This window comes from Agrobacterium sp. GW821-FHT02D03 (genome assembly GCF_059421725.1).
On the sequence record NZ_JBWKVN010000002.1, the window covers coordinates 1 to 230,686 of the forward strand.

Sequence of the window (230,686 nt, forward strand, 5' to 3'; positions counted from 1 at the left end):
TGATATTGTTTATTATAATTGATCGCCACCAATTTATCAGCGCCCTTCCAATCTGCCTTCTCATCCATATACCCCTAGGATTCGCCCATCATTTTGATTCCTCACAATCGGAAAAACTATAAAATCATCTATTTATAACAGTCAGAATTATCAGCCCTCGCAAACAAATGCACCCAAAACTAATCCACGCCAAATCCCTTCCCCTAAGATAGCTTCAATTAATTTATATTTTTTTCCTCAGCCAATCTGCACTTTAAGTGCCGATCCCTACCGCTGGTGAACTCGCGTCGCTCATAAATCATCCGCGCCAACTCATTCTGTAGTAAATTATTCCGCTTACATAGTATAACTTAGATAATATATGTATTAATTTAGTATATATAGGCACAATATACCATAAAGCTCTCTCTCCAACTTTGCCATCGTTGACAACAAGCCGAACCGATAGCGTAAATGACAACATGATTGCGGCGGTACTTATCGAGCGTTCGAAAACTGTTTTGCCAGACGGTGCGCTCGTCAGATCGTTGTCTGGAAAGTGCCGGAGCCCGTTCCTGGTAGCACGCACCTGTTCAAGTATCGACTGTTTTACGGAAAGGACGGTCGCCGCATCGTCGGTTTCGACAACGAACGCGGTAAAGGCGATCATCGTCACCTTGACGGAGCTGAGCATCCTTACTCGTTCACGACGACCGATACCCTCCTATCCGATTTTCGGAAGGAAATAATCAAGAGGAGGCAGAAACCATGAGAGAAGCCTTAATTCAAATCCGAGCAGACAGTGAAGCTGCCCTTGATGAGGCGTTTGTCAGGGCAACGAACGCAATGCGCTCAGGTAATTCCTCTGAGCCGGTCGCAGTCTTCACCTTCTCGTCGCCGGCGCAGCTTTTTTCCGTCATTAGCCCCAAAAGATGGGAATTGATTGAGCATCTTCAGAAGATCGGTCCATCGAGTATACGCGGACTTGCCAGGGCCGTCGAACGTGACGTCAAGCGCGTACACGAGGACACGTCCGCGTTGTTGGAGTGGGGTATATTCGAACAAACTGGAGACGGAAAGATTTATGTCCCCTACGACGTGATCCATGCAAATTTCGATCTCAGAGCCGCGGCCTAACCAGCGACAGCAACGCAAACTGCTGCCCTGGGCTTGTCACTCCCAGTTCCTGGAGGAAAACGCCGGCAGCCCAATGCTTCAACAGCGATTTCTCAAGGCGCTAAATAGCTGGAGTCAACCTCCACTACCACGCGCTTGCAGTAAGAGCTCTCGCATATTATAGTCACTATGGTCATTATGGTTATAGGCGAAGTGATGCAGGTACCAACACACGGTGAGATGAACTGGACGGTCGCAGGCGCGAAAGCAAAGCTTTCGGAAGTCATGGAACGCGCGCAATCGGCACCTCAGACGATTACTCGCAACGGAAAGCCAAGCGTGGTCGTCGTTTCCGCAGAAGAGTGGCAGAGGAGAACCGGACGCAGTGGATCACTAGCAGAATTTCTGTTGGCATCGCCTATGCGCGGCGCGGATATCGATCTCGAACGACAGCATGACGAACCACGTGACCCGGCGCTATGAGGCTGCTCCTCGATACAAATGTTCTGTCGGAAGTAACGAAACCACGCCCAAATGAAGATGTCTTGACGTGGCTTCACGAGCTAGACGAAGACCGTACGTTCATCAGCATCGTATCGATCGCTGAAATTCGCCGCGGTGTCGCTCTGATGGATAAGGGCAGAAAGCAAGAAGCACTCGACAAATGGCTGACGGATGATCTGCCCCAACGCTTCGAAAACAGGATCATTCCTGTGGAGGGACTTGTCGCCCGGGCCTGGGGCGATCTCATGGCGCTCGCCAAGCGAAGCGGTCGAGGGCTCGCCTCGATGGACGGGATGATTGCAGCCACTGCCGTCGCTCATCAGTTGTCGCTCGCGACGCGCAATACCAAAGATTTCGAAGGCCTCGGAATCAATGTCATCGATCCGTGGGAGACTTGATCAGGTTCTGTTCGTTGGAGAGTTCCAATTAGTCGGAATGCTGCACCCTCTGGATTTGGCAGCTAAGGGCCAATTTCGTAAAAAACACCCTCGATCCGGGGAGGATAGTGTTGGCGAGATTAAAATAATGAATTGCTGCCGAGGCTTAACCGCTGCCCGGGTCAGTGGGAATCGGTGCCTTTAGCATCAAGGGCGGAGAGATCTTCTCTCAGACGAACCGCCATATCCAATTTCTCGTGCAGGATGCTCATCACGCCGAGATCGCCGTTATTCAGTGTCCGGAAGAATAGGTAGTGACGCTCGTAACGGCTGAAATAGGCCTCACGCTTTATATCGGATGGCACAGCAAGCCTTGAGGAAGACGCCGCCAGAGAAGATGATTATCGCAGAGACGATGCAAGTGCGCGTGCAGCCCTCTCAGGGAGGACTCGGCATGCGCTTCGCCCCATTGCTCCACGGTGTCACGCCAAATTTTATCCTGCGCTGCGTCGGCAGGGGCGTAAAAACGGTACGTGGGCATGATCAGCCGCGTTTGTTGCGGCGGATTACATCATCGACGGTCACTGCCACAAACTCGCTATCATCCGCGCGCATGGCGGGAGCCAGTTCCTTTTGCAGAGCCTCCCAAGCTTCGTCTCGCGTGTGAAGGTCTCGTCGGATCAAAGCACGGATGTATTCGCTTGCGTTCTCATACAGCCCCTCGTCGCCGATTTGCCTCTGTATATGGTCTTGCAAAGCCCCACTGACCTTTACGTGAGTGCTACCGGACGGCATCAGACTAACCTTTCGTTCTTCCGAAATTATCGGAAGGGTAGCATATATTGTCAATATTCATCACGCCCTTTCCTCCGTCCTGCCACCCGTCTTGAAGCTCTCCGCCGGACGACAGCTGCTTTCACATCGTCCGCGACTTAGAGGGGCCTCGCCCTAATGATGTGTCCGAACTTGCATAGCCAGCCAGCCATTCGAAACGATGTTGAGATTTTTGCCTAGACTGTGAAATGGATCAGATGGGTTGCCCGTATTTCGAAGCGGTAGAATAAAGCGTGAAACGATCTTTCACGGCAGCAAGTGCTTACCCTGACCCGCATCAAAGGACCGGTCAAGGCAGACAAGATCGCAGCGCAGATCGGCACAATTTTACTCCCGGCGAAGATACGGCAGGCTTTGACGCCATCCGAGAGCAATTGGGCCGGTGGCAAGATCTTTCTCAGCATGCAAATTGACTTGAACAAAATCGAAGCTTCGGCGCAATTGAGCAAGTCCCCAATACATGGGCCCTGTCGCTATTGAGCAACGTGATTGTCGATCCAGTCGATCAGGACGTCCGCGACCCCGATGTCCTCCTGGCCCGGCATGGACATGTGCGTGCTGCCCCGACATCGGGCAACGAGAGGAAGGTAATGTCACAACCGGCTACCTTGATCTCCTCCATTTCCTTTTCGCAGGCCGAGGCTGGGTTGCTGCCCATATAATCGCCGACCACCACGATAATGGGCGCCTCAGCCAGCGCCTTGACCTGCTTGTCAGTCAGATTGGAGAAGCAGCCAGTTTCAAATCGATACGTGGACCACTTGATCAGCCGTGCTCATCGATGGAAAGGTAGTCTGCACGCTATCCTACCTACTCGACCCTACCTAAGCAGTCGCCCAACTCAATAACGATCACAGGTTATCGAGCGCGATGAACCTCGCTGGACGACCTACGGCGCGCGACAAATTCCCGAAGAATAGGGAGGAAAAACGCTTTACTGAACCGTCCCACAGGCGGATCCGGCTCGAGATAGAAGGAATGCCCAATAACGTCGCTGTTATACTCATCCAGAATGATCCAGAGCCGTATATCTGCATCAAGACCAGCACGGCGCTTTTCGATCGCCGGGATTTCACAAGCAAAACGGTTAGCTTCCGGATGCTTCGTCGTAATAGGAAAGAAAAGAACCAAGTCGCCATTCGGACGGGCAAGCCTCACGCCAACAACAACAGGTCGACCCTTTCGACCTTCAGTTTCACCGCGGGACGCCTCCCTGCTCCACAGATAAGGGTAGCGAATTACGACTGCAGTCTCGATCTCATCGAAGCCGCTCACCGAACTATCTCTTCAGTTTGCGCATACACGTCGACCGCTGCCTCGAATTCGTCCAGCAAAGCGTCAGACATACCATCAATGGTTCCGACCACACGCAAATCAGACCGCCGCATCAGGCGTTCATAGTCCTCAATATTAAGAAGGACTAGGCGAGGCTTGTTGCGCTGCGTGATCGTCACCGGATGACGAAGTGCCTCAGCGATAATATCACCTGACTTCCGGGAAAGATCACTCGTCGTATAGGAATTACCTGAACCTGCCATCAATCGCACTCCCAATCGCGTCGCAACACTAGGACAGCATTATAGTAGAATCCATAAAATACAGCAATACTGTAAACGCTGTTTTATGTTCGTGAAATTAGTACGCCGATATGCTGACGAGCCCACTTCGCCTCTTCTGTAGCGGTGCGGTGGAAGTACCCTTTAAAATCGCGGGTGAATTGAGATGGGCTCACGTAACCAACCGATAGAGCGATTGGCCTGCGAGGATCTCAAGCCGCTAAAGCGCATTGTCATCTGGTAGTATATGACATCACAGTCACTACCCAAGACGCCACCCACTTTGTAAGAGATCAGCACAATGTCCCTAGTAGCCGGTGAAAGCCGCTTCGGCGCATTTCGCCATCCCGCCTACCGGCAATTTTTCTCAGCACGCTTCCTCTCCGCCTTTGCAGTGCAGATCGTCAGCGTATCGGTCGGCTGGCAGATGTATGAGGTCACGGGCAACGCTTTCTATCTGGGCCTGATCGGGCTTTTTCAGTTCCTGCCATCACTGCTTCTCATTCTGGTGACCGGAACGGTCGCGGACCGTCATAATCGCCGCATGATCATGTCGCTTTGCCTACTCGTTGCCTGTGCCTGCGCGGCAGCGCTACTAGGACTGACCCTCGCGCATGCCTTTACGCCGTCGCTCGTCTTTCTCATTCTCATCCTGTTCGGCATAGAGCGGGCATTCATGGGTCCGGCCGTGCAGTCGCTTGCGCCGAATCTTGTGCCGGAAAGTGATCTGCCCAACGCGATTGCTTGGAATTCATCGTCATGGCAACTGGCGTCCATTCTCGGCCCGGTTGCCGGTGGCCTGCTCTATGGCGCAAGCCCGATTGTATCCTATTCGGTCGCCCTCACGCTCTTTGCGCTCTCGGCTATCCTTGCCTTCATGATCAGAAAGCCGGAGCAGCGGACAACATCGCGCGCGGTGACATTGGAAAGCATGCTGGCAGGCTTCCGCTTCATCTCTCATGAAAAGGTGGTGCTGGGCGCGATCTCTCTCGATCTTTTCGCCGTTCTTCTAGGGGGTGCAGTCGCGCTGATGCCGATCTTCGCCAAGGAGGTGCTGACGCTTGGGCCCTGGGGGCTTGGCCTCTTGCGCGCGGCACCGGGCATCGGCGCGATCCTCGTCGCGATCTTTCTGGCCTTTCATCCGATCCGCCACCATGCCGGCATAATGATGTTTGCAGGCGTCGCCCTCTTCGGTGCCGGGACGGTGGTCTTCGGGCTCTCGGCTACGCCATGGGTGTCCATTGCCGCGCTGGTGGTGATGGGCGCAGCCGACATGGTGTCGGTCTATGTTCGTGAAACGCTGATCGCGCTCTGGACACCGGATGACGTGCGTGGCAGTGTCAACGCCGTCAACATGGTCTTCGTCGGGGCGTCCAACGAACTGGGCGAATTCCGCGCAGGCAGCATGGCATCCGTTTTCGGCGCGGTGCACTCCGTCGTCATCGGTGGGATCGGCACGCTTATGGTCGCAGCCATCTGGGCGGCGCGTTTTCCAAAGCTTCGGAAGATCGATAGTCTCGAGGCGCCAGAAAAAACTCGGTCGGAATGATCGGGGTCAACTAAGACATTCCGACTGCGACCGCGCTCACCGAACGTGCGTCACGCCGCTTACACGGCGATCCTGTCCGGCTCCTCCTCAAATCGCCCATGGCGCGCTTTCGGCCGCAGCAGGCGGATACGCGACTGAGGCTTGATCACAGACCAGTGCGGCTAGATCAGCTCGCGCAGCATGCATCGCAGTTCCGGCCAGGAGGTCTCTTCCTTGCGAAGCTGAGGATTACAAATGCCGAGACTGGCGCATTCCTAGGCTACGGGCGAGATCAGGGTGACAGTCGGAAAATACGATCGGTAACGAGCCACATCTCGCGTCAACAAAGGAAGATTTTGTATCGCTGCGTGGGCACCGATAAAAAAGTCAGGCAAAACACCGTTACGGGTGCCGCCACCGCGGCGATATCTGGTAAAGGCCTTACCTGCCAGGAATAACGCCGCGCGAGGGAAAGGGGTGAGCTTCAACCCCGCCAGATCAACAAAAGCATCAAGCGCTTCTATCCGCTCATATCGAACAGATAGTTCCGCGTACACAACATCATTGATGCACAGCGGACCGGAAACGCTTGCCAGTTCGAGCTGCTGAATTGACCAGTCGGCCCAAACCGGGTCGTCCGTCACAAGATCAAGCAGGACATTTGTATCGACAAGCGTCACTCGTCACCACGGGTCAGAGCCAGGATGGCGTCGGTACCCAGACCTTCACCAGCATGGCCGCGCAGCTTGGCGAAACGCGTGAGCGGCTGTTTCTTGTCAGCCCTGACAAGAACTATCCTTCCATCGGGGGCTCGAACAAAATCGACCGAGCTTCCTGGTGAAATCCCTAAAAGCTCGCGTACGGCTTTCGGAATGGTGACCTGCCCTTTGGCCGTTACAGTTGTTGCCATGTCCAAATTCCTGTAATACCGACGCAGAAGATGGTATTACTTTCGTGCCTCTTTTTCAACTTGTCCCGTGTCGAAAACGGCCGCTAAGGCCCAGGCACCAGATCATCAAAGCAACATACCATTTCAAACCGGCCCAAGGGTGACGGACCGGACTTCTCTCCAGCTACATTTTCCCCGCTTCAGAATTAAAGGGTCTGTCTTCGACGTGCTGATCTGCGATCAAAAGCGGTCAACGAAGCTCTTTTATGCCTACGGTCCTGGCTTGACCGTTACTTGCGCGCCATACACCTCTCGCAGATCGTTCTGGTCAGGCTTACGATCACTCGACTGATGAAGGAGCCTGGAGGTGTATCCGTTTTCGCGCGTCCCCTCGATCAGCGTAATGTCTGAATTACCGGGATTGACGGATCGTTCAAACCAGTCAACCGGCTGCTGAAGGAAACTCATCTCGAAGGCACGATTGGTAACACCGTGGCCGACGATCACCACATTGTCGTGGCCAAGCCGCGCCTCGTGCATAATGGTCTGCATGAACAGGCGCATCCTCTGCGCGACATCAGCACGGCTTTCGCCATCGGGCGGCCGGGCATAGAATTTGCCGCTGTTACTGCGTAGTCTCGCCCATTTCTCGAATTCGTCGGGAAACTTCTGCTTGCGCTCAGCATGGTCATAGATTTCCGTGAAGAGCCCGAAATCCTGCTCCCGCAGGAGATAATCCTCGCGGACCTTGCCGACGCTCTCAACAGGCAGGGCGTCGAGTAGAGCGTTGCTTTGGCGCGTGCGCATGAACGGTGAGTACCATATGCGAAGCGTCTCTAACCCCGGTTCGGCCAGTCCTGCAAGATAGGCTGCGATCACAGATCCGGCTTCACGCGCCTGGCGATATCCCCATTGCGTCAACGGGACATTGTGATCGCCAAACTGGCTGTAAGCCCGCTCGTCGAGATTACCCAGAGATTCGCCGTGACGGACAAGAAAGATGCGCATGAGCTATCCTGCGGCAAGGGTTTGGACGCCACCTCTCCCAACCTTAACCGACAAATCGATATGGTGGTGGCCTTCAGCACCATTCACTATCATATGAACTCTAGACCGCGAGACTGCAAACCGGCATAGGGTCGGCAAATTGCCATGATCGTCCACCGGATGTGGAAAGTTGGTCGCTCATCACGACATTCCTGGCGGTCGAGATAAACAAGCTTCGCTCCCGAATAGCTCGAATCTACGCATCGGGTGACAGCTCAAAGTCTGACCAGACGCTGGTTTAACACCCTCGTAGTCGTCGACAAAAGTCCACCAATCACTTCGCCAAGCAAGCCTACCTCGGTGCCCGATAAATTCCGCTCTTTCAATTGAAGCGCAAAGCACTGGTATTCCTCGTACGGATGTTCTACCCGCAACGGACCGATATCCATGAGACGGCACGGTTATGGCAATCCTGTTCAAGACGACAATTTCTGAAGACAACGCATTTTCCAGGATAGAGCAACTCCTCAATTCTGGCATTGAGTACGACGGCTATTTGAGTGTCGCGGACGATACCGGCGAGACACCGCTGCCGTGGGGACCCTCCATGAGCGCCGAAGAGTTCCTTGCCAAAGTCAAAGAGCAACTGGAAGTGACCTGGAAAGCCGCGCGCTTCTGGGTCATCTATGAACGTCGTGGGGACTTTGCAGATCCTGATGCGATCGTTATGCGCAACGCGGCGTTTCGCATCACCCGTGGATACAACGGTGTCATCATCGCCTCGTTCAGTCTTCTAGGACGACACGACGCATCCCATGATCTCGAACTTGTCTTCGTCTGTTTTCGGGAGGACTTCCAGCGCCGAAACTTTAGAATTCGCTTCGAGAACAAGCCAATTATCCCTCATTGATAAGCATGGCATCGATCCAATCGGCTGCCACATGGAGGTCTCCTGAGCGATCCATATCCCCGCCCCATGGCTTGAACGCCGCATTATTTGACGCTATATTGGGTCATAAATAGCGATGGGTGCGTGGGGATTTTGACATGGCTCTGACACAATATGCTGATGATGGCTTGTTTGCGCCCAACAAGATCGCCGACGTTCTTCACACCACAAGCGAGGACATCGCGCGTAGTGCGGGACTAGGCAGAGACGCCGTCCAGCGCAAAGACCGGATCAGATCCGACAAGACCCAGAGGCGACTGCGTGAAATGGTCGAGGTCGTCAATAAGGTCGAGCCTCGGTTCGGATCTGCGCTCATGGCGTATGCCTGGTATCGCTCAGAACCCCTTTCAGGCTTTTCCGGCCACACCGCAATGCAACTCGTGCGAAACGGCAGGGCTGATGAAGTGCTCGATTATATCGATGCCATTGATGCAGGCATCCATGCCTGACCGTGCCAATGCACTACAAAGGCAAGCTCTACCGAGCGCTCAATCCGCTCTACGCCCGTGAGCCGCTTTCTGGACGGGGTGCCGAACTTTATGGCGGTCGATTTAATCCAAAGGGGATGCCTGCAATTTACACGTCACTGACCATCATGACGGCGCTAAGAGAAGCTAATCAGGCGGGAAGTCTGCAACCAACCACGCTCGTATCCTATGACGCAGATTTCGAGCCGTTGTTCGATACGCGAGACCTGAACCTCCTAGAAAAACACCGGATAACTCCTCAAGCGCTGAGTAACACGACCTGGCGAGACGAGATGAACCTGCGCGGTGAAGCGCTAACGCAGCAGCTTGCTCGAGATCTGAAAAACGCCGGTTTTCACGGCCTGGTCGTCAGGAGTTTTGCTCCTGGCACGACCGACGCTGACCTCAATATTGTACTGTGGACATGGGGAACGTCGCTCCCAAACCGTCTGTCAGTGATCGACGACGAGCGCCGACTATCGAGATAGCATCAACCTTCAGGTCCTTCCACAACACTGAACTGCTCCCAGACATTGGACCAGCGGAGGCTTGAGTTTTCCGGCTTCAGTCAGGGAGGCGGGCTGGTTACGCTTCCCGGATTCATCAGTGCGATCGGGACCTTGTTGCCGATCGCACCATGTGGCCGAACCTCATTGTAGTCTCTACGCCAATCCTCCATCTTTTCGCGGGCATCCGCAAGGGTCAGGAACCAATGTTGGTTCAGGCATTCTGCCCGGAAGCGGCCGTTGAATGCCTCGATGAATGCGTTATCGGTCGGTTTACCAGGGCGTGAGAAGTCCAGTGTGACGCCTTTCGCATAGGCCCAGAGATCGAGATCGCGGGATACGAACTCGGTGCCCTGATCGACTCGGATCGTCTTGGGATAGCCGACCTGACGGCATACCCGCTCGAGCGTTTGCACAACATCTTCACCGCGATAGCTGTGCCTTGGATCAAGCACCGGGACGTAGCGTGAGAAGGTATCCACCACGGTCAGAACGCGTAGCTTCTTGCCGGTGGCGAGCTGGTCGTGAACAAAGTCCATCGCCCAGATATCATTCGGCCCGACGGCCATTTGTCGATCCGCCCGCAGCTTGGCTTTCACCCGGCGTTTCGGTGTTTTGTTACGCAATTGCAGGCCCAAGTCCCTGTAAATGCGGTAGGTACGCTTGATATTGGTACCCCAACCCTCGCGCTCCAGCAGCACATGCACACGACGATACCCATAGCGGACACGGGTCTCGCAGATCTCACGGATACGACGCTCAAGACCGGCCTGATCGGCACGGCGGGAGATGTAGTGGTGGGTTGACCGATCGAAGTCCAGCGCCCCACAGGCACGCCGGATCGAGATCGCCCAGTCCTGGCACATGCCTTTCACCATCTCCCGCTTGCGAGCAGGCCTTAGAGCTTTCGGCGAATGACGTCCTGCAACATCTCGCGGTCCAACGTCAGATCCGCGACAATCTTCTTCAGCCGTGCATTCTCGTCCTCGAGCTGCTTCAGCTTCTTCATCTCCGGCGGCAACATGCCCGCGTATTTTTTCTTCCAGTTGAAATAGGTCGCCTGGCTGATCCCTGCCTTCCGGCAGATTTCCGCAACCGTAACGCCTTCATCACCCTGCTTTAAAATGAACGCCTTCTGTGCGTCCGAAAACTGCGATGCCTTCATCGTCTTCCGTTCCTTTCACAGCCAGGAAAAATGCACCGGAAAACTCTAGCCAAAAATGGTCCAGTTTGAAGGGTTCAGATCAGGTTTGACGCCGTCATGCCCTCCCTGGCCCCCGCGCGTGCTCCGTGGCGCGAGGCAGGTGGCTAGTCTCCTCGGCGTTGCTATCTGCGGCTATTCGTCGGACGCGAAAATCCCATTATGTTCGCCAGTAACTGGAGCGCTATTGTCCTTCGTCGGTCCCGATAGTAAAAAATCAGCATTAAAACGCAGGAGAACCACAGAGTTGGTGGCGATCAGGCGCCGGCGATAATGTCGAAACGCTTCAGTATAGCGGTGATTTCTGCATCTTGTTCTGCATTGGGAAGAAGCGCAGGCTGACGGCTGGCCCCTACGGACGCATCTTGGACGTAAAGCGCTCGCTTGACCATGGCAGGCGCAAATCCAAGCGCATAAAGGTCTGTGCGAAAGGCGGTGAAGAGAGCCTGCTGGCGCTCCGCCTTGGCAATATCGCCAGTGTTGAAGCCGTTCAAAATGCCCGCCAGCACCTGGGGAATGGCGTTGCCCAAGCCAGAGATGCAGCCCGCTGCACCATTTTGTAGCGACCAGAGCACCAGATGATCGGGACCGGAGTAGACTTCGAAACCGGGTACGTCGCGGGCGACCGCGAGGTAGGCTTCCAGCGTCTCCTTTGCTCCGCCACTGTCCTTGATCCCCGCAATATTGCCATGTGCCGAAAGCGTCCGTGCAGTCTCAGGCTCGATGTGGTTCTGCGTGCGGGCCGGAATGTCATAGAGGTAGATCGGCGTCTTCACCGCATCGGCAACTGTGGAAAAATGCCGGATTAGTCCGTCCTGCGTGCAAGCAATGAAAAAGGGGGTGATGACAGCAATTGCATTGACACCAATGCGGTCGAATTCGCGTGCAAGCTTCAGCGTCTCAAATGTCGCCGGCATACCTGCATTGACGATTACGTCAACCTGACCATTGACTTCATCGACGACGGCCTCGGCAAGCTTGACCTTTTCGTCGAAGGTCAGCGCGGAGAAATCGCCATTGGTGCCGGCACACATGATGTTGTTGCCAGCCTCGACCTGTCGGCGCACCTGCGCGCGCGTGGCCTCGAAATTGATGGTCTCGTCCTCGTTGAAACATGTGACGAGAGCGACGAAGGCCTTTTTCGACATGATGAGATACTCCTCAGAATTATGAACAGGATGCACGAGCAAGGCGCGCAGCGCGTTGGGCCGTCTGGACATCCGGGTCTGGATCGAGGCCCGCGGCAAGCAGCGCCTGCGTGTAGGGTTGCCGCGGCGTCTCGAAAATCTGCCGCACTGTACCGATTTCGACCACCTCACCCTTTTGCATGACCATGACGTGATCGGCGAAATCGCGCACCACTGGCAAATCGTGGGCGATGAAAATGAAGGCAATCCCCATCTGCTTGCGCAGCTTGTCCAAGAGCGCAATGACCTGCGCCTGCACCGATACGTCGAGTGCTGAGACCGCTTCGTCGCAGATAATCAATTGCGGCTCGAGCGCGAGCGCCCGTGCGATAGCGATGCGTTGGCGCTGGCCGCCGGAAAACTGATGCGGATAGCGTCCCATATGTTCGGGCCCAAGGCCCACTTGAGTCAGAAGTTCCGCCACCCTCTCGCGCCATTTCGCTTTTGGCAGGATGTCAGGGTGAATGACCCAGGCCTCCGAGATCAGTTGATAAACCGTCATTCGCGGGTTCAGCGATTGCGTCGGATCCTGAAACACCATCTGCAGATCGCGACGCAGCTTATAGAGTTCAGCAGTTGAGAGAGTGAAGAGGTCCCTGCCCTTCCAGAAAGCTTCACCCGAATCGGGCTCGTCCAGCCTAAGCAGGATGCGCGCAAGTGTAGATTTTCCCGATCCGCTCTCGCCGACGACAGCCATGGTTTCGCCAGCCATAAGATCGAAGGAAACTCCCTTCAGCGCTTCGAAGGCTCCATAGGTCTTGCGGACATTGCGCACCTTCAGTACAGGCTCGCCACCTGAAAGCGGCGCGTGCATTTCGCCCTTGCCAGGTGCCGCGGCAATCAGCTTCTTCGTGTATGCGTGCTGCGGGTTCTTATAGACATCGCGCACCGTCCCGGATTCCACCAGCACGCCTTTTTCCATCACCACCACGCGGTCCGCAATTTCGGCGACCACGCCCAGATCGTGGGTGATGATCAGCACCGCCATGCCGGTTTCCCGTTGAAGCTCCTTGAGAAGAGCCAAAACCTCGGCCTGAACCGTTACATCGAGCGCCGTCGTCGGCTCGTCGGCAATCAGAAGATCCGGGCGCAATGCGAGCGCCATGGCAATCATCACGCGCTGGCGCTGGCCACCGGAAAATTCGTGGGGATATTTGTCGAGTGACGTTTCCGGGCTCGGAATGCCGACACGGCCAAGCAATCGGAGCGCCTCGGCCTTCGCCTTGGCATCATCAGTGCCATGGGTCGTCAGTGCTTCGCGGATTTGCCAGCCGACCGTATAAACCGGGTTCAAGTGGCTCAGCGGATCCTGAAAGATCATCGCAATGCGGCGACCATTGATTTCGCGCCGTTGGGCTGGCTGCATAGTGAGAAGATCAACGCCATCCAGCAATACCTGGCCAGACGTGATGCGGCCAGGTGGCATGTCGATGAGGTTCATGATCGCCGACGAAGAGACGGACTTGCCGGAACCGCTCTCGCCAAGGATCGCAAGTGTTTCACCGCGGTCGAGATGGTAGGAGATGTCGCGCACCGCCTTGACCACGCCGTTTACGGTGTGGAACTCGACCGAGAGGTTGCGAACTTCGAGCAGGTGATCAGCCATTCTTGCGGCCCTTCATTTCCAGACGCCAGCGCTGCACAGGGTCAAGCGCGATGCGCAGCCAGTTGGACAGGAGGTTCAGCGACATGGTGGTCAGAATGATCGCCAGTCCCGGCCAGAAGGACAGCCACCACGCATTGGTCAGATACTGCCGTCCTTGGCTAATCATCAGACCCCAGGTAATTTCAGGAGGCTGAATGCCGATGCCGAGGAATGAGAGCGCGCTTTCGGCCAACATCACATAGGCAAAATCAAGCGTGGCGAGCGTCGTCAATGTTGGCAGCACAACCGGCAAAATATGGCGAAAGAGAATGCGCTTGTTGGACGCGCCCATCACGCGTGCCGCCTGCACGAACATGCGCTCGCGGATTTCAAGGACCTCAGCGCGGGTGGTGCGGAGATAGACAGGGATGCGAGTTATCGCCAGAACGAGCATTAGATTGAGGATCGACGATCCCAAGATGTAGAGGACGATAACGGCGATCAAAAGCGACGGGAAGGACATGATCACATCTGCAAGCCGCATGATGACCTGATTGACGCGCGCAGACGAAAAACCTGCAATCAGGCCGAGGGCAGTGCCGATGATCGATGAAATCAAGACCGCACCCGCCGCCACCATCAACGTGTTCTGAGTAGCAACGATGATGCGGGCGAGAAGCGGACGGCCTAGCGCGTCCGCGCCCATCCACCAGACCCATGCCTTTTCGAAGTCGAAGGGTGGGGCGTTGCGACCGCGCAAGTTCTGCTTGGTCGCGACATCGCCAAGCCAGCTTGGACCGATCAAGGCCAGAATGATGATGAACACGAGAAAGATGGCAGCAGCGAGCGCGAATTTGTCCGCCAGGAGCATACGGAACATGCGCTGATAGAAGGGCGGCTCGTGGGCGATATCCGTGGCAGTCGTCATGTCGGTCATCGTCATTCCTCCCTAATGCCGAATGCGCGGATCGAGAAACGCATAAGCAAGATCGATCAGGAGGTTCATGATGAAAATCGCGACCGCCGTCACAAGAATGGCGGCCAAAACGACGTTGAAGTCGCGTTGCAGGATGGAATCGATCATTAGCTTTCCGACTCCGGGAAAACCAAAGATGGTTTCGATGATGACCGCGCCGTTGAGCAAGCTTGCAGCCTGATCGCCCAGCACGGTGATAACCGGCAACATCGCATTGCGCAGCGCATGGATGAAGATGATCGGACCGGATTTGACGCCCTTGGCGCGCGCCGTCTTCACATAGGCGGAAGAGAGCGCCGTGATCATCGAACCGCGCACCACCTGGACGATAATGCCAAAGGGGCGAACAAAAAGCACGCCAATCGGCAGTATCCAGTGCCAGATCGAACCGGTACCGGACGTTGGAAGCCATGTGAGATTGACGGCAAAGACGACGATCGCGACGATCGCCAGCCAGAAATCCGGGACCGAGGCGCCGATCAGCGAGACGATGGACGAAAAGCGGTCGAAGAACCCTCCGACGCGGAAGGCGGCGAAGGAGCCAACGACAATCGCCGCGACCGTGACGAGCGTCATGGTGCTGACCGCAAGCCACAAGGTCCAGACGAAAGCTTCAAGCACGACATCCAGCGCGGGCCGCGCCTTGCGCAGCGACTCCCCAAGGTCGCCAGTCAACACATCGCCGACGTAGCGACCGAATTGAACGAGCAGAGGATCGTTTAGGCCATGCAATTCGCGAAACTGGTTCTTCAACTCGGCTGAAGCTTCGACCGGCAGGAAGAGCGCTGCGGGATCGCCCGTTAGGCGGGAAAGGAAGAAGACCATGACGATCAGTCCGATCAACGAGATCAGACTGGCAACAGCCCGTTTTCGAATGAAACTCAGCATGGCATCCTCGGAGAAACCTGTGCGGCGACGTCATCTCGCCGCGCATTGTGCAAACGAGGCGGCGGCTTCGGCCGCCATCTCTGACTGATGAGGTCTTACTTGATCTTGATCTCGGAAAGCTGCAGCATCGAGTTCGTTGCAATCGTCGGCTTGAAGTCGAGACGTTCGGACACCCGGGCAAATCCTACCATGTGGAAGAGCAACACGTCGGCCACCACATCATCATGCAGGTAGGCGATCAGTTCCGACCACAAATTGGCGCGCTCATCGCCGACAGCCGCCGAAGCACGCTTGATCAGATCATCGACCTTCGGGTCGGAGAAGCCGGACTGCGTGCCTTCAGAAGCATATTTGAAGAACATCGAGAAGGAGGGGTCACCCTTGGAATTGTCGTGCATGGCAGCGACGATCTGCGGACCGCGATCCTTGGCAAATGGCTTCGAATAATAGCGTTCGTGCTCTGCAACCTCCACGAACTTCAGATCGACCTTGAACCCGACATCCTGCAACTGTTGCTGAATGGCTTCCATGATTTCGGTAACGTTCGGGAAGTTTGCCGAGCGCGCGATAATGGTGATCGGCGTATCGACCTTCACGCCATCTGCCTTGGCCTGTTCAAGCAGCTTCTTGGCACCGTCGGGATCGAACGGAAAGACCTTCACATCCTTGTTCCAGCCGAGTGTCGTTGGCGGCACGATCGCGGTCGCCAGCACGGCGCTTTCCGGCACCAACGTGCCGAGGAAAGCCTGGCGGTCGATTGCAAGGTTCAGCGCGCGGCGTACACGAACGTCGTTGAGCGGGGCGATATTGTGGTCGAGGCGCAGATAGACCGTTTCACTGTCGAGATAGGAGAAGTCGGTCTTCGGGTTCGTCGCGTCGAGCTGCGAGATAGACGGCGAAAGGTCAGCTTCGCCGGACTGAACCATCGCGGCACGAACGGCAGGGTCTGCGCGGAACAGATAGGTCGCTTGCGTCACTTCAGGCTTGGTTCCCCAATAGTCGTCGCGGCCGCTCAGAACGATCTGCTGGCCTGGCGTCCAGTTGGTGAGCTTGTAGGGGCCGGTACCAACCGGCTCGCGGATGAATTCGAGTGGCGTCTCTTCCGGAACAATCGTTACCAACGTCATCAAAAGCGGGAGGATCGGCTGGACCGGATCGGCCTTGAAATCGACGGTGTAATCATCGACGATCGACGGCGTGACCTTCATCCCACCGAAATAACGGCGGGACTCACAAGCGTTTTTATCGCTCATGATACGGTCAAAGCTGTGCTTGACATCCTTGGCATCGAAGCCTGAACCATTGGAGAACTTCACACCCTGGCGAAGATGGAAGCGCCAGCTGCCATCCGCGTTCTGCTCCCACCTTTCCGCCAGGCGCGGCATGACGCCCTTGTTGGAACGCACATCCAGTTCAGTCAGCGTTTCGCTGACATTTTCCATGATGATGCGACCGATATTCGATCGGGTGGCCATGCACGGTTCAAGCAGGTCCGACTCTTCGGCCAGCACCACCTTGATTGGACCGGAGCCCGCATAGGCTGGCGTAAATGCACTTGTCATGATCGTGCCAAGTGCCAAAGCACAGGAAATGGCAGTCCTTTTCATCTTTGTTCTCCTCCCAGATGAAGTCCATGCATGACAGGCCGGAGCCTGAACGAGCGAGCGGCAACCGTCGCGCGGATGTTTGAATGGCCAGGATGTGGAGGCCAACCTTCTTCAACGACCTCACTCCAGCATGGCGCAGAGCATCCACGCTGACGTCCATCTTGTCAAATGAAATCATCATGTAAAAATATAAATGGAAAGACGAATTGTATTTATTATTTAATTTCAGATAGATATGAAATTTCGTCAGCGAAATTTGCATCTTTTTCGACATAAATAAACTTGACAACTTAGGAAATTTAATCGATCTCGGATAGCGAGAGGAGCCTATTATGACCCCAGACGAGATAGCGCGGCGAATGACTGGTGCGCTGACGCAAACCAGTGACGGACGCAGCGAAGCCTTTCTTCCATCGCCCATGATCCAGAACCACGCTGCTTTCCTGCATCGCGAGGCAGACGGCTCGTTGATCTGCGCCTGGTTCGGCGGCTCTCTTGAAGGCAAGTCCGACATCTCGATCTACGCATCCGTCCTGAGGAAGAACGCCTCCACCTGGGGTCCAGCACAAAGATTGAGCTTTGACCCCGATCACTCAGAACAGAACCCTGTCCTGTTTCAGACGCCTGACGGACGGCTTATTCTTTTCCACACCTCACAGCCCTCCGGCAATCAGGACGAATGCCGTATTCGCGTGGCCGAGCTTGTGATTGACCCTGCTGATCCGACACGGCTTTTCTCTTCGGACGGCCAATATCTTGACCTTCCCCGTGGATGCTTTGTGCGCGCACCACTTATGATCAGACGCGATGGCGCGTGGCTTCTTCCGATCTTTCGTTGCGTTCAGCGTCCCGGCCAAAAATGGAATGGCAGTCATGATACCGCTGCCATCGGCCTCAGCCAGGACAACGGCCAGACATGGCGCCTGGAAGAGCTGTCGCAATCGACCGGCTGCGTTCACATGTCGCCGGTGTCGATCGGCAACAGCGCGTCTGCCGCCTTCTTCCGCCGACGCCAGGCTGATTTCGTTTTCCGCACTGAAAGCACCGATGAAGGCCGTAGCTGGACAGTGCCGGCGCCCACCGACCTGCCCAACAACAACTCCTCGATCGCAGCAATCACGCTTTCGGATGGACGGATCGCGTTGATCTGCAACCCCGTCAATCACGAGGCGTCGAGCGATCGCCGGGCTTCGCTTTACGACGAACTCGGGGAAGACGACGGGAGACCGGACGCGGACCCGACAGGTGGCATCGTTCCGGTCTGGGGCGTTCCTCGCGCGCCGGTCAGCGTGTGCCTCTCGACCGATGGCGGCAAGACCTTCCCCCAGCGCATCCTGATAGAGGACGGCGCCGGCACCTGCCTGTCGAACGACTCCATTGATGGACGCAACTTGGAAATGTCCTATCCGTGGCTCTTGCCGGATCCGGATGGAAGCCTGCACATCGCCTACACCTATCATCGACGCGCGATCAAATATGTCCACCTGCCCGCAGGCTGGGACCGCACCGGCACAGGAGACTGACATGAGCGACATTATTGGCATCACCATGGGCGACCCCTGCGGAGTAGGTCCTGAGATTTCGGTTCGCGCGCTGGCCGAGATGACAACGCAGCACCGCGCAGCCACACGCATTTACGGCAATCTCGCCACACTTGAAGCCGCACGCGAGGCACTCGGCATTTCCATCGAGCTGGCCCCGCATGTGGTCGATATCGATGTCGAGGGCGCTCCACTTCCTTGGGGAAAACTTAGCCCAGCGGCGGGTGACGCCGCTTTCCGCTTCATCGAAAAGGCCGTCCGCGATGCGGAAGCCGGTTCGATTGGCTGCATCGTCACGGCTCCGATCAACAAGGAGGCGCTCAACGCTGCAGGTCATCACTACGATGGCCACACAGGCATGTTGCGGAGCCTGACTGGCTCCAGTGCGGCCTATATGTTGCTCGCTTCCGAGCGCCTGAAAGTAATCCATGTTTCCACCCATGTTTCGCTGCAGGAGGCGATCCGCCGCTCGACGACGGAACGCGTGCTTGCCACCATTCGGGCCGGCGACAAACACCTCAAGCGCATCGGTTATGAAAGCCCCCGCATTGCAGTGGCCGGGATCAACCCGCATTGCGGAGAGAACGGCCTCTTCGGGACCGAAGACGATGACCAGATCGCGCCAGCAGTTGCTGCGGCCAGGACCGAAGGCATCAATGTCGAAGGGCCGATTTCCGCAGATACCGTCTTTCATCGCGCCTATTCCGGCGCCTTCGATCTGGTGGTCGCACAATATCACGACCAGGGTCACATCCCGATCAAGCTTGTGGCCTTCGACACGGCGGTCAACGTTTCCGTCGAACTGCCAATCGATCGCACATCGGTTGACCACGGCACCGCCTTCGACATTGCCGGCAAGGGTATCGCCAATCACGGCAACATGAATTCCGCCATCGCCTATGCCCGCAAGCTGGTTGCTGGCCGAGCCCATCAAGGATAACGCCGATGACAGTTTCCATCACTCTTCACCAGCCACGGCGCCTGCTGGTTGGCGCGGGTACGACTGGGCAAGTCGGCGGGCTCGTCGGCGATGCTCAAGCAACACTCGTGATTGCGACGGCCATCACCGCCGGCTTTATCGATCGTCTACAATTGCGTGGGAAAGTCGAAATCTTCGACGCGATCCCGGGCGAACCCGAGGTGGCAACGCTTGAGGCTGCGATTGCGATTGCGCGCAAAGTCAAGCCGAATGTGGTCATCGGGCTCGGAGGCGGATCCGTCCTTGACGTGGCAAAGCTGGTTGCAGCGTTGTGGGACAGCGAGCAGACGCTTACAGATGTGGCGGGTCCAAACCGCGTCGCCGCCCGAAACACACAGCTCGTCCAAATCGCCACCACGGCGGGCACAGGATCGGAAGCAGGAATTCGTTCGCTGATCACCGATCCGGTCAAAGGCGCAAAGATCGCGGTCGAAAGCCCGCATATGATTGCCGACATCGCGGTTCTGGATCCTGAACTCACCTTCAGCGTGCCGCCAGCCGTGACGGCAGCAACGGGCGTCGACGCCATGGCGCATTGCGTGGAAGCTTTTACCAACAAGCGCGCTCACCCAATGATAGATGGCTTTGCGCGCATGGGCTTTCGCCTCGTTGGAAAATACCTTGCACGCGCCGTCAAGGATGGGTCCGACACTGAAGCTCGCGAAGCCATGATGCTTGCTTCCTACTACGGCGGCATCTGCCTCGGCCCGGTCAATACTGCCGCAGGACATGCCATCGCCTACCCGCTCGGCACCCGGCTTGGCCTTCCCCACGGACTTGCCAATGCCATCGTCTTTCCGCACGTGCTCGCCTTCAACCAGCCCGTCGTTCGCGACAAGACGGCAGAAGTGGCAGAGGCCCTCGGTTTCGTAGCAAGTTCGCCGGAAGCAATCTTGGAGAATGGACGGCGCTTCTGCACCGATCTCAACATCGAGATGCAGCTTTCACGTCACGGCGCCAAGGACGACGCTCTCGCCGCTTACGCGACCGAAGCACACTCCAATCGCCGTCTGATGGACAACAATCCGGCTGACATGAGCGTTGACGACGTTCTTTCGATCTACAAAGCGGCCTACTAAAAAATATATTTACTGAAGAAAAAGGGGCTTTGCGAGCCCCTTTTTTATTTCTCGCGATAGCCCCGACCGTTTCAGTCATCCCTCCGCCAACGCCGCGAGAGACGCGCTCGTTTGAAACAAACGAGCCCTCGACCCGGTCAGATGCATGTGCATCAGCTCTTTTGCCTTCGCGCCTTCACCCGTCGCGATAGCATTGGCAATCGCCTCATGTTCAGCAAACACGCGAGAAAGGCCGGCATTGTCGCGTTTGACCGATACGCCATGAAAACGCATGCCGACAGCGATATGGTCTTTCAGTGCTTCCATCGCAGTCGAGAAATATGTGTTGTTCGCGGCCCGCGCGATAGCAAGGTGGAACTGGAAATCAGCGTCCTCCCGGTGGGCCTGACGATTGGTAGCGTCACGCATCAGTTCAAGGGCCTCGCGGATCGCGCCGAGCGTTGCTGGCGTGTGACGTGTCGCAGCGGCTTCCGCAGCTGCCGGCTCGAGCGTCAGACGAAACTCGTAGCAGCTCAAGAGATCGGCGACATTTTCGAGCTGCCCGAAGCCGAGCGGTTGTTTCATGCCAACAGAGCGAACGAAGCTTCCTGCACCACGGCGCGAGTAAATCAACCCTTGATCCCGTAGACGCCGCAGCGCCTCGCGTATGATCGGGCGCGATACCTCGAACTCGATCGCCAGATCGTGCTCTGTCGGCAACCTCTCGTCTGGTTGGTAAGAGCCGGACTTGATCGCTCTATGCATACGCTCAAAGACAAGGTCCGCGAGGCTTTTGCGCGCCGTTCCGCTTTGCAGTCCCATTCTTTAGCTCCTGCCGTGAACAATTTGCCTAGCCAGTTTTGCGAGAGTGTCAGGCTCTCCAAAGCCACCAGATTTCAAAATTATACATTGGCCGTTGGCATATGCCAGGCCAAGACCGGGCATACACTCGCCTTCTAGCCGGAAGTGTGTCACGCCCATCGCGGCAAGACACGCTTCTGCCGTTGCCCCGCCGCACAGAAGCAGGGTGGACGCCTCGCTCGTTAAACGGGGATGTACACTGTGCGCAAGGCTTCTCGAGACTTCCTCGGACGATAAGCCTAACTCCCCCTTGGTTGCCTGCACCAGCAGCAAGGACGCTGGCGTGATTGGCCCCTCCGGCAAGGTGCCGTTCGGTGCAGGATGGTAGGCAACGCCATCGCACTGGCGGAGCTCTTTCACCTGATCGAGGGTAATCCTGTCACGCGAGCCTATGACAAGGAGGCCCCGACCGACCGGCGGAGATACCTGCCGTCCCCTGGATACCTTTGTCATCTTGCGCGCCAGCGCCTCGGCAAGACCTCTTGCGCCGACAAGCAGATCGACATCGAGTTCTTCGGCTCGTTGCAAGGCTGCGTCTAGTTCATTCTCTGTCACCGTGTCAGGAATTGTTGCACGGTGCGCGTGATGTTTCAGGGCGCTGGCGACGGAGAGCGGCTCTGCTACCCCGAAACCTTCCACATTCCCGTTGCGCACTACCCGGCCGAATGTTGGGATCGCGGGAGCCACTAATGCACGATCAAAGGAAACAGCATCGAGTTCCGATGCGATGTGACCTTTCAGCCTCGAGTCCACCTTCTTGAACATGCGGGTGTTGGAAGGAAGACGTCCGACAAGCTCTTGCATCAAGTCAAAGGCATCTTCTGGAGATCCATCGCGAGATCCCAGATTGATCGAGAGAACATCCGGTAAAAGTGCTACGCCCTTGTCGACATCATTCGCTCGCAGGACCACTTCGGTGTGAAGCCCTCGTGCCGCGAAAGGGGCAGCCGTATCCAGTGCGCCGGTAAGATCGTCGGCAACGATAACGAGCACAAATACCATCCTTGTTGTTATCTTTTCGGGATAAATATGGCTTTCTTTTCAGTCCAATGCAATTGAAAGCTTACAACATCTCGGTTCTAAAGACAGACTTTTTCTCCGGATCAGGCCTTATTCACGTCTGCTACCATCTGATCACCGAGCATAATGCGACCGGCTATGAAAAAGACGAAGAGTGCGGCAAAGGGGCGACTAAGAAAACTTTCGCAGCAATCGGAATCTGCAGCGAATGGGTGCGCCGCTCTTGTTGGAAATGGAGCCGACAGGCCTTAGGTCTCGTGGAGAATGAGCGCTAAGATGCCCTAACAGGTTGCGGCGGGGTTGCGTGATCAAACGCAAGATCTTTGATCGGGGGATGTCTGAAAGAGACTTGTAAAAGCCGTGCTTTTACAAAGGATTCTAATTTCTATCTGAAATTTACATTCGAGAGCAGACGGATGACATTGCGGACGTAGCCCGGCACGCTCAGTTTCAGTCTCGAGGTGTTTTCAACTGCGTGTTCACCGCTGCTGAAACTTGCTCTTGAGCCATAGAAGCATCGACGAAGTGCCCGCTAGCAGTGACCCGCCATCAACGGGAGCGCCGCCTGTGAATGACGTCACAAGAGCTCCCGCTTCCTGAGCGATGAGTTTTCCTGCCGCATAGTCGTAGTGGCTGAGGCCATCTTCGAAATAACCGTCTAGTCTTCCCGCACCAATATACGCGAGATCGAGTGCGGCCGAACCAAGTCTGCGGACGCCCGCTGTCTCGTTGGTGATGGCATCCAGGCTTTGGAAGAAGGTGCTGCGTTCGATTGCCTTCAACTGTCCCTGGATAGGCATGGACAGTGAGATGATCGCCTCGTCCGAGCGTTTGTCACTAAGCCGGGCGAGCCTCTTTCCGTTCAGCCATGCGCCACAGCCTCGAATGGCGGTGAACATTTCGTCACGCAAAGGGTCAAGGACTACACCCAACACTTCGCCTTGGTCGTCACACAGAGCGATGCTGACAGCAAAATAGGGGATGCCCCATATGAAGTTACTGGTCCCATCTAGTGGGTCCACCACCCAGCAGTGTTTTGCATCGGCATTACGAGTGCCGGTCTCTTCACCGACGAAGCCGTAATGGTCGCCTGCCTCTGCCAGAATAACGGCAATGGCCTTTTCGGCGGCGAGATCTGCTTTGGATGCATAGTCCCCCAATGCTTTTCGTTGAACACCGTCACGCGAAACATCGCCGAAATGGGCCTTTAACTCGGCGCCTCCTGCTAGGGCTGCAGACGACGCAAGCTGCATCAATTCTTCAAGTGTCAGGTCGGCCATCGCTTATGCTTCCACGGGTAGGAAAGTTATGGTCTCGAAGTCCACGCCGACGCGCAATCCCACATCAATTGCGTTTCGGGTCTCCACGGAGATGATCGTACCATTATCGAGCCGAAGGCTTTGGGTCCAAGCCTTGCCCATGAAGCGACGATCTTCCACTGTCGCATCGGTCAGCGCGCCGCCGCACTCGCGTATCATCACCTGTTCAGGCCGCACCACAAGCGTGCCCTTGCCACGGTGGCCTCGTTCTAAAATAGGTAGCCTCGATCCATCCGTCATATGGAAACCCGTCGCCTCAAAAGTGCCCTCGAGGAAACTCGCACTGCCGACGAATTCCGCCACGAAGCGGTTGGCCGGTCGCAAGTATATGGTTTCAGGATCTGCAAGCTGTTGCACTATGCCGTTCTGCATGACCGCGATCCGGTCCGACATTTCCAGAGCCTCTTCCTGATCATGCGTCACATAGATGGCCGTCAGGCCGAGCCTTTTCTGCAGACTGCGCAGCTCGTGGCGGAGAGATACGCGTAGACGCGCGTCGAGGTTGGACATCGGCTCATCCATGAGGAGGAGCGGCGGATTGATGACGAGCGCACGCGCCAGCGCGATGCGCTGCTGCATGCCGCCACTCATCTCTGCGGGAAAGCGCTTTTCGACGCCGTGCAGTTCGACTTGCGCCAACGCGGCCCGAACCCTTTCCGCGACTTCGCCCTTGGAGACTTTACGCAGCTTCAGCCCGTACGCGACATTGTCGAAGACTGTCTGGTTCGGCCACAGCGCATAGTTCTGAAAAACGAAGCCGATATTCCTGTCCCACGCGGCAAGCGAGGTCACATTCTGCCCATTGAACAGGATCTTCCCACCATCGATAGGATGGAAGCCTGCAATCGCTCGCAAAAGCGTCGTCTTGCCGCAACCGGATGGCCCCAGCAGCGTGAAAAATTCGCCGGGCTTGATGGTGAGACTGATGTCCTTGAGAACCGTATGATTGCCGAAGTTCTTGGAGACCGCGTCGATGAGGACTTCGCAACCTTGTGTGGCAGCTTTGGGCAATAAGATTTCAACCAAAGGATTTTCCTCGAACTTGGCCGTATCGGACGATGAGATAGAGAGGGATGTAGATAATCAGCATCAGGAGAATGGTCTGTGCCGCGGAAACACCGAAATCGGCATCCACCAGCGTGTTCTCGAAGATGACAGCCGTCATCGGTTTCCACGGCGGACGATAGAGAACGATGGTGGAAGACAGCTCCGTCACGATGTGAAGGAAGGTGAGCGTTGCCCCGGTTACTGCACCCGCAAGCACCAGAGGTGCGGTAATGGTCACGAACACTCTGAAAGGACGTGCTCCGAGACTGATTGCGGCCTCCTCGAGTGCGGGGTGAACGCGTCTCAGAGCCGCTTCTGACGCCTTGACCGTAAACGGCAGGTTACGAATGAGGTAGGCGAGGACGAGGATGAACCACGTGCCCGTCAGTTGGATTGGCGCCTTGTTGAACATCATGATGAGGCCAATGCCTAGTACCGTGCCTGGAATGACGTAGGGCATCATGACGGTAAGGCTGAGAACGGGCGCGATGATCCGATAGCGCTTGCGTATGATCACATAGGCAATCCCCAGTCCGATCGCTGTCGCCGCCAGGGTTCCGGCAATCCCGAGCGACAATGTCACCCAGGCCGGACCCATCCCGGTGCGCCACATGGTCGTGTAGTTTGCCAGTGTCAGGTTCGGCGTTGGCAGGCCGACCCGCCATTCCATGAAGCTGGACACAAGTACCGTCAGGTGAGGCGTGAATGCCATCAGAAGTGCGGCGCTGATCGCTCCAAGAACTATGGTATGTCCAAGTGGCGATAGTGGCTTGCGCTCCAAGGCGCGCGACGACACCACGGCGAAACCACGTCGCGCCAGATAGATTTGCTGGGCCATGAGGAATAGGCTGGAGATGGTGATAAGCACCATCGATCCCGTCGCCGCGAGTGCGGGATTGCGTCCGGCTTCGCTGAGGAAGGATGTGTAGATCAGAACCGGAAGCGCATTGACGTCCAGACCGATGATCCGCGGCGTTCCAAAGTCCGACAGCGCTGCCATCGTTGCCAGATAGAGACCAGTGATAATGCCGGGAAGCGCAAGCGGAATTTCAACCGTCATGCGCACGCGAGGTGGCCTGGCTCCGAGGCTTTCCGCCGCCTCGATATGACCGGCATCCAAACTCTGGAACGAGGTGTGACTCAGCAGAAAGATGATCGGGAAAACCAGCCAGGTGATAACCCATATGACGCCATGCAAGCCAACGATCGAGACATCGAGACCGAGATAATTGGTCACAACACCATTTCGTCCCAGAAGCAATCGCCAGGCATAAGCCCCCAAAAATGGCGGAGAGACGGACGCCATGGTGACGAGAAAAACGATCGCCGTGCTGCCGGCGACTCGGTAGCGCGCGATAAGATAGGCAAGAGGAACGCCGATCAAAGCAGCAAGGCCGGTTGACGTTAAAGCTATCAGCAAGCTGTTGACCGTGGCGGAAAGGGTTTCGGAGCGCGTGAAGAAATCGATGTAGTGAATTGGAGAGAATGACAGCGCCCTGTTTTCGAAAGTTACATAGGCATTTACGGCATGGGACAATAAGACGGAGTTAGGCCCCTGCGCCTGAAGGTCCAGCGGCGCCGGAGCTGTTGTGGCGAAAAGTCCGCGCGGCGCCTGTTGTGAGAGCGCGAACCGAGCGGTGCCGAGATCGAGTTCTATGACCCCAGCCTCGTCCCTGCCAAACGACATCGGCTCTTGCGACGAGAGGCGAAGCGTCCGGTCGCCCTCGACACTGACAGTCAGGCGGTCAGGCGAACTTAACGCTATTGCCAGCCCGTCGGAGGTTTTCTCCACGCCGTACCGAGCGGTCATTTCCGGCACGGATTGCAAGCCGTCCTTATTATGCAGAAGCGTAAAACGGCCACCTTCCTCCAGAAGAGAGGCGGCCATCAGGCGAACTTGCGGGACGATGATCGTCAGGCCGCAGAGCACGAGCGCGACGATTGAAAAGATCAGCCAATTGTCGCGCAGCACCTTCATTGTCCACGAAGCTCCTGGAAGCGAGCAACGACCACGGGCCGGGGATCGACAGCCGACACGATCGTGAGGGTGGACATGTCAGGCAGGGCGGCCGGGGGGCGTTACATCCTTGCGTGCCGAGCGTCGAACAGTGGCATCGCGAACGATTTCATGCGCCGTCTTGCTGCCCAGGAAATCGATAAAGCTCTTGGCATCGTCTATGTGCTGAGCGCCCTTGACGATCGCCTGAGCATCGATCTGGCCGGTGACGGCGTCGCTCGGATAGACGATATCGATCGGTAGGCCCTGCGCCTTCCACTTCGCGCCGAGGTCTTCGTTGATCCAGCCGACTGCCGCTTCACCGTCGCGCACAGCATTGAATGCATCATCGGAACCCGGCGCGATGCGCGCACCCTTGGCCATCTGGCCGACGAAATCCCAGCCGAAGTTGCCAGCAAGGGCCGAGAGAATAACGTAGCCGGTACCGGATTTCGCAGGGTCCGGAATGATCAGACCACCATTCTTCGCAAAATCCTGTGAAACAAGTTCCTTTTGCGTCTTGGGTATGGAGCCGGCTTCGACGCGCTTGGTGCTGACGATCAGAGGCTGCAGCAGCACCGTGAACGGATGCCAGATGTGATTGGGATCGTTGGTCACCATATCGGCGTCCGACTTGCTCTCGTATGCTTGGAAGAGCGCCGCATTTTCCTCGAACGTCTGCGTCGGCCCGCCCCACATCACGTCCGCCGAGGAGTTGCCGCCTTCGGCACGCAGGCGCTCTATGAGCTCACCCGTCCCACCGCGCACCACGGTTACTTTCACGTCCGGATTCGCCTTGGTGAATGCTCCGAGAATGGGAGCAGACGTTGCCTCCCCATGAGCAGTATAGACGACAAGCTCTCCAGCATTCGCAATACCCAGGATTGATACCGACGCCAAAGCGCCCGCTATGATCCGCCGCAAGGTCCATTTCAGCATGACTGTGTTCCCTTTTTTGAAGTCACTGAGAAGAAGGCGACGATATTAATTCCATTAGATGGATTTAAAATCAAGCCGCATTTACCGGTGATTTATCGACATTACGTGACAGATAAATGACGAACCTAAGCAATGGGGCCGACCCGCATACCTTGACCCTGCGCTGACGGACTGATAAATTCCATTTAATAGATTAAATAGGATCCGGCACCCATGAGCCTGATGGGCAGCAATCACACATATTCGGGCCGCTACAACCGGCGCCTGGTTTTCGACCTTATACGCTCTTCCGATGGCATCAGTCGGCGCGACCTTGTTCAGGTGACGGGCCTGAAGGCGCAAACGATGTCCAACATATGCAAGGATTTGATCGACCGCTCTCTCGTGGTGGAAACTATTCAACAGGAAGGCGCGCGCGGCGCCCCGCAAAAAAGATTGCAAGTGCGTGCCGACGCAGGGTGCTGTCTCGGCATCCATGTGGATCGCGACGGGCTGCTCGGTATCGTCTGCGATATAGCGGGACATGAACTGGGGCGCGAAACCGCATCGGCCTCCCTCGAAGACCCGTCCGATACGATCCGTGCCATCACCGATATCACGCAGCGCCTGCGTTCGCTTGCCTCAGATCGCCCTGCCTGGGGCATCGGCATCGCCATGCCAACGCTGCAGGAAGCAGAGTTCGAGCATCCCGTCGGCCCGCCCGGCTGGGATGCCTGGAGCCGTATTCCTGTGGCGGAGGCTATCGAAGATTGTTGCGGCCTTCCAACCATCATCGAGAATGACGCCACAGCCGCGGCAGTTGCCGAGCTGAGGGTAGGCAGAGCCTCAGGACTGACCCACTACGTTCATATTTTCGTCGGGCACGGGCTCGGCGCCGGCATCATCAATGACAGCATGCCGCTTCAGGGATTTTGGAACAATGCTGGGGAAATCGGCCTCCTAACATGGCCTGCCGAATTCGCTAATCCAGATGCTGAGGGACAGACTCCGTTCTCCATCGACGAACTTGCATCGATGCTGTCTTGCGAAAGCAAAGAGATCGCTAGGCCCGGCGTGTTGGAACAACTCTACGCTCAACGCAACAGTGTTTTGATGCGGTGGCTCGATCTCAACTCAAAACGCCTCCGGTTGCTGGTTTCGCTGCTTGAGAACATCATGGACCCGCAGACAATCATAGTAGGAGGGCATTTTCCACCAGCGCTCAACAACTCTCTGATTGACCGGGCCTATCCCCTTTTGCCATCGGTTAGCGCCCGGAGCAAAAGGGATATTCCCCGGCTGAGCGCTGGAGCACTGGGTCCGGAAGCAGCAGCCATAGGTGCGGCCATGCTGCCCGTGATTGCTCATGGGAGCCCGGACTTCAGGCGTCTCTCCTCCATGCGCGGGCGCAGCCAGACCATGGATTTCGAAAAACGCTTCGATCGCGTTGCTGGCGCGCCAACGGATGACGACGCATCCGCCTAATTCACCCAATTCTCGCAAACAGGACTAAAAAATGAAAATCGCAGTCGCCGGGCTTGGATTTCGGCTTGCCAATGTCATCGCCTCCTTTCGCAAGGCTTGCCCAGATCTCCAAATCCTCGGCCTCATGGATCCCCAACCTGCCGGGCTGCCGGCTATTCTTTCGTCTGGCCTGCCGGAACCACGTCGCTTCGAAACAATGGAAACAATGCTGAAGGAAACGCGGCCTGATCTTCTTATGGTCGGTTCCCCCAATGTTTTTCATCTGGACCAAATCGCCGCGGGGCTGCGCGCGGGCGTGCGCGTCTTCACCGAGAAGCCGGTCGTGATCGATGAAGATCAAACACTGAAAATGGCGCGACTGCTTGCCGAATACGGCCATGAAAGCGTCATGGTTGGCCTCGTTCTGCGTTACTCCGACCTTTATCGGGATTTGCGCATGGCGCAGGCTCAAGGTCACATCGGCACCATAACCTCGATCGAGGCATCCGAGCATATCGCGCCGTACCACGGAGCGTTCTTCATGCGGGATTGGCGACGGCATACGCGCCATGCCGGCCCTTTCATCCTGGAAAAATGTTGTCACGACATCGATCTTTACGGCAGCGTGGTGGGGCAGCGCGCCATGGCCGTTGCCAGCTTCGGGGGGCGTAAGTCATTCGTTACTGAAAACCGGCCTGATCAACTCTCCGCGTTTCAACAGCAGGAATTCTACAAGAAGCCGAGCGGTTGGCAGGGCAGCGATGCCGTCTTCGAGGGCGATGGCGACATCATCGACTATCAGACCGCGATCGTCGAATATCAAGGCGGAGCGACGATGGCGTTTCATACAAACCTCAACGTTCCGGATCAGTTTCGCCGCTTCTGCGTGATCGGCAACAAGGGAATGGCAGAGGGCGATTTCATTCGTAATCGCTTTGAGGTTCATTCCGCTATAAAAGGCGAAAAGCTTGTCGAGCGGCGTTACGAGGGGCATGAAAGCGATCACTATGGCGCCGATGATCAGATGGCTCTGGATATCTACAGGCATCTGACCGAGGCGAGCCCGCTGCCCGTCAATATCGTTGCGGCTCTGGAAGCGGGACTCGTGGCAATCAAAATCGAGGAGGCGCGCCGTGGCCGGCGCACCATCGAGCTTGCCGAGACCTGGCAGCGTTTCGATGACGCACTTCACACCCCTTTGGCAGCAGCGTAAGGCCACGCTCATGAACATGCCAACGCCATCATTACCTGTCGTCATCCGCAACGCCCAACCGTCCGATGAGACGGCGATACTCGATATCTGCGTGCGCACCGCAGACAGCGGGGAGGACGGATCACGACGCTACACGGACCCAAGACTTCCCGGATTGCTATGGGCGCTGCCTTATGTTCGTTTCTGTCCAGAAAATGCATTCGTGCTGACAAACAGTGGCATCGTCATGGGCTATTGTGTTGCGACACCCGATACGAGCGCCTACGAAGATTGGCTTGAGGCTGCATGGTGGCCTTCCTTAAAAGAGGAGCTTCGCGATTTCTCAGCGCAGACAATAGAGGATGAGAACGTCCTTACTCATATCCGAAGCGTATCGAGGACACCAATTCGGGTGACGCAGCCCTACCCTGCGCATCTACACATCAATCTTCTGCCTGAGATGCAGAATGGCGGTCATGGGTCGTCCCTGCTGGCACATCAACTGCGTGCGTTGATGATGTCTGGAGTAAAAGGCGTCCATTTAGGTGTGAACCAGCACAACGAAAAAGTCGTAGCATTTTACGCTAAATTCGGCTTTGTCGAAATCGACCGGACACCTTCGATCCTGATGGCAAAGCGGCTTACTGAATGAAATCCTTCAGCGCGCCGGCATCCCGAGGCTCGCCTTTCTAGATCTGCGCCTTGTGTTGTCACTTGTAAAAATTTCGGTGAGCGAAGATTCCGCATCATCGACTTTATATGGTGAATTAGGGCACCGCAGCCCATTGGCGCATACTAAATCTAGATGACGCCGGCGGTTTAATATTGTCAGATTATCGTCGCTTGACCGAGTCTTGACGCTTAAGGCCACTCCCCACATCACTTTAACACGCGCAACGAGGAAAGCTAACAGGACATTGCCAAAGAAAAAGGACAAGGCTGCTACGGCTGGAAAATCATTGCTTCAACAGCTTGCAGGGATGCCCGAAAAGCTGTTCAGCAAGGCGTTCGAAGTCCAATATGGCGCTTTGTGCTACCGAAAACCCGACGATCGTGACATCGAAATTCTCCTTGTCACATCGCGAGGAACCGGCCGCTGGATCATCCCCAAGGGTTGGCCGATGAACAAGAAGAAGCCGCATGAAGCAGCTCGTATCGAGGCTTTCGAAGAAGCTGGCGTGGTCGGACGCGTACGCAAAAAGCCGGTCGGTCGATACACTTACCTCAAGTGGCTCGATACTGGTCGCGTGGCACCATGTGTGGTGGATGTCTTCCAGATCGAAGTTACAAGAACGGCGCAGAAATACAAGGAAACGGGTCAGCGCAAAGTTGCCTGGTTCTCACGAGATGAGGCCGCTCGGCTTGTGAGAGAAGTCGAGCTCAAATCGTTGATAGTGACCTTTCGACCTGGGGAGTAGACGGTGCGCCACAATGTTTGCAAGAACAAGCAGGCTAAATCAAACATCTAGTTCGCTCCGATAGCGACGCACCCGATGTATGCGACGAGATGCACGCGAGTGCATTGCAAGGCCTTACTCAACCGAGTACAGGTTTGTTTTCGCACGAGGGAATGAGTACCTGGATGGCCAAGAGCTTTGTGACGTCAATCGATGTTGCGCAGAGGGCGGGTGTTTCCCGTTCGGCTGTTTCAAGGACGTTCACTCCTGGCGCGAGTGTTTCGCCGGATGTGCGCCAACGCGTGATGAAGGCTGCAGAAGAACTCGGCTACAGGGTAAATCGCCTGGCGCAGACCCTGAATACATCGAGCTCCAATTTGGTTGGAGTTGTGGGGGCAAATTTGTCCTCTCCGTTTATCGCAAAGCAACTGGATATGCTGAGCCTTGGCCTTTTGCGACGAGGTCAACAGTGTTTGCTCCTCAATGCCGCCGATGCGCGTAGTAACATCGCGCCTCTGATCGAACTGATCTTTGAATTTCGGGCGCGTGCGATTGTCGTGCTTTCTGGCGAACCTCCAGCCTCTATTGTCGACGAGTGCCTTGCAAATGGTGTCAAGCTCATCGTCATCAATCGCAATGCCAACCGGCCCGACCTCGATGTCATTCTAAGCGATGACATCCTGGGTTCTCGGCTTGCCGCCGATCGGCTCATCGCAGCACGATGCAGCAAAGTCGCCGTCGTTTGCAGCGGCAGCCTCACTCCAACTCAGGTCCGGCGAGCCACGGCTTTTGAAGAGACAATCCTTGAGCACGGAGGAGAAGTCGTCCGGTGGAGCGTCGGTCCGACCGCATACGAAACAGGCATAGCGGCCGCCAAGGCCTTACTGAGCGACACACAAATCGACGGGGCGTTCTGCGTGACGGACCTTATGGCGCTCGGATTCCTTGATTCAGCGAGAAAAGACTTTAATCGCTCGGTTCCAGATGACCTTTCGGTGATCGGCTTCGACAACATTCCACAAGCCGCATGGATTTCCTATAACCTCACGACGATTGGCCAATCATTCTCTGTCCTGACCGACGCCGTTCTTGCTGCACTTGATCATGACGATGGCCATGTCTCGACGCAAATAGTGCCCGTAGAGCTTATAGAGCGCGGCACCGTCCGTTCCTGATTAGCGAAAACCTTTCCAGTGAACGGATCTGGGGTTGCCATGCTTGCACACGTGTGCAACATTGAACACGTGTGCAAGGGAGAAGACTATGCCTGATAGCGAAGTTCCACGGAGCGACATCCAAGAACGCGCCGAACTGTGCCACGCGGTCATCCGCTCGGCAGGTGCATTGGCGCTTGAAGGTTTCAAGCAGGTGTCGAAGGGCGGTTTCACGATGAAAGGCCCTCAGGATTTTCTGACCGAGACCGATGCAGCCTCTGAAGATCACATCCGGAGCGCGATCTTGGCGGCTTATCCCAACGATGGCTTTTTCGGCGAAGAAGGCGGTGGTGAAATACGCGACCGCGTGTGGGTTGTCGACCCGATCGACGGTACCGCAAACTTTGCGAGGGGTATCCCCCATTTCTGTATTTCCATCGGCTACATCGAGAATGGCGTGACCCAGTTTGGCGCCATCTTTAACCCGGCCCTTGATGAACTCCATTTCGCAATGCTGGGTCAAGGGGCGACGCGCAACGGAACTTCGATCGCGACCGCTTCAACGACACGGTTCGATACCGCTTCAGTGGAGCTCGGCTGGTCGACGCGGATTCCGAACGCGACATATCTCAAAGTTGCTGAAGCCCTCCTTTCGAAGGGTGCGAATGTTCGCCGTTCCGGCTCTGGAGCGCTTGGCCTCGCCTATGTGGCCGACGGAAGATCGGACGCCTACGTCGAATTACACATGAATTCCTGGGATTGTGTACCCGGTCTTCTGATCGTCGCGGAGGCTGGCGGGGCTGTCTGCCCATTCACGGAGCTTGGCTCTTTGCGTTATGGAGGCCCCGTACTCGCATCCGCTGCGGGCCTCGCATCCGGAATCAGCGAAGCTGCGAACGTCCCACTGACGTCTGGGAAGACTGTTCTCAGCCCGGACAACAAGGGAGCCCGAATACAGGTCGCCTGAGGTCTTTGGCGAGACGAAAAATTGGAAGTGGCGTGCGGCCTGGAGAGCCGTTTGGGAGGACATTATGACGACTTTAGCGGAAATCGAGACGACGCAGCAAAGTGGACGAGCAGGACGATTGTCGCGACGTGTCGGCCAATTTCTCTCAGCCCCTGACCGCCTCATCGCCCTTATCATGGCAATTATCCTCTGCCTGCTCGTTATCGTCCCCTTGTTCCAGTTGATCCGGGAAACGGTCACAGTCCAACCTTACGATGCCGTCTACCTCCCCGGTCGCGCAGTTGGTGAATTGACCTCTTTCCACTACGAGCGCGTATTCACCGGTCGTATGTCCTGGGCGCTATTCTACAAGCCGTTCATGAACTCCCTGGTCACAGCGTTCGGAGCAACAGCAATCTGCCTCGCGCTTGGCGCACTGCTTGCCTGGGTGGTTGTACGCACGAACGTTCCTTATCGCGAGTTCGTCAACACAGCTGTCGTTTTGCCATACATGCTCCCATCATGGGTCATGGCGCTTGCCTGGGTAACGTTTTTCAAGAACGACCGTGTGGCAGGCGCTTCCGGCGTTTTCGCTTACCTTTTTGGTGTTCAGCCGCCGGACTGGATCGCGTTCGGCAGCCTCCCCATAATTATCTGCCTTTCGCTGCACTACTACGTCTATGGCTTCCTGATCATCTCTGGCTCACTCTCGACGGTGGACAGCCAGCTCGAGGAAGCCGGTGCCATTGCCGGCATGTCGCGGTTTCGCCAGTTCGTCTCGATTACGGTTCCGCTCGTTGTGCCAGCCGTCGGCTCCGCCGTCGTCATGACATTCATAAGGGTCATCGGATCGTTCGGCACGCCGGCCGTTCTGGGAATGCCTATCCGCTATTTTGTTTTACCCACGCAAATCTACGCCGCCATCGGATCGCGCAATGTGGGTGACGGCTATTTGCTGGCACTGGTTCTGGTGTTGCTCGCCGTGCTCTTCATCTGGATTAACCAGCGCATGATCGGCGTTCGCAAAAGCTTCGTCACGATGTCAGGCAAGGGTTTCCGACGCAGAGAGATCGACCTGGGCCGTGCCCGCTGGCTGGTGTTCGCGTTGGTCATGCTCCTCATGTCCATCACCGTCGTTATGCCACTCGGCTTGCTCGTGCTCCAGTCATTGTCTCGAACGGCCGGAAACTACGATCTATCGAACCTGACACTACACTACTGGATCGGTGACCGCGGCGGCGTAAATGCTCTCTATGCCGGCGTGTTCAAAAACCCGCAGATACTGAATGCCGCTTGGAACAGCTTGCGACTGGCATTCTTCACGGCGTTGGCAACGGCTGTTCTTGGTTTTCTCATTGGCTACGTCGTCGTTCGCAACCGGGGTACGCTTTCGTCTCGGGCGCTCGAGATGGCGGCATTCCTGCCTTACATTTTTCCAGCGGTAGCGTTTGGCGCCATCTATATCGGCATGTTCTCCCAGTCCTTAGGGCCAATCCCTGCGCTATATGGCACGTTTGCATTGCTCGTGCTGATCGCGACGGTGAAGAACCTGCCATACACCTCGCGTACCGGCATTGCCGCGATGCTCCAGATTGACAAATCGCTCGAAGAATCGGCACGCGTCCAGGGCATTGGCTGGTTCGGCCGCATTCGGAGAATTGTAGCTCCGCTCGCCGCTTCAGGACTCGTTTCAGGTATGCTGCTGAGTTTCATCGGAACGATGCGAGAGCTGTCGCTCATCATTCTACTGGTCACGCCATCAACAGCAGTTCTAGCCAGCGTCATCTACACCTACCAAACGGATGACGTACCCCAGCTGATCGGGGCAGCCACCTTGCTTCTCGTCGCGCTGGTTGTTGGCTGCAACCTGCTGTTCAGGCTCGTTTTTCGAAATACGAAGATGGGATTTGCTTGAGGAGGCAACCCGAAAGAGGAGGAAGACTATGAAGACTTTAATGAAGGGCGCAGCAATCGCCACCTTGGGCTGGATGATAGGCTCTGCGGCGTTGGCGCAGGACGCGTTCGAGACATGGATTAAAACATCAGAACTGGGAGCCAACCAGCCTCCGGAAGAGAACTGGGACGAGATCACCCGCAAGGCGAATGAAGAAGGTGAAGTGACGATCTACTCATCGTCATCCAGCGTCAGCGCACTCGCCGAAGACTTCATGAAGCTCTACCCGAAGATCAAGGTAAACGCCTATGATCTTGGTTCGGAGAAGACGATTGAAAAGGTTGTCCGAGAACAACAAGCGGGCATCTTCAACGTCGATGTGGTGAACACTGCGGGCACGGCTCAAATGATCTTCGACCTTCTCCCCAACAAACGTATCGTCAATTATGTACCGCGGTACCTGACAGACAAGATCCCGGAGGAGCTTCGTGAACCACTCCTGACGCAGGTCATCGAAGCGACCGTCCTGATGTACAATGCCGACGCTTATAAGGACGGTCCGCCTGTCAAGAACGTCTGGCAATTGACAGAACCAGATTGGAAAAAGCGCTTCGCAATGAAGAGCCCCCTAGGATCGCTGACATCACTGGCATTGCTTGCTTCAATCGTGGAGCACTCCGATAGCTTTGCGAAGGCCTACGAGACGTATGCGGGCAAGCCAATCGAGCTGTCGGATGGTATCGAAAACGCCGGCTACGAGTTCTTGCATCGCCTGCTGAAGAACGATCTCGTTATTTACGATTCCGGTTCTAAGCTCGCGACCGCCTCGGGACTTAAAGGGCAAAATAACCCGCCCATTACGTTCTCCAGCATGCACTACATAAACAAAAATGGCAGCGACGATTACGCCAACGCTATCCTCTACGATATCGATCCTGCAGGTGTGTTCGCCTATTCGACTTATACATCCATAGCCGGGCAGGCTCCGCATCCCAACGCCGCGAAACTTTTTATCGCGTTCCAGATGGGTTCGAAGGACCTTACGCCAGACACCAAGGTCGAAAAACCTTACCGTGAGGGTGAGAGCCTGAAATTGCTTCAAGGCATGGCCGCCTATTTCAAGGTCGGCACGTTCTCGCCTCGCACAGACGTGCCGCTACCCAAGGGTGGAGAGAAGTGGCCGGAGGCAAAGAAGATCTTCGGATCCGCCGAGTTCCAGCGTGACAACGTTGCTGCGGTCAACGACTTCTGGGTCGTTGAGACGAGCCAGTAAGAACCTTACTCAGCCGACCGGCGCTCCAGCGCATGCCGGTCGGTGCTTACGATCTCCGGAGGAAGTCATGAACGAAGTATCTCTCAAAGGCATCACCAAATCCTATGGTGCACACCTCGCCATTCCGCCGCTTGACCTGAATATTCCCAAGGGGAAATTCGTCACTCTTCTGGGTCCGTCGGGCTGCGGCAAGACGACGACGCTCAGGATTATCGCCGGGCTCGAACAGCCCTCGGATGGGGAACTTACATTGTCCGGAAAGTCGGTATTTTCTGGTCGCAACAGCCATTTCGTACCACCGGAAAAACGCGGTCTTGGTTTCATTTTCCAGAGCTACGCTCTATGGCCTAATATGAAGGTTGATCGCAACATCACGCTCGCTCTACAGCAGGCGCGAAAGCCGAAGGACGAAATCCAGGAGCGGCTCGGCGAAGCGCTCAAGAAAGTACAGCTCGAGGGGTATCAGGATCGGTTTCCCTCGGAACTGTCGGGAGGCCAACAGCAACGCGTAGCGGTCGCTCGATTGATCGCCGCTAGAAATTCAATTCTGTTGATGGACGAGCCGCTTTCCAATCTCGATGCGGTGCTACGCACGGAAATGCGCACGGAACTGAAGCGGTTGTCCCGAGACCTCGGTGCGACGACGATCTACGTCACCCACGACCAGGTCGAAGCCCTGACCATGTCTGACATCATCGTCGTGATGAAGGATGGCGTGATTCAGCAGATGGGCAGCCCCTATGAGATCTACCACCAGCCAAGCAACCTGTTCGTCGCTGAGTTCATCGGTGATCCGCGCATCAACCTGTTTGACGCGAGTTTGGAACAGCGCGACAGCCGTAGCGTCCTGCACATCGGTGAAATCGAGATAAACCTGCCGCACGCCCTGCCGCAGTCCTCAGGACCGATGCGACTTGCGATCCGGCCGGAGCGGCTTACGCTTCATGATGCACCTGTCGCGAATAGTTTGCCCGCAGAGGTCGATGTCGTTCAACCAACCGGATCGCAGACGATCCTGTCCCTCACATCGCAAGGCAATGCGGTGACTGTGCTTATTCCTCGGTTCGTTGAGCGCTGGCCAAGCCGAAAGGTCTGGCTTGAACTGGACGCCGAGCACATCATGATCTTCGATAGTCGATCGGGGCAGCTTCTACAGACCACAGGCGGCCCAATCCGACAAGAGAATGCTGCTTAGCTCTTGCCGCGCTGGCTGCTCGCTTATGTCACATATGCGCCGCCCAGCTTCGAGGCTTCTATAATAGAGATTGGCGCTGTCTTTCATTGCGCCTGAAAATGGATCGAGTGCTGCATATGGATGCACCCTTTTACGAACGACCGCCCATCAGCCTGATTACGCAAGGGCTCGGACCGCATGATTCCAAGCTGTACATCGGCGGTCTGGAAGGCGCGCGAGACCTTGGGCTTCTGAAAGCTCACGGTATCGGCATAGTCGTCAACTGCGCCGTCAATCTGGATATCAACTTCGTACGAGACCCTGCCAATGCTGAGGACGGGGAGCTTAGTGCAACAGGCTACGCTCCCATCCGCTATTACAAGGTCGGAATGATCGATGGCGGTGGCAGCCCGGACACAATGATGGTGGGCGGATATTATATTCTCCATGGCGCGCTGCATCAGACCATGCCCAAGCGTGCGACCTATCCATTCGAAGATGGAGGAAATGTCCTGGTCAATTGTCGCAGCGGTCGCAGTCGCTCGGTATCACTTGTGGGTCTCTACATCCACAAACAGCAACCCGACCGTTTTCCAACTCTCGAGGCGGCGATCGCCCATGTCAGGGAAAAGCGCCTCTTGCGACCGGACGAATGGTTCGAGGCGCCCAAACCCATGCTTTATAATGCTGCTCGTCTCGCATCAGACTGGATTGATATGATCGAAAAAACCAAATTGCGTGAAGCAATTGCATAGTCATACCCCTGTCGCCGTCATCGCTGATGCACACTATCATGACCTCGAAGGCAGTTTCGGGCAGCAGGAACCTGTGTCCGGTGACGGGCTGACAGCCAGAAGCTGGTCAGAGACACGCTGCTCTACGCGTGTGTTTAACGAAAGCTTCGCGGCTTTTCCGGCTGCTCTTGATGCGATCGCCGGTCGTGGCATCAGACATGTCGTCCTTCTCGGCGACTATAGTGATGACGGACAGAAAGCAACGGTACAGGCGGTTGCCTCCCTCTTGAAATGTTATGCTGAGACGTTTTCGCTCTCCTTTTATGTCTTACCGGGCAACCACGACGGCTATGCGCTGAGGGGTCGACACCAGACGAAGCAATTCCTGACCCCGGATGGGGACGCCGTCGTTATCACCAGCGATCCCAATATTAAGCCTTCAAATGTCGTGGCGCTTTGCTCAGAGACAATGTACTGCGCCGGCTACCCCGATGCACTGGAACCTCTCGTAGAGCATGGTCTGACGCGCCAGGCGGATTACCTTCACTGGGAAACACCTTTTGGGACGTCTGACACGTTCGAGGACCGCCAATACCGATTAGCGTCCGCTGACGGGACGAACGAGGCGTTGTTGATAGATGCTTCCTATCTCGTTGAACCAGAAGATGGCCTTTGGCTTTTGATGATCGACGCCAACGTGTACCAACCGTCAGACAGAGCGACTGGCATTGATCTGGAAAGCGACTTTATTGACAGTACTGGTGCAGGCTGGAATGCCGTCGTCAAGCAACGCCCTTATTTGATTTCGTGGATTGCAGACGTTCACCGGCGTGCGGGCGCTCTGGGGAAAACGCTTTTATGCTTTTCGCATTATCCCGTCGTGGACGTGTTCGCAGACAATCTGGCGAGTGAACAAGCCCTTTTCGGACAAACGAACGTCGCCAACCGCACTCCGCAGGACGGCGTGGCTACTGCTCTCATGCAGGCCGGCATGACACAGCACTTTAGCGGCCATATCCACGTCAACGGATCGACCAGGCGAACCGTCGGCAACACGACCTTGACCAACGTTGCTGTCCCTTCCCTGGTCGCGTTTCCGCCTGCATTCCGGATCGTGCACGGATCGACCAACGAAACCAATATCGAGACCATCAGTCTGGGCAACCTGCCGATTGATCGTCGTCTAATGCGTCTCTACCATCGCGAGTGCGAACGGAAGGGAGAGCCCAACCATTCTGCGTTTAGCGCGAAATCATACGGTGACTTCCTCTACGCTCACCAGGAAGCGCTCGTCACTCATCGGTTTTTCCCCCGTGAATGGCCCAGAGACATGGTTGAGATGTTTTCCGGTTCGACACTTGGTCGTCTGCTCACGCAGCTTGACCTGCCTTCATCTGTGCTGGTCAAAATTGCACAGTCCGCTGGTGTTGATCCGGAGAGCGCCGCGTCATTATCGTTGCTGCATTTCGTCACCGATTGGTACGCGTTGCGCCAGGCGCAGGAACTTGCCCTTCCCTTCATTCGCGCGGAAAACCTGTCGATTTATAAGGCGCTGGTCGTTCACCAAAAGGAATTTTCAGGTTCATCCGACCCAAAAGAAAATGCTTCGGCCGCATCCTTTATCAAGACATTTCTGACTGTGCTGAAGGTGTCATTGGAGCGGGCACGCGCATAGTCGAATGGGAATAGGATCGTAATGGCAGCAAAAAGGAGAAAGACTTGAGTTCCACGGTCGTCATGATCAATTTGCTGGGTGCTGTCGCGTTGCTGCTCTTGGGGCTCGCGCAAGTCAAAGACGGTGTATCACAAGCTTTCGGTGCGAAACTCAAAATTGGTCTAGCGACCGGGACCAGCAACGGACCGCGCTCATTTTTCTCCGGATTGATTGCAACGATTGCTCTGCAAAGTTCGACAGCCACCGCGCTCATGACCGCGTCGTTTGTTGAACGAGAACTTATTAAACCGCGGATGGCTCAAATCGTTCTCCTTGGAGCCAATGTGGGAACTGCCATTACCGCCTGGATCGTCGCGGCGGGACTGGAATGGCTTTCCCCTCTGGCTGTTTTAGTCGGTGTGATACTCCTTAGTGGCTCATCATCTGCGCGTCAGGGCGGCGGTAAAGCGCTTGTCGGTATTGGGCTGATGTTGCTCTCGCTCCATCTTTTGAGTGCAGCCACGGAACCCATGCGCAGTTCCCCGGCCCTCATGGCTTTCGTCGCTTTGTTGGACAATGCTTGGCCGGTCGCTCTCATTTTTTCAGCGATGATTGCGTTTGTGTCGTCCTCGAGCCTGGCGGCGGTCGTGTTAATCCTTTCGCTCGCGTCAGCCGGCGTGCTGTCCACCGGCCTCATCATTGTCCTGGTACTCGGAGCCAATCTCGGTGGCGCTGTTCCTCCCGTGCTGGCATCTTTGTCGGGTCCCGCTTCGGTCAAGCGTGTCACGCTCGGCAACCTCATCGTCAGAGGCGCTGGTTGCGTGCTGGTCCTCCCACTCGCAGACTATGGCGCTGGGTTGTTGACCATATTGCCATTGACGCCAGCCAAGCTTCCCGTCGACGCTCATCTCGCGTTCAACGTGTTTCTGGCCGCCTTGGCGTGGCCCTTTTCGCGCGCGGTCTCGGGGATCGTGAAGTCCTTAATCGCCGACGATGCAGCCGCAGAGTTCGGTCCGAAGTACCTCGATGAACAAGAACTCTCGACACCGGTCGTCGCGCTCGCCAGCGCCACTCGTGAAGTGCTGGGTATCGGCGATCTGGTAGAGCGCATGTTAGTAAGAACTGCAGATTCGTTCGACCGCTACAATCCATCACGTTTACAAGAGGTCTCGCTTCTTGAAGGACGGGTCGACCTACTGCAACAAGAGGTAAAGCTGTATCTCTCAAAGCTTGGACGTGCTGGCTTGAACATGGAAGATGGTGGGCGTTCGGCGGCCATCATCGATTATGCAATCAACCTCGAGCATATCGGCGACATCCTGGAAAAGAGCTTGTTACCGGAAATTGCCAAGAAAGGAACGCAGGGTCTCCAGTTCTCGGAGGAGGGACACGCAGAGGTCAAAACGTTCTTCGAACTGACACAAGAAAATATACGTATTGCCCAGACAATTTTTGTCACGAGGGACTTTAACCTTGCACGTCGAATGATGGAGCTGAAGGTGGAAGTTCGTAAAATGGAAAAGCAGTCGGCAGCCAAACATCTCGCCCGTCTGCGCGATGGTCGCGCCGAAAGCATGCGAACGAGCTCATTGCACCTCGATATCCTGCGCGACCTAAAGCGTATCAACGCTCATATCGTGGCTACCGCGCATCCGATCTTAGATGAGAGTGGGCTGTTGATAGAAAGTCGCCTTCGCTCTGCCAGCTAGCTTTGAGCGGTAGATACCACCATGAGTTGTTAAAGCAGCCAGAGGATGTTGACCGGCCACTTGCAAGCGCTGCGTACTCGGCGCCTGCTGCTCGCGAAGCCGTTGGGCGAACATTGCCGAAATGCGCCTTCGTTCTGAGCTGCCAAGTCGCAACAGCGCACGCTCCCTATGCGTTCCTTTTAGTCGGACTGAACGCTATCTTCGCTTAAACAGCACAGAATGCAAGCAAGTTGTGGCATCGATCGCGCCGTGGGTATGGCGTTGGCACCAGACCCTACCAAACCGCTCATTCGGAACATCGCACAAAGAAATTGCTCCATCCGAATCACTCCCTGTGGACGGAGGAGATTCAACTCACAGTGTTGGGATCGACTGGTAAGTAGACCATGCCATGTTGTGGCGCGCTGAACGCGACGGCCCACACACGTCTGCGTGAGATCATTGACGAATTTTCTTCGGGAAAACTCCACATCTGACGTCACCGATTGCGCCGGTAGATATTATTATTCGCTCCGCTGTCAGCCCAGTCCCGACCGTTTTCGCGGCGCCAGTCGCAAATCCCGGCATAGGGGTGGGATATGTCATTCTCACCGTTGCCGCATGACCGGTTATGGCCCATGCCCGCAGAATACCCGGTCCCACGGTAGCCGTGATCATCTACGCAACCGCTTAGAATGCCGACAGATACTAGGCAGATCACCGCGCTCAAAATCTTCATAACTTTATCTCCGAGTGGACGACACTAACCACGTTTGCCGTTCCTAGTTCCATCTTCGCCAATCGGCGAACCTCAGAATATTGGAATGCCAGTCACCGAAAATCTACACCCAAGGAAAGGGCCATAGGCAGCCGCCGAAATGCGGGGAAACCAGTAGCAGTGGGTTCAGGGCGTATTCGGTTCACGCTTCAAGGCTGCTTCAGCACCACCAGCGCTTTTCAAAATCACGAGGACCACGTTCTTGCTTTGCCAACCGCTCAACAAGAAAGACGCCCAAGCTATTCTCGGCCCACCCTCTAATGAGCAGTTGGATATATTCCCGACATAAAACCCAAGTCGGATTGCTTAGTCGTCACTTTCGTTTTTTGGACGCGAGACCTTTTGGCGCAAACTCTGAGTACGTGAAAGATCAACAACATTATCAAAGTCCAGCGCTGGCCGACCTGCAAACAGGCGCTCAAATTCCTCTTTGGCCTCAAGGAAAGGCGATTTTCAAGAAATTTTCAAAGGGAAAATTTGACGGTTTCTTCAGCTAACCTGAGAGATCCGTAGGAAGCTTTAAATCCTGCGACCGAACGGACTGGGTCGATTCATACTCGACCCGTCGACGATTTACTCTGTCCACCTTGGCAGTTTTTCTCCACACGAGGCGATGGGTGTCTCATCGAACTTCTACTGAGGCTGTGGTTGCGCGGATCTCACGATTCCAACATAACCCGGAAAAACTTGAAGTTCAGCCTGATAGGCGATATTGCGATAACCTCGTGATCAACATACGAGGACATCATGGCAACCGGCACAGTTAAATTTTTCGCACAGGATAAGGGCTTTGGCTTCATCACACCAGACAACGGCGGCCCAGACGTCTTCGTTCACATCTCCGCGGTCAGCTTCGGCGGCGCTCTGACCGACGGTCAGAAGGTTAGCTACGATGTCGGCCAGGATCGCAAGACCGGCAAGTCGAAGGCCGAAAACGTTACTGTTCTGTGAAAGAGAAATGGCCCCGTCAACCTTGTCGGGGCCACCCGTTCCTGGTCGATTGGTGCCTAATCCAACCGCTGCACGCGGTTCGTAATCGCGTGTATGCCGCCGGAGCACGTATCGTAGCACCAAAGGCCAGCTGCGCGCCTGCGCACGACGCTGTTCTAGGCTCGTTGCAAAATTTGTTTTAGTGAAGCACCGACTGCCGTCGCTAGCCTTCTTCATTAGCTGTATCAGCAACGAACGCGCCACGCTCTAGCGTGGGCTTGGGCACGCCAGTCGTTGGATCCTTTCACGTTTGATGCTCAAGCTCGGCATCGATTTCAGCGCCAACCATCAGATAACGAGTGAAATCCACACCCGGACGATTAGAACGATTAGAACACCGAGGGTGCCGTAGAAACGCCAACCCGACTTCTTGCCATCCGCGCGTCAAAGCAGAACGAGCGACGCCAGCGACATAATGAGTGCCGGGAACATCACGACCACACCGAGCTTCAGAAATTTCCAGCTGCTGATATCGAGACCTTCACGACGAAGCGCCGACAGCCACAGGATTGTCGCCAGTGAGCCTGTGACAGAGAGGTTGGGACCGAGATCAACGCCGATCAAAATCGCGCCTGCGACCTTGTCCGAGACGTGCGCTGCCTGAACCACACTTCCGGCGAGCAAGCCGGCTGGCAGATTGTTGACGAGATTACAGATGACAGCGACAAACGTTCCGGCCACGCCAACGGCATAACCATCAGACACCGAAGCCAAAGACGCCAATTGATTGGCCAGACTGGTCGTCACACCCGTGCGGTCAAGCGCTTCGACGATGACGAACAAGCCTGCCACCAACGGCAGGACGCTCCAACTGATACCCCTTATCGTCTCCATGGGGCTCTGCCGTGTCAGCAAGAGAACGAGGATAGTCGTGATCATCCCGGCAACGAAGGTAGGAACGCCGAGGTCAGCATGCAGGGCAGATGCAACGATCAGGACGATTGCGGTGATCATGATGCCCCATCCTGCGAGGCTGGCGCTACGGCTAAGGACTGGTCGGTCCGCAGCGGCAGCGAGACTCTCTTCCGACAAGGCGCGCCTTTGCGTCCAATAGAGGCATATGAATGTTACGATGATGGAAACGACCGATGGCAGCAAGAACGTTGCCAACCAGCGCGACAGAGGCGGCATTTCGCCGCCAGCGAAGATCACGAGATTGGCAGGATTCGAGATCGGCAACACAAAGCTCGCAGCATTGGCAATAAAGGCGCAGATCAGGAGGTAAGGCATCGGATCGCGAACCCGGCTCGCACGGCAGGCTGCATAGACGGCTGGCGTCAGCACGACCGCAGTCGCGTCGTTCGACAAAAACACCGTCACGACAAGGCCGACCATATAGACGAGCACAAAGAGACGCTTCGGCGAACCCTTGGCATAGGAGGTCGCAATCGCTGCAATCCAGTCGAAAAGGCCCTCTTTGCGAGCTAACTCGGACAAAAGCATCATGCCGATCAAGAAGAGATAGACGTCAATCCCTTTAGCAACACCTGCGAGCGCATCGGCAGGCCCGATGAGTTGGAACAGGAGAAGGAGAACGGCACCCAGAACCGCCCAAACGGCCTCCGGCCAACGGAACGGCCTGGTGATCACGCCAGCCGCTGTCAGCCCCGCGATACCCCATACGATCGCATTCTGGGTCATGGAGTCCGTCCTTAATGTGTGTGAGGCGCAACGGCCATAGAGTGCGGGAATCTGGGTCTTCCAGGCGAACCCGATACATCACATCGTTATCATCAGCAACAGGTCCCGCCGACCGCAAGAAGAGCGAAATGCTTCATCAGGCTTGCCTTGAAAACGCGTTCGGTTCAAAAGCAATCTACAACATGATACCGAGCAGGCGCTTTGAACCGCGCTGGATCCTAAAGCCACGAGTCACATCGCCACATAGCGCAATTGGTAATAAGGTTCCGATTTCGCTGATGAACGGCTCATTGGCACCCCCACCGACCTGGGCCAAAACCCCGTAAAATTTCAGCTCACGCTGGCCCAAAATCGGAGATCACCTTACTGTGCCCAAGCGGGTGAGAGCAGTAGCGCTATAGGCTCAGCCTTCCACATCAAATGCTCCAGGTCGAGGCCCGAGCAGACATTCTCCCCTACCCAATCCACATTTCAGCCATTACGGAGCCGGCTGCCATAAATGGTCTGAAAAGAATCGCTGCCTGCTTATCGTCATGATGGCAGCGCGCTTCGTCGGCAGATCGACGCTTTTGATATGGGAAAAGCCGGACTTCTGCAGATTTCTCAGTTGCCGCTCATGGTCGCTGCTCGGCTCCTGCACGATGCGCTCGGTGCGCGGATCATCAAGAAACATGTAATGTAGAAGCGAAGGCAGCCAGGCCGTGAACCAATCGCGGCCACGGCATGCCTCGTCACCCACGATCACGTGGCAACCACGGTCATAGTCGCCCGCATCGCAAAAGGTGCCGACAACATCTTCCTTTGCCCAGTAAACCTCGAAATAGGAAAATGCTCTGCCATCGAAGCGGCCTATCAGCGGCATGATATGCGCGTCGGCGAACATGCCGTTCAGATATCGCCTGTGCTTGTCTAGATCTCCTGCCTCGTGCCAGAACTTGTCCACCCGAGGGCTGTTCATCCAGCGATGCACATCTGGCAGGTCGTTCAAGGTCGCCACATCCAGAGAGAGGACGCCGCCGAGCCAGGGGATGAAACGGGCATAAACCGTCCCCACCGGTTTTGGCGCACGCAAGGGATGTGACACCCTGCCGTCGTAGACGTCGCGACGAGGAAAAATGCCGCCATAAGGCGCGCGCCACAGACCGGGGGTCTGCCAGAACATGTCTGCCGACACGGCGGGCTGGACGGAGTTGGGTACCAAATGCGTGTACATCCCATAGGCCGTGAAATCGTCTTCCAGCTCCACCCAACGATCGCCAGACAGGGTCAAAGATCGAAGGGCTGGTAACTTGGAAAACAAGTATTCGAAAGCTGCGGCTGCAAGACGCCAGCGACGTGCCGGTAGGGTGGACATGTCGGCAATCTCAATCTTTCCACCAGCGCCTTCCGTGGATAAATGGAAGGCCGCCGTCATCCCCTCCGCGTCAGAAACCAGGAGCTGCCCGCCTTCGCGACGAACCTGGACCGGGCCGCTTCGATCGAGATTGAAGGCGCGATAGAGGTCAGGCGCGGACGTTCCCGCCAGCGAGTAGGGTGCGGCAGCGATAGCCATTTCCTGCCGCATATCGCCCTGATGATCCATCAGAAAACTTTCGTCAGCGAAACGGCGAACGTGCGTCCGCGACCCTTGTAATCGAACACAGCCTGATTTGCCAGAGCCCCGTAAAGAGCGTTGGCGCGTGCGCCCCAAATGGTCGTGTATTCCTTGTCGAACAGGTTCATCACACCGAACCGCAAAGTCGTGTCCTGCGCTTCAAAACGATAGGCACCGGTCAGATCAAAAAGGGTGTAGCCATCAATCTTGCGGTTATCATCATCACTGAGGTTGAAAACATGTTGTCCGGCAAGCTTGACGTTGAAGTTATCCTTCGTCCAGCCGACGTATCCGCCGAGTTTGGAAACACTGGCCGTGCCGATGCTTTCCTTTTCCCAGCCGCCATCTGACTTGATCTCGGACTTCACCCAATGCGCCGAGCTGCCGACATCGAAACCATAGTCCAGCTTTGCGCTGGCGCTCGCCTCAATGCCATAAACGCGTCGTTCACGATCAACGACATCCACGGCCAGAGTTGTACGGTCCAATTCGATAGACCGGTCGGAGAGCGAATAATAGGCCGCCGTCTCGAAGCTGTAAGTATCGTCATTGAAGCGGTAGCCGAGTTCAAAGGAATCCGTCTTGATCGCCTGAAGTGCGGAGTCCGCGACATTAACGCTGTTCAGAAGAACGTAACGCCCACCGACAAGGCTGTAGTTTCCGACCCCATAATATTTTGCCGGGTCGGGAAGCTCGAAACCCTGGCTGAAATTGGCATAGACTTGCTGGGTGTCGGTCAGTTCATATGTCACGCCTGCATTAAACAGGGCAGCATCATAGCTGACGTCGCCGCCAGGGATGCTGTCGATAGAGGATCCGACTCCGTTCAGAACGGCAACCTGCTGCGCCGCACCGGCAAAGCTCGAAACTTCGGTTGTGACATATTGATAACGTACACCACCGTTGACCGTCAGTCGGTCCGTCGCCTCATAGGATCCCTGAATGAAGCCGGCTAGGGTAGAGACATCGATATCGGGATACAGGCCGGTAATGCCACGCGTCTTGAAGTCCATTGCCCCCGTTGTGGCGACAGTCAGAAAATCGAAGACATTTTGCTTGGACGTAAGAGAATCTCGGTCTGCATCGATGCCATAGGTAACTTTCAATCCGTCCAGTGGCTCCGAAATCATCGACGCCTTCAAGCTGTAATAATCAGTGTCTTGGGAGCTACCGCCGAAGTAAACGAAGGGTGAGACAATCGCACTACCTGGGAATGGATGAAAGCGAATTTCCTCTCTGCGGAAGCTGCCCTGCAGAAGGAGTTCCTGCCCCAGAAAATCATCGTCGGTGTAGGTCGCGTTCACCATGGTGCGGCGTGTGCGAGGATTGAAATCCGACCGGTAGCCATCGCGGGTTTCGACCAAATTTGGATCTCTTATACCCGCGAGTCCAGCTCCGAGATAAAGTCCAAAAGGAGAGTCCTGCGCACTGTCGTAGAATTGGCCCGATAACTCGAAGCGCCTGTTGTCATCGATCTGCACGCCGACAGATCCCATAAAATCGATGCGCTTGTTGAAGGCGGTCGAGGTCTGGGTGATATCAGGCGTCAGCATCGTGCCGGACCCATCGTAAAAGGCTCCGGTCTGGTTTCCGGCAATAGCGAAACGTGCGTCCCAGTTTTCGCTGTTATAGGTCACGGCGCCCGCACCATTGCGGTCAATGTCGCGGGTGCGGCCAAAGCCGCTGCCAAGGCCAGCTGTTACTTCGCCATGCAAACCTTCCGGCGCATCCTTGCCCTTCTTCGTGATGATGTTGATGACGCCGCCTGTGGCATTGCCGCCGTAGATGGCTGTCGCGCCGGACAAAACCTCGACGCGCTCGATGTTGAACGGATCGATGGAATCAAACTGACGGCTGAGCCCGCGCGCCGAGTTCATCGAAACACCATCGATGAGAATAAGTGCCGTGCGTCCCCGCAAATTCTGGCCGTAAGCCGTGCGCGCGCCTTCGCTGGCCGGATCGAAGCTGGGAACTTTCTCAGCAAGAATCTGCTGAAGCGACTTGCCGGACCGGGCTTCGGCCTCGATGGCCTCCGCATCAACGACATAGATCGTTCGCGCTGTTCGAGATATCTCCTGGGGAATACGGCTGCCGGTTATCACAATCGGCTCCAGCACGGTCGGGCCACTGCTGGACTGCGCGTTCTGTGCCTGCGCGACGTTATGGCCACCTACCGCAACGGCGATAGTCATAAGACTAACGCCGACATTCCATTTTCTGATCATGTCGCCCCCAATGCGCAAAAAATCTCCCGGTTCGCCCAACCGGTAAATACAAGACTATTTTTATCATGTTTTATGCGCTAGGAAGCAGCCGGGCTTGGATGATGACGAACCCGACTTGGATAGAAGCGAACATCAACAGAAAACAAAGGTTTGATTTTTCATGGAAGTGATCCGACCCTTGAAACTTGGAACCCTGTCCCTGCCTGATTCAGAAAGCAGGCTCATGTGCCGAACGATCCTTCTGGATATGCTGGGAGAAGCAACGATCAGCGTTGAGGACGGTGATCTGTCGGGCGTGACCGGCCTCGTCTGGAAACATAAAAACCTGTCGCTAGCCACCGTCTATATGCCGAGAACGTCGCTGCGACTGACAGCGCACGGCGTCAGTACGCCGGATATTGTGATACTGAGGGCAGCGGACGGGCCGCTGCTGGTCCATCATCGAAAGCAAAGCTTCGAGATGGCGCCGCGCGACGTGATCCTCATTCCCTCCGACACGATGTCGGAAATCGTTCTGCCCGAGGGCGGGCGCCTCGACTGCGCCCATCTTCCTCACGCCGCTATCACGCTCGCACGAGAGTCCCTCGAGCAGATTTTGTTGCAGCCTTTTTCAGCGGAATGCCTGCCGTTGCAGCTCCTCACCAACTATGCGGGTTACCTGCTGCGTCAGGACCATCAGGACAAAGAGCATGCCAGCATGATGGTGGCGCACTTTTACTCCTTGCTTCCCGTGCTGGCGCAATACGTCGCCAAAGGTACCCCTTCAGCGGTCTTGCAAAGTCGTCTTGAGGCGATCAAGGCGATGATCGAGGAAAATCTGGCCGATGGCTCGTTTTCCATCGCCGATGTGGCACAGGCTGAAGGGATTACACCGCGGGCGATCCAGAAGCTTTTCAGCCGGGCGGGAACAACCTTTTCACGCTACGTTCTGGAAAGGCGGCTAGTGCTGGCCAAGAACCTTATTCTTGCCGACCACGCCGCAACGCCGATCAGCCAGATCGTTTACAGCGTCGGCTTCAACGATCTGTCCTATTTCAACCGCACATTCCGCAGCCGCTACGGTATACGCCCGACGGATTTGCGCCGAATGTCGGCGCAAATCCCTTGATCATCGCCGATGCAAATGATCAGTGGAGATGGCGCGGCTTCTCAAGCCGCATCTCTCTTCCGGTCGAAGTGGACGAGGGGATTGTCGACCATGCCCTGGAAATCCGGTACCGGTCGCTCGTCATCGTCAGCATAACCGTGCGTGAATAGCCGCACGCGGTTAAGGCAAAGGCGGGGATATTCGTCCGCGAAAAGATCGAAGATCGCAAATCGCTCAGCCATGTCGGGAAAGCGAGCCTGATAGCGTCGAATGCTCTCCCCTGCCAAAGCCCAGAAAGCGGCCTCTGACACGCCCGACCGCTTGTCCAGCAGCACGGACATGTAACGGAAAACGCAAATGAACAGCGTCGTCTGGATGAAGTGCATCAGGAAATCTGCAGGCAGGCGCAACAGCACATCCTTAACCTCTTCTGGCAGGCTTTCGCTCTCCGGGAAATTGAGGTCGCAGACGATCACATCGTCGATGAAGTCGCGCAGCGCCAACCGCACCGGTAAACCGTCTTTCAGGATCACCGTCGCATTCTGCCCGTGGGCGGAAAAGGCCAGCCCGTGACGGGCGAGAAGGTGATAGACGGGAGGCAGGACGACATCAAAGAAACGCGCCAGCCAACCTTCGACGCTGACACCTGCTTTTTCGGCCAGCGCCTGCACCACGGGCTTGCCATCGCTACCGGCATGCATAAATGCAGCAAGCGGCATGCCGGTTTCGCCGGGCTTCAGATGTCCTCCGAGGCTATCGCGCCACAGGCATCCAAGCATCTCGTTGAACTGGTAGGGCGCACCTGCGATTGTTGAGAACTGTGGATGCTCATAGTGCATGCCCGCTCGCTCTCCCAGAAGGGCCAACTCGCACTCGTTCGAAAGGAAGGTGTCACTTTCTACAAGTTCGTCCAGCCAGCCGGTGAACGGCGCCGCCGTGAGCGCCCGCTTACCGGGAATGCCGCGATACACTGCGGTGTTCAGGATCGTCATGCACAGTTTCAGCGTCGACTTTGAAGGTTTGCTCACATTGGAGAGGGTGCGGACAGATTGCTGTGGAAGATACAGGTCTTCGCCCTCACCCAGGAAAACGATATGCCCTGAAGAAATGTCCGCGGCAAAGTGTGGCGCAATCATGTGGTCCCACTGCCAGGGGTGAACGGGCATGATGTGGTGTGTTTCAGCAGAGCAGCCAGCGGAATTCAGCTTGCCGACAAATGACGTATAGAGCCGCTCGCCAAGAGCCTCGGTGACCAGTCGTTCATTCGTCAGTCCCGCTTCACCAACGAACGACGCCCGCTCGCGACTGACCCCGATCCAGACAACCTTCAATGCTGATCGATTTTCCGGTGTGTAGGCGAGGTAATCCGTGTAACCAAGGCCGATACGCCCTTTACTCACCGTGACCCACGGGTGCCCGGTCATCTCGCCTTCCATTTGGATATCGTCGAGTTCGGCAAGCTCCGCACCGGTTTTGTCAGCTCTCGCGGCGGTGTGAGCATCTGAGACAAGAGTGTTGCCAAGTTCCCGGATGAAGTGCGCAACTGTCATCGGCTTGACGCCAAGCTCCGGCAGGATTTCCGCGCAGAAGGCCAGCGGATCGTGAACCGGCGTGCTGACGTGGTCGACGTGCCTGACGATACTCTCAGGCTCGACCGAGAGATTATCAAATACGTATTTCCTGGCCCTGAAACTGTACGACGCCGTCGAAAAGTCGATCCGGTAATGGCCCGGCTTTTCTGACGTTACCGGGAAAACACGCTCATAGGCGAACTCTTCGATCACCTTTGCCAGCAGCCGGCGGGACGTTTCTTTCCAGAGGGCTGGCGCAAAGGCGGGCTCATAAAGCTTTTCAGACGGCGCGGGCATAGACATCTCCTGCGAATGTTGAGGACGGTGCGTGGTCTTGCGGAATTCCAAAATCCTGGAAGGCAGATCGCGCGTTGACCCGGTAGTATTCTGTCTTAAGCAACTGATTGATGATGACAGCGTTGCGGAAAGCACCCAGACCAAGGTCTGGCGCGCCGACGCCGTGCTGGAAGGTTTCGGCATTTTGCACGAAGATCGCGCCCGCGCCGCCGTCGCGACGTCTGGCGCGGAAGTCTGCGTCAACGATCAAATCGCCACGGTCGCACGTTTCCAGTATCTGCTCCTTCAACGTGTCGAGCCATTGTGGCCACGCATGGCGATAGCCCGTAGCCGAGATCACCGCGTCAGCCTCGACGGTGCTTTGCTGACCAGAGAGATTGTGCCGAAGACCGATTTTCAGTCCGCCGGTAAACCCGCTTGACTGGACATCGGTCACGTCGCAGTTGGGTGCCAATGTCAGCCCCGGGTCACGACCGCCGATTGATCGCTCGTAGAGCAGATCGAAAATATCCCCGATAGTCGAAAAACTGATTCCCTTGTAGAGCAATCCCTGATCGGCAACGGTCTGCCGCCGTTTCTCGAGCGGCAGCTTGTGGAATTCGCGCATATAATCGGGCGTGAAGTATTCCAAACCGAGTTTTGAATATTCCATTGGGAAGAAGCCCGCGGAGCGCGTGATCCAGCGAATGGATGCACCTGCCGCCACCTTTTGTGGCGTCAATTCGCTGAAGAGCGCCAATACACATTCAGCGGCACTCTGGCCGGACCCTATCACCGTGACACGACGGGCTTTCGTCAATTCCGCCCTCCGCTTGGCAAATTCAGCGGAATGGAAAACCGGGGCGTTGGTTTGCAGGCACTGCCATTTCGGCAGGTAGGGCGACGTTCCGATCCCTACCGCAATATTCCGGCTGCGATAGCTGCGTGTGGCGCCGCTTGCAGAGGAGGTTTTGGTCACGAAAGTGTCGGTCGCAGCATCGTGCTCCACATCCACGACGCTTTCGCCGAACCGGCAGCTATCGAGCTGCTGCGAGGCCCAACGGCAATAATCGTCATACTCCTGTCGGGGGATCAGGAAATTCTCATAGAAGTAGAATTTGTAGAGACGGTCATGAGCAGCCAGATAATTGAGGAAGCTCAGGCGATGCGTCGGGTCAGCCATTGAAACGAGGTCAGCAAGAAACGGCACCTGCAGCGTCGTTCCCGGCAAGATCAAGCCGTCATGCCAACGAAAACCAGGTTTACGCTCAAGGAAGGCCGCTGACACCTGGGGGTGGGAGGACAGAAGGGAGGCGAGGCCAAGATTGAACGGTCCGATACCGATCCCGGCAAGATCGAGTGTGGTCATGGTCAAAGTCCAAATTGTTCGATGAAGCGCTGTCGATGGCAGAACATCAATTTCGCGCGTTTGTCCGGCAGGTCGATTTCCCCCTGCTCCTCAAAGGCGCAGACCGGCGCATAACGCAGCAGACGGCGCGCCTCGACACTCGGTTCACCCACCACCTTTTCCGTGGCGGGGTCATCGAGGAAAAGGAAGCGGGTAAACGCCCTTATCACCGCCGGAGCGATTCCTCTGCCAAAGAACGACGGCTCCCCCACCAGCATATGCCAGCCGCGATCCTTGTCGGCGGCGGGATAATGGCGGCCAAGAATATCGTCCTTCGCCCAATAGGCCTCCCAGTAGCTCATGGGCGCACCATCGATGAAACCGATATATGGATCCTGATGCGGGTCAGCCAGATTGGCGTCGATATAGGCAGCGATATGCTCTTTCGGCTTTGCCATCTTCCATTGCGGTACGACATGGGGCTGGTTCATCCAGCGCCACAGGAGATCGAGGTCACGCCCCTTGTCCAGCAGCCGGAAACTGATTGTCTTGCCGATGTCCGGATCATAACGGGAATAGGCAAAACCGGCGCCAATGGTCAGGTTATCCATGGGCTTGGGCCCGCGCGCTCTGGAACAAGGGATTGTCGATTTGAAGATAAACCGATTGCGTCTCCAGCGGACCGACCAACTCATCCATCTGCGCCAGTCGCGTCTTGAGGTTAGCCTTGCACCGTAGAACGGGTGCGAGCACCTTCTCTACCAAATGCGATTCCCCGCCCTCCTCTGCATTCAGTTTGATGAGTGCTGCCCGCAACTGCGAAATCAATACCTCTTCCGCTATCAGACCCTCCCGGCCCAACGCGCCGATCATCCCAAGAATAGAATTGATGAAGGCGTAATAGAGGATTCGCTCGTCCACTGGCTCTTCACCGAAAACGGATTCGCTTCGGATACCGATCCCCGGGATCGCTTTATTCAACGCCGGATGACCGCGCTCGTGGTGGAAGAAGCCCTGGTTGTCACGATAGAAGGCGGCGACCGGATAACCATCAGCGAGTTCGATCAGGATATTCTGCTGGTGCGCCTCCATTGCAATGCCGTGCCGCAGATAGAGAGCAAATACTGGGGTCATCAACACTGTAAGGAACCGTGAGAACCAGTCTGCGGCCACGGCGTCGACCGAGCGTCCCTCTATGTCGGCCTGCCTCCTGATCAACGCCCCTAGCCTGCTGCCACGCTCCGGCAGATGCTCGCAGAGGGAAGCCAGAAGCGTGACATTGCGATCGGCGTCAGGACCATGAAAAGGGTTCTCGCGCATTGTTACGGAAAGACCGTCAATCACGTTGCCATTGACTGAAACTCCCATATAGGCCGGGTCTGGCATAAGGTTCAGGCCGACATATTGCTGTTCAAGCTTGTGCCATAAATCACTTGCCCGGAAGCGATACATGTCATCGCCCCGCAAAAGTTCGCGGGCGAGATTGATGCGAACAGAATTCGTGATGCCGATACCGAGTGAGAGCTTCAGCATAAAGGGTGCATCTGGCCGGTAAAGCGTACGCACAGAGGATGTGGGAAACCAAGGCTTGCCTACCTCTCCGCAATCCACGATTTTCCCGGCGGCAACCAGGCTCGCAACATCCGCCTGCTTCAGCATGACGTCCGCCTGCCAAGGGTGTACCGGCAGGAAGGCGAAGTCGCTGTCGGGGAGGCCCTTGCGAAGGGTATCCAAGCTTTCGCTTTCCACGGCATCAAGCCACTGCTCGGCAGCGGGAGAACCTTCCGAGTGGCCCGTGTGATAGACCTCGCGCGAAACGGCGAACCAGCGCAGCGGGAAGCTTGCGGCAAATTCCGGCGAGTACCGTTTGCCCTCTTCTTCCGTCATGCCCTCCCGACTTTTTGGGCAAGGGTGTATACCATGACCTGCAATCAGCCCTTGCTCCGCTTCAATGAATGAAACTTTCTCGCCAACCAGCGTCGGAAGATCGTTCTCGCGGGCCTGAAGGGCCGCCTCGACCAAGAGACGGCTCGAATGAGCACGGGCTTGCAGGTCCTTGCGGCCATCATCGGACGCTGTCGCCTCAATGCGCTGGATGATGATGTCGATCGCACTTTCCGGGCTGACCGTGTTGGTACCGGCTCCATCGCTCAGCACCAAGGGCTCACCGAAAAGATGATGCCCGGTTGCGGACCGATACAGCACCGGCACTCTCAGGCTGCCGCCATTTTCGGGAAAATTCAGCGTCAGTTTTTGCTTGGCTGAATCGTGCCCCCACGCACATAGCTCCGCATATTCGCGGGCTACGCAATTGAGCAGCGATCGAAGTGCAAGCGTTGCAGCTTTACGAGCGTACATGGTCGTTCTCCAGTTGACGCGCCATCTCTCCAACCGCGTCCAGCACACGGTCAATGACGTCGGGTGTGGAATGGGGGTTGAGAAGCGTCAGTTTAAAGTGGAGCCGTCCGCCAAGGACGGTGGTTGCTAGAGCGGCAATACCGCTTCGGAAGAGTTCTGCGCGAATGGCGAGCGTCAGTTCGTCAGATCGTTCTGGCCCCTGTGGCGAAACATAGCGAAACAGGACGGTCGACAACTCCGGAAGTTGGGCGAGATGCAGGTAATCACGCTTGCGCACAGCCCCAGCCGCCGCCCTAGCGTTATCGAGCGTCTTGGAGATCAGTGCGTCGAGGCCATCACCGCCGATTGAGCGCAACGTCATCAGCACCTTCAGCGCGTCACTGCGTCGCGTCGTCTGGATCGACGATTCCACGTAGTTGGGTACATCACCGAAGATCGAGACTTCCGGATTGAGATAATCCGCCTTCATCGCAAGCGGTGAGAAGTGCCTACGATCACGAAGAAGCAAAGCGCCACAGCTGATCGGCTGGAACAGCATCTTGTGAAAATCAAGGGCTATAGAATCTGCCTGCTCTATTCCACGCAGACGGTGACGATGCTTTGAAAACAACAGGCCGCCGCCATAGGCCGCATCCACATGCAGCCACACCCCGTGCATCTTCGCCAGATAGGCGATGCCCGCCAGTGGATCGATGGCGCCGAGGTCCGTCGTGCCAGCGGTTGCCACGATCGCAACCGTCGGCCGACCCTTCGCCACCGCGTCAACGATTGCGCCTTGCAAGTCAGGCACGGACATGCGGCCCGCGTCATCCGTTGCAATTGTCACGACGGCGTCTTTGGCGAAACCGAGGAGAGACGCACTTTTCTGGATACTGAAATGCGACTGTTCAGAGGTAAAGATGACGCCGTTGCCTCGCGCTGCCAGCCCCTGTCTCTCTGCAGCAAGGTAAAGGGCCGTCATATTCGACTGACTGCCGCCACTGGTGAAACTACCGCTCGCCGTGTCCGGCATTCCGGTAAAGCCTGTCAGCCATGAGAGCACCCGTTCCTCGACCAACGTCGCGAACGGTGACTGGTCCCAGGAATCGAGCGACTGGTTGGTGGCGGAAATCAGCACTTCCGCTGCAAGCGCCGGTACAGCCACCGGGCAATGAAGATGCGCCATGGTCGCAGGATTACCAACGTCCAGCGCATGCCGAACCGCAGGAACGCCGACTTCCTCCAGCGCTGCGAAGACGCCGGTTCCCTGCTCCGGGCAGACATCAAGCGTCGCCAGGAAGCCGCGCATCTCATCAGAATCGACACCGGAGTGAATTTCGGTCCGGACCGCGTTTTCGTTGATCATCGCCACCGCAGCCATCATCGCCTGACCATAGGCCGCACGTGCTGCGCCCCCCGGGCCAAGGATCGCAGCGGACAAGGCGTCGTCCGCCATCTCGATCTGCTTGCTATGCAACAAGGTGACATTCATGCCGCGTTGCGTCCAAGGCGCAGGAAGGCGTCGGAGAGGATGTTGGAGGCCTGATCGATCTGTGCGTCGGAAATCGTCAAGGGAGGGAGCAACCTCAAAACGCTGCCATGACGACCGCCGGTTTCCAGGATCAAACCCTCGCGGAATGCGCTGCTCTGGATCGCTTTGGCAATATCGCCGCCATGGGGTGGATGGCCGAAGCTGTCCCCTTTGCGGGTGGGGTCGATTACCTCCACGCCAAGCATCAGGCCTTCTCCACGGACCTCGCCAATATAGGACGTATGGCTCTGGATGCGCTCCAGATTTGCCCGCAGCCTGCGACCTGCAATCGCTGCGCGTTCGACGAGCCCATCGCGCTTGATGATTTCTAGGGTTTTTGATCCGGCTGCCATGGCCAGCTGATTGCCCCGGAATGTTCCGGCATGCGCGCCCGGCTTCCACACATCGAGCCCTTCGCGATAAATCATGACCGACATCGGCAGACCGCCGCCAATCGCCTTGGACAGGACGATGACATCGGGCACGATGCCCGCTTTCTGGAATGCGTAGAATGTCCCGGTGCGCCCGACGCCGCTCTGTACTTCATCAAGTATGAGCGGAATGCCGAGTTCGCTTGTCACAGCACGGATCTTGCGCAGCCATTCGGCAGGCGCCGGGATAACACCACCCTCGCCCTGAACAGCCTCGAGAATAACCGCCGCAGGAAGATTTATACCACCTTCGGGGTCGCGTAGCGCCTTTTCGAAGTAGTCTGCCGCAAGCGTGGCGGTCTCATCGCCGCCACGTCCGAAGGGGCATCGGTAGGCATAGGGGTAGGGAAAGAAGTGCGTTCCCGGCACCAGTTGGCCGATGGCGGCCTTTGGTCCGAGAGATCCCATCAAAGACAACGACCCTTGAGACATACCGTGATAGGCGCCACGGAACGCTATCACGTCCGTGCGCCCCGTGGCGGTCTTGGCAAGTTTGATCGCCGCCTCCACCGCATCCGTTCCGCTCGGTGAGCAGAACTGGATTTTCGCCTGCTCTCGAAGGCCGGAGGGCAAGGTTTCGAAAATATCGGAAACGAACTTGTCTTTGATAGGGGTCACAAGATCGAGTGTGTGTAACGGCAGGCCAGAGGCCAGCACATCCTGGAGGCTGGCAATGACTTCAGGATGGTTGTGTCCAAGCGCAAGCGTCCCGGCACCGGCGAGGCAATCGAGATAGGTGCGTCCTTCCACATCAGTGACAAGGCACCCTGAGGCTGATTTCAGCGCAAGGGGAAACCGTCGCGGATAGCTGCGTGCGTTGGATTCACGACGTGCCTGACGCTTGAGGTAAAAATCGTTATCGTGCCGTGGGAACGGGTCCATTATATCAACTCCAATGGAATTGTTGTGGATTCGCGTCCGTATCAGGCACCTGCCGTGACAGGTGCCCTCGGACAGCGCCCGAGCTTTCGAAGGAACCAGACCGATAGTCCCATTCCCGCAAGCGACAACACCGTTGCCATCGAGAATAGAGCCGAGTAACCCATCCGGTCGGCGATAAAGCCAGCTGCAGACGCCCCCGCCATGTAAACGATCAGCTCAGCGCAGGTGAGAATGGTGAAATCCGTTCCCGGTTGATCATCCGATGAGTTCTTCATGAAGAAGGAATAGATGGCCACCAGCTCCATGTAACGGATCAGCGTCTGGAATGCCGAGGCCGACATTGCGACCCACATACCGGGCCACATGCCGAATGCGTTCAGGGCAAAGGCGAGGAAGCAAAGGCTTCTGAGGCCGCCAAGCAGGATAAGTGTTGCTGTCAGGCCAAACTTGCGGATGATGAAAGCAGCGATCGCTACGCCAATGAGGCCCGCAGTGGCTGCCGCTCCACCGGAAAGGTAACCGATCCAGTCGGTCGGAACCTTGCTGTCAACCAGATAGGTGCCTTCCATACCGCGAACGAGACCTTCACTCGCCCGGTATGTCAGCGCGAAACCAAGGATCAACCAGGCATTAGGGCGACGAAAGAACCCGGCTAGGCTGGCGCGCCTTTTCTCTTTCGCCGCGGGCGCTTCGGGCTGCATCGCCATGGCGGCCAGCAGCGGCAACAACGATAGCGCGGCGACCAGCAGGATCATCGTGCGCCATCCCGCAACATGAAAGACTACGAGCGCCGCTGTGCCGCCGATGATAACGCCGAGCGCAACAGCACCCGCCTGGACCGCGTTACCCATCGAGCGGTTCCTGTCCGTCAGCCGTCTGACAGCGTAACCGTCCGTTGCAATGTCCTGCACGGAGGACACAAGCGTAATCGATATGCAGATTGCGAACAGAACGGCAGCGTCGCTAGGCTCTACCAGCGCCATCGAAGCAATCCCCGCGCTGACGAGAAGCTGTGTTGGGACCACCCAGCCGCGGCGATGGCCGAGCTTAGGAAACGGAGACCACCGATCTACAAACGGCGCAACCGCAAACTTCAAGATGAGCGGCAACATCAACAGCGAGAACAGCCCGATAGCCGTGCGCGATGCCCCACTTTCACGCATAATCGGCGGCAATGCCACGAGAAGCAGATAGGTCGGTATCCCCTGAGCAAGGTAAAGCCCTCCCAGCACAACCATTAACCGCCGCTCGAAAGCAGAGGTCGGGGTAGCGTCACCGGAGATCGCGTCGTCGATTTGGGCCATGCAAGAACCGCATTAATGAGCCAGGAACACCGCAGACCATTGAAGTTTTTCAGCGTCTCAAACGCCGGTCTGTTCCGAAGCATTTAAACAGGAGTATTTTCATCATCTTTATATCATCTTCAAGGACATGCTTGGATATGAACGAACTTGTTTAGGACAATTGCGAACAGGTTTCGACGCGTCAGAACTGAAGCTGGCAGTTCAACAACAATTGCGTCTATGGACAGATTTGTGTCCTCCGTCAGGCTCTTATCTCGATTGCGGGAAGTCTTGTTCCACTAATTTCTAGAGCACGGTGACCCGCTTCAACCCGGACCTAAAGGAGAATGGGTCGCCCACTCTCGCGGATTGGAGATTGCTGCCAAATCGAGAACTTGATACTGAGACACAAGTTTTATCCTGGAGCACAACCAGCAGCGGATGGAAAACAGACTCGAAGATTTCTCTGGCGTGGGAGTACTGCGTTTTCGTTACCGCGGATCCGGCGTCATGGTCTCAGTGCTCAGGCGAGTGCGGATCGTTTTCTGTTGTTACAAGAAGCTGCTTGACCTCTTCGCCGCGCCGATCGGAGGACCTTATTTTCTCTGGTTGCTGGGACGAAAGGAAACATTCTCCTGATGGCAGACCGTTGTGTACCGTCAAAGGCCACCACATGGTCGTCGACTCCCGGCACGAAGGAAGCATTCCTTCAGCGTGCGCTTGCTGCGCAAGCGGCATATCTTCCTGAGGTCCGCGCAGAGATCGGACCGGAAAGTGCCGAATGGATCAGCGCCCAAACATTTTTCTCCGACCAAACAGCCATCGAGGAGTTTATCCTTTTCGAACAATCGCGATATGCAGGCGTCGATCTCAAGACAGCCGGGGCGCTGATGATGAACGATTACAGCTACATCCTGGCCGCTGCAACCGTTCCGCTGTTTACCGGCTTTGGCCTCATTCCCGGCCTCTCGCCCGCATCGGTTGGACTTCGTTTTTATACGACCGAAAAGCTGCATGAAGGAAAGATATACCGTGCTCGACGTGCCCACGTTCAGTTCGTCGAATCGCTCTTTTGGTACGGTCAGTTGGACAAGGATATTGATGGCGAGAGGCTCAGAACCGAGCTTGAGAAGCATTTTCGTCCCGTTGTCGAGCAGATCCATACGAAGACGGGGCTTTCACGTGCCGCACTTTGGCGCTTAGCGGGCGACGCGATCGCCTACCTCTTTCTGGACACGGGACGCCGGTTTGAAATCGTCGAAACGGCCAAGACAGCAGCGATGCGCATTCTCAAAGTTTCTGGCTCGCCGTTGGCCAATCGCGAGCTTCATTACTTCGAGCTGGCGGAATTCGACCAACATCAACAGGAGGTTCGCGAAACTTTCCTGCAGCGCGGTGGCTGCTGCCGATTTTATCAGGTGGAAGGTGGCGCATATTGTTCTACCTGTCTCTTGAAAACTCCAGCAGACCGAGACGACGAACTGCGTCGCGCGCTGCGCGACCAACTCGGTGTTTCCTAATCGATCCATTGCACCACCCGTCGCGACGCCAGCGACCACCACCAACCCGGCCTTCCATGGATTTTCTTACGCCCACCGCATCGGATCACTCACTAGCGAAGCCAGCTCCTTCGCCGGTGAAGCAGCAGTCACCGGGGCCGGCGCGCTTTCCCTCTCAGCCTAAGCAATCGCTAACGCAGCATAGATGACGCTAGAGATCACTCCACACCACAGTCCCATCCCCTAATAGGCTGCAAATCCCAAACCTTTAACTCCGCTTTTGCCGCGGGAGAACGTGTGCATAACACCTTTAAGAAGATGGGCATGTATGTGCTACTTTCGCATTGGGCGCTTGCGTCTCGAAGTTATTTTACAGGCCGGCCAGGATGAAGCGCATCCACATATCGAAATGTTGTCGCAATGCACAATACCCCTAAACGATAGTGGCAATGGCTTCGTCATATTGGACTACGGTCGATCAATCGAAGCGCCTAATCCAACTCAACGTCTCTTCCATGTTGTCATATGGCTCGGGCAAGGCAATCAATCCGAGCTTGTAGTCTTCGAACCGCACCATTTTCCGCGCTCCCGCAACTCGACGATAGTCATCGAGGACGATCCTGCGGTTGTTGTCTCCCAGTTGCGGTTCGTCTCCCGCCTGGACTATCACGCCGCCGTTGAAGTCAAAAACCGGGCACGAGCTCCCAATTTAGCTTCTAGTACCTGCCTTCCGCCAAGGCGCTCGACAATTTTATCGGATAGAATGGTCAGCCAGTTGATCGATTTAATTTGAAGACCATCGCTACGAGCAGCCTCCACCTGAAATACATTGGGGTCAGAAAAATCCAGGCCGGGAAATCGTCTCAGAGCCGGTAAGGTGGCCACTCCTCCAGAACTCCCGGAAAAGAAGCCGTGTTCGAACAGAACGCTAAAGCCGGCACTGCCGTGAACGGCATCGACCATAGAGCACCAGCGGCCAACGAGACCGCGAAAATAATGATATCCTTTTTCAACGATGAAGGAGCATGGAAAGTAAGCGCAAATGCTGGAATTTCCGTGCGGAAAAAGAGGCTCGGGACCGCTCGCCATGAATGAAATCGCCAAAGCCTGGGGCTCATCGACAATCTTCTTGTCAGGATAACCGAACACCATCGCGTCCATTGGCTCATCAGGTGAAATAGTGCTGGCCTTCTCGTCAAAATAATCCAGATAGGCCTCAGCATCGATCATTGTCAGCCGGTTCGCGTCGACCTTGAGATAGTGCGATAACTGACCATGGAATACGGCATGGTACTCCCTCAGTATTTTTTCAAAGCGCCAGACGCGTCGCTCCCGCTTGGCCATTTGAAAGGTAGAGCTCGAAAGCAAAACCCACTTTCGCGACAACGACGCCGTTGTTAAGCAACTCGACTTCATCAAGCCTTTTCTGCATGATCAGATGTTACCTGTATCTCACTCATCGTTTCATCTCTCTAGGCGCGGCGATCAGGGCGGGCCGTGCCGGCCACACAGGAGATAGAGCTCCAGCGCGAAAGAGATTTGAGAAATGACGGTGCTGTCAGCTCGACTTGTCCAGTTCTCTCACGATCTCAGATGAAATTTACATTTCGCCCATGACTAAACAAACGGCCATTTTTCAAGCTGATATTTTTAAGATCCATCAATCGAACCGTTTGACCCAATTGATTGTCTCCTCCAAGGAATCTAGAGGCGGTGGCGCGTCGATCAACGGACGCTGGTGTTCGATAAAGCGGATAGGCAGCATTACTCGGGAAACGTGTTGGTACGCCTTCGGTATCATCCCCCTATTCACATCGCCCAATTCCGGTCTCTCACCCGCCTGAACAATAATTCCGCCGCTGTAAGGGTAAATAGGACATGATGTTCCCAAATCTTCTACAAGTTTCGCTTGTCCGCCAAGTTCGCTTACCAAACCGTTGTCGATAAACGTTAACCAATTTATGGTTCTTATAGCTCGTTTCCGTAGACGGTTCATGCGAACGTACCAACGAGAATGTTCGGGTACATCAAGACCAGGAAACCGTTTCGCAATCGGAAATGCAAGTAGACGATCAGAAAGTCCCTGCCGTCCTTCGTTGAACAGGATCGAGAGACCAGCGGTGCCATATGCGGGTTTCAGCTTTTCGCACCAACTGCCGATGAGCGATCGATAATGTTCATAACCAACTGATTCTGGCCAGCTGGCGGGCATGTAAATGCTAATGCTTGAAAACTCTCGGGTTTCGGTTTCTCCGATAGCTTCAGCGTAATAGATGGTGGGATCGTCGACATCGCCTCCGTAGGGATACCCGAACAATGTGGCCTCGAAACCATCATCATTCTTCACATCGTTCGGCTTGCGTGCAAGTTCACTAATATAGCTGCCATAATCGAAGCCACGCAAAGTACTCAGCTTGCGTCCATTATGTGGAATGTAGTGGGTCAGCTTCTCATTGAATATTTGTCTGTACTCGAGGATGACGTCCGCCATGGCCTCGCGCATTTCGAGGCTGGTTGCCTTTTGCAACGCGAAATCGATGTAGTGCCCGAACCGCAGCATGGGAACACCACGATCGGATGCGATGCCGACGGTGTCTAAAAAACTCCAGTCTCGGGCATCTGCGCTAAGCGCTCTTTCATCTGTCATTATTGCTTTCGCCTCACTAACGCTATTCGATCTGAAACTAGTATTCAACGGGCTGCAGCGGCCCGAAGCCGACAGGATCGGGAAGCGGTCCCTCGCTGATCGGCCTTTCCGGATCTTCTATGGGCGGCATGTCAATCTCCGACCCAGAGGCAAGCCGCGGCCACTTTGCAGTCCAACTCTTACCGATCGGACTTGCCGAATGCGCTGGCCCATCCGGACTGACTAGATCAGCACCGCCTTAGACTATTGCGCCAGCTCAGCTGGCAGGAACGGAAGGCTTCGTCCCCATCCAGCTTCAGAACCTTTCCCTGCACTCGAAGTCGCCTAGTGCCGAATGCAACAGCACGCTTGGAACGGCTAGCGAGCTCAAATCCGACCTGAACTTTTTTCGACCGATCGCTCGTGGGCCGCGGTATTCCGACTGTGTAACAGAAAGTCGACACACGGACTAAACGGCGAGAAGTCAGACTCCCTCACCAGTTCTTCCGCCCGGTCATCGCCATATTCGGGGCGGAGGCGGATATCGCCTTGGCTGTCGGAAATCCGGCTGAAACCGTCTTCTGCTATTGCAAATCGCGCACGCACGGCCACCACCCAGTATTCCGGGCCGCCTTTGTCACGCCCAAAATATCCTAACGACGCGAATGGGCTACGGTTGTCGATCTCCCACATGCGGGGCCCTCAGTTCAAATCGATCGTGGGCGCTTCGAGACTGATGTTTCGTTCGGCCGTTTGTAGTATTCTCACTCCACGCACAGTAACCCGGCCATCCAACCGCAAAACAAGCGATGACTTACCATTCCTGATCGTCATCGCGCCTGTGGCCTGATCTATCTCGATCATCGCTGCCAGAGCCATCATCTTTCCCCACGCATCCTCATCACCAAGCGTCTGGCGCGAAGCGTACGTCTTCCTGTCGGGTATCCCGGTCATGGCTTTGACATCCTAATCGTCGAGTTGAAGGGATGTTCAGTGTAAGTGGTGAAGGATCGACTGCATCACGAGATCGTAGCCCGTGATGCCGCCAAGCCGGGCGAAGAATCGCTCCGTCTCATCAACCTTTGGGGAGTAATGAGTCACCATCAGCACGGAATAGCGGACACCACCAGATGCGAACAGGCTGAGACGGATTTGTGCCTGGCCGCCACCCCCTGCCAGCTTATCAACGATGTAGGCGTAGGAACGCCCTATGCCGCCGCTGCCAAGCCCAGCCAGATCACCCTTCGTGGCAAGAGCCGGATTGGCAAACAATTTTTCGTTTTGTTTTAGCCAACCGCCAATGAGTTGATCGGCAACGGAATCTACCGCCTCCGCATTAGGTGGCGCAGAGCCTGCAGATGCCGCAATTATGATCACCGACAGAGGGTCATCGTCGCTATCCTGTTGGAGTTGCAACGTCCCCGGGAGGTCTCCCTTGAAATCATTGGAGGCAACGGAAAATTCCGACGGATAGTCCAGCGCAATGGTCCCTCTTGAGCCCAGCGGAAGATCAACCGCTTCAATCTGGCTTGACGCGAAACCTTCCTCTGGTCCCTCATCGAAGCTGAGTGAATTCGCCATGATCTCCGCCTGATTGGCGAACTGATCTCCATATTCAGTATCGCCTTCCATGAAGAAGCAGATCAGCATGTCTTGCCGAACCTGGCAGAGCGAACGCGCAGTCCTCTGCACCTTGCTGTGGTCCAGCGTCTGGCCACGAGCATCCGCGGAGGTTAAGGACGCATGATCCGCGTCGGTGATGCCATACCCATTTTCCATCAGCAACTGCTCGCTGACAGAAGGAGCCTCAGCGGCGAACCCAGGCCTCAGCACCGAGACCGTAACCTCGAAATTGTCACGCTCGTCGGGAACAAAAACCTTCGCCAGTTCGGCGCGTCCCGGAGCCTTGACGGCGTCGATTTTGCCCTGGGGCGTCGTGAGCGAATTTTCCTTAGCTAGGAATGAAACCTTGACACCATTGCCCAGATCCAATGGCAGTCTGACATAACCAAGTTGTCTTGCGTCCTGATCGTCCAAGGTCCTTGGCCCGTCCAGTTGCTGCTGCTTTGCTTTTGCCTGCTCGGCGCTGGCGTGTGAAAAAAAGGCAGGGATTGTAAAAAGCGTGATCAGATATCTCGTTAGCACTCGACGCGGCAGCATCGCCATCCAAATCTGGCCTTTCTTTTAACACATGCACCGAGACCGGGCACAACTTCGAAGACGTAGAGTTCGCCACGCTCAAACGGTTAGCCTCGTTCAATAACAGGCGGATTGTCGAGCCCATCGGAAACATTCCGCCCTCGCCGAGGCCAAAGAACGATACGGTGCCGTACTAGACGAACCAGCCGTGGCCTCACAATTTGAACCAAACTGTATCCGGCGAACCATGCGCGTTCCAGTATGGCTGGTTGCTGCTTTGCAATTCGTGCCTGTCATCAGAGGGGGTGTTATCTTAGTTTCGGAGCTGCTCCGCCAATATCCCACGGACGTGAACACTTCTTGATGTTCCAACAACTCATAACCGAGCTCATACCCATATCCCTTTTCTCTACAGATTTTTTTGACGCTTTAGTTGCGATTGCAAGCTTTACCTTCAGCGTGCTTTCAATGGTGAGGCGGGGTCAGCCACGTGACAAGACCATCGCCGACCGCAAACCACTCACTATACTGCCCGCTGATACTAGAAACAGCTCTTCATAGCCTGTGTCTGCATTGGTATGCTCTGAGCCGAATGTAAGGGAGAACGTTCTTGCTGACCGCGCTAAAGCGATCGCAAGGCATCCATACGCAGCACCAACATCACCGAACTGCAACGCAGGAAAAACGGGTAGTAGGTCACTCTTCAGGCAGGCAGAGTTCAGGCGGTGAATAGCAAAAGACAATTCGGTGGCGCGGTAGCGACTGTTGTTCCAATCGGCGATCCAGGCACTGATCGACATTTCTCTACGCCCGCTAAAGGCGAGATCTGTCGCCACGAATGCTGCCTCGCTTAACGCATTGAAGACACTGTCAGCCTCTTGGTACTCTCTGACAGGCTCCACCCTATGTCCCGCACCCACAACCTTCAAAGATGGGGTGACCTCGGTCTCTCTCCTGAATAAAAGGATGCCAGCTGCTTCACCTGGAATGAAGCCAAATTGATTTTGTTGGTTGAAGAGGCGTCTCTGATCATTGAGCCGGTTCAGCCGCTGCCGATCATTATAGCTGTCCACTGCCGCAATCAAAACGACATTATCGCGCTCCTTTGACGGCTCCATGAGGCAATCCGCAACTGCAGATCCTACCCCGGCGTGGCCGGCGGCCCTTATCACCGTTTCTGAGATGACAATACCTAACCTGTTAGATAGGCTATCGCTCATGTCATTTATCAGGTTGCGACCGACAACTGCAAGTGAGGCCTTATCGAGCCCGCTCGACTCGTCGACTTCCGGAAGGATGAGGATCAACTTTGCTCCTCGGCCACTTAAAGCTGACAACGGTTCATCGCGAAAGGCCAAGCGCGCAATTAGATCAGCAGTTGCCTCATGAAGCAACTCACGCAAACGGTATGCAAGTTTGCCGATCCTGTCTTTTTGCCTGAAAGCGCAGAGTTGCGGTTGAAAATCGCTGCCAATAAACGTTTCATACCGAAAGAGGGCAGATTTCTCTTCCTCCAGTGAGGCATGTGTCGCATCGACGCCCGCGCCTAAAGCGGACGAAAGACCACATTCAAGAACCGTAAACATAGACGTCAACCGTCGCTCTCATCGCTAATGACCAGACGGTTGATGTCACCGCCAGAGATGACGTTCAGAAATTCCACAACCCCGTATTTTTGTTCATGATAGTCTCTAAGCAGCAGTTGGGTCTCGTCGCCACACTTACGTTCGAATATTTCAGCTTCGTTATCTCGAATTTGTTGGTCAAGCTTATCCATGGACGTAAATACGCCGCTGTCGACCAAACGGAGAAAATAGTCCTCAATTTTTTCAAGGTCTTGGGATGGAAGTAACTTATCGACTGGCGATGTAATAATCAGTCTATCCAATTTCACACCGCCGTTGTCCATAAAGTCCTCATTCATCGCTCCTTGCAGCGGCGCGTAAGCAGGGAAGATTATCCCTTCCTCGGCATAGGTTAGGACATCTGGAGTGACCACCATCCGCTGATCAGCGCGATCCATCTCGGATATGACCAAAGAGGCTACGGTCTCGCGAAAGGCCTTCGGTTTGGGCAACGCGTCTATATCGTCTCTGAGCAGGCTCTTGAGAGATTCATATGTCTCAAGATTCGTATGATGAAGATTGACGACCAACCGGACCGTGGCCACCAGCGCGTTATAGTGCAGGCCATTGCCTACAACATCGACGGTCATATGACTATCTGCGTTCCACTCCAGCGTCACCTTCGCCGTTTCGCGGGTGGGGAAATAATCCCAGCAGAAAAAACCCAACTGAAAAGCGTCCTGCAACTCTTCAAAAGCCTCTTCGATCGTATCCTGCCGCTCGATGTCAGGAAACATTCCCGCGCAATAATGCACATTGATCCGGAACGTTCGGAGATAGAGCGGCAGGGAGCCCGACTGTACGATTATTTCTTTGATGGCGCTGGACATAGATACTCTCAGTTCTGGGGAGCGCGGCTTAATCAAAACGTGTCAGATAGGCTTCTACCTTATCCTTCTGTTCCGGCGTGCCGGTGCCACCGAACGCGAATGCTTCCAAAGCGCCATGTGGCATGCGAATAGGAGCAAGATAACGTGCTACTGCCTTATAGGCTCCGATATCTTCACCCATATTTAGGTCACCCCAGATCGGGCGATCGCCAGCGGTTATGCAAAGAACGCCGCCGGATTTTTCCACTTGTACATCCAGCGTTTTGTTTAACTCCGAGTGATCGGGGAGACGATCCCAGAACTCGATGCCCACAAACGTGCGCCAGCCGATATCGCAGATGCCCGGTCGCTCTCCTGGCTTCCATCGATAAGCTGAGCCTTCCTTGCGAAGGCCGTCCATGAGCATATCTGGCGTGACATCGATCGCGGCTCTATATCTAGCTGTCGTGCCGCCCATCATAAACTGCAAGCTACTTTTGTAAGGAGGCAGAAAAAAGCCCATCCCCATGACACCGCTGATCACCGGCGCCTTGATGAGCTGCTCTGTCACGAAATTCGCAAAATCCATCGCAGCGTTATTGTCTTCAGGTATAGCAATCTCGAGAAAGTTGAAATAACTTCGCTGCTCAACTCCGAAAAACGGAAGGGCTGGCTCCTTAAAACTATCGAGAGCGTAGCCGTACCGTCTGAGGCCCTCGCCATATTCTGTACTCTGATTTTCGAAAAACGAACGACCGTCTTCAATGATCTTGGGGTTCGTCCACCGAATCTTACCTGTATATCCCGTGAAATTGTAGGAAGAAACATTGGCTCTCTCACCGAAAAGAGCCTCGAATTTTGCGTAGATCGAAGCCAGTATCTTTCGATTGCGATCGGCATGTATGTCACCATCGATGATCGCGATGATGCGAAAAGCCGGCACGGCAATCGGCTCTCCGTCATAAAGAATGAAATCAAGCATCAAGGCCTCCAATTACGTTTACTAGCTGGAAGGCACAACCAAGCCGCCCTTCTTGTCGCACCGGCAGGTGTCGTTGTCGATTTTTTTAGGTGACCTGCCCGAAGCACGCCGATAGGCTTGCTCTTGCTTCTGCTTCCTCTGCCATTCATCCTGGTAACCCGTCTCAGGATCGTCAAACTTATAGTCATAGACTTCGATCAGATCACCGTCCTTGCCCTGAATACCAACGTCGGGGACCACTTTGATAGCCTTGTCTATGACCGTTTGCGACTGCTGAATCATGTCGTAAATTTCATAGCCAGTGTAAGCGAGGTCTGCGGCATCCGCTATCGTGGAGAGCACATTGAGGCCGGGCACAAGCTTCATCCAGGCTTTACCGGCCATCTTCATACCCTTCTCGACGATTCTCCTTTTTACTAGTTTGTCGATCTGCCGCTTTATAGCGGCCTTCATAGCGGACTGATCATAGATTTTTCTGGCTCCGTCGAAAATTTTGTCTGCTGAACCGAAAAATGTCTTCTCGGCATGTCCAACAGCGCCGGGAAATTTTCTGGCGATGGCCTTCGACAGGCGGCTGTCCCCGCTTTTAAGCGCGTTGGCTGTTCGCTCTTTGGCCGAGGTCGAAGGACGCTTGCAACTGCCGCCTTTTTTTTTGCACTCGTGCCATTCATCGCGAACCTGACAGAAAATCCTGCAAAGCTCCTTCACCAGTTCTTCCAACTGGGCGGGTGGCTCGTAGTGTCCGCCGGCGCCGGATATGCAGTTCTTGTTATTCATGAACAGCTTGTCCGATAAGCGGCAGATGTTCCTGCCTTCGGCATAGACATTCGGCGAATAGGTGATCCAAGTGGATTCGTGCATATTTGTACCGGACATCACCCCTTTTTGGGTGCCCGGCTCGTCGCCGTAACCTGGAGTATGTGCAGACCCCTTGACTGCCACCGAATGCCCGCCATCGGCAAAAACCGTCCGCGTGCCACGAATAAGGTCTTTAGAAAAAGAGATGATTGAGTAGGGAACAGGGACAGGGCCGGAGGGCGTTAAGCAAACATCTGGAGTCGAGTTCTTCTCATACCCGCCGGTGCCCTTGTGCGACATTGTTAGCCCATTAGTGGAGACAGTGTTGGGCATCGTCAAACCTCCATGCCAAGACCGTCGAAGCAGTCCATATCGTCCGGCCGTACGCGAAAACCAGAATGGCCACGCAGTACAAGTTCACTGCGCTCGACCAGCACATCGTTGGTAGCGCTTAGTAGAGGCATAGCGCCGCAATAGGCTAAGGTTAGCAAACCCTCATCCGGAAAAAGATGGATAGTTTGCAGCGTCATGGACGTCTCCTGCCAACGGTGCTTGAAACGCGTTGTCAGCTCGAACTCCAACGTCGGCATTTCGGTCGTGAAATGCCTCAGAGACGCATCGCCGCCGTCCGGCAGCACATTAGTGAGTGTGATCGTCTGACCCACGGGCGGTGTTTTATCGAGTTGCTGGTCTGCAGGCACACATTGCCAGTAGTCTTCCTGAAGGTCGTCGGGTAGCAGCGGCGATTTTCTCCGCATCCAATTTTCGTCGTAGGTGCCTGAATATTGCGCCCGTTGTGGCCAGGATTTCGGGATAGCGGAAAAAGCTGCCGGCTTTGCACGGTCGTTCCATTTGGTGAGGGGGGATGCCCCCGGCACGTAAAGGCGCGGAAGCGCCTTTCCTCTTGCGGCGGCTTCGGACACCCAGTAACCAAGACCCAATGGGTTCTCCGCAAATTCCTGCGAACGGCCGGCTTCGCTGTCCGCGTCGGTGCCGCCGAACGCATTGCTAAAGCCAAGAAAGACTGGCGCGTCGTCGTCATCCTGCAATAGCTCCGCCGTTCTTCCAAAGCGGATCATAGCGGGCTGGACGGAAAGGGACTTGGACCAATATCCGATAGAGGCTGAAACCTCGAACGCCTCGTTTCTGGATGTCGAAGCTGGGCGGTAGGCATGGCCGGTCAAAAGGAAATCGGGCCTTGCTTTGGGAAGACCGATATCAGTATCAGCCATCAACTCACTTGTGCCGACTTCGGCGCGGTAGACAGGGGCACGAAAAAGATCGATTTGCTTGCGCTCGAACAGGCACGACCGTCCGTGGCGCATGCGAAAAGTTCCTTTTGCCCAGACGAACCAGTAGCTGCGGCCTTCCTTGTCGCGGTCAAAGCCCGAGAAAGCGGCAAATGGCGTTCGGTTGGCAAGCGTCCACATCGAGCCCATCCTCCTGGTTTCAATTGAGTTCGACCACCGCACCTTTCAGAGCCGTGCGTCCCAGCGCCTCAATGGACACATCGTCCCCTAGTATACGGATGCGGCCGTCTGGATAGAGCCGTAGTTCCGAACGACCGCATTTCAGGCAAAGGGGCTTCTCAGACACCGTGCTTACTGTCGACGTTACACCCTGTGAGAAGGCCCGGGCGATTGTGTCGATGGTCACATGACCGATCAACAGCACTTGGCCAGTCGGCAGCTGCATACCGATTGCCAAGCATCCCACAGCATCCTGAGCAAATGGATTTCCTGCCATCACTCGGCCGGGATCGATGCCAGCGACGGTTGGCACGCCTGCGGCCGAAACGTCAAGGATCAGATGGAGGCCGAACCGATCCAGACCTGAGGCGGCCTCGATCGGTTGAAGAGCCGACGAGAGATCAGCAGAGATATCGTGCTTCATGATGATGTTGCTCCACTGGTTAGCGAAAAAGATAGCGTTTCGCCTTAAGAAGGTGTTTCAGATTGTGCCGCCGAAGAAACGGTTGAACACTATGAAATACGCGACGACAGCTGCGAAAAGCAGGAATGCCGGCCCGCCCTTGAGTTCAAAGCCTGCATCAGTTGTTCCCCCCAAAAGGATGGCAATGATGTATCCAATAACTATGAAAGAGGTCAGAAAATCTAGAATGAAGGCGAGGACGACCCTCCATGTAGAGACTTGTTTGTCTTCCATAGTGCTCATGGGTTACTCCTGATATCCACTCTGCGCGTCGCAGTAAGCTGGCGACCGGATCAACGTCCAACCGCTCGCAGGTCAAACTCCTGCTCAATCTCGTTGTATGTTTGCCCTAGTGAGATTTTCGCCGCCGAATATGCGGAAACCCCCGTTACCCATCCCTTGAAAATAATCTGCTGGGCATCCTTGTCGAAGGAAGCGATGTTCCTGCGCGCGTCGTAGGTGTTCAGTCCCAGAACCGAGATGGAAGACGGCGTCGCGTTTTTCTGGACATAAATCTCCGTCACGAAATGCCCGCCGCTCTTCGTGTCCCATCCTCGCGCATAGGAATGTGCAAGAATTTCGCCCGATTGGCTTTTGATGGTTTCCATGTCCGCGTCCCCAACAAATGAGGCCTGCGCACTGTCATCTATCTGCTCAGTAAAGGTGGATATCATATCCATGGCGATTTCTGTGCCTTTCGCCAAATCCACCGGGCGGATATGGACGACGATATTGGGATATTCCTCGCCACCTAAAGAGAGATTGTAATCGGACGTTCCCTCCGGCTTGTTGCTGCTATCGACTATTTTCAGGTCCCAGCCACGCGGGTAGAGGAAAACCTCCCCGGATTTAGCAGTTTCTTGCTTCAGGCTTTTAATGGCTTCGCTATCGTTCTCCATCTGGATCCCGCCAAAAAAGCGCGACAGAGCATCCTCGAAGCGAGGATAATCCCCATAGTCGAAAGTTGCCTGAATGATTAGAACCTCGCGTCCATGACTGATAGCTGCGAGCCGGGCCATACGACCATAGCCAGTTCCCTCCTTAAACTCGCTTGCCGCGAGGAAACCAAATACGCTGTTCGTCTTGGTCGTGTCCTGGAGAATCCGATTATAGCCGTTTAGGGCTAGGAAGCCGTATCCAGCAGTTTTTGCATCGGCGAAAGAGGCAAACTGAATGCGCTGCACCTCGATCATCAGCTTGTCTCGGTTTTCCGGATCGTAGATACGCGCGATCACGCCCTCTTTAGAGGGTGAAGGCTCTGTCCAAATATGCAAGCTGTCATCCAAGATGGTTGAGAAACTGAAGCCGGTCTCACCGAGATCAATTTTTTTTCGTGAGAACTTGCCTGAGATTTCGGTGGTCGTTGCAAGAATTCTCTCTGTAGAATAGGTCTGGGCCATCGCCACCTCGGAGAGGAAAAAGTTGGAAAGTATGGACATCCCGATTGTAAGAAGTGCGTTTCGGCATACTTTACCGATGTCCTGCGGGTTAGATTTTCCTTTTAGCATCACTAAGCCTATTTTGTCGGAGATTGCACGCCAAGACCAAGCTTTGCTCCGGCACTAGGTCCAAGTGCCGCTTTTGCTTTAGCCCTAAAACCCGTTTTGCCGTCATCGAGGGTGCCTAGTTCGGCTTCTGCCGTCGCTGAGGCGCCAATTCCCGCCTCTCCTCCAAGCTCAATGAAGACGCCCCAATCCCAACTTTTATCGATCTCCCCAAGCCGCGCATCCCACTCCGCCCATTCGGCAATGCCGTTGAAGGCATGGACGACGAAATTGCCTGCACGATACGGTGTGACCGATACTCCCAATCCGCCTTTCACCTGCGCGAGGGTCAGATCCACGCCGACCTTGCCCTGGGCTGTTACAGTTGGTGAGCCATTATATGCGCCAAGCTTTACGCCCGCTTCGGCAATTGCTTCCCCTTTCATAACATCGACGCCGCCGTTAGCATTTACCAGTCCATCTTTATTGAGTGTGCCACTCATTTCTAGAAGGCTGGCAGACGCCGATGCTCCCGCTTTCGCGGTGATATTTGTATTACCCCCTGCCCAATCGTCGGAAATCGCTACGCCGGCTGACGATTTGGTCGTTCTGTTGAGAAACCCTGTCTTGCCCTGAGCAAAGCCATCCTTGTCCTCAGAAGAAAAATATGACTTTTCATCATATTTCTGCTCGACACTTGCACCCATCTCGTACTTTCCTTTGATGGGTTTTCCGGTTTCCTTGTATGTCGAGGTGTGCCCTTGCTTACTCCCCCTGGACCCGTCGGCCCATCTCGTATTCGACCTTTCGTAAGCCTCTTCAGATTCAACCTTGGATTTCGCGGTTGCGGCGACTTCTGGATCGCTCGGCTTATCCTGGTCCTTTCCGTCTTCTTCCTTTATGAGCTCGTTGGCAGGGCGATGCTCCGCTTCCTCGGCGACCTTATGGGGGTCGCCGTTTGTCTCGGTATAAGATGCATCCGTCGCAAAACCATCGCTGGACAGAAGCGTGTTCTGATGCGGCTGTGGCGTTTGCCCGCCAACCAGCGGACTGACGGCGCCGTATGGGTTAGGAGGGAATTGCCAAGGATTGTATGAGACAGGCTCGTAGCCGGGTAGGAAGGGAGGCCGGACATTTTGCGAGGATGGAGCCGGACAGAACCCTTCCAAATCTTTGCGAACAACTTGTCGTAGCGCATGCTCCTGCCTTGAGCTCCGTAAAGGCAGAGGCGGTAGAATAGGCGCAAAGTTGGGATTGCCACGCCACGCCTCAAGATTTTTCGCCTGCGGTTGGGACTTGTCGCTCATGGCGATTAGTTCTCATCGATTCGGTCGGCCTTGAACCGAATACGCTTCGCCTTAATCGTCACGTCACCTTCCTTCGACATCGTGATCAGCACATTTTCACCGACACGAATATTGAACTGCTCGCCGACATTAATATTGTGAATCCTTCCGATATCGGCATCGTAACGTCCACGCACAATCAAACTCATTTTCTTCCCAACGGTGGTCTGAAAAAGATTCCCGACGATTATTGATTTCGCAACGCCCACGATTTCAGAGCTGCCACCATGGACGATCTCTGATTTGTTCTTCTCAATAAACATTTGATAGTTGCCTTTGGCGAAGTTGAACGGATCGGGAATCCGCATCTTCTGCATGAAATCTGAGAAATTGCCGAACATGTTCATCGTGCGAGAAAGAAGATATTCGGTCAGCTTGTTCTGTCCCACCGCAATCGACACGTTGCCGGCGACCACCTGCTCATAGTCGCCACCAACAAAGCCCGTCTTGTCATTTGCCACATGCTGATGGCGATCGTGTTCCACCCGCTCGCGGGTGTCGTTCAGCACGTGGACATCATGATCCTTTTGCGCATGCAGAAAAAGCTGCTCCTTGCCTGCCTCGTCCTCGAAGGACAGTTCGTTAAAGCCGGTGCCCTTATGGGTATTAGAGCGCAGCACCATGCGCGTTTTGTTAGCGGGAAGCTCGTAAGGGACGCCATTGGCGGGGTTGGGGACGACACCGGTGACAAGTGGTCGATCCGGATCGCCATCGACGAAGGCCACCATCACCTCCATGCCTATACGAGGGATAGTCTGTCCGCCCCAAGCGGAACCTGCCCAGCTCTGTCCCACCCGCACCCAGCACGTATCGGTCCCATCCTTCTTCGCCTTGCGGTCCCATGGGAACCATAGCTTGATGCGGCCATATTGGTCCGGGTGGATTTCCTCTCCCGCCGGGCCTGCAACGATCGCCACCTGCGTGCCCTCGATCCGGGGGCGCTTGGTTGTCCGGTGCGGGGTCAGCGGCACGCGCGACGGGATGGCCTCAAAGCTGTTGCGGTATTCCGGTTCGTTGCCGTTTGTCTCATAGGAGCGATCGACGATGGTGTGGGTCGCCTTGATGATCACATGCTCTTCATAATCATGCTCGGGATGGGCTACTTCATAAGGCGTAAAGCGCCGTCCGGCTTCGAGGATGCGGGAGGTGGATGCGCCGAAGACGCGGTCGTGGTCGGCTTCGATGGCCTGGGTTCGAAGCTTCTGAGCGCGTTCGGCTTCTGCCACCGTCTTGATCCGGGAAGGATACTCGTAAAGCTCGCGCTTGGTCGCATCCGGCATCTGCACCAAGGACGGCGTCATGGTGCCCGGCACCATCGAAGGTGTCTCAAAGTTCCAGTCGGCACCGGCACGCTGGCCCGGCACGTAGGAGAAGCGGCGCGCCCAGTCATTGATGTGGTTGCGATCCGACGAGCCCTGCGCCAGCCTCACCCTGCCTTCACCTTGAGCGGAAGGAGATGGCCCAAGCCAACCATTGGCGCTATCGGCCACATGCAGCTTGTGGGAGCCATCCTCGTGGCTGAACCAGTAAAACAGCCCGTCCTCCTCGAACCGGCGCAGGAGGTAATCGAGGTCCGTTTCGTTCCATTGAACGCTGTAATGCTGCGGTGGCGGCGGTGTGATGATGCCGGATGTATCGGGTGCTGGAATGCCGTGTTCGGAAAACAACGTCTCGGCAATCTCAACCACCGTCTTGTCCATCCATATGCGGCAGTCGGAGCGGCGCGAGAGCAGCCACATTTGCGGGCGGATGGTCAAGGCGTAGGAGCGCAGGCCGCGGGTGATGGGCGGGCCTTCATGCAGCTCCGTCACAAGACCGTTGAATGGCCGGCGCACTCCGCTTCCTTCTTCGCCATCGCCCTGTTGCACCTCCACAGAGACATCGACCAGACGGCCGATCAATTCCTCGGGCTTGACTGACTCCTTCTTGGCGCGGACGCTGAGGTTGATCTCGAAGAGTTGTGATACGCCTTCCTGGATCACCATGCGTTCGGGGAGAAGCTGGTCTTCACCCAGCGGGGACTTGACCTTCAGAACGCGGCTCGCCTGGATAAAATCAGACGATGAGGGCTGGTCGGTCATGGTCTCTCTCCGCGATCAATCAAATGAGAAGCGACACGCATGGACTGTGGCTTTCACTATGACCTGTTGTGAAGCAAGGCGGCTCAACCCTGCTTCCAATACCTGGAACTGCCTGTTCGCCATCGAACGAGCTCACACAATTTGCTCAAACACTGCGGTAGCGTCCGTCAACGACGTTCCCCTACGAGATAAGCGTATTTGAATTTCGTCGCGTTGTTTGGAATTGCATCCGCTTTGGGCCCAAACATCACGTCCGAGGTGAGAACGGTCCCAATCTCCTTTGTCGTGGGCGCAGTGCCAAGAAGATATATATCCCTCGACAAGAACATCTGATTGCCGAAAGAGTTTGCAACAGCATAGTTTACTTGAAGGGCGAATGCGCTGTGCCCATGCTGAAGGAGAGCCTGGCTAATCTTTGCTTCATTGGCCCGTATCCACTTCCGCAACCACACGGAAATCGCACCTTCGTTCAGAGCAGCTGCAGCCTGGCTGAAGACGGCAGCAGCAGCCCCGCCAACTGCGGCCCGCTGATTAAATTGTCTAGGGCCGTCCGGGAGGCTCATATAGGAGAGATCTGGTCCCCTACCCATTTTTTGAGGGGCTACGACCTCATCTTGCCGAACCGGCCGGACAATAAAATTATCTGTAGAAACGGAAAAATTGGGCATTCAAGACGCCTCCCTTGTGAACGGTACAACCGATATACGCGGCTCCATCAGCGCTTCAGCGCTATTGGTCCGCAGAGCACGAATGGGGGTGATCCGGCGCCCTGTGAAAGGGCACCGGATCAGTTTCCTCAGGCGGCCTTGGTCGTTGCCAGATCGTAAGATGCGATCATTGGAGACTGCGGCGAGTTGTTTTCGTCTGCAGGCGTATACTTCACTTCGATCTTCGTGAAGTTCAGCTTGATCGTCTCGACGGGACGGTCACCGCTGGAATCGACCGAATAGCTGGCGATCAGCGTATTGGTAAGGAGATACTGAATATAGGTATTGCCGGGATCCCCAGTCGTTACCAAATGAATGGTAGCAGTTTTACCCTGGCGGCCAGCGCATGCTTCTTGAAACAGCTTGGTGGAGGAGGAGTCGCTGACCTTCGTGAGAATGACTTCCGAAATGGTGGGCTCGGATGCTTCTCGATTTGCTGCAGAGCCCGCAGCGGTGTTCATGTTTCGCGTCACATTCCAGTGGATGGCTTCGATGTCCATCCACTTGCGATGTTCCTGATGAGTCGCATCACCCTGAATACCGTCCAACTGCAGATAAATTGGCATGCTGTAAGCTCCTGTTTGAAACGACCTCTTGCTCCGAGGCCCTGTTACCTTTCGACCTGACGCCGCACACGCCGGGTTGCCCCTTTGGATGCGACAACTTCATCCACCCCGGCAGTATCTGCCGAAGTGAAATCGCCCGTTTCCCCAGCCGCTTCGGCATGAACGCCGAACCGCCTACCGTCAAAATCGACAGTGACCATCCCTACCTTTTCACCGGCAACAACCCTCTCAAGGAAGAAGCTGGAAAGGGGTGGCAGGAGATCCTTGCCCATCATGATTTCGATTGCGCGCGCTCCGATGTCGCTGGAGTCCGCCTTATTGACCAATGCCGCCCGCGCCGTTTCGGAGAGCGACAACTCCGCGCCGTAGGTCGCCCTGACCCGATCGCGGATTTTTTCGATCTGAATGTCGACAATCCTTGAGAGCTGTTCGGCTCCCAAGGGCATGAATGGCAGAATGATCGTGCGACCAAGAAAGGCTGGCTTGAACTGCTTCGTCAGTTCCGGCATCAGCAGCGCTTCCAGGGCCTCGCCTTCGGGCATCGTCTCAGGATCCGCAGCAAGCGCCGACAACAATTCCGATCCGGTATTGGCGGTCAAAACGATTGTCGTGTTCTTAAAATCCACATCGCGGCCTTCGCCGTCTCGAAGAACACCTTTGTCGAAGACCTGGTAGAAGATATCCTGAACACCCGCATGCGCCTTGTCGATTTCGTCGAGCAGAAGAACGCCAAAAGGACGACGTCTCACGGCCTCTGTCAGCACACCTCCCTCACCATATCCCACATAGCCGGGAGGCGAGCCGAGGAGCAGCGAGACTTTGTGCTCCTCTTTGAACTCAGACATGTTGATGGTCGTGAGGTGGTTGCTGCCGCCGTAGAGGAGATCGGCCAGTGACAAAGCTGTCTCCGTCTTGCCGGTACCGGACATGCCGACCAGGAAGAAAACCGCAGGGGGACGTCGTGGATCGGATAATCCTGCGCGGGCAGCACGCATGGCGTCGGCAATTCTATTGATTGCCGCGTCTTGTCCAATGACCCGCAGCTTCATCCGATCATCGAGTGTTCGCGCACTGTCGATCTGGTCTGCAAGCAGCTTGCCAAGCGGAATGCCGGTCCAACGCGATACCACCGATGCTATGACCTCACGGTCGACCACGGTGGGGACAAGTTTATCGGCCTCTGACTTCAAAGAGGCAAGCCTTAGAGGCGCGACGTTCGACTGGGTCAGCTTCTTATCTGGTTCTTCCGATGCAAGGAGTTCCCGCATCTCAAGATCATAGCGCGCCTGCAATTCGTCGATTTGCTGCCCGACAGAAGCGATCGTCTCCTCTATCGCTACCATACGCGCTGCCAATTCATCACTGGCTGGTTCACGCTTCAGCCAATCCAGCTCAATCATGAGAAGGCTACGCTCGCTTGTCAGGGCGCGCAGCTTCTCCGGCAAGGTTTGCCGGGCGAGAGAAACCGCCGCTGCGGCCGTATCCAGCAGGCTGACCGCCTTGTCGGGGAGCTGACGCGCAGGCAGATAACGCGCTGAGAGCTGCACCGCCGCAACGATCGCATCGTCTCGAACAATAACGTCATGATGTTTGACGAAAGTGTCCGCCACACCTCTCAACATGCGGATTGCTGTCGCTTCATCCGGCTCGCGAACATGCACGGGTTGGAAACGCCGGGTCAAGGCAGCGTCTTTCTCGAAATACTTCTTGAATTCGCTCCACGTAGTAGCGGCAATCGTTCTCACCTCTCCACGCGCAAGCGCGGGCTTGAGAATATTGGCTGCATCGCCTTGTCCTGCAGCACCGCCGGCGCCAATGAGCCCATGCGCTTCGTCGATGAATAGGATGATTGGCTCAACCGATTTCTTGACCGCGTCGATCACGCCGTGGAGCCGACGCTCAAATTCGCCTTTGACGCCCGCTCCTGCCTGAAGGAGCGAAAGATCAAGCGTCAGCAGCCTGACGTTCTTCAGTTTTTCGGGGACATTGCCGGAAACAATCTCAAGTGCGAGGGCTTCCGCCACAGCCGTCTTTCCAACGCCCGCCTCGCCAACAAGGATGGGATTGTTCTGCCTGCGCCGCGTTAGGATATCCACAATCTGGCGCAGCTCATCATCACGCCCGATGACCGGATCAATCCGGCCACCGCGTGCATCAGCGGTCATGTCCTGGGTATAGAGACGCAGGAACTCGTTCTGCTCGGCAGAGCGCACCTTACCGTCCTCAAGCAGCTCTGCCTTGCCTGTGTGAGCGTCATCCTCAACGCTCCGCAGTCTCTGAAGAGCGTTGCGATCCATGCTTTTTAAAGATGGTAAAGTGGACCGAACGAGGGTTCTAAGGGATTCCTCCTCGTCGAGTGCCAAAAGAAGATCGGCCAGCACGACGTGCTTACGGCCAGCCTCGAGCGACGCTAGCAGCCAAGCTTCTCGACCCGCTGCGAGCACGTTCTGCGACAGCGAGAGATCCTCTCCATTGCCGACGACGGCATCCTCAAGGCTACGATCAATCTCCGCCAGAAAACTCTGACGCGGAATACTCAACTCGTCGAGGACACCAACAAACTTCTCAGATTCTGCAACCGATTTCAGCCAGTGAGGAACATCGACGTAACGGTGACCCATCCTCACTGCAACCGAAGCAGCAGCTTCCAAGGCTACGCGCAGCTCAGGCTCAAGCGCTCCGATGAGGCGATTGAGATCGATATGCGACATGCAAAGTGCCTCCTGCCCTTGGTCAATCCACAACGTTGCGTAGTACAATTAAGATGATGAAACCGGCTTGTCTAGCCAGAAGTTGATTTTTTTATTTCGCAGCTTAAAACGTAGATGCCGCAATTTAGACACATTTTGAAGAAGTCTGTCTAAAGTCTGATTGATGAATATCCTTACGTTACGGAAGATGGCGTCATAAAACTATTACATTTACTAGAGGAAAAACTGCATTTGGACGCGACATCGGACATAGGTACTTTAGAGTTTTCGGGAGATTGCGAAGAAAATATTCGCGTCAATACGAGAACTCGTGAACTATATTACAAGATAAAGGACGAAAGAAACCAAGCGCGTGCAGAAGAACGTACTGTATCGCCTCAAGAGGTTTTGAAAGTCTCCAATAACTGGGAGAACGTAAACAATCTTGGATTGCAGATTATATATTCGGAAAGCCTCGATGTCGAGATCTTGGCCTGGCTGATGGAAGCAAAGCTCAGGCTCGAGGGCTTCGCCGGTTTGCGTCAGGTTTACGAGATATGCGAGCATATTTTTCACAACCATTGGGAAAATATTTATTCGATCGACGACGATAGCGAGGAAGACAAGTTTGCTCCCTTTGCCGGATTAAACGGCATCGGGAGCGAGGGCTCACTCGTTCAACCGTTGCGGCTCACGTCCCTCGTTCCGGGAAAAAAGTTTGGCGAAAACAGCCTGTGGGACTTTCAGCTTGCTCAGCGACCAAATGAAACGGCGCTCAAAGAAGAGCTTTATCGGGCCGCCACGGAGGCAGGGAGCGCCGCGATGACGGCCCATCTCGCGGAGGTGAATGGCTGCCTTTCGATCTTCGACCGGTTGATGCGGCTTTTGACGGAGCGTTGCGGTCAGTACGCGCCGCCAAGCTCTAATATCCGCAATGTGCTGATCGAAGCGGCAGCCGCTATCCGTGCTCTTGGTGGCCGCGATGCAGATCAAACCCAGATCGATGGGACGGAGCCCGCGGCAATCAACGATGATGCATCCACCCCCATCGCAACACGCCCCTCGCCTTCTCTCAACCCAGAGGGCATTGGGTCTCGCGATGAGGCGTTTGAAACTCTTCTTCTGGTTGCGCGTTATTTCCGTCGAACTGAACCGCATTCACCAATTTCGTTGGCAATCGAGACATTGGTTCGCAGGGGGCGCATGGATTTTTCAGAACTGCTCGCCGAACTTCTTCCCGAAGCTCAGGCCCGCAATGCTGTCCTCACCGCAGCAGGCATCAAGCCTGGCGGCGAGAGCAATGGGAACCAATGAACCGGGTACAGATGCTGTGCTCTTCTCAATCAACCATGCGGATACGCATGAAGGAGGTCTAGATGGCAAGTGTTCATGAAAAGCTGGAGCGAGTTCGTAAGCCGCGCGTCCACATCAAATATGAGGTGGAAACGGAAGGCGCCATGGTGGTCAAGGAGTTGCCCTTCGTCGTGGGCGTCCTCGGCGACTTTTCGGGCAATCCCACTCAGCCACTCAAACCTTTTGGCGAGCGCAAGTTTGTCCAGGTCGATCGGGATAATTTTGACGAGGTGATGCGTCGCATGACGCCCGGCCTGAATATCTCGGTCCCCAACACGTTAGAGAAGGATGGTAGCGACATTCAGGTCAATCTGAAGTTCGAAAGCATGGAAGACTTCGAACCCGGCTCCATTGTTCAACAGGTGCCGGCACTAAAGGCGCTTCTGGATGCCAGAAACGAACTTCGCGATCTCCTGTCAAAGGCCGATCGCTCCGAAGATCTTGAGCGCATGCTGGAAGACATCCTGCAGAACAAGACAGACCTGGCAAAGCTGGTTTCGGAACTGAAGGAAAAGAACGGTGCTGCTGAGTAATCGCGCGCCATCAGAATTTTCGAACAGCCCCACGACCGGGGATTTGAACGGTTCAAGCGGCGGCACCGGCCGCAAGTGGAAGGATTGAGATATGAGCGCCGAAAGCCTGCTGAAAAACGAGACACAGGCCACAACCGCCGAAGACCACGGACTGCTGTCCAAAGTCGTTGCCGCCACCAGGCAAACCGAACCGGACCGCGCGCAAAATCTGCTGCGCACACTGACCGACCAAGCCTTGAAGGGAACGGTCAAATACGACCGCAACCTGACGGTCACGCTAAATCACGCGATTGCCGAACTCGACAAAACAATTTCGGAGCAATTAGCGGCAATCATGCAGGCACCGGAATTTGCCAAACTGGAGGGGACTTGGCGCGGGCTGAACTACCTCGTCAAGAATTCCGAGACGAGCGTAAATCTCAAGATCCGCGTGATGAATGCCGGTAAACGGGAAATCTCCCGCGACCTGGAAAAGGCAGTGGAGTTCGATCAGTCCCGCCTCTTCAAATCGATCTATGAAGACGAGTTCGGTACGCCGGGCGGCGAGCCGATCGGCGCCATCATCGGCGACTACGAGTTTGACAACTCTTTTGATGATGTCCAAACGCTTCAAGGTGTGTCCGCCATTGCGGCTGCGGCGTTCGCACCCTTCATCTCGGCAGCAAGCCCGCGAATGTTCGGCTTCGAGGATTATCGCGATCTCGCGCGTCCACGTGATCTCGAAAAGATTTTCGACACGGTGGAATATGCAAAATGGCGCAGCTTCCGCGAAAGCGACGATTCCCGCTTCGTGACGCTCGCCCTGCCCCGTGTGCTGGCGCGCATGCCCTATGGCCCAAAGACCAACCCGGTTGACGAGTTCAACTACGACGAAACAAGAGGAGCGCCGAATGGCGACCTGAAACACGACGAATACTGCTGGATGAATGCCGCTTACGTCATGGGGACCAAGCTGACCGATGCTTTTGCCAAGCATGGCTGGTGCACGGCAATCCGCGGTGCGGAAAATGGCGGCAAGGTTGAAAATCTGCCCATGCATGTGTTCTCCAGTGATGACGGCGATCTGGACCTCAAATGCCCGACCGAAGTCGGCATTACCGACCGTCGCGATGCCGAACTCGGCAAGCTCGGCTTCCTGCCGCTCTGCCACTACAAGAACACTGATTATGCCGTGTTCTTTGGCGCCCAGACGGCCCATAAGCCGAAGCTTTACGACCGGCCGGAGGCAACTGCCAATGCCGCCGTGTCGGCTCGCCTGCCCTATATCATGGCGACCTCTCGTTTCGCCCATTATCTCAAGGTCATGGGTCGCGACAAGATCGGCTCCTTCATGGAAGCTTCCGATTGTGAAGTCTGGCTCAATCGCTGGATTTCCAATTACGTCAATGCCAACGAGCAGGCGGGCGAGGAGAGCCGTGCCAAATATCCGCTGCGTGAGGCAAAGGTGACCGTTCAGGAAGTTCCAGGCAAACCGGGTGCCTATAACGCGGTGGCGTGGATGCGCCCATGGTTGCAGATGGAAGAACTCACGACCTCGCTTCGCATGGTCGCTCGCATTCCGTCCAAGAACTGAACCATGCTGGACATATGCCTGCCATATGTCCACAGCATTCCTCGGAGCGTTGCTCATGGCGCCAAGGTCCTTCACGGACACCCGCAGTCTGGTCGATCAGCTCATCGCCTTTATTGACGAGGCGCTGAACGAGCAGGTCAATGCGATTTTGCACCATCGCGAGTTCCAAGCGATGGAAGCGAGATGGCGCGGGCTTGCCATGATCGTGCGTGAGGCATCGCGCAGCGATGAGGTAAAGGTCAAGCTGTTGAATGCCAGCTGGAGGGAGCTTGCCCGCAACCTCGAAAAAGCAACCGACTTCGACCAGAGCCAATTGTTCGAGATCGTCTACAACCGGGAATTCGGCATGCCGGGTGGCGAACCGATCGGCCTGTTGATCGGAGATTACGCCTTCTCGCCGGATACCAGGGACGGTGTCGACTGCGTGACGGCACTTTCGCAGATCGGCATGGTCGCAGCCGCTGCCTTCTGCCCCTTCATCGCCGCCGGTTCTCCCGAAGCCGTCGGATTGCAGGATTTCTCAGAGATGAGCAGGGTCCATGATTTTTCCTGGCTTCGACAGGAAAAATCCCGGCTGAGATGGAACGCGCTGCGTGCCCGTGACGACTCCCGCTTCATCGGCCTCGTCGCCCCGCGCATTCTGTTGCGATCGCCCTATCGGCCTTTTTCGCGACGCCGCAGCGATCCCTTCCCGTTCCAGGAACATATCGCCGAAGACGGCACGACACTTCTGTGGGGCAATCCAGCCTTCGCCTTCGGCACGGTCGTCGTGCGAAACTTCATCGATAGCGGCTGGTTTGCCGACATCCGTGGTGTCACGCAGGACACGGTTGATGGAGGAATGCTCTCCCCCTATCAACTGCCACCACTGGACTTCGGGCTGGAAAGCAATGGGCTCTCCGCGCAGCCACCGGTCGAGGTGCAACTGTCGACGGGCCAGGAGCAGCAATTTTCCGATCTCGGACTCGTCCCTATCTCCACCACGTATTTGTCCAGCGTGGCAATCTTCAATGCCAACCAATCGCTGCATGCGCCAGGGCATTACTCAAGCGAAAGCGCACGACAGAACGCCCGTATTGCCGCCATGCTGCAATATGTGCTCTGTGCCTCCCGCTTCTCGCATTATCTCAAAGTCATCATGCGTGACGATATCGGTCAACTTAGCGACGCAACCGCGATCGAACGCAAACTCGAAACCTGGCTGTCATCCTACACGCTCGGGAACGATGATGCTGAGGTGGCGCTGAGAACACGTTACCCACTTCGCTCGGCTGGCATCAGCGTCTTCGAGATCCCCGGCAAACCCGGAAGTTTCTCCTGTACCGTGCGTATCCAGCCGCACTTCCAGCTGGATGATGTTTCCACCAGCTTCCATCTGATCGCCGAGACGGCGGTACCGTCTGCGTCCCCATCGTGGACACCGGCCGAGCCTAAGAGGATCTCCGCATGACATTGCGCGCCGACATTTCCGATCTTCTTGACGAGAACCAGGTCGCGACCGCCCTTGAACTCGCGAGGAATCAGGTCAAATCGTCACCGTCCGACAAGGAGGCCAGACACCTCTACATCGATCTTTTAATTCTGGTCCGCGATTACGAAAAGGCCGACGCGCAGTGTAACCTGGCTGCGACCTTCTCGCCGCAGGACAGTGTCGGATTTTCGCTGTTGCGCCAGCAGTTGCGCGCCATGGCGGCGCGGGACGCATGGTTCGAAAACGCCGCCGTACCGGAATTCCCTGGCGGACCAAGTGAACTCGATCAACTGGCGATCAAGGCGAATATCGCCGCACGTGAGAGCAACATTATCGAAGCCGCTGACGCCTTGAGCGAGCTGGATGAGAAACGAGGCGACGTATCGATCGTCGTCAATGGCAAAAAGGCCAGTGATATCCGTGACCTTGACGATCGTGTTCCGCATGCACTTGAAGTTCTGACCAATGGTGGCAGGTATCTGTGGATCGGGTTTGACCGCATTGAAACTCTCACGATCGGGCCGATGACGCGTCCGCGCGACCTCGCTTATCGCGATGGCGAGCTGACGCTCAAGGATGGCGCCGTGGCATCGGTGCTTTTGCCCGCGATCTATCACGGGACGGACAAGGCGGCTGTTCTGCTGCTTGGCCGAGAGACACGCTGGGACGAGGAAAGCAGCCCACTTGTCACGGGTGAGGGTCAGAGATGCCTGTTGATCGGCGACGACCTCGTGCCATTCCACGAGATCACAAGAATTTCCGCGGCACCCCAGGCAAGTGAAAGGAAATCCGCGCGTGGTTGATCCGCTGGAGCAATATCGGCCGAAGCAGAGAACCCTATCCCGCTCCTTGCTGGACAGGCTGCTGGACGATGCGCCCGACATGGAGGCCGATCCGCTTGTCAGCCTCTCGGATCAAGTTAGGGAGATGCGTGAAGTGATACGCCGCGACCTTGAGGCACTTCTCAACACCCGCCGAAATCCCTCGGGCCCACCGGGCGCGCTTAAAGAACTTAATGACGCACTGGTTTCCTATGGCATGGACGGCGTCTTGTCGGCGAATCTTGTGACGGATGCCTCCAAGGATAAGCTTGCGCAAAGCATCGAGCGTCGCATCTCCATGTTCGAGACCCGCCTCTCCGATGTACGGGTTACGATCCTAAAGAACCGTATGGAGGGCGAGCGCGCCTTGCGCATGAGGATCCAGGCAACGTTTCGGCTGCATGAGGGGATGCCTCCGATCAGCTTTGAATCGAAGATAGATCCATCGACACAGCGTTTCCTCGTGGAGACCACCAATGGCTGATGGTTTTCTCGATAAATACAATGATGAGCTTTATGCGCTGAGAAAGCGGGCATCACGCTTTGCGGCGGCCTTTCCCAAAATCGCCGGACGGTTGCGCATGACAGGAGATGTCGCCGACGATCCTCATGTCGAGCGCTTGATCCAAAGCTTTGCCTATTCCGCCGCGCGCGTGCGTCAAAAGCTGGATGATGAATTTCCTGAGCTTTCCGACAGTCTGCTCGAAACGCTTTACCCCCATTATTTGGCGCCGCTGCCGTCCATGAGTGTCGTGCAGTTCGAGCCAGGCGCTACACTTGCGACGGTTCAGAGGCTCGCGCGCCATAGTGAGATTCTGGCAGAGCCCATTAATGGCGAAAGCTGCCGCTTCCGCACCACGCAGGATGTTGAAATCACGCCTCTTGCCATCTCTGGAGCAACGCTTTCCGGCCAACCTATCGATGCGCCGTTTTCAACCGCGTCGGCAGGTGCAGCGAGCTGCTTGCGGATCTCACTGCGTACCACCTCTCCGAGGCCCTCTACATTTCAGGAAATGGGGCTCGCGAAGCTACAACTGTTCATTTCCTCGGCCTGGCAACAAGCGACAGCGCTCTATGAATTGCTCGCCAATAATTGCGTCGGACTGGCGCTGGCACGCCATGCGGATGATCCGCAGGCGGTTTTCCTTCCTGCGAACAATCTAAAACCTTCCGGCTTTGCGCGCGACCAAGCCATGCTGCCCTATCCCCCAAACAGCTTTGATGGTTACCGTCTCCTCACGGAATTCTTTGCGCTACCGCAAAAGTTCCTGTTCATCGACATTGACGGGCTCGACCGCTGGCCCGGTGGCGACTGCGAGCTCTACATCTATTTGAAGACCGCAGATGCTAGGCTTGAGCGCATGGTCTCAGCCAAGGATCTGGTGCTGAACGCATCGCCAGTCATCAATCTCTTTCAGCAAAGCTGCGAGCCTTTGAGCCTAGACGGGACGAGGACGGAGTATCGCCTCTTGCCCGACGCGCGCCGTCAGCGCACGCGCGAAATCTACTCGGTTGAGAGTGTTCAACTCACAACCCGCGACGGGCAGGTCGAGAAGACATCACCGTTCTTTGGCCGTACGCAGAAAAGCAACGGTTCGAATGTCTTCTGGCAAACCTACCGCCGCTTCGATGAGGATGATGCTTCTTCCGACACCGATATTGCCTTTGTCGACGAGAAGCGCGGACCGCTAGGGCCAATCGATATTGTCGCCAGTGTCGATACGCTGTGCATCAACCGCGAGCTGCCGAGCCAGTTGCCCTTCGGCGGCGGACACCCCTACTTGCAACTCTCTGCCGGTAACGAGGCAGTTCAATCGATCAACGCGCTGATGCCGCCGACACCCGCCATCCGCATGAACGAGCGGACCGCTCGCGAATGGCGCCTGATCTCTCACCTCCTGCTGAACCATCTCTCTCTGTTCGACAATGGTGGCGCGCCGCTAAAAGACATTCTGTCGCTCTATGCCTTTCGGGATTCGCCCGAAACGCGTCAGCTGGTCGATTCAATTTCCAACGTCGAGGCGCAAAATTCCCACGCGCGACTTGGTTCCGCTATGGTGCCGGGAACGGATGTCACGGTAGAGTTCGATCCATCGCTGATCGACAGGGCAGCAGCCTATGTCTTTGCCAATGTTCTCAACCATTTCTTTGGTCTCTATACCTCCATCAACAGCTTTACGCGCCTGACCGTGACCATGCGTGGCCATTCCGAGCCGATTGCCCGATGGCCTGCGCGCGCGGCAGATCGCCCGCTGCTTTAGGAGAGCCCATGCAAACCCAAGCAGAAAGCCTCAAGCAAAAACAGGAAACGCTCCTCAGCCGCGATCCCGGTCGTTTCGATCCATCCACGGCGTTTCGTGTGGCACAGCACATCGCCGACGCCGAGAAACTGACTGTCGGCGCGCACGGCGGGACGAGCCCTATCACGGCTTTCGTCGGTGGCTTCCGCAAAAAGGGTGCGGATGCGGACCTGCGCTCCGCACTTGCTCCTATCGTCGGACCGCTCGGCTCATTGCCTCCCGCCTATAATGAACTCCTTCAGCGAGAAGAGCGCAATCGCTCCAAGGCGCTTGCCAGCTTCTTCAACCTATTTGCTACCCGTTTCAGTGAACTCTTTGTTTCTGCGACGGAAAAATACCGGCTGGCACGCGGACTTCGCTGGTCGGACAATCACAAAGCAAGTGCATTTCGCAGGACGCTACTGTCCCTGACGGGCTTCGGCACAATGGGTACCGCACAAAAAGCCGGCGTGAAGCAGGATGTGTTGCTTCGCTTCAGCGGCCTGCTTGCTAACCGCACCAGAAATGCAACGGGGCTGACCTCGATACTTTGTGAGTTCACGGGGCTACCTGTTAAGGTCAAACAGTTCCGGCGCCGGTGGGTATCGATCCCAAGCCATGAGCAGAGCCAGTTGGGCCAGCACGGCGGGCTCCTTTTGGGGCAGAACACGACAGCCGGAAGCAGTATTGAGGATTTCGCCGGCGGTTTCCGGATCGTCATCGGGCCGGTCGGCTACGCCGATTATCTGGCGCTTTCGCCCGGCTCCCACCGTCTCTCGGAAATCTTCGCGTTGACGCGGCTTTTCACCGGCAGCGCACTCGAATTCGATGTGCAGGTGATCCTGAGAAAAGAAGATATCCCCTTCTGTCAGCTCGGCCAGTCAGATACGCCCGCACGGCTTGGCTGGAATAGCTGGGCGCGCATAGCACCTGCGGACAAAGACAGCGCGGATGCGATCGTGACCGAACGCGAGGGTATTGCGCTCGATCGTTTGGGGGCTAAAGCATGAAACTGGTGCTGAAGGAAAAGCAACCGGATGGCCGCTTCCAGCCGTCGCGCTGGAGTTTCGAACACGGCAAGCGCATGCTCGGCCGATCCAACGACTGCGACTGGCAAATCGTTGATGGCGAACGGCGCGTCTCCAAGCTTCACTGCACCCTGATCCGCGAGGGGCAGCGCTTCTCCATCATCGATCAGAGCGCGAATGGCACAATGGTCGATGGTCGATTGCTGCTCGAAGGCCAATCGGCGCCCTTAAATAACGGCTCGCGGATCGATATCGGCAGCCAAACCTTCGAAGTCGCCATTATGGGCGAACCGGACATGGATTTCGGCGATCCTGACCAGGCGTTGAGGGTCAGCGACGAACAATTGACGATCTCCGCCATTCTTTCCGATATCGCGCCGGCGGGGCGCTCGGCCAGCGGAGTGCTTGGTAACGCTATCGCCAATGACGACTGGCAGGATGACATCAATTACAATGTCCCCAAAAAGGGGAAATCGATCTCCCGCAATGTGGAGATCGGCTGGAGCGGGCCGCCCTCGTCTACGGGCATTGGAGCCATCCTGCCGGACGATTGGAATGAAGCGCCGGCGGAAAGCAGCAGGCACGAGCATACGGATGCTCTGAACACTCCGGTCAAGGTCTCACGGCCCGTCACCCCAACGCGTGACGACTTCGACACCATTTTTACCGAGCCTGATCAGGTGCTCGGTGCCGAACCCGTGGAATCCGTTGCCTTACCGTCCGACAGCGGTCTCACTGAACTCATCTCACAACTGGAGAAGGCGTGTGCAGACAGCCTCGCAGCCCTCGGCATTGAGGATGAGCTGGATGGCCATGTGGAACATACCAGTGTGGCTGCACGGCTCGAGACACTGGTGCGACAACAGAGACTTCTTTCAATCTCACTCGACAATCTGATGCGTGTCTCCACGCAAAGGCTGGAACCGAGATTGTTGGAGGCGAAAGCCGATCTCGGCAACGATCTACGCTCAAAGATCGAGCGCAAAGACTGGCGAGGCATACTTTCCGGACCAGACTATTGGGCCTTCTACAAAAAGCAATTCGAAGAAAACGGACGCCAGTTGTCGGTCCGGCAATTCCTACAGCGCGCCGCGCTTGGAGAGGCCATGGAGCTGGACGATACGACGAGCAAAAAATCACAGTATCAGGGGATGAGCAAGCAAGATGAGGCATGAGAATCGCGTTGCCTGGAGCGAAGGAATGTTCCTTCGCGTTCAACATTTCCAGCAGTCCGATCGCTGGACCGAGCGATTGGTGCGCAACACGACGCGCAACCTTTCAGCCTATCCTTGGGGCATCGCGGAAGTCGGCGTGGACCGCAGCGCGCTTGCGATCGGCCAGTTCGCGCTTTCGAATATTCGAGGGATACTACCTGACGGCACACCATTCGAAGCTCCGGGAGATACCGACCTTCCTCCTCCCCTGGAATTGGACGAGACGGTCAAGAACGCCACCCTCTATCTGGCGCTTCCGGCCCGCCGACCCGGTAAGGCCGATATGTCATCGATTCCGAGGCCTGAGACCAACAGTGTTCGTTTCGTCGCCTCGAGCTACGAGGCGACGGACGCCAATGTGGATACCGATTTCGTCGCGCCGATCGATGTCGGTCGCCTCAGCCTGAAATTCCTCAAGACCGGCGACGATGTCTCCGGCTATGATCTGATAGGACTGGCGCGCGTCATCGAAGTGCGATCCGATCGTGCCGTCATTCTTGATCCAGATTTTATCCCGCCTAGCCTCAATTGCGCAGCGTCATCCCGCCTGAATGAGTTGATGACGGAGCTTCTCGGCATCGTTCGCCATCGCGCCCAGGCAATCTCCGAACGGATCGGCGACCCAACGATCCGTGGCACAGCGGAAGTCGGCGATTACTTTCTACTGCAAATCCTGAATCGCGCCGATCCGCTGCTGGCCCATCTTGCGGCTAACGCCACGCGTATGCATCCGATCCGCTTCTACGAAGAGTGCCTCCAGCTCGCCGGCGAGCTTGCCACCTTCACAACGGAGAAGAAGCGCGCCACGGATTTTCTGCCCTACCGCCATGACGATCTGAAAGCCAGTTTTGCCGCTGTCTTCGATGACCTGCGAGCATCGCTCTCTGCGGTACTCGAACAGGCCGCCGTCGCAATCGAGCTCGTCGAGCGTCGCCATGGCGTACGGGTTGGAACGATCCACGACCGCGGGCTTCTCCGCGATGCAGGCTTCGTGCTTGCGGTGCGGGCCGACATGCCAGCAGAAGACATTCGCCGCCGGCTGCCAGCGCAGATCAAGGTCGGGCCGGTCGAGCGGATCTCGGAGCTGGTCAATGTTGCGCTGCCCGGTATTCCGGTGCGCTCGCTGCCGGTCCTGCCACGCCAGCTCCCTTATCGCTCCGGTACCATCTATTTCGAAATCGATACCAAGGCACCCTTGTGGAAACAACTCGAGACATCCGGCGCAATCGCTCTGCATCTGGCAGGCGATTTCCCCGGACTTGAGATGGAAATGTGGGCGTTACGCGAATGAGTGACCAAAAGTCCTCCTCATGGCAGGATCTGCCGACGGTGGTGGAAATTACCGAGGAAAGCCGTCAACGCAACCAGAATTCCCGCAATATGGCGGCGTTGCTTGACGACATCATCGAGCCCACCGACCCGGTCGAGCGACCGCACGGCGAAAAGGGCGCATTGCCGATCGATTCTCTGCTGTCGAACTTCCGTTTCGGCGGAGAGGAGGTGCCGACACTGGTGCAATCTGCCGCGCCGCTGCTCAACCTTGCCCACGTGCTTCGTTTCAGCGATGTGCAGCCGGATCCGGACCATCTACGCCGCGCTTGCCTCGAAGCCATTACGCGCTATGAACGCGACCTTGCGTCTGCTCGGATCAGCCCTGAACGTGCCAGAGCCGCCCACTATGTCGTCTGCGCCACGGTGGACGACGTGATCCTCAGCAAGCCCTGGGGTGTCAGGGCTGGCTGGGCGCGCTCAGGCCTCGTCTCCACCTTCCACAACGACGTGACGGGCGGCGATCGGGTCTTCGATATTCTGGATCATTTCCATCAGTCGCCTGGCGCCAACAAGGACCTGCTGCTGCTGATCTATCTGTGCCTTTCGCTTGCATTCGAAGGACGCACCCGTGTTTCTCCCAAAGGCGCACTGGAACTCGCCCGCATCCGTGACAGTCTCTATAAGACACTGATCGGCCAATATGGCGTGTTCGAACGCGAACTTTCCCCCCACTGGCAGGGCGTGGAAGCCCGGCATACGCCCTTGAAAACCATGTCGGCGCTGTGGACCTTGCTTTCGCTTTTGGCACTCGCCTTTGCACTTGGCTATCTCTTCTTCACGCTGTCACTCAACGACGCCTCCGATGCGACATTCGAACGCCTCGCCAAGCTGCCGCCAACCCAAACACCGAGCGTGCTGATTGCAGCACCGGCTGCCCCGCCCGAACCGCCTCAAGCTAAGGAGGAAGCACCGAAGGTCGCCGAAGCACCGCCAGTGATAAAGCCGCCTGAGCCAACTCGGCTTCAAAAGCTGATGGAGTTCCTCGAGCCGGAAGTCCAGCAGAAGCTGGTGACGCTGGCCGAAGTGAACGGACGTCTGAGAGTTCGCATCAACAATTCCGGCCTCTTCGAGACGGGCAGCGCCGAGGTGAGCCCGAAGTTCCGCGATCTAATCCAGCGCATCGGCGGGGCATTGTCGGCCGAGAAATTCCGCGCCGTGGTCATCGGCTACACGGATAATGTGCCAATCAAAACCGTTCAGTTCCCGTCCAACTGGCACCTATCCGAAGCGCGCGCAAAAGCCGTCGGCGATCTTCTTGCCCAATTTACCGGCCCGGAAGCAATCCTGACCGAGGGACGCGCAGACAGCGATCCGATCGCGGACAACAATACGTCCGAGGGACGGGAGATGAACCGCCGCACTGAAATCATGGTGCTGACCAATCCAGACGAGAAACTGAGCGACGCCGGCATTCTCTCGCCAACCATCACCACGACACCGGGACAGCAGCCAGGAGCCCAGCAATGAATCCGCTGAGTTACTTTTATACAATCCGGGCTTATGTCGAAAGCTATGCCTCGCTCGTCGGGCGTCGCTTCATCTCGCTTCTGTGGGCCATTGCCCTTTGCGTCGTCATCTGGTTCTACGGCTATCTTGTCGCCTTCGGCAATTTCAAACCGTTCGGCACGACGCAGGCGCGGCTTATCGCCATCGGCGTCATTCTCCTCATCTGGGTCGTATATATCACCATTGCTCTTTTGCGCGCCCGCAAACAGGACAAGGAACTGATCGACAGTCTCGAGCAGGAGGCGTTGGCCAATCGCAACGCAGAAGTCGGCGAAATCCAGACGCGGCTTAAGGAAGCGCTGGCGCTTCTACGCCGCATCACCAAAAAGCGCTTCGGCTATATCTACGATCTCCCTTGGTATGTGATCTTTGGTGCTCCGGGCTCAGGCAAGACCACGGCACTGACAAATTCCGGCCTGCAATTTCCCTTGGGTGACGCAATTGGAGAAAACGCGGTCCGGGGCGTTGGCGGAACGCGAAACTGCAATTGGTGGTTCTCCGACGAAGCGATCCTGATCGACACCGCCGGTCGCTATACGACGCAGGATGATCTGGATGGGTCTTCAAAAGCCGGCTGGGAGGGGTTCCTCAATCTGCTTCGTCGCTACCGCCGTTCGCAGCCGATCAACGGCGCATTGGTGACGCTATCGATCCACGATCTTCTGACCCGCGATCCGGAAGAACAGCGGCAGGAACTTCGTTCGCTGCGCCAGCGCCTGTCCGAGCTCGACGAATATCTCCATGCGCGCGTCCCTGTTTATCTCGTGCTGACCAAGGCCGACCTTCTGGATGGTTTCGTCGAATTCTTCGATGGCTTCAACAAGACTGACCGCCAGCAGGTATGGGGCACGACCTTCAAGCTGGACGAGAGCTACACGTCCCAGTCTCTGCCCCAACGCTTCCTTGAAGAATTCGAGCTTCTTCAACAGCGTGTGGATGCCATGCTCATCGAGCGGCTGCAGCAGGAGCAGAATACAGAGATCCGCGGGCGCATCTTCCGCTTCCCGGCAGAACTTGCCAAGTTGAAGGATCGCTTGCACGAGGCATTAAATGAACTTTGTGCCAGTTCCCCCCTCATCGAGGCACCGCTTCTGCGCGGCGTCTATTTTGCTTCGGGCACCCAAGAAGAGACGGACATCGCAACGACGCGGACGCGACGAAGCTACTTCCTGTCACGCCTGTTCAAGGATGTTATCTTCCCGGAAGCAGCGCTCGTCATGCGCGACAAGCGCCTGTCGGGGCGCCAGCATCTGGTTCGGCGTCTGGCCTATGGTGCAGCAGCAATTGTCGCCGCGATCGTCTTTACCGGTTGGATCAGTACCTATTACTCAAACACCCAGGCGCTTGCCGAAGCGGATCAGAAGCTCGACACCTATGAACGGCTGGTGCAGGGCATTCCCGTGCGGGATGTGTCCGACGCGGATTTTCTGCGCATCATGCCCGCTTTGGACAATCTGCGGGATGCCAGCTCTGGCTTTTCCAAGGACCGTCTGTGGAATATCAGCTTTGGCCTCGATCAGAAGGACAAGATCGCCGGACGCCAGAGGGATGCCTATCAACGCGCCCTCAACGCCCTTCTTCTGCCGCGCATGATCGTGCAATTGCAGAAGCAGTTGGAGGACGAGAAGGATGTCACGCGAACGTTCAATTCGCTGAAACTGTACGGCATGCTGGGCGGGATTGGCGGTCTGGATCGCGATTTCATGACGGTGCAGGCTGAAGACATGTTTGCTTCTCTTTATCCTGGCGACGGGAGAGCGGCAGCGCGCGCCTCCCTTAATGACCATGCCCGCGCCCTCGCCAATGGGAATCTCGCTCCCATCGAACTCGATGCCCGATTGATTGCGAAGGCACGTGAGACGATCAAGGACCAGGGCGTCAGCGCACGTGCCTACGACATCCTCGCAGGCTTGCCGCAAGCGCGGGCTCTGCCGGAGTGGACACCAGCCGCAGCTTTCGGGCCGCTCGGAGAGCGCGCCTTCGAGCGCCGCAGCAAGACACCCATGGTGGACGGCATCGAAGGTCTGTTCACGGCGGATGGCTATCGCAATGTGGTAATCCCGCAAGTAGCCTATGCCTCGCGCGTGGCGCTCTCCGAAGCCTGGGTTCGAGGCTCGGATGACGCCGTGCGTGGCGCGACTGTGGAACAGGTGGCTGAGGCCGCATTGCAGATCTACTTCGACCGCTTTGAAAAGCGCTGGGCGGATGTGCTCTCGGACATCCGGGTGAAGCCATCGCAAACGCTGGGTGATGCCGTCGAGACCACGCGGATTTTGGCAAACGACCGGAATATCGTCGTGGAGGCAGCCAAGTCCATTGCCGATGCAACCGATCTACGGCCGAATGCCGGCGCGAACCTTACCACGCTCGCCTCCACTGCCGATGGCGACGCAACGGCGACGATCCTTTCCGCGACGGTCAATGCCGTCGATCCCTATGCACGGCTGCGCGATATGCTGGCTGAAAAATCTGCGGCCTCGGTAGCGGACGCACAGTCGGCAGAGAACAAGACAGCCGGTACTCCATCCGAACAACTTCTCGCCAATCTGAAGACACTCAACGAACAGCTGGCACGCTCTTCCACCACCTCGGACGAGGTGGCGAAGGTCTTCGATGTTGACAGTCAATTGACCAAGTCCAATCAGGACCTGCTGCAACAGGCGCGGCAACTGCCTGCCCCGCTGGACGTCTGGATCGCTGGCATTGCGGCAGATGTGGGATCACTTGCGGTGAAATCCGCCCGCAGCCGCATCGCCGATCTTTGGGCTTCGGACTCTGCGTCGCTGTGCTCGTCGGTCGTTGCCGGACGATACCCATTTGACCGGGCATCCTCGAGAGATGTGGCGATGGCGGACTTTACCAGGCTTTTCGGACCGAAGGGTGTCTTCCAGACTTTCTTCAAGCAGCGGATGGAGCCCTTCGTCGACAAGACGACGGCGCCGTGGAGCTGGAAGGGCACGTTTGGCTCGGCGGGGATTCCCAGTGAAGCCATCGCCCAGTTCGAAAATGCCGACAAAATTTCTCGGGCATTTTTCCCGAATGGCAGCGAGGTGCCGGTCGTTTCGATCAATGTGAAGCCGGTCTCGCTCAGCGAGCAGTCCAGTGCTGTCATGCTGGAAATTGAAGGGGAACGGGTGGTTTATTACCACGGTCCAATCCAGGCAAAATCGATCCACTGGCCTTCTCAGGAGAATTCCGCCAACCTGTCTCGCATCGCATTTCAGCCAGGCGGCTGGCAGCAGGCGAAGACCGAAAATGGCGATTGGTCTCCCTTCCGGCTGTTCGATAATGCGACAATCGAGGCCCAGACGGGCGACATCCTCCGGGCGCGCTTCGAAAATGAAGGGCAGACCGCGGAGTTCGACATTCAGTTCGGATCTGTCCTTAACCCCTTCAGGTTGGATGCGCTGTCGCAATTTTCCTGCCCGACGCAATTTTGACCAGAGGTGAGAAGACCAATCAAGGAGAGGAACTTCATGCGCAATGACGGCAACAACCGAAGACAGATCACGCCTGGCTGATGACTAAGCCAGATCCAAAGCCGGCCGTTGCGGCGTCGGACAGCGACCGTATCGGCTTTTTCGGCAAAGTACCAAGCCACGGAGATTTCATTTCCGAGGGCCTGGACCGTGAGTTCATAACAAGACTGGATGAGTGGCTAAGAGCTGGCATGCACGCATGCGCCGACCAATACGGTGCGCGTTGGTCCTCCGTTTTTTCCAACGCGCCGCCGACGCGATTTATCTCCGAGATCGGCGTGTGGGGCGATGCCGCCTATGTCGGCGTCTTGCTACCGAGCCGGGACCGCGTCGGTCGAAGATATCCGCTGGTGGTTCTGGCGCAACTTACCACATTTCGACTGCACCCAAGAACGCTTTATCTTGACGAAACCTGGTTCATGGCTGCAGAGGCTTTGGCTGAAACCTCGATGGCCGAAGATTTCGACATGCACCGCTTCACCACAGCGATCAAGCGGCTTCGCCTCCCCAAACCCAAGGAGGACGATGATGCTCCAGTTCCGACACACAACCGCGACAAACCGACGAGCCTCTGGTGGCAGATCGATGCGGAAACCCGCCGCCCGAAGGGCGTGAAGCTGGACGGCAGGCCTGGCACGGCAGATTTCATCAAGCTTTTCCAGGATAACAAGCTTCCGCCAGAGCCTGCCCCTCACTCCGAAAAGCACCAGCAAGTGGGCGCGGCCAAGTCCCCGGCACTTGCGCCCAAAGCGCCGGTTGCTCTCCCGCTTGCAGCGAAAACTGTTACGTCGACCTCGATCATCTACAGCTATGCTACGCATGCCGGCACGAAACTGTCGGCCAACGCGGACTCGCTCTTCGTATCCAGTCAACCTCCGCTCTTTGCCATCGCGGACGGCATAGGAGAAGGCCACGCGGCAGCCGAAGCAGCCCGGCTGACCGTAAACCTTCTTGCCGATGTGACAGCAGGCAGCGAGCATAGTGTCGATCCACAGACGGTCAGAGGGAAACTCGGTACTGTCAACAGCCTCCTTCTGTCCCGACAGGTCGGCGAAGGCGCTTTGCGTCCGGGAGCAAGCGTCGTTGCGGCATCGATCTTCAATCAGACGATCGCCGTCTTGTGGTCGGGCGATGCGCGAGCCTATCTTTTGAGGGATGGAACCATGCATCCGCTGACACGCGACCACGTGATTGTCGGAATGAAAAGAACTTTGGCGCAATATATCGGGCACTCGCAGCAATTCCGGCCCGACATTATTCGGGAAAACTGGGGGTGGAGCGACAGGTTACTGCTGTGCAGTTTTCCGCTCGTCCAGCAACTGAAGGAACGCGTGGTCGCTGAACTTCTCTCCGAAACCAAGATCGAGGACTGCGCCGAAGCGCTCATACAGGAAGCGCTGATCGAGACCGCAAGAGACAATATCAGCGCCATCGTGATTGGGCACGACCGTGTGCCGAGATAGCAGCAATGATCAGGGCCTGGTAGCGCAGCGTTATGCCGATCTCTGGCGCGCCATTCAGCAGGGGAACGAAGGCCTGCGCCCACCCCAGGATGCGTTGGAATTGCTCGACCAGATCCGCAACGCGCTCGACCGAAACGCATCCACGATCAACGCGCAAAACTTCGGCCGGATCGCAAACACCTTCCTTGTCGAGACGGTCACCTTCACGAGCGAACGCACAGAAGTCCTGCATCTGCGCCATATCGATCTCGGCACGTCGCACGCGCTCAAGACGCTGCGACCAACTTGTCGCGACGACATTGTTATTGCACAATCTCTGCGTCGAGAGGCAGAAATGGGACTGCGTTTCAGGCATCCCAACATCCTCGAGACATCAGCATTGTTGCGTCTAGAGGACGGCAGACCGGGATTAGTAATGCCATGGCGTCCGCTCACGCTTGCTTCTCTATCACAAGAGCAACTGCTCAATGAACAAGAAGCCTCAACGATCGTGAGAAGCGTTCTCCTTGCACTCGACACGATACATCGAGAGGGGCTTGTTCACTGTGACGTGACACCGAACAACATTTTCCTGCATGGAGACGATTTCGAACAGTCGCTACTTGGAGACTTCGGCATCGCCATTCCGATAGGATCCAAGCATCGAGATATCGGCATAAAGCGCGCGGGATCGCCAGAATTCTCCGCCCCCGAGCAGTTGCAAGGGGAGGAAGCCCATCCCTCTCACGATATCTATGCCATTGGAAAGCTGGCCGAAAAGCTCGCAAGCAAAATAAATGCGCCGAGGTCAATCTGGAGCGAATTGATAAAGCAATGCTGCCAGTTGCGTCCAGAAGACCGACCGCAAAGCGCTCGGGAGATTCTGGACATTATATCAGGCTAAAAGTCGGCGCTGTCGCCTTCCGGCTGGTTAGCCTAACGTGCTCAGTTCGCGCTTCCCGGCTGAGGCGCTGCTGCTGTCGGTACGCTCTTCTGGAACACCGTCAACAGCTTGGCGGCATCAACAAGCGGCGCGTTGCTGGCATAGAGAACATCACCCTTCTGCATCTGGAACATCTGCATCAGCGCAATGCTGGAAGCGTCACGCATGTTCACACGGTAAATCACAGGGCGTTTCTGCGTTAGAATTTCAGCACGTTCCTTGGACGCAGTCGGACCGACCGAGCGGAGCGGCACCTCTTCAGTGCGGAAGACATAGACATTGCGCGAGTCGGCGCGATCATCAAGAAGACCACCTGCACGACCAACCGCCTGGGCAAGCGTCAACTTGCCGGTTTCGAATTGAAATTCGCCCGCGCTCTTGAACGCGCCAAGTGCCGTAAAACTGGATGCGTCCCCGTCAATCATGATTTGATCGTCAGGCGACAAACGAACATTCTGTCGATCTTCACGCATCACCCGATCAAGGGTTGCGCTTGCTCTCTGCTGACCGCGAACGATCGTCACCGTCGCAGCCCCCGGCGCCACTGCCGGGCCACCCGCTTGGCTGATCGCATCGAGAACCCGTTCCTGTCGCGCCGTCAAAGCGATCTTGCCTGGTGTCTTGACCGCCCCGCTGACCATCACAGCACTTGTCGGCTTGTCGACGACTGTCACGACCGCCTGCGGATTAACGGCAGATCCCTTCAATCCTGCAACAACCTGGTTCTGCAGTCCCTCTGGCGTGGAGTCGATCACCCTCTGTCTACCCACGAATGGCAGATTGACGTTGCCGTTTTGGTCTACGGTGAATCGACCAAGGTTGAGCGTCTTGCTCTGCGTGGACGAGAAAAGACCATCTTCGCCCGTATCGAGCACGGTGATATCGACGACGTCTCCGCGCCTCAGACGCTGAGCGTTATACCCTGTGTTCCGCAATGCTGCGAGACCGGGGCCAGCAGAGTAAGACATGATACTTGCGTTCGATGTCGAAGCAGGAGCATTCGCAAGATCGATGACCGCAATCTTCTCGTTGGTATTTGGGAGAGTTGCTGACCTAATGTTTCCTGCAGTGGGACCATCAGACGGTCTTGCACAAGCACTCAGCAAGGCCAAAAGAAGCACAGGAACGATCTTCTTCATCCATAATCCCCAACACAGAATCAGCTGCACGCAGGAATAGCATCAACGAATGAACCCGCAATAACTTTAAAGCCAAAAATTGAAAAATGCCGCTCAATCTCCGCTTTTATGTGTCGAACACGCAACCTCCGCGTCATGCGATAACGGCGCCAATTCTGCAAGCACTCCGTCCACGGCCCGCCCTTGTTCGTCCAGCCTCGTCGGTAATAGTTTCCTTTGTCTTCCCGCTACCTGATCCGTTGCTCGATCGGCTTATCACCTTCGTGCCTTCGGGGACGCTGTTCTCCTGGGGCCGTATTTCCATCGCGCCGGGCCAGTCCGACAGATGACGATCATGCTATCATGAGCATGATGGAGAAGAGCAGCAAAGAAGCCCGTGGCATCGAGCGCTCGACCTTCGGGCAGCGCGCTAACCAAAAATGGAGGCGACCAAGCCGTTCGTAGGGCTACTTGTGTCCCGAAGCGTCCATGTTGATAGCGAAGTGAACGCCCATGCAACCAAACCTCTTTTATGCTACAAATCATCCATGGCACTTATTACCCTTGCTGTATCCGGCTATCGTTCACTTCGCAGTCTTGTCCTTCCGCTCGAACGATTGAATGTGGTAACGGGCGCAAACGGAAGCGGAAAGTCGAGCCTATATCGTTCACTACGTCTGCTTGCGGACGTTGCGCAGGGTCAAGCAATTGCTTCCCTCGCCGCGGAGGGTGGTCTGCGATCGACCATGTGGGCAGGAGGATCAGGCTACTCGGTTGCAATGCGATCAGGGCGGTCACCTATGCAAGGCAACATCGGCGCCGGTCCCGTTTCACTTCGTCTTGGCTTTGCGTCCGAGGACTACGGCTATGCAATCGATCTGGGTCTTCCTATCCCCGGTCCTGGCGCCAGCCGGGAGGAAGTGTCGCTGTTCGGGCACGATCCGGTCGTTAAGGCGGAAGCTGTCTGGGTCGGCGAGAGGCTGTCGAGGCACAATGCCATTGCCCGGAGAAGCAATGCCTCTGTTCTGGTGCAGGACAGAAATGGTCTCCTGCGGCCGGTCGTCACTGACCTTGCGCCTTTTGAGAGCATGATGATGCGCGCCGCTGACCCGACCGATGCGGTCGAACTCCTTCTTCTTCGCGAACGCATGCGGGCTTGGCGCTTTTACGACCACTTCCGGATTGATCGAGACGCTCCGGCGCGCAGTCCTCGGATCGGAACGCGCACGGTCGCGCTCGCGTCCGATGGTGCGGACCTGGCGCCCGCCATTCAGACCGTGCGGGAGATCGGCAATGGACCGGCGTTCGACGAAGCGATCGAGGATGCCTTCGCCGGGTCGTCCGTCGAAATCGGTGCTGCCGACGGTCTGTTTCGTCTGTCTATGCGTCAACGGGGGCTTCTCCGCCCTCTCGATGCCTCAGAACTTTCGGACGGAACCTTGCGTTATATCGCACTGGCAACAGCCCTTCACACGCCGCGCCCTCCAGAACTGATGGTATTGAACGAGCCAGAAGGCAGCCTGCATCCGAGCTTGTTGGAACCACTTGCACGCATGATTGCATCGGCCAGCAAGCGCAGTCAGGTCATCGTCGTGAGCCATGCCAGGTCCCTGGTTGATGCGCTCTCCCACCATGGGGCGCAGATGCTGGCACTGGAGAAGGAAAACGGCGAAACGATCGTTGGGAACGTCGAGCCCCCAGCATGGACCTGGCCGGACCGTTGATCCGCATGCACGTCTCCCACGGGGGAGAAAAATCAGAAGCAACCTTCACGTAACTTTGCAGAAAATTACTTTAAATTTCTGTCATCGTTTGATAAATTGTTGATATCGCTGTTGGCGCACAGATGCCCCTCCTCCATTCGAAGGGCTGCAACCATTTCAATGGCGCCGTCTGGCGGAACCGGTGGCGAAGAGAAGGCGAAAGACCGATTAATACTGGGCCTTCTTGCTCATGTGTTGGAAGATGACGAAGAAGGCTGGTCGCACTGAATGCGGACCAGCCTTCGTTGTTGGAGTGACGAGATTACTCTTCGTCGTAGTCGCTTGCGGCGGCATTCACCGAGTCTTCGGCAAGTTCCGTGAGGCTCGCGTCAGCGGCTTTTTCCTGAGCGAGAATGTCATCGATGTGCTGCTTGGCCTCATCCATGCCAAGCGCGTCTGCGAAGGCGCGCATCGAACCATAACGGGTAATCTCGTAGTGCTCGATCGCCTGACAGCTGAAGATGATTGCTGCGTCTGCGGCAACACTCGAGCCAAAATCCTCCAAGAGGCTTTCACTCTCTTCCAGAATTCCGTCGATAGCGTCGCACTTTTCAGCCTTAGCGCGCTTGCCCAGGAGCTCAAAAATTGCCTCAAGCTTCTCAATCTGACCGGCAGTTTCTTCGCGATGAGACGTCAGTGCTTGCACCAGCTCAGGGTGATCCGCTGCCTTAATCATCTTTGGCAAAGACTTGTAGATCTTTTTCTCAGCGTAATAAATGTCGCCGAGCGCGTGCTCGAAAAGGTCAGAAAGACTTTTGTCGTCCTTCGCGGAGACGCTCGTCGCTTTCTTGGCGGCAGACTTGCTTGCCACAGCCTGTGCACGCTTCTTGCGCGCGTCTGAGCTCGCAGCAGCACTTTTGGTCCCAGAGGCGCGCGCGGTCTTTTTAGCGGCGGTTCTCGAAGACTTATTTTCCTTGCTCGATTTTTCGGCTGTCGCCATCTCGTTCTCTCCCTTTAGAGCCTTATAATAGGCGTGGGAGAACGAAAGCGATTGGGCGATGTTCCAGAGAACGACGAAGTTAATTTCCCACCATACGAAATCAATCTAGGGCGAATTTTAACGGCCGACAAACATGCGGCTCAACGCGTGTCGTCAAACCTCGCATGAGGGTATCAAAGTTTTCGTGTATCTGTAGGAATGAGGTCGGACGATAGATGAGGTGGGCAGATCATACCATCCGCCCACCCTGCGAAATCAGGCAAGAAACTCGATCAGGTCTTGGTTCAAGCGGTCAGGTACTGTCGCAAACAGGCCGTGGGGTTCTCCGTCATACTCGATGAGTTTTGCTCCGGCGATACCATTCGCAGCGGCCCGACCTGTTGGATCGATAGGAACTGTCTTGTCACCCGTACCGTGGATCACCAGCGTGGGGATTGTAAACGCTGCAAAATCGGGACGGAAGTCGGTCTTGGCAAAGGCGTCAACGCAATCGATCGTGGCCTTCGGGCTTGCCATCACTCCGAGAACGAAAGACCAGTCCAGGACTCCCTGGCTGACTGGGCGGGTCACCAGGCCGACACCATAAAAGGTCTTGGCAAAGCTTTGCAGGAAGTCGAACCTGTCTTTGCGAATGTCTTTTTTCATGCCTTCAAACACGCTGGCATCGACACCGTCAGGGTTGCTCTCGTCCTTTAGAAGATAGCCGGCAACGGACGCAACGAGGACGGCTTTCGACACTTTCGACGCGCCATGGCGAGAGAGATAACGGGCTATTTCGCCGCCACCCATGGAAAAGCCTACAAGGCTGACGTTTTGGAGTTCAAGGCCATCGATGACGGCGGCGAGGTCGTCGGCGAAGGTGTCGTATGTGTAGCCGCTCGCGGGATGTCCCGACTGGCCAAAACCACGACGATCATAGGTGATGACACGAAAGCCCGATTCCAAAAGGGCAACGGTCTGGTACTCGAACATATCACCGGTTAGCGGCCAACCGTGGATGAGGATTACCGGGCGACCTTGGCCCATATCCTTGACGTGCAGTTTAGTCCCATCTTTTGCTTCGATGAATGCCATTTGGTAACTCCCTTAATGGTGCACCGGTAAAGTCTGGCATGCAAATAGGGTTCCCTTGCTGCACCAGGTGAACACCATATAACGGACGTTTAGGAATGATCCCCGCGGTTGCGTTTGCAGCCGCGCTGATCTGAAATGCGAAGACGACGGCTCTCAAGCGTTTCTATCTAGAACCCCCTGCTGAAACTTAATTTCAGCGAAATGGACTGATGAAAACAAAGCGCGGACATGGCCTCTTGCGATTTCGCCCGTCACGCTTTGGCGGTCATGGCGCTGGGTCGTGCGCCGTCCGTCACCTTACGATAGACGAGAAGTGTCGCCACCAGACCGCAGCCGCCTGCAAAGGCAAGCCAATAACCCGGTGCCGCCTTGTCGCCAGTCTCCTCAATGAGGTAGGTGGCGATGGCTGGCGTAAAGCCCCCGAAGATCGCGGTTGCCAGCGAATAGGCCAGCGAGAAGCCCGCTGTCCGCACGATCGGCGGCACGATCTCCGTTAGCGCAACCACCATGGCGCCGTTGTAGCTGGCATAAAGGAAGCTGAGCCAGAGTTCGGCGATCAGCATGCGTTCGAAGCTCGGTGCGGCTACGAGCCAGGCGATCACCGGATAAGCTGTCACCAGCGCGAGCGCCGAAAAGACCACGAGGACAGGCTTTCGACCGATCCGATCAGAAACGGAGCCCATGACCGGCAGCCAGAAAAAATTCGACAAGGCCACGCAGAACGTTACGAGAAGACTGTCGGTTTCCGAGAGCTTCAGGACGGTCTTACCGAAAGTCGGCGTGTAAACGGTGATGGCATAGAAGGACACCGTCGTCATAACGACCATCAGCATACCGAGCAGGACAATCCCCCAGTTGGCCGCCAGCGTTTGGTATACCTGCGTCATTGTGGGGCGATGTTGACGGGCCGCAAACTCCTGCGTCTCTTCAAGCGATCGCCGAACATAGAACAGGAACGGAACGATGCCGCAGCCAATGAAGAAGGGTATCCGCCAACCCCATTCCGACATTGTGCTCTGCGGCATCAGAGAATTCAACGCGTAGCCCAGCAGGGCCGCGACCATGATGGCAACCTGCTGGCTGCCAGACTGCCAGGATACGTAGAAGCCTTTTTTGCCGGGCGTTGCCATCTCCGAAAGATAGACTGAGACTCCACCGAGTTCCACGCCCGCCGAGAAGCCCTGTAGCAGGCGGCCAACGAGAACGAGAAGCGGTGCGAAGAGACCTATTGTCTGGACACTGGGCACGAAGGCGATGAGCACGGTACCGAGCGCCATGATGCACAGCGTGACGATAAGGCCCTGGCGACGGCCGATCTTGTCGATATAGGCCCCGAGAAAGATCGCACCGAGCGGTCGCATCAGGAAACCTGCACCGAAGGTCATGAAGGTCAGCATCAGTGATGCAACTTCATTGTTCGACGGAAAAAAGGTCTTGGCAATATTGCTGGCATAGATGCCGACGAGGAAAAAGTCGAACATCTCGAGGAAATTGCCGCTAGTTACGCGCAATACGGTGCCGACGCGGGATGAGCGTGTAATTGCTGTCATATTTTTCTCCCTTTGCATGAGACTCACCCCGTCTGGGGTCCTCCGGTCTTCATGCGAACGGCCGTGCATCAGTCGTAATAGTCCACGTCGCTTGGCGACGGCGGGGCTCCAACCTGAAGCTTGACCATACTGATGTCTAACCGCTTACATCGGAATTCCTGTCACCATCCTGTCACGGCGCCCGGGCGGCAAGAAATTGTCTTGTCCCACACCCGTCCTCCATGCTTGATCTAGGCCGAAGCAGATTATGACCAGGGAGGAAGGCATGCGGGTCCTCATTGTGGAGGATGACCCGTCATTGGCGCGCGGGATCGTTTCGGCGCTCGTGGGCGCCGGCTACGCGGTCGATCGTGTCAGCAATGGCCGAGACGGGCTCGCTGCGGCCCTTGAGGAAGATTATGCGCTCGTCGTACTTGACCTCGGTTTGCCGGGAATGGACGGGCTCACGGTGCTGAAGGCACTGCGGCAAGCTGGTTCGTCAACGCCCGTGATGATCCTGACGGCGCGCGACGCTATTCCCGACCGGGTCGCCGGGCTTGACGTTGGAGCAGACGACTATCTTACCAAACCTTTCGCGCTTGAGGAATTCGAGGCACGTGTTCGCTCGCTCGTCCGACGCGGCCAAAATCAGCCGAGCCCGATCCTCAGCTGCGGAGCGCTTTCTATCGATCGCAATTCCAACACGGTAACGCTCGCGGGACGCACGCTCTTCCTGCGTCCACGAGAATATTCAGTCCTCGTCCTTCTTCTCAGCCGCGCTGGGCAGGTGGTGCAGAAGGAGCGTCTTGCCTCGGCGATTTCGAACTTCGACGATGCACTCACGCCTAACGCTGTGGAGCTGCATCTCGGCCGCTTGCGCAAGAAGCTTGAGCCACACGGCCCCAACATCCGTACAATTCGCGGGGTCGGCTATATTCTTGAGGTTGAGTGAATGAATGCGAGCGCGACGCCGTCCATTCGTCGGCGCCTTCTGCAAAACATGGTGCTGCCGGTTGCGGTGCTGGCGATTGTCTTTGGCATCGGTGGCGCCTTTTTAATCCACAGCGTTGTCAGCCTGACACAGGATCGGCTGCTCGATGCAGCACTCGTCTCCATCATCGACCGCGCAACCGCGCAGGGTCCGGCGCATCTCGACAACACGCTGGTACAGGGCGCTATCGAAATCTTGCGCGACGATGCGAATGATACATTTGCCTATTGTATTTCAGATGGCGGCGGCTTTCAGCGCGGCGATCGGGATCTTTGCGCACTGGACACGGGAACCGCACCACTCGACCGAATTGTGCATGTGCCGGCCGATCTGGATAACAACCAGGTGCGCGTTGCGATAACGCGCCGCATCATTGAGGGCTTTGGGCAGCCCCTTACCTTCAGAATGGCAGAGACCCTTAACAGCCGTCTCAATATGGAAGCACGGATGCTGGTGGTCCTCGTCCTTTTCGAGGCCGTCCTCCTCAGTGCTGCTGCCATTCTCTCTTACATGGCCATTCTGCGCGGGCTTCTACCGCTCACCGAGATCAGTCAGGAGCTTTTGGGGCGGGCTTCCCCCGGCGCTGTTCCCTTTGCCCGCATCGATACCGCGCGGGTGCCGGAAGAGGCTGTGGATCTTGTTTCAGCGATCAATACATTGATGGAGCGCCTGGATGAAACGATTGCCGGCGTGCGCGATTTTACTGCCGATGCCTCCCATCAGTTGCGCTCGCCACTAGGGGGCATCAAGCTGCATCTGGAACTTCTGCAACGGCAGGCCGCGGGCCAGGACAATCTTCTCGCAACACTGAGCGAAGCGCAGAACGGCGTCACCCGCCTGCAACGCATGCTTCAGCAATTGATCGTGCTAGCGCGCGTCGATTCCAAGAGCGACACGGTCGATCTCGATCAGCGCGTCGACCTCAGCCGACTTGCGGCCGACGTCCTGGCAGAGCAAGCACCTGAAGCTCTCAACCGCAATATCGATATCGTGCTGGAGGCGCCCGACGATCCCATCAACGTCACGGGAAATCCACTTCTTATCAAGGAAATCATCGCCAACCTTGTCGATAACGCGATCGCCCATAGTGCAGACGGCGATTGCGTCACTGTGCGCGCGATAGCGGAGGCGGCGACAGGAACTATCGCAGTTGAGGATGAAGGGCCGGGTATTCCCGAGGAAGAGCGTAGTCGTGTCTTCCAACGCTTCTACCAGATTGCCCGTGGCAACGCGAAGCCGGGTTCAGGTCTCGGTCTTGCAATCGCGCGTCGTATCGCCGACCTCCACGGCGGCTTGATCACTCTCAGCAACACCGCTTCAGGCCGCGGCTTGAGCGCCCGGCTCAGCCTGCGGCTCTCTCAAACGAAGTCGCCGGACTGACCACGAGAGCCTATAATGGCAAGGGATAGCGCATCGGCCATCTCGCCGGATCTAGAATGCTACCCCTGAGTATCCGGGATGACATAACCTGCGTTCTGTCACCCAAGATATGTTGATAGTTCTCCTCATAATTTGTTGACGGGCCGGATTTTTGTGTCCAGAAGTGACGTCTTATCCAGTTCTTAGAATTTGGCGACAGGCTGAAAGGCGTGTGCGGTGACATATCTTCACGCAATGCAAACCGAAATCCAAGGCATCCATGCCGTTTCACCTCCAAGGTGGCGTTCACTGGATGGCATCGTCGGTGTGCACTGGGAGGCTGAAGGTCACGCTGGCGCAAGTGGATATTACCTTTCGCCAGACCCCCGCATCATGCTGTTCTTCAAGGAAGTCAGCAGCCATATCCGCGTCTCCGATCAATCGTCTCGCTTCGATCGTTTCGAACGGGGATTGGCGTCCGCGGTTTATGTACCTGCCGGCGTGCCGTTATGGACGAAGTTTACGCGGCGTCATCGTTTTTCGCACCTTGATTTGCACCTGCACCAGGATCGCCTGATGCGTTACATCGCTCCAATCGTCGGGTCTTCTGCTGCTCGTGCCGTCTCAAAAAGACCGGTTGAGTTCAAAGAGGCCGGACCTTTGATCAGTCTCGCCAATCTGGTTGTCGATGAACTGGACGAGAGCGCCAGACACCCGGCATTTGCAGAAAATTTGGTCGGCAGCATCGTAACCGGCCTCCTTGATCTCCATGCGGCTGACGAGGAAAAGACTGCTGCAAGCGGCCGCCTGACTCAAGCTCAACTGAACCGGCTTTCAACCTACTTTGCGAATTGCGGTGGTCGACGTCTAACCGTGCGAGAAATGGCGGACGTCGTCGGCCTGTCCGAAAGTTGGTTCGCCACCGTCTTCAAGCAAACCACTGAGATGACTCCGCTGCAGTGGCAGTTGTCACGGCGTATCGATCTTGCCAGACGCATGCTGAGCGACACCAGCGTGAGCATCGCCGATATCAGCGCGCAGCTTGGTTTCTCAGATCAGGCGCATCTGACCAAGGTCTTTCGCAGTCTCACTGGCGAAACACCGGCCGCGTGGCGACGTAAACACCCTTCAGAGTGAGAAAGTCCCGGTGGTTTTCGCCGGGACTGTGACTGCCTACCAGGTCTGACGGAGCGTCGCGTAGATGGTGCGTCCGGGATTATAGTAGAGTGCACCGCCGTCGTTGTTCGCGATGTGCTTCTCATCGAAGACGTTGTTAACGTTCAGCTGGAAGCTGGTGTTCTCCCGAATATTGTAAGAGAACGAAGCGTCGAAGACCACCGCTCCCTTCGATTTGCGCGTGTTGGCGTTGTCGAAGTAGTAGGCGCCGGTGAACCGCGCTCCAGCTCCAAAGGTCATGTCACCGCGCTCGCCGCTTCCTTCCAAGGTGTAGGTGCTCCAAAGAGATGCCATATGCTCCGGCACCTGGGCAAACCTCTTGCCGTTATAGGTTGCGCCAGTGTCCACAATCTTCGAGTCGATGTAGGAGTAGGCACCGATCAAGTTTACGTTGGACGTGAGCTCGAGTTTTCCTTCGAGATCGAAGCCCCGGTGGCGGACCTCTTTCACCGTGTTCGGCAGGTAAACAGGAGCCTCGTAGGTGGTGATGTTTTCCAGCGTCAGATCATAAATGGAAGCCGTAATGAGGGCTGGCATTGAATCCGGCCGATATTTGATGCCGGCCTCATATTGCTTGCCATAGGTCGGTTCTTTTCCAGAAGTTGGCGGTGCCACCGATTCTGCGTAGCTGACATAGGCAGCGAGTTCGTCCGTCAACTTGTAGCTCAGGCCGAGGCGCTTGCTGAGTTCGCTGTAGGAGCCACTCGCGGTTGTGCCGTTGTTGAGGTTCTTATCCTCGAGATCCAGCCAGTCATTGCGTAGCCCGAGGCTTGCGGTAAGGCGGTCGTTGAAAACCAAGTCCTGCTGCAGGTAGATCCCGCCATTGACCTGATCCTTCTTCGAACTGCTATAGGGCGACAGTGGACCGGGCCCGCCTGCGAAAACGGGATTTGCAAAATCAATCTGTGGTGCAGCAATATAATAGTTGGCGCCTCGAGAATTGAAGTTGCTGTAATCGGCCCCGACCAAGGTGCGGCTTTCAACCTGCTCAAACTCGGTTTCGTAAAGGAAATGGGCGTCTGTAATGAAATGCTCAGCCGAACCGTCGCTGCCGAAGTAGTCGCGCTTGACCATGGTATCTGCGGAATCGCCTGCACCCAAGGTGTCATAGATGTAGGTGTAGCCAAAGCCGTTTCTCGACTTGCTGTAGCGCGCGTTGGAACCAAACGACAGACCATTGCCGAAATCGTGCTCCAACATGACGGAGTAGGTGTTCCGGTTCGTCGTGTCGTAGTTGTAGGACGGCTCGCCGAAGAAGCGGTCGCGGTTGAAGTCTGTGGAGAGTGGGTGACCGCCGCTGCTTGGCGTGCCATCACGGTCCAGATGGTCGAACACGAAGGTCAGTGAGGTCGCATCGGTCGGCCGCCATGTCAGGCCACCTTGAACGAAGTTCTCATCATTGTTCGAGAAGTCGAACTCGCCATCCGAACGCTCGAATTTTCCCGTCAGGCGATAGGACAGCGTATCGTCTTCGGTCAGGTTGTCACCAAAATCGAAGCCCGCCTCCTTGTGTGCGTAAGAGCCCGTGGTGCCGTATATTTCGCCGAAGCGCTCGCTGCGCGGCTTCTTCGTCACATAGTTGATTGCACCACCCGGATCCGAAACGCCAAAGCCTGTGGAATTGGCACCCTTCAGCACTTCCACCCGCTCAAAGCCATAGGGTTCTTCCTTCACGCCGGTCCAGGTGCGACCTACCATCAGGCCATCGCGATAGGTGAAGGGCGTAAAGCCGCGAATCTTGACGTAGTCGTAGCGCTCGTCCGAACCGTAGTAATCGGTGGTTACGCCAGCGGTATATTGCACCACCTGTTCGATGCTATCGGCCTTGCGCTGTTCGATTTCCTTGGAGGTCACTACCGAGACAGTCGCAGGCGTGGTGAAGATTTCGCCCGGCATCTTGCCGACGGCACTTGATCGTTCCGCGACAATTGACTTGGAGTCATTGTCCGACTGGCCACTTCCCTGGATGGTAATTGTCTCCAGCACTGTCGCATCGCCGTTCGTCTCCTGCGCCAATGCGAATGCCGGCAGCAATGCGATGACTGCCGTGCAGCCAAGAAGGGTTGCGGTGCGATATCGCAGGAGGGGTTGTGTCTTGCTGTGGGAGGGAATGGCGCTGATCATGCTTTCATCCAGTCATTGGCGTTCCGATACTCCGCCAATGACCTGGTCATCGTCTGGAGCCGACCGACATCGCGCCACCCGCACATGGGATGCGAAGGAAGGCTGGCGCCGGTCAAACGCCCTTTAACTGGATAAATTAAATCCAGTATTGTATATATCTCTCTTTTGTAAAATCCCCCGGAAAATCAAGCCTGGTGACGCAACTGGAGGCCCAAATTGCTTGACCTTCCGACTTTAAGCTGAGACTGACGGTCAACTTAATGAGAAAGGAACAGGACCATGCGGATCAAACTTCATCAACTCGCGCCGCTTGCAGCCCTGCTCCTCAGCATGAGCGCACTACAGACCGCGGCAGATGACGCGGCTGGCTTTCCGCTCGACATCAAACATGCGCTTGGCACGACGACGATCGCGAAAAAACCAATCCGCATCGCAACGGTTGCCTGGGCCAATCACGAAGTTCCGCTTGCGCTGGGGATTGTCCCCGTCGGCATGGCGGCGGCCAATTTCGGTGACGATGACGGTGACGGTCTGCTGCCATGGGTTTCGGAGCGCCTTAAAGAGCTCAATGGCAATCCGCCGCGCTTGTTCGATGAAGGTGACGGCATCGATTTCGAGGCGGTGGCCGAAACGCAGCCAGATGTCATCCTCGCCGCCTATTCCGGCTTGAACAGAAACGACTACGCGACACTGAGCCAGATCGCGCCGGTGGTTGCCTATCCCCAGGCGCCGTGGTCTACCGATTGGCGCGAGACCATCCGTTTCGATAGCGCCGGTCTGGGAATGGCCACAGAAGGCGAGACACTGATCTCGGACATCGAGAAGAAGATCGCAGCAGAGGTTGCAAAATATCCGGAGTTGAAGGGCAAGTCTGCGATGTTCGTGACACATCTCGACGCTACCGATCTCAGCATTGTCAATTTCTACACATCACAGGATACACGGGTTCGCTTTTTCAAGGATCTGGGTCTCTCCATGCCCAAAAGCGTGGCTCAGGCATCGTCCAATGGCAGCTTTGCTGGCTCAATCAGTGCAGAGCAGATCGACATGTTTGACGACGTCGATATCATCGTCACCTACGGCAATAAACAACTTGTCGAGGCAATGACGGCCAATCCCCTCCTCGCCCGCATGCCGGCTGTCAAACACGATGCCATCGTGACTCTGGGTCGCGATCCGGTCGGCACGGCAGCCAACCCTACGCCTCTTTCCATCACCTGGGTCCTGCCTGCCTATGTGGCCAAGCTGGCGGAAGCGGCGAGAAAAACGGAATGAATGCCCGCCGTATGCTGCATTTGATTCAGCAGCCGACGCCTACCCTGCCAAGGCACACCAACCTCGTATGTCTCGTCGCGGTTCTCGTGGTCGCGACCATTGTGGCCATCCTTTCTCTTATGGTAGGGACGCGTGATGTAGCGCCGTTCGAGGTGTTGGCTGCGATTGCGGGGGACACGTCCACTCTGGATCGGGCAGCCGTGGCGACGCGAATACCGCGGACGGTGCTGGCGCTGATTGCGGGTGCCTCACTCGGATTGGCCGGAGCTGTGATGCAGGGCATCACCCGCAATCCCCTGGCCGATCCCGGTATTCTGGGAATCAACACGGGCGCTTCTCTTGCTGTTGTCGTCGGGGTGGCCTGGTTCGGTATAAGCTCCGCTCACAGTTTCATATGGTTGGCGATTTTCGGGGCGGCAGCAACCTCCATCTTCGTCTATACGATCGGCTCAATGGGGCGCGGAGGCGCCACGCCTTTGAAACTGGCCTTGGCGGGCACGGCAACAGCCATCGCCTTTTCTTCGCTCGTCATCGCCATCGTTCTGCCGCGGGCAGATATCGCAGGTGGAATCCGTTCCTGGCAAATCGGCGGCGTTGGCGGGGCGACTTTCGAGCGCATGGAGCCGGTTTATGGCTTTCTGATCATTGGCTTCGCGCTTTGCCTGCTCTCCGCCAGAAAGCTGAACGTGCTCGCACTTGGCGACGAACTCGCTGCCGGGCTCGGAGAAAACGTAGCCGTCGCGCGGATTACCGCGACAGTCGGCGCAGTGATACTATGCGGCGCGGCAACCGCCGTGTGTGGGCCCATAGGTTTTGTCGGTCTGGTGGTTCCACATGTCTGCCGGCTTCTGGTCGGTGTGGATTACCGCTGGCTCCTTCCATTCTCCGCACTTGGCGGCGCGATCCTTCTGACAGTGAGCGATATTGTCGGTCGCCTGGCCGCGCGCCCGTCCGAACTGGAAGTGGGCGTTGTGACCGCTTTGGTGGGTGCGCCGTTCTTTATCTTCATCGTCCGTCGACAGAAGGTGAAGCAACTATGATTTACGCGTCCACCCACCCGCCTGCTGGTGGATCGATCAGAGAGAGCCGGAACCGCCACCTTCGACGTCGCCACGTGCTGCTGGCCATCATGGCGCTGGCCATCCTCGCCGGATTTTGCTGCTCCCTCACCTTTGGCCAAACATATGTCCCTTTTTCAGATGTCATCCGCATCCTTGCGGGCGAAACCGTGCCGGGCGCAGGCTTCACTGTCGGCCAGCTGCGGCTGCCGCGCGCAGTGCTTGGTCTGGTCGCAGGTATGAGTTTCGGGTTGGGCGGAGCGGCATTTCAAACCCTCTTGCGTAATCCGCTCGCAAGCCCCGACATCATCGGCATCACGTCGGGCGCCAGTGCGGCGGCTGTCTTCTCCATCGTCATTCTCGGCATAGGCGGTCCTGCCGCCTCCGTCTTTGCTGTGGTGGCAGGCCTCGCAGTGGCACTGCTTGTCCATGGCCTTTCCTATCGCAACGGCGTCTCAGGGACTCGGCTCATTCTTGTTGGCATCGGTGTTTCCGCCATGCTTGAGAGCATGATCGTCTATATCCTCTCACGCGCGCCTGCCTTCAGTCTTCAGGAAGCCATGCGATGGCTTACCGGAAGCCTGAATGGCGCAAAGCTCGACATGGTAGGTCCCCTGCTTCTCGCCCTTCTCATTTTTGGCAGCGTTCTTCTGGTTAAGGCACGTGATCTTGAGGTGATGCGAACCGGTGAAGACACAGCCACCGCACTTGGCGTCAACGTCTCATCAACCCGCCTTCTGGTGATCGTTTCCGCCGTGGGACTGATTGCAACAGCCACTGCCATAACCGGACCGATCGCCTTTGTTGCCTTTCTGGCAGGTCCGATTGCCGCTGGCATATTTGGACGCCGCCATTCGATCCTCCTTCCCGCCGGACTGATTGGCGCAGCGCTGGTTCTGGCAGGTGACTTTGTCGGGCAATTTCTTTTGCCCAGCCGATATCCTGTTGGTGTCGTGACTGGCGCACTCGGGGCGCCCTACCTCATCATCCTGATCATTCGAAGCAACCGCCAAGGAGCTGCCTCATGACTGATCCCCGCCTCGAGGCCGCAAACTTGTCCGCCGGCTATGGTGAGAAGCAGATATTGAAGGGTCTGGACCTCGCTATTCCTTCCGGCCAGATAACTGCCGTTGTTGGGGCGAACGCCTGCGGGAAGTCCACGCTGCTCAAGGCCCTTTCGCGCCTCATCGCGCCGCAACAGGGCGAGGTACTTCTCGACGGGCGTGCCATCCACCGGCTGCCAACGAAAGAGCTTGCACAGCGGCTAGGGCTTTTGCCGCAATCACCCATTACACCCGAAGGCATTACGGTCATGGATCTGGTCAGCCGGGGACGGCATCCCCATCATGGTCTTTTCGCGTCCTGGACCAAAGACGACGACCGCGCCGTCGCCGATGCGCTGGTGGCGACGCAAACCCTGGAACTGGCAGACCGACCCGTCGATGAATTGTCTGGCGGCCAAAGGCAGCGAGTCTGGATTGCGATGGCACTCGCGCAGCAGACCGAAGTGCTGCTGCTGGATGAGCCGACCACATTTCTGGATGTGAGCCATCAGATCGATGTCCTCGACCTCTTGACCGACCTGAACCGGATGCGCGGCACGACCATCGTGATGGTCATTCACGATCTCAACCTCGCTGCGCGTTACGCGGACCACCTTGTCGCCATGCTGGAAGGGCGGCCTTTCGTGGCAGGCCCGCCCCAAACTGTGCTGACGCAGGATCTGGTTCGAAACGTCTTCGGACTGGAGAGCCAGATCCTTCTCGATCCGACATCAGGCCGACCGATGATGCTCCCGATCGGTCGCCATCATATGCAAGCCCGTCACGTTCCATTTATGCAGGCAAGATCATGAACGCACTACACCTCTCCACCCTTTCCGGTGTCGCCTACCCCGCTGACGTCAACGCAATGCTTGCCGAGATCTGCGAGCACTTCGTTGAGCACTCCGACGTCGTTTCATCGGAGCAAGGTGCATCGCTCAGATCTGAGGATTGGGCGATCGATGTAACCACCGCCGATGAGCGGTTGATGATCGAAATTCGAACAGAGAACGACCAAATGCTCGCGGCAACACGCACGATGTTTGCCGAGCACCTGTTCTATTTCGCCGGCGATGAACCGTTCACTCTCGAATGGTCAATACCAGCGCCAAAGGTTCGCCCACCCGGCTTTCACGAGGCAACGGTTGTCGGTTCCCAGATTGTTACGCCGCGCATGCGGAGGGTCATTCTGGCGGTAGACGATGTAACCCCGTTTGTCGGTGGCGACATGCATGTGCGTGTGCTCGTTCCGCCCGTCGGCCGGGTACCGGTTTGGCCAAAGCTGCAGGAAAACGGCCGCATTGGCTGGCCAGAAGGCGAAGACGAACTTCTTGTGCGCGTCTATACGATACGTTCGGTGGATCAAGAGGCCAACCACGTCAGCATCGACTTTCTCCAGCATCCGAAGCCTGGCGTCGCTACTCCCGGCGCCGACTTTGCGCGAGACGTAGAAGCTGGGCAACGGGTGGCGCTGATGGGTCCGGGAGGTGGCAGTTTGCCGGCAGCGAAGTCTATCCTCTTTTCTGGCGATGAAACCGCCTTGCCAGCAATCGCAAGGATGGTGGAGGAAGCACCGGTTGGTACCACGATAAAGGCGATCATCGAAGTCGAGGATGCCGGGGAAGAGCAAGCGATCAGCCACGGTGAACCAGTTTCAGTCGAATGGCTGCATCGGTCTACCTATCCGCAAGAAGGCAGCGGAAGCCTTGTCGAGCGATTGAAAGCGGAAATAGATCAAACCTCGCGGGAGACATTCGTTTGGTTTGCCGGCGAGAAATCGGATGTTCGCACTATCAAGCGCTATCTTGCTGAGAAGGACCGTGACCGGAAGCAGCAATACGTTGCGTGGTACTGGAGCAACAAGGATTGACGGCGATATCGAACGAAAAAGTGCTGCGCCCGTCACGCTGACGCGTAAAGCCCGTTTGGGGCAACGCCACGGGCCTAACATCCAGGTCTGCTAAAACGTAAGAAATCCGCCGGGATACGATAGCCGTACTCCAGTGGCGATGTTACAAATGCCCGGAAAAGCATCGGAAATTGGACGCGTTATGCCCTGGCTTCTTCCTGAGGATGGTATCAACCCTTACCGAACGAGAGTGATTGTTTTTGGAGTGGCCCGACGCTTGAAAACCTACCGCTCCGGCACCCTTGGCAAAGCGCAATTGCTCGTCAGCAACAAGCCAGGGTGTTCAAACCGAAAGTCCGGGCGATGAAGATTTTGGTTGCAGAAGACGATGAGACGATGGCGGGCTATATCCGCAAAGGTCTCATCGAACAGGGGTTCTCGGTCGATTGGGTGAGCGACGGTCGCGAAGCGCTGACCTATTGCCTCTACAACAGCTGCGATCTTGCAATCGTCGACAGGATGATGCCTGGCCTCGACGGGCTTTCTGTGGTCAAGGCGCTCAGAGCGTCAAAAAGTTCGCTGCCGGTCATTTTTTTGACCGCGGTCTCCGACCTCGAAGACAAGGTAGAGGGGCTGATGGCAGGCGGTGACGACTATATCGTCAAACCGTTTCACTTTTCTGAGCTTCTCGCCCGCATTCATGCCCTGTCCCGGCGTCCGAAAGAGAACAGCCAGAAGACGGAGCTCAGTTGCCACGATCTCAAGCTTGACCTTCTCAGACGCGTCGCGGTCCGCCAGGGGCAAGTCATCGATCTGCAGAACAAGGAATTCGCGCTGCTCGAACTTCTGATGGAGGCCGAGGGCCGGGTCGTAAGCAAGACGATGATCCTGGAAAAAATCTGGGATTTTTCCTTCGATCCGGGAACCACCGTCGTGGAGACCCATATCAGCAAACTGCGCCAGAAGATCGACAAGCCCTTCGATACAGCGCTGATCCAAACCGTCCGCAACATGGGATACCGGATACGTGCGCCTCACTGATCTTATGTCCGGTAGCTCCTTTCGGACCTCAGCCAAGGTCGCGATAGGCGTTCTTGTTCTCATGAGCCTTGGCGGGACGCTCTTCATCGGATCGGTGACCAAGACCCTGCGCGATGCCACCGAGCAGCAGACCCTGGAGGAGGCTGTCCTTCTGAGCGACGTCTACTCCGCGGAGGGACGCGACGGCTTGGTGAAGGCAATCGGAACGCTGAGCAACCTTGTCAGCAGCCAGGACCGCATCTCCGCAGTCTATGATAAAAACGGGGTCAACCTGGCAGGTGCCGATCTCACCATGCCGGACTTCATCGGTGTCCGCGACACCACGCTGCAATCCCTCTCGACCCGAGGGAGCGAAGGCCATTTTGTGGTATCGGTCCAGAAGTTTAACGATGCAACGCTTGTGGTCGGCCGAAATCTCAAGGCCGTGGACGAGATGCGCGTTTACATGATTGCCGGCCTCGTGGTCATGACCTTGCTGTTGACCTTCGGAACATTGGTTCTGGGTCTGTTGGCAAGCAGTAAGAGTTTTTCGAAACTAAGGTTGATCGAAGGCGTTCTCGGGCGCGTTGCAAGCGGCGAATCGGATGCGCGCGTACCGATCGTAGAGAGAAAGGATCAGATCGACCGCATCTCCATTCAGATCAACGCCAACCTTGATGTGCTCTCCCGACTGATGGCGAGCATGCGCGCGACAACGACTGCGATCGCCCACGATCTGAAAACCCCGCTCGCCCGCGTCGGGCTTTTGCTGAACGATGCACTCGACGCAATCGAGGCCGGCCGCGATCCGCACCCGCAAGTCGAGCGGGCACTCAACGAGACCGGGTCGCTTAACGAGATCATCGACACAATTCTCCGCATCACCCGCATCCGCGCCGGCTCGCCACGCAAGGACATGCAGTTGAACGACCTTCGCGGTCTCGTCGAGAATACGCTCGAATTCTTCGCACCGCTCGCACAGGAGAACGGGCAAACGCTCGAATTCCAGGTCGGGGAAACCGAAGAATACCTGCTTTTGTGCGACAAGAGCATGGTGCAGCAGATGCTCGCCAACATTGTTGGAAATGCCATCGTGCATGGAGGCTCCGGCATTTCGATCCGGGTTCGCCTTCAGGACAGGCCTGAGACGATCGACCTCATCGTTGAGGACACCGGCGGCGGCATCCCCGCCGGTCAACACAACGAGGTCTTCGACCTGTTCAAACGGCTCGACAGCGCCCGCAGCAAGCCGGGCAGCGGTCTCGGCCTTGCGCTCGTCAAGGCGGTCGCCGATCACCATCAAGCCGTCATCACGCTTTCCGCGACCGATCCCGCCTGCGCTGATAAACCGGGCTTGCGCGTCACCGTCTCGTTCCCCAAGCGCCAACTTCAACAATAATTATAGAACGCGGCAAGCTGCCTCAAACTGCGTCGCCTAGTGTCTTAGCTGTTCATCGACTTCGGGAAATGAACCGTGAAAGCAAGAGCCGACTCGGGCCGTCCATGCTGGAAGAACTGCTCCCTCTTCAGCATATCCCGAGGAGATTGCACTGCATGCTTACGTCGCCAAAGTGGCGAACGGACGCCTTGTAGCTGCCCCTCGCCGGTTTCTTGCTTCCATCGAAGTCTTGACCCTGAAACCGCGGCGCCTCGGCAAAAGGCCGGGCCCGAATGCGAGGCACTCTGATGACCATGAATACACTTCGAACCGCAGCCCGCTCGAACAACGCCCTTGTCGATGCGCTCCGCGACCAAATGAACAAACGTATTGTCGGCCAGGAGACGTTCATCGACAGTTTGCTTCTCGGCCTGTTCGGTGATGGACATATTCTGCTGGAAGGCGCACCGGGCCTTGCCAAGACAAAGGCCGTCAACACCTTGGCGGAGCTTATCGAAGGCGAGCCGTGCCGTGTCCAGTTTACCCCGGACCTGCTTCCCAGCGACCTGACGGGAACCGAGATATATCGCCCGGAAAAGGGAACCTTCGAATTCCATCCCGGTCCTCTGTTTCACAACCTGATCCTTGCCGACGAGATCAACCGCGCACCCGCCAAGGTGCAGTCGGCGCTCCTAGAAGCCATGGCCGAACGCCAGGTCACAGTTGCCGGTAAGACCTACCGTCTACCGCCACTCTTTATGGTGATGGCAACCCAGAACCCGATTGAACAGGAAGGCACTTATCCGCTACCGGAAGCTCAGCTCGACCGTTTCATGCTGCATGTCAAGATCGACTTTCCCTCTCCGGAAGCCGAACGAGAGGTCCTGCGGATCGTACGCGGCGAGGCCATGGCCGAAACTGTGAAGTCTACCTTCCGGGTGTCTCAACGGGAGATCTTCGAGGCCCGGCAGGCGGCTCTGAAAACCCATGTCTCGGATGCGCTGACCGACTACATCATTCAGCTGATCCAGGCGACCCGTCGTCCCCAGATGTACGGCGCCGACCTTGCGCATCAGATTTCCTATGGCGCTTCGCCCCGCTCGACCATCGCTCTCGACCGTTGCGCTCGCGTGCACGCCTGGATGAACGGTCAGGATTTCGCCACTCCGTCCGACGTGCAGGCCGTCCTGCATGACGTACTGCGTCACCGCATCATCTTGAGCTTTGAGGCCGAAGCGGAAGGCAAAACCGCCGACGCCTTCATCGATGCCCTGATCGACAGGGTTCCTGTTGCTTGAACAGTCGGGAGACCGTCATGACAGACCAAGACCTCAAAGGCATTGTCGCGACCCTGCCCGAACTTGTTCGGGTGCGGCCACAGCGCGGCTTGACCGGCTTTGCACCATCCGGTCGCGTCGCGACCCATCAATGGGGTGCCAACCGCTCCGTTTATCGCGGCCGCGGTATGGAATTTGCCGAAAGCCGTCTGTACCAGCCGGGCGACGACGTAAAATCCATCGACTGGCGGGTCACTGCTCGCACGGGCCAAACCCACACAAAGCTCTTCCAGGAGGAGCGGGAGAGGCCAATCGTCATTCTGACCGACATGCGCGCGATGATGCAGTTCGGCACCAGAAACCGATTCAAATCCAATCTGGCAGCCGAAGTGGCTGCCATGATGGCCTGGACCGGACATGACGGCGGCGATCGTGTCGGCGGCCTTGTGATGACGCGCGACGGTCTGCGGGACTTTCCCGCGGCCAGAACGCGGCGCTCGGTGCTTGGACTTCTGGAAGCGCTGTCGGAAGAAACCCGACTCGAGCGGCCTTTGGGCACGGAGGCGACCCTGGCGAACGCCCTGCGCCGTCTGCGTCACCGCAATCGGCCAGGAACTCTGGCTTTCGTTATCAGCGACTTCTCCGATTTTGGTGACGAAGCGGAGACCGAGCTCCGGCATCTGGCGGTGAATGCTCATGTGACCAACATCCACGTCAGCGATCCCTTCGATGCCGCTCTACCACCGCGCGGCGGACGCCTGACCGATGGCGAACATGCCTTGGCCGTCTCGGCGCTTGGCGGACGCAAACTCGAACGCTACGCGCATGAATTCGAGGCGCGCAAAGAGCGGCTGGAAACCGTCAGCCGGCACCACGGCATGGTGTGCCATTTCCTGCAGACACCGGATGATCCCTCCTGGATCCTCCATCCGCATCTCAACCGGAGTATGGCAGCATGAGCACGCAACTCACTCCACAAATGCAGGCTGAGCTTGCTCAGCTTCGCGACATTCATCTGCCTCAGCCAATCGGCTGGTGGCCGCTTGCGCCGGGTTGGTGGGCCCTCATCGCCCTTGTCTGCATCCTTAGCGTGGTCGCCCTCGTCTGGAGCCTGAGGCGCCGCAAGAGCGCTCGTTTTCTGGCACTTCGCGAGCTTGAGGCGATCAAGCCTGACAAGCCGGACGAATTTCTTACGCAGATCTCTTCCCTGCTGCGACGGGTTGCCCGCCGCCGCTCGGCCGGGGCCGATGTTTTGACCGGCGAGGCGTGGAGCGCGTTTTTGATGGAAGGCAAATACGGAATGAGCAGCAACAGTGCGACGCTTCTGGCCACCGGTCCCTACGGTCCGCCGGCCAATGAGAATTTCGAACCGGAGGCGCTGCGCGCCGAGACCGCCACCTGGATCAGGAGGAACGGATGATTACCTTTCTCTGGGCATTTGCCTTTCTACTGCTGCCGCTGCCCTTCGTGCTGCGCTATTTCCTCAAACCCGCTGACGAGGGATTGGGCGGTGCATTGAAAGTGCCGTTCTTTGCCAGCCTGTCGCGGGACCTGGGAGGTCGGGCAGACCGCACCTCGACATCGTGGTGGAAGCTCGCTGCTGCTTCGCTTGTCTGGTTGCTGATGGTGACGGCGCTCGCCCGTCCGGCCTATGTCGGACCGGAAGTGCCGCTACCTGCCGAAGGACGCGACATCATGATGGCTATCGACCTTTCCGGTTCCATGGCCGAGCAGGATTTCGCCGTCGGCGGCAGGCCCACCACCCGCCTCAACGTGGTCAAGGATGCGGCTGATGCTTTCATTAAAAGCCGCAAGGGTGACCGCGTTGGCCTGGTTCTCTTTTCGGATCGCGCCTATCTGCAAGCGCCTCTGACATTTGATCGGGAGGCCGTCCGCAAGCTTCTCGATGAGGCCCAGGTCGGGCTGACCGGTCAGCAGACGGCAATTGGTGACGCCATCGCGGTGTCCTTGAACCGTCTGAAGGACAGACCTGCCGAAGGACGTGTTCTCGTTCTCCTGACGGACGGCGCGAACAACAGAGGCGAAATGGACCCAATCCGGGCAGCCGAGCTCGCCAAGAAACTGGGAATCCGTATCTACACGATCGGCGTTGGCGGAGCTCCGATGGCCGTCGACACCGCGATGGGTCGCCAGATGGTCACATCTTCTGACCTTGACGAAGGCGCCCTGCGCAAGATCGCGGACCTGACCGGCGGCCAATATTTCCGGGCGACGGACGTCAACGGCCTGGCTCAGGTCTACCGGTCCATCGACAAGCTTGAGCCGATCGGCGCCGACCCGGTGCATGTGCGCCCCGAAATCGCCCTCTATTTCTGGCCGGCCGGTCTCGCTCTCCTCATCGCCGCCCTTTCCGTGCTGATCGCTACGGTTCCGGCCTTCATCACAAACCGCCCTTTGTACAAGGGTCCCGTAGACAAGGAAGCCTGACATGGAAACCAATCTGTTCCACTTCATGCGCCCGGAATGGTTCTGGGCATTGATCCCGGCGGGCCTTCTTCTGTGGCTCGTCATGCGGTCCCGCAAGAGCGCCACCGGCGGCAACTGGGGCAAATATGTCGATGCGCACCTGCTCCGTTACTTGGCCATGAGCGGCGCAACAGCCCGCGCATCGCGCTTCCTGCCATCGGTGGCAGCGGCCATGCTGGTTGTCCTGGTCACGGCGCTCGCAGGGCCGACCTGGCAGAAGGCTGAGGTTCCCTCCTTTACCGGTGGAGAGCCCGTGGTTGCGGTTCTCAGCCTGGCGCAATCAATGAATTCAGACGATTTGTCGCCGAGTCGTTTGCGCAGTGCGGTCCACAAGTTGCGCGACGTCCTCGCCCGTACAGAAGGCGATGAGCGCGCACTGGTCATCTATTCGGACATCCCCTTCGTCGCCGCACCTCTGACAAGCGACAACAAAGTGATTTCTCAGATGATCCCCGACCTTTCCACCAAACTGATGCCCGTACTGGGCGACAGGCCGGATCTTGCTGTCTCGGAGGCGGTCTCCGTCCTGAAGGGAGCGAATGCAACGCGGGGTAAAATCGTGCTGCTCGCCGATAATGCCGGTGATGCGGCAGCAACTGAAAAGGCAGCAGCCGATGCACGCAAAGCCGGTTATACCGTCTCGGTTCTCGGCGTCGGCACAGAAAAGGGAGCCACGTTACAGACGGCAGGCGGTCAGGCCATTACCGATCGCTCCGGCGAAAAAGTAACGACGTCGCTTGATGCGGAAGCTCTTGGCGCAGTCGCCAAGGCAGGTGGTGGTGTCTACTCTGGCGTGACCGCAAACAGCACCGATTTGGACCGCATCCTGCCGAAGACCGAAAAGGCTGAAGCCGCGGGCAAAGCTCAGGACTTTAAAGCCGACAGCTGGGTCGACATGGGCTACTGGCTCCTGATCCTGCCGGTCCTGCTTCTGCCCTTTGCCTTCCGGCGCGGCCTGGTCTTCGCCATCGGACTGATCGTATGCCTGAATTTCGTGCCCGGCCTTTCGACACGGCAGGCCCATGCAGGGACTTGGCAGGACCTATGGTCAACCTCCGACCAGCAAGGCAAGAAGGCTTTCGCATCAGGAGATTTCAACACGGCATCTGGCAAGTTCGAGACACCCTCCTGGCGTGGCACTGCAGCCTACCGCGCGGGTGACTACGCGGCAGCGGCTCAGGACTTTTCCGAGAGTGCTTACAATCGCGGCAATGCGCTTGCGAAATCCGGCCAGCTGAAGGAGGCGCTTGGCGCATATGACCAGGCGCTGGCTGCCAACCCTCATGATGCGGACACGAAGCACAATCGTGATCTCGTCCAGAAGCTGATCGACGATCAGAAAAAGCAGGAACAGGAGAAAAACAAGCAGCAGCAGCAATCTGGCCAAGGCGACAAAAAGGACCAACAGCAACAGTCTGGTGGCAGTGGTCAAAAGCAGGATCAGCAGCAATCTCAGGGTCAGTCCGGCCAGCAGGATCAAAAAGATCAGCAGTCCGGTTCGCAAGGCCAGCAGCAGCAACAGAGCGCAGGTGGCCAACAGGACCAGAAGCAGGCTTCGGAGAATTCCCAGCAACAAAACGGCGGACAATCCGGCCAGAAGAATAAAAAGGACCAACAGCAGCAGGCCGGTGGTTCCGGCAATAAGGACCAGCAACAGCAATCCGCTAGCAACGGTCAAAAGCAGGATCAGCAGCAATCTCAGGGTCAGTCCGGAAAGCAGGACCAGCAGCAGGCCTCTGAAAAGTCGCAGGAAGGCGCCAACCAGCAAAGCGCGTCGAAAGGTGAACAACCCAAAGACCAGGCATCGGCCGATGCATCAAAACCCTCCGATCAGGCAAAAGCCGGCCAGTCTCCAAAGGCTGAAGCAGAAAAGGCCAAGGATCAAAACGCGGGTGCTGGCCAGCAACAAATGCAGGATGCCTCTGCGACCGAGCCGAAGGGTAAGGACAGTGGCAGCGAGCAGGCAGGCCAGCAGCAAGACAAGACCGGTCCCGAGGGGCTCGCCCAGGCGGACCAGGCCGCACAGGAGGCTGCCAAGGCCCGTCAGCAGGCAAGCGCTTCCGGCAACCAAAGCGGACAAGCCGGCAAGGAAAGTGAAAACCCTCTTTCGAAAATGCTGTCCAGTGTCCTGGAAGGCAATGGCACCGACAAGGGCGGCGAGCGGGTAAAGGCCTCCGTACCCGGGGCTCCGGTCGTCGATCAGGCAGTCGAGCAACAGTTGCGCGAAGTTCCTGACGATCCGTCCGGCCTGCTGCGTGCCCGTATTCGTCAACACTACGCCCAGCTTCGGTCTGGCTCCAACTAAGAGGAAGCAGAACTATGAATTTCAATAGCCTCAAGACCACAGTCAGCGCTGCTGCTCTTTCGATTGCGCTTGCCGTTCCTGCCTTCGCCGCAGGGCTATCCGCCCGCGTGGACAGCGGCACGGTGGCGCAAGGCGACACGTTTCAGCTGACGCTGACGACCAACGGCCAGGCGGATGCAAGCCCGGACCTTACGCCTCTGCAGAAGGATTTTGAAGTCCTGGGCACATCGCAGTCCTCGTCGACGCAAATCATCAACGGAAAGCGGTCCCAAAGCGAAAGCTGGATCGTGTCCCTGTCACCGAAGTCGATGGGCACACTGGAAATTCCCGCAATAACCGCGGGAAGCCTGAGCAGCTCACCGGTCGCTATCAAGGTGGTGGATGCGGGCTCCATGCCCAAAGCCACCGGCACCTCGGCAATCGACCTTTCCGCAAGCCTCAAGGACGGCAGCCCCTTCCTGTTTCAGGAAACACCGCTGACCGTGCGGATCGAGACCAGCGCGCCGATAAAGAGCGCCGAACTCGTTGCACCGCAATCAAGCGCATTCGAACTCGTTCAACGCGGAGAAGACAGGGTGAGCCAGGCCACCCGGAATGGGCAGACGGTGAACGTCATCGAGCGCACCTATATGCTCAAGCCCCAGGAAAAGGGTGCAATCGAAATTCCCCCCTTCGTCCTGCGCGGCTCGGTCGCGGACCCTTCAGCGCGGGGCCGCGATCCCTTCGCAGACTTCCAGGGCTTCCCGGGCTTCCCCTCGTCCATGTTCAACGACATGTTCGACAGCGGAAAACCGTTTGCCGTCCGCTCCGAACCGATCAAACTGACGGTCCGCGCAGATCCCAACGCCGCCTCCGGGCAGCACCAGTGGTTTCTGCCCGCCAAGAACGTCAAACTGACCGCCAAATGGTCTCCCGAACACCCGGTCTTCAAGGAAGGAGAAGCGGTAACCCGGCGCGTGAGCCTGCTGGCGCTTGGTGCGAGCACAGTTCAGCTTCCCGACCTGTCCTTCGAAAACACGGATGGCGCGCGCATTTATCTTGATGACACGCAGACGGGCGAGGATCAAACGGCTGACGGCACCGTGGCGAGAAAGGACTTTCTCGTATCCGTCGTGCCAACCCGTGGTGGTGAGATAACGCTACCGGAGATCAAGGTGAACTGGACCGACAGTGTCTCGGGAGAAGCAAAGACGGCCACTCTGCCAAGCGAGGTCATCAAGGCCGAGGGAACGATACCACCTGCCAACCAAACCGCGGCGGCGCAAAAAGCCGCACCTGCCTCTCCGGTCAAGCCGCAAGGACATCCGGAAAGCACCGAGGTCTTGCCCGCCTATATGATTGCAGGACTGGGGGCCGCCGCGATTCTGGCCGCACTCGGCGGCGTTGCCCTTTATTTCAGACGAAAGCAGCACGCCAATGAAAGCCTCCGACAGCCCGTCGCGGCCAATACGTCCAAGCAGGAAGAGCGTCCGGACACGTCTTCCGACCGTCGCAAGCAACTGGCTTTGGCGATCAGCAAGGGGAAATCCGGCGATCTGCGAAGATCCTACGGCTGTGTTCTCGCTTGGCGCCGGCTGGCCGGTGGTGACCCTGCCATGACGGATGCAGCCAGAGAGGCAATTGCCGCCTTGGAAAAAGCCGCCTTCGCGCCTGTGGCAGAAGCCGCAGAGGCGAAAACCCACGATTGGCTTAACGTCCTTGCAAGGGAAGACCGCAAGATCGGCAATACGCAGGGCAAGACCTCGTCGAAGCTACCGTCGCTCTATCCGGCCTGAGGCATGACGACCGGGGCCCGCCGGGAACGGCGAGCCCCAGATGGTATGCGATAGCGGAGCATTGCATCCTATAGCATCGGCGCGAAAACCGAACTCGATCTTCGGATTAGAACGATGCGTAGGTTGAAAGAGTTAGAGCGCCTTGCGTCCAAAAGGATGCACGGCGCTCCAAGAGTTTCGAGAACAAGAGGCTTCAACCGAAGCTTGCTTGCTGGAGGGTACTGTGATCAGCATCACACACACGATTTCGTCCCCCAGTTTTAGCCAGGTACAGAGCCCGGTCGGCTTGACGACAAACTTCTGACAGCCCCGCCCGTTGACGAGATGCCCTAGCGATCCCGACGCTGATGGTCACTTTAATTTCCGAGGCAATCGCTGGAAAATGCAAGTCCGCAACCGTCTTTCGAATTCGCTCTGCGTGGAGTTTGGCGTCACCAACCTCTGCTGGAAGGAAAACAACAAACTCTTCGCCGCCTTGGCGTGCCAGCAAAGCTGAAGGCGGCGTGGTCGACTGGATCGCTTGGGCCATCATGACGAGAACCTGATCACCCGCGGCATGCCCAAAATGATCGTTCAATTGCTTAAAGTGATCTATGTCGAGAAAGAGGATGGCGTCCCCTTCCTGAAGGCTGCTCGGCACGATCTCGCCAAATGCACGACGGTTGTAGAGACCAGTCAGTGGATCGCGATTGGCCAACTGTCTGATCTCGGTCTGCTGACGCTCGCTAATAAAAATCACGATCGAAACTGCTAAGACGAATTTGGAAATGATCATCAGAGAAAATCCGTCGACAATTCCCAGTATCGGGAATGTGTTGAAGCAGAACTCGATGGCCATCGCTAACGAGAGAAGACTGGTAGCCGCAAGCGTCCCAGCAACCAACTTTCGGATAGGCAGCGGTTCACGACGAGCGTCGCGCATGACGACCACTGCCGTCGCAGCAAATGCCAGAAATCCCAGGGACGTAAAGGTTACGGCCCGGTAGGTATTATTCAGATGAAATTGCGTGACGAGACCTGCAAACAGGACCCCAAGCATAGGCACGAAGACAAGCCAGGGATGGAATTTCCGCTTCGGCTTGCTGACGAGAACAAAGGCTGCACTCAGCAGGCAATACCCGAGAACGCCAAAGGCTATGTTTATGAGGCTAAGAACGCCATAGAGAGCGGGATAGAGCTCAGCATATCCGGCCAGGGTAGAGCCCGCCGCCAGGATTAGGAAGCTTGCAGCGAGCAGTCCAACGCCTCGTTCCCCAGAAAAGCTTAGTCGCAAGTATCCTAAGGTCACGGCACCCGCGATGTAAGACGTCTTCTGGAGGAAAAGAACAGTCGGAAGATCTAGTTCGGTAGCCATTCAACACCATAATTTTCTCTTGCACCACTCCTACTCAAGATTGCTTAATCTTTTGCGAAAGCCTTGGAGCGTGGGAATTCGACGCATTCAGCGAGGCAGTGAGGCTTGAAGCAGGTCGCGCAAAAGTGGTCACCGGCTGTGCGATAACGACATGCGAAAGAATGAGGCCTGAATCGAAAGGAGCTGATCTGAAAGATCGCGACGCGCTTTCGACGAACCGGGAACGCTGTCCCAAGGGTCACCAGCAACACCAAAACATTATCAGGGTCTGCTGTCCGCCCACGACGACCGTTTCAAGGCGGATCAAGACGAGCCGAGTGCATCGTTGCTCATGCGACGAGCGGATTGACTTTTCTTTCGCGCGCCCGCCCAACGCGTTTCGTGACGCGTACCGCAACAGCATCTCCGTCCGAAAGAGCGCCCCGGACAGCGTGAGTGATGCCTGTCGCAACGAAGTCGGCGTCGATGTCCTCTGCCGCTAGCGGACTTTCTCTGTCACCATCGGTCGCTGGCATGACGATCCCTACCCGCAAAGATGGCTTTTGACGCTTGAGGCGGCGTACAGCTTGGCGGGCATGAGCCCTCGACCCTGCGTTCAGAAATGCGATGACGACGGTGTCGATCCCTGAGAGGGGAAGCAGATTTATGGTCGTACCGCTAACCATGGAATGCTCGGCTTGGGAAACCGTCGCCCCCTGGATAGCAAGAGCTTGCGCAATCATCGAAGCGGCAGCGTCGTCCATCGCGCCCCTGCCGCCAATGCAGAGGACCGATTTCCTCTTGGTTTCCGTCGTTGCGGGATTCTCAGTTGCCTCGACCTGCGCAGCCTCGTCTGGCACTGACACATCGCGTTCAGCCTCTTCCTCGATGGCGATCTCTGCCAGATTGCCGATCAGTGTCTGGGTTGTGGACGCAAATAGGGCAATCTGCGCTTCCGTCATCACACCCCGCTGGCGATCCAACTCACCGAGTTTCAGAGCCGGAAATCCGACTTGCTCGTAGTAATCGAGGAGGTACTCGTCTTCTAGAAAATCTTCGGCGTTATCGGTCGCCTCGTTTGGGTCTCCTGCAAGAAGTCTCTGATAGAGCTTCTCCTGTGGCTGCAGGACGGGCTCGTTCCCCAGAAGAACGTCGAGAAAGCTGAACTGTGGGACATGCCGTCCGAGCACGACGAGGCAGACGGTAAGGGGGGTGGATAGCATCAACCCGACTGGTCCCCAGAGCCATGACCAAAAGATCGCTGAAACGATGATCGCGAGTGGGGAGAGACCGGTATGGCTACCATAAAGCCAAGGCTCGACGACGTTGTTGCTGACGAGTTCCGTTATGATGAAAAGTGCTGCCACCCATGCGACGAGAGACCACCCGGGCGCAATCGCCAGCGCCAGGAACAACGGGAGGATCATGCCGATCACCGGCCCGATATAGGGGACGAACCGCAGCACGAGCGTTAGCAGTCCCCAGAGAATAGCGTTGGGAATGCCAAGCACCCACAGTCCGATCGCGATGGGAAGGGCATAAAGCGCGTTTACGACAAGCTGCATCAGGAGGTATTTGCCAACCCGCTTTCCCGCGTCCTGCAGCGCTGCCGTTGTCCGGTGCAGATCGCCCAGCCCGACAAGACGGATGAACCGATCGCGCAACTCCTCACGCTCCAGCAGCATGAAGATGACGAGGACGATGACCAGACCAGCTGTCGCAAACGGGCTGATCAGCGGCAGGATGAAGTTGCCGAGCGTTTGCACCGGATTGGAGCGCGTAATGATTTCAACGGGCATTGGTTCGCGTTTGGACGTTTCTACCGCGGCGCCTTCTTTGCTCTCCTCGGCATTGTCCTGCATTTCCAAGCCGATGCGTTCAACGACTTTGCTGATATGTTCGAGCACGCCGCTGCCGGACCCAGCTTGGCTCAGTGCCTGTACCTTCGCGACGATATTGCGCTGATAGGTCGGAACGTTGTCCGCCAGATTGGCCACCTGTCCCGCGACGATGAAGCCGAAAGCCGCAATCACCAGGAAGGCGCTTGCCACCGCCATGAGGACGGCGGCGATCTTCGGGACGCGACGCTTGCGCAGAAAGCTAACGATCGGAGCAAGCGTGAAAGTCAGCAGCAGGGCAAGCGCGAGGGGAATGAACACATCCTGCCCGACATACAGAATGACCGCGACGCCGATCAGCACAACGATTGTCCGACCAGAAAGGGTTGGCACCTTGAGAGCACCCGATCCACTCGATATTGCCCCTCCTGCGATTGCGTTTTTCTCGATACCGCTCACAAATTCCCCCACGCGCTGAAAGTATTGCCGTGATTTCCGGACAGCAGGTAAATGCATCAGCGACGAAACTGATCGGGCGATGGAGAAATAAATTACAGCCAGAGTAAAACCACGTTTTCATATCGTTTCTAGAGCGGAGGTTGCTGGCATTAGCGACACCAGAGTTCACGTTGGTGAAGCCTTCGGGCGGAACGGCAGTCAGCTTAGCGAGTTTGATTTCGTTGGCTGAACGAACTGCGAGCGAACGCACCCTTGCGCAAAGACGGTCCCGTCTCGATATAAACTTCGCCCCACTCACCGCGTCTCCTCTTCAGTCCACGGGATCGACTTCATGCAAAAATCGCTTCACCTGACCGCCTTCATGCGTCCCGTCAGCCTTCACACCGGCGCTTGGCGCTATCCTGGTGCTTGGGCGGACGCCAACTTTAACTTCAGCCATCTGAAATCCTTCGCGCAGGCATTGGAGGGAGCGAAGTTCGATGCCTTCTTCATGGCGGATCATCTGGCAGTGCTCAACATGCCTGTGGAAGCCTTGAGGCGCAGCCACACGGTAACGTCTTTCGAGCCCTTCACCCTCTTATCGGCATTGGCAGCCGTCACGGACAGGATCGGTCTTGCGGCAACCGCCTCGACGACCTTCGACGAGCCTTACCATGTTGCCCGCCGGTTCGCCTCCCTGGACCATATCAGTGGCGGACGCGCCGCGTGGAACATCGTCACGACCTCCAACCCCGACGCCGCTCGCAATTTTGGCCTGTCCGATCATGTGGAGCATGGCGAACGCTACAAGCGTGCCCGCGAATTTTTCGATGTTGTCACGGGACTGTGGGACAGTTTTGCCGACGACGCGATGATCCGCGATCAGGAAAGCGGCATCTTCTTCGATCCGGACAAGATGCATGTGCTGGATCACGAAGGAGAAGAATTCAGCGTGCGCGGCCCGCTCAACATTGCCCGACCGGTCCAGGGTTGGCCGGTCATCGTCCAGGCGGGCCAGTCGGAACCCGGCAAGCAACTGGCGGCAGAAACCGCCGAAGTCGTCTTTGCAGCACCCCGTGATTTTGAGACCGCCAAGGCGCTCTATGCCGACATCAAGGGCCGCATGCCCACCGTTGGTCGCGACCCCGCGCACTTGAAAATTCTTCCCGCCGCAATGATCGTGATCGGCGACAGCGTGGAAGACGCAAAAGCTAAACGTGCCAGGCTCGATAGCCTTGTGCAGTACGAAAGCGCGATCGCCTCCCTCTCCATCGCGCTTGGCCACGATGCTTCCGGCTTCGATCCCGACGCCCCTCTGCCTGAAATCCCTGAAACCAATGCCAGCAAGAGCGGACGTGCGCAGGTGCTGCGGCTTGCCGAGCAGGAAAAACTGACGGTGCGGCAACTGGCACAACGCTACGGCGGCTATGCGGGACTGGCCTTCATCGGCACACCGAAGATGATTGCCGACGAGATGGAAACATGGCTTGCCGAAGAGGCGGCGGACGGTTTTACCTGCGTCTTCCCCTTTCTGCCGCAAGGCTTGCAGGACGTGACGGAGAAGTTGGTGCCGGAGTTGCAACGACGCGGTCTGTTCCGCACCGACTACGAAGGCACGACCTTGCGCGAGCACCTTGGCTTGCCACGACCAGTCAATCGTTTCTTTGCGTAACCTGCGGCCCGCTTTCGGACAGTCGTTTCGTGAGGGCGCCCTCGTGGAACAAGCGGGCAACGAAGACAGTCTGCCCGTTCAATGTGGCGCATGCCAGCGCGATGAAAGCCTATCAACTCATGGGCGCTACGGTTGATGAGGTGAACTGGGTTCCCTTCCAGATCTTCGATGCATTGGCATCTGGAAAGAGCAGCCGCAGGTGACCGATGATTTGTCCAGCGCGCGGATCTGAAAGACGGTAGAGAACCGCTTTCGCCTGTCTCGCTCCCACGATGATTCCAGCCTCCCTCAACTCGCCAATCTGCTGCGACAAGGTCGGTTGATGCACGTCAAGAATCTCTTCTAGTTCACCAACGGTGCGCGCGCCTTCCATCAAGACACATAGGATGGACAGGCGTACGGGGTTGGACATGGCTTTCAAAAAATCGGAGGCCGCACCGATCGCGCGGCATTTCACCTTCGGTGGGTGCGGTCTACGTTCATTCCCGTTACCTGACGCTTGCATGCTCACTCTCCTCGCTCCCAATCTTAGAAAAATTTTCCGTTCGCCCCTCTGGGAAGAGGGTTGAATTCCTCGCGCCCTTCACTCTATCATTATATAAATTTGTATAAAGAAGATCAATAAGGGGGCGCATTTTGGTTTTCAGGATCGGTCATCATCCGAATAACCTCCATCTCACCTTGGCCTCTCGCTGGCCGGGCGCATTTTCAAACATGAAACCGGAGTTCGTCGCCTATGCTGAAGGCCGAGAGACCGGCGCGCGGCTGGCAAGGGGTGAGTTCGACATCAGCGGCACCGGGTCGACGCCGCCGATCCTCGCCAAAGCATCCGGGCTTCCTGTCGTCTATGCGGCTGCATCTGCGCCACGGCCGACGAATGGTGCGATCCTCATCTCGAAAACCAGCGACATCAATGCGGTCGCGGATTTGAAAGGCAAGCCGATCGCCCTCGTCGATGGCTCCTTCTTGAGCTATCTTCTGGCTAAGCAACTCGAAGAGATCGGACTACGCCTGACGGACACCATTCGCCAGGATATGTCGCCCGGTGAATCTCTTGCGGCGTTGCGCGATAACGCCGTCGCGGCTTGGGTTGCGATGACCCCGCATCTGGAGCAGGTTCTCGTCAGCGGCGAATTTACCGTTCTTGCGCGATGCGGGACCCTTATTCCCAATCGCTCAACCTTCTGGACGATCAAAAATCGCGGACTGACCGAGACAACCCTAGAGGACTTCACTGGCGAGTTGAAACGTCTCGGCAGAGAGATCGCCAACGATCCGGAAAAGGCCGCCGAGCTTCTGTCCGCCTCTGGCGAAGAGGCTGAACGGCGCGCATGGACCCGCGTGGTTTCCGAGCGGAACTGGCAGGTGGATGGAGCCGACCAGGCGCTGCTGCGCGAACAGCAGGAAGAGGCCGACACACTCTTTCACCACGGCGACCTTGATACGAAACTGACTATCTATCCGGTGGATAAGGGAGATCTCTGACATGAACGTGCTCTGGTATATGTGCGCGCCCGATGGCGCTTATCCCTGGAAGCCGGAAGGCTCCCGCACTATCGACTATGGCTATTACAAGCAGCTCGCACAGGCCTATGACCATCTGGGCTTTACCGGTGCTCTATTCGCCACGGGTGCGCATGACGTTTGGCCGCTCGCCAGTGCTCTCCTGCCCTACACAGAGCGAATGAAGTTCCTCGTCGCATTTCATCCCGGCCTGATCGCGCCCACCCTTCTTGCAAAGATGGCTGCGACATTTCAGGAGTTTTCGAACGGCCGGTTGATGCTCAATGTCGTCTCCGGCGATGCCAAGATGCTGGGTGCCTATGGCATGATGCTGCCGCATGACGAGCGCTATGCGATGGCCGATGAGTATCTTGCCATCTGGCACCGTCTGATGGCGGGCGAGAGCGTTACTCACAAAGGCAAGTATTTCCAGACGGAAGGCGCAAAGCTGGCATTGCCAGCAGGCACCTCCATCCAGCCGCCGCCGCTCTGGTTTGGCGGGTCTTCGGACAGCGCCATGGACGTCGCAGCCAAGCACGTCGAAACCTATCTTTCCTGGGGCGAGACACCCGAGCAGATGGGGGAGAAGGTTCAACGGGTCAAGGCAAAGGCTGCCGAGTACGGACGAGAGCTCAACTACGGGATCCGCCTCTACGTCATCGTCCGCAAAACCGATGAAAAGGCCTGGGAGGCCGCGGCCGACCTCTACGATGAGATGGACGACGCGGCGATCGCGGCAAACCAACGTTTCGTCTCCAACACGGACTCGGTCGGCCAGCAGCGTATGAGCGCCATGCATGGCGGCATCAAGCCCCCCAATCTGCGCGATCTGGAGATTGCCCCCAACCTGTGGGCAGGTGTGGGCCTCGTTCGTCCAGGTCCAGGCACGGCCATTGTCGGTTCTCCCGACACAGTGATCCGCACGCTCGAAGCCTACCAGAAAATCGGCGTCGATACCTTCATTCTATCGGGCATGCCCCTGCTTGAAGAGGCCTATCGCTTCGGCGAACTGGTACTACCGCGCCTTCCCGTGGCGCGCGTGACACCGGAACGCAAGCATTTCACATGGTCCACCCTGTTCGACCGGGACCTCAGCGGAAAGCCTGCCAATGTCTGACACAATGGCATCAGCGCAAGACAAGCGGCAACGGGCCGACCAATCCGCCAGGCCGAGGAATGCAGACGGCCGGCTGTGGACGATCGGCGCCCGTATCGCATCTCCGATTGCGCTCATCGTCATATGGCAAGTTGCCAGCACCGTCGGTCTGTTGTCCCCGCGTATACTTGCAGCCCCAAGCGATATCGTCGCGACGGCGGTTCGTCTGATCGAGTCCGGAGAACTTATCACAGGGATTGCTGTTTCTTTTTTGCGCGTCGTGGCCGGGTTTTCGATCGCGGTCTTCGTCGGCATCACGCTTGCGCTTATTTCCGGCCTCTCACGGCTCGGTGAAGCTGTCATCGATCCGCCGATCCAGATGTTGAAAGCCATGCCGTTCCTCGGCCTTCTTCCGCTTTTCATTCTCTGGTTCGGTATCGGCGAAGCGCCCAAGATCGGTCTTGTTGCCTTTGGCGCAATCTTTCCGATCTATCTGACGTTACATGGCGGCATCCGCGGCATCGACAGGAAGCTCATAGAAGCGGGCCAAACACTCGATCTCGGCACCGCTGGCATTATCCGCCACATCATCATTCCAGGCGCGCTGCCGTCGCTTCTGGTCGGCATCCGCTACGGGCTGAGCGTCGCCTGGCTCAGCCTTGTGGTCGGCGAGCAGATCAATGCCTCGAGCGGCCTCGGCTACATCATCACCTATGCACGCGATTTCCTGCAAACCGACGTCATCGTCGTCTGTCTGCTGGTCTACGCGATGATGGGTCTTTTGACGGATGGACTGGTGCGGATGATCGAAGCTTATGCACTACGCTGGCGCCCGCAGGTGATCGCATGAGCAATCTTGTCGACATCAGACAGCTTCATCGCTCCTTTGGCGGACCGGCCATCCTGGACGGCATCGACCTGACCATCGCGCCGGGTGAATTCGTTGCGCTTCTGGGTCGCAGTGGATCGGGAAAATCGACGCTGCTGCGGGTGCTATCAGGCCTTGACGCTGCTCCTGCAGAAAAACTGGAGATTCCCTCGAGGCGTTCGGTGGTGTTTCAGGAGCCTCGACTTCTTCCGTGGAAAAGCGTCATGGATAATGTCGCGCTCGGCGTGAAGACGCCTGACTCCCGTTCGCGCGCCAGCCAGGCACTGGCGGATGTCGCGCTGTCTCACCGGCAAGATGCATGGCCTCTCACCTTGTCGGGAGGCGAAGCACAGCGGGCAGCGCTGGCGCGTGCCTTGGTGCGCGAGCCCGCTCTTCTTCTTCTCGATGAACCCTTCGCGGCCCTTGATGCGCTGACCAGATTGCGCATGCACGATCTGGTTTTTGAACTGTGGCGCAAGCACAAGCCCGCCGTGTTGCTCGTCACCCATGATGTATGGGAAGCCGTCGCGCTTGCCGATCGCATTCTTGTTCTCGATCAGGGGCGTATCGCGCGCGAAATCCGCATCGATGCTCCCCATCCTCGGCGCCGAAGCGATCCTCAACTGACGCTTGTCGAAACAGAGCTCCTGCAAGAGCTAGGCGTCGAACCGTCCCATGCCTGAAGCCAAACCTCACTCCCTAGCCGAAGCGGCAGACTGGATATTATGATGTTTACCAAGCGAAAGTTGTTATCCGCCCTCGTTGTAGCGGCGTCGGTGACGGGCCTTATCCCTGCGGCTCAGGCAGCAGACCAAACGATCCGCATCGGCTGGCTTCGCGGGCCGAACGATATTACCTTGGCCAAGTCGCGCGGCACCTTGGAAAAAGCGCTCGCCGAAAAGGGCATTAAAGTAGAATGGGCTGGCCCCTTCCCCGCAGCAGCTCCCGCTTTCGAAGCGCTCAACGCTGGCAGCATCGACATCACGGCAGGCAGCTCGACATCGGCGATTGCTGCCTTGTCGGCTAAAATTCCGCTGGTCATTTTCGCCTACCAGAAAATGTCTCCGGGTGCTGAAGGCATCGTGGTGAAAAAGGACTCCGGCATCGCCTCGATCAAGGATCTTGCCGGCAAGAAGGTCGCCGTCAATCGGGGTGGTACCGGTGAATATCTCCTGATGCAGGGTCTGCAGACCAATGGTGTCGACCCGAAAAGCGTCGAGCGTGTGTATTTGAGCCCAAGCGATAGCGGGCCGAGCTTCACCCAGGGTCACGTCGATGCCTGGGCGACATGGGACCCATTCCTGACCATCGCGGAAACCGCCTATGAAGGGAAGGTGGTTGCCGATGGGGCGGCGATCAAGTCGGACAATGCCGTCGTTCTGGTTGCCAGCAAGGAATTTGCAAAGTCGAAAGCAGACCAACTTCAATTCGTCTTCGATGTTATCAAGTCCGAGAACGCCTGGGCCGTCGCCAATAAGGAAGAAGCTGGCACGGTGTGGGTCAAGGAGATGAATGTCCCGAGCAATCTCGCGGCAAAAATTGGCGAGAACAACGCCGTGCCCACCACGTCCGTGACCGATGCGGACGTCAAACAGATTGGAGCCGTCGCTGAATGGTATGCCAAAAGCGGCATCATTCCAGCACTTCCGAATGTTAAGGACAGCGTCATTTCTCTCAAATGACGGCCGGCGGTAAGTGAGCCGCGTCTGTCGCGGCTCTTTCCACGAAATCCCAAATTCCGCACGACCACCTTTAGGCGTGACGCATCAGTCAGCAAAACCCGTCATCAGCTTGTCCAAGGTGATGGGGAGATCGCGAACGCGAATCCCCGTAGCGTTGTAAACCGCATTCGCAACGGCCGCACCGACCCCGGTTATACCAATTTCACCGATACCGCGCGCGCCCATCGGCGCTTGCGGGTCGGGCTTGTTGGTGTAGAGGATCTCGATTGCCGGGACGTCCATCTGCACTGGCACGTGGTAATCCGCTAGCGATGCGTTCACGACGCGCCCGGTCCGCTCATCGAAGTTGGTTTCTTCGGTTAGCGCGAGACCAATGCCCATGATGATGCCACCCTTGAACTGGCTGGTTGCCATTTTGTGATTGAGGATCTGCCCAGCGTCGAACGAACCCAGGAAGCGGGACACGCGGGCCTCGCCTGTCACCTCACTCACACGCACCTCACAGAACTGCGCGCCATAGGAATGCATCGAGAAGGCCTGCATTTCTGCAGGCGCGGGTGCTTCCGCCTCGCAAACGACGTCTTCTCTCCCAGCTCTTTGAAGGATCGATCGATAGCTTTCGAAACGGCTGCTGTCACTGATATGCGCCAGCCCACCATCTCTGGTCTCGACATCCGCAAGCGAAAGGCCAGCAAGAGGAGAGTCGTTGCCGGCGAGTTTGATCAACTCTTCGACAAAGACTTCGGTCGCCGCGATGATGGCGCCGCCGATGGATGCAGTCTGCGTCGAGCCCCCGGCGATCACGCCCCTTGGCAGTCGGCTGTCGCCATATTCAAAAGTGACATGATCGAGCGGGAGACCCAAGCGGGCAGCAAGGTGCTGGACCTGAGCGGTGGCCGTTCCCATGCCCATGTCATGGACAGCAGTCGAAACCGTAACATGGCCGTCCGCCGTCAGCCTGATCCGCGCCGCACCACCAGGAAAACGATGGTAAGGATAGGTCGCGGTCGCGCATCCCATGCCGATGAGCCACTCGCCTTCGCGTCTTTGACGCGGCGTCTGGCTTCTTTTACTCCAACCGAACTGCTCCGCGCCCTTCTCATAGGCTTCAATGAGATAGCGGGAAGAGAATGGCTTGCCAGTCGTTGGATCCGTCTCCGGTTCGATCCGCCGACGCAATTCGATGGGATCAAGCCCCAGTTTTTCCGCGAGTTCATCGAGGGCACATTCAAGCGCGAAAGTGCCGACGGACTCTCCCGGCGCACGCATGAACGTGTTCACCAGCATGTCCAGGTCTGCCACATCCTGTCCGATCCTGAAGTTTCTGGCGCCATAGAGATGGCGAGCAGGAAAAGTAAATTGCTCCGGACAGGAGTTATGTGGCGTCATCGCAGCAGTACCGGTGTGGATCAGCGCATCAAGCGTGCCGTCGCGCCTTGCACCCAATGCCACGCGCTGTTCAGTCACCGTGCGTCCGCCGACGATGCGGAACACACCCTCGCGCGAAAGGACGATGCGCACAGGCCGCCCTGCAAGTTTCGCTGCCGCGCAAGCCAGGATCTGATGATCCCACAAGCACTTACCGCCAAAGCCCCCACCAACGTAAGGCGAGGTCACATGAACCTTGCTGATATCGAGGCCGAAAATATCCGCCAATTGTCCCGTGGTCAGGTCAAGCAACTGGCTGGCATCGTGGACGCGCAGTTCGTCATCGTTCCAGACAACCGTCGCCCCATGCAACTCAATGGCGTTGTGGTTATGGCGTGGTGTTCGGTAGACGAGATCGACCTTGACCTCTGCATTTGCCAATGCAGCCTCGGCGTCGCCGATTTCGACAAGTGGGGGCTGACCGAGCAGGTTTTCGAGTTGCCTTGGCGATTTTTTTGCTTCTTCGAAGGACAGGACCGCGGGCATCAGTTCGTACTTTGCCTCAATCAGCGATGCAGCGTCATCCGCCTGCTCCTGTGTCTCGGCAAGCACCAAAGCAATCGGCTGACCGTTCCAATTGATTTCGTCGTTTTGCATCACAGGAAGATCGCTCGCCCCGGCGGCTGTCGGAGATGACATCATCAGCGAGGGTGCCTTCATCCTCGGCGCGTTCTTATAGGTCATGACGAGAATAACGCCGGGTGCGGCTTCGGCCGCACTGACATGCAATTCGATGATGCGACCGCGCGCAACAGTGCTGAATGCAAGAGCTGCGTAGCTGATGTTATCGTAGGGAAATTCCGCCGCAAAGCGCGTTTTTCCCTGGACCTTCATTGGGCCTTCGATGCGCGATACGGACTGCCCAAGCGATCCATGTTTTCGCAGAAGCGGGTCACTGGTAACCGCGGGTTGCCAGCGACCTTGTCTGGCTGCATCAGGTAGGATCTTGGTGTCGGAGCTCATGCGTTCTCTCCCTTCAATTCTTCAAGAACCGCAACGATGGTGCGCTTTGCCAACTCGATCTTGAAAGCGTTGTCTCGCAAGCCAATCGCATCTGCGAGTTCCGCTTCGGCGGCGGCACGGAAGGTATCGGCGGTAGCGCTCTGACCTTTCAGAATCGCTTCGGCTTTAAGCGCCCGCCACGGCTTGTGTGCCACGCCACCAAGCGCCAGCCTGACATCCTGCACTTCGCCAGCTCCGTTGATATCGAGGGCAGCGGCAACGGAGACGAGAGCGAAAGCGTAGCTCGCGCGATCCCTTACCTTTCGATAGGTGGATCGATAGCCAAAAGACAGCGGAGGAATTTCCACCGCGGTGATGAGTTCATCCGGATGCAACTCTGTTTCGATCTCCGGCGTCTCGCCGGGCAAACGGTGGAGATCCTGCAGACGCAGTTTGCGGGTGCCTGCCGGGCCTTGAAGTTGAACCACCGCATCAAGCGCAACAAGTGCGACACACATATCCGAAGGATGCGTCGCGACGCAGTTTGTCGATGCGCCGAGGATCGCATGGTAGCGATTGAACCGTTCCAGGGCATCACAGCCGGAATTCGGTTGGCGCTTATTACATCTGGCGGCATTGTCATAGAAGTACCGGCACCGGGTGCGCTGAAGAATGTTGCCGCCCACCGTTGCGACATTTCGGATTTGCGCGCTTGCACCCGCCAAAATGGCGCGGGAAAGGGCCGGAAATTGCGACCGCACTGCCGCGTGCGTGGCAAGCGCCGTGTTCTTTACTGCGGCGCCAACCAGAAGGCTGCCATCTGCCCGCAATTCGATCGTGTTCGAAAGCTGCGTAACATCGATCAGCGCGTCTGGTCTCTCGACCGTCTCACGCATGAGATCGACAAGGTTGGTGCCGCCGCCCAAATATTTCGCGTTTGTGCCGGCCTCTTTGAGCGCGACGGCCGATACACCGTCCGTTGGCTGGTGATAGGAGAAAATATTCATGCTGGTGCCCTCTCGCCGGCCTTCATCGACCTCTGCTCGATCAGTGTTTCCGAAATGGCTTCAACGATGCCGTTATAGGCGCCGCATCGACAGAGATTGCCGCTCATGCGCTCGCGAATTTCGGTTTCGTCGACGGTGATGTTGTCGCTTGCAAGATCGGCAGTGACGACGCTTGGGACATTTCGTTCAATTTCGCCCACCATACCGATAGCGGAACAGAGCTGTCCGGGTGTGCAATATCCGCATTGAAACCCGTCATGCTCTATAAAGGCTTTTTGCAATGGATGAAGGCTGCCATTCGCAGCAAGGCCCTCCACGGTCGTAATGTTGCGGCCTTGATACTGGACGGCCAGCGCGAGACAGGAGTTGATCCGCTCACCGTCCACTAGAACGGTGCATGCCCCGCATGCCCCCTGATCGCAGCCTTTCTTCGTGCCGGTCAAATGAAGATAGTTGCGCATGAGATCGAGCAGCGAGGTGCGGATATCCGCCTCGACCTCCACTGCCGTTCCATTGATGTTAAATCGCATTGCAGATCTCCTCATCGTAAGGTCCGCGACGAACGCGTCTTCACGGCCTGTGTGAAACTTCTCATTCTGTTTCGTCGTGGCGTTCCGTCGAAACGATCGATGCGACGGTTTGTGCCTTGCTTTAGTTGTGCGTCGAAAAGGATTGCCGGGTGGCGGCTATGTCGGCGATGACAGAAAGGGCCAGGGACTGCGCGTCTCTTGCTCCAGCGAAAATGCCGATCGGGGCCTTGATCCGCGCGATGACCTCAGCCGAATGGCCACCTTGCAGCAATCGCTCTACTCGTTTCTGATGCGTGCGCGAACTGCCGAGAGCGCCGATGTAAAACGGCGATGCAGCGAGCGCAGCCTCAAGGACAGGTATTTCTCGATCCAGGTCATGCTGCAGAAGTGCAACCGCACTGTGTGAATCAATCAGCGCGCGGTCGGGTGGAAGGCTGGCCGCATCGTCAAAGAAAATGACGTCGTATCCGGCAGCTTTTGCGACACTGGCCGCTGTTTCGACCTCGAGCGTATGCCCCGATAAAATCACGCGCGCTGAAGGCCGGTAACAGGTGACAAAGGCGTCCCCATCCCAACCGGTCCGACAGCGCTCTGTGGTGACCGAAAGTTGTTCATGGCGCGGGACGTAGTGAAGCCATGCGCTTTGACGGCTATCGACGAGGCTCATGGTGGAACGAAGCGGCTCGATGTCTTTGACAATGTGGATGGCAACCGTAATGCCGCCTCCACAGGGAAAAACGATATCGAAGACGCGCGACCCCTCACCCAGCATGAAAAAGCGATCATGTCCGCTTCTTATGGTCTCCAAGGCCTCAGAGGCGATGGCAGCTTCCGTGCAGCCCCCTGAAACATAGCCGCAATAACGACCGTCGTTAGCGACCGCCATGTGCGCGCCAAGCGCGCGCGAAGAGCCGCCACGGATGTCCACCAGGGTACATAATGCGACCTGGAGCCCCGCCTCCTTGCCCTCAATGGCAAAAGCGAGGATGTCATAGGCCGCATCTGTTGAGAAAGCCTTCTGCGTTGGCGGCGATGCAGAAATGTCGGCGTTAAGAGGCAACCAACGAGCCGCATCATCGTTGCCTCTGATGTTGATAGCCGATTGCGTCATGAGAGCCTCCGGAATCGTGACATGAAATGGATGGATGACAGCGAAGTTCCTATGGAGCTCTTTGGGTCATAGTCGCCCGCCATCGTCATTCTCGGCATGACATTCGTCTCTTGGTTGGTTTAAAAGAAACGAAGGGCGCACCGTTAAACGGAGGCGCCTCCGTTTAAACTAGTGACTTGCGATCATTCGTCAAGCAATTTCTTATGGAAGGGCTTTCTCGTGCCCAAGCAACGAGCGCCATCGGTTGAACCGTCGCCACTGCGTGCCGATGCGAAGCGGAACCGCGCAAAGCTGATCGAGACTGCAGCCCTGGCGTTTACGGAACAGGGCGCGGCTGCGTCGCTGGAAGATATAGCGAGGCGTGCGGGGGTCGGGATTGGCACTCTCTATCGGCATTTCCCAAGCCGCGAGCATTTGGTGGAAAGCGTGTATCGGCGGGAACTGGAACTTCTTGCAACATCCGCTCGCGCGTTGATGCAGGAAGAAGAGCCTGCAAAGGCGGTTGAAGAGTGGATGAACAGATTTGTCAGCTACATGGCGGCAAAACGGGGCATGGCCAGCAGCCTGAAATTGCTGTTTACATCGAATTCCGCGCTGTTTGCCGACGGCACCAGGCTCTTACATATGGCATTTGGAGAGCTACTGGACAATGCCGTCAAGGCCGACGCGGTCAAGGCAGATATCGAGGCGGCAGACGTGCTCAACGCGCTCTTTGGTATCTACTCCATCCCGGAAGGTCCGGATTGGCGTAATCGTGCGCACAGGATCGTCAGGCTGGTCATGGACGGGCTGCGGCGCTAGCGTCGCCTAGCGCAAATTGAACATGCTTTGATGATCCTCTCGCCCTAAAGTCCCATGCCTCGCTCCTTCGAATTCTACGCGAAGCTTATAACTCTCTGCCCACGCGTCTTGTATTAGACTTTACAGCCTTCGCACCGGGGGCAACTTGATTTGTTTGTCACAAGGGCGTCTCAGCAACAGGAACAACAGTGCGGGCTTTACGACGCAAGAGGGGCATCCAACGGAGACGTCCATTGGCGGTCAGAGGTTGTCATCCCTCGCTCTTATTTGCCGCTTCGGCGCTATGGCGGCCCCAGCAAGGGCGACGCCTCCCCCAATCACAGTGGCGCTCAGTCGATCCCAATCGACACCAAAAACTTCGCCACCTGCCAACGCGATCATCAACACGACTGTCGCAGTGATAGCAGTGGCGAGCACGGCATAGCGGGCCTGCTGCAGTCCGAATGCAGCCGAGGCCAATAAGGCTGCTGCAATGACCTTCACTATCGGTGAATCGATCGCCATGATAATGATCGTTGCGATCATAATGCCGAGTATGGTCCCGCCAATCCGCTCGATTCCACGGAAAGCCGTGTCGCGCAGGCCAGGTTTTAGGACGATCATCGCAGTCATCGGGGCCCAATATTCATGGATGATGTGAGCGCCTCGGCTGGCCAGCAGTGCCACGCCTATGCAGATTGCAGCCCGCAAGGCATGTAGCCATAGATCGATGGTTCGAACATTGTCTTCGGGTGTCGCCACCCGTTCCGGTGCATCGACAGCCAGTTTCATGAGCCGGACCATACCCATCTGGATACCCGTGCCCAGCGCGACCAATGTTGCCCGACTGACACCGTCCGTCAGGTCGCCGGGGTAGTGCGCCGCCAGGAGGAACGCGATGATAATCTGCAACCACACCCACCAGAGCGCGGTGTCCCAACGGATGAGAGCGCCACACAATCCGCCCATCAGCATTGTCACGATGAGTTCAAAAAAAGGGTCCTGGCCCGCCATGGTCCCCAGGATGCTGGCTGCCGTCATCCCGGCACCGGTAAGCAGCATCGCATCCAGACGTTTATGGCGGACACGCTTAGTCGCTCCGAAGCCCGTTGCGAAGGCTGCACCTGCCGCGATCGAAGCCTGAACATGAGCCTCACTGAGTACGCCGACAATCAGTAGCAGGAGCAAAGCGGGCGTGGCGACGACGGCGCCTCGCCAGTCGAAATAGAACGCTTTTCGCACAGTATCGCGGATTGCCGTCCGATTGTCGGTTGCCAACTCGGCTGCTCCTTTAAAAGACAGGTCGTCAGGTGAACCATGTGCGCGCCGGATTGCAATGCTCGGGCTACGTAAATCGGCGTTCACATCTGTATTATTAGCAGCATAAGCAATGCCTTGGACACTTATACACAGCGCATTTTCCGTGAGGAACCAATCCTTGCACGTAGGATTTATCCAGCGTCAGGAAGTTTTTTTATAGGAATTCGTTATGACGAGACGTGTAGCTGATGTGATAGTAGAAACCCTGTCCGCCGCTGGAGCAAAGCGATGCTATGGTGTGCCGGGCGACACATTGAATTACGTAACCGATGCCATTCGCCGAAGCGACATACGATGGGTGCATGTCCGGCACGAGGAGGCCGGGGCATTTGCCGCCGGGGCCGACGCTCTGTTGACCGGTGAACTTGCCATGTGTGCCGGATCGTGCGGGCCGGGCAGCCTTCATTTCATCAACGGTGTCTGGGAATCCAATCGAAACCGTGCCCCGGTTGTGCTGATCGCCAGCCAAATTGTGCAGGACGAACTTGGATTTGAATTTCCGCAAGAGGTCGATTTCAAATCCGTCTATGCCAAAGGAACTGTCTTCTGCGAAGAAATCCGTACGCCCGCGCAAGCCAAGCGAATGACAGCCATGGCTGCGCAAGCTGCACTATCGAAACGCGGCGTAGCGGTTCTGATCGTTCCCGTCGACGTGTCGCAAGCGGCAGCCCCCGATGAACCCGATTTCACCGTCCACCGTGCCCAACCGGTGATGCGCCCATCCGACGCCGAGTTGCAACAGATCGCGGAGGCACTCAACACCGGCAAGAAGATTGCTATCTATGGTGGCTCTGGCTGTGAGAAGGCGCATGGCGAAGTTCTCGCTCTGGCTGAGCGTCTGAAGGCTCCGGTGGCTCGTACAAGCCGTGCGAAGGACTTCCTCGAACATGACAATCCCTATGACGTGGGAATGACGGGGGTGTTCGGAACGGCGGGCGGTTACCAGGCGATCATGGATTGCGATACGCTTCTGCTGCTTGGCTGCGATTTCGCATGGCGGCAATTCTACCCGACCAAAGCGACAATCATCCAGATCGACGTCAACGGCACTCATTTGGGGCGCCGTCATCCAGTCGACATCGCGGCAGTCGGGACGATCGTGGACACGCTCCAGGCATTGATCCCGCTGGTTAAGCCTCGCGATGACCGCAGCTTCCTGGACCACTCCCTGTCACACACGCATAAAGCCGAGAAGGCCCTCGACGCACGTCAAACATCTGGTCATCGGGATGTTATCCACCCGCAATATCTGACCGGGCTGATTGGACAGCACGCCGCACAAGACGCTGTCTTCACTGCCGATGGCGGATCGCCGATGGTCTGGTGCCTTCGCCACATCCCTTCGACTGGCACAAACCGTACAATCGTAAGCTTGAGCCATGGCACGATGGCAAACGCGATGCCACAGGCGCTGGGCGCGCAGGCCGCCTACCCAGGCAGGCAAGTGATCTCCATGTCCGGAGATGGCGGCCTGACGATGCTGCTTGGCGACATGCTGACCGCGGTGCAGGAAGAGTTACCGATCAAGGTTGTCGTTTTCAACAATGGCACGCTCGGATTTGTCGAGATCGAGCAAAAAGTGGAAGGTCTACTCGATACCTTCACCGAGCTACAAAATCCAGATTTCGGCAGGATGGCGGAATCGATGGGCTGGTGGGGCCGGCGGATCGAGCATCCAGATGGCCTGGAGGACGCCGTTAAAGCGTGGCTCGCCGAACCGGGTCCCGCCCTGCTCGATGTCGTGACCGTCCGCGACGAATTGGTCATGCCCCCAAAAGTGGAAGCGGGACAAGTGTTTGGAATGGCGCTCTATTCGGCGAAGGGAATTCTCTCCGGCCCTAAACGTGCGGCGGGCGTCGTCGATATGCTCAAGAACACCCTTCTTCCATGAAGTCTGAACAGAGATAGCGATCTGCCTTTTGAGGCGGGGGCGACTATTGTACCCCCGCCTCTGCTTGTCCTACCCGAGTGCCGCGCGTTCTTTCAGACGCATCAAAGATCCCGTCGTCGCCGATCGACGCGTCGTCATTTTCTGAAAATCGATTCCGATCTTCAGACCGATGCCGGATTGGCTGGTCTAATGTTAGGTAGCTGTATGTCCCGATACAGCAGCCCTTCTTCGATGTACTCCACCCCTCTTTCGTAGTGGCGCGAAGGTCGCAACGACGACGAAACAACCGGGCGGCACATAACGGAGCCGACATAAGGTCCGCTGGCCAGGCCTTACTGCTCTCTTGCCGCTCACGTGGCTGGCTGCTCCGGGTTCCACAACAGGACCGGGCTCGTGCTCTCATACGCCATACCGTTCGGATAACTGATCGCCTCGAACTGCAAGCCCCAGGGCGCCTGAAAATATAGGATTGATTGGCCGGCGATCGGGCCGTCCTGAATAGGGAGGGGGCCTAGCCGGGTCTCAACGCCCATCTTGTCCAGATAGGCCTTCGCAGCGGCGATGTCTCGAACATAGAAAGCGATATGAAACGCACCTATGTCACTGTTCTTCTGCTTTAAATCCCGCTGGTCGGGTGCGGAGTATTCGAAGAGCTCGAGGTTCGAGCCGTTGCCGCAGCGGATCATGGCGGCACGTTCGATACGCGCGCGCGGATGAACGCCGAGTGCCTCGGTCATGAAACTCCCGTCCGGATCGCCGATAGGGCCGAAGGTGAGCACATGGATGCACCCGAGCACCCGGTCGAAGAAGTCGATAGCCTCATCGAGGTTCGGTACCGTAAGCCCGGTGTGGTCGTGGCCGACGAGGCCTGGAAGGCCTTTTTGGGTGGAAGCTGTCATGACACGTCTCCGATCAGGCTGCGGTCTTGTTCTGCGAGTTTAGATGCGGCTCTCACGCGGCTGGCTCAAGCACAGGTGGCGGCCGTGTCAGCCAGCCGTCATCGATCTCGGGAAGCGGGATGGCGTCAAGCAGCAGGCGCGTATAGGGCGTTTTGGGGGCATCAAACACAGGTCCACATCTCCCCTCCTCCACCACTTCGCCAAACCGCATGACTGTAACGCGGTCGCAGATCGCGCGGATGACCGACAGGTCATGGCTGATGAAGGCCATGGCGAGACCCATCTCCTGCGATAGCTCTTTCAGCAGATTCAACACCTGCGCCTGCGTCGAGACGTCAAGACCGGACACGACCTCATCGGCAAGCACGAAATCCGGTTTCATCAGAACTGCGCGCGCAATGCCGACGCGCTGACGCTGACCACCGGACAACTCATGCGGTGCACGTTCCAGCATCACGGCAGGCAGCGACACGCGGTCAAGAATGGCACGCACCTGACGCTCGGCATCGCGGCGGTCGCTCGCAAGACCATGCAGAAAGAGCGGCTCCGTGAGGATACGACGAATGGTATGACGCGGATTGAGAGATGCCATCGGATCCTGGAAGACCATCTGCATAAGCCGGCGCAAGGGCCGCATAGCCTCAGGCGACAAGGCGGTGATGTCCTGCCCATCGAAACGAATGGTACCGGCCGAGACAGGGACCAGTTTCAGAAGCGCACGGCCAAGCGTCGTCTTGCCCGAGCCAGACTCCCCGACAATGCCGACTGTCTCCCCACGCCTGATCGACACATCGACGCCGTGCAGGACACGAACGCCGGTGCGGCCACGACCAAAAAGCTCCTTGCTCGCCCCATAAGTGACTTCGATGCCCTTTGCTTCAAAGAGAAGATCGCTCATTTCACACTCTCCTCTCGGCGATGCCGATTTCAGCGCGCAATTGGCGGAACACAGCTTCGGGCACGGGCTCAAGCCCTGCATCTGGTCGATCGTAGCGGGGGCCAGCAGCGATCAATGCGCTGGTGTAGGCATGCTTTGGTGCCATCAGCAGATCACGGGTCTTGCCATCTTCGATCACTTTGCCTGCATATAGAAGTGTTACGCTGTCACAGATCTTTGCCACGACACCGAGGTCATGGGTCACGAAGATCACCGCGGTTCCATGAGCTTCCTGCATACGACGGATGAGACGCAGGATTTCCTTTTGTACAGTGACGTCAAGCGCGGTTGTCGGCTCGTCGGCGACAACGAGCTTGGGATTCAACGCAAAGGCCGATGCGATCAGAATACGCTGGCGCATGCCCCCGGACAGTTCATGCGGATAGGCGTTCAGCACCCGCTTTGGATCACGGATCTGTACTTCGTCGAGAAGTTGAAGTGCACGCTGATGGGCATCCGTCTTGCCCATACCAAGCCTCAGCCTTAGCCCGTCGGTCAACTGCGCCTCGATCCGCCGCGCCGGGTTGAGTGCCGTTTGCGGGTCCTGCGGGATCAGCGTGATGTCGCGACCCATGATATCAGCGAGTTCGCGGCGGGGCATGGAAAGGAGGTCACGCCCCTCGAAACGGATGAAGCCGCCGGTAATCTTGACGGTGAACGGCAAAATGCCGAGCAGCGCTTTGGCGATGGTGGATTTCCCAGCGCCCGATTCACCCACGAGACCGCGCACCTCCCCTTTTTTCAGGGTGAGCGAAACGTCGCGAAGGACCAGCGCGCCGGCGTCACGCGTGGAGATGGCACTGAGGCCTTGAATAGCAACAAACGACTGGGTCATCGGCGCATCACCGGGTCGAGCGCCGTGCGCAGACCGTTGCCCAATTGATTGAAAGCGAGAACGGTGACGAAGAGCGCGAGGAGAGGAAAGACGAACACCCACCATCCCTGGTGGATCATCTGGCGACCTTGGGCGATCATACCGCCCCATGTCGGGATGTCCGAAGAAAGCGACAGGCCGACGAAAGAAAGGATCGCTTCGACGATGACGGCAATGCCCATTTCAAGGCTGACAAGAGCAATGAGGACGGGCGCCACGTTCGGCAAAATCTCACGCCATAAAATATGGCTGCGTGAAAAACCGATCGTCTGAGCGGCCATCACATAATCAAGGCGTGCCTGCGCCATCGTCTCTGTCCGCACGACACGACAAAAGCGTGTCCAGTCGATAATGACGATCGCGGCGATGACCGAGTGAAGGCCTGAGCCCATGACCGCCACCAGCAGGACCGAAAGAAGCACCGGCGGGAAGGCCATCCAGATATCGACAAGGCGTGAGATGACGCGATCCGCCCACCCGCCATACCAACCGGCGGCGAGGCCAAGCAGCGTTCCTATGATGGCAGACAGGCTGGCGGCAACGAATGCAACGGTCAGCGCTATCCGTGATCCGTAGAGCACACGGGAAAGAACGTCACGGCCAAGGTCATCGGTGCCGAGATAGTAGCCGGGCTCTGCCCCCGGATAGTTTGCGGGTGGCATGTTGCCCAACATCAGATCCTGCTCAAGCGGGTCTTTCGGTGCGATGTAGGGCGCGAAAAGCGCGATGAGCAACAGGATGAGGAGGAAGCCGCCGGCGATCACCACCCGCGGTTCACGCAAAAGCGGTTTGATGGTCTTCATCGGCAGACTCCGGAAACGGAAAGCTGTGTCCACGGTGGTTGCGGTCTTTGACATCTCACCCATGAGCGGCGCTCCTCGGGTTCAGCCATGCCGCGATGAGATCGACCAGGATATTCACCAGAATGAAGATCGCGCCGAAGGTCAGCACGATGCCCTGGATCAGCGGCAGATCGCGGTTGATGACCGCGTCGATCGCCATGTTGCCAAGGCCCGGATAGGAAAAGATGCGCTCCACGATGACCGTGCCGCCAATCATGAAGGTGAACTGAACGCCTGTAAGCGTCAGCGTTGGCCCGACGGCATTGCGCAGTGCCTCCTGAAGCACCAGCCGAAGTGGCGACATCCCTTTCAGCCGCGCCAGCAGCACGTAATCCTGCACCATGGCTTCCGCGAGCGCTTCCTTCAGCGTGCGCACGACAATGGCTGCCAAGGGTAGGCCGAGCGCCAGCATGGGCATCACCATGTGGGCAAGGATGTCAGCGAAAGCCGGGAATTTGAACGTAACCAGGCTCTCGATCAGGTAGAAATCCGTGTGGAAGTCCGTCGTCAGCCCCGGATCGATACGCCCGGACAACGGGAAGACTGGCCAAAACACACCAAGTAAGAGGACAAGCGCCAGCGCCCAGACGAAATCTGGCACGGCAAGAAACAGCCCGTTGATAAAATCCAGCGCAGGATCGAGCTTTGTGCCGCGTGCGAGTGCGCCGAGAACCGCAATCATGCCACCGGTGAGAACCCCGAAAACAAGCGCGGCAAAGGCGAGTTCGAGCGTCGCCGGCAAGCGGCCACCGATCAGTTCCAGGACATCGCGGCGTTGCGAGATCGACGTGCCGAAATCACCCTTCAAGACATCGCCGAACCAGATGGCGAATTGCTGCGCCAGACCGAGATCGAGCCCGTAATGGGCGCGCAGCGCTGCAATGTCGGCGGGCGTCGCACTCGGCGAAATCATCATGGCGACCGGGTCGCCCGGCACGATGCGCAGCAGACAGAAAACGATGACGGCGACGCCCATGAGCGTCAGCACCGCCATTATAAGACGATTGAGAAGATCGGAAACGGTCATGATCAAACCTTCCTGTTGCCGTCAGCGTCGGCGGCTGCCAGACGCGCGGTCCTGCGAACAGGGGCGAGCAGCGCCACGACGAACGCGACGCAACGCTGCTCTATCTCGTCAGGCCTTGGAGACCAGCGTCGGCTGAAGCGCGCTCGAAACATTCGGCGTCACCTTCAGCGAAGACTTGAAAACGATGGGCTGCACATATTGCAAAAGCGGAATGACGTAACCTTGCTCGGCAATATACGTGTCAGCTGCCTTCCAACCGGCGATACGCTTGGCCTCGTCCTTCTCGCCCCACAGCGGACCAATGAGAGCGTCGACATCGTCACTTTTCCAGGCCGAGTGCGGCGACTTGGAGAACATGGCGAATCCGGTCGATGTCGTGGGGTCGCCGATCGCGTTGCCCCAATTGTAGAAAGCCGCAGGCGCGAGCTTGTGACCGGCGCGCAGCTCAAAGTGCTTCGCCACCTCGTAGACTTCGATCTCGGCCTCGATGCCAACCCTGCGCCACATGCCGACGATCGCCTGGATCATTTCGTAATCCTTGGGCTTGAGACCACGTGTCGTCTGGATCTTGAACTTGACCGGTTTGTCCTTGGAATAACCGGAAGCCTTGAGAAGCTCGGCAGCCTTCTGCGGGTCGTAGCCGACCTTGATCGAAGCGTCATAGGCTTCATATTCCGGGGCTTCCAATGTGTCGATCGGAACGCCGTAGCCACGCAGGAGCTTCTTGACGATACTGGCCTTGTCGATGGCGTGATGAGCCGCCAGTCGAACATTATTGTCCAGCATGGGTTCGACATTGGTGATGAAGATCATGCCGATATCCGAGATCGGCGATGAGACGCCCGCGAGGCCCTTCTTCGCCTTAAGTCGGTCGAATTCCTCATAGGGAATTTCGAGCGTGACATCGGAAGAGCCGGATTCGATTTCGGCGACACGGCTCGTCGGATCGGTGACGAATTTGAAAATGACGGTTTCGAAGGCGGGCTTGCCGCCCCAGTAGTTTGGGTTGGCCTTGAGGCGCAGGAAGGAGTTGCCCTCATAGGCGTCGAACATGTAGGGGCCTGTGCCGACAGGCTTCTTTTCAAAGCCTTCCGAACCGACCTTTTCGTAATAGGCCTTGGGCAGCACATAGCCGGTGAGGAAGGCCATCCACTTGAAGATCGTCGGATCGAAGTTGAGAACGTCGGCGGTGATCCGCTTGCCTTCGACCTTGTAGTTGCCGATGCTGGCCCAGACGCTCGCGACAGGATTGCCGCTGTCTGGCTTACCGGCGCGGGTCAGCGACCAGACGATATCTTCTGGGGTGAAGTCCGAGCCGTCGTGCCACTTCACGCCTTCGCGCACATCCATCCAGACCTTGGTCTTATCGTCGTTCCAGCCCCAGTCAGTCAGCAACCCAGGCTCGAAGGAAAGATCCGGCTTCTGGCCGATATATTGATCGTAAATTGAGCGATAGATCGCCTGGATTGCCGGGTTCACGCCTGATAACCCCACCGTCCCGTCGAAGGATGGCAGGTTGGAATTGAAGGCAATCGTCAGAGTATTCGTTTCTGCGGCCTGAACCGAAATTCGTCCGGCAAGAATGCCGGTCAGAACGGTAGCCGCACCTAGTCCCAGTACGCCACGACGCGTCATGTCAGTCATTTTGGACTCCTAAAGTTCCCCTTGAAGGACTTCCGGTGTTTCCCGGATTTGTTATTGTTTTAAACTTAAAATTAAAATCCCGATTTTGACAAGAGCCGGACCACCCATTTTCGAAAATAATATGAAAGAGAATATTTCTTGAAATTGCCCGACGGGTAGCATTCGTCGCGTTTTCGTTGGTATTTCTTGAGTTATCGTTCATTAAGGGCCCGGAAGATAGGGTAATCAGCGGCAAAAACATCGATCCGATCAGGAAAGATCGAGACGCTCCAAACCCCGTTTATTTTAAGCTTGATGCATTATCGAGAAAATGTATGCATACAGAAATAAAATCAAAACACTGGTGGAACGAGATGGCTGAATTCGATGCGGTGGTTCTGGGCGCGGGTCACAACGGGCTGGCAGCAGCGGTTCATCTGGCCGCGAAAGGCTGGACGGTCGCAGTGGTCGAGGCAAAAGCGAGTGCCGGTGGTGCGGTCAAGACCCAGGAATTGATTGAACCCGGCTTCCGTCACGATCTGGCAGCGATGAACCTTTCCATGTTCGCTGGTTCCGCTTTTCATCAAACCTATGCTCAAGAGCTTGCAGCGCACGGCCTGAAATTCGTCCCCGCGTCGAAGTGCTTTGCCAGCGTCTTTCCAGACGGAACCCATCTCGGCATCGGAACCGACCTTTCCATCAACAAGGCAGCGATCGCTGCCCTTTCGGAGAAGGATGCCGCGAGCTTCGCCGCCATGTCAGATGATTTTGGTGCCAAGGCTCCCCATCTCTTCGGTCTATTGGGCGCTCCCATGCCTTCGTTTCAAAGCGTCAAGACTGTCTGGAAGGCGTGGCGAGCCGGCGGCATTCCCCTGCTCACCGATCTTCTCCGCCTGCTCCTGTCGTCACCACGCGGTTTTCTTGATCGCCATTTTGACAATGAGAAGCTCAAGGTGACCATGGCGACCTGGGGCCTGCATCTCGATTTCCCCCCGGACGCTTCCGGCGGCGCGCTCTTTCCCTATCTGGAGACCATGGCTGATCAGGCCTTCGGCATGGTGATCGGTGAAGGTGGCGCGGATACCATCATCAAGGCGATGGTGAGCCTGTTGGAGAGCAAGGGCGGCGAGGTTTTCCTCAATTCTCCCGCCACCTCCTTAGACGTTTTCAGTGGCACTGAGAAAATCGTGACGCTGGCAGACGGACGCAGACTGACGGCAAAGCGCGCCATTATCTCCAACATTCACCCCAAGCTTCTCTTCGACGGTATCGTGAAGAACAGCCAGCTGCCTCCGAAATTTGTCGAAGGCATCAAGTCCTACCGCTCCGGACCCGGCGCAATGATGATCCATCTGACGCTGGACGGCTTGCCGGATTGGACAGCCTCTCCGGACCTGAAATCCTATGCCTATATCCACATCGCGCCCACTCTCTCGATGATGACGAAAGTCTATGACGAAGCCATCTCCGGTCTCCTGCCTCAAGAGCCGGCGCTTGTCGTCGGTCAGCCAACAGCACTTGATCCAACCCGTGCGCCCGATGGCAAGCATGTCCTCTGGGTGCAGGTGCGTGTGCTGCCGGCCGAGATCAAGGGCGATGCTGCAGGCGAGATCGCTGCTAGAGACTGGGCGTCGGTAAAAGACGCCTATGCCGAGCGTGTTATCTCGATCATAGAGAATTACGCACCGGGTTTCCGTTCAAAAATCCGCGGGAAGTCTGTCTGGTCGCCACTCGATCTACAGGCGGAAAATCCCAATCTGATCGGCGGCGATAGCCTGTCAGGGTCGCATCATCTCGACCAGAACTTCCTGTTTCGCCCTGTTGCAGGCTATTCGCGCTACAAGAGCCCGATCGACGGCCTCTACATGTGCGGGGCCGCGACCTGGCCGGGTGCGGGAACGGGTGCCGGCTCTGGCTTTATGCTGGCGAAGATGCTTGCCGGATAACTGGTGACGCCGGCTGAAGCAGCAGTTCAAGTCCGCAGAACGCTCAACACTGGCGCCAATTTGCTAGACGAATAGCTTTTTTTTAGCGAGCATCTCCGCCGACGCGGGATGCTGATCCTCGTCAATTCTTGAGGAGGCCACCCGCTGATCGAACGGCGTCTGGTGTGTCGACATCAATGAGCGAGGCATGACCAAGATCGACCAACTGTGTCTCCACTCCCGCATCCTGCAAAATCACCTTTGCCCCCTCATCGCCTTTCAGCTGCTTCAATCTTTCGAAGAGAGTAGCCGGGATCACTACCGGGTGCCCGGCTTTGCCTTTGTTTGCTCCGCGGACGACTTGACGACCGTCCAAAGCACGGAAGGTGGCTATGAGCTGATCAATATGCTGTTCGGTGATCCTCGGCATATCGGCAAGCATGATGAGTGCGCCCGCGCAGCCGTTCAAACTTTCATGTCTGAAACCGCAGCCAAGCGATGTTCCCATGCCGGATGAGAAACGGTCATTGAACACGACCGACAGAGGAAGGTCGTCAATCACGCGTTCGATTTCGGTCGATCGGTGTCCCGTCACGACAAGTACGGACGACAGCCCCGAGCGAAGCATTGACTCGGCGGACCTGCGAACCAGCGGCACCCCATCAAAGTCCGCCAGAAGCTTGTGATGGCCGCTCGTTATCCTGCTCGACTGACCCGCGGCGAGGAGGACTCCAGCAATCCTCATCACGCGTGAACCCTCCGATCCCATAATGCCATCGCGAGGGCACCGGTCCCTGCCCCCCCTCGATAAAGATGCATGGTTTCGGCTCTTCATGAAGGAAAAACTTCCAATCTTGCGGCAGCCACATCTGCCAACACAGAGAGTGCCAGCGACGCTGCATCGCGTGTTGGACCAAAAAGACCGATCGGCGCGCGGATACGATCAATGTTTTCTGAGGAGACGCCTGCTACCCTCAACAACTCGGTGCGCCGTCGGTGCGTGCGCGTGCTGCCCAGCGCACCAATGTAGAAGGCAGGAGACGTCAAGGCGCGCTCCAAGACAGCCGCCTCTAGATCAAGATCGTGATGAAGAAGCACCACGGCCGTGAATCTGTCGATTTCAATCGCGTTAGGGTCCTTCGAAGAGGACAGCAGCTGCACTTGGTAGCCGGAGGCGTGTGCCAGTCGAGAGACCGCGTCGGCTTCCGCCGTCTGACCGGAGATCACCACACATGTCTGAGGACGATAGACGGATACAAATGACCCTTCGTACCAGCCGGAACGGGGTGGAACAGTTTTACTGTGTGTCAGCGCCTGTGATTTTGGGTCGTGATTTAAGGCGACGGTTTGACGGTCTGCCAGCTGATCAAGAACTACCCCCAGCGGCTCTGCGGCGCGTAGGACATGGATCGCGATCGTCACGCCGCCTCCACACGGAAGGACAATGTCAAAAAACGGCGAGCCTTCGCCGTACTTTACAACGCGGTCGCGCCCCTCCTCCATGGCTTTCCAGGCTTCGGCCGCAACGGCAGCCTCGATGCAGCCACCAGACAGGTATCCGCAATAAAGCCCGTCTGATGAAACGGCGAGATGCGCACCAAGGGAGCGTGCTGCTCCGCCTCGGATTTCAACCAGCGTCGCGAGAGCGGCTCCACCGCCACCCAGGGCGTTTAAAGCAAAGCGAAGTATGTCCGCTGGATCATCGGAGTTGTTCACCCTTACGGGCACTGGCAGCGCAGTCGAAACGGAAGTGCTCACGTCATTCCCTCAAAATGGACCGGTGGCCAAGAGGCCACCGGTGTTCAATCACGCAAGTTCAGGCAACTTGTCGATGAGCTTGTCCAAGGTGACAGGGTAATTGCGAACTCGGATCCCTGTAGCGTTATAGATAGCGTTGGCGATAGCCGCGGAGACCCCGCAAAGACCGAGTTCGCCAATACCCTTTGCTTTCATCGGCGATGAATACGGGTCGGTTTCATCCATGAAAATCACCTCCTGATGCGGAATGTCGGCATGGACCGGCACCTCGTAACCAGCGAGATCGTGATTGACGAAGAAACCATGCCGCGTGTCGACTGCGAGCTCCTCGGAAAGAGCGCCGCCAGCACCCATCGTCATCGCGCCTATCACCTGGCTGCGTGCGGTAATGGGGTTTAAGATTCGCCCAGCGGCACAGACCGCCAACATGCGCCGAATCCGCGTCTCGCCAGTTGCAACATCGACGCCGACTTCGACGAAGTGACCGCCGAATGTAGACTGCTGATGTGTCTTCGTCAGGTCGCCCCACTCCATCGAGTCTTCACCGACAAGCCCACCTTCGCCTGCGGCTTCTGCAAGCGCAACAGTGCGATTACCTGAACGCACCTTACCGTCCTCAAAGACGACATCAGACGAGTTGAATCCAAGTTTACTCGCGACAGCTTCGCGGAGTTTGACGCAGGCCGCGTAAACACCAGACGTCGCGGAATTCGCACCGAACTGTCCACCTGAGCCGGCCGAGATGGGGAAATTCGAATCCCCCAACCGGACGACGACATTGTCTATCGAAACGCCCATCATCTCTGCCGCAGTTTGAGCGATGATCGTGTAGCTGCCGGTGCCGATATCCGTCATATCGGTCTCGACGGTTACCACGCCATCGCTGCCGAGTTTCACCTTTGCACCCGACGGCATGACGAGGTTGTTGCGGAAGGCTGCCGCAACGCCCATCCCAACCATCCAGTTGCCTTCCCGGCGCTCTGCAGGACCGGTTCGCTTATCCCACCCGAACGTCTCCGCGCCACGCTTCAGACACCCAATAAGGTCGCGGTAAGAGAAGGGTCGATCAGGATTCTCCGGATCGACCTGGGTGTCGTTCTTGATCCGGAACTCGATCGGATCCATACCCAGCTTCTCTGCCATCTCATCGACCGCGATCTCCAGCGCCATCAGGCCGGGGGCCTCGCCCGGTGCCCGCATAGCGTTGCCTTCAGGCAAGTCGAGAGTTGCCAGCTTCATCGCGGTCATCCTGTTTGCTCCGCCATAGAGCAACCGCGTTTGCATGACTGCCACTTCCGGCTGGCCGTCGGGCAGATCGCCGGACCAGCTTTCATGCGCGATCGCGGTGATCTTGCCGTCTCGTTCAGTGCCGATCCGGATACGCTGAATGGTGGCGGGCCGATGGGTGGTGTTGTTCGGCATCATCGGTCGAGGAAGCGTAACCTTGACCGGACGCCCCACGGACTTTGCCGCAATGGCTGCGAGGACGGCATCCGCTCTGAGGAAGAGCTTTCCGCCAAAACCACCACCAATATAGGGCGAAACGACGCGAACGTTCTCCTTGTCGACGCCAAGCGTCGTCGCCAGGTCGCCACGCCACCAGTCGATCATCTGGCTCGAGGTCCATACCGTGACCTTATCTCCTTCCCACGCACCGATCGAAGCATGGGGCTCCATCATCGCGTGAGACTGATCAGGCGTCGTGTATTCGGCATCCAGCGTTAGAGGCGCTTCTGCGAAAGCAGCGTCGAAGTCACCAGCCGCGCTTTCCGGCTCTGTCTTCGGATCGGGGGTCTCGGCATTACCCATTTCTTCCCGCAGATCGAAGCGACCCTTCGCCGGCGCGTAATCGACGCGAACAAGCGATGCAGCCGCGCGCGCCTGTTCGAACGTCTCAGCTACGACGATAGCGATCGCCTGGTGATAGTGCTGGATTTCGCTTCCGCCGAAGAGTTTCGCGGTGTTGTACTCACCTTTCTCGAGGTCCCCGACATCGAGCGTGGTGATGACGTCCAGAACACCCGGCGCGCTTTTCGCAGATGATGTGTCGATCGAGGTCACATGTCCTTTGGCGATCGCGGAACCAACCGGATACCCATAGGCATAAGCAACGCCTGGTTCATGCCACTCGTAGGCATAGGTCGCCTGGCCCGTCGTCTTCAACTGGCCATCGATACGGTGGATCGGCTTACCGACGACTCTCAATTGATCGATTGGGTTTGTGGTCGCTGGCTTTTCAAACTTCATCGCTTAAACCCTCGCCTCTGCAAGAACTGCGCCGATTGTTCTTTCGACGAGGTCAATCTTGAATGCATTCTCATTCGTCGGACGTGCTCCGGCCATTAGTGCCGCGGACATGGCCCGGGCGCCATTTGGCAGTTCACTTTCAGCGTCTTCCACCCGCCATGGTTTGTGAGCCACACCGCCAACAGCAACTTTGCCAGAGCCATCGGCCTTGATGACAGCCGCGACCGACACGAGCGCGAAAGCGTAGGACGCGCGGTCGCGCACCTTGCGATAGATTTGGTTGCCTCCCTCAGGCTTCGGCAAGACAACGCCGGTGATGAGTTCGCCCGGGCGAAGTTCCGTTTCGATGTGCGGGGTGTCGCCGGGCAGTCGATAGAATTCTCCAAGCGGTATCGAGCGCTCCGTTCCATCCGCTGCAACCGTCTCGACCTTTGCGTCCAGAGCGCGCAGCGCAACAGACATGTCGCTCGGATGCGTGGCGATGCAGGCGTCGCTCACTCCGATCACGCCAAGCTGGCGGGTGTATCCTCCGATGGCGGAACAGCCACTGCCCGGCTGTCGCTTGTTGCACGCCTGGTTGGGATCGTAGAAGTAGGGACAGCGCGTGCGCTGCAGAAGATTGCCTGCCGTCGTCGCCTTGTTTCTTAGCTGGCCAGAGGCACCGGCTACAAGTGCGCGTGACAGGAGTGGGTAGTCGCGACGCACCGTTTCACCCGCAGCCAGATCGGTGTTTCTGACGAGAGCACCGATTCTCAAGCCTCCCTCGGATGTTGCCTCTACTTGGTCGAGGCCGAGCCCATTGACGTCGATGAGGTGGGATGGCCGCTCGATTTCAAGCTTCATCAAGTCCAGGAGATTGGTGCCACCGGCAATAAATTTTGCGTCGTCATGCTGAGCAGCAGCCTCCGCTGCGCCTTTGATCGACGTGGCTCGCTCGTAGGAAAACTCTCTCATGCGCTTACTCCCGCAACATCTTCAATGGCCTCGAGAATGTTGGAGTAGGCGCCGCACCGACAGAGATTTCCGCTCATGCGCTCGCGTACTTCTGAGGGAGAGAGCGCGGCAGGCTTCGTCAGATCACCTGTCACATGGCTTGGAATATTCGCCTCTATCTCTTCCAGAACGGCGACGGCGGAACAGATCTGCCCCGGCGTACAGTAGCCACACTGGAAACCATCGTGCTTGATGAACGCCGCCTGCATCGGATGCAGATTGTCGGGCTCACCAAGACCTTCAATGGTGGTGATTTCATCACCTTCATGCATGACCGCAAGCGTCAAACAGGCGTTGATGCGACGACCATTGACCATGACAGTGCATGCACCGCACTGGCCATGGTCGCATCCCTTTTTGGTTCCGGTGAGATGCAGGTGCTCCCTTAGAGCGTCAAGGAGGGTGGTACGGTTATCGAGTGTCAAGCTTTCCGCTTTACCGTTGACCTCGAACGATACTTCAGTTGTGCTGTGCAAGGCTCTATCCTTCATGTCTGCGGCACAACAAAGTTGCGCCTCCCACCGCAATCGGTGCAGCCAACGGGACAAGCCATTTTCGACGTTAAAGTTCCAATCTGGATAGTGTTTTACTAAAGCAGCCGGTCTTCAGGGGAGGCTTGCTGACGGATTTTTCGCGCCCCGATCCAAGTCTTTCAAGCCTCAATCCGCTGTCGTCGGGCCATGACGTGCAGGATCAAAAAGATGCGCAGCAAGAGCCGCAATGGGTGGTCAACTCGCCCTGGCTAGGAACGAGGTCCTCATTCGGTCGCCGGATCATCAATACGCAGAGCCGAGGCTATTTCGTCGGACGAGACTTTCAACGACTGACGCCTGACAGCTTCAACGGATATGGCTGGAATCTCAAGATGGGTGGCGACTTTCCTGTAGGCCGTAAAACTGAGGCCTTCAATGAGTTCTTCGTCGACAACCAAGCGATACGTTCCAGCGTCGAGTGGCGCTACCAGGCTTTCGAGGTTGAATGGATGTCGAAATGTAATCAGGCGAACGGTCGTTCTCTCTGTCACTGGCAATCCCCTTTATTGATGATTACGCCCGAGAAGAGCCTGAGCCACGGTCTGGTGTTCCAGGACGAACATATGCCATAGCCCCGCCCTCATTCTCCCATGACTGCTCCTCCGCTTCGATTGGCGCCAATCGAAGTTTCGTGAGCGTACGGACGAAATGCCTCATGCCAGCCGGCAAGCCCTGGATGGCGTATTTGGCAAGCGACGTATGGTATGCCGGGTTATTGGGAACGGCTTTCCCCAGATTCCGCTTAAGTTGGGCGGATAGAACGCTCGGTGAGGTTTCTCCAGCGACGAACATGTTCATCACGAAAAAAGCAGCCCTGTTATATTGACGATAATCGCTTCTCAAGAGGTAAGCGTCATATCCAGCCGCCGCCAGCGCTGATTGAATGACAACCATATCACGGGGAGAAACGGCATTCGAGATTGGATCGGAAGACATAATGTCCTCCTTTGGTTGGGGCGAGGGAATCCGACCCTCAAAACAGCAGCGCCCGTGCGAAGGCTACCGACGATCCACAATGCGCCCGAATAGGACTGCACGCAACCTTTAATACGGATTTTCTGATCGTTGACGTTAAGCGCGAAAATGGCTCGGCGCGTGACCCGAGGCGATGAGGCAGCAAACGCAGAAAATCCGATTACATTCGGCAGCATCCTGACACTTCGATCATTCGCATGGCTTGACGTCTAAAACGAAAAAAGCAGTAAAGGCCAAAGTGATCGTAAAAAAGTTCGGCATCATGCAAAAGATTGTTTTAACACTCATAATCGCCTTCACGACATTCCCGGTCGCAGTCTCCTGCTTCCAAGTTCCGGCAGCATCGGCGGCCGATATCGGCCAAGAACACAGCTGGACGGGATTTACCGCTGGTATCCAGAGTGGTTATGCCTGGAACAATCGAGCTGATTTTATCAGCGGCAGTGACGGCAACATGTCCGCTGATTTCAACGGCAGCATCTTGGGTGGCTTTGCTGGATATAATCGTGATCTCGGCAATGGCTGGGTAGCGGGCCTTGAGGCTGATTTCGATAGAAACTGGGGGGACGGAAACGCGTTCCTTGGAATCTATTCCTACGGTCTCGATTGGCAAGGATCTGTCCGGGGCCGTGTCGGCCATGCATTCGACGGTGTTCTCGTCTATGGAACAGCGGGTTGGGCCTATGCACGAAGCTACACGGACGTCATGGGTTTGGATAAAACCAAGGAAACCTTCAACGGTTACACCATTGGCGTTGGTGCAGATTTCCTTATCACGGACATGGTTTTTGGTCGGATTGAGTACCGCTACACTGATTTCGGCAGTGAGACGTTTGCCTTCGAGATCGGCACGACCGATTCAGACATGGATCAACATGCAATCCGCGCGGGCCTTGGAGTTAAGTTCTGATTGCGATCAGAAACCGATGAAACGCCACCTGAAGGGAGAGTTGGGTGATGATGAGACGACTGAAGCGCCCTTCGCCAGGTTCGCGCGTCTACACCTCTGTGCAAACGCGTTGACCGTCTCAGGACGATGAGCCCAAGACGGCCAGCCTGCTGCTATGGAGATGCTTGAAGCGCGGCGCGATTTCTCAGATCCCTTCCCCCCAAACCGCTACGCACTTTTGCTTGTACCGTGCTTTAGAACTCGTCCCAGCCCGGTTCGACTGCCTGTCTCGCCTGCCCACCAACAGCACCTGCAATCTTCGTCACCATTCTGCGAGCAGGGGAAGCCACCGGCCGATCATTTGGTGTGGCGAGAGCGACCTGCTTTTGGCTTTTGGAGGCGGAACGATTTCCAAGTTGGAAGCCCTCGACAAGACCACGAAGGCGGGCAGTTTCTTGCGCAAGCGTCGCGCCCGCGGCATTTGTCTCCTCCACCATCGCAGCGTTCTGCTGCGTTACCTGATCCATCTGATTGACGGCGGAGTTGACTTCAGAAAGTCCGACGGCCTGCTCTTTTGCGGAGCTTGCGATCGCTTCCATATGCTGGTTGACCGCCGTGATGTTCTCGTGGATGGTTCGCAAGGACTCTCCCGTTTCGCTGACAAGCTTGACGCCGGTGCTCACCTCTTCGCTGGAATTTCGGATCAGGCCCTTGATCTCCTTGGCAGCCTGGGCAGAGCGTTGTGCAAGTTCACGTACTTCCTGTGCAACCACCGCAAATCCCTTGCCAGCTTCACCTGCGCGGGCTGCCTCGACGCCGGCATTCAGTGCCAGAAGGTTCGTCTGGAACGCGATTTCATCAATCACACCGATAATGTTCGATATCTGATTGGAGGAACTTTCGATGCGCGACATGGCAGCCACCGCATCCGCAACAACGTGGCCGGAGCGCGTGGCATTGTCACTGGCCGTGATCGCAGCCTGTCTTGCGTCATCTGCACGCCGTGAAGCGTTATTCACATTGACTGTAATTTCGTCCAGTGCCGCAGCCGTCTCCTCGAGTGACGCGGCCTGCTGCTCGGTACGACGGGAGAGGTCTTCCGCGCTTTGACTGATTTCGCGCGTACCCATGTCGATCTGGTCTGTTGAATGGGCGACCGCAGTCAATGTATTGCGCATCTGGCTGAGCGCGTCGTTCATCGTCCGCCGCAATTCCTCGAAGTCGGGTGCGAAGGGTTCATCAATGCTGAAGGAAAGGTCGCCTTGTGCCAGTTTTGTCAGCGCTGCACCAATGGTGTTGACGGCGTGCACGCGCTGCGTGACGTCGGTCGCGAATTTGACCACCTTGACCACCTTGCCCTTGGCATCAAGGATCGGATTATAGGCGGCATTGATCACGACCAGCTTGCCGTTTTTGCCGTAGCGCGTGAATTCCGCGGATTGAACCTCGCCTCGACGCAACGCCGCCCAGAATTCCGCATACTCGCGGGACTGAGCATAGGTTGGCTCCACCAACATTTTGTGGTTGCGGCCCTTAATCTCGTCCAATCGGTAACCGAGTGCGTTCAGAAAGTTCTTGTTGGCGGTCACGATTTCGCCGTCGGTGGAAAACTCGATGATCGCCTGGGAACGACTGACGGCCTCCATTTGCGCCGTGTAGTCCATGTTTTGGAGCCGCTCTTTGGCATTCGCCCATTCGACAGCAAAGCCGGTGGTCTTTCCATTCGCGCGCAATGGCGTCACGATCAGATCGAAGGCACGATGTCCAACCCAGATCGTCGCCCGATGCTGGCCTTGAAGCTGAGCCAGCATGTTGCGCTGGTGAGAGGGATTCTTGTGAAAGATATCGATATTGCTGCCGATGAGCTTTTCGAAATCAAACCGCGGCAATTCTTTTTTCAGGTCGGTCTCAGCTTCTTTCAGAAGCTCCTGCACGGCCTTGTTCATGTAACGAATGTTGAGACCGGCATCGGCGATCATGATGTTCGCCGTGATCTGATCCAGGGAATTGGTCTGCATATGGGTGGTGTTGGAGTAACCGAACATGCTGGTGTGCGTTCTAGCGGTTGTCAAAGCGGGGCGTGAAGCCTCCGGTCCTCTGGTGTTCTTTCTTGTCTGAAAATTCGGGGTATGCGTGCGCAGGTGCGGACCCGTGGTCTTCCCAGGGCGGCACGCGCTGTCGACGACAGTATAAAACCCTGTCTCTCAAACGTTTTGCGATTGGTTGTTCAGATTGCTTCCGGCTTTATTCGGAATACGTTCTTCAAGCCGTCAACGTGCCACGCAGAGGGGGGCCGGTTTTACTGACAGAAGCGGCGCAGAGGCGGAAGGCTGCCAATCGGTCTTGCCCCCGCGAGAACGTGAGCGGAATGCCCATCAAGAAGAGATGAAGCACCTGACGGATCGACAAGCTCGTAAGGGCATCATGGAACTGTAACCAGTGGGGTTTCGCTTGATGGCAGTCTGGCCGACGTGCACCATTCGAAAAATCGGCGACCAACAACAATGACGAGCCAAGGGCGAGCACGCCCGCAAGGCTTAGAGCCAGAAATAGCTCATCGATATGGTAGCCGTCATTTGCCCTGATAAGGGTGTCGAGCGCCTCACCGCCGAAGACGACGGCGCATCCAGAAATCGTCAACATGACGATCACCCGAAGAAGAAACATTACATGGCATCGAACATGAACACACCGCATGACACCCCCCGACACGGCTCGGCTTCATGCCGCTGCAGGCTCCTAGATTTAGGCCCCTTGAATGCGACGAAGTAACCGGCCTCGATCCATCGCAGCTCTGTGAAGCGCGATCCGGGCTATGAGCAAGAAGAGCGCGGAGTTGCAGCTAAAGCAGATGGTTACCTCTAGGGGAGGGCGTAACTCCAGCCCCTTCGTACGATTCCAAATTTAGGGGTGAAAGGTGAAAAAAACGTTAAATTGAATATCTGCCCCACATCATTTGCTCGCTAACAGAGCAATAGACACGCAATTTAGACTATGGTGTGAATTTTTAGGCAATATTTACGCGAATAAAGAGTAATTACACAAGTAAAGGATGGGAAATAAGTGATATTACTCTATGAGACCACGTCGGATCGCCTCAGCGATCGCATGACTGCGGTTCTTGGCGCTAAGTTTACGGGTTGCCGCCTTGATGTAACTATTCACCGTATCCGTCGTGAAGAGACATACTTCAGCAATCTCTTCACTGGTCTTGCCGCGACTTGCCCATCTTAGGCAATCAAGCTCACCGTCCGTCAGCTTCATCTCCTGAGCCGCAAACCTCTCCATGATCGGCCTTGTGATAATACTATGAAGCGTGCCGACAATTTCCTGTAAGAACTCAATTTCCTCGGTGGTGAATGGGGTCGCGCGGGAGAAGGTCACGGCTCCAAAGACCTTCGTGCCTCGCCTGATCGGAAAGAGGGTGCGGTTGAACACACCAAAGCTTTGCGCAAGATAAAGGACGCGCGGAGGCGGCGGATTTTCCGCATAAATCTCTTCTTCGATGACAACACGCGCCGCCGTTGAAGAAGCCTTGACGAATGGGTCTATGGCCAGCAGCCCGTCCCCATAATATGCGTCCAAATATGCAGGAGGCACGTCCGTATCGATAGAATGACCGGTTCCAAATCGATAGCCATCAAGATCCAAACCGGACACTGCAAAGAAATCGAAGGGCACGGCTTGTCGGAGCCGCTCAACAAACGGGTGGTAGGGCAAATGCCTACGCACCGGTAGAGAGCTCAGGTCAACGGCCTCGTCGAACGACAATGTCAGGGCAAGCGTTCGAGAAAAGGGCATAAGGTGCTCCGGCTTTGACCCCAAATTTCGAGACCAAAATCAATTAGACGTAAATCGGCCACCTCACTCTACAGGTGATCAGGCCGACTATGCACAGCAGTGGGTGCCGTCTCAACCGATAAATGACGGCGCGATTTCAATACGATACTCATGACGACACCGATGCGAGCTTTTGCGCTGCTTTGTACAACCAGTGCGGTAGAAGCCAGGGCATCTCCCAATCGCAGTGGCGATCGGCGTGTCGGTGACAGGGTGGGTCACAGCGTGATTGCTCCCCTTGAACTTCCTACAGGCATCGATGCGATCATGGGAGCACCAGCGTTTACATTTTGCTGAAAGTGATCACGTCGATCCCCTCGAAGCCCTTTTACTGTGAAAGATCGCTACGGTCCTCAGGACCGCTTCAAAGAGCCAACCCGCTTGCCCTGTCAAAAACATGAACCCGTTCGTGATTGATATTGGCCGCAAACATCGAATTCGTTCGTACCAGTTGTTCGCCATCGACCACCGCCGTCACCTGATGTCCGGCAAGATCGAAAACCACATGGGTCTGCGCACCCGTCGGCTCGACCAGCAATGTCTTGCCGGAGACCATGACGTCGCCTTCGCCGCCCATGGCAAAGTGCTCGGGGCGCAGCCCGATCGTCACCGATTGCCCGCGCTTGACGTTACGATCGCTTGAAATGCGAATGGCCGTGCCGTCATCCAGTCGCGCTGCTGGCGCGCCGTCCTCACCATCGACGATGCATTCGATCAGGTTCATGGCGGGCGAGCCAATGAAGGCGGCGACAAAGAGATTGGCGGGCTTCTTGTAAAGATCGAGCGGCGTTCCCTGCTGCTCGATGCGCCCCTGATTGAGGACGACGACGCGGTCTGCGAGCGTCATGGCTTCGATCTGATCATGCGTCACATAGATCGACGTCGTGCCGACCTTCTGGTGCAGCGTTTTGATTTCGCTGCGCATCTGCACGCGCAGCTTCGCGTCAAGGTTGGACAACGGTTCGTCGAAAAGAAAGACCGCCGGGTTGCGCACGACAGCGCGACCCATCGCCACGCGCTGACGCTGACCACCGGAAAGCTGCGAGGGTTTGCGATCCAGCAGGTTGGCAAGGTCCAGCATCCGCGCAGCCTCGGTGACACGCTCCTCGATCACCGCTTTTGGTTGCCCGGCGATCTTCAGATTGAAACCCATATTTTCGGCCACCGTCATATGCGGATAAAGTGCATAGGACTGAAACACCATGGCGATGTTGCGCTCCCTCGGCGTCATCTCGTTGACGATCTTGCCGCCAATCAGGACGTCGCCATCGGTAATTTCCTCAAGCCCGGCAATCATGCGCAACAGCGTGGACTTGCCGCATCCGGAAGGACCAACGAGCGCAATGAATTCGCCATCGGAGATCTCCAGTGAAATGCCGTGAATGACGCCAAGCGAGCCGTAGGATTTGCGAATATCTTTCAGTTCTACAGATGCCATTGTCTTCTCCCCTCAGGACTTGACGGCGCCGGCCGTCAGGCCCGCGATGATGTGTTTTTGCGCTAAGAAGAACACGATGATGGTCGGCAGGATCGTCATGGTGATGAAGGCCAGCACCAGCTGCCACTCGGTACCGAACTCGCCGCGATAGACCATGATGCCGAGCGGCCATGGGTATTTGGATTCGGAATTGAGCATGATGAGCGGCAGGATGTAGCTGTTCCAGCTGCCGACGAAGGAGACGATCCCGACTGTTGCGATGATCGGCCGCGAAAGCGGCATGGAGATATGCCAGAAGAATTTCAGGTAGCCGCAGCCATCGACGAAGGCTGCCTGAAAAAGTTCGTCCGGCAAATTCTTGAAATAGTTACGGAAGAGCAGGATGCTCATTCCGAGGCCAAAGGCCACCTGCGGCAGTACCACGCCCCAATAGGTGTCTAGCAGCCCCAGATCGCGGATGCGAATGAAGAGCGGAAGAATTGCAGTCGCAGCCGGAAACATCAGTCCCAACAGGAAATAATTGAGCAGAAAGTTGGACCCGAAAAACTTGACATGCGCGAAGGTGAAGGCCGCCATCGCCGAGACGACGAGCGTCAGGAAGACGGTGAGAACGGCGATGACAAGCGAGTTGAAAATCTGCAGCCAGTAGCGTTTTCCAAAGAGGATATCGCCATAGTTTGCCCACTGCCACTCGGTTGGCAAACCGAAAGGATTGACGCGCAGATCGCCAAGCGTCTTGAAGCCTCCAAGCGCCGTCGTTAGCAGTGGTATGAGTACGATAGCGGCAATCAGGGTCAGCGACACATAGAGGTAGATCCTCGTCTGGACGCTGACGCGAACGGATGTGGATGTGTCAGTCATGGCGCATGAAAATCCTTTTGTAACCGAAGGCAAGCGTGACGCAGATGATGAACAGCACCACCCCGACAGCGCTTCCAAGCCCGACCTGCATGCGCATGACGCCATATGTGTAAAGGAACGTCACCATGGTCTGGGTGGAATTGGATGGACCACCGCCCGTCAGCGGCATGATCATGTCGAAGAGCTGCAATGAGCCGATCACGGCAAAGAAGATCGAAAGCCGGACCGTCGAGCCGAGCATCGGCAGCGTCACGTAGCGAAACTTCTGCCAGCCTGAGGCCCCATCGATTTCGGCCGCCTCCAGCACGTTCTTGTCCACCGACTGCAGGCCGGCAATGAACAACATCATGTGGAAGCCGAAATACTTCCAGACGATGACGGCAAGCACGGCATAGATTGCAACATCCTTATCCGCCAGCACATAGGGATTGGCGAACCCGAAGAAGTTCGAAATGGCGGCAAAGAGACCGTAGTCGCCGTCATAGACAAAGCGCCAGATAAGACCGGCTGCGACATCTGCCAGAACATAAGGCAGGAAGAAGACGAGACGAAACCCCACGACGCCCGGAATGCGATGGGCCAACATCGTCGCAAGCCAGATTGCCAGCGGGATCTGTATGCAGATCGAAATGATGATGATGAGCGCATTGTTGATCAGCGCCTGCGAGAACGCAGCATTGCCAAACAGAACCTGAAAATTCTTGAGCCCGATAAACTCGCTCGGCGTGCCGTAGCCGTTCCAACGGTAGAGGCTGTACCAGGCCGCCTCCCCCATCGGCAAGATCACGAAGAGGGTGAACAACAACAGCGCCGGGGGCAGGAAAATCAACAAAGTCAGCGCGCGGTCATGCGCAACGGAGCTCTGCTTCCGCTTCGATTTTACGACCGGGCTTGTCAGCGCGGGCGCAGCGTTCATGGAAATATTGGTCATCTTATCCGCTTTCGTATTCACGCAATGGCGATGGGCGCCGCACCAGGCGGCACCCACCGTTCAGGCGGGATCAGCGAAGCTCGAAAGCATCCTGGATCTGCTGCGCGCCCTCTTCAGGCGTCATTTGACCGGAGACGATTTCGACGGAGATGTCGTTGACGACGCGGCCAACAGCGGCACCGAGCGTCTGGTCGAAGAAGTTTTGATGCCACGTGGACGCCGCAAGTTGCTTGGCGGAATCGGCCATCAGCGGATCTTTCACGGCTTCACTCGCACCGACTGCGACGGGTAATATCATGCCGGCTGCCGCGAGCTTCTTCTCGTTGTCGGCATTGGTGAGGAAGGTGGCGAAATCGATTGCCTCCTTCGAAGCATTCTTCGTCACCGCCCATCCATTCAGACCGCCAAGCGTGTCAGTGGCTTTGCCCGCACCGCCCTCGACCATCGGAAAAGCGAAGCGACCGAGATTGTCGGAGGAAAGACCCTTGCCGTCACCTGCATTCTTGCGCTGGTTGGCTTCGGTATTGTCGAAACCAAGGATCATCGCCGCCTTGCCGTCGCCAAAAACACCGAGTGCTTGCGGCCAGGTGGCCCCGAGATAGCCTGGCTGGAACGGTTCGAGTTTACCGAATTCTGCAAGCTGCTCGCCGGCCTTGATGATCGTCGGGTCCATAAAGCCTTCGCCCTCGCCCTTGCTTGCAGCATCGAAGACCGCCTGGCCTCCATTGCGCATGACGAGATAGCTCCAGTAGAAATGGATCGGCCACTTCTCCCCGCCACCACCGGCAATCGGCACAATCCCGGCATCCTTGATCTTCTTTACCGCGGCGCCAAGATCATCCCATGTCTTGATGTCTTCCGGCTTGACGCCGGCCTTGGAAAACAGCTGCTTGTTGTAGAAGAAGCTGACGAGGCTGACGCGATACGGCACAGCCCAGACTTTTCCATCGAAGGACAAGCCATCAATGGCAGCCGGGTTATAGGCGTTTCGAATCTTGCCGCCATCAGCATCGAAGATTTCGGTCAGATCCTTCAGAGCGCCTGTCTTGGACTGCTCCTCAAGCACGCCGCCGCCCCAGCTGTAAAAGAAGTCGGGAACGTCATTCGACTGCAAAAGGGTGGGAAGCTTGGCCTTGAAGGCTTCGTTTTCCAGAAACTGCAGCTGAATGTCGACATCGGGGTGTTTCGTCTCGTAATCCTTGGCAATCTCTTCCCACACTGCCACGGATTTCGGATCGAGTTCGACGTGCATCCACTTGACGACAGTTGCGGCAGAAGCGCTTGCTGCGCCGAGCATGAATGTAATGGCTGTGGTGGAGGCAAGCGTGATCAGCTTGCCGCCCAGGCTTGCGCCCGCGTGCATAAACGTCATGATGATGATCCTCCCGGGGACTTCCTCACATTTATTCCCCAATCCGAATTAATTCATATAAGAATACACTAACTGTCAAGGCGTAACTACTATTTTCCGCAACGCAGCTTGACATGGCGACGCATATTCGGGCTATTTAATCCGCGATCCGATATTAATCGGACATCCTGAATTGCTCTGCTCAAGCTCGTTGCGACTGGACCCATGAAGACTGCCGACCCCGAACTGATGCGTGCAATCAATCGCTTGAACGTCCTCGACACGATCCGTCGTCACGGCCCCATTTCGCGTGTGGAGATCAGTGAAAGGACGCAGCTTTCGACGACCACAGTGTCCGCGATAACGGCATCGTTACTGGATGATGGCCTCATTCTGTCGCGCCATCTGGGCGATATCCGAACGGAGGGCGCGCGCGGCCGCCCCCGTGTGATGCTGGAACTCAATCCGGATGCTGCCAGGGTGGTTGGAGCCAAGATCGCGGCCAACCGTATGGTCTTCGTCGTCACCGATTTCTGCGGCAACGTCCTGTCGTCCCTCTCGCTGCCAATTCGGATCGATCGCCAGCCGATCGGCGTCATTGCAGATCTGATCGAAGACGGTGTGCGTCGATGCGTCGTCGATGCAGGGCTTTCACTCGAAGATGTCGACCGGGTCTGTCTCGGTCTGCCAGGAGTGATCGAGCACCGCACCGGCAAGATCCGCTCCAGCCCGGTGCTACGCGAAGTCAACATCGATTTTGCCGGCGAAATGACAACGCGCTTTGGAACGCCCACTATCATTGAAAGCGACGCGCATGCCGTGACGCTTGGCCACCACTGGTTCGGCAAGGCGCGCGATCTTGAGGACATGGTGCTGATCTCGCTGGAGCAGACGCTAGGCTTGGGCGTGCTGCATAGAAACGACCTCTTCCGCGGCGCCGGTGGTCTCAGCCATAATCTCGGCGATCTCGTGCTTGTCGCGAGCCCGGAAGGCACCGTTCGGCTGGCGAGCCAGGCCGGCGAAAATGCGATCCTTGCGTCGCGGCCCGCTGACGGACGTTTCGCCGAAGCAATTCGGCTTGGCCGGGGCATTCAACATGCCCAAGCGCTGGTGCTGGCGCAGGACAATGATCTCATCGCCGCTGCCCAACGGGCGGGTGCCGCAATAGGTCTGACGCTCGCCAATATCGTGACCCTGTTTGCTCCGCCGCGCGTCATCTTCGTTGGCTCCAGCCTCGATCTCGGTGCCCCGTTCATCGATAGCATCAGGAGCGCCTACGAGATTTCCGTGCCGCCATCCCTACAAGGCGTGGCGGAACTGGTCTTCGACAACTCCAGCGACGAGCTCTGGGCACAGGGTGCTGCGGCCGTCGCGCTCTACGAACTTTACGAATCGCCTTGGAACACCACAGGCCCAGCTCTCTGAGGAGTGAGCGGGCGCAAGCATGATGGGAGAGTAGAATATGCAAAAGGTCGGCATCGGCATCATTGGATGCGGCAATATCTCGGGCGCTTACTTGAAGGCGATGGCATCCTTCCCGATCCTCGACATCAAGGGTGTCGCGGATATGAATGCGGAGATGGCCAAAGCAAAGGCCGAGGAATTTAACGTCGCCGCGCGAAGCGTCGACGATTTGCTGGCGGATCCGGAGATCGAGATCATCGTCAACCTGACGATTCCCAAGGCGCATGTCGAGGTGGGCTTGAGGGCACTGGACGCCGGCAAGCACACCTATTCGGAGAAACCGCTTGGCATTAACTTTGCCGAGGGCAAACGGCTTGCTGAGGCGGCGAAAGCGAAGAAGCTGCGCATCGGTGCGGCACCGGACACGTTCCTGGGCGGCGGTCATCAAACCGCGCGGACCCTCATCGATCAAGGCATTCTTGGCACGCCAGTCGGCGGAACGGCGACATTCATGTGCCCGGGACACGAACGCTGGCACCCTAACCCCGCCTTCTACTACGAAGTCGGCGGCGGACCGATGCTGGACATGGGGCCTTATTACATTACCGACCTCGTCAACCTCTTTGGACCCGTCGCCAAGGTGGCAGGCTTTGCCTTTTCGCCACGTACCGAGCGCCTGATCACCAGCGAGCCTCGCAACGGCGAGAAAATCCCGGTCCATGTGGCGACCCATGTCGCAGGCGCGCTTGCATTTCAGAACGGCGCGATTGTTCAGGTCGGGATGAGTTTCGACGTGGCTGGACACAAGCATGTCCCGCTCGAACTCTACGGCACGGAGGGGACCCTGCTTGTACCAGATCCCAACCACTTTGGTGGCGAGGTCCAGCTTCTGAAAAAAGGCGGCGAGTTCGAAACCCAGGAACTGTCGTCGCCCTACGCGGATGGCAACTACCGATCGATCGGCCTCGCGGACATGGCCCATGCTATCCGCTCTAATCGCCAGCACCGAGCCAATGGCGATCTGGCGCTGCACGTTCTTGAAGTCATGGAAGCGTTTCAAACCGCATCGGACACGGGCACAACCGTGTCCATCACCACCGTCGTCGACCGCCCGGCCCCGCTGGCCGAGTCACTTGTCGACGGCCGGATCGGTCAATAATTCTGAGGAGGAATAAAATGCGTGAAGCACTGATCGTATGGGGCGGCTGGAGCGGCCACGAACCCGAAGAATGCTCGGTCATCATCAAGGATCTTCTCGAAGAGGAAGGCTTCAAGGTCTATGTCGAACATAGCACCGAAGCCTTCGCCGACCCTTCGGTCCATGATCTCAGCCTCGTCGTACCGATCGTCACCATGTCCAAGATCGAAAAGGAAGAGATCAAGAATCTCGCGACCGCAGTCGAGAACGGTGTCGGCATCGCCGGATATCACGGCGGCGCCGGTGACAGCTTTCGCGAGTGCGTTGAGTACCAGTTCATGATCGGCGGACAATGGGTTGCCCACCCCGGCAACATCATCGACTACACCGTCAACATCACCAAGCCGGAAGACCCGATCATGGCCGGGATCACCGATTTCCCCTACACGTCCGAGCAGTACTACATGCATGTCGACCCGTCGAACGAGGTTCTCGCGACGACAACCTTTACCGGCGATCACGCCTGGTGGATCGACGGCGTCGTCATGCCGGTCGCCTGGAAGCGCAACTACGGGAAAGGTCGCGTCTTCTATTCGTCACTCGGTCACCAGGCAAAGGAATTTGCCGTACCGCAGATGCGGGAGATTTTCCGCCGCGGCGCCAACTGGGCCGCGCGCTAAAGGCGTTAGAATTCTAACCTGATGCAAAGCCGCGTGTATCTGCACGCGGCTTTGCACAATGGCTACCGAAATGGGATTCAACTGATAGCGACCGGCCCAACAGCTTGTTTGGCTGTGAGCGTTTCAACCAAATGGTCTGCCAGTCGCATACTGAGTGCGACTGCGGGCATGGTCGGGTTTGCGTGCCCGCCCGTGGGGAAAACGCAACTTCCCGCAACGAAAAGATTGCTGACGCCGTGAACCTTGCAGTCACGATCGACAACGCCCTCTTCGGGCGAAGCGCTCATCCGCGTCAAGCCGATCTGGTGAAAGCCGTCATAGGCCTGATCACGGAGTGCTTGCAGGCGGGCGGATGCCGGGTGCAGGTAATCGAGCCTCCCCATCCCTCTTTCTTTCAGCCATCGATCGAGAACAGCATGCGACCTTTCTATCGATATGAGGTCCTCATTCCGCACGCGATAATCGATCGCAACCGCTGCAACTTGTTCCTCCTGCGTCGATGGCGATGGCATGACGGTGCTGGACATGTCGGGAGCCTGTTCGGCATGGTAGCGCAGCAAATAGCGCCGGGCGGGGTTGACGATCGGCACTCTCCGATCGCGGCGCCGCAGCAATTGGCCGATGGTGCGGCGAATATCCTTCAAGACTGACGCAGAGGGGACGAGATTGCGAAGATGATCCCGGTATCGACGACCTCTTCGAAGCCGCGAGCCAGCAGCTTTACCATTGGCAAAAAAACGGTAGAGACCCGTCAGTTGAAGGGCGAGAAACACCGCGGAAAGTCCAGCCGAATGGTGGAGGGCATTCGAGATGGAGATCGTGTCGAGCCAGAAGACGCAATTGAGTAAGCCGAGGCGCTGTTGCGCATCACCTGAAAGCTGGAAACGGCGCCGAAAGATGCCTCCCCCTTTGGTCGCTTGAAATGACAGTGCATCGACGCCAACGTCGTCTTCTAGTTCCACAATGGCGATGTAACCCGTCAGATGTCCTTGGTAATAGCGCCCAAGTGCAGGGGAAAGAACCCCGGGATGCGCCGTGTGCAATTGGTGGAGCAATCGCACGTTCCCGATGCCACCGGCGGCAAGCACCAGCCTTTCAGCGGGAATTCGCAAAGTCCCCGCCTTGCCTTGAAGCTGCAGATGAGTGACGGCGTGGTTAGAATCGAGCTCGATCGCGCTGAGAACCGTGTCTGGGAGAAAATGGATCAGCTTGGATTGATCGATACGGTCGCGGTACTGCAGTCCGAGGTTGGGCTGAGAACTCCACCACTCTATGGCGTCGAGGTGAACCTCATCGGAATCGCCGTTTATTTGCTCATCACCTAAATCGATGTCGGCGACATTCAAAAACTTTAGCGCGTCTCCGTAGTAGCGACTTACCTCCTTATGGGAGATCGGCCATCCGGAGTTCGGAACGCATGGGCGCTGAAGAAAATCGATGTCGTCAAAGGCGACGCATCGCCCTCCCCATAGCGATGATGTACCGCCAAGCCCACTCGCCGTTGCAGACATCAATGGAGCGTGATGTTGATTTGCGACACTGACGTGGCGTCCTGCATCGCCGTTCTCACCCGCTTCAACCAGGAGAACGCAGATACCCTGCTCTTCCAACCTGCACGCAAGAGCGAGGCCAACCGGACCAGCCCCGACAATGCAGACCTGAAACGGTATCGGTGTCGCGTTGAGCGCGTCGTGAATCATGGCTTCTCATTTCTGCAAACCATGAACACTAAAAGGCGATCCTGCACTCGTTACAACGACCAGATCTTGTCCTTCACTTTATATCCGGAAACTGCCTAAAAACGGATGACCGATCCGTCGCCTGAGATTGATCGAACCCGCAAGCAAACGCCCAAATCCGTCTCAACGCAAATCCCCTCCTAAACCTGTTAAGCGCGCCGTCTATAAAAAAGTCCTGGTAAAAAAACGCACCTTCCAGCTGCACCGCAAAGGAGTACCAAGGCGGCGGGATCTACAGGGAAGCATCTGATAAAGGAGAGGAATTTGACAAAACTGATGAGATTTTTTGTTTGTCTGGCGTTCACTATGGTCCTGGCCCCAGTTGCTTGGGCGCAATCTGGAGAAGAGGATCACGGTGCTGCGGTGGAGAAAATGAATGCTTATGTCGGCTTCATGAACCGCGCGATCCGCGCGTCGGACTCGCTTTCCCGATACGAAAGCTGGGTAAACATGAAGAAGGGTCCGACTGGTAAGGAACGGATCATTTACGGGCTTTACGCACCTTATGACGTTCGCACCGAAATTGCCAAAGCGGAAGAGGCAACAGGTGCCGAGCCAAAGATGCCTGATCTCGACGCAGCCATGACGCGGTTCATCGCCGTCTATAAGGAACTTGCGCCGGTTCTGGAAAAGGCTAGCAAATATTACGACCGCTCGGACTACAAGAGCGACAAGATGCAGGGTGGCAAGGAATTTCACGCTCAGATCATCAAGTTTGCGGATGAATTTTCAACGGCACGAACCGAGGCCGACACGCTTCTGGCCAAGGAGAAGCGTCAAATCGACTTGCGGGAATTGGCAGCGCTGGAGAAAGCCGACGGCAAGAAATCCCGCTGGCAGGTGCGTAACATCATGATCAAGGCGCAGGCCGTCATGGAGACATTGCCGAGCGGCAATGAGACAAAAGTCGACCTCGGCGCCTATGACGCGTCGCTTAAGGACTATGCCGAGGCGGTGAAGGTGTTCGATGACTACGCGACTGAACATCCCGGCTCGTTCCACGTCTTCGAATCCAGCCCAGGAGCGCTTCTCAGCAAGCTGCGGGACTTCCAGGAAAAACTGCAGAAGGCCAAGGGCGATGCTCGCAAAGCCGCCAACGATCTGGAGTGGATTTACAACGACTACAACATGATGGTTTCAACCTCTCAGAGCGCAACGACGTTCTCAAATGATTGATCTATCCTATGGTGCAAATAGGATTTTCGGCGCGGCGGCCTTAGAACGCCGCGCGTCATCTTAGACGCATCAGAACCGTACGACGTCCTTTTTGCCCACACAGCGTACAATTCAAGATCAGTCCAGATGTCGGGTCCGACGAGGCGTGGCTGCCAAGGTCAGAGGAAGCTGCATCCACCGGAGGGCCGAGCCTATTGATCTGTATTCACGCGGTTACCGTTGCTGTCAAAGACGTGGAGCCTGGCTTCCGGCAGACCAACGCTGATCGAAGCCCCGGGCTGTAACAGTGCACGGTCGGAGGAAAACAGCTTGAAGGGAAGCCCGTGTACCGTGAGGTGCAGGATAATACCGAGACCAGTCGGCTCGACGAGCTCCACCTTGGCATCGACACCACCCGTCTCCGGTGAGACAACAACATGCTCGGGACGGATCCCGAGGGTCATGGCCTCGCCATCTTTGAGCGGAATCGTTCGGCCCAGGGGAAGCTGGCTACCATCTGGCAAGGACATTGCGCTTCCATACGGCTTTTGAACACAACGGCCTTCAAGAAAGTTCATTCCTGGCGAACCGATAAACCCCGCGACGAAGAGATTGGCCGGACGATCGTAAAGATCGAGCGGCGCGCCGATCTGCTGCACATATCCCGCATTCATGGCGACGATGCGCGAGGCGAGCGTCATCGCCTCGATCTGGTCATGGGTGACGTAGACGGAGGTAGCACGTAGATCGGCATGCATCCGCTTGATTTCCGCACGCATCTGTTCGCGCAGACGCGCGTCGAGGTTGGACAAGGGTTCGTCAAAAAGGAAGGCTTTGGGTTGGCGCACAATGGCGCGCCCCATGGCAACGCGTTGACGCTGGCCGCCGGACAGCGCCTTCGGGCGCCTTGCAAGATAGGGATCAAGACCGAGCTTACTCGATGCTGACGAAACGGCCGCAGTAATCGCCTCCTTGGGGCTGCGGCGAAGCCGCAGGCTGTAGCTCATATTGTCAGCGACGCTCATATGCGGGTAGAGCGCATAGGACTGAAACACCATGGCGATGTCACGATCCTTGGGCTTGAGATTATTGACGAGTTGCCCATCGATGGAGAGCGTACCGGAGGTGATTTCCTCCAGACCGGCGATCATACGCAGCAGGGTGGATTTGCCGCAGCCGGAGGGGCCGACGAGAACGACGAACTCGCCATCGGCAATGGAGAGATCGACACCGTGCAGGACAGGATGATCACCATAGGACTTGGCGACGCGGTTCAGCTCGATGGAAGCCATGGATTTATCCTTTCACTGCACCGGCCGTCAGGCCCTGTACGAGATATCTTTGGATCAGCAGGAAGAAGAGGCATGCGGGAATGAGCGCCAGGACGCCAGCTGCCATCATCTGCCCGAAATCGACGGAGAATTTTGAGACGAATGTCAGGAGGCCGACCGGGAAGGTCGCGCTTTGATTTCCAGAAATCAGCATCAGCGCAAAGAGAAGCTCGCTCCAGGCCGCGGTGAAGACGAAGCCAAGCGTCGCCGCAATCCCAGGCAAGGTCAAAGGCAGGATGATCTGGCGGAAGGCGGTAAAGCGGCTTGCGCCGTCGATCATGGCGGCCTCCTCCAGATCCTTCGGAATGCCGTCGAAGAACGACTGCATAAGGAACGTGGCGAAAGGCACGTTGAACGCGGTGTAGACGATGACGAGGCCGGTCAGGCTGTTGGTCAGGCCGAGCGGAGACAGCATCTTGAAGATCGGTGCCACCAGCATGACCAGCGGGAACATCTGGGTGATGAGCATCAGGGCGATGATCCAGTATTTCCCGCGGAACTGGAAGCGTGAAAGCGCATAGCCGGAGAGTGACGACAGCACCGTAACGGCAAAAGCCGTTGATCCCGCCACGATGACGCTGTTCTTGAAGAACGTCGGAAAAGCGCTGTTTTCTATGACGAAGCGATAGTGGTCGAATGTTGCGCGCGATGGCCATAGCCGCACACCCTCGCTATAGAGCAAGTCGTTCGGCGTCACCGAAACCTTGAGCAGCCAGAACAGGGGAAAGAGGGCGAAGGCGATGTAGACGAGGATCGCCAGGCGATGCGCGACTGTCAGAAAAATTCGGCCGGTCACGGATCAATCCTTCTCGATGAGGCGCTGGCGCATGATGACGATCAGCATGGAGTAGGCGAGCAGAAGCACGAGCAGAACCAGCGCGATCGCCGACGCATAGCCAAAGTCCAGCCGCTTGAAGGCCTGGGTAAAAATATAGCTTGCAACGATTTGCGTGCGGTCAGCCGGGCCACCATTCGTCATGACGATGATGAGATCGGCGAAGTTGGCAATCCAGACGGTACGCAGCAGAACGGTGATCGCAATCGTTGGAGCCAGAAACGGCAGGGTGATCGAGGTGAACCGCTGGAGCGGGCTTGCTCCATCGATAGAAGCCGCCTCGTAAAGGTCGCGCGGAATAGCCTGCAAGGCGGCCAACAGAGTGATGGCGAAGAAAGGTATGCCCCACCAGACATTGGCAATGATCGGTCCCCACATGGCAAGATGCGGATCGGCCAGAATGTTGTTCGGTGCCGAGAGCATGCCGAGCGACGTCATCCAGTATGGCAGCGGCCCGATCACCGGGTTGAACAACCAGGCCCAGTTGAGGCCGGCCAGAAAGGTTGGAACAGCCCATGGAAGAAAGACCAAGGCCTGGGCTATGCCGCGACCGGCAAAGGGCTTGTCGAGCAGCAGCGCAAGGATAAGGCCGAAGAAGAATTGAAGGAACACCGAAGCGCCCGTCCACCACAGCGTGTTCTTGAGAGCGCGGTAGAAGGCGGCATCCTGAGACAGTGTCTTGAAATGCTCTAGGCCGATGAAGCCCCCGGAAAACGGATTGAGCAACTGGACGTCGCGGAATGCGTAGGAGAGCCCGAGCACCAGCGGCACCATCATCACCGTGACGATGAGAACGAGGACTGGCGCGCTATAAAGCCATGGCTCAGCCGAGGTGGCCAGCCTTCGCAACATAGGTTTGCGCGACATCGCAGGTGCGGCGCTTGAAAATGACGACATCAATTGCTCCTCAGCGTAACGAAGTGTGGGCCGGAGGCCACGCGCTGATCTCAACTTCACGGCAGGTCGCACAAAGGTGTTCGAGAACTTTGCGGTAACGACATGCGACAAAACAACGGCTTGAAGCGCGCTGATCAACAAGCTCGCGAAGCGCTTCAAAGTTTGTTCCAGCAGGAAGGTGGCGTACCTTGAAAGATACGCCACCGGTTTCCATCACTTGGACTGAAGGAACTTCTGCTGCGCCTTCGTCATGTAGTCCGCCCATTGCTTGGCGAGGTCTTCAGGTGTGATGTCACCCAGAAGAGCTTCCTGAGAGGTCTTGATCACAAGCGAATCCTTGAAGTAGGCAAACTCCTGAAGGTAGGTCGGCATGGTTGTCGGCACGGCATTCTTGTCGGCCAGTTCCTCGAACCATCCCTTGAACTGCTCGCTTGCATAGAATGGGTCCTTCTCGGCGGAGGTGTGAACTGGAAGAGCACCGGTCTTCTTGTTCCAATCGATGTTGCCTTCAGGTCCTTCCAGCGTTTCGATCAGCTTCCAGGAAAGATCCTTGTCCTTCGAAGACGCCATCATCGACCAGCCGGCAAAACCGATCGTCGGGAAGGTCTTTCCATCAGGACCCTTCGGCATGGTCATGACGCCGAAATCTTCGCTTTTCATGCGCTGGGCGATGGCGATCAAAGCGTCCGGATCCTGATCGAGGAAGGCGCAGGTGCCGGAATAGAAGCCAGCGACGATTTCGTTGAAGCCCCAGTTGACGCTGTCCTTCGGCGCGTAGCCGTTCTTATAGAGATCGACGACGTAGGTGAGGCCCTTGACCCAGCCAGGGCTGTCGAATGTCGACTTGCCGTCCTTGGTGAAGAACTCGTTGGAGCCGGCCATGGATGCGCCGAACATCACCCAGCCGTTCAGACCTCCGGCGCCGCCGCGAAGGCAATAGCCATACTTGCCGGGAATAGCGGAAATCTTCTTCGACGCGTCGGCAAATTCGTCCAGCGTCTTCGGCAGTTCCTTCACGCCAGCCTGCTCAAGCAGCTTCTTGTTGTAGAACATGGCGCGCAGGTAGAAGCCGTAGGGTAGCATATAGGCGGTGTTCTTCACATCGCGGCCAAGCTCCAAGGCTCGCGGCGTCAGATCCGACGTGTACTGCCACTTTGCCAGATAGGGCTCCAGGCTCTCGAGCATGCCGTTATTGGCATAAAGCGACAGCCAGGTGTCAGGCATTTCCATCACGTCTGGAACATCGCCAGCTGATACCATGGTGGCAAACTTCTGGAAGGCCTCGTTCCATGGAAGCGAAATGATCTCGACCTTCGTACCGGGATTGGCGGCCTCGAATTTACCGACGAGGCTTTTCAGCGTCTCGGTGCGCTCGGGGCTGGTGATGACCTCCACCAGTTTCAGGGTCGTGTCGGCAAGTGCCGTTCCGGCCATCATGGCGGTGAAGAATGCTGCTGCTACCAGTTTTTTCATGTCGTTCTCCCTTTTTGTTTTCGTCACGATGCGTCAGGCCGCGGCAGATGCCGCTCTGATTGCCGGTTCGAGGTCGTTCCAGAGGGCTTCTGTGCCCTCCAGGCCCACATGCAGGCGCACGGAGCGCGCACTGATACCGAAAGTATGTGCTGAATTCGGTTGCGCCTTCTGCTCAAGCACCACCTCCCCTGGGACGATCAGGCTTTCATGTCCTCCCCAGGAAACACCCAGTTTGAAAAGCTGAAGCTGGTCGGCGAAGGCCCGTACATCCACACCTTCCCGGAAGATGAAGGAGAAGAGACCGGACGTGCCGTTTAGCCCAGGCGGAAGACGGTTTGCAAGTCCCGGATGGCAAACAGCCTCCACCACGTCGAGCGCCTGCAAACGCGATGCGATCGCAAGCGCCGATTCCTGATGCGCCTTCATGCGGATGGGAAGCGTGCGCAGCCCTCGGATCAACAGCCATGCGTCGAAGGGCGACATCTTGCCGCCAAGATAGGGGTAAGCTTCCGCGCGAATACGGTCGATCATCGCCTTGGAACCGGCAACAACGCCCGAAACAACGTCGCTGTGACCACCGAGATATTTCGAAGCCGAATGCACCACCATATCGACGCCAAGTGCCAGGGGCGTCTGGAAAATCGGGCTGGCCCAGGAATTGTCGATGACAGAGATCGCGCCGTGTCGCTTGGCAATCGCTGCCAAAGCACCGACATCATGCGCCTCCATCACCCAGCTTGTCGGGCTCTCCATGTAAAACAGCTTGGCGCCGGGCATCGCCTTCTCGACTGCGGCCTCATCGCGACCGTCGACATAGGTCACGTCAATCTTCATCCGCTTCATCAGGGTACCAAACAGACGGAAGGCATCCGGGTAGACGTGGCGGACCACGACGATACGATCGCCGGGAGAAACGAAGGACAGTACGGTGGACGAAATCGCTGCCATGCCACTGGCAAAACCGAGTGCGTCTTCAGCACCTTCGAGCTTCGCCAGCATCTCTTCAAACATGCGAACGGTCGGGTTTAGCCCGCGTGTGTAAACAGGACGGCTCTTTTCGCCACGATAGGTCGCGACCATTTCGTCATAGCTTGAGAAAGTGAAGAGCGATGTCTGCACCAGCGGAGGGACCACGGCTTCGAAAGCGTGCGTTTCGTCATGCGCGACAATGAGCGATGCTGCATCAAAAAAATCAGAGCCTTGGCTCATTTGGACATGTCCTTAATATCTTCCTCGACGATCGCGAGGATTTTCAATGTTTCCTGCCGCGCCGCCGACGTGTCGCCAGCCACAATCGCGTCGAACAGGGTGCGGTGAAATGGAAAGGAGCGAGAGGCGAAATCGGGCCTGTCGAATGGCTTGGACCAGAAGCGCTCGAAGCCTTCGCGCATCTGCTCGAGCAATTGCTTGAAAAGCGAATTGTGAGTGGCGTCGTAAATCGAGAGGTGGAAGGCGAGGTCCGCCTTGCCGGACGTCCCCTCGGCGAGATGAACGCGCTCCATCTCTTCCAGCCGAAGACGCATCGTTTCGATATCGTCCTCGGTGCGACGACGAGCCGCCGCCATCGACGCCTCAACCTCGATCCCACGGCGCACTTCCAGCGTCATCAAAAGCGCGTCTCGAAGGCTCTGCGCCTCAATGGAAATCGGCATATGGACAGTCGCGGTGGAAATCGGCTTCAAAAGATAATTGCCGCTGCCCTTGCGAGAGTCGATAATGCCGAGCGCCTGGAACTTTCGGATCACCTCACGAATGGTGGAGCGCCCGACACCAAGAGCTGACATCAACTCACGCTCGGCAGGTAGTCGGCTCCCCGGTTTCAGATCGGCCCGTTCAACAAACTCGACAAGCGCGCCTTCGACCTGCCGTACCCGGTCTATGGCCGGTAGCGGAGTCATCACATGCTTTTCGAGTGTCTGATCCATTTGCCCTCGCAACGCCAGCACCTTGAAATTGGTCTGACATCTTACCGATTAACATAATCTTGATTTTTAGAACCCGTCAAGCTGGGTGTCCAAGTTTTTAAGCAGCTCCGAAAATTGCAGAGCGCCCGGCCTGAAAAGTGAAACGGCGATGCCGATCAGATCATCGGCAAAGCATCGCCCATGCCATCGTGGACTAGGACTGTGCGCGATACGCGAAAGAGGAGACGTTCCGTAGGTCCGCAGGTGCGGAGCCTAATCCAGTCAACGAGGACGCTTACCTGCTAGGCTGATCTTTAAGCTCTATCCAGACCGGTGCGTGGTCGCTGCTGTGATCCCACGCTCGAACATGGTTGTCGACATCAGCTGCGATAAGGTCGCAAGCGGCTTCCGGACTGAGAAGGAAGTGGTCGATCCTGAGCCCGGCATTTCGGCCAAAAGCGTTTCTGAAATAGTCCCAGAATGTGTAGATCTGCTCGTCGGGATGAAGATGCCTTAAAGCATCCGTCCACCCCTGCTCAACAAGCGTTTTGAAGGCGTTTCGCGCTTCGATGCGGAAGAGTGCGTCGTCTTTCCACCGCTCCGGTTTGTAAACGTCGAGTTCTGTCGGCATGACATTGTAATCGCCGATAAGGATCGATGATACGTTCAGTTCGAGAAGCTCGGCTGCGTAGGCGCGCAACCGTTTAAGCCATCTGAGTTTGTAGTTGAATTTCGGTCCTGGATAGGGGTTGCCGTTCGGGGCATAAAGACAGCCGATCAGTATTCCATCGACAATTGCTTCGATGTAGCGGCTCTGGTCGTCTTTGCTGTCGCCTGGCAGTGCCTGTCTGGTGAGATGAGGTTGCTGCGACTTAGCCAGGATCGCCACACCATTCCAGGATTTCTGCCCGAGCCAGACAGCGCCGTAGCCAGCCGCTTCTATTGCTTTGATAGGAAACTTGTTCTGCGGGGCTTTCAGTTCCTGAAGACAAACAATGTCGGGCGACGCTTCATCCAGCCACCGGATGAGGTTTGGCAGCCGCCCGTTTACGCCGTTGACATTGTAGGTCGCAATTTTCAAGCGTTTACCCCGTGGATGACGCACGGATGCGGAACGGCGCATCCGATCTAAACTGTTCGCAGGCTGATCGTGAGGCGCTGCGGACTTGAACGAGCCGACGGCGAAAGACCAAGCGTAAGAAGCTCGGTCTTGTCATCTCAAATTTAGCGATCAGCGGCCGAACTGAGCGCGCGGTGTGGGGCTATTTCTGAACGTCCGGCGTCTCAGGCGCGATCGGTATCGCCGTTCTGGAACGTGCGGCGACCGTCACCTTTTGGCGGATCGAAGTCTTCCACCGGAGACGGTACCGGTTCAACCGGATCATGCGCGACACCGTCCGCAGCGGGCCAGTCATTGGACGGCTCGTGCACCTGCTCTTTATCGACCGTTCCGGTCGATGTCGGCGGAGAGACACCCCCGCCATGATCAGCCGACCATGTCTGCGGTGTCGCCTTTTTGTCGTCATTGGATGTGTTGGTCATGGCTTATCTCCCAAGTTGCCAAGGCTAACACAGTGGGACGGCTGTTGTTCCGAACCACAGAAAAATGCGCGCCACGTCAACCTCGGCAGCTGAATGCCATCACAACGGACGTCAACTCTCAGCCACGAGGTGGCCTTTAGACACTTCACGAAAACGAGCAGGCATCACCTTGTACTCGACCGGGCGTATGGGACTTTTCAGTTCCTCGACAACAGCTGCGCTTTTTACGCGTCTGCGTTCCGGGTCTGGTACCGGCACGGCAGACATAAGCCGCTTGGTGTAAGGATGCTGCGGGTTCCCGAAGACGGCAGCGCGAGGGCCGATCTCGACAATCTCCCCCAGATACATGACGGCGACGCGGTGGCTGACACGTTCCACCACGGCCATGTCGTGGGAGATGAACAGGAAGGCGAGGCCAAGGCTTTGCTGAAGGTCGAGCATCAGATTGATCACCTGCGCCTTGATCGACACATCCAGTGCCGAGACGCTTTCGTCCGCAACGATGACCTTTGGCTGGAGCGCCAGTGCACGTGCGATACAGACACGCTGTCTCTGCCCGCCGGAAAACTCGTGCGGGTATCGACCCGCCATATCGGGTGTTAGGCCCACTTTCGTCAGCATGTCGGCCACGACATCTTTCGCCTCTTTCGCACTTCCCATTCTGTGCTCGAGAAACGGCTCGGCGATGGCCGCGCCAACTGTCATGCGCGGATTGAGCGAGGCAAATGGATCCTGGAAGATCATCTGCACGGATTTGCGCATCTCGCGCATATCCTGCTTGCTCAGCGCCAGCACATCGCGGCCCTCAACAATAACGGAGCCGCTATCGGGTTCGATGAGCCGCATGATGGCACGGCCAGTCGTCGACTTGCCGCATCCCGATTCGCCGACAAGGGAGAGCGTCTCCCCTGCCTGGAGATCGAAAGACACGTCTTCCACGGCATGCACGCGGCCGGTGAGCGTGCCAAAGAGGCCGGAATGAATATCGAAGCGCTTGGTGAGATTGCGAACTTCCAGCACCGGCCGGCCTTCGACGACCGTGTCCTTCACTTCAACAGGCACATCGGACTGACCTGTCGTGACATCCACCACCGGAAAGCGCAAAGGTCTCTGGTGGTTTTGCATCGAGCCAAGCACTGGGACAGCGGACAAGAGCGCGCGGGTATAGGGATGTTGGCCACGATGGAAAATGTCGGCGGTCGGGCCGGTTTCCACCTGCTCGCCCCGATACATGACGACCGTCCGGTCGGCGATCTCGGCGACGACCCCCATGTCGTGGGTGATGAACAGAACCGAGGTACCTTCCTCCTCCTGCAGCATTTTGATCAGGTCGAGGATCTGTCCCTGAATGGTCACGTCGAGCGCCGTGGTCGGCTCATCGGCGATCAGCAACGAAGGCTTGGTTGCAAGCGCCATCGCAATCATGACGCGTTGGCGCATGCCACCGGAAAATCGGTGCGGATATTCATCGAAGCGAGAGGCTGCGGAGGGGATGCGGACTTTTTCCAGAATGCGGATGGTTTCAGCCCGCGCATCAGCCCTGCTTATAGGCAAGTGTGAAAGCAGTGCCTCGGAGATCTGATCGCCGATGGTGAGCAAGGGGTTCAGGCTCGTCATCGGCTCCTGAAAGATCATCGCGACATCATTGCCGCGCACCTTGCGCATCTCGTGCTCCGGCAGCGCAAGAAGATCACGCCCTCCCAGCATGACCTTGCCTTCGATCTTGCTCATGTCAGGTTGGAGCAAGCGCATGATGGAGAGCGAGGTGACCGATTTGCCGGAGCCGCTTTCGCCGACGATCGCGACCGTCTCGCCAGGCATGACCGTAAAGGAGATATCGCGGACCACCGGCTTCCAGGCACCATCGACAAGGAAGGATGTTCTGAGATTTTCAACGGCAAGAACCGGGCCGGTGGCCGGTGCAGTCGCGGTCTTGTTCAGGGCGTTGGACATCATCATCGTCGTTCCTCGTCAATTGGTTGGAGTGGCAGGCTATGCGGCCCCTCCGGGCCGCACGCTTGCTCAGTCGGGCCAGCGCAACGCACCATCAAAACGATGGCGGCTCAAATCCTCGAACGGCGTGGCGATGACTTCGTTCGAGGCACGCGCCTTATCCAGCTCTTCCGCCAGCCGTGCCGCGACGATGCGCTCCTGGCCGGGGTGGAGATTGCAGGGATCGAGGTAGAAGTAGTGGTGCTCTACCTCATGGTCGCGCACGATGATCGGTGCCGGGCCGCTGCGAAGGCGTGCGGCAAGATCCCAGGCCGTGATGTGAGCCTCCTGGGGAGAGACAATCACCCGCATACGATCCAATGGATTGTTCGTCGGGTCTGGCTCGATCAATGCGGTGATGCCGGGCCGATCGGAAAGCGTCTCCTTCCACAGGTTCAGATAGCCGGTCTCGCGCTCGCGTATGCTCACATGGTCACGCTTTTCCCAAGCTTCCAAGGCCGCCATCACGCCGAAGATGCTCTCCTTGCCCACCTTCATGCCGCGACCAATTCCCATGTTCTGGAGAAAGGCATTGCGCACGAGCTCCTTTTTGCCGGCCACGATGCCGGAGGTGGGGCCGCCCAGAAACTTGTGGCCGGAATAAAGCGCGATATCGGCACCCTGTTCCAGGAAGAGTCGCAGATCATATTCGGATGCAGCATCAACGATAACCGGCACGCCCTTGGCATGCGCGATCTCAACAAATTCCCTGAGATTGAGGAGACCATAATCGACAACGTGGTGGGAAACGACATAGACAGCCGCTGCAGTCCTGTCGGTAATCGCGTTTTCCATGTGATAGCGATGGGTGGACGTTGCCTGGCCAATCATCACCACCTTGCCGCCCGCAAGCCGGATCGACTGATCGACAGGCGCGCCATAGCTGACCATATGCCCCATTTGCACCAGAACTTCGTTCTTTGGCGTGGACGTTTCCGGCAGTCTCTCGATTGCCAGAAGATCTGGCCCTGTGATGGTGCCGGCCACCGCGAGACTAATACCAGCGGAGCAGGAGGCCGTAACAAAGCCGGCTTCACCGCCCGTCAGCCGAGCGATGACTGCACTTGCCTTGCGCTGCAGATCATTGATCTCCACGAATTGCGGGAGGATCGCCGCCATAGCCTCGATCGCTTCGGGAACCACGATGGACGCGCCAAGGCTCGTCATCGTGCCGGAAACGTTGATGACTGGCCGAAGGCCCATCTTCGTGCGGATATCGTCTGACATTCTCATCTCTCCAGTTTGCCAGCCTGTCTGGCGCATGATTTCTGTTGCCCCGCGTCAGGCTATGCCATAATAACGCAATAGGTTCTTTGATGTGCGGGAGCGTGAATTGGATATGACATCTTCATCTGGTGAAGCCCTCGAGCTCTCGTCTTCCGAGGAAGGCAGCAAGGCGCGGCGCTCGCGCGTCAGCGGCATCGACCGCGCCATTCAGATCATTGATCATCTGTACGAAACGGGGGCTCCGGCCGGTGCCTACGCCATTGCCAAGGCGGTGAAGGCACCGCTTTCGACTATTTATGCGATCATTGACGACCTTGTGGAAAAGAACATGCTGGCCCGTAACGACGATGGCAGCATCTGGCTTGGTGCGCGCCTCTATCATTACGGCCTCGCCTATGCCCGCTCGCTTGATTTCATGAGCGTCGCGATGCACGAAATGCATGATCTTTGCCGCGCCGCCGGTGAAACGGTGCAGGTTTGCGGACGCGACGACGAGCATATGCTGGTCCTCGCCATGGCCGATGGCCCCAGCCATTTTCAGGTCGCCTCGAGGGTTGGTACCCGCGTACCCCTGAACTGGACGGCGTCTGGACGCCTTCTTGTGGGCCACATGCCGGAAGAGCAACGCATCGACCTGTTCAAGCGCGGAGCCCGAATCTCTCCAACGGGGCGCGCTACCATCGACGCCAAAAACCTTTCGGACGCTGCGCGCAAGGCCTTCGAAGAACGTCTGTCGATCCAGGCGGGTGAATCCGACTACTCGGTTGCCTGCATCGCCTCGCCCATCGTCGATAACCGCGGAGACTGCGTTGCGACGATTTCCATCGTCCTTCCCGAGCAGAAAGTCATGGCCGACAAGACCGGCTACGCAGACCGCGTGAAAGCGTCGGCCGCAAGGATCGAACAGCTGATGGGATGGCGCAACCACTAATCGTCTCCTTGCCGGTTAATCCTGCAACGCAATGATTGCTTCGATTTCGACGGTGATGTTTCCCGGAAGCGAGCCGAAGCCGACAGCGGAGCGGGCATGACGACCAGCCTCGCCGAAGACGGCGTTGAACAGGTCCGAGCAGCCGTTGATAACCTGCGGGTGGTCCTTGAAGTCCGGTGAGGCATTGACCATCCCCAGCAGTTTCACGACCCGCTTGACGCGGGAAAGATCGCCGAGCGCCTCATTCATCACCGCCAGAAGATTGACGCCGGTCAGCCGCGCATCCTCATAGGCCTGCTCGACCGAGACATCCACGCCCACCTTGCCGGTATGCATGAAACCATTCGCCTCGCGCGGCCCCTGCCCCGAAAGATACAACATGTTACCTTCGACGACATGTGTCACGAAATTGGCGATGGGCGGTGGCGCCGGTGGAAGGTCTATGCCGAGTGCGGCAAGCCGATCGCGCGGCGTCTCTGCTTTCGCTTCGATCTTGATCGGGGACTGTGTCACGCAAACTCCTGTCATCTTTTCATTCATTCCAGCGGCGACCCGCCATCTTATCGGTACGAGTAGCCGTGGCTGTGGCGCACAAGCTTGCGCGCGCGTGGTATGTAACGGCTCGCGGCAATGGCTTCCCCGCCGATGACGGCATAGCGAGGCTCAAAGAGCTGCTTCAGCACCGAGACATCGCCATTGGAGTCGGTTGCCTCCAGATCGGAATCGACCAGATCGAAAATGGTGAAATCGGCGCGCGCTCCGACGGACAGCCGGTTTAGCATGTCGAGCTTGATGACCTCTGCCGGCGCATGCGTCACAGCATTCACCACCTTGTCGAAAGGCATTCCGACCGACAGAAGCTTCGACATGGTCGTTGCGAGATCCCAAACCGGGAAATTCATCGAATGGCCGTGCAGGTCGGTCGAGATGGAATGGGGCAGAAGTCCACGCGCAATCGCCGCCTCTGCCACTTTGAAGGAGAAGGACGCGCCGCCATGGCCGATATCGAGCCGGACCCCTTCGGATGCGCAGCGTTCAGCGAGGTTGAACAAGTCCTCGTCTTCCATGATTGACGAGCCGGATTTGCCGTTAAAGCAATGGGTCACAACGTCGCCGGGGCCTAGGATTTCCAGCACCTCATCATAGAGTGCCGGTGGCTCGCCGACATGAACCATCATCGGCACCTTGAGAATCTTGGCGATCTTCTTGCCGAGCTTGACCGGTGTCACGCCCCAGGAGCCGGTGATGACATGGCTCGCACGCACTTTGATGCCGACAATATGCTCGCTGTTTTCCGCATAGCATTCCAGGATTCGGTCGAGATCGATATCTCTGATGTCGCGCAGTTCCGCAACGCGGTTGCAGGCGACGAGACCGATCGAACCGAGATTGAGGAAGGCCTTGATCCGCTCTCGGGACGGCTCGATGATATATTCGCGGAAGCCATGAAAGTTCGCTTCACCCGCAGATCCTGCATCGACGAGCGTCGTGACGCCGCGCTCGGCACCGCATTCGGACGGACGGATCGAGATGTCTGTGCCTCCGTGCCAGATATGGACGTGCAGATCCACCCAGCCCGGCGATATCCAGGCACCCTTGCCATCGATCACCGTTGCCTCATCCGACGCAAGCGCCTGTCCGGTGGCGGCAATGTTGCCGTCGCTGTTCACCAGAATGTCGGTGACGGCATCTTTTCCGCTTCCGCCGAAAGCCATGGGCTTGACGTTCTTGATGAGCAGCGGCTTCGCCTGTTGGCCGGTCATATTACAAATCCCTTCGCAGTCTTGGATCGAGCATGTCCCGCAACCCGTCGCCGACCATTTGCAGCGAGAGAACGGAAAGAATAATGGCGAAGCCGGGGAAATAGGTCATCCAGTCGGCTTGCCCGATATATTGGCGGCCAGCGGCAATCATCGTGCCCCAAGTCGGAATTTCCGGGCTGACACCAAGCCCAAGAAAAGAGAGGCCCGCTTCCGCCAGCATGGCGCTGGCAAACAGGAACGAGGCCTGCACCAGGATCGGCGACAACAGATTGCGCAGCACATGGCGCGTCATGATGTGGAAGGTCGATATCCCAAGCGCCTGGGCCGCCTCGACATAGGGAAGCTCCCTGATGACAAGGGTCGAGGCGCGCACGATGCGGGCGAGGCGCGGCGAATAGACGATGGAAAGCGCGACGATCACGGTGGTGAGCGATGGTCCAAGGGCTGCAACGAGCGCAATGGCGAGAAGAATATCCGGGAACGCCATCATTGCATCGATCAGGCGCGCAATCGGTGTGTCCAGCCGCTTGAAGAAACCCGCCAGCAGACCAAGCGTCACACCGATGATCGCGGACAAAGAGACGACGGAGGCGCCCACAAGTAGCGACAATCGGCCTGCATAAATGGTGCGCGAAAAGACGTCGCGGCCAAATTCATCCGTGCCGAACCAGAAGGTTTCGCTGGGCGGCTTGAGGCGATTGACGATGGACAGCTTGGATGGCGAGTAAGGTGCAATCCAGGGCGCGAGCGCGGCCAGAAGTACGAAGATGATAAGCACGATCAGGCCGAAGGCCACCGTCTTTCGTTTCAGAAACCGTTTGAAAAACTTCATGCCTTCGCTACCTGACGGCGTCGGCGTAGTTGTAGCAATATCCGTCATCGGTTCCCGCCCCCTTTTAGTAGCTCACGCGCGGATCGATCAGCAGGTAGAGCATGTCGATCGCGAAATTGATGAGGACGTAGAGCGCTGCAATGACGAGAAGCGCACCTTGAATGACCGGATAATCTCGTCGTAGAACCGCGGAAACCACGAGACTGCCAACGCCTGGAAGCCCGAAGACCGTCTCGGTGACGACAGCGCCTGAAATGAGTACCGCAGCCGTCAACCCGAGAACGGTGAGGATGGGGATGAGCGCGTTCTTTAACGCGTGCTTCATCACCACCCGCCGTTCGACCACACCCTTCGCCCGAGCGGTGCGAATATAATCGTCGCCAAGCACATCAAGCATTGATGCGCGGGTGAAGCGGAGGATCAATGCCGACGACACCAATCCGAGTGCGAAAGCCGGAAGCGTGAGGTGGTACATGCGATCGAGGAAGCTTGAACCAGGACCACCATAGCCCGACACCGGGAAAAGATTGAGCCGCACCGCAAAGAACTGCATGAGGATGAGGCCAAGCCAGAAGCTCGGAATGCTGGCCGCAAGCATCGCAACGGTCGTTGCAGCCTGGTCCACGAAGGATCCGCGGCGATAGGCGGCGTAAATGCCAATGGGCAAGGCGATGACACTGGCAATCAGCAACGAAAACAGTGTGAGAAAGAAGGTCGGTTCAGCGCGATCAAGCAGCGCCGTCGTGACGGGCATATTCAGGAAGATCGACTGCCCAAGATCGCCTTTCAGCATCTGGCCGATGTAGTAGAAATATTGCACGGCCAGCGACTGATCGAGCCCCAAACGCGTTCTCAAATCAGCAATGTCTTGTGCCGACGCATCCGGGCCGAGCATGACGGCTGCCGGGTCGCCCGGGGTGACGCGCACGATGATGAAGACGATCGTGACGACGAGAAACATCACAACGATCATGCCTGCGAGGCGCTGGAGAATATATCGTATCATGGGCTTGGCGTTCCCTTGCCGCAGGGTAAAGGAGTCTGCTTGAGTATGCGTTGCTGGATTGCGTGTCGGTGTCGCGCCACCTCTCTCTGAGTCCCGTTGGACATGAGATGAACAATGGCGCGACGACGCTCGCTCGATGGACTACTTCTTGATGGAAGCGTTCCAGAAGTAAGGCCAAGGTGCCGCCTGGATACCCTCGATCTTTTTCGACTTCGCAGCGACCGCATTGAAGTCACCGATCTTCATGTAGGGGATCTCCTCATACATGGCCTTTTGAACATCAGCCCAGAGAGCGATACGCTTTTCAGGATCGGATTCGGCCGAGAACGCTTCAACTGTCTGCTTGCGCAGCGGCGTATCCCACCATCCTGGCGATGTCGGCGCGAGAGAGCCGATCAGAGCTGGCTCTGGCAGGAATGGGCTATGGGTAATGTAGATGTCCCATAGCGCCTTGTCTGCGCGGCGTTGGGTAAGCGTTGCCCAGTCCACCACCTGCATGTCCACCTTGAAGCCTGCAAGCTTCAGATACTCGGCAGCGACCTGCGCCATCTTGTAATGGAACTCGTATTGACGGCTTGTGAGGATGCGGATGGGCTTTTCGCCGTCATAGCCTGCGGCCTCGGCGGCTTTTGCAGCGCCTTCCGGATCGGCAATATTGTAATTGCCCTCGACGCCTGCATTCGTGTTCCAGATAAAGTTCTTCGGATAGATATCACCGTCAAGCGCATAAAAATCCGTGCTGCCAAAGGCGGCTGCCAGCATGTCTTCCATGCTGAGCGCCTGGCGGATTGCCTTGCGCATCGCGACATCCTTGGCAAGCCCCTGCGCCGTATTGAAGACGAAGACCGGGTAGCCGAACGGCTTCAGGACAACCGGCTCTGTCGCCGAAGAAGACTTGATCTTGTCGAAGGATTCGACCGGGATCGAGTCGATGTAATCATATTGACCGGAAACCGCCGCCTCGACGCGGGTGTTGGCGTCAGGCACGGGGACGAAGCGGATCTCGTCGAGATACTGATGCCGCGCGCCACCATACCCATTGCCGTCGCCTTCACGGGACTTATATCCATCGAAGCGGACGAGCTGGATATATTGGTCGGCCTTGCGCTCCTTCAGCATATAAGGGCCGGTACCGATAAACTCCTTCATCGGCTCTTCCTGCTTTTCCTTAGGAAGAATGATCGCCGCGGAGTTGTTGAAGGCAAGAAGCGAAACGAGCGGCGCATAAGGCTGCTTCAGCGTGATCGTGACGGTCAACGGGTCGGTGGCTTCGATCTTGTCGATAAAGGACGCGGCCTGCTTGCCGCGCGATGCAACTTTGATCCACCGATCGAGGGAAGCAACGACATCATCCGACGCCATGTCGGAACCGTCGTGGAACTTGATGCCGGCGCGCAGCTTGATCGTGTAGGTTTTTCCGTCTGCGCTGATCTCCGGAAGACTTTCCGCCAAAAGCGGTGTCGTCTTCCACTCCTTGTCGAAGGTATAAAGCGTTTCGAAGATGTGCTGCGTGACGATGCCGACGAGATCCGCGGTTGATGCCATTGGATCGAGCGTTGGCGGCTCACCGATGGTTGCGACATTGATCACGCCACCACGATCCTGCGCAAAGAGAACCGACGGGCTGACGATCAGTGCCGTGGCGAGAAGGAATGCGAGCTTCAGTTTCATATCATACTCCCAGCTTTATTGTTCCGTTATTGTGTTATATAAGCTTTTATAAGAGAATATCGGAAAGGGAGTTGCTGTCAATCACGTTCTTTATGGTGAGTTAGGACGTGCTGAAACGCAGGGCGATTCATTGTCACCTTCCACTAGAGGGGAGCGGCACGCTTGGCTGAAACTGGATGAGGCGAGATGACGGGTTATAGAGTTTGACCGGGGTCGGATTTCTCGCTGGTGCGCGAGTGCGATCTGTAATGATCGGCAACCTCGCCAAAGGACAGCGGGATTCCGCCACTGTCGAGATGGTGTCGATCAGAGATTTAAGCAGCGATGTCACATGTGGCGGGCGCTTTTAGACTTTTACCGTCGAGTTCAGCTGGCCTGGAACGCCTGATAAACTCCGGCTAGCCTGGTCGAGGCCTCACCCGTGAGACGCCTATTTATCGCGCTTCAGTTGATATCGGTCATCATCTGTGACGAACCCGTCGTTCGTTGGAATCAGCGAGTAAGCGTAGTCTTCGCCACCGACGAACACGAGCTTGATCTCATCGATCTGCCATCCGTCCATTTTCTTCTTTTTGACACTGGCAGCGCAGTCGCCACTGATCTGCAGGCTCTTGGTGTCGTCACCCCTGGTGGAAGCGGTATCCAGCAAAGACAGATGGCAGAGCGCTTTACCCTTCTTGTCGGTTAAAACCCATTTACCGATAGCGTCCTTCTCCGTTGCGGCACGGTCCATCTTTCCAGGCTCAGGAACGAAATAAATACGGGGTGACCGCTCGATATCCGTCACCCATGGACCAACCTCCCGTTCGCCGAAACCGATGATCTCTTTTCTGGTCGCGTCGCGCAGGACTATCCCTGGACCGGCGAAATCCCAGGCAGCGATCTGATCGTGCCAGGGTGCGCCGCACGTCTTTCCTTCCGTCACGGCTCGGCCGCCGATCGTCTTGTCTTTCTTCAGCGTGATGTGACAGCCGAGGCTTCCGTCCTCCGACACGATCAACCAGTCACCTACCGTCGCGTCTACAATGTCCTCACTGACCTCCTGAGCCCGACCGACACCGCTCGATGCCAGCATGATAGCAAAGCTTGTCAGCACGCTCCGAACTACTCGCATCATCCACCCCCCAGATACGATCTTGTTCCTATTGGGCTCCGCTTCCGGTTTTTTATCAAGACCTATTTGTGAGGTGGCGGTCAGGCTGCCATTCGCCCGCAACGACGGCTGGCGGCGATAACGTCCTGATTTGCTTCGTCAAGATGATGAATTGCAAGTTCCCGTGTTGACCATATCCAACGCGACCACCACTTCAGTATCTATGGCGAAAAAGAAATCCAACACCGTGCCGCTTCTGAAGGAGTCCTGGACGCTGCCGCCCGCGGCAACGCTCGGCTCATCCGTCCGTGCCAAGGGCATCTTGATGGAGTTGCGCGCCAAATTGCCTTTCGCCGTCCGCAGGGATCTGGATATCGCAGGCATGGTTTTGACCCTCGCGGTTCCAGAAGACGACGAGGACGAATTCAAGACGGCGCGCGCCAAGGTCTCGAAATTGCTGGAAACCATGGAAAGCCTGCCGGTGCTGCCGCGCGAGATCGAGGATATCCTGACCATCTCCACCACAGAGCGCCGACGCTGGCTTGAAGATGGTCGCCTGCCGAGCGGCGGCATCAGGACGGTAAGACTGCGTGGCAGGGCGAAACGGATCACCTTCCACGTCTTCGAGCCGAAGGTCATCGAGGAGCTTCTCAACAGTGGCGCCATCGACGAATGGCGAGAACATGATCTCGCCGCGAAGGCAGAGAACAGACGGCGCGCGGCGCATCAAGCCAAGCTGACACGTTCGCTCAAAAAGGCGAAGTCGGCGCGTCCGCCTGAGCGTAGTTCGGCCGAACTCTCCGGTTGGGAAGAGTTCGACCGCGATGGCCTTCTTCGATAGCGCAAAGCTACGCTGTGGCGCGGGCGCCGAGCGGGCCTTGATGGACGACAATCCGAGCGTGGTATGGCACGCGCTGGTAAAGATCGATCACGTCCTGATTGACGAGGCGAACACAGCCCGAAGAGGTTGCCTTGCCGATCGACTGCCACTCCGGCGAACCATGGAGACGGTAGAGCGTGTCCTTGCCGTCCTTGAAGATATAGAGCGCGCGGGCACCAAGCGGGTTCTTGATCCCCGGATCCATGCCGCCATTCTCGACGGAGAAGCGTGCCAGTTTTGGTTGACGAGCAACCATCTCAGCCGGAACCTTCCAGCGTGGCCAAGGCTGGCGCCAATGAACGATCCCCTCACCTTCCCAGGCAAAGCCGTCGCGTCCAAGGCCAACGCCGTAGCGCATCGCCGTTCCGCCAGGCTCGACCACATAGAGGAAGCGGTTTGGCGTATCGACGACCACGGTGCCGGGCTTCTCGCCTGTAGGGTCTAGCACGCGCTGACGGTAATATTTCGGATCGATCTGCTGGTAGGGAATTGCAGGGAGGCTGTGTCCGCCATCCTCCAACGCCGCGTAGCGCTGCTGCAACTCCGCCTCATCCGGCGGCACGATAGGCCGCCGAGCGGCTTGCGGCACCACTGCGGGTGTGGAGTTTGTCTGGCAGCCCGCAAGCGCTGCCGTTGCCGAAAGCGTTCCGAAGATAAAGCTGCGACGAGATACGCGCTGAAGAAGTGTCATGTGGGAAATCCATAGAAATTGCGCCTCCTTCTTGCCCATCGAAAAACGCATGGCAAGCCGGAGAAGATCACATCCATGGCATCGGACTAATATACACTGAGGGCTGCGCCAAAAGTGTCACGGTCATCGCGAATGCGCGTTGATGACCTCAAGAAAGGCGTCGCCGAAACGCTCCAGCTTTGAAGGCCCGACGCCGGAAATATCCAGCATCTCGTCTTCGTCGGATGGCCGTTCGGTCGCAAGCGCAACCAACGTCGTGTCGGGAAAAACGACATAGGGCGGCACGCCGAGATCCTTGGATATGTCCATGCGGACAGCGCGTAACGCCTGAAAGAGCTCGAGATCGGCGCCTTCCAATCCAGACTTCGCATTTGCTGAACTTGCCGAGGACGATCGGGACGCCTTGCCCGTCGTCGGCCGATCCTTGCGGAAGCGGACCTCGCGTTCCTTTTTGAAGACGGCGCGCGATGCCGGCTCCAGCTTGAGAGCTCCATAAGCGCCATGATCGACGCTGATCAGTCCCGCGGCAAGAAGCTGGCGATAGACCGATTGCCAGGTCTTGGCCGGCAGGTCCTTGCCAGCTCCGAAAACCGGCATATCGACGTGGCCGAAGCGGGTGGTCTTGTCAGTCTCGTTGCCGAGCAGAACATCGACGAGGTGTCCGGTACCGAAGCGCTCTCCCGTTCGATAGATCGCCGCCATCGCCTTGATCGCGGCATCCGTCCCATCCCAGGTTTCCACCGGTTTCAGGCAGGTATCGCAGTTGCCGCAATTTCCACCATGGGCTTCGCCGAAGTGCTTGAGGATCGCCTGCCTGCGGCAGCCGGCCGTCTCGCAAATGCCAAGCAGCGCATTGAGCTTGGCGCGCTCGACACGCTTGATCTCTGGGCTTGAATTCCCCTCATCGATCATGCGACCGCGCTGGATGACGTCAGCCATGCCATAGGCCATCCACACGTCCGAGGGCAGCCCATCGCGCCCCGCACGCCCGGTTTCCTGATAATAGGCCTCAACCGATCCCGGCAAATCCAGATGGGCGACGTAGCGCACATTCGGCTTGTCGATCCCCATGCCGAAGGCGACCGTTGCCACGAGGCAAAGTTCTTCCTCCTTCAGGAACGCGTCCTGATGGCGGTCGCGCATCTCCCGCTCCATGCCGGCATGATAGCCAAGTGCCCTGATGCCCTGCGTGTTCAGCCACTCCGCCGTTTCATCCACCTTGGCGCGGGAAAGACAATAGACGATGCCGCTCGACCCTTTGTGGCGCGACAGGAAGCGCAGCAATTGCTGCTTCGGTTGATCCCGCTCGACGATTTCATAGCCGATATTGGGCCGGTCGAAGGAGGTGGTGAAAACACCAGCGGACTGAAGTTGCAGTCGTTCAATGATGTCATCACGGGTATGAGGATCGGCCGTCGCCGTCAGCGCCATGCGCGGAACGCCGGGATACTCTTCTGCCAGACGGCCAAGTTCGCGATATTCAGGCCTGAAATCATGGCCCCACTGCGAAACACAATGTGCTTCGTCAATCGCAAACAGCGCGATTTTCGTGCGCCCCACGAGATCCTTGAAGCCTGACGTGACAATGCGCTCAGGTGTCACATAGAGTAGATCGAGCTCACCGCTATGGACCGCGCTGCGCACATCCATGAACTCTTCGCGCGACAGCGACGAGTTGAGCGCCGCTGCGCGAACACCAAGTTGCTTCAGCGCTTCGACCTGATCGCGCATCAGCGCGATCAACGGAGAGACCACGATCCCAAGCCCATTCCTGCAAAGCGCTGGAACCTGGAAACACAGCGATTTGCCCGCGCCGGTTGGAAACAGCACAACGGCATCGCCACCCGCCATCACATGGTCGACAACCTCTTTCTGTCGGCCTCTAAAAGAGGCGTAGCCATAGACGCGTTTCAACAGCGAAAGCGGCGTTTCGCTTCCGCTCTCGGCAAAAAGACTTTTGGTAGGACTGTGGGACTGCGGCATGGAATCGCTCGTTAGGCTAAAGGCACTCTATGCCATAGAGCGCCGACAAGCGCGAGCTTTGTACGAAATCGGATAGCGAGTTCGCGCAATTGCGGGCAGACCAAGCGATTGTCGATGCAGCCCAGCGCACCCAGACAGCTTCCATGACGGAGTGGTTGATGAGGAACCTTAGTCACGGGACGGCGTTTCTCGTTTTTGCTTAGGAGCGCAACTTTGACAGCCCAGCCCATCCGCTATTCCGCCGATCTGGAAACCGTGAGAGACAAGGAGCCGGAAACCATCTCAGGCCTCATCGAACAGTTCGATACCATCCTCGAAACCACGGCCAAGAATTACGGGCACGCGGTTCGCTCCGTCCACGCGAAAGCGCATGGCATCATCGAAGCGGAGATGGTGGTAAAACCCGGTCTGCCGCCGGAACTGGCACAGGGCCTATTTGCCACCCCCGGCACGCACAAGGCCTTCATGCGCCTCTCCACCAATGCAGGCGATATCCTTCCCGATGCCGTGTCGCTTCCTCGCGGAATGGCGTTGAAGGTGCTGGATGTCCAAGGGCAGCGCTTGCCCGACGCGGAAGGTTCGACGCAGGACTTCGTCATGGTCAACGGTCCGGTCTTCCAGGCACCGAATGCGGAGAAATTTCTTTCCAGCCTCAAGCTGCTTGCCAAGACGACCGACAAGATGGAAGGCACAAAGGTGGTGATGTCGAGCGTGCTTCAGACCGTCAATAAGGGTCTTGAAGCGGTGGGGGTCTCTAGTCCCGCCATCCAGTCGCTCGGTGGCGCACCCGATGTCGATCCGCTGGGTGAAACCTACTTCAGCGTGACGCCTTTCCGCTATGGCGACTATGTCGCCAAGTTCCGGCTGAAACCCGTTTCGCCCGACCTGACGAAACGCACCGGAACAGAGATCGACGTCAGCGTGCGAGAAGACGCCATTCGCGAAACGGTCCAGGCAGAAATGCAGGAAACCCATGGCGTTTGGGAGTTTCAGGTCCAGCTCTGTCGCGATCTCGAAAAACAGCCAATCGAAGACCCTACGGTTGAGTGGAAAGAAGACGATGCACCATTCGTTACCGTCGCGACAATTACGGCACATCCACAGGATAGCTGGAGTGATGAGAAGGTGCAGAAGGTGGACGAAGAGATGCGGTTCAGCATCTGGACAGGTCTTACCGATCACCAGCCGCTCGGCAATATCAACCGGGCGCGGAAGGACACCTACCGCCACTCAGCCGAGTTCCGGGCGAAATTCAACGGCTGTCCGTTCCATGAGCCTGCCGCATAAGCGCGCCCAATGATTGCTGAAGGCGCTCCGTTTCCGCGGAGCGCCTGCTCCTTTTTTGAATGGAAGACATCATGACCGACACCATCCTGAACCCTGAATCTGAAGGTCCCTCTGGCGGTTGGGGATCGGTGAAATCGATTGCGCGAATTCTGGGTGACGACAAACCCTCGCCCATGGTGCTTGAGGAATTGGCACGGCAAAACAAGCCCGGCGGCGTGATGTGCGTCTCCTGTGCCTGGCCAAAACCGGCCAACTATCATCCCTTCGAATTCTGCGAGAACGGCGCCAAGGCAACGATCTCCGACCTGACCAGCGCGCGATGCACGCCGGATTTCTGGTCCGATCACACGGTCCAATCACTTCGCGGCTGGAAAGACTACGATCTCGAACAGACGGGCCGGCTGACGCACCCACTTCGTTATGACGAAGCCAGCGATCGCTATGTCGAAGTCTCGTGGGATCAGGCCTTCGACGATATCGGCCAAACCCTGAAGTCCCTTCCACGCGAGAGTGTCGTCTTTTACTCCTCTGGACATGCGGGCCTGGAGGCTTCCTATCTCTACGCGCTGCTTGCCAGAACCTACGGCAACAATAACCTGCCCCAAAGCTCGAACATGTGTCATGAGACGACCTCGGTCGGCCTGCAGAAGGTCATCGGCTCGCCTGTCGGTACCGTCGTCTGGGAAGACCTTGAGAAAGCCGATGCGTTCTTTTTCTTCGGCCAGAACCCCGGTTCGAACAGTCCCCGTTTCCTTCATCCTCTGCAGGAGGCGAAAAAGCGCGGTGCCAAGATTGTCACCTTCAATCCCGTGGTCGAGCAAGGGCTCGTCTCCTTCGTCAATCCGCAAAGCCCGGTCGACATGCTGACGGGACGTGAAACGCAGATCTCGGACGAATATCTTCAAGTGAAGGCTGGAGGTGACATAGCCGCCATCCTCGGCCTCTGCAAGGTGGTGATCGAAGCGGATGATGCGGCCGTCAGCACGGGGGCAGCGAGGGTCCTCGATATTGCATTTATCGAAGAGCATACGGTTGGCCTGGAAAGTTTCATCGATCTCGTGCGCAGCACCGACTGGTCGGTCATCGAGAAAGAAAGCGGCCTGACAGAGACGGCAATCCGCCGCGCCGGCGAACTCTACATCCAGGCGGAACGCGTCATCGGTGTCTATGGAATGGGCCTGACCCAGCATTCGCAAGGGGCACTCAACGTTGCAATGGTGGTGAACCTACTTCTGCTACGTGGAAATATTGGCCGTGAAGGTGCTGGATGCTGTCCTGTACGCGGTCACTCCAATGTCCAGGGCCAGCGCACCGTGGGCATTGCTGAAAAGGCAAAGCTGATCCCGATGGACAAGCTGAAGGCCCTCTTCGACTTCGATCCGCCGACAGAGGATGGGGTGACCATTGTCGACGCCGTCAAGGGCATGATGTCGGGCCAGATCAAAGCGACGATCTCGCTTGGCGGCAACCTTGTGCGCGCCGTTCCAGACCAGAAGGCCATGGAAGAGGCATGGGCGAGCCAGGATCTCACGGTCGTCGTTTCCACCAAGCTGAACCGAAGCCATCTCTTTCCGGGAAAGAAAGCTTACATCTTGCCTTGCCTCTCGCGACTGGAACGAGACGAGCAGGCATCCGGTCCGCAATCGGTGACGACCGAAGATAGCTTCTCGCATATCTCGGGCTCCGTCGGTAAACGCACGCCAGCATCGAAGCATCTGAAAAGCGAACTGGCGATTGTGACGAGCATCGCCAAGGCGGCTGTCGCGTCCAACCCGAAACTAAAATGGGACGAATGGACCGCCGACTACAGCCTCGTCCGAGACCTCATCGAGGCCACGTATCCAGATCAGTTCAGGGCTTACAACGATCGTATGTTCGAACCGAGCGGCTTTTATCGTGGCAATTCGGCCCATAACCGGGTCTGGAAGACGGAGGAAAAGAAAGCGGTCTTCACCACGCCGAAGCAGCTCAATGCTCTTTCGTTCGATGATGCGGAAGGCCGCTTCCGCCTGATCACCATGCGCTCCAACGACCAGTTCAACACGACGATCTACGGCTATTCGGACCGCTTCCGCGGCATCGAAGGAACGCGCGACGTGCTGTTGATGTGCCGTGAGGACATCCACTCGGCTGGTCTTTCGGAAGGCCAGGAGGTTAAGCTCGTCAGCGACTTCAACGACGGCGTGCGACGTGAACTCGCTGGACTGAAGGTCAGGGAACACAATCTCCCGCGGGGAACGATCGGCGCCTATTACCCGGAAGCCAACGTTCTCATTGCCATCGACCATCACGACGAACTGTCGAAAACGCCAGCTTCGAAGGCCGTACCCGTTCGCATCGAGGCTTGAGACCTGTGAAGTGCACTGGGTCTTAATAAGCCGCGAAATCGAAGATATGGCGTTGGCCGGCCCGGGCTTTATGATGTCCGGCCAGCGAACTGTGGGGTTTTGCCATAGGAGAGGCAAGGCTCTGACATGAACAGGCGTTCGGCAAGAAAATCGACGAGAACGCGCACCTTCGGCGACAAATGCCGACTGGATGGCCAGAGCAGGTTGAACTGACCGGGCGCGTCGAGATGATCGAGAAGCAGGGGAACGAGATCGCCGGAACGGAACGGACCCTCCGCCAGAAAATCCGGCATGCAGCCGATCCCCAAATCGCGCATCACTGCGCCACGCAATGCTTCCATATTGTTGCAGGTCAGCACGTAGCGAAGCCTCGGTTCCGGTTCACCTTCTGGCCGGCGCAGCGGCCACGGCTGTATCTTGCCGCTATTGGGGTAGCGGAAGCCGATGCTGGCATGATCGGCAAGATCACGCGGACAGCCAGGTGTGCCGTGGCGGGCAAGATAGGCAGGCGTCGCCGCCAGCAACAGGCGGAAAGGCCGGAGTGCGCGCACCATCAACCGGCTGTCCGGCAACTGGCCGCTGCGAATAGCGACATCCACCCCTTCCTCGATCAAGTCAACGATGCGGTCATTGAAATCGAGATCGAGCGTGATGTCGGGATAGAGGGCCATGAAGTCGGGGATCACCGGCAACAGCAGATGATAGGCGATGATCGGGCAGGACATACGGATGACGCCGCGCGGCGCTTCGCGGGTGCGCATCAGGCTTTCATGCGCATCGTCGAGGTCGTCGAGAATATGCCGACATCGTTCGTGAAAGGTCCGTCCCTCCTCCGTCAGCCGAAGACTGCGGGTGGTCCTTTGGAAAAGCCGTACCTGGAGTTGAGCTTCCAGCTTACTCACAGCCTTCCCGACGGCTGAGGGCGACAGGCCCAGTACCCGACCGGCTGCGGCAAAGCTGCCAAGATCGGCAGTTCGAACAAAGGCCGAGAGGCCCGCGAGACGGTCCATCAAACACTCCTATTCAAGACTTTTATTCCTGATTGATCGGATATGATTGGAGCTTATCGCACATTCGAGCGCAAGTATATTGGTTGGCGACGGTTTCACCCGTGATCAATGACGCCTGTTTTTCAGGAGGATAGTTTATGCAACCCCGTATCTCTGCGCGCCCCCACACGCATCCCTACCTTGCTTTGCTTGCCGTCTGCCTGGCAGCCGCAGCCATGCCACTCACTTTCACCGGCACGGCAGTCGCGCTTCCATCGATCGCGCAAGCGCTTGATGCCTCGCCCGTGGCAACCGCGTGGGCCACCAATGCCTTCATGCTGACCTTCGGTTCAACCCTGATGGTGGCAGGCGCACTGGCCGATAGTCTCGGCCGCCGCCGCGTCTTCTTGTTGGGTGCGGCAAGCTTCGCGCTCTTCTCGCTGGCGCTCACCGTGGTGCCTGATATCTTGCTCTTCGATCTGCTTCGCGGTGGCCAGGGTCTTGCGGCCGCGGCCGCCTATGCCGGCGGCGCCGCAGCACTTGCACAGGAATTCAATGGAGCAAGCCGCATGCGGGCCTTCAGCGTCCTCGGTACAAGCTTCGGCGTCGGTCTTTCCCTTGGTCCGGTGGTTTCGGGTGCGATGATTGAAAGCTTCGGCTGGCGCAGTATCTTCCTCGCTGTGGTGCTCCTCACCTCGCTTTCCTTCCTGATCGGTTACAGGGTCCTGAAAGAGAGCCGCGACCCCGCTGCGGGAAGATTGGACTGGCGGGGTGCGCTTGGCTTCACCACCATGCTCACCCTGTTTACCTACGGCATGCTGCTGGTTCCCGAACGCGGCTGGAGCGACGGCCTGGTCGTCGGCGCCTTGATTGGCTCTGCGGTCTGCCTCGTCCTGTTCATCCAGATCGAAAGAACGGTAGCGCGGCCAATGCTCGATCTCTCGCTCTTCCGCTATCGCCGTTTCGTCGGTGTCCAACTGCTCGCGGCAGCGCCTGCCTATGGTTTTGTGGTTCTTTTGGTTCTGCTGCCGCTGCGCTTCGTCGGCATCGAAGGAATGGGAGCCATTGCGGGCGGTGGATTGATGATCGCTCTCTCCGCGCCGCTTCTGATACTGCCGATCGTCGCTGGTTGGCTAACACGCTGGCTGCGTCCCGCCACTTTATGCGGCACCGGACTGATCTTGACAGCCTGCGGCCTGGGCTGGCTTTCCACCTTGCCATCCGGCACCCCGGCGGCTCTGCTCCTATTGCCGATGTTGATGATCGGCACGGGGATCAGCCTGCCATGGGGTTTGATGGACGGTCTTGCCGTTGACGTGGTTCCCAGCGAGCGTGCGGGTATGGCGATGGGCATCTTCTCCACCGTCCGGGTTGCCGGGGAAGGAGTGGCCCTTGCCGTCATCGGCGCCATTCTCTCGTTGTTGATCGCCGGACGCCTCAGTGCTGCAGGTCTCCAAGGTTCGGCACAAACGGCAGGCCAAAACCTTGCCATCGGCAATCTCGAAGGCGCGCTTGCCGCACTGCCCGGCTCCACGGTCAGCCAACTCCAGTCGCTTTATAGCCAGGCTTTCTCGTCCGTGCTGATCCTGTTGTCGGCCATCACCACCATCACTGCCATCGTCGTTTTTCTGTCCCTGAACCAGGCGAAAGACGAGGCAGTCGCGGCAAAGGCGTTATAGTACCTCTACCGGACAACGCCCCACGGCCAATGACGGCGCGCAACTTCGCACTTGCGCGCCTTCTTCTATCTTGGGAGAACACCATCGACACCCCGTTAGAGGGCACCACAGGTCGAGTACATCATGGCAATATCCCATCATCAGTTCCCTGCGCCGGAAAATCCCTGGGACAACGGCCCAGCCATTCGTAAGGAACGCATGACCATTCTCGGCAGCCTGGACACGAAAAGCTTTCTGCCCTGGATCGACCGCCATGCCGCCAAGCTCGGCCTGAAGCAGCGCATCTCCCATGCCGACCAGGCACGCATCGAACTGCTCCTCGCAGGGCCTATAGAGCTGATCGACGCTATGGAAATGGGCTGCTCCTTGGGACCCATTACCGTCTGGGTGGAGGATATTCAGCGCGCTGAAGCTGTAGACGATACCGTCTAAACAGCCGGTGATGGAAAAGCAGAGATAGGCATCAAAAAGAGTGTTTGCGTAAATATCAGCCACAGTTGCAAGTGCGAAAATTTTATGCAAACGTGCCCAACATGTCGCGCGGCTTTGCCCGCTGACGCCTTCTCTGTGCAGGGGCCAAGCCTCTCAAATCACTCGGAACTTTGAAATGCCTCAGAATATTGCCCCCGCCTGGATACCGGTCGCGTTGTCGACGGATTTGCCGGTGGCATCGGTCATTCCCGCTCGTCTTACATCTGCATCCCTCGCGATTTGGCGCGCTCAAAGCGGCGCTGTCTCTGCGGTCGCCGACCGCTGTCCACATCGCGGCATGCGGCTCTCGCACGGTTTCGTTCGTGGCGAAGCCTTGTCTTGTATCTATCACGGCTGGCGTTACGGAAAATCCGGCAACTGTCTTGCCATTCCGGCCCATCCCAGCCTGACGCCGCCTGAGGCAATCCGCGTCGCGACCTATCGGGCTGGCGAGCGGGACGGCGTGATTTGGGTATCGGCAGAAGAGGTCGCGGCCGACATGCCGTCGAATGAGGGCTTCGTCGGGCTGCGCAGTATCACGCTGTCAGCGACAGCCGAAACGCTTGCCGCCTGTATCGGCGCCGACCTTATAGAGGACGCCATCGATTGGGCGATCGACGGAATGAAGGCACGCCTGCTGACTGCGCCTTCGGGAGAGGATGGCGCGCTGCTTGCTCATCTATTGGTCGACAGCAGCGCGACGAAAGTACAGAAAATTGCCGCATCGACCGCATTGGAAACACTGCGCCGTCAGGCCGAGGCCGCTGCCAACCGGGGAGAAGCCGCATGAGCCGCGACGCGATGATCGACCAATGGTATCCTGTCGGCTTGATCAGCCGGCTCTTGTCCGACGGGCAAGAGACGCTGCTGATGGGCGAAACGATCCGTGTCTCCCGCAACGGCGAAGGTAAGGCCGAGGTCGCGACGGCCGATGGCCGCGCTCTTCCCGTAACAGAACGATATGGTCACGTCTGGTCTTCTCTAGGCGTGCCTGAAAAACCGCTTTTCGATATTCCGGAAGCCGAACAGCCCGGCCGTCGTCTGGTCGATGTCGGTGTCGTCCGCGTTCGCTGCTCGCCGCTGCGCGCCGTCGAGAACTTTCTCGACATTGCCCATTTCCCCTTTGTCCACACTGACATTCTTGGCTCCGAACCCCATACGGAAGTGGAAAACTACAAAGTCGAAATCCGCGAGGACGCGGACGAGGTTTGGGCAACGCAGGTGCAATTCTATCAGCCGCAGGCAGCAAAGTCGGCCAGCGGTGGCATCACGACGGAATATATGTACCGCGTGCCCGCGCCCACCTGCTCCGTGCTCTACAAGACCTGCCCACCGAAGCCTGGCGAATGGGACGTGATCACGCTTTTCGTCCAGCCGCTGACGGAAGAACTCTGTGATGTGTGGCCGTGGATGGCGCTTTACGACGATGAGACGCCAATGACCGATCTCATTCACTTCCAGCAGATGATCTTCCTGCAGGATCGCTCGATCCTCGAAAACCAGATCCCGCGCCGCCTGCCGCTCGATCCCGGCATGGAAATTCCCACCCGCGCGGACCTCACCTCCGTCGCTTACCGCCGCTGGCTGAAGCGCCACGACTTCACCTATGGCGCACAGCTGGTAGCCCAATGATCCTTTACGACTACATCCTCTCGCCAAGCTGTTACAAAGCGCGCCTCATGGCAGCACTCACCGGCCTCAAACTGACGCTGCGCGCCGTCGATTTTCATCCGGGCGCGGAACATCGCGGCCCGGAATTGCTGGCGCTGAACCCGGCAGGCTCGATCCCGATCCTGGTGGATGGCGATCTGGTTCTGACCGAATCCTCTGCGATCCTCGTCTATATCGCGGGCAACGCTGCCCCCGCATGGCTTGGTACCGGCGAGCCTTCCACAGCCGCCCGTATCCAACAATGGCTCGCCTTCTCAGCCCGGCTGACGGCCAGCCTTGGTGGGGCGCGCTTGCATGAGATGCTGCATCGTCCGGGCGATATCGACACCTTGCGCGCCTCGGGCGTGATTGCGCTTCGGGAACTGGAAGCCGCCCTCTTCGAGCAAAGGCTGAAAGGAGAGGCTTTACTCGTCGGCAACACGGCAACCGTCGCCGACATCGCCTGCTTCCCCTATGTGGCGCTCGCACCCGATGGCGGGGTATCGCTCGATTCCTACCCCTCCATCCGCCTGTGGATGCGTGCCATCCGATCGCTGGAAGGCTTTATCGAGATGCCAGGCATCCACCGTCTGCATGAGCTGAAGCCGGACCCGCATGAGACGCCAGCGTTGACCGAAACGGCAGAGGCGTAAAGCGTATGGCCGGACATCTTTTAAAAAACTGTGCTGCTGTGATCGTCAATGACGGCACCGGCATGTCCGTACGCCGCAATGTCGATCTCCTGACGGACGGTCCCGCAATCAAGGCCATCGGCGAGAATCTTGCGAGCGGACCGATCCCAGAGGGCACGGAAATCACCGATGCCAGCGGCTGGTTCGTTTATCCGGGGCTCGTCAACACGCATCACCATTTCTTCCAGTGCTTCGTGCGCAACCGCGCCGATCTCGACTGGACGAAGCTTTCGGTCATCGAGTGGCTCGATCGCATCTATCCGATCTTCTCGCGGCTGACAGAGGACTGCTTTTATCACTCCTCCGTCACCGCCATGGCCGAGATGATCAAGCACGGCTGCACCACTGCCTTCGATCATCAGTATAATTTTCCTCGTCATGCCGGTAAGAGGCTGATCGACCGGCAATTCGAGGCCGCCGATTTGTTTGGCATGCGCTTCCACGCCGGTCGCGGCGGCAACTCGCTGCCCAAGTCGGAAGGGTCGACCATACCCGACGAGATGCGCGAGACGACGGACGAATTCATCGCCGACTGCGCCCGGTTGATCGAGACCTATCATGAGGCCTCGCCCTTCAGCATGCGCCAGGTGGTGGTCGCACCCTGCCAGCCCGTCAACAGCTATCGCGAGACCTTCGTGGAGTCTGTTCGTCTTGCGCGTGACAAGGGCGTCCGGCTCCATACCCATGTCGGTGAGGGTGAGAGCGACGTGATCCTTGCCCGCCACGGGCTGCGCACTGTCGATTATCTACACGAGATGGGTTTTGCCGGACCGGACACCTTCTACGCCCATTGCTGGGAACTGACCCACGACGAGTTGCGCACCATGGCGGCGTCGGGAACGGGCGTGGCCCATTGCCCCGAGCCGGTCTATCTCGTCGGCGCGGAAGTGACTGACATCCCGGCCATGAGCGCCTTCGGCGTGCCGGTGGGTCTCGGTTGCGATGGCGCTGCCTCCAACGATAATTCCAACCTCATGCACTGCATCCATTCCGCCTATATGCTGCAATGCCTGGCGGCCTCGACACGCGCTCATCCTGTGCCAGCACCAGCAGACTTCCTCGGCTATGCGACCACAGGCGGGGCGCAGCTTCTCGGCCGCACCGACATCGGTCGGCTTGCACCGGGCATGGCCGCCGATCTTTTTGCCATCGATACCCGCCGCATGGATTATGTCGGCACCCGACATGATCCCTTGAGCCTGATCGCCAAGGTCGGCATCGGCGCGCCGACGGATATGACCATGATCGATGGCCGTGTGGTGTGGGCAAAGGGCGAATTTAGCGGTCTGGATGAAGGAAAACTTTTTGCCGACGCAGAAGCGGCGCTTGCCACCATTAATTTCTGAAACAACACAACCGACAAGGGGAACCATCATGATCAACGCACTCAATCGCCGCACGCTGCTGAAGGGCGTCGCACTCACAGGTCTTGCCAGCGCCGTTGGCGCGCGTGCCACACTTGCAGCGGATAAGCCGCTCGGCATCGCACTTGTCGTGCCCTCGCCCATTGGCGACGTGGGCTGGGGCCATGCGCTCGCCGCCGGTCTTGAGCCGGTCAAAGCGGCCTATGGCGACAAGGTGAAAGTCACCATTCTGGAAAACATTCCCGAAGGTCCCGATGCCGACCGTATCATGACCAAGACCGTTGCCGATGGAAACAAGTTCCTGATTGCCGGCTCCTTCGGCTATCAGAACGGTGCGCTGCAGATCGCCCGTCGCAACAAGGACGTCAGCGTGTTGCACGCGTCCGGCTTCCAGGTCGCACCGAACTTCTCGCCCTTCGCCGCCAAGTATTTCCAAGGCACCTATCTGATGGGCATGGCGGCTGCCGCGCTGACGAAATCCGGCAAGCTCGGCTCGGTCTCGGCCTTTGCCATCCCCGAACTCATCACCTCCATCAATGCGTTTACGCTGGGTGCCCAGTCCGTCAAACCAGATATCGAAGTTTCCGTTGTCTGGGTGAACTCCTGGTTCGATCCAGCAAAGGAACAGGAAGCCGCCAAGGCGCTGATGTCGCAAGGTTGCGATGTGATCTTCTCCAACGCGCAGGACACACCATCCGTCATCTCCGCCTGCGAGGAAGCCGGCGTCTACGCCTTCAACCTCAATTCCTCGATGAAGAGCTACGCGCAGAAGACCTATCTCGGTTGCGTTGCGACCGACTGGTCCCCCTACTTTCTGGCGCAGGTTAAGGCGCACATGGACGGCACTTTCAAGGGCGCGAATGCCTTCCTCGGCATGTCGGACAAAGTGGTCAAGGTCGTGGACTGGAACCCCAGCGTTCCGGCCGACACCATGACGAAAATCAACGAGACCGAAGCGAAGATTGCCGATGGCAGCTTCTCGCCCTTTACCGGCCCCATCACCAAGGCGGATGGCTCGGAAGGCGTTGCAGCCGGCAAGACGCTGACGGACAAGGAGATCATGGCCATGGATTGGCACGTCAAGGGCGTCACCACGCCTCTGCCGAAGTGATCGCTCATGGCTGAGACGACCCTGCCCGCATCGGCAGACAGTGAACGGGCAAAGGCACCCCTGCTTTCGCTGCGTGGCCTGTCGAAAAGCTACGGCCAGATCCGCGCCAATCAGGCGATCGATCTGGACGTGGCGGACCATTCGATCCACGCCATTCTCGGCGAAAACGGCGCGGGCAAATCCACGCTGATGAAGCTGATCTATGGTGTGGAAACGCCGGATGAGGGCACTGTGACATGGCGAGGCGAGCCGATCCGGCTTGCTTCGCCCGCCGAGGCCCGCCGCCAGGGCATCGGCATGGTCTTTCAGCATTTCTCCCTCTTTGAGACGCTGACGGTGGTCGAGAACATCTCGCTCGTCGTGCCAGGAAAGAAGAGCGATCTCGTCGAGCGGGTGCGCTCATTGGGACGCGACTTCGGCCTGGAGGTCGATCCGCTGGCCCATGTGCATGCGCTCTCGGTCGGCGAGCGACAGCGGGTCGAGATCATCCGCTGCCTGATGACCGACCCCAAGCTCATCATCCTCGACGAACCGACCTCGGTGCTGCCGCCGCAATCGGTCGAGAAGCTTTTCGAGACGTTGAAGCGCCTGCGAGATCGCGGCGTCTCCATCCTCTTCATTTCCCACAAGCTTGAAGAAATTCGGGCGATCTGCGACCGCGCCACCATCTTGCGCGGCGGAAAAGTGACCGGCCACGTGGATCCGCGTGAGCACGATGCCCATGATCTTGCCCGTATGATGATCGGGCGCGACATGCCGGAGATCAAGGCTCCGACGGTCGTGGCGACCGGCGAAAAGCGCCTCGAACTGATCGGCCTCGACTACGAGCCGGACGATCCCTTTGCTGTGCCGCTAAAGCGCGTCACGCTGGAGGTGAAGGCAGGAGAAATTCTCGGGCTTGCCGGCATTTCTGGGAACGGACAAGCGGAACTCTCGTCTATCATTTCGGGCGAAACGCGTCTTGGCCGTGAAGCGAAGGACCGCATCTTCATGATGGGCGAGGATGTCGGTGGCCTCGATGCCGCTGCCCGTCGCAGGCTCGGCTTTGCCTTCGTGCCGGAAGACCGCCTCGGCCGTGGTGCGGTGCCAGAGCTTTCGCTCACCTTGAACGGTCTCCTGACCGCCCATCCGCTCGGCCTGCTGAAGCACGGTCTGATCGACCACACCGGTGCCAAGACGTTCGCCGAGACCTGCATTCGCGATTTCGATGTGCGGACACCTGGACCAGACGCAGAGGCCGGCGCGCTTTCAGGCGGCAATCTGCAGAAATTTATCGTGGGCCGGGAGATCATGCTGGGGCCGAAGCTCCTTTTCGTCGCTCAGCCGACGTGGGGCGTGGATATCGGCGCCGCCATGGCGATCCGGCAAAGACTGATCGCGTTGCGCAATGCCGGCATGGCGATCCTCGTTATCTCCGAGGAAATCGAAGAGCTCTTCGAAATCTGCGACCGCATTCAGGTGCTGAATGCCGGTACGCTCAGCCCGTCCCTCGTGACGTCCGAAACGCGTATCGAAGATGTCGGCCGCTTTATGATTGGCGCCGACGCTGCCACTCCTTCCGAAAACCCCGCTGCTGGAAAGCTGTCCGCATGAGCGCCTTCCCTCATTTCGTTCGGCGCGAACGTGCCTCGCTGAAGGCGACCATACTGGCGCCGCTTGCGGCGCTCGCGATTGCCACGCTCATCAATCTCGCGCTTTACGCCGTCATGGGTAAAAGCCCTGGTGCCGTGTTCCATGCCATGCTGCTGGAGCCGTTCCTCTCCTGGGCAGCCTTCTCCGAAGTGCTTTTGAAAATGGGACCGCTGCTCGTGATCGCGCAGGGGCTTGCCATCGGCTTTCGCGCCAAGGTATTCAATATCGGCGCCGAAGGACAGTTCATTCTCGGCGCAATCTTCGCCTCCGCAATCCCAATCTATTACCCGGAAGCAACCGGCGGCTGGATCTGGCCAGCCATGCTTCTCTGCGGCGCCATCGGCGGCGCGCTCTGGGCCGCGGTTACCGCTTTCTGGCGGGTGCGGCTCAACGCCAACGAAATTCTCGTGTCCTTGATGCTGAGCCTGGTTGCCGCACAGGTACTCAACTATCTGCTGCTTGGCCCCTGGAAGGATCCAAACGGCTTCAACTTCCCGCAATCGGTGATGTTTCAATACGACGCCATGGTCCCGACCCTGATCGAGGGCACCCGGGTCAACTGGTCGTTTCCGCTCACCATCCTCTTTTCTCTGGCCGCTTATGTCTTCATGCAGAAGAGCTTTCTCGGCTACAAGCTGCAGGTCGGCGGCCTTGCCCCCCGCGCGGCCGACTATGCCGGTTTCAGTCAGGGCCGCGCCATCTGGCTCTCGCTGCTGATTGGCGGCTTTGCAGCGGGTCTTGCGGGAGCGGCAGAAGTGGCGGGCCCGATCGGGCAGTTGCAACGCTCGATTTCCACCGGCTACGGCTATGCGGCCATCATCGTCGCCTATCTCGGCGGACTGCATCCGATCGGCATCATCCTGTCTTCGCTCGTCATGGCAGTGATCTATATTGGCGGTGACAATGCCATGGTCTCCGCCGAACTGCCGATTGCAGCAGTGCGCGTCTTCCAGGGGAGCCTGCTCGTTACCTATCTCATCGCGGTCGCCTTCGTCCGCTACCGCCTCGAATGGCCGAAAACTGCAGATCGGAAAGTGGCATGAACGCGGTCGATTTCATCCTCTCCGGCATGCTGGCGGCGGCAACGCCCTTTCTGCTGGCGGCGCTGGGCGAACTCGTTGTCGAACGCGCAGGCGTCCTCAATCTGGGTGTCGAGGGGTTGATGGCACTTGGCGCCGTCATCGCCTTTATCGTCGTCTATCACGGCGGCGGTCACATGCTGGCTTTCATGGCGGCGGGCTTTGCCAGCGTGGTGCTATCCCTCATCTTCGCACTGGTTGCGCTTGGCTTCCGCGCCAACCAGGTCGCAACCGGCCTTGCCATCGGCATTCTGGGCCAAGGTCTTTCGGCGCTCTTCGGCAAGACCTATGAAAGCCTGACGGTCAGGGGACTGCCGAAACTTGCCATTCCCGGCCTGTCCGATCTTCCCATCATCGGCGGTCTTTTTGTACAGGATATCGTCGTCTGGCTGTCGCTTTTCCTGACACTTGCCATCTGGGCGGGATTTGCCTTCAGCAAAACCGGCCTCGTGATCCGTGCGGTTGGGGAAAATCCGAAAGCCGCACATGCGATCGGCTATTCGGTCATCGGTGTCCGTGTCGCGGCGATCGCCTTCGGTGGTCTTCTGGCAGGCTTCGCCGGCGCCTATGCCTCTGTGGTCTATACGCCGCTTTGGGCGGATGGCATGATTGCCGGACGTGGCTGGATCGCGATCGCGCTCGTTGTCTTCGGCACATGGCTGACGGGACGCATCTTCCTCGGAGCATGCCTGTTCGGCGCAGTGTCGCTGATGAGCCTTGCGGCACAGGCAACCGGCGTGGAACTGCCGTCGCAGTTCCTCTCCAGCCTGCCCTATCTCGTCACCATCATCGTGCTCGGCATCATTTCCGCCAACAAGCGGTTGTTGAAACTGAACGGTGTTGCCTCGCTTGGGGAGCCTTTCGAGCGATAGTCTGAGCGCCCAGCTCAGACACTGCCTTTGGCAAGATCGCGTAGACCTCTCGGCAGGTTGTTCATGCATTGCGTGCCGTTCGGCGTGACCAGAAACTGATCCTCGATCATCAGCGCTCCAAAATTCTGGCCGTAAAAGGGCGCTTCCAACGCAACGACCATATCCGCCTCGATGATCTCCGAATTGCCTGAGGAAAAGAACGGCCATTCTTCAATACCCACACCGCCACCGACGGAGTGCCCGAAGTGTCCGCGATAATATTCGCCGAAGCCATCGCGCCGCATTGAGCGGAGCATGGCGTCATGCACCGAGCCGAAAGTGTTGCCGGGGGTGATCTCATCCAGCCCCGTGTGAAATGCGGTCTCAAGCGCCTTGAAGATATCCTGCGCCAATGGCGATGCCGGACCATAGGTTACGGTGCGCGCGCCATCGGACGAATATCCATCAACGAGGGTGCCGACATCAGCCTTGATCAACGCGCCAGGCGTCACCTTCGCAGCGCCATTCGACAAGTCCGGCCCGACAGAGATGTAGTCCCACTGTCCACTCAGCGAGAAGCCACCTGTGGCCGCCGCTTCCTGCGCGCCCGTTTTCCACGCTGCAGAGAGGCTTGCGACCGAAGTTCCAAGCGAGACGGCTTCCATCATGCGCATGAGGCCAGCCTCCGCCGCCATGGCCGCGTGCCGGAGTCGTTCGATTTCACGGGGCGTCTTTATGGCGCGCAGGCGCCTCAAAACCAGGGAGCCATCGACCCAGCGGATTGAGGGAATAGACGTTTTCAAAGCCTCGAAATCGGCAGCGGGCATGAACTCGAGATCGACCCCGATCCTCGCAGGGCGGAGACCCTTCTCCTGCAACAGATCGGCCAAGAGATGGAAGCATGCAGCCCGATCGAAGGTTTCCGGTCTCGGCCCCCCAACGCCTGAACCTCGATACGCGCCATCGATGCCGGAAATCGTGTCTACGCCCGACAGATCGACCCCATCGATCCAGATGCGATGTGTGCGGACGTCAACGTCTGGAGCCCGCTGCAGTACCACGGGTGCCGCATGATCGCTGACGATCGCCGCAAGCGAAAGCTGTGCATCACTCGGCACCAGTGCGATCGCAGCCCCCGCCCTGCCCCACATGGTGGCGACACCCGCAGTTGCTCCGATCGCATATTGAAACGCTTCCGGCTGGAAAAGAACCAATGCATCAAGGCCAGCTTCGCGCATCAACCGCTCCGCCCGTTTCCTGTCCAAATCGCTCAACGCTGCCTCCACGAAAATTCAATTCGGTTTAGCCAAGGCCAGTGGATGGCGCCAGTCGGATTTACGATTGCTCGGCTTATGCCGGGTCGAAAATGATGGGCTGTGGACGAACGAAGGTTCTTCGTCCGGCCTTCCAACCCGCAATCGCAGATGCCGACGAGCGGACAGCATGACGAGGATCGTCAGCGTCCAGAATGACGATATCGGCGGGACCCCCAATCCGTAATTGATGATCAATACCCAGAATAGAAGCGGCACGGGAGCTCACCATGGCAAAAACCTGGTCGATATCGTCATCCCGCGAAAGCTGCATCACATTGGCATAGAGATTGGCCATCCGCACAAGCGAGGCATCGCCGAAAGGCGTGAACGGGTTGAGCACATTGTTGGTGGCTACCGCGGTGCGGACGCCATCTGCCGAAAGGAGATGAGCCGGGGTGATACCACGCGGAATATTTGTCGTTTGCCCCCGCCCCATGAGAAAAAGATCCGTCGCCGGCAGGACGACCAGCGCGATGCCGGCCTCGGCAATTTGTCGAGCTATATGCGACCGATCCTCGGGCTCAAGAGCGGAGAGATTAGTGACATGCCCGATCGTGACGCGGCCCGCATAGGCGTTGGCCTTGGTTGCGGCAATCACCGCCGGAAGATCCGTCTTGGCGGGGTTGAGGCTGAAATCCAGATGGAAATCGACATCGACGTCGTGCTTCCTTGCGAGATCGAAGATGCGACGCACATGCTCCTCCGGGCGAGGATCAGTATAGGGACATCCGCCAACGAGGTCCGCACCGGTGCGAAGTGCTTCATCGAGCATGGCTTCCGTCTCTGGCTCCTGCGTCAATCCTTCCTGCGCGAAAGCGCAGATCTGGATATCGATGGCGTAGGCATAATGTTCGCGTACACGCTTGATCGCCGCGAATGACCGCATGCCCGCACGTGGGTCGATCTCGACAAAGGTTCGCATGCGGTTCGTGCCATGCATGATGGCTTGGCGCACGACGGAGCTTGCCCGCTCGAACACATCCTCCTCCGTGAAACGAGACTTAGCTTTCGCCGTTTCCCGCACGGCCTCCTCCAAAGTGCCTTCACAGATCGTGCAGCGCTCCAGGATGCAGGCCTTGTCCAGATGGACGTGACTATCGGCGAAGCCGGCGAAAGCAAATCGGCCTTCGAAATCCTCCTCTTCGACGGCGTCGCAGCGAATGTCGTGGCGCATGTCGACAATCAGCCCGTCGCGAATGGCGATATCGATGACGCCGGGCTGGTTGGCCGTCTGAACGTTTCGCAGAAGGAAATCGGCTCGCATGTCTTGCTTATACTCCCACTGCGCAGCCGTCGCTGCGCGGATCATGCGCACCATCGATCCACCCATCTTCACCGATCTTGATGACCCCTGCCTGACCCGCAAGCGCGCTGAGTTCTGGAATGGCGACGACACCATGGCCGTAGCTTGAAAGCGTATCGATCACGTCGGAGCCGACGGATTGCTCGATCTTGAGATTGTCCCGGCTGTCTGAAAAGGTGCGCCCAAGAAGAAAGCGCGGCGCCGACAATGCCGAAAGCGGATCAAGGCCGTGGTCAATCAATCGGCTGAGGAGCAATGTCAGCGTTTGCGGCTGACCATCGGCACCTTGCGTGCCGTAGAGGAACGCCGGTTTGCCATGGCGCAACGCGATACCGGGATTGAGCGTGTAAAAAGGCCGCTTGCCCGGCGCGATCACATTGGGGCTCTTGGGGTCTGTGCTGAATGCCGCGCCGCGGTTCTGCCAGAGGATGCCGGTATCCTCCAGCAGCACGCCGCTGCCCCAATCGTAATAGGTGCTTTGAAGCACGCTGGCAGAACGGCCTTGCGCATCCGTCGCCGCAAGAAAGACCGTGTCGCCAGTGCGGAAGGGTGCAGGCCAAGGCAGGGCGACATTGCGATCGATCTTCCGGGCCTTGGTGGCGAGAAAATCCTGCCCAAGCCAGGCGGCGCAATCCTGCTCGATAAACGCCGGATCGGCGATACCGCCCCGCTCCAAAAAGGCTTGTTTGATGGCTTCTGCGCAGAGATGATAGAACTGCGACGTATCCGGAGCGATGTCCTGCATTGCGAAGTTCGACAGGATGCCCATGATCGATAGGGTCGTGACGCCCTGGCTGGGCGGCGGTGGGGCCAGAAGCTCGACATCGCGATAGGCGAGCGACAGGGGCGCGGCCAGTGTCGCGAATGTCTTTTCCAGATCGCGCTTTCTGATCGGGCTTCCGGCGGCCTCAAGCCCGCTCGCAATCCGGTCAGCCACGTCGCCCTCGTAAAATGTCCTGTAGCCATGAAGGGCGATCTCTTCCAGAACAGCGGCCAATTGCGGCTGATGCTGGACACCTTCCTTCACGAAGAACCGGGAAACGCCCGGCCATCCATCGATTTCGTCTTTGCGAAACGCATGCCAATGCGCCTGCGACTGGCTGGCGGGAAAGCCGCCCGCCGCAAATTCTATGGCATCTCCGAGCAGGCTGGCAAAGCCTTCGGTGCCACCCCAATGGGTACGAGAATAGTCAAGCGCCTTACCCCAACTGTCGACCAGTGCCGCGGTCGTCAAGGTGGAGAGCGGCCCACGAGTGGGGATAACATCAAGCTTCGGCAGCGCCTCAGCCGCTTGCCCGATACCCATGATCGCGTCGCGTCGCCCTTCGCTATCGGCCACGATCCAGATGGCATCTCCGCCCAGCCCGCAAAAATGCGGATAGAGAACCGTCAGTGCCGCCCCCGCCGCAATCACGGCCTCGATCGCCGTGCCGCCCCGCCGCAACACCTTGGCACCCGCTTCGCTTGCAGCGCGATGTGGCGTCGTGACCATGCCATGACGCGACCTCGCGGCATGCGTGCTCTGCGGCAAAAGAGTGTTCTCGTTCGTCGCCATTCCGTACAGCCCTTACTCGGAGGCCGAGATGTAACGGCTGAGGATCTCGCTGATATCCGGACCGTCCTCCTCGTCATCCGCCTTGGCGCGATCTTCGACCGCATGCAGATGATGATCCATGATGTCGGTCGCAGCTTTCACGTCGAGGTTTTTCAGTGCCTCGATCAGCTGAATGTGCTCGTCGATACCGCATTCGGCCGAGTGCGGCCTGCCGAAACGCGCAAGGATGAGAGAAGACCGGGAGACGACCTGGATGATGAATTCGATCAAGAGCTTCGAGCCGGTCAACTCCGCCAGCAGAATGTGAAACTCGCCAGCCAATCGGATGGAACGCGGCGAGGATGCCCGCAACGCTCGCTCTTCTTCACGCACATGGCTGACCAAGGCATCGATGCCGTCCTTCGGCATACGCTTGCAGAGCCTGTCGATCACCTCTCGCTCCAGGCACCGTCGAAGCGCAAAGACTTCCACCGCCTCCTCCAGCGTCGGCATGGCGACGGCAGCGCCGCGGTTCGGTTTGATCTCGACAAGCCCATCCGAAGACAGCCGGACAAGGGCGTTGCGCGCGCTCGTGCGGCTGACGCCGAAGGTATCGCCAATCGAATCTTCCGGCAGCTTGGTGCCTGGCTTCAACGCTTGCTCAAGAATGGCGCGACGGAGCGAGGCGTAGATCGCATCGCTTCTGGTCAGATTGGTGGACATCGCTGCGAGACCCTGTTCGTATACATTTTAGAGGCATATTGCACAGAATTTGTATTTTAACCAGTCGATTTTATTGCATACAATTTTTAGCTTGATATTGCATACGAAGTTTCCTAGGTTGCCTCAAAAGCCGCACAGAACGGCCTCTCGACACGCTTTATGTCGCCAAATTTGGCCATACTTGAGAAAATCGTATGCAATAGAGGGAAGAATTTTGCTCGGATTGCATTCAATAAAAGGGGATCATCATGATAAGCAAACGCATACTGTTCGGGACTGGATTAGCGCTTCTTTCGCTCACCATGCCCGCCATGGCCAACACGCTGAAATGGGGCGCTTCGCGAGACATCAGCTCACTCGACCCATACTCCTACGGAGACAGTTTCGCGCTCGGCGTGCTCAATCATGCCTATGAAGGCTTGATGCGCTACAACCGCGATCTTAAGCTGGAACCGGCGCTTGCCACCTCATACGAAATCATCTCGCCCACCACATGGCGTTTCAAGCTTCGTGAGGGCGTCAAATTTCACAACGGCGCCGAGTTCACCGCTGACGATGTCCAGGCTTCGCTTTTGCGCGCCACCGACCCGAAGTCCCCACTGCGCGGCAACATTCCGGCCTACAAAGGGTCGCGCGTCATCGATCCACACACCATCGAGATCGATGTCACGGCCAACTACCCGCTGCTCCTGAACGACCTGACAACCATCTACATCTTCAACGCCAAATGGCTGAAGGACAACAAGGCGGAAGCCCCGACGGATGTGGGCTCCGGCACTGAAGGTTACGCGACCTATAATGAAAATGGCACAGGCCCGTTCAAGGTCGAAAGCCGGCAGCCCGACGCCAAGACGGTCTTCGTGAAATATGATGGCTGGTGGGACAAGCCTGAGCACAATATCGACCGGATTGAATTGACGCCGATTGCCTCCAGCGCAACCCGTGTCGCAGCACTGCTCTCCGGCGATATCGATTTTACCGATCAGGCGCCGGTCCAGGACCTGCCACGCTTGGAAGCAGCCGCATCGCAGGTGAAGCTTCTGGAAGGCACTGATCTTCGCACCGTGATGATCGGCTTCAGCCAGCGCGACACTCTGCTGTCCGGCGCGCCAAACCCGATGAAGGATCTGCGCGTCCGTCAGGCCATGCAGCTTGCAATCGATCTGGACCTCATTCAAAAACGCGTCATGCGCGGCAAGTCGCGCAATGCCGGCACACTGGTCGCGCCGCAGATCCCCGGCTATGACGCGGCACTCGACAGCCCAGTCAAGGCCGATCCAGAGAAGGCCAAGGCCCTTCTCAAGGAAGCCGGTGCAGAAGGCTTCGAATTCGATTTCAACTGCTCGGACACGCTGGTGAATGAAGAGCAGGTCTGTCAGGCGGTTGCCTCCATGTGGTCACGCGTCGGTCTCAAGCCGAAGCTCGATCAGGGGCCTCGCGCCGTGCAGACACCGAAGCGCTCGTCCGGCAAGGTCGATGTCTACACGCTCGGTTGGGCAACACTGCCGATGCTCGATGCCTACAGCCTCACCTCGCAGGTTCTCCACACCAAGGAAGGTTCCTTCGGCATATTCAACTGGGGTGGATGGTCAGACAAGGAGTTCGACAAGGTGACAGAAGCCTCGGCTGTGGAACTGGACCGGACGAAGCGCCTGGCCCTTTCGGCCGACGCCCTGAAGATTGCCAAGGACCATGCCCTGATGATCCCGTTGCACCAGCAGCCGCTGGCCTGGGCAACCAGCGCGAAAGTCAAGGATTTCCCGCTCTTCTCGGATAACCTTCCACGCCTCTGGCTGGTGAAAATGTAACAGCGCACGGCCCTCGCCGCGCAAAGCCGTCGCGGGGGCCAGCTTTCTTTCTTCCGACAAAGGACAGGGTGTCATGCTCGCCTTCCTCATCAAGCGGATCGGCAATGCCGTTCTCGTGATGCTCACGGTTGCTTTCTTCGCCTTCCTCATCTTCCGCTTCCTTGGCGATCCGGTGGAGATCATGGTCAATGAAAGCGCCACCCAGGTCGAACGCGACGAGCTGCGCGCCAGGCTCGGTCTCAATGACGGATTTCTGGTTCAATATGTCCGCTTCGTCACCAACGCAGCGCAGGGCGAATTCGGCCTGTCCTGGCGCAACCAGCAATCCGTGCTGACGCTGATCGCAGAGCGTTTCCCGGCCACGTTCGAACTGGTGCTCATCGCCACCTTCCTGTCGCTTGCCATCGGCATTCCGCTTGGCGTCTTTACCGCCATCGGTCGCGGGCGCTGGTGGGCCGAAGCCTTGCAGTTCTCATCGATCGTCGGCGTTTCCCTGCCAAGCTTTCTGGTGGGCATCCTGCTCATCCTCACCTTTTCCGTTACGCTTGGCTGGTTGCCGGGTTACGGTCGGGGCGATGTGGTGCGCATCGGCTGGTGGTCCACCGGCCTTCTGACCCCCTCGGGACGCGCGGCCATCGTCTTGCCGGCACTGTCGCTGTCGCTCTTCCAGATCACCCTGGTGATGCGTCTGGTGCGTGCCGAAATGCTGGAAACGCTGCGGACCGATTTCATCAAGTTCGCCCGGGCCCGCGGCGTCAAAAGACGCGCACTCTGGTTTCGCCATGCGTTGAAGAACTGTCTGATGCCCGTGGTCACGCTGACGGCCATGCAGGTCGGCAATCTCATTGCCTTTGCGCTCGTCACCGAAACTGTCTTTCAATGGCCCGGAATGGGCATGCTCTTCATGCAGGCCGTGACCTTCGTCGATATCCCCGTCATGGCGGCCTATCTCTGCATCGTATCCTTCATCTTCGTCACGCTGAACACGTTCGTGGACATCGCCTACGCGGTCATCGATCCACGTCTGCGTGCAGCATGACCAGGAGACCATCATGACCGCCATCGAACAGACCGCCACCGTTTCCCGTCCATCTCGCCTGTCGAGGGCTCTCCAATCCGATCTGTGGTGGAGCTTCAAGCGACACCCTTCGGCGATTGCTGCAGCCATCCTGCTTCTGATCCTGATCTGTACGGCCTTCTTCTCTCCGCTGATCACGGTGCAGAACCCCTATGATCTCGCGTCACTCGATCTTCTGAATGCAGAGATCCCACCGATCTGGATGCCGGAGGGACAGTGGCCCTTCATTCTGGGCACCGACGTGCAGGGCCGTGATGTGCTCTCGGCCATTCTCTACGGCTCGCGTGCCTCGATCATTATCGGTGCAAGCTCGGTTCTCGTATCGCTCGTCATCGGCACGATGCTTGGCCTCGTCGCCGGCTATCATGGCAAATGGGCCGACGGTCTGCTGATGCGCACGGGCGATGTTCTCCTATCCATGCCGACCATGCTGATCGCCATCCTGGTTTCCGCGCTCGCCAGACAGGCGCTACCGCCATCGCTGCGGGAAGCAGGCGCCTCCGGCGTCATCGTGCTTGCGATCTCGCTATCGGCCTGGGTCCAATATGCCCGTACTGTGCGCGCGCAAACCATGGTGGAGCGCAACAAGGAATATGTTCAGGCCGCCCGGCTGATCCGCCTGTCGAAATGGAAGATCATGCTGAAGCATATTCTTCCCAACACCACGACACCGCTGCTCGTCACGGCAACATTGAACTTCGGTCTCGGCATTCTCATCGAGGCGACGCTCTCTTTTCTCGGTGTTGGCATGCCGCCCGAGCAACCGTCGCTCGGCACGCTGATCCGCATCGGCAACCAGTATCTCTTCTCTGGGCTCTGGTGGATCGTGCTCTTTCCTGGGCTGCAGCTCTGTCTGCTCGTTGTGTCGATCAACGTGCTCGGCGACTGGCTGCGCGATGCCCTTAATCCCAAACTGCGCTGAAACCGTGCGGAGACATTTCACATGAGCGATCTTCTGATTACCAATGCAAGACCGATGGGCGGCGACACCGCCGATATTCTGATCCGCGACGGTCGTATTGCCGAGATCGGTAAGGGTCTTGAAACAGCGGGCCTGCCTGTCGAGGATGCCGGTGGACGTATCGCCATTCCGGGCCTTGTCGACGCCCATACTCATCTCGACAAATCTTTGCTGGGCTACCCCTGGTACGTCAATGAAGTCGGCCCGCGTCTGATCGACAAGATCGACAATGAGCGCAAGGTCAAGCGCGACTATGGGTTGGACGCCCATGTCCAGTCCATGCGCCAGGCGCTGCAATCGGTCGGCTACGGCACGACCCTCATCCGCAGCCATGTGGATATCGACACGGACCAAGGATTGATCGCCCTGGAAGGCGTTATGGAGACCCGCCGCCAGCTGGCTGGCATTGTCGAAATCGAGATTGTCGCCTTCCCCCAATCGGGACTGATGCGCCGCCCCGGCACAGCGGAATTGATCGATGCCGGCATGGCAATGGGGGCTGATCTCGTCGGCGGTCTCGACCCCTGCGGCATGGACCGCGATCCGAAGGCTCATCTCGATACGATCTTCGCCATTGCCGAGAAATACGCCAAGGGGATCGATATCCATCTGCATGAAAACGGAGAGCTCGGTGCTTTCTCGATGGAACTGATCTTCGAGCGTATCCGTGCGCTCGGCATGCAAGGCAAGGTCGCCGTCAGCCACGCCTTCTGCCTTGGCGATCCGGACTGGAACATGACGCAGGCTCTGATCGATACCTGCGCCGAACTCGACGTGCCGATTCTGACGACCGCCCCGCCCTCGCGCGAAGTGCCGTCTCTGCGCCGCCTGCGCTCCGCCGGTGTCCGCTTCGGTGCAGGTGTCGATGGCTTCCGCGATACCTGGGGTCCCTATGGCAATGGCGACATGCTGGAGCGGTCCATGTTGCTCGGCATGAAAAACAACCTGCGCCGCGATGATGAGCTCCTCTGGGCGCTGGATGTCTGTACCACTGGCGGTGCTCAAGCCATGGATCGTGCAGAACATTCGCTGACGATTGGCGGTCGTGGGGATGTCGTCATCGTCGAAGGCGAGACCGTCGGCGAAGCGATAGTCACGCATCAACCTCGCAAGCTTGTGGTGACCGCTGGCAATGTCGTTGCGCGAGACGGCAAGAGCCTGAAGGAGCGTCCATGAACACGCGGTCTTCCTGGTCGACGCTTCCCCTTGGAAAGAGGCCGCCGGGGCGCTGGGCGCTCAAAGCCCGCTTCGTCATTGCCGATCTGCCGGAAGGACGATGCCTTATTCCGAATGGCGAAATCGTCATCGAGAACGACACAATTCTCTGGGTTGGGCGCGATTTCGAGGGCGACGTTTCGGCGCGCTATCACATGGGTGACGCCCTAATCGGTCCGGGCTTTGTCGATCTCGACGCCCTTTCCGATCTCGATACGACCGTGCTGGCCATGGACAACCAGCCCGGCTGGAAAAAGGGCCGCGTCTGGGCCGCAGATTACGCACCCCGCGCCTATGAGATGTATAGCCAGGCCGAACTTGCCTTCCAGAAGCGCTACGCCTTTGCGCAGCTTCTCTTGAACGGGATTACCTCGGCACTTCCGATCGCCTCACTGTTTTACCGAGCCTGGGGCGAGACGGTCGCAGAATTCGAAGCAGCAGCAGATGCAGCCGAAGACCTCGGCATACGCGTGTGGCTCGGTCCCGCCTATCGCAGCGGTGGGGTCATCCTTGATGAGAACGGCGCCATGAAACCTGTCTTCGATGAAGAGCGGGGATTGGCCGATTTGGCTGAAGCAGCGTCTTTTGCCAAACGCATTCACGGCAGAGCCAACGGCCTTATTTCCGGCATGTTCGCGCCGGACCGCGTGGAAACCTGTACCGAAACGCTGCTCCGCCAGACCTTCGCCCATGCCGATAATATGGATATGCCTGTTCGCCTGCATATGGCGCAGGGCGAGATGGAATTGCAGACCATGCGCCGCCTGCATGGTGTCACGGCACCGGAATGGCTGGACCGCCTTGGCCTTCTTTCGCCTCGCCTGATTGCGCCGCACGCAACCGTCGCGACGGAAGACGATCTTGCGCGCTACGGCGCCCATGGCGTGACCGTCGCTCACTGCCCGCTCGTTTCGGCTCGCCATGGCTCGGCGCTCAAATCCTTCTCCCGCTTGAAGGCGATGGGGATCCGCATCGGCATGGGCACCGATACCGCCCCTCCCGATATGGTTCTCAACATGTCGGTCGGTCTGATGATGAACCGGCTTGCCGAGGGCCGCGGGGATGCCGGTTCCGCCGCCGATTTCTACGATGCCGCCACCATTGCCGGCGCCGATGCGCTGAAACGCCGTGATCTGGGCCGCATCTCTCCGGGCGCGAAGGCAGACATCGCCGTCTTCGACATGGCCGACAGCTTGATCACGCCACGGATCGACCCGATCCAGACCCTTGTCTATGGCGCTACCAGTCGTGTCACCCGCGCAACCATCGTCGATGGCAGGATTTCGATGCGCGACGGCGCGGTTGCCGGTATCGATCTCGTCGCTGCACGAGAGCAGGCGCAGCGCCAATTCGATGGTCTTGTCGCCAAATATCCGGAACGAACATTCCGCCATCCGCCAGTCGAAGACATTTTCCCGCCGAGCTATCCGCTCTCGCATCATATCAGCGAGGTCTCGCGATGATCACCCCCAACCAGACATCAGCCACAATCCCGGCCCTGGAGGTCAAAGGACTGTCCGTCGAATTCCCGACACGCAAGGGCATCCTCACCGCCCTGTCCGATGTGTCGCTCACCGTCGAGCGTGGCGAAATCCTGGGCGTCGTCGGTGAATCCGGCGCTGGCAAATCAATGACCGGCATGGCGGTGCTGGGCCTGCTCGAACCGCCGGGCCGGGTTGCGGTGGGCGAGATTCGTATCGGCGGAACGCGTACCGACAATCTCAGCGAGCTCGAGATGAGTATGGTACGCGGACGCATGGTCGGCGCCATCTTTCAAGACCCTCTCACATCGCTCAACCCGCTCTTTTCGGTTGGACAGCAATTGACCGAGACGATCCGCCTGCACTCCGATCGCAGCCGCGCAGACGCACGCGCTCACGCGATCGACCTGTTGAAACAGGTTGGTATTCCGGGCGCAGACGAGCGTATCGACCATTATCCGCATCAGTTTTCAGGCGGCATGCGCCAGCGCGTCGTCATCGCGCTCGCACTGGCGGGCGATCCGCAATTGATCATTGCCGACGAGCCGACAACGGCGCTCGACGTTTCCATTCAGGCACAGATCACCACGCTGCTGCGCAAGCTTTGCCGCGAGAAAGGCGCCGGCGTCATGCTCGTCACCCACGACATGGGCGTGATTGCCGAAACAGCCGACCGCGTGGCCGTCATGTATGCCGGGCGGGTGATCGAGGTTGGCCCGGTGGACGAGGTGCTGCGCAACCCCAAGCACCCTTATACACGTGGCTTGATGGGCTCCATTCCGGCCCTTGGCGCCCGCGTCGAGCGACTGACACAAATTGACGGTGCCATGCCACGCCTCAATGCCATTCCACAAGGCTGCGCCTTCAATCCGCGCTGCCCGGATGTCGGCTCCCGCTGCCGAGAGGTCAAACCGGCGCTGGTACGCAATGATCACGGCAGCGTCGCCTGCCTCATTCACGATGGAGGCGTCGCATGAGAAGCCCTGACAACGCGCTCGAAGTAGATCAATTGACGCGCGTCTTCGACGTTTCCGCGCCATGGCTAAACCGCGTCATCGACCGCAAGCCGAAGCGCTATCTTCGCGCCGTGCAGGATGTGACTTTCACTGTGCAGAAGGGAAAATGCCTGGCGCTTGTCGGCGAATCCGGTTGCGGCAAGTCCACTGTGGCCAGGCTGGTGACGGGACTTTACGATCCCAGCGAAGGTGCCATCGTCTTTGCCCCAGCCGAAAAGGGCGCGAACCGCGGCAAGCCGCTCGAAGCCCAGATGATCTTTCAGGATCCGCATGCCAGCCTCAACCCACGCTGGCGTGTCGGCAATATCATTGCCGAGCCGATCGAGGTGTTCGGGTTGCGAGATGGCAGACAAGCGATCGACGCACGCGTGGCCGAACTATTGCGCACCGTCGGTCTGTCGCCGGACGACGCCAATCGTTTTCCGCACGAATTTTCCGGCGGCCAGAGACAGCGCATATCGATTGCAAGAGCGCTGGCCAGCGAGCCCGAATTTCTCGTCTGCGACGAACCGACCTCGGCACTCGATGTCTCCGTCCAGGCGCAGATCCTCAATCTCATGCGCAGGTTACAGGACGAGCTTGGCCTGACCTATCTCTTCATCAGCCACAATCTCGCAGTCGTCCGCCACATGGCCGACCGTATCGCGGTTATGTATCTCGGCCGTATCGTGGAGGAGGCAGAGACCGAGGCTCTGTTTGCCAATCCGCAACACCCATACACACGGCTTCTGCTGCAAACGATCCCCGATGTCGCGGCGCCTAACCGGGACCGCGCATTGATGGGCGGAGAACCGCCAAGCCCGCTCGATCCGCCAAAGGGCTGCGCCTTCCATCCGCGCTGTCCCATCGCAACAGAGCTCTGCACCATGGTCGCACCCGAGGTCCGCAACCGGGATGGCGGCGGCAAGATCGCCTGCCACCTGGCGCCACTATAAACACATGCCGTGATGAGCAAGCGCAGGCTGACGCCTCACGAGAATGAATACGAAAAGGAATCCCAATGACCACCACAACCATCTTCACCAATGCCAAGCTGGCCGACGGCTCACTGCGCAACATCACCGTGGAACATGGTCGGATCACAGCCATTGAAACGGCGGGGAGTTCAACGCCTCCCGGCGCGGCATCGACCCCGTCGATCGACCTTTCCGGCGATCTGCTGCTTCCTGGCTTCGTCGAGGGACATATCCATCTCGACACCAGCTTTTATGGCGGCAAGTGGGTGCCGCATCGCCCATGCACCAACGGCTTTGATGTGCACGAGCGCGTCGCCTTCCAGGCCGAGAACATGGCGAAAGCCGAGCCGATGGCGGAGCGCGCGCGCAATCAACTCGATCTTTGCATTTCCAAAGGCACGACCCAGATGCGCAGCCACGTCATGGTCGATGGCTCGGTCGGGCTAAAGTCTCTGGAAACCATCCTCGCTGTCCGCGAAGACTATCGCGACAGGATCGACATCCAGCTGGTCGCCTTTCCACAAAGCGGCATCCTGAAAAGCCCGGGAACGCCAGAGCTTCTCGATGCCGCCATCGGTCTTGGCGCAGACCTCGTCGGTGGTCTTGATCCTGCAAGCTTCGACCGCGACGTCAACGGCCATCTCGACGTGGTCTTCGGCGTGGCCGAAAAGCACGGTGTCGATATCGACATCCATCTTCATGACGCAGGTTCGATGGGTGCTTTCACCATCGAGGAAATTTGCGACCGCACCGTCGCACTCGGCATGCAAGGACATGTCGCCGTCAGTCATGCCTATGGGCTCGGCGACCTCGCACCCGACGCGGCGAAGAAGATTGCAGCCCGGATCGCGCGAAGCGGCGTCTCGATCATGACCAATGCCCCCGGCAACCACAATTTCCCACCGGTCGCTCTGCTGCGCCGCGAGGGCGTCACCGTGTTCAGCGGCAGCGACAATATCCGCGATTCCTGGTGGCCCTATGGTGATGGCGATATGCTGCACCGGGCCGAGATCATTGGCTACAGATCAGGCTTCTACACCGACGATGAACTGGCAGCCGCATTCGACATTGTGACAGCAGCGGGCGCGAAGGCCTTGCGGCTTGAGGGATATGGCATCGAAGTGGGCGCGAAGGCGGACTTCGTTTCTCTGGCAGCGGACCACGTGCCGGAGGCCGTGATTGCCTTCCCAACGCGGCACAAGGTCTTCAAACAAGGACGTCTGGTTGCCGAAAACGGGCGCGTGACGCGCTAATCGTTGATCCCGCATTTCAACGATCGTGGCTGGGACGACCTGACAACTCGCCCTCGACACGCTTGGGTGCTCTCACCGTCGTAAAAAGCGGGGAGGCCAGCAGATAAAGTCCGGCCCCCACCAGCCGAGTGGTACCGATCCAGCTCGCCTTGGTCGAGAAGAACAAGGCAGTGGTCAGCACGGGTCCGACGGTACTGGCGAGGCTCATCAGGCTCGCCAGTACCCCTTGTAACTGACCCTGTTGCTCATCGCTCACCCGGCTTGTTGCAAGCGACTGGAGCGCTGGCATCGCGACACCGCCGAGTGCGAAGAGCGGCGCTACGGCATAACCCATCCAGCTTTGGGTGGCGAAGGCCATCAGCGTATAGGCGAGCATGTCGAAGGCGACGCCGATCATCAACGTGCCAAGGTCACCGAAGCGGCGCGACAACGGCCCGACGAGAAAGGCTTGAGCGAGCGCGCCACTGACACCGAAAACCGACAATGACAGCCCGAGATGAACGGAATCCCAACCGAACCGCTCGGCGCCGTAGAGAACCCAGATCGTCCCGGGTATTGCCGCAACCAGGCCAAAGACCACGAAGACTGTGACAAGCGGCAGAAGGTCTTTAAAATTCCACAGCCAGAGCAGAGGTCGCAACGGGTTGAGTTCTTTCAGCTCGAACTTGTCTTGGCTCGTCGACCGGCTTTCCGGCAGTGCGAAAAGCGCAACGAGAAGATTGAGACCATTGAACAGCGCCGCCGCCAGGAAGGGCGAGCGAAGCCACCAGGCACCCATGACACCGCCGATCACCGGGCCGATGATGAAGCCCGTGCTCATCACCGCGCCGATTGTGCCAAAGCGCTGCGCACGCTGAGCGGCTGGCGTGATATCTGTTATGTAGGCGCTCGCGACGGCCATATTGGCGCTGGTTATTCCCGCAACCGCTCTTCCCACCACAAGCACCCAGCCGAGCGGCGAAAGGCCCATAACAAGGTAATCGATGAGTGTGCCCGCAAGAGAGAGCAGCAAAACGGGACGCCGCCCGAACCGATCGCTGAGCGCGCCGAGAACGGGTGAGAAGACGAATTGCATGATCGCAAATACAGACAGCATGAGCCCGTACAGGAAGCCGAAATCGT

The 230,686-nt window shown here is 57.4% G+C and carries 200 protein-coding genes and 3 pseudogenes (1 of these 203 cut by a window edge); 96 read left to right on the top strand and 107 right to left on the bottom strand.

Annotated elements, in window-relative coordinates; genetic code table 11:
• Positions 1-538: 538 nt before the first annotated feature.
• From AC07U5_RS13550 to AC07U5_RS13565, 4 genes are all read left to right on the top strand, one after another.
• On the top strand, positions 539-751 hold the full coding sequence (locus tag AC07U5_RS13550; RefSeq protein ID WP_494723306.1) for a toxin-antitoxin system TumE family protein: 213 nt from the start codon (positions 539-541) through the stop codon (positions 749-751).
• A complete protein-coding gene (locus tag AC07U5_RS13555; protein WP_494723307.1) occupies positions 748-1,116 on the top strand; it encodes an HVO_A0114 family putative DNA-binding protein in 369 nt (122 codons plus the stop codon). Before AC07U5_RS13550 ends, AC07U5_RS13555 begins: the two co-directional genes overlap by 4 nt.
• A 195-nt stretch (positions 1,117-1,311) precedes the next feature.
• Positions 1,312-1,578, top strand: coding sequence for a type II toxin-antitoxin system Phd/YefM family antitoxin (locus AC07U5_RS13560; protein ID WP_494723308.1), 267 nt, complete (start codon positions 1,312-1,314; stop codon positions 1,576-1,578).
• Entirely contained in the window at positions 1,575-1,997 is a 423-nt protein-coding gene (locus AC07U5_RS13565) for a type II toxin-antitoxin system VapC family toxin (RefSeq protein ID WP_494723309.1), read from the top strand. The genes AC07U5_RS13560 and AC07U5_RS13565 overlap by 4 nt, the downstream gene beginning before the upstream one ends.
• Positions 1,998-2,158: 161 nt before the next feature.
• Here the strand turns inward: AC07U5_RS13565 and AC07U5_RS13570 are convergent, their stop codons facing one another.
• The 4 genes from AC07U5_RS13570 to AC07U5_RS13585 all read right to left on the bottom strand — a co-directional run bounded on the left by AC07U5_RS13570 (position 2,159) and on the right by AC07U5_RS13585 (position 4,348).
• Complete coding sequence (locus AC07U5_RS13570; protein ID WP_494723310.1) at positions 2,159-2,341, bottom strand: hypothetical protein; 183 nt, start codon at positions 2,339-2,341, stop codon at positions 2,159-2,161.
• A gap of 178 nt (positions 2,342-2,519) precedes the next feature.
• A complete protein-coding gene (locus tag AC07U5_RS13575; protein ID WP_494723311.1) occupies positions 2,520-2,771 on the bottom strand; it encodes a ribbon-helix-helix domain-containing protein in 252 nt (83 codons plus the stop codon).
• A gap of 897 nt (positions 2,772-3,668) precedes the next feature.
• Positions 3,669-4,085, bottom strand: coding sequence for a hypothetical protein (locus AC07U5_RS13580; protein WP_440613281.1), 417 nt, complete (start codon positions 4,083-4,085; stop codon positions 3,669-3,671).
• Positions 4,082-4,348 carry a type II toxin-antitoxin system prevent-host-death family antitoxin gene (locus tag AC07U5_RS13585; RefSeq protein WP_440613282.1) on the bottom strand — a complete coding sequence of 89 codons (267 nt, stop codon included), beginning with the start codon at positions 4,346-4,348 and terminating at the stop codon, positions 4,082-4,084. Before AC07U5_RS13585 ends, AC07U5_RS13580 begins: the two co-directional genes overlap by 4 nt.
• Before the next feature lie 319 nt (positions 4,349-4,667).
• Between AC07U5_RS13585 and AC07U5_RS13590 the strand changes: the two genes are divergently transcribed.
• Complete coding sequence (locus AC07U5_RS13590; protein ID WP_494723312.1) at positions 4,668-5,915, top strand: MFS transporter; 1,248 nt, start codon at positions 4,668-4,670, stop codon at positions 5,913-5,915.
• Positions 5,916-6,169: 254 nt separating this feature from the next.
• On the opposite strand, the gene AC07U5_RS13595 is transcribed toward AC07U5_RS13590, so the two are convergent.
• From AC07U5_RS13595 to AC07U5_RS13605, 3 genes are all read right to left on the bottom strand, one after another.
• Entirely contained in the window at positions 6,170-6,574 is a 405-nt protein-coding gene (locus tag AC07U5_RS13595) for a type II toxin-antitoxin system VapC family toxin (RefSeq protein ID WP_494723313.1), read from the bottom strand.
• A complete protein-coding gene (locus AC07U5_RS13600; RefSeq protein ID WP_112520236.1) occupies positions 6,571-6,804 on the bottom strand; it encodes an AbrB/MazE/SpoVT family DNA-binding domain-containing protein in 234 nt (77 codons plus the stop codon). The genes AC07U5_RS13595 and AC07U5_RS13600 overlap by 4 nt, the downstream gene beginning before the upstream one ends.
• Before the next feature lie 249 nt (positions 6,805-7,053).
• Entirely contained in the window at positions 7,054-7,791 is a 738-nt protein-coding gene (locus AC07U5_RS13605; RefSeq protein WP_494723314.1) for a histidine phosphatase family protein, read from the bottom strand.
• 442 nt (positions 7,792-8,233) lie between these two features.
• On the opposite strand from AC07U5_RS13605, the gene AC07U5_RS13610 reads away from it, so the two are divergent.
• The 3 genes from AC07U5_RS13610 to AC07U5_RS13620 all read left to right on the top strand — a co-directional run bounded on the left by AC07U5_RS13610 (position 8,234) and on the right by AC07U5_RS13620 (position 9,674).
• A complete protein-coding gene (locus AC07U5_RS13610; RefSeq protein WP_062439166.1) occupies positions 8,234-8,680 on the top strand; it encodes a hypothetical protein in 447 nt (148 codons plus the stop codon).
• A 137-nt stretch (positions 8,681-8,817) separates the two neighbouring features.
• Positions 8,818-9,168, top strand: a complete 351-nt coding sequence (locus AC07U5_RS13615; RefSeq protein ID WP_062439168.1) for an MbcA/ParS/Xre antitoxin family protein — start codon at positions 8,818-8,820, stop codon at positions 9,166-9,168.
• An 8-nt stretch (positions 9,169-9,176) separates the two neighbouring features.
• Entirely contained in the window at positions 9,177-9,674 is a 498-nt protein-coding gene (locus AC07U5_RS13620; RefSeq protein WP_494723315.1) for an RES family NAD+ phosphorylase, read from the top strand.
• An 80-nt stretch (positions 9,675-9,754) separates the two neighbouring features.
• Here the strand turns inward: AC07U5_RS13620 and AC07U5_RS13625 are convergent.
• The 6 genes from AC07U5_RS13625 to AC07U5_RS13650 all read right to left on the bottom strand — a co-directional run bounded on the left by AC07U5_RS13625 (position 9,755) and on the right by AC07U5_RS13650 (position 17,136).
• A protein-coding gene (locus tag AC07U5_RS13625; protein WP_113181014.1) for an IS3 family transposase occupies positions 9,755-10,857 on the bottom strand; the annotation gives its coding sequence in 2 pieces (ribosomal slippage) (positions 9,755-10,596 and positions 10,596-10,857; 1,104 coding nt in all).
• A 293-nt stretch (positions 10,858-11,150) separates the two neighbouring features.
• Positions 11,151-12,041 (bottom strand): dihydrodipicolinate synthase family protein, encoded by an 891-nt coding sequence (locus AC07U5_RS13630; RefSeq protein WP_062442722.1) that lies wholly within the window; start codon positions 12,039-12,041, stop codon positions 11,151-11,153.
• A 19-nt stretch (positions 12,042-12,060) separates the two neighbouring features.
• Positions 12,061-13,686: an ABC transporter ATP-binding protein gene (locus AC07U5_RS13635; protein WP_494723316.1), complete on the bottom strand. Its 1,626-nt coding sequence runs from the start codon at positions 13,684-13,686 to the stop codon at positions 12,061-12,063.
• Positions 13,679-14,602, bottom strand: a complete 924-nt coding sequence (locus AC07U5_RS13640; RefSeq protein ID WP_062442946.1) for an ABC transporter permease — start codon at positions 14,600-14,602, stop codon at positions 13,679-13,681. Before AC07U5_RS13640 ends, AC07U5_RS13635 begins: the two co-directional genes overlap by 8 nt.
• Before the next feature lie 12 nt (positions 14,603-14,614).
• A complete protein-coding gene (locus tag AC07U5_RS13645; RefSeq protein ID WP_062426890.1) occupies positions 14,615-15,529 on the bottom strand; it encodes an ABC transporter permease in 915 nt (304 codons plus the stop codon).
• A gap of 95 nt (positions 15,530-15,624) precedes the next feature.
• Positions 15,625-17,136, bottom strand: coding sequence for an ABC transporter substrate-binding protein (locus tag AC07U5_RS13650; RefSeq protein WP_494723317.1), 1,512 nt, complete (start codon positions 17,134-17,136; stop codon positions 15,625-15,627).
• A gap of 332 nt (positions 17,137-17,468) precedes the next feature.
• On the opposite strand from AC07U5_RS13650, the gene AC07U5_RS13655 reads away from it, so the two are divergent.
• From AC07U5_RS13655 to AC07U5_RS13665, 3 genes are read left to right on the top strand one after another with little or no spacing between them, the layout of a single operon-like run.
• Positions 17,469-18,659, top strand: a complete 1,191-nt coding sequence (locus tag AC07U5_RS13655; RefSeq protein WP_494723318.1) for a sialidase family protein — start codon at positions 17,469-17,471, stop codon at positions 18,657-18,659.
• A gap of 1 nt (position 18,660) precedes the next feature.
• Positions 18,661-19,617: a 4-hydroxythreonine-4-phosphate dehydrogenase PdxA gene (pdxA, locus tag AC07U5_RS13660; RefSeq protein WP_494723319.1), complete on the top strand. Its 957-nt coding sequence runs from the start codon at positions 18,661-18,663 to the stop codon at positions 19,615-19,617.
• Positions 19,618-19,622: 5 nt separating this feature from the next.
• Complete coding sequence (locus tag AC07U5_RS13665; protein WP_062600730.1) at positions 19,623-20,735, top strand: iron-containing alcohol dehydrogenase; 1,113 nt, start codon at positions 19,623-19,625, stop codon at positions 20,733-20,735.
• Between the two features lie 75 nt (positions 20,736-20,810).
• On the opposite strand, the gene AC07U5_RS13670 is transcribed toward AC07U5_RS13665, so the two are convergent.
• The 6 genes from AC07U5_RS13670 to AC07U5_RS13695 form a co-directional block, all read right to left on the bottom strand.
• Positions 20,811-21,536 (bottom strand): FadR/GntR family transcriptional regulator, encoded by a 726-nt coding sequence (locus AC07U5_RS13670; protein WP_062426885.1) that lies wholly within the window; start codon positions 21,534-21,536, stop codon positions 20,811-20,813.
• 3 nt (positions 21,537-21,539) lie between these two features.
• Positions 21,540-22,568: a four-carbon acid sugar kinase family protein gene (locus AC07U5_RS13675; protein WP_494724240.1), complete on the bottom strand. Its 1,029-nt coding sequence runs from the start codon at positions 22,566-22,568 to the stop codon at positions 21,540-21,542.
• 506 nt (positions 22,569-23,074) lie between these two features.
• Positions 23,075-23,875 carry an inositol monophosphatase family protein gene (locus AC07U5_RS13680; RefSeq protein ID WP_494723320.1) on the bottom strand — a complete coding sequence of 267 codons (801 nt, stop codon included), beginning with the start codon at positions 23,873-23,875 and terminating at the stop codon, positions 23,075-23,077.
• Between the two features lie 3 nt (positions 23,876-23,878).
• The gene (locus AC07U5_RS13685) at positions 23,879-24,940 is read right to left on the bottom strand and encodes an ABC transporter ATP-binding protein (protein ID WP_113225807.1); all 1,062 of its coding nucleotides are present in this window, start codon (positions 24,938-24,940) and stop codon (positions 23,879-23,881) included.
• Complete coding sequence (locus tag AC07U5_RS13690; RefSeq protein ID WP_062426881.1) at positions 24,933-26,939, bottom strand: ABC transporter permease; 2,007 nt, start codon at positions 26,937-26,939, stop codon at positions 24,933-24,935. Before AC07U5_RS13690 ends, AC07U5_RS13685 begins: the two co-directional genes overlap by 8 nt.
• A gap of 78 nt (positions 26,940-27,017) precedes the next feature.
• Positions 27,018-27,896 (bottom strand): extracellular solute-binding protein, encoded by an 879-nt coding sequence (locus AC07U5_RS13695; protein WP_494723321.1) that lies wholly within the window; start codon positions 27,894-27,896, stop codon positions 27,018-27,020.
• Positions 27,897-28,109: 213 nt separating this feature from the next.
• Between AC07U5_RS13695 and AC07U5_RS13700 the strand changes: the two genes are divergently transcribed.
• From AC07U5_RS13700 to AC07U5_RS13760, 13 genes are all read left to right on the top strand, one after another.
• Complete coding sequence (locus tag AC07U5_RS13700) at positions 28,110-29,360, top strand: ROK family protein (protein WP_494723322.1); 1,251 nt, start codon at positions 28,110-28,112, stop codon at positions 29,358-29,360.
• A gap of 31 nt (positions 29,361-29,391) precedes the next feature.
• Positions 29,392-30,552 (top strand): Gfo/Idh/MocA family protein, encoded by a 1,161-nt coding sequence (locus AC07U5_RS13705; protein ID WP_494723323.1) that lies wholly within the window; start codon positions 29,392-29,394, stop codon positions 30,550-30,552.
• 10 nt (positions 30,553-30,562) lie between these two features.
• Positions 30,563-31,183: a GNAT family N-acetyltransferase gene (locus AC07U5_RS13710; RefSeq protein ID WP_062442943.1), complete on the top strand. Its 621-nt coding sequence runs from the start codon at positions 30,563-30,565 to the stop codon at positions 31,181-31,183.
• 265 nt (positions 31,184-31,448) lie between these two features.
• Positions 31,449-31,949: an NUDIX hydrolase gene (locus AC07U5_RS13715; RefSeq protein WP_494723324.1), complete on the top strand. Its 501-nt coding sequence runs from the start codon at positions 31,449-31,451 to the stop codon at positions 31,947-31,949.
• A gap of 164 nt (positions 31,950-32,113) precedes the next feature.
• A complete protein-coding gene (locus tag AC07U5_RS13720; protein ID WP_112359076.1) occupies positions 32,114-33,103 on the top strand; it encodes a LacI family DNA-binding transcriptional regulator in 990 nt (329 codons plus the stop codon).
• Between the two features lie 88 nt (positions 33,104-33,191).
• Complete coding sequence (locus AC07U5_RS13725) at positions 33,192-34,049, top strand: inositol monophosphatase family protein (protein WP_494723325.1); 858 nt, start codon at positions 33,192-33,194, stop codon at positions 34,047-34,049.
• A gap of 64 nt (positions 34,050-34,113) precedes the next feature.
• Entirely contained in the window at positions 34,114-35,943 is a 1,830-nt protein-coding gene (locus AC07U5_RS13730; protein WP_494723326.1) for an ABC transporter permease, read from the top strand.
• 28 nt (positions 35,944-35,971) lie between these two features.
• On the top strand, positions 35,972-37,195 hold the full coding sequence (locus AC07U5_RS13735) for an ABC transporter substrate-binding protein (RefSeq protein WP_062426874.1): 1,224 nt from the start codon (positions 35,972-35,974) through the stop codon (positions 37,193-37,195).
• 67 nt (positions 37,196-37,262) lie between these two features.
• Complete coding sequence (locus AC07U5_RS13740) at positions 37,263-38,390, top strand: ABC transporter ATP-binding protein (RefSeq protein ID WP_494723327.1); 1,128 nt, start codon at positions 37,263-37,265, stop codon at positions 38,388-38,390.
• Positions 38,391-38,506: 116 nt separating this feature from the next.
• On the top strand, positions 38,507-39,124 hold the full coding sequence (locus tag AC07U5_RS13745) for a dual specificity protein phosphatase family protein (RefSeq protein ID WP_062442669.1): 618 nt from the start codon (positions 38,507-38,509) through the stop codon (positions 39,122-39,124).
• A complete protein-coding gene (locus AC07U5_RS13750) occupies positions 39,108-40,778 on the top strand; it encodes a metallophosphoesterase family protein (protein ID WP_494723328.1) in 1,671 nt (556 codons plus the stop codon). Before AC07U5_RS13745 ends, AC07U5_RS13750 begins: the two co-directional genes overlap by 17 nt.
• A 44-nt stretch (positions 40,779-40,822) precedes the next feature.
• Positions 40,823-42,466: a Na/Pi cotransporter family protein gene (locus AC07U5_RS13755; protein WP_494723329.1), complete on the top strand. Its 1,644-nt coding sequence runs from the start codon at positions 40,823-40,825 to the stop codon at positions 42,464-42,466.
• A gap of 1,504 nt (positions 42,467-43,970) precedes the next feature.
• Complete coding sequence (locus AC07U5_RS13760) at positions 43,971-44,174, top strand: cold-shock protein (RefSeq protein WP_062426870.1); 204 nt, start codon at positions 43,971-43,973, stop codon at positions 44,172-44,174.
• Between the two features lie 423 nt (positions 44,175-44,597).
• Here the strand turns inward: AC07U5_RS13760 and AC07U5_RS13765 are convergent, their stop codons facing one another.
• The 3 genes from AC07U5_RS13765 to rhtA form a co-directional block, all read right to left on the bottom strand.
• Positions 44,598-45,854 carry an arsenic transporter gene (locus AC07U5_RS13765; protein WP_494723330.1) on the bottom strand — a complete coding sequence of 419 codons (1,257 nt, stop codon included), beginning with the start codon at positions 45,852-45,854 and terminating at the stop codon, positions 44,598-44,600.
• Positions 45,855-46,332: 478 nt separating this feature from the next.
• Positions 46,333-47,436, bottom strand: a complete 1,104-nt coding sequence (locus AC07U5_RS13770) for a GNAT family N-acetyltransferase (RefSeq protein ID WP_494723331.1) — start codon at positions 47,434-47,436, stop codon at positions 46,333-46,335.
• Entirely contained in the window at positions 47,436-49,673 is a 2,238-nt protein-coding gene (rhtA, locus tag AC07U5_RS13775) for a TonB-dependent siderophore receptor RhtA (protein WP_494723332.1), read from the bottom strand. The genes AC07U5_RS13770 and rhtA overlap by 1 nt, the downstream gene beginning before the upstream one ends.
• A gap of 160 nt (positions 49,674-49,833) precedes the next feature.
• Here rhtA and rhrA point away from each other — a divergent pair, with 160 nt between their 5' ends.
• Positions 49,834-50,781, top strand: a complete 948-nt coding sequence (gene rhrA / locus AC07U5_RS13780) for a rhizobactin biosynthesis transcriptional regulator RhrA (protein ID WP_494723333.1) — start codon at positions 49,834-49,836, stop codon at positions 50,779-50,781.
• A gap of 41 nt (positions 50,782-50,822) precedes the next feature.
• On the opposite strand, the gene AC07U5_RS13785 is transcribed toward rhrA, so the two are convergent.
• From AC07U5_RS13785 to AC07U5_RS13800, 4 genes are read right to left on the bottom strand one after another with little or no spacing between them, the layout of a single operon-like run.
• Complete coding sequence (locus tag AC07U5_RS13785; RefSeq protein WP_494723334.1) at positions 50,823-52,628, bottom strand: IucA/IucC family protein; 1,806 nt, start codon at positions 52,626-52,628, stop codon at positions 50,823-50,825.
• Positions 52,612-53,976 carry a rhizobactin siderophore biosynthesis protein RhbE gene (gene rhbE / locus AC07U5_RS13790; RefSeq protein ID WP_494723335.1) on the bottom strand — a complete coding sequence of 455 codons (1,365 nt, stop codon included), beginning with the start codon at positions 53,974-53,976 and terminating at the stop codon, positions 52,612-52,614. Before rhbE ends, AC07U5_RS13785 begins: the two co-directional genes overlap by 17 nt.
• Before the next feature lie 2 nt (positions 53,977-53,978).
• Positions 53,979-54,566 (bottom strand): rhizobactin siderophore biosynthesis protein RhbD, encoded by a 588-nt coding sequence (rhbD, locus tag AC07U5_RS13795; protein WP_113178920.1) that lies wholly within the window; start codon positions 54,564-54,566, stop codon positions 53,979-53,981.
• A complete protein-coding gene (locus AC07U5_RS13800; protein WP_494723336.1) occupies positions 54,559-55,977 on the bottom strand; it encodes an IucA/IucC family protein in 1,419 nt (472 codons plus the stop codon). The genes rhbD and AC07U5_RS13800 overlap by 8 nt, the downstream gene beginning before the upstream one ends.
• Before the next feature lie 12 nt (positions 55,978-55,989).
• On the opposite strand from AC07U5_RS13800, the gene AC07U5_RS13805 reads away from it, so the two are divergent.
• Entirely contained in the window at positions 55,990-56,220 is a 231-nt protein-coding gene (locus AC07U5_RS13805) for a hypothetical protein (protein ID WP_494723337.1), read from the top strand.
• Between the two features lie 79 nt (positions 56,221-56,299).
• On the opposite strand, the gene AC07U5_RS13810 is transcribed toward AC07U5_RS13805, so the two are convergent.
• Genes AC07U5_RS13810 through AC07U5_RS13820 form a run of 3 tightly spaced genes read right to left on the bottom strand, consistent with a single transcriptional unit; the run spans position 56,300 to position 60,440 of the window.
• Positions 56,300-57,772, bottom strand: coding sequence for a pyridoxal phosphate-dependent decarboxylase family protein (locus AC07U5_RS13810; RefSeq protein WP_494723338.1), 1,473 nt, complete (start codon positions 57,770-57,772; stop codon positions 56,300-56,302).
• 8 nt (positions 57,773-57,780) lie between these two features.
• Positions 57,781-59,136: a diaminobutyrate--2-oxoglutarate transaminase gene (gene rhbA / locus AC07U5_RS13815; protein WP_062423781.1), complete on the bottom strand. Its 1,356-nt coding sequence runs from the start codon at positions 59,134-59,136 to the stop codon at positions 57,781-57,783.
• A gap of 41 nt (positions 59,137-59,177) precedes the next feature.
• A complete protein-coding gene (locus AC07U5_RS13820) occupies positions 59,178-60,440 on the bottom strand; it encodes a RhtX/FptX family siderophore transporter (RefSeq protein WP_062423780.1) in 1,263 nt (420 codons plus the stop codon).
• A gap of 617 nt (positions 60,441-61,057) precedes the next feature.
• Between AC07U5_RS13820 and AC07U5_RS13825 the strand changes: the two genes are divergently transcribed.
• A complete protein-coding gene (locus AC07U5_RS13825; RefSeq protein ID WP_494723339.1) occupies positions 61,058-61,939 on the top strand; it encodes a (2Fe-2S)-binding protein in 882 nt (293 codons plus the stop codon).
• Positions 61,940-62,396: 457 nt separating this feature from the next.
• On the opposite strand, the gene AC07U5_RS13830 is transcribed toward AC07U5_RS13825, so the two are convergent.
• The 7 genes and pseudogenes from AC07U5_RS13830 to AC07U5_RS13860 form a co-directional block, all read right to left on the bottom strand.
• Positions 62,397-62,588, bottom strand: coding sequence for a hypothetical protein (locus tag AC07U5_RS13830; RefSeq protein WP_494723340.1), 192 nt, complete (start codon positions 62,586-62,588; stop codon positions 62,397-62,399).
• Positions 62,585-63,334 (bottom strand): type VI immunity family protein, encoded by a 750-nt coding sequence (locus AC07U5_RS13835; RefSeq protein WP_494723341.1) that lies wholly within the window; start codon positions 63,332-63,334, stop codon positions 62,585-62,587. Before AC07U5_RS13835 ends, AC07U5_RS13830 begins: the two co-directional genes overlap by 4 nt.
• A 244-nt stretch (positions 63,335-63,578) precedes the next feature.
• Positions 63,579-64,565 carry a type VI immunity family protein gene (locus AC07U5_RS13840; RefSeq protein ID WP_494723342.1) on the bottom strand — a complete coding sequence of 329 codons (987 nt, stop codon included), beginning with the start codon at positions 64,563-64,565 and terminating at the stop codon, positions 63,579-63,581.
• 37 nt (positions 64,566-64,602) lie between these two features.
• A pseudogene (locus AC07U5_RS13845) lies at positions 64,603-64,788 on the bottom strand (DUF2169 domain-containing protein); the annotation flags it as partial.
• 143 nt (positions 64,789-64,931) lie between these two features.
• Entirely contained in the window at positions 64,932-65,237 is a 306-nt protein-coding gene (locus tag AC07U5_RS13850; protein ID WP_494723343.1) for a DUF2169 domain-containing protein, read from the bottom strand.
• Between the two features lie 9 nt (positions 65,238-65,246).
• Positions 65,247-65,498 (bottom strand): hypothetical protein, encoded by a 252-nt coding sequence (locus tag AC07U5_RS13855; protein WP_494723344.1) that lies wholly within the window; start codon positions 65,496-65,498, stop codon positions 65,247-65,249.
• A gap of 36 nt (positions 65,499-65,534) precedes the next feature.
• Entirely contained in the window at positions 65,535-66,710 is a 1,176-nt protein-coding gene (locus tag AC07U5_RS13860) for a hypothetical protein (RefSeq protein WP_494723345.1), read from the bottom strand.
• Positions 66,711-66,754: 44 nt separating this feature from the next.
• Between AC07U5_RS13860 and AC07U5_RS13865 the strand changes: the two are divergent.
• Positions 66,755-66,900, top strand: a pseudogene (locus AC07U5_RS13865) (IS3 family transposase); the annotation flags it as partial.
• 265 nt (positions 66,901-67,165) lie between these two features.
• Here the strand turns inward: AC07U5_RS13865 and AC07U5_RS13870 are convergent.
• From AC07U5_RS13870 to tssH, 13 genes are all read right to left on the bottom strand, one after another.
• Complete coding sequence (locus tag AC07U5_RS13870; protein WP_062597828.1) at positions 67,166-68,269, bottom strand: hypothetical protein; 1,104 nt, start codon at positions 68,267-68,269, stop codon at positions 67,166-67,168.
• 5 nt (positions 68,270-68,274) lie between these two features.
• A complete protein-coding gene (locus tag AC07U5_RS13875) occupies positions 68,275-69,138 on the bottom strand; it encodes a hypothetical protein (protein ID WP_494723346.1) in 864 nt (287 codons plus the stop codon).
• A gap of 28 nt (positions 69,139-69,166) precedes the next feature.
• Complete coding sequence (locus tag AC07U5_RS13880) at positions 69,167-70,099, bottom strand: hypothetical protein (RefSeq protein WP_494723347.1); 933 nt, start codon at positions 70,097-70,099, stop codon at positions 69,167-69,169.
• Positions 70,100-70,120: 21 nt separating this feature from the next.
• Positions 70,121-71,230, bottom strand: a complete 1,110-nt coding sequence (locus AC07U5_RS13885) for a DUF4150 domain-containing protein (RefSeq protein WP_494723348.1) — start codon at positions 71,228-71,230, stop codon at positions 70,121-70,123.
• 2 nt (positions 71,231-71,232) lie between these two features.
• Positions 71,233-72,327 carry a DUF2169 family type VI secretion system accessory protein gene (locus tag AC07U5_RS13890; RefSeq protein WP_494723349.1) on the bottom strand — a complete coding sequence of 365 codons (1,095 nt, stop codon included), beginning with the start codon at positions 72,325-72,327 and terminating at the stop codon, positions 71,233-71,235.
• A 19-nt stretch (positions 72,328-72,346) separates the two neighbouring features.
• Positions 72,347-72,790, bottom strand: a complete 444-nt coding sequence (locus tag AC07U5_RS13895; protein ID WP_144622162.1) for a hypothetical protein — start codon at positions 72,788-72,790, stop codon at positions 72,347-72,349.
• A 57-nt stretch (positions 72,791-72,847) separates the two neighbouring features.
• On the bottom strand, positions 72,848-73,072 hold the full coding sequence (locus AC07U5_RS13900) for a hypothetical protein (protein WP_144622164.1): 225 nt from the start codon (positions 73,070-73,072) through the stop codon (positions 72,848-72,850).
• Positions 73,073-73,122: 50 nt separating this feature from the next.
• Positions 73,123-74,337 carry a hypothetical protein gene (locus AC07U5_RS13905; protein ID WP_494723350.1) on the bottom strand — a complete coding sequence of 405 codons (1,215 nt, stop codon included), beginning with the start codon at positions 74,335-74,337 and terminating at the stop codon, positions 73,123-73,125.
• A gap of 8 nt (positions 74,338-74,345) precedes the next feature.
• Positions 74,346-75,620: a hypothetical protein gene (locus tag AC07U5_RS13910; protein WP_494723351.1), complete on the bottom strand. Its 1,275-nt coding sequence runs from the start codon at positions 75,618-75,620 to the stop codon at positions 74,346-74,348.
• A 5-nt stretch (positions 75,621-75,625) separates the two neighbouring features.
• The gene (gene tssI / locus AC07U5_RS13915; protein WP_494723352.1) at positions 75,626-77,740 is read right to left on the bottom strand and encodes a type VI secretion system tip protein TssI/VgrG; all 2,115 of its coding nucleotides are present in this window, start codon (positions 77,738-77,740) and stop codon (positions 75,626-75,628) included.
• A gap of 167 nt (positions 77,741-77,907) precedes the next feature.
• The gene (locus AC07U5_RS13920) at positions 77,908-78,408 is read right to left on the bottom strand and encodes a hypothetical protein (RefSeq protein ID WP_133178059.1); all 501 of its coding nucleotides are present in this window, start codon (positions 78,406-78,408) and stop codon (positions 77,908-77,910) included.
• A gap of 128 nt (positions 78,409-78,536) precedes the next feature.
• Positions 78,537-79,013 carry an Hcp family type VI secretion system effector gene (locus tag AC07U5_RS13925; protein ID WP_062426859.1) on the bottom strand — a complete coding sequence of 159 codons (477 nt, stop codon included), beginning with the start codon at positions 79,011-79,013 and terminating at the stop codon, positions 78,537-78,539.
• A 44-nt stretch (positions 79,014-79,057) separates the two neighbouring features.
• The gene (gene tssH / locus AC07U5_RS13930; protein ID WP_494723353.1) at positions 79,058-81,724 is read right to left on the bottom strand and encodes a type VI secretion system ATPase TssH; all 2,667 of its coding nucleotides are present in this window, start codon (positions 81,722-81,724) and stop codon (positions 79,058-79,060) included.
• Between the two features lie 231 nt (positions 81,725-81,955).
• On the opposite strand from tssH, the gene tssA reads away from it, so the two are divergent.
• The 14 genes from tssA to AC07U5_RS14000 all read left to right on the top strand — a co-directional run bounded on the left by tssA (position 81,956) and on the right by AC07U5_RS14000 (position 100,638).
• On the top strand, positions 81,956-83,017 hold the full coding sequence (tssA, locus tag AC07U5_RS13935) for a type VI secretion system protein TssA (RefSeq protein ID WP_494723354.1): 1,062 nt from the start codon (positions 81,956-81,958) through the stop codon (positions 83,015-83,017).
• Positions 83,018-83,079: 62 nt separating this feature from the next.
• On the top strand, positions 83,080-83,589 hold the full coding sequence (gene tssB, locus AC07U5_RS13940) for a type VI secretion system contractile sheath small subunit (RefSeq protein WP_062426856.1): 510 nt from the start codon (positions 83,080-83,082) through the stop codon (positions 83,587-83,589).
• Between the two features lie 91 nt (positions 83,590-83,680).
• Positions 83,681-85,162: a type VI secretion system contractile sheath large subunit gene (gene tssC / locus AC07U5_RS13945; protein WP_062442626.1), complete on the top strand. Its 1,482-nt coding sequence runs from the start codon at positions 83,681-83,683 to the stop codon at positions 85,160-85,162.
• A gap of 55 nt (positions 85,163-85,217) precedes the next feature.
• Positions 85,218-86,612 carry a type VI secretion system contractile sheath large subunit gene (gene tssC, locus AC07U5_RS13950; protein WP_062597841.1) on the top strand — a complete coding sequence of 465 codons (1,395 nt, stop codon included), beginning with the start codon at positions 85,218-85,220 and terminating at the stop codon, positions 86,610-86,612.
• On the top strand, positions 86,609-87,436 hold the full coding sequence (locus AC07U5_RS13955; protein ID WP_440599178.1) for a type VI secretion system accessory protein TagJ: 828 nt from the start codon (positions 86,609-86,611) through the stop codon (positions 87,434-87,436). The genes tssC (AC07U5_RS13950) and AC07U5_RS13955 overlap by 4 nt, the downstream gene beginning before the upstream one ends.
• Positions 87,429-87,938, top strand: a complete 510-nt coding sequence (gene tssE, locus AC07U5_RS13960; protein ID WP_494723355.1) for a type VI secretion system baseplate subunit TssE — start codon at positions 87,429-87,431, stop codon at positions 87,936-87,938. The genes AC07U5_RS13955 and tssE overlap by 8 nt, the downstream gene beginning before the upstream one ends.
• Positions 87,931-89,715 carry a type VI secretion system baseplate subunit TssF gene (gene tssF, locus AC07U5_RS13965; RefSeq protein ID WP_494723356.1) on the top strand — a complete coding sequence of 595 codons (1,785 nt, stop codon included), beginning with the start codon at positions 87,931-87,933 and terminating at the stop codon, positions 89,713-89,715. The genes tssE and tssF overlap by 8 nt, the downstream gene beginning before the upstream one ends.
• A gap of 8 nt (positions 89,716-89,723) precedes the next feature.
• Positions 89,724-90,743 carry a type VI secretion system baseplate subunit TssG gene (gene tssG, locus AC07U5_RS13970; protein ID WP_494723357.1) on the top strand — a complete coding sequence of 340 codons (1,020 nt, stop codon included), beginning with the start codon at positions 89,724-89,726 and terminating at the stop codon, positions 90,741-90,743.
• Complete coding sequence (locus AC07U5_RS13975) at positions 90,740-91,936, top strand: FHA domain-containing protein (protein WP_448745924.1); 1,197 nt, start codon at positions 90,740-90,742, stop codon at positions 91,934-91,936. The genes tssG and AC07U5_RS13975 overlap by 4 nt, the downstream gene beginning before the upstream one ends.
• On the top strand, positions 91,926-93,266 hold the full coding sequence (gene tssK / locus AC07U5_RS13980; RefSeq protein WP_343107326.1) for a type VI secretion system baseplate subunit TssK: 1,341 nt from the start codon (positions 91,926-91,928) through the stop codon (positions 93,264-93,266). The genes AC07U5_RS13975 and tssK overlap by 11 nt, the downstream gene beginning before the upstream one ends.
• Positions 93,263-94,774: a type VI secretion system protein TssL, long form gene (tssL, locus tag AC07U5_RS13985; protein WP_333630288.1), complete on the top strand. Its 1,512-nt coding sequence runs from the start codon at positions 93,263-93,265 to the stop codon at positions 94,772-94,774. Before tssK ends, tssL begins: the two co-directional genes overlap by 4 nt.
• Complete coding sequence (gene tssM / locus AC07U5_RS13990) at positions 94,771-98,253, top strand: type VI secretion system membrane subunit TssM (protein ID WP_494723358.1); 3,483 nt, start codon at positions 94,771-94,773, stop codon at positions 98,251-98,253. Before tssL ends, tssM begins: the two co-directional genes overlap by 4 nt.
• Before the next feature lie 80 nt (positions 98,254-98,333).
• Positions 98,334-99,755 carry a type VI secretion system-associated protein TagF gene (tagF, locus tag AC07U5_RS13995; RefSeq protein WP_494723359.1) on the top strand — a complete coding sequence of 474 codons (1,422 nt, stop codon included), beginning with the start codon at positions 98,334-98,336 and terminating at the stop codon, positions 99,753-99,755.
• Complete coding sequence (locus AC07U5_RS14000; RefSeq protein ID WP_312807970.1) at positions 99,730-100,638, top strand: protein kinase domain-containing protein; 909 nt, start codon at positions 99,730-99,732, stop codon at positions 100,636-100,638. The genes tagF and AC07U5_RS14000 overlap by 26 nt, the downstream gene beginning before the upstream one ends.
• Before the next feature lie 41 nt (positions 100,639-100,679).
• On the opposite strand, the gene AC07U5_RS14005 is transcribed toward AC07U5_RS14000, so the two are convergent.
• Positions 100,680-101,816: a polysaccharide biosynthesis/export family protein gene (locus AC07U5_RS14005; RefSeq protein ID WP_494723360.1), complete on the bottom strand. Its 1,137-nt coding sequence runs from the start codon at positions 101,814-101,816 to the stop codon at positions 100,680-100,682.
• A 527-nt stretch (positions 101,817-102,343) separates the two neighbouring features.
• Here AC07U5_RS14005 and AC07U5_RS14010 point away from each other — a divergent pair.
• Together AC07U5_RS14010 and AC07U5_RS14015 are read left to right on the top strand one after the other, a co-directional pair.
• A pseudogene (locus AC07U5_RS14010) lies at positions 102,344-102,511 on the top strand (AAA family ATPase); the annotation flags it as partial.
• 84 nt (positions 102,512-102,595) lie between these two features.
• Positions 102,596-103,519 carry an AAA family ATPase gene (locus tag AC07U5_RS14015; RefSeq protein WP_494724241.1) on the top strand — a complete coding sequence of 308 codons (924 nt, stop codon included), beginning with the start codon at positions 102,596-102,598 and terminating at the stop codon, positions 103,517-103,519.
• 301 nt (positions 103,520-103,820) lie between these two features.
• Here AC07U5_RS14015 and AC07U5_RS14020 read toward each other — a convergent pair whose 3' ends face one another.
• The 3 genes from AC07U5_RS14020 to AC07U5_RS14030 all read right to left on the bottom strand — a co-directional run bounded on the left by AC07U5_RS14020 (position 103,821) and on the right by AC07U5_RS14030 (position 107,122).
• Positions 103,821-104,498, bottom strand: a complete 678-nt coding sequence (locus AC07U5_RS14020; RefSeq protein WP_082447398.1) for a YciE/YciF ferroxidase family protein — start codon at positions 104,496-104,498, stop codon at positions 103,821-103,823.
• Between the two features lie 255 nt (positions 104,499-104,753).
• Positions 104,754-105,572 carry an alpha/beta fold hydrolase gene (locus AC07U5_RS14025; RefSeq protein ID WP_494723361.1) on the bottom strand — a complete coding sequence of 273 codons (819 nt, stop codon included), beginning with the start codon at positions 105,570-105,572 and terminating at the stop codon, positions 104,754-104,756.
• Positions 105,573-105,823: 251 nt separating this feature from the next.
• Positions 105,824-107,122 (bottom strand): MFS transporter, encoded by a 1,299-nt coding sequence (locus AC07U5_RS14030; protein ID WP_494723362.1) that lies wholly within the window; start codon positions 107,120-107,122, stop codon positions 105,824-105,826.
• Positions 107,123-107,387: 265 nt separating this feature from the next.
• On the opposite strand from AC07U5_RS14030, the gene AC07U5_RS14035 reads away from it, so the two are divergent.
• The 3 genes from AC07U5_RS14035 to AC07U5_RS14045 all read left to right on the top strand — a co-directional run bounded on the left by AC07U5_RS14035 (position 107,388) and on the right by AC07U5_RS14045 (position 110,588).
• Positions 107,388-108,053, top strand: coding sequence for a response regulator (locus tag AC07U5_RS14035; RefSeq protein ID WP_494723363.1), 666 nt, complete (start codon positions 107,388-107,390; stop codon positions 108,051-108,053).
• Complete coding sequence (locus AC07U5_RS14040) at positions 108,054-109,472, top strand: sensor histidine kinase (protein ID WP_494723364.1); 1,419 nt, start codon at positions 108,054-108,056, stop codon at positions 109,470-109,472.
• 216 nt (positions 109,473-109,688) lie between these two features.
• Positions 109,689-110,588, top strand: coding sequence for a helix-turn-helix transcriptional regulator (locus AC07U5_RS14045; RefSeq protein WP_494723365.1), 900 nt, complete (start codon positions 109,689-109,691; stop codon positions 110,586-110,588).
• Between the two features lie 36 nt (positions 110,589-110,624).
• On the opposite strand, the gene AC07U5_RS14050 is transcribed toward AC07U5_RS14045, so the two are convergent.
• On the bottom strand, positions 110,625-112,751 hold the full coding sequence (locus tag AC07U5_RS14050; RefSeq protein ID WP_494723366.1) for a TonB-dependent siderophore receptor: 2,127 nt from the start codon (positions 112,749-112,751) through the stop codon (positions 110,625-110,627).
• A 279-nt stretch (positions 112,752-113,030) separates the two neighbouring features.
• Between AC07U5_RS14050 and AC07U5_RS14055 the strand changes: the two genes are divergently transcribed.
• The 13 genes from AC07U5_RS14055 to AC07U5_RS14115 all read left to right on the top strand — a co-directional run bounded on the left by AC07U5_RS14055 (position 113,031) and on the right by AC07U5_RS14115 (position 128,218).
• Positions 113,031-114,026: an iron-siderophore ABC transporter substrate-binding protein gene (locus AC07U5_RS14055; RefSeq protein ID WP_494723367.1), complete on the top strand. Its 996-nt coding sequence runs from the start codon at positions 113,031-113,033 to the stop codon at positions 114,024-114,026.
• 11 nt (positions 114,027-114,037) lie between these two features.
• Positions 114,038-115,066: a FecCD family ABC transporter permease gene (locus AC07U5_RS14060; protein ID WP_494724242.1), complete on the top strand. Its 1,029-nt coding sequence runs from the start codon at positions 114,038-114,040 to the stop codon at positions 115,064-115,066.
• Positions 115,063-116,112, top strand: a complete 1,050-nt coding sequence (locus AC07U5_RS14065; RefSeq protein WP_494723368.1) for a FecCD family ABC transporter permease — start codon at positions 115,063-115,065, stop codon at positions 116,110-116,112. Before AC07U5_RS14060 ends, AC07U5_RS14065 begins: the two co-directional genes overlap by 4 nt.
• The gene (locus AC07U5_RS14070) at positions 116,109-116,939 is read left to right on the top strand and encodes an ABC transporter ATP-binding protein (RefSeq protein WP_494723369.1); all 831 of its coding nucleotides are present in this window, start codon (positions 116,109-116,111) and stop codon (positions 116,937-116,939) included. The genes AC07U5_RS14065 and AC07U5_RS14070 overlap by 4 nt, the downstream gene beginning before the upstream one ends.
• On the top strand, positions 116,936-117,997 hold the full coding sequence (locus tag AC07U5_RS14075) for a DUF2218 domain-containing protein (protein ID WP_494723370.1): 1,062 nt from the start codon (positions 116,936-116,938) through the stop codon (positions 117,995-117,997). Before AC07U5_RS14070 ends, AC07U5_RS14075 begins: the two co-directional genes overlap by 4 nt.
• A 342-nt stretch (positions 117,998-118,339) precedes the next feature.
• Complete coding sequence (locus AC07U5_RS14080; protein WP_494723371.1) at positions 118,340-119,017, top strand: response regulator transcription factor; 678 nt, start codon at positions 118,340-118,342, stop codon at positions 119,015-119,017.
• Positions 119,018-119,078: 61 nt separating this feature from the next.
• The gene (locus AC07U5_RS14085) at positions 119,079-120,395 is read left to right on the top strand and encodes a sensor histidine kinase (protein WP_494723372.1); all 1,317 of its coding nucleotides are present in this window, start codon (positions 119,079-119,081) and stop codon (positions 120,393-120,395) included.
• Positions 120,396-120,682: 287 nt separating this feature from the next.
• On the top strand, positions 120,683-121,672 hold the full coding sequence (locus AC07U5_RS14090) for an AAA family ATPase (protein WP_321191319.1): 990 nt from the start codon (positions 120,683-120,685) through the stop codon (positions 121,670-121,672).
• Between the two features lie 17 nt (positions 121,673-121,689).
• A complete protein-coding gene (locus tag AC07U5_RS14095) occupies positions 121,690-122,610 on the top strand; it encodes a DUF58 domain-containing protein (RefSeq protein ID WP_062426830.1) in 921 nt (306 codons plus the stop codon).
• A complete protein-coding gene (locus AC07U5_RS14100; protein ID WP_116494403.1) occupies positions 122,607-123,071 on the top strand; it encodes a DUF4381 domain-containing protein in 465 nt (154 codons plus the stop codon). The genes AC07U5_RS14095 and AC07U5_RS14100 overlap by 4 nt, the downstream gene beginning before the upstream one ends.
• Positions 123,068-124,099, top strand: a complete 1,032-nt coding sequence (locus tag AC07U5_RS14105) for a vWA domain-containing protein (RefSeq protein ID WP_494723373.1) — start codon at positions 123,068-123,070, stop codon at positions 124,097-124,099. The genes AC07U5_RS14100 and AC07U5_RS14105 overlap by 4 nt, the downstream gene beginning before the upstream one ends.
• A gap of 1 nt (position 124,100) precedes the next feature.
• Complete coding sequence (locus AC07U5_RS14110; protein ID WP_494723374.1) at positions 124,101-126,443, top strand: tetratricopeptide repeat protein; 2,343 nt, start codon at positions 124,101-124,103, stop codon at positions 126,441-126,443.
• 14 nt (positions 126,444-126,457) lie between these two features.
• The gene (locus AC07U5_RS14115; protein ID WP_494723375.1) at positions 126,458-128,218 is read left to right on the top strand and encodes a BatD family protein; all 1,761 of its coding nucleotides are present in this window, start codon (positions 126,458-126,460) and stop codon (positions 128,216-128,218) included.
• A gap of 193 nt (positions 128,219-128,411) precedes the next feature.
• Here AC07U5_RS14115 and AC07U5_RS14120 read toward each other — a convergent pair whose 3' ends face one another.
• A complete protein-coding gene (locus AC07U5_RS14120; RefSeq protein ID WP_494723376.1) occupies positions 128,412-129,572 on the bottom strand; it encodes a GGDEF domain-containing protein in 1,161 nt (386 codons plus the stop codon).
• 329 nt (positions 129,573-129,901) lie between these two features.
• Entirely contained in the window at positions 129,902-131,782 is a 1,881-nt protein-coding gene (locus tag AC07U5_RS14125) for an AI-2E family transporter (RefSeq protein WP_494723377.1), read from the bottom strand.
• A gap of 397 nt (positions 131,783-132,179) precedes the next feature.
• Between AC07U5_RS14125 and AC07U5_RS14130 the strand changes: the two genes are divergently transcribed.
• Positions 132,180-133,499, top strand: coding sequence for an LLM class flavin-dependent oxidoreductase (locus tag AC07U5_RS14130; RefSeq protein WP_494723378.1), 1,320 nt, complete (start codon positions 132,180-132,182; stop codon positions 133,497-133,499).
• A 112-nt stretch (positions 133,500-133,611) separates the two neighbouring features.
• Here the strand turns inward: AC07U5_RS14130 and AC07U5_RS14135 are convergent, their stop codons facing one another.
• Positions 133,612-134,004 (bottom strand): ArsR/SmtB family transcription factor, encoded by a 393-nt coding sequence (locus AC07U5_RS14135; RefSeq protein ID WP_113260327.1) that lies wholly within the window; start codon positions 134,002-134,004, stop codon positions 133,612-133,614.
• A gap of 209 nt (positions 134,005-134,213) precedes the next feature.
• Between AC07U5_RS14135 and AC07U5_RS14140 the strand changes: the two genes are divergently transcribed.
• From AC07U5_RS14140 to AC07U5_RS14160, 5 genes are read left to right on the top strand one after another with little or no spacing between them, the layout of a single operon-like run.
• The gene (locus AC07U5_RS14140; RefSeq protein ID WP_113178964.1) at positions 134,214-134,984 is read left to right on the top strand and encodes an ABC transporter substrate-binding protein; all 771 of its coding nucleotides are present in this window, start codon (positions 134,214-134,216) and stop codon (positions 134,982-134,984) included.
• 1 nt (position 134,985) lies between these two features.
• Positions 134,986-136,119 (top strand): LLM class flavin-dependent oxidoreductase, encoded by a 1,134-nt coding sequence (locus AC07U5_RS14145; protein WP_113175618.1) that lies wholly within the window; start codon positions 134,986-134,988, stop codon positions 136,117-136,119.
• Positions 136,112-136,948, top strand: a complete 837-nt coding sequence (locus AC07U5_RS14150; protein WP_245495259.1) for an ABC transporter permease — start codon at positions 136,112-136,114, stop codon at positions 136,946-136,948. Before AC07U5_RS14145 ends, AC07U5_RS14150 begins: the two co-directional genes overlap by 8 nt.
• Entirely contained in the window at positions 136,945-137,649 is a 705-nt protein-coding gene (locus tag AC07U5_RS14155; RefSeq protein ID WP_062442541.1) for an ABC transporter ATP-binding protein, read from the top strand. The genes AC07U5_RS14150 and AC07U5_RS14155 overlap by 4 nt, the downstream gene beginning before the upstream one ends.
• Before the next feature lie 45 nt (positions 137,650-137,694).
• Positions 137,695-138,648, top strand: coding sequence for an aliphatic sulfonate ABC transporter substrate-binding protein (locus tag AC07U5_RS14160; RefSeq protein WP_494723379.1), 954 nt, complete (start codon positions 137,695-137,697; stop codon positions 138,646-138,648).
• Between the two features lie 84 nt (positions 138,649-138,732).
• Here AC07U5_RS14160 and AC07U5_RS14165 read toward each other — a convergent pair whose 3' ends face one another.
• The 4 genes from AC07U5_RS14165 to AC07U5_RS14180 all read right to left on the bottom strand — a co-directional run bounded on the left by AC07U5_RS14165 (position 138,733) and on the right by AC07U5_RS14180 (position 143,666).
• The gene (locus tag AC07U5_RS14165) at positions 138,733-141,039 is read right to left on the bottom strand and encodes a xanthine dehydrogenase family protein molybdopterin-binding subunit (protein WP_494723380.1); all 2,307 of its coding nucleotides are present in this window, start codon (positions 141,037-141,039) and stop codon (positions 138,733-138,735) included.
• Positions 141,036-142,025, bottom strand: coding sequence for an FAD binding domain-containing protein (locus AC07U5_RS14170; protein WP_494723381.1), 990 nt, complete (start codon positions 142,023-142,025; stop codon positions 141,036-141,038). Before AC07U5_RS14170 ends, AC07U5_RS14165 begins: the two co-directional genes overlap by 4 nt.
• Positions 142,022-142,570 (bottom strand): 2Fe-2S iron-sulfur cluster-binding protein, encoded by a 549-nt coding sequence (locus AC07U5_RS14175; protein ID WP_494723382.1) that lies wholly within the window; start codon positions 142,568-142,570, stop codon positions 142,022-142,024. The genes AC07U5_RS14170 and AC07U5_RS14175 overlap by 4 nt, the downstream gene beginning before the upstream one ends.
• 106 nt (positions 142,571-142,676) lie before the next feature.
• Positions 142,677-143,666: an XdhC family protein gene (locus AC07U5_RS14180; RefSeq protein WP_112520332.1), complete on the bottom strand. Its 990-nt coding sequence runs from the start codon at positions 143,664-143,666 to the stop codon at positions 142,677-142,679.
• A 219-nt stretch (positions 143,667-143,885) separates the two neighbouring features.
• On the opposite strand from AC07U5_RS14180, the gene AC07U5_RS14185 reads away from it, so the two are divergent.
• Positions 143,886-144,467, top strand: coding sequence for a TetR/AcrR family transcriptional regulator (locus AC07U5_RS14185; RefSeq protein WP_162693010.1), 582 nt, complete (start codon positions 143,886-143,888; stop codon positions 144,465-144,467).
• A gap of 240 nt (positions 144,468-144,707) precedes the next feature.
• Here the strand turns inward: AC07U5_RS14185 and AC07U5_RS14190 are convergent, their stop codons facing one another.
• Positions 144,708-145,724, bottom strand: a complete 1,017-nt coding sequence (locus AC07U5_RS14190; RefSeq protein ID WP_112520333.1) for an FUSC family protein — start codon at positions 145,722-145,724, stop codon at positions 144,708-144,710.
• A 211-nt stretch (positions 145,725-145,935) separates the two neighbouring features.
• On the opposite strand from AC07U5_RS14190, the gene AC07U5_RS14195 reads away from it, so the two are divergent.
• Positions 145,936-147,657 (top strand): thiamine pyrophosphate-dependent enzyme, encoded by a 1,722-nt coding sequence (locus AC07U5_RS14195; RefSeq protein WP_130978026.1) that lies wholly within the window; start codon positions 145,936-145,938, stop codon positions 147,655-147,657.
• Between the two features lie 350 nt (positions 147,658-148,007).
• On the opposite strand, the gene AC07U5_RS14200 is transcribed toward AC07U5_RS14195, so the two are convergent.
• From AC07U5_RS14200 to AC07U5_RS14225, 6 genes are all read right to left on the bottom strand, one after another.
• Positions 148,008-148,556, bottom strand: coding sequence for a VOC family protein (locus AC07U5_RS14200; RefSeq protein ID WP_112520335.1), 549 nt, complete (start codon positions 148,554-148,556; stop codon positions 148,008-148,010).
• Between the two features lie 52 nt (positions 148,557-148,608).
• Entirely contained in the window at positions 148,609-149,454 is an 846-nt protein-coding gene (locus tag AC07U5_RS14205; RefSeq protein WP_494723383.1) for an ATP-binding cassette domain-containing protein, read from the bottom strand.
• Position 149,455: 1 nt separating this feature from the next.
• A complete protein-coding gene (locus tag AC07U5_RS14210; RefSeq protein WP_494723384.1) occupies positions 149,456-150,328 on the bottom strand; it encodes an ABC transporter ATP-binding protein in 873 nt (290 codons plus the stop codon).
• Positions 150,325-151,170 carry an ABC transporter permease gene (locus AC07U5_RS14215; protein WP_494723385.1) on the bottom strand — a complete coding sequence of 282 codons (846 nt, stop codon included), beginning with the start codon at positions 151,168-151,170 and terminating at the stop codon, positions 150,325-150,327. Before AC07U5_RS14215 ends, AC07U5_RS14210 begins: the two co-directional genes overlap by 4 nt.
• Before the next feature lie 55 nt (positions 151,171-151,225).
• Positions 151,226-152,236 carry an ABC transporter permease gene (locus AC07U5_RS14220; protein WP_112520337.1) on the bottom strand — a complete coding sequence of 337 codons (1,011 nt, stop codon included), beginning with the start codon at positions 152,234-152,236 and terminating at the stop codon, positions 151,226-151,228.
• Between the two features lie 108 nt (positions 152,237-152,344).
• Positions 152,345-153,880, bottom strand: coding sequence for an ABC transporter substrate-binding protein (locus AC07U5_RS14225; protein ID WP_494723386.1), 1,536 nt, complete (start codon positions 153,878-153,880; stop codon positions 152,345-152,347).
• Between the two features lie 314 nt (positions 153,881-154,194).
• Between AC07U5_RS14225 and AC07U5_RS14230 the strand changes: the two genes are divergently transcribed.
• Entirely contained in the window at positions 154,195-155,805 is a 1,611-nt protein-coding gene (locus AC07U5_RS14230; RefSeq protein ID WP_494723387.1) for a phytoene desaturase family protein, read from the top strand.
• Between the two features lie 121 nt (positions 155,806-155,926).
• Here AC07U5_RS14230 and AC07U5_RS14235 read toward each other — a convergent pair whose 3' ends face one another.
• The 7 genes from AC07U5_RS14235 to AC07U5_RS14265 form a co-directional block, all read right to left on the bottom strand.
• Positions 155,927-156,529 carry a nucleotidyltransferase family protein gene (locus tag AC07U5_RS14235; protein WP_494724243.1) on the bottom strand — a complete coding sequence of 201 codons (603 nt, stop codon included), beginning with the start codon at positions 156,527-156,529 and terminating at the stop codon, positions 155,927-155,929.
• An 86-nt stretch (positions 156,530-156,615) separates the two neighbouring features.
• Positions 156,616-157,542 carry an XdhC family protein gene (locus AC07U5_RS14240; protein WP_494723388.1) on the bottom strand — a complete coding sequence of 309 codons (927 nt, stop codon included), beginning with the start codon at positions 157,540-157,542 and terminating at the stop codon, positions 156,616-156,618.
• A gap of 48 nt (positions 157,543-157,590) precedes the next feature.
• Entirely contained in the window at positions 157,591-159,789 is a 2,199-nt protein-coding gene (paoC, locus tag AC07U5_RS14245; protein ID WP_494723389.1) for an aldehyde oxidoreductase molybdenum-binding subunit PaoC, read from the bottom strand.
• A 3-nt stretch (positions 159,790-159,792) separates the two neighbouring features.
• The gene (locus AC07U5_RS14250) at positions 159,793-160,743 is read right to left on the bottom strand and encodes an FAD binding domain-containing protein (RefSeq protein ID WP_494723390.1); all 951 of its coding nucleotides are present in this window, start codon (positions 160,741-160,743) and stop codon (positions 159,793-159,795) included.
• Entirely contained in the window at positions 160,740-161,273 is a 534-nt protein-coding gene (paoA, locus tag AC07U5_RS14255) for an aldehyde dehydrogenase iron-sulfur subunit PaoA (RefSeq protein WP_494723391.1), read from the bottom strand. Before paoA ends, AC07U5_RS14250 begins: the two co-directional genes overlap by 4 nt.
• Before the next feature lie 266 nt (positions 161,274-161,539).
• Positions 161,540-161,806 (bottom strand): hypothetical protein, encoded by a 267-nt coding sequence (locus AC07U5_RS14260; RefSeq protein ID WP_062426790.1) that lies wholly within the window; start codon positions 161,804-161,806, stop codon positions 161,540-161,542.
• Positions 161,807-161,828: 22 nt separating this feature from the next.
• A complete protein-coding gene (locus tag AC07U5_RS14265) occupies positions 161,829-162,251 on the bottom strand; it encodes a hypothetical protein (RefSeq protein WP_112956389.1) in 423 nt (140 codons plus the stop codon).
• A 241-nt stretch (positions 162,252-162,492) separates the two neighbouring features.
• Between AC07U5_RS14265 and AC07U5_RS14270 the strand changes: the two genes are divergently transcribed.
• Entirely contained in the window at positions 162,493-163,200 is a 708-nt protein-coding gene (locus AC07U5_RS14270) for an outer membrane protein (protein ID WP_494723392.1), read from the top strand.
• A 233-nt stretch (positions 163,201-163,433) separates the two neighbouring features.
• Here the strand turns inward: AC07U5_RS14270 and AC07U5_RS14275 are convergent, their stop codons facing one another.
• The 7 genes from AC07U5_RS14275 to AC07U5_RS14305 form a co-directional block, all read right to left on the bottom strand.
• Positions 163,434-165,224: a methyl-accepting chemotaxis protein gene (locus AC07U5_RS14275; protein WP_494724244.1), complete on the bottom strand. Its 1,791-nt coding sequence runs from the start codon at positions 165,222-165,224 to the stop codon at positions 163,434-163,436.
• Positions 165,225-165,441: 217 nt separating this feature from the next.
• A complete protein-coding gene (locus AC07U5_RS14280) occupies positions 165,442-165,822 on the bottom strand; it encodes a hypothetical protein (protein WP_494723393.1) in 381 nt (126 codons plus the stop codon).
• 426 nt (positions 165,823-166,248) lie between these two features.
• Positions 166,249-166,980: a helix-turn-helix transcriptional regulator gene (locus AC07U5_RS14285; RefSeq protein ID WP_113261213.1), complete on the bottom strand. Its 732-nt coding sequence runs from the start codon at positions 166,978-166,980 to the stop codon at positions 166,249-166,251.
• Positions 166,981-167,383: 403 nt separating this feature from the next.
• Complete coding sequence (locus AC07U5_RS14290; RefSeq protein ID WP_494723394.1) at positions 167,384-168,457, bottom strand: ABC transporter ATP-binding protein; 1,074 nt, start codon at positions 168,455-168,457, stop codon at positions 167,384-167,386.
• 12 nt (positions 168,458-168,469) lie between these two features.
• Entirely contained in the window at positions 168,470-169,318 is an 849-nt protein-coding gene (locus AC07U5_RS14295) for a carbohydrate ABC transporter permease (protein ID WP_113225737.1), read from the bottom strand.
• Positions 169,311-170,234: a carbohydrate ABC transporter permease gene (locus tag AC07U5_RS14300; RefSeq protein WP_440599337.1), complete on the bottom strand. Its 924-nt coding sequence runs from the start codon at positions 170,232-170,234 to the stop codon at positions 169,311-169,313. Before AC07U5_RS14300 ends, AC07U5_RS14295 begins: the two co-directional genes overlap by 8 nt.
• 85 nt (positions 170,235-170,319) lie before the next feature.
• On the bottom strand, positions 170,320-171,621 hold the full coding sequence (locus AC07U5_RS14305; RefSeq protein ID WP_494723395.1) for an ABC transporter substrate-binding protein: 1,302 nt from the start codon (positions 171,619-171,621) through the stop codon (positions 170,320-170,322).
• Between the two features lie 204 nt (positions 171,622-171,825).
• Here AC07U5_RS14305 and AC07U5_RS14310 point away from each other — a divergent pair, with 204 nt between their 5' ends.
• Genes AC07U5_RS14310 through AC07U5_RS14320 form a run of 3 tightly spaced genes read left to right on the top strand, consistent with a single transcriptional unit; the run spans position 171,826 to position 174,822 of the window.
• Positions 171,826-173,025 carry an ROK family transcriptional regulator gene (locus AC07U5_RS14310; RefSeq protein WP_062426781.1) on the top strand — a complete coding sequence of 400 codons (1,200 nt, stop codon included), beginning with the start codon at positions 171,826-171,828 and terminating at the stop codon, positions 173,023-173,025.
• A 37-nt stretch (positions 173,026-173,062) separates the two neighbouring features.
• Positions 173,063-174,163, top strand: a complete 1,101-nt coding sequence (locus tag AC07U5_RS14315) for a Gfo/Idh/MocA family protein (protein WP_494723396.1) — start codon at positions 173,063-173,065, stop codon at positions 174,161-174,163.
• A 17-nt stretch (positions 174,164-174,180) separates the two neighbouring features.
• Positions 174,181-174,822 (top strand): ThuA domain-containing protein, encoded by a 642-nt coding sequence (locus AC07U5_RS14320; RefSeq protein ID WP_062442427.1) that lies wholly within the window; start codon positions 174,181-174,183, stop codon positions 174,820-174,822.
• Between the two features lie 77 nt (positions 174,823-174,899).
• On the opposite strand, the gene AC07U5_RS14325 is transcribed toward AC07U5_RS14320, so the two are convergent.
• Entirely contained in the window at positions 174,900-176,522 is a 1,623-nt protein-coding gene (locus AC07U5_RS14325) for a GMC oxidoreductase (RefSeq protein ID WP_494723397.1), read from the bottom strand.
• Between the two features lie 345 nt (positions 176,523-176,867).
• On the opposite strand from AC07U5_RS14325, the gene AC07U5_RS14330 reads away from it, so the two are divergent.
• A complete protein-coding gene (locus AC07U5_RS14330) occupies positions 176,868-177,737 on the top strand; it encodes a YiiG family protein (RefSeq protein WP_494723398.1) in 870 nt (289 codons plus the stop codon).
• 191 nt (positions 177,738-177,928) lie between these two features.
• Here the strand turns inward: AC07U5_RS14330 and AC07U5_RS14335 are convergent, their stop codons facing one another.
• The 10 genes from AC07U5_RS14335 to AC07U5_RS14380 all read right to left on the bottom strand — a co-directional run bounded on the left by AC07U5_RS14335 (position 177,929) and on the right by AC07U5_RS14380 (position 188,917).
• Positions 177,929-179,008 (bottom strand): ABC transporter ATP-binding protein, encoded by a 1,080-nt coding sequence (locus tag AC07U5_RS14335; protein ID WP_494723399.1) that lies wholly within the window; start codon positions 179,006-179,008, stop codon positions 177,929-177,931.
• A 4-nt stretch (positions 179,009-179,012) separates the two neighbouring features.
• A complete protein-coding gene (locus AC07U5_RS14340; protein ID WP_062426774.1) occupies positions 179,013-179,843 on the bottom strand; it encodes a carbohydrate ABC transporter permease in 831 nt (276 codons plus the stop codon).
• Positions 179,844-179,846: 3 nt separating this feature from the next.
• On the bottom strand, positions 179,847-180,749 hold the full coding sequence (locus tag AC07U5_RS14345; protein ID WP_376752901.1) for a carbohydrate ABC transporter permease: 903 nt from the start codon (positions 180,747-180,749) through the stop codon (positions 179,847-179,849).
• Between the two features lie 243 nt (positions 180,750-180,992).
• Entirely contained in the window at positions 180,993-182,252 is a 1,260-nt protein-coding gene (locus AC07U5_RS14350) for an ABC transporter substrate-binding protein (RefSeq protein WP_494723400.1), read from the bottom strand.
• 33 nt (positions 182,253-182,285) lie between these two features.
• Positions 182,286-183,461, bottom strand: coding sequence for a PLP-dependent transferase (locus AC07U5_RS14355; RefSeq protein ID WP_494723401.1), 1,176 nt, complete (start codon positions 183,459-183,461; stop codon positions 182,286-182,288).
• Positions 183,458-184,150, bottom strand: coding sequence for a FadR/GntR family transcriptional regulator (locus AC07U5_RS14360; RefSeq protein ID WP_494724245.1), 693 nt, complete (start codon positions 184,148-184,150; stop codon positions 183,458-183,460). The genes AC07U5_RS14355 and AC07U5_RS14360 overlap by 4 nt, the downstream gene beginning before the upstream one ends.
• Positions 184,151-184,451: 301 nt before the next feature.
• On the bottom strand, positions 184,452-185,237 hold the full coding sequence (gene xth, locus AC07U5_RS14365; RefSeq protein ID WP_494723402.1) for an exodeoxyribonuclease III: 786 nt from the start codon (positions 185,235-185,237) through the stop codon (positions 184,452-184,454).
• A gap of 203 nt (positions 185,238-185,440) precedes the next feature.
• Positions 185,441-185,698: a hypothetical protein gene (locus AC07U5_RS14370; protein ID WP_113179008.1), complete on the bottom strand. Its 258-nt coding sequence runs from the start codon at positions 185,696-185,698 to the stop codon at positions 185,441-185,443.
• A gap of 111 nt (positions 185,699-185,809) precedes the next feature.
• On the bottom strand, positions 185,810-187,651 hold the full coding sequence (locus AC07U5_RS14375; RefSeq protein ID WP_113225810.1) for an ABC transporter ATP-binding protein: 1,842 nt from the start codon (positions 187,649-187,651) through the stop codon (positions 185,810-185,812).
• 69 nt (positions 187,652-187,720) lie between these two features.
• Positions 187,721-188,917: an aminotransferase class V-fold PLP-dependent enzyme gene (locus AC07U5_RS14380; protein ID WP_494723403.1), complete on the bottom strand. Its 1,197-nt coding sequence runs from the start codon at positions 188,915-188,917 to the stop codon at positions 187,721-187,723.
• 112 nt (positions 188,918-189,029) lie between these two features.
• On the opposite strand from AC07U5_RS14380, the gene AC07U5_RS14385 reads away from it, so the two are divergent.
• Positions 189,030-189,848 (top strand): IclR family transcriptional regulator, encoded by an 819-nt coding sequence (locus AC07U5_RS14385; protein ID WP_113273473.1) that lies wholly within the window; start codon positions 189,030-189,032, stop codon positions 189,846-189,848.
• A gap of 15 nt (positions 189,849-189,863) precedes the next feature.
• On the opposite strand, the gene AC07U5_RS14390 is transcribed toward AC07U5_RS14385, so the two are convergent.
• The 6 genes from AC07U5_RS14390 to AC07U5_RS14415 form a co-directional block, all read right to left on the bottom strand.
• Positions 189,864-190,376, bottom strand: a complete 513-nt coding sequence (locus tag AC07U5_RS14390; protein WP_062426971.1) for a RidA family protein — start codon at positions 190,374-190,376, stop codon at positions 189,864-189,866.
• Positions 190,377-190,408: 32 nt separating this feature from the next.
• Complete coding sequence (locus AC07U5_RS14395) at positions 190,409-191,611, bottom strand: amidohydrolase/deacetylase family metallohydrolase (protein WP_494723404.1); 1,203 nt, start codon at positions 191,609-191,611, stop codon at positions 190,409-190,411.
• A gap of 1 nt (position 191,612) precedes the next feature.
• Entirely contained in the window at positions 191,613-192,491 is an 879-nt protein-coding gene (locus tag AC07U5_RS14400; RefSeq protein WP_494723405.1) for an ABC transporter permease, read from the bottom strand.
• 16 nt (positions 192,492-192,507) lie between these two features.
• Entirely contained in the window at positions 192,508-193,449 is a 942-nt protein-coding gene (locus tag AC07U5_RS14405; protein ID WP_494723406.1) for an ABC transporter permease, read from the bottom strand.
• 141 nt (positions 193,450-193,590) lie between these two features.
• A complete protein-coding gene (locus AC07U5_RS14410) occupies positions 193,591-195,120 on the bottom strand; it encodes an ABC transporter substrate-binding protein (RefSeq protein ID WP_494723407.1) in 1,530 nt (509 codons plus the stop codon).
• Between the two features lie 430 nt (positions 195,121-195,550).
• Positions 195,551-196,234 (bottom strand): AprI/Inh family metalloprotease inhibitor, encoded by a 684-nt coding sequence (locus AC07U5_RS14415; protein ID WP_494723408.1) that lies wholly within the window; start codon positions 196,232-196,234, stop codon positions 195,551-195,553.
• 202 nt (positions 196,235-196,436) lie between these two features.
• Here AC07U5_RS14415 and AC07U5_RS14420 point away from each other — a divergent pair, with 202 nt between their 5' ends.
• Positions 196,437-197,054, top strand: a complete 618-nt coding sequence (locus AC07U5_RS14420) for a hypothetical protein (protein WP_494723409.1) — start codon at positions 196,437-196,439, stop codon at positions 197,052-197,054.
• A 7-nt stretch (positions 197,055-197,061) separates the two neighbouring features.
• Here AC07U5_RS14420 and AC07U5_RS14425 read toward each other — a convergent pair whose 3' ends face one another.
• Positions 197,062-197,784 (bottom strand): L,D-transpeptidase, encoded by a 723-nt coding sequence (locus AC07U5_RS14425; protein ID WP_062426970.1) that lies wholly within the window; start codon positions 197,782-197,784, stop codon positions 197,062-197,064.
• Between the two features lie 123 nt (positions 197,785-197,907).
• Entirely contained in the window at positions 197,908-199,767 is a 1,860-nt protein-coding gene (recQ, locus tag AC07U5_RS14430; protein ID WP_494723410.1) for a DNA helicase RecQ, read from the bottom strand.
• A gap of 213 nt (positions 199,768-199,980) precedes the next feature.
• On the opposite strand from recQ, the gene AC07U5_RS14435 reads away from it, so the two are divergent.
• On the top strand, positions 199,981-201,054 hold the full coding sequence (locus AC07U5_RS14435) for a catalase family protein (protein WP_112956434.1): 1,074 nt from the start codon (positions 199,981-199,983) through the stop codon (positions 201,052-201,054).
• A gap of 71 nt (positions 201,055-201,125) precedes the next feature.
• Entirely contained in the window at positions 201,126-203,402 is a 2,277-nt protein-coding gene (locus tag AC07U5_RS14440) for an FdhF/YdeP family oxidoreductase (protein WP_494723411.1), read from the top strand.
• Positions 203,403-203,470: 68 nt separating this feature from the next.
• Here the strand turns inward: AC07U5_RS14440 and AC07U5_RS14445 are convergent, their stop codons facing one another.
• Complete coding sequence (locus tag AC07U5_RS14445) at positions 203,471-204,412, bottom strand: LysR family transcriptional regulator (RefSeq protein WP_112520351.1); 942 nt, start codon at positions 204,410-204,412, stop codon at positions 203,471-203,473.
• A gap of 137 nt (positions 204,413-204,549) precedes the next feature.
• On the opposite strand from AC07U5_RS14445, the gene AC07U5_RS14450 reads away from it, so the two are divergent.
• From AC07U5_RS14450 to AC07U5_RS14495, 10 genes are all read left to right on the top strand, one after another.
• On the top strand, positions 204,550-206,070 hold the full coding sequence (locus tag AC07U5_RS14450; RefSeq protein ID WP_112520352.1) for an MFS transporter: 1,521 nt from the start codon (positions 204,550-204,552) through the stop codon (positions 206,068-206,070).
• A gap of 123 nt (positions 206,071-206,193) precedes the next feature.
• Entirely contained in the window at positions 206,194-206,502 is a 309-nt protein-coding gene (locus AC07U5_RS14455) for an acylphosphatase (RefSeq protein WP_440612921.1), read from the top strand.
• Between the two features lie 175 nt (positions 206,503-206,677).
• Positions 206,678-207,331, top strand: coding sequence for a Rieske 2Fe-2S domain-containing protein (locus AC07U5_RS14460; RefSeq protein WP_112520353.1), 654 nt, complete (start codon positions 206,678-206,680; stop codon positions 207,329-207,331).
• Entirely contained in the window at positions 207,328-208,173 is an 846-nt protein-coding gene (locus AC07U5_RS14465) for an aromatic ring-hydroxylating oxygenase subunit alpha (protein WP_062597941.1), read from the top strand. Before AC07U5_RS14460 ends, AC07U5_RS14465 begins: the two co-directional genes overlap by 4 nt.
• On the top strand, positions 208,170-208,844 hold the full coding sequence (locus AC07U5_RS14470; protein ID WP_112520354.1) for a glutathione S-transferase family protein: 675 nt from the start codon (positions 208,170-208,172) through the stop codon (positions 208,842-208,844). The genes AC07U5_RS14465 and AC07U5_RS14470 overlap by 4 nt, the downstream gene beginning before the upstream one ends.
• A 5-nt stretch (positions 208,845-208,849) precedes the next feature.
• Positions 208,850-210,229 carry an amidohydrolase gene (locus AC07U5_RS14475; RefSeq protein ID WP_112520355.1) on the top strand — a complete coding sequence of 460 codons (1,380 nt, stop codon included), beginning with the start codon at positions 208,850-208,852 and terminating at the stop codon, positions 210,227-210,229.
• 31 nt (positions 210,230-210,260) lie between these two features.
• Positions 210,261-211,358 (top strand): BMP family ABC transporter substrate-binding protein, encoded by a 1,098-nt coding sequence (locus AC07U5_RS14480; RefSeq protein ID WP_494724246.1) that lies wholly within the window; start codon positions 210,261-210,263, stop codon positions 211,356-211,358.
• Positions 211,359-211,364: 6 nt separating this feature from the next.
• On the top strand, positions 211,365-212,951 hold the full coding sequence (locus AC07U5_RS14485) for an ABC transporter ATP-binding protein (RefSeq protein ID WP_112520356.1): 1,587 nt from the start codon (positions 211,365-211,367) through the stop codon (positions 212,949-212,951).
• Positions 212,948-214,033, top strand: a complete 1,086-nt coding sequence (locus AC07U5_RS14490; RefSeq protein WP_111846441.1) for an ABC transporter permease — start codon at positions 212,948-212,950, stop codon at positions 214,031-214,033. The genes AC07U5_RS14485 and AC07U5_RS14490 overlap by 4 nt, the downstream gene beginning before the upstream one ends.
• On the top strand, positions 214,030-214,941 hold the full coding sequence (locus AC07U5_RS14495) for an ABC transporter permease (protein WP_113225711.1): 912 nt from the start codon (positions 214,030-214,032) through the stop codon (positions 214,939-214,941). Before AC07U5_RS14490 ends, AC07U5_RS14495 begins: the two co-directional genes overlap by 4 nt.
• A 14-nt stretch (positions 214,942-214,955) precedes the next feature.
• On the opposite strand, the gene AC07U5_RS14500 is transcribed toward AC07U5_RS14495, so the two are convergent.
• From AC07U5_RS14500 to AC07U5_RS14515, 4 genes are all read right to left on the bottom strand, one after another.
• Positions 214,956-216,194: a M24 family metallopeptidase gene (locus AC07U5_RS14500; protein ID WP_111846439.1), complete on the bottom strand. Its 1,239-nt coding sequence runs from the start codon at positions 216,192-216,194 to the stop codon at positions 214,956-214,958.
• A gap of 76 nt (positions 216,195-216,270) precedes the next feature.
• Positions 216,271-217,500, bottom strand: coding sequence for an amidohydrolase family protein (locus AC07U5_RS14505; RefSeq protein ID WP_111846483.1), 1,230 nt, complete (start codon positions 217,498-217,500; stop codon positions 216,271-216,273).
• A gap of 7 nt (positions 217,501-217,507) precedes the next feature.
• On the bottom strand, positions 217,508-219,031 hold the full coding sequence (locus AC07U5_RS14510) for a gamma-glutamyltransferase family protein (RefSeq protein ID WP_494723412.1): 1,524 nt from the start codon (positions 219,029-219,031) through the stop codon (positions 217,508-217,510).
• A gap of 75 nt (positions 219,032-219,106) precedes the next feature.
• Positions 219,107-219,796, bottom strand: a complete 690-nt coding sequence (locus AC07U5_RS14515) for a GntR family transcriptional regulator (RefSeq protein ID WP_494723413.1) — start codon at positions 219,794-219,796, stop codon at positions 219,107-219,109.
• A 248-nt stretch (positions 219,797-220,044) separates the two neighbouring features.
• Between AC07U5_RS14515 and AC07U5_RS14520 the strand changes: the two genes are divergently transcribed.
• The 8 genes from AC07U5_RS14520 (at position 220,045) to AC07U5_RS14555 (ending at position 229,564) form a co-directional block, all read left to right on the top strand.
• Positions 220,045-221,604 (top strand): ABC transporter substrate-binding protein, encoded by a 1,560-nt coding sequence (locus AC07U5_RS14520; protein WP_112520361.1) that lies wholly within the window; start codon positions 220,045-220,047, stop codon positions 221,602-221,604.
• Positions 221,605-221,677: 73 nt separating this feature from the next.
• Positions 221,678-222,643, top strand: a complete 966-nt coding sequence (locus AC07U5_RS14525; RefSeq protein ID WP_062426746.1) for an ABC transporter permease — start codon at positions 221,678-221,680, stop codon at positions 222,641-222,643.
• 13 nt (positions 222,644-222,656) lie between these two features.
• Positions 222,657-223,604: an ABC transporter permease gene (locus AC07U5_RS14530; protein WP_062442335.1), complete on the top strand. Its 948-nt coding sequence runs from the start codon at positions 222,657-222,659 to the stop codon at positions 223,602-223,604.
• A gap of 21 nt (positions 223,605-223,625) precedes the next feature.
• Entirely contained in the window at positions 223,626-224,819 is a 1,194-nt protein-coding gene (locus AC07U5_RS14535; protein ID WP_494723414.1) for an amidohydrolase family protein, read from the top strand.
• A complete protein-coding gene (locus AC07U5_RS14540) occupies positions 224,816-226,321 on the top strand; it encodes an amidohydrolase family protein (RefSeq protein ID WP_494723415.1) in 1,506 nt (501 codons plus the stop codon). The genes AC07U5_RS14535 and AC07U5_RS14540 overlap by 4 nt, the downstream gene beginning before the upstream one ends.
• Entirely contained in the window at positions 226,318-227,316 is a 999-nt protein-coding gene (locus AC07U5_RS14545) for an ABC transporter ATP-binding protein (protein WP_494723416.1), read from the top strand. Before AC07U5_RS14540 ends, AC07U5_RS14545 begins: the two co-directional genes overlap by 4 nt.
• Positions 227,313-228,290: an ABC transporter ATP-binding protein gene (locus AC07U5_RS14550; RefSeq protein ID WP_112957103.1), complete on the top strand. Its 978-nt coding sequence runs from the start codon at positions 227,313-227,315 to the stop codon at positions 228,288-228,290. Before AC07U5_RS14545 ends, AC07U5_RS14550 begins: the two co-directional genes overlap by 4 nt.
• Before the next feature lie 65 nt (positions 228,291-228,355).
• A complete protein-coding gene (locus AC07U5_RS14555) occupies positions 228,356-229,564 on the top strand; it encodes an amidohydrolase family protein (RefSeq protein ID WP_494723417.1) in 1,209 nt (402 codons plus the stop codon).
• A 16-nt stretch (positions 229,565-229,580) separates the two neighbouring features.
• On the opposite strand, the gene tet(30) is transcribed toward AC07U5_RS14555, so the two are convergent.
• A protein-coding gene (tet(30), locus tag AC07U5_RS14560; protein WP_494723418.1) for a tetracycline efflux MFS transporter Tet(30) crosses the window boundary here: on the bottom strand, positions 229,581-230,686 show its 3' portion. It continues 109 nt past the right edge of the window; the window shows 1,106 of its 1,215 coding nt (coding positions 110-1,215); the start codon falls outside the window, past its right edge — the gene reads right to left on this strand; it ends in the stop codon at positions 229,581-229,583.

Bases quoted from the DNA above. Each gene is read 5' to 3' on its own strand.
- tssC (WP_062442626.1), top strand. From the start codon at position 83,681: ATGAGCGCCGAAAGCCTGCTGAAAAACGAGACACAGGCCACAACCGCC.
- AC07U5_RS14145 (WP_113175618.1), top strand. From the start codon at position 134,986: ATGAACGTGCTCTGGTATATGTGCGCGCCCGATGGCGCTTATCCCTGG.
- AC07U5_RS13770 (WP_494723331.1), bottom strand. From the start codon at position 47,436: ATGGATCATCAGGGCGATATGCGGCAGGAAATGGCTATCGCTGCCGCA.
- AC07U5_RS14030 (WP_494723362.1), bottom strand. From the start codon at position 107,122: ATGACAGCAATTACACGCTCATCCCGCGTCGGCACCGTATTGCGCGTA.
- AC07U5_RS13765 (WP_494723330.1), bottom strand. From the start codon at position 45,854: ATGACCCAGAATGCGATCGTATGGGGTATCGCGGGGCTGACAGCGGCT.
- AC07U5_RS13630 (WP_062442722.1), bottom strand. From the start codon at position 12,041: ATGTCGAAAAAGGCCTTCGTCGCTCTCGTCACATGTTTCAACGAGGAC.
- AC07U5_RS14070 (WP_494723369.1), top strand. From the start codon at position 116,109: ATGACTGATCCCCGCCTCGAGGCCGCAAACTTGTCCGCCGGCTATGGT.
- AC07U5_RS14165 (WP_494723380.1), bottom strand. From the start codon at position 141,039: ATGAGCTCCGACACCAAGATCCTACCTGATGCAGCCAGACAAGGTCGC.
- AC07U5_RS14425 (WP_062426970.1), bottom strand. From the start codon at position 197,784: ATGACACTTCTTCAGCGCGTATCTCGTCGCAGCTTTATCTTCGGAACG.
- AC07U5_RS14335 (WP_494723399.1), bottom strand. From the start codon at position 179,008: ATGGCTTCCATCGAGCTGAACCGCGTCGCCAAGTCCTATGGTGATCAT.
- AC07U5_RS14055 (WP_494723367.1), top strand. From the start codon at position 113,031: ATGCGGATCAAACTTCATCAACTCGCGCCGCTTGCAGCCCTGCTCCTC.
- AC07U5_RS13615 (WP_062439168.1), top strand. From the start codon at position 8,818: ATGGCTCTGACACAATATGCTGATGATGGCTTGTTTGCGCCCAACAAG.
- AC07U5_RS13975 (WP_448745924.1), top strand. From the start codon at position 90,740: ATGAAACTGGTGCTGAAGGAAAAGCAACCGGATGGCCGCTTCCAGCCG.
- AC07U5_RS13710 (WP_062442943.1), top strand. From the start codon at position 30,563: ATGAACATGCCAACGCCATCATTACCTGTCGTCATCCGCAACGCCCAA.
- AC07U5_RS14265 (WP_112956389.1), bottom strand. From the start codon at position 162,251: ATGTCTTCCGATCCAATCTCGAATGCCGTTTCTCCCCGTGATATGGTT.
- AC07U5_RS13785 (WP_494723334.1), bottom strand. From the start codon at position 52,628: ATGCCCGCGCCGTCTGAAAAGCTTTATGAGCCCGCCTTTGCGCCAGCC.
- AC07U5_RS14120 (WP_494723376.1), bottom strand. From the start codon at position 129,572: ATGGCTACCGAACTAGATCTTCCGACTGTTCTTTTCCTCCAGAAGACG.
- AC07U5_RS14080 (WP_494723371.1), top strand. From the start codon at position 118,340: ATGAAGATTTTGGTTGCAGAAGACGATGAGACGATGGCGGGCTATATC.
- AC07U5_RS13670 (WP_062426885.1), bottom strand. From the start codon at position 21,536: ATGGGACTGCAAAGCGGAACGGCGCGCAAAAGCCTCGCGGACCTTGTC.
- AC07U5_RS14440 (WP_494723411.1), top strand. From the start codon at position 201,126: ATGACCGACACCATCCTGAACCCTGAATCTGAAGGTCCCTCTGGCGGT.
- AC07U5_RS13875 (WP_494723346.1), bottom strand. From the start codon at position 69,138: ATGTCCAGCGCCATCAAAGAAATAATCGTACAGTCGGGCTCCCTGCCG.
- AC07U5_RS14360 (WP_494724245.1), bottom strand. From the start codon at position 184,150: ATGACTCCGCTACCGGCCATAGACCGGGTACGGCAGGTCGAAGGCGCG.
- AC07U5_RS14035 (WP_494723363.1), top strand. From the start codon at position 107,388: ATGCGGGTCCTCATTGTGGAGGATGACCCGTCATTGGCGCGCGGGATC.
- AC07U5_RS13855 (WP_494723344.1), bottom strand. From the start codon at position 65,498: ATGACCGGGATACCCGACAGGAAGACGTACGCTTCGCGCCAGACGCTT.
- AC07U5_RS14415 (WP_494723408.1), bottom strand. From the start codon at position 196,234: ATGCGAGTAGTTCGGAGCGTGCTGACAAGCTTTGCTATCATGCTGGCA.
- AC07U5_RS14525 (WP_062426746.1), top strand. From the start codon at position 221,678: ATGCTCGCCTTCCTCATCAAGCGGATCGGCAATGCCGTTCTCGTGATG.
- AC07U5_RS13665 (WP_062600730.1), top strand. From the start codon at position 19,623: ATGACAGTTTCCATCACTCTTCACCAGCCACGGCGCCTGCTGGTTGGC.
- AC07U5_RS14235 (WP_494724243.1), bottom strand. From the start codon at position 156,529: ATGAGGATTGCTGGAGTCCTCCTCGCCGCGGGTCAGTCGAGCAGGATA.
- paoA (WP_494723391.1), bottom strand. From the start codon at position 161,273: ATGAAGGATAGAGCCTTGCACAGCACAACTGAAGTATCGTTCGAGGTC.
- AC07U5_RS13680 (WP_494723320.1), bottom strand. From the start codon at position 23,875: ATGGCCGACCTGACACTTGAAGAATTGATGCAGCTTGCGTCGTCTGCA.
- AC07U5_RS14020 (WP_082447398.1), bottom strand. From the start codon at position 104,498: ATGGCGACAGCCGAAAAATCGAGCAAGGAAAATAAGTCTTCGAGAACC.
- AC07U5_RS14040 (WP_494723364.1), top strand. From the start codon at position 108,054: ATGAATGCGAGCGCGACGCCGTCCATTCGTCGGCGCCTTCTGCAAAAC.
- AC07U5_RS14110 (WP_494723374.1), top strand. From the start codon at position 124,101: ATGGAAACCAATCTGTTCCACTTCATGCGCCCGGAATGGTTCTGGGCA.
- tssM (WP_494723358.1), top strand. From the start codon at position 94,771: ATGAATCCGCTGAGTTACTTTTATACAATCCGGGCTTATGTCGAAAGC.
- AC07U5_RS13900 (WP_144622164.1), bottom strand. From the start codon at position 73,072: ATGAGCACTATGGAAGACAAACAAGTCTCTACATGGAGGGTCGTCCTC.
- AC07U5_RS13690 (WP_062426881.1), bottom strand. From the start codon at position 26,939: ATGAAGGTGCTGCGCGACAATTGGCTGATCTTTTCAATCGTCGCGCTC.
- AC07U5_RS14510 (WP_494723412.1), bottom strand. From the start codon at position 219,031: ATGGTCACGACGCCACATCGCGCTGCAAGCGAAGCGGGTGCCAAGGTG.
- AC07U5_RS13850 (WP_494723343.1), bottom strand. From the start codon at position 65,237: ATGTGGGAGATCGACAACCGTAGCCCATTCGCGTCGTTAGGATATTTT.
- AC07U5_RS14475 (WP_112520355.1), top strand. From the start codon at position 208,850: ATGGCCGGACATCTTTTAAAAAACTGTGCTGCTGTGATCGTCAATGAC.
- AC07U5_RS13655 (WP_494723318.1), top strand. From the start codon at position 17,469: ATGACCCCAGACGAGATAGCGCGGCGAATGACTGGTGCGCTGACGCAA.
- AC07U5_RS14420 (WP_494723409.1), top strand. From the start codon at position 196,437: ATGGCGAAAAAGAAATCCAACACCGTGCCGCTTCTGAAGGAGTCCTGG.
- AC07U5_RS13575 (WP_494723311.1), bottom strand. From the start codon at position 2,771: ATGCCGTCCGGTAGCACTCACGTAAAGGTCAGTGGGGCTTTGCAAGAC.
- AC07U5_RS14355 (WP_494723401.1), bottom strand. From the start codon at position 183,461: ATGAGCCAAGGCTCTGATTTTTTTGATGCAGCATCGCTCATTGTCGCG.
- AC07U5_RS14530 (WP_062442335.1), top strand. From the start codon at position 222,657: ATGACCGCCATCGAACAGACCGCCACCGTTTCCCGTCCATCTCGCCTG.
- AC07U5_RS13635 (WP_494723316.1), bottom strand. From the start codon at position 13,686: ATGGCTGATCACCTGCTCGAAGTTCGCAACCTCTCGGTCGAGTTCCAC.
- AC07U5_RS14485 (WP_112520356.1), top strand. From the start codon at position 211,365: ATGGCTGAGACGACCCTGCCCGCATCGGCAGACAGTGAACGGGCAAAG.
- AC07U5_RS13640 (WP_062442946.1), bottom strand. From the start codon at position 14,602: ATGACCGACATGACGACTGCCACGGATATCGCCCACGAGCCGCCCTTC.
- tssH (WP_494723353.1), bottom strand. From the start codon at position 81,724: ATGTCGCATATCGATCTCAATCGCCTCATCGGAGCGCTTGAGCCTGAG.
- AC07U5_RS13620 (WP_494723315.1), top strand. From the start codon at position 9,177: ATGCACTACAAAGGCAAGCTCTACCGAGCGCTCAATCCGCTCTACGCC.
- AC07U5_RS13735 (WP_062426874.1), top strand. From the start codon at position 35,972: ATGAAGACTTTAATGAAGGGCGCAGCAATCGCCACCTTGGGCTGGATG.
- AC07U5_RS13705 (WP_494723323.1), top strand. From the start codon at position 29,392: ATGAAAATCGCAGTCGCCGGGCTTGGATTTCGGCTTGCCAATGTCATC.
- AC07U5_RS14100 (WP_116494403.1), top strand. From the start codon at position 122,607: ATGAGCACGCAACTCACTCCACAAATGCAGGCTGAGCTTGCTCAGCTT.
- AC07U5_RS13905 (WP_494723350.1), bottom strand. From the start codon at position 74,337: ATGCTAAAAGGAAAATCTAACCCGCAGGACATCGGTAAAGTATGCCGA.
- AC07U5_RS13590 (WP_494723312.1), top strand. From the start codon at position 4,668: ATGTCCCTAGTAGCCGGTGAAAGCCGCTTCGGCGCATTTCGCCATCCC.
- tssB (WP_062426856.1), top strand. From the start codon at position 83,080: ATGGCAAGTGTTCATGAAAAGCTGGAGCGAGTTCGTAAGCCGCGCGTC.
- AC07U5_RS14320 (WP_062442427.1), top strand. From the start codon at position 174,181: ATGCGTGAAGCACTGATCGTATGGGGCGGCTGGAGCGGCCACGAACCC.
- AC07U5_RS13605 (WP_494723314.1), bottom strand. From the start codon at position 7,791: ATGCGCATCTTTCTTGTCCGTCACGGCGAATCTCTGGGTAATCTCGAC.
- AC07U5_RS14495 (WP_113225711.1), top strand. From the start codon at position 214,030: ATGAACGCGGTCGATTTCATCCTCTCCGGCATGCTGGCGGCGGCAACG.
- AC07U5_RS13610 (WP_062439166.1), top strand. From the start codon at position 8,234: ATGGCAATCCTGTTCAAGACGACAATTTCTGAAGACAACGCATTTTCC.
- AC07U5_RS14155 (WP_062442541.1), top strand. From the start codon at position 136,945: ATGAGCAATCTTGTCGACATCAGACAGCTTCATCGCTCCTTTGGCGGA.
- AC07U5_RS13720 (WP_112359076.1), top strand. From the start codon at position 32,114: ATGGCCAAGAGCTTTGTGACGTCAATCGATGTTGCGCAGAGGGCGGGT.
- AC07U5_RS13955 (WP_440599178.1), top strand. From the start codon at position 86,609: ATGACATTGCGCGCCGACATTTCCGATCTTCTTGACGAGAACCAGGTC.
- AC07U5_RS14315 (WP_494723396.1), top strand. From the start codon at position 173,063: ATGCAAAAGGTCGGCATCGGCATCATTGGATGCGGCAATATCTCGGGC.
- rhbD (WP_113178920.1), bottom strand. From the start codon at position 54,566: ATGGATAACCTGACCATTGGCGCCGGTTTTGCCTATTCCCGTTATGAT.
- AC07U5_RS14065 (WP_494723368.1), top strand. From the start codon at position 115,063: ATGATTTACGCGTCCACCCACCCGCCTGCTGGTGGATCGATCAGAGAG.
- AC07U5_RS14115 (WP_494723375.1), top strand. From the start codon at position 126,458: ATGAATTTCAATAGCCTCAAGACCACAGTCAGCGCTGCTGCTCTTTCG.
- AC07U5_RS14195 (WP_130978026.1), top strand. From the start codon at position 145,936: ATGACGAGACGTGTAGCTGATGTGATAGTAGAAACCCTGTCCGCCGCT.
- AC07U5_RS14300 (WP_440599337.1), bottom strand. From the start codon at position 170,234: ATGAACGCTGCGCCCGCGCTGACAAGCCCGGTCGTAAAATCGAAGCGG.
- AC07U5_RS14400 (WP_494723405.1), bottom strand. From the start codon at position 192,491: ATGACGGATATTGCTACAACTACGCCGACGCCGTCAGGTAGCGAAGGC.
- AC07U5_RS13895 (WP_144622162.1), bottom strand. From the start codon at position 72,790: ATGAAGCACGATATCTCTGCTGATCTCTCGTCGGCTCTTCAACCGATC.
- rhbE (WP_494723335.1), bottom strand. From the start codon at position 53,976: ATGACCACACTCGATCTTGCCGGGATCGGTATCGGACCGTTCAATCTT.
- AC07U5_RS14520 (WP_112520361.1), top strand. From the start codon at position 220,045: ATGATAAGCAAACGCATACTGTTCGGGACTGGATTAGCGCTTCTTTCG.
- AC07U5_RS14450 (WP_112520352.1), top strand. From the start codon at position 204,550: ATGCAACCCCGTATCTCTGCGCGCCCCCACACGCATCCCTACCTTGCT.
- AC07U5_RS13890 (WP_494723349.1), bottom strand. From the start codon at position 72,327: ATGTGGACGCTTGCCAACCGAACGCCATTTGCCGCTTTCTCGGGCTTT.
- AC07U5_RS13760 (WP_062426870.1), top strand. From the start codon at position 43,971: ATGGCAACCGGCACAGTTAAATTTTTCGCACAGGATAAGGGCTTTGGC.
- AC07U5_RS14275 (WP_494724244.1), bottom strand. From the start codon at position 165,224: ATGTTCGGTTACTCCAACACCACCCATATGCAGACCAATTCCCTGGAT.
- AC07U5_RS13645 (WP_062426890.1), bottom strand. From the start codon at position 15,529: ATGCTGAGTTTCATTCGAAAACGGGCTGTTGCCAGTCTGATCTCGTTG.
- AC07U5_RS14535 (WP_494723414.1), top strand. From the start codon at position 223,626: ATGAGCGATCTTCTGATTACCAATGCAAGACCGATGGGCGGCGACACC.
- AC07U5_RS14160 (WP_494723379.1), top strand. From the start codon at position 137,695: ATGTTTACCAAGCGAAAGTTGTTATCCGCCCTCGTTGTAGCGGCGTCG.
- AC07U5_RS14130 (WP_494723378.1), top strand. From the start codon at position 132,180: ATGCAAAAATCGCTTCACCTGACCGCCTTCATGCGTCCCGTCAGCCTT.
- AC07U5_RS14385 (WP_113273473.1), top strand. From the start codon at position 189,030: ATGACATCTTCATCTGGTGAAGCCCTCGAGCTCTCGTCTTCCGAGGAA.
- AC07U5_RS13820 (WP_062423780.1), bottom strand. From the start codon at position 60,440: ATGGCCCAAATCGACGACGCGATCTCCGGTGACGCTACCCCGACCTCT.
- AC07U5_RS14295 (WP_113225737.1), bottom strand. From the start codon at position 169,318: ATGACTGACACATCCACATCCGTTCGCGTCAGCGTCCAGACGAGGATC.
- AC07U5_RS14460 (WP_112520353.1), top strand. From the start codon at position 206,678: ATGCCTCAGAATATTGCCCCCGCCTGGATACCGGTCGCGTTGTCGACG.
- AC07U5_RS13565 (WP_494723309.1), top strand. From the start codon at position 1,575: ATGAGGCTGCTCCTCGATACAAATGTTCTGTCGGAAGTAACGAAACCA.
- AC07U5_RS14075 (WP_494723370.1), top strand. From the start codon at position 116,936: ATGAACGCACTACACCTCTCCACCCTTTCCGGTGTCGCCTACCCCGCT.
- AC07U5_RS14170 (WP_494723381.1), bottom strand. From the start codon at position 142,025: ATGAATATTTTCTCCTATCACCAGCCAACGGACGGTGTATCGGCCGTC.
- AC07U5_RS13885 (WP_494723348.1), bottom strand. From the start codon at position 71,230: ATGCCCAACACTGTCTCCACTAATGGGCTAACAATGTCGCACAAGGGC.
- AC07U5_RS14060 (WP_494724242.1), top strand. From the start codon at position 114,038: ATGCTGCATTTGATTCAGCAGCCGACGCCTACCCTGCCAAGGCACACC.
- AC07U5_RS13740 (WP_494723327.1), top strand. From the start codon at position 37,263: ATGAACGAAGTATCTCTCAAAGGCATCACCAAATCCTATGGTGCACAC.
- tssG (WP_494723357.1), top strand. From the start codon at position 89,724: ATGCAAACCCAAGCAGAAAGCCTCAAGCAAAAACAGGAAACGCTCCTC.
- AC07U5_RS13745 (WP_062442669.1), top strand. From the start codon at position 38,507: ATGGATGCACCCTTTTACGAACGACCGCCCATCAGCCTGATTACGCAA.
- AC07U5_RS13585 (WP_440613282.1), bottom strand. From the start codon at position 4,348: ATGGCAGGTTCAGGTAATTCCTATACGACGAGTGATCTTTCCCGGAAG.
- rhrA (WP_494723333.1), top strand. From the start codon at position 49,834: ATGGAAGTGATCCGACCCTTGAAACTTGGAACCCTGTCCCTGCCTGAT.
- AC07U5_RS14465 (WP_062597941.1), top strand. From the start codon at position 207,328: ATGAGCCGCGACGCGATGATCGACCAATGGTATCCTGTCGGCTTGATC.
- tssI (WP_494723352.1), bottom strand. From the start codon at position 77,740: ATGACCGACCAGCCCTCATCGTCTGATTTTATCCAGGCGAGCCGCGTT.
- AC07U5_RS14375 (WP_113225810.1), bottom strand. From the start codon at position 187,651: ATGTCCAACGCCCTGAACAAGACCGCGACTGCACCGGCCACCGGCCCG.
- AC07U5_RS13600 (WP_112520236.1), bottom strand. From the start codon at position 6,804: ATGGCAACAACTGTAACGGCCAAAGGGCAGGTCACCATTCCGAAAGCC.
- AC07U5_RS14330 (WP_494723398.1), top strand. From the start codon at position 176,868: ATGGTCCTGGCCCCAGTTGCTTGGGCGCAATCTGGAGAAGAGGATCAC.
- AC07U5_RS14455 (WP_440612921.1), top strand. From the start codon at position 206,194: ATGGCAATATCCCATCATCAGTTCCCTGCGCCGGAAAATCCCTGGGAC.
- AC07U5_RS14310 (WP_062426781.1), top strand. From the start codon at position 171,826: ATGAAGACTGCCGACCCCGAACTGATGCGTGCAATCAATCGCTTGAAC.
- AC07U5_RS14015 (WP_494724241.1), top strand. From the start codon at position 102,596: ATGCAAGGCAACATCGGCGCCGGTCCCGTTTCACTTCGTCTTGGCTTT.
- AC07U5_RS13910 (WP_494723351.1), bottom strand. From the start codon at position 75,620: ATGAGCGACAAGTCCCAACCGCAGGCGAAAAATCTTGAGGCGTGGCGT.
- AC07U5_RS13920 (WP_133178059.1), bottom strand. From the start codon at position 78,408: ATGCCCAATTTTTCCGTTTCTACAGATAATTTTATTGTCCGGCCGGTT.
- AC07U5_RS14380 (WP_494723403.1), bottom strand. From the start codon at position 188,917: ATGTCAGACGATATCCGCACGAAGATGGGCCTTCGGCCAGTCATCAAC.
- AC07U5_RS14135 (WP_113260327.1), bottom strand. From the start codon at position 134,004: ATGCAAGCGTCAGGTAACGGGAATGAACGTAGACCGCACCCACCGAAG.
- AC07U5_RS14095 (WP_062426830.1), top strand. From the start codon at position 121,690: ATGACAGACCAAGACCTCAAAGGCATTGTCGCGACCCTGCCCGAACTT.
- AC07U5_RS14540 (WP_494723415.1), top strand. From the start codon at position 224,816: ATGAACACGCGGTCTTCCTGGTCGACGCTTCCCCTTGGAAAGAGGCCG.
- AC07U5_RS14290 (WP_494723394.1), bottom strand. From the start codon at position 168,457: ATGGCATCTGTAGAACTGAAAGATATTCGCAAATCCTACGGCTCGCTT.
- AC07U5_RS13925 (WP_062426859.1), bottom strand. From the start codon at position 79,013: ATGCCAATTTATCTGCAGTTGGACGGTATTCAGGGTGATGCGACTCAT.
- AC07U5_RS13870 (WP_062597828.1), bottom strand. From the start codon at position 68,269: ATGTTTACGGTTCTTGAATGTGGTCTTTCGTCCGCTTTAGGCGCGGGC.
- AC07U5_RS14345 (WP_376752901.1), bottom strand. From the start codon at position 180,749: ATGTCGCGCAAACCTATGTTGCGAAGGCTGGCCACCTCGGCTGAGCCA.
- AC07U5_RS14410 (WP_494723407.1), bottom strand. From the start codon at position 195,120: ATGAAACTGAAGCTCGCATTCCTTCTCGCCACGGCACTGATCGTCAGC.
- AC07U5_RS14005 (WP_494723360.1), bottom strand. From the start codon at position 101,816: ATGAAGAAGATCGTTCCTGTGCTTCTTTTGGCCTTGCTGAGTGCTTGT.
- rhtA (WP_494723332.1), bottom strand. From the start codon at position 49,673: ATGATCAGAAAATGGAATGTCGGCGTTAGTCTTATGACTATCGCCGTT.
- tssC (WP_062597841.1), top strand. From the start codon at position 85,218: ATGGCGCCAAGGTCCTTCACGGACACCCGCAGTCTGGTCGATCAGCTC.
- AC07U5_RS13700 (WP_494723322.1), top strand. From the start codon at position 28,110: ATGAGCCTGATGGGCAGCAATCACACATATTCGGGCCGCTACAACCGG.
- AC07U5_RS13695 (WP_494723321.1), bottom strand. From the start codon at position 27,896: ATGCTGAAATGGACCTTGCGGCGGATCATAGCGGGCGCTTTGGCGTCG.
- AC07U5_RS14305 (WP_494723395.1), bottom strand. From the start codon at position 171,621: ATGACGTTTATGCACGCGGGCGCAAGCCTGGGCGGCAAGCTGATCACG.
- AC07U5_RS14250 (WP_494723390.1), bottom strand. From the start codon at position 160,743: ATGAGAGAGTTTTCCTACGAGCGAGCCACGTCGATCAAAGGCGCAGCG.
- rhbA (WP_062423781.1), bottom strand. From the start codon at position 59,136: ATGGACCCGTTCCCACGGCACGATAACGATTTTTACCTCAAGCGTCAG.
- AC07U5_RS13650 (WP_494723317.1), bottom strand. From the start codon at position 17,136: ATGAAAAGGACTGCCATTTCCTGTGCTTTGGCACTTGGCACGATCATG.
- AC07U5_RS14280 (WP_494723393.1), bottom strand. From the start codon at position 165,822: ATGTTGACGATTTCTGGATGCGCCGTCGTCTTCGGCGGTGAGGCGCTC.
- AC07U5_RS14405 (WP_494723406.1), bottom strand. From the start codon at position 193,449: ATGATACGATATATTCTCCAGCGCCTCGCAGGCATGATCGTTGTGATG.
- AC07U5_RS14215 (WP_494723385.1), bottom strand. From the start codon at position 151,170: ATGAAGACCATCAAACCGCTTTTGCGTGAACCGCGGGTGGTGATCGCC.
- AC07U5_RS13840 (WP_494723342.1), bottom strand. From the start codon at position 64,565: ATGACAGATGAAAGAGCGCTTAGCGCAGATGCCCGAGACTGGAGTTTT.
- AC07U5_RS14390 (WP_062426971.1), bottom strand. From the start codon at position 190,376: ATGACAGGAGTTTGCGTGACACAGTCCCCGATCAAGATCGAAGCGAAA.
- AC07U5_RS14395 (WP_494723404.1), bottom strand. From the start codon at position 191,611: ATGACCGGCCAACAGGCGAAGCCGCTGCTCATCAAGAACGTCAAGCCC.
- AC07U5_RS14150 (WP_245495259.1), top strand. From the start codon at position 136,112: ATGTCTGACACAATGGCATCAGCGCAAGACAAGCGGCAACGGGCCGAC.
- AC07U5_RS14550 (WP_112957103.1), top strand. From the start codon at position 227,313: ATGAGAAGCCCTGACAACGCGCTCGAAGTAGATCAATTGACGCGCGTC.
- AC07U5_RS14285 (WP_113261213.1), bottom strand. From the start codon at position 166,980: ATGCCCTTTTCTCGAACGCTTGCCCTGACATTGTCGTTCGACGAGGCC.
- AC07U5_RS14105 (WP_494723373.1), top strand. From the start codon at position 123,068: ATGATTACCTTTCTCTGGGCATTTGCCTTTCTACTGCTGCCGCTGCCC.
- AC07U5_RS13725 (WP_494723325.1), top strand. From the start codon at position 33,192: ATGCCTGATAGCGAAGTTCCACGGAGCGACATCCAAGAACGCGCCGAA.
- AC07U5_RS13555 (WP_494723307.1), top strand. From the start codon at position 748: ATGAGAGAAGCCTTAATTCAAATCCGAGCAGACAGTGAAGCTGCCCTT.
- AC07U5_RS14050 (WP_494723366.1), bottom strand. From the start codon at position 112,751: ATGATCAGCGCCATTCCCTCCCACAGCAAGACACAACCCCTCCTGCGA.
- AC07U5_RS14200 (WP_112520335.1), bottom strand. From the start codon at position 148,556: ATGACAGCTTCCACCCAAAAAGGCCTTCCAGGCCTCGTCGGCCACGAC.
- AC07U5_RS14025 (WP_494723361.1), bottom strand. From the start codon at position 105,572: ATGGCATTCATCGAAGCAAAAGATGGGACTAAACTGCACGTCAAGGAT.
- AC07U5_RS14085 (WP_494723372.1), top strand. From the start codon at position 119,079: ATGAGCCTTGGCGGGACGCTCTTCATCGGATCGGTGACCAAGACCCTG.
- paoC (WP_494723389.1), bottom strand. From the start codon at position 159,789: ATGAAGTTTGAAAAGCCAGCGACCACAAACCCAATCGATCAATTGAGA.
- tssF (WP_494723356.1), top strand. From the start codon at position 87,931: ATGGCTGATGGTTTTCTCGATAAATACAATGATGAGCTTTATGCGCTG.
- tagF (WP_494723359.1), top strand. From the start codon at position 98,334: ATGACTAAGCCAGATCCAAAGCCGGCCGTTGCGGCGTCGGACAGCGAC.
- AC07U5_RS13805 (WP_494723337.1), top strand. From the start codon at position 55,990: ATGAGCACGGGCTTGCAGGTCCTTGCGGCCATCATCGGACGCTGTCGC.
- AC07U5_RS14325 (WP_494723397.1), bottom strand. From the start codon at position 176,522: ATGATTCACGACGCGCTCAACGCGACACCGATACCGTTTCAGGTCTGC.
- AC07U5_RS14220 (WP_112520337.1), bottom strand. From the start codon at position 152,236: ATGACCGTTTCCGATCTTCTCAATCGTCTTATAATGGCGGTGCTGACG.
- AC07U5_RS14555 (WP_494723417.1), top strand. From the start codon at position 228,356: ATGACCACCACAACCATCTTCACCAATGCCAAGCTGGCCGACGGCTCA.
- pdxA (WP_494723319.1), top strand. From the start codon at position 18,661: ATGAGCGACATTATTGGCATCACCATGGGCGACCCCTGCGGAGTAGGT.
- AC07U5_RS13835 (WP_494723341.1), bottom strand. From the start codon at position 63,334: ATGAAGTCGAGTTGCTTAACAACGGCGTCGTTGTCGCGAAAGTGGGTT.
- AC07U5_RS13730 (WP_494723326.1), top strand. From the start codon at position 34,114: ATGACGACTTTAGCGGAAATCGAGACGACGCAGCAAAGTGGACGAGCA.
- AC07U5_RS14445 (WP_112520351.1), bottom strand. From the start codon at position 204,412: ATGGACCGTCTCGCGGGCCTCTCGGCCTTTGTTCGAACTGCCGATCTT.
- AC07U5_RS14515 (WP_494723413.1), bottom strand. From the start codon at position 219,796: ATGTCCACCAATCTGACCAGAAGCGATGCGATCTACGCCTCGCTCCGT.
- AC07U5_RS13560 (WP_494723308.1), top strand. From the start codon at position 1,312: ATGCAGGTACCAACACACGGTGAGATGAACTGGACGGTCGCAGGCGCG.
- AC07U5_RS14350 (WP_494723400.1), bottom strand. From the start codon at position 182,252: ATGAAAAAACTGGTAGCAGCAGCATTCTTCACCGCCATGATGGCCGGA.
- AC07U5_RS14175 (WP_494723382.1), bottom strand. From the start codon at position 142,570: ATGAGGAGATCTGCAATGCGATTTAACATCAATGGAACGGCAGTGGAG.
- AC07U5_RS14210 (WP_494723384.1), bottom strand. From the start codon at position 150,328: ATGACCCAGTCGTTTGTTGCTATTCAAGGCCTCAGTGCCATCTCCACG.
- AC07U5_RS14225 (WP_494723386.1), bottom strand. From the start codon at position 153,880: ATGACTGACATGACGCGTCGTGGCGTACTGGGACTAGGTGCGGCTACC.
- AC07U5_RS14205 (WP_494723383.1), bottom strand. From the start codon at position 149,454: ATGAGCGATCTTCTCTTTGAAGCAAAGGGCATCGAAGTCACTTATGGG.
- AC07U5_RS14545 (WP_494723416.1), top strand. From the start codon at position 226,318: ATGATCACCCCCAACCAGACATCAGCCACAATCCCGGCCCTGGAGGTC.
- AC07U5_RS14140 (WP_113178964.1), top strand. From the start codon at position 134,214: ATGAAACCGGAGTTCGTCGCCTATGCTGAAGGCCGAGAGACCGGCGCG.
- AC07U5_RS14090 (WP_321191319.1), top strand. From the start codon at position 120,683: ATGACCATGAATACACTTCGAACCGCAGCCCGCTCGAACAACGCCCTT.
- AC07U5_RS14470 (WP_112520354.1), top strand. From the start codon at position 208,170: ATGATCCTTTACGACTACATCCTCTCGCCAAGCTGTTACAAAGCGCGC.
- AC07U5_RS14230 (WP_494723387.1), top strand. From the start codon at position 154,195: ATGCATACAGAAATAAAATCAAAACACTGGTGGAACGAGATGGCTGAA.
- AC07U5_RS13880 (WP_494723347.1), bottom strand. From the start codon at position 70,099: ATGCTTGATTTCATTCTTTATGACGGAGAGCCGATTGCCGTGCCGGCT.
- AC07U5_RS14370 (WP_113179008.1), bottom strand. From the start codon at position 185,698: ATGACCAACACATCCAATGACGACAAAAAGGCGACACCGCAGACATGG.
- tssL (WP_333630288.1), top strand. From the start codon at position 93,263: ATGAGTGACCAAAAGTCCTCCTCATGGCAGGATCTGCCGACGGTGGTG.
- AC07U5_RS14180 (WP_112520332.1), bottom strand. From the start codon at position 143,666: ATGACGCAATCGGCTATCAACATCAGAGGCAACGATGATGCGGCTCGT.
- AC07U5_RS13825 (WP_494723339.1), top strand. From the start codon at position 61,058: ATGGCAGACCGTTGTGTACCGTCAAAGGCCACCACATGGTCGTCGACT.
- tssK (WP_343107326.1), top strand. From the start codon at position 91,926: ATGAGGCATGAGAATCGCGTTGCCTGGAGCGAAGGAATGTTCCTTCGC.
- AC07U5_RS14505 (WP_111846483.1), bottom strand. From the start codon at position 217,500: ATGCGAGCCGATTTCCTTCTGCGAAACGTTCAGACGGCCAACCAGCCC.
- AC07U5_RS13860 (WP_494723345.1), bottom strand. From the start codon at position 66,710: ATGGCGATGCTGCCGCGTCGAGTGCTAACGAGATATCTGATCACGCTT.
- AC07U5_RS14490 (WP_111846441.1), top strand. From the start codon at position 212,948: ATGAGCGCCTTCCCTCATTTCGTTCGGCGCGAACGTGCCTCGCTGAAG.
- recQ (WP_494723410.1), bottom strand. From the start codon at position 199,767: ATGCCGCAGTCCCACAGTCCTACCAAAAGTCTTTTTGCCGAGAGCGGA.